Raw genomic sequence first — 167,733 nt, 5'->3', positions numbered from 1 at the left:
ATCTTACGCAGAAATAGCAAATCAGTGATTTGCAAACCAATTTCTGCGTCCCCATCGTCTAGAGGCCTAGGACACCGCCCTTTCACGGCGGTAACAGGGGTTCGAATCCCCTTGGGGACGCCACTTACATTAAGTAAGTTAACGTTTTATCAAGATTATCTTTTGTAATCTCATTTCAAGTAGAAAAAATCTTTTTCAAATAAATACTCCTTATTCTTCATATATCCTTGCGATATAGACCCAATATATTTCTAAAACTTTAATTCCTATTGATCACTTTTACTGATCATTTTAATACTTTATAGTATTTAGCAACTCATCAGCTAACCATAAGGAAATTAAAATGTTAGCTAAACGTGTTGTACTCATACTAATTTCTTTAGTCATTACTGCTTGCTCAGACTCAAATGAGGGAGTAGCGCTAGGAACGCTTGAGCGTGAGCGTGTGATCCATCCTGCAACGACTAACGAAATACTGATCGATCTACCTGTTTCAGCAGGTCAGTTGGTTGAAAAAGGGCAAGTGATTGCAAAGTTCGATGCCGAACTTCAGCAAGCGATTGTTGCCAAAGCGCAAGCACAACTAGCTCAAGCCTCAGCATTTCTAGAAAAAACCTTGAATGGTGCTCGCCCCGAAGAAGTTGCTGGTGCATCAGCCAAAGTAGCAGCAGCCAATGCTGCATATACGCAAAGTGAAGCTAATTTTCGCCGTGCAAAAACCTTAGTTAAAGATAAACTCGCAAGCCAAGAAACCTTAGACAGTGCAATCGCTGCACGAGATGAGACTTTTGCTAATTTAGAATCAGCAAAGCAGAACTTAAATGAGCTAACAAACGGCTCGCGTGTTGAAGATATTAATAGTGCAAAAGCGCAAGTTCAGGCGGCAGAAGCAGAATTAAAAGTACAGCAAAAATACCTCTCAGATCTGACAGTTAAAGCGATGCGTGCTGGCAGAGTCGATAATTTGCCTTGGCACGTAGGTGAGCGAGTTACTAAAGGCAGCCCAGTCGTTATTATTCAAGCGAACAGCGCACCTTACGCACGCGTGTATATCCCAGAGCCATATCGTGCCAAGCTCAATCAGGGCATGACACTTACGGTTCGTGTCGATGGCATAGATAAAGATATTCAGGGTGAACTGACCTGGATTGCCACAGAGCCGGCGTTCACGCCTTTTTATGCTCTTAATCAGGAAGAGCGTGCACGATTAATGTATCTTGCAGAGGTAACACTACCCGCAAGTGAAAGTAACTTGCCGACAGGCGTACCTGCTCAAGTGATTATGCCATGACTGAATCGGTGATCCAGGCCAAAGGTTTGGTAAAACAATTTGGCGATTTAAAAGCGATTGATAACCTTGATCTAGACATTGAGCAAGGGCAAATTTATGGCTTTTTGGGCCCTAATGGCTGTGGTAAAACGACCGCAATCCGTATGCTTACGGGGCTATTGAAGCCAACCTCTGGTGATATCAATGTGCTTGGCTTGAGTCTGCCAAAAGATGCTGAAAAGCTCAGGACACAACTTGGTTATATGACGCAAAAGTTTTCACTTTATAGCGACTTGACCGTACTTGAAAACCTAAAGTTCATGGCGGCGCTTTACCCGTTTAAAAAGCAGCAAAAACAACAAAGAATTGACGAATTACTCCATACCTATGGCCTTGATCAAAGAGTAGATCAAATGGCCGGAAGTATGAGTGGGGGACAACGGCAGCGCTTAGCATTGGCTGCGGCAGTGATTAATAAACCGAAAATTTTATTTCTTGATGAACCAACATCGGCAGTCGATCCACAAAATCGCCGTGACTTTTGGGAAACACTGTTTGATTTAAGTAATGCCGGTACCACGATATTAGTCACTACTCATTACATGGATGAAGCTGAGCGCTGTCATCGTTTAGCTATTTTAGAATCAGGTATTAAACGCGCGGATGGCTCGCCAAAGCAATTAATGACAGACATGCACGCTCATGTGGTAGAAATAGCAGGGGCGCAAACCAGAGAATTAAAAAAACAGCTCGCAACAATCGACCATGTTATTTCAGCCACTCAGTTAGGTGCACAATTGCGAGTATTAGTGAAAAAAGATATTCAAGATCCCGTTGAGTTCATAAAACAGCAATCATTTTGTCAGGATACATGGCAAGTAAATCGTGTTCGCCCAAGCCTCGAAGACGTGTTTGTCACCTGCACAGGGCAGGGCAGACAATGAATATTATGACTGCATTAAGCCGTATAAAAGCAATTGTAAGCAAAGAATTATTACAATTACGCCGCGATCGAATGACATTTGCGATGGTGGTGATGATCCCTCTTATCCAACTGATTCTATTTGGCTATGCTATTAACACTAACGTTAAAGATATCCCTGTTGCAGTGGTCGATCATAGCCAAACTGCCCTAAGTCGCATATTAGTACAAACAGTATCTGCGACAAATGTGGTTAAAGTGACGGATTATTACAACAGTATTGAGCAAGCACAAACAGCAATCGCCAGTGCGAAAGTGCGTGCTGTGATGTTTATACCCCATGATGTGGCAAACCGACTTGCTCAGCACCCAACCGTTGGTTTTGGATTGCCTGATGGCAGTAATGAGTCGTTAGTAAGGCCAATTGCGCATTGGTTAGTTGATGGCTCAGATACAATGGTAGCGTCGAGCATAAAATCGCTGCGCAATATGCCGCTTGCAGAGCTGCTCGATAAGCCTGCAAATAGAACTTACCCAACCTTTGAGACAACCTTATTTTATAACCCAGAGCAACGCTCTGCGGTGAATATTGTGCCAGGTTTAGCTGCTGTCATTTTAACCATGACTATGATTATGTTCACCTCTGCTGCAATTGTTAAAGAGCAAGAACGAGGTAATATGGAGCTCTTAATCACCTTACCTTTAAGCTCACTGGAATTGATGATTGGTAAAGTGGTTCCTTATATCTTCATTGGTTTTATTCAGTTATTTATTATTTTAGGCATGGGTAAGCTCTTGTTTCATATTCCTTTTGGAGGTGGTTTAGTCGCATTGGTTGTCGCAACCTTTGCTTTTATATGTGCCAGTTTAGTGCTTGGCTTAGTACTTTCGACCATCGCTAAAAACCAGCTTCAAGCCATGCAAATGACAATTTTCATTCTGTTACCCTCGATTTTATTGTCGGGCTTTGTATTTCCCTATGAAGGCATGCCAAAGGTGGCGCAGTGGCTTGCTGAGAGCTTACCTGCAACTCACTATTTAAGGTTAATCAGAGGAATAGTGTTAAAAGATGTCAATTTAATGAGTATGAGCAGCGATTTACTTTGGCTAACTGCTTTTACGTTTTTTGGTTTAGCGGTTGCCGCTTTCCGGTTTAAGAAAACCCTTGATTAAACTAGGCAATTTTGAACAATTGTGCTTAACTAAAGATAATTTTATCTTTTGTTAAGTAGATTTCAGCGTGCAGCAAGTAGTTTGGGGATTGTTATTTTTTGCAGTATTTAATAGTCATGCAAAAACCATTAATCTAGCCCATACAATGAAGCATGAAAACTTCAGTCAGTTGTTCGGTAAGCTTGCAGAGCAAAGTGGTTTAACAATTCACTCGGTTTTTGTTGATCAAAAAGCGTTAAAAGTGCGCTTGGTGCAAAATGCACATACTTCTAATATGACTGATGTTATTATTGTACCCGCAGATCACCTAGGGCTTAGTGAGTATGCTAACTTTAGTGAGATCCCAGCTTCTTTAATCGCCGAGACAACAGATAAACGAACTTTAGACACAGCAAGGGTGTCAGGAAAGCTAATCGGCATTCCTATAATACAAGGTAACCATCTGCTACTTTTTTATAACTCTAAATTTATAAAATCCCCTGTTACCGATTGGCAAGATATTGAAAAATTGAAACCTACATTACCAAGCCACGTAAAATTAATAACGTGGAGCTTCATGGAAATGTATTGGTTTATTCCATTTTTAAGTGCTTTTGAAGGTAATTTGATAGCTGACGGCCAAGCTCAACTTAACACACCTTCTATGCATGATGCGCTACGTTTTGTTTGGGGTTTAAATGCGCGAGACATTGTTGATAGTCAGTGTGACTATGCGTGTTCTCATCAAGCATTTCAGCAAAAAAAAGCCGCGTTTATTGTTAACGGAGCATGGGCACTCAACACTTATCAGCAAGCACTTGGTGACAATCTGTCAGTGCAACCTTTGCCTTCTCTCAATGGGCGAGTGATGCAACCTTACTATTCAACCTTTGTTCTTGCCTTTCCAAACGATAGCCTTAATGGCCCAAATAAAGATAATTTACGTAAGTTTGCCAAGTTGGCTCAAGAAGCATCTTTTCAGCGCTTAATCTGGCAGGAAATTAGTGATATACCTGTAAATATAGAGGTGTTAGAGCATCTTAAAAACGAACAAGGGACTGTATTTGGCACGCTAGTTGATGCTTTAAAAGAAACAAAGCCTATGCCCTCAACGGCAACCATGATAATTGTTTGGGAGGTGCTTAATAAAGGTTTTTCACGTTTTGGCAGCGGAGCGTTAACAGCTGAACAAACGGGGCAATTTATGCAAGGCCTTGCCGAACGTTCAATTGCAAATGATGGGGTGCAATGAAAAACCCTCGTTTTAGTCGGGCACTGTTTTTTAGTGTGTTACTACTTGTTATCACCCCATTACTCATACTTGCTGCTTTGATGATAGGGCGTTTCTATTTAAATTCAATCGAGCAAGCAAACACCAGTTTGCAATGGCAAGCAAGAAATAACGCAGCAAGTTTAGAGCAATTATTTTTTAAACTTGAAAAGAATAGCCAAGTACTTAGCAATACAAAGGCAATTGCGGAATTACCTGACAAAGTAGTTTATTCACAGTTTGCACTCATGCAGTTACAGGAGTTTGTGAATACTAACCCACAAATAAGTGCTGCGATTGTGATAGATAATCAAGGCTTTATAGTCGAAGGTTACCCAATAACATCGCTAACACTTAATTATTCACTGACCAAACAAATTTTAGAAAACAGCCAAATTCTAGATAATCAAAACACGATTCAAGTTTTGGATAACATACATCTTAATGAACTTTTTACTCAACAAGACACAAAGCATAGTGCCTTGTTAGCGATTACTTCAACACTGTTAAATGAGCAAGACTCACTCAGTGAGCCAATTAAAAAAACAGGTGTCTTAGTATCATTTATTCCTTTGTCAGAGGCCGTTAAGTGGCTTGCAAAACATAATGAACAACCTATTTATCAAACGGGTAAGCAAGTTCAGTTGAAGGTAAAAGAGCAAGTCTTATATAGCTTAGGAAATGCTTTAGATAAAGCTCAATTGTCATCAGAAGCGACTATTAATCGTGTGATATTTGACAATGCCTTGAGCCCTTTACTTTTTAAGATAAATGAAACAGAGTCAGCCTATACAACCGCGGTCAAACAAACCGCTGTGATGGCAGCAGGGTTGATAATTACGCTGTTTATAATCTCATTTCTGCTAGTTCGTTGGTTAACTCTGCGATTGCATAATCCATTAAATCGCATTGCAGCAATAAGTCGGGAGTTTGCATTAGGGAATTACAAACAAGTTCAAAATAATTTTCACTATCAAGAGTTTAAAGATATTGCAGATTCCCTCAATAGTATGGCCGAAACTATTGATATACAAATTACGTCATTGCAGTTAGAGAAAATTAGGGCAGAGCACTCAGAGCAAGTTAAAAGTCAGTTTTTGGCAAACATGAGCCATGAAATTAGAACGCCAATGAATGGGATTGTAGGGTTTTTGCAGTTACTAAATAAAAGTGAGTTAAGCCAAGATCAAACTGACTTTGTTAGGCAAATTAATAATTGCAGTGATGTTTTACTAACCGTTATTAATGACATTCTAGATTTCTCGAAAATTGAAGCCAATAAAATTGAGCTTGAGCACCGCCAATGTGATTTAGTCGCTCTGTGCAATGATCTTATTTTATTGTTTAAACCGAGTTGTGATGCCAAAGGGATCGTATGCCAGATTGATGTCGATAAACTTGAAACTTTAACCGTTGAGTGTGATGAGATACGTGTTAAACAAGTGCTGATCAACTTACTCTCCAATGCAGTAAAATTCACAAAGCAAGGAGAAATCACTTTATCACTTAATGTGGTTCACCAAAGCAATGAAAAAACAAGGGTTGAATTTGCTGTAAAAGACACCGGCATAGGTATTGCTGAAGATAAAATTAACGCGTTATTTAACCCCTTTGTTCAAGCTCAGAGCAATATAACCAGAGAATATGGCGGCACTGGCCTTGGCCTGGCCATAAGTAAAGGTTTAATCGATTTAATGGAAGGGAAAATAAACATTAATAGTGAGCTTGGTAAGGGCACTATTTTTACAATTCAAGTCGATTTTGAAACAGTTTTAGAAGACCTTAATATACAGCAAGTTGAGCAAAAGGCTGATAGGTCAAGGAACGATTTTTCTGTGGTAGAACAGCCACTCCTAATTGCAGAAGATAACCCTATTAACCAAATTGTTATTACAAAATATTTAGCACAATTAGGGCTTAAATATGAACTTGCGGATAACGGACAAGTAGCGTGCGATAAAGCATCAAATAAAGAGTACGCTTTAATCCTAATGGATATTCAAATGCCTGTAATGGATGGTTTAACAGCCAGCAAGATTTTGCTAAATAAAAAGGGTTTTAATACACCTATTATTGCTGTCAGCGCGAACGCAATGAAAGAGGATATAAATAAAAGCATTGCGATGGGGATCAGTGACCATATTGCTAAACCAATTAACTTTGAGGAATTGGAGCTAGCATTAGCAAAATGGCTATTTCAGCAAAATTAACAGCAGAAATAGCCATTACAATTAGAATGCGTTATTGTCTTTTTTCTGAATAAGCTCAATTGCATAGCCATCAGGGTCTTTAACAAAAGCAATTTCAGTTGTGCCGCCTTTTACAGGGCCTGGCTCACGGCTAACATTACCGCCAGCAGCTTTAATGTCGTCGCATGCTTTATAAATGTCATCAAACTCGATAGCAATATGGCCATATGCATTACCTAGATCATAGCTGTCAGTATCCCAGTTATAAGTAAGCTCAAGCACAGTTGCATCTTTTTCGTCACCATAACCGACAAAAGCAAGGGTGTAGCGGTACTCTTCATTGTCTGCACGGCGCAGTTCTTTCATACCTAATACCTGCGTATAAAATTCAATTGATTTGTCTAAATCAGCAACGCGAAGCATTGTGTGTAATAAGCGCATTTTAAGCATCCTCTTTCTTGTCTTTAAATTCGCACAATTCTAATAACGCAGTAAGGCTGCGTATTAAAACTCTTAAAAATGGATTATAAGTTATTTTGATTGCTTACACAGTAGCATTGAGATAAAGCGTAGAGTCCACGCTGTTAAATTAATAACGATGCTTTTGCTATGGCTAGGGGAAATGTTATGCAGCAATAAATAGGGGAGCTGCATAACACTGGGGTATTGAAGTATAAGCTTAGGTCTTCACTTTACCTTTAAGCACATAAATTTCGCCATCAAAGCTCCCTTGAATTGTCAGACCTTGTCCCGCTAACTCTTTAAGGTATTCGATATGTTCATTAGTGATATGCTGCCCTGGTACTAAAAGTGGGATACCGGGAGGGTAAGGCGTCACTAATCCGGCACAAATGCGGTTGTTACTTTTACTAATAGGCACAGATTCGCGTTCGCCATAAAACGCATCACTTGGAATACAGGCCAAGTCTATAGCAGGCAGATTCTCTGGTAAGCGAGCGCGTCTCATTGAGGTGGCGAGTTTTACTTTACCGCTATCGAGTTTCTTCAGCGCGTTGTAAAGACGAATGATCTTTGAGCGTGTACCGCCAAGAGTCAGTAAAACTAAGATAGTGCTGTGCGTGTACTTTTCTATTTCAAGGCCTATTTCATCTAACAGGAATTTATGAATATCTTTTAGTGAATAAGGTAACTCACTAATATCAATGAGAATTTTCAGTGGGTCATGACCCATGTTATCGCCACTAAAATGTGGGAATATATCCATGAAATCTTGCTTATCGAGCACTTTTATATGTTTTAGTGAAGCCATTTGCTGCTTAAATTCTGCAACGTGATTCAGCAGGGCATTCAGTAATTTATAACCTTCCATCTCTAATTGTTTTTGGCATACATCCAGCGAGGCAATGAGTTGATATTTTGGAGAGGTGCTGGCGTAAATACTGTAGATCTCACGGAAAAAATCGGCATCGAAATCAGGGTCGTTAACATGAATATAAGACGCCTGAGAGAACGCAGAAACCACTTTATGTGCCGAATGGGTAACATAATCTGCACCCGCATTAATAGCCGAGTAGTGGCGTAAACTTGGATGGAAAAGGGAGTAAGCAAACCACGCTTCGTCGATAAACACTTTAATACCGTGCTGATGAGCAAATTCAACCACTTGTTTTAAATCGCTAAGTAGGCCATCGTAGGTACAGCCAGTTAAAACCAATAATTTAGCATCGGTGTTTTGTTCAATCGCTTGTTTGATGTCGGCCAATGAAGGGGGCGCGAAAATACCATATTTAGGATTTAAAATACTCGACAAATAGATAGGTAAACTAGCCGATTGCAAAATGCCATAGTGTACTGATTTATGGCAGTTTCGGTCGATAATCACCTTATCGCCTTTACGCAGTAAAGTTTGCAAAATAATCTTATTTGAAGTGGATGAGCCATTGGTAACAAAGTAGGTATGCTTTACTTCAAATGTTGCCGCAGCTGATTCTTGAGAGCGGCCTATAGTGTTGGTGCTGTCTGAAAGTGAGCCAAGCGAGTCGACAGAAACCGACAGGTCGCCAACAAATACATTACGACCATAAAACTGATAAAAGTCTTTAATATACGGAGAGTTTCTAAAGCTAGCGCCGCCACTGTGACCAGGTGTGTGCCATGAATCGTTCGATTCACCGACATAACGACGGTAAGCGGTCCAAAATGGGGTTTCTGAACGGTCATCAAAGTCATTGATCATATAGCCCAAGATTGCTTCAGGGTCTGAAATGACCTCATCTTTAAAAAAGAAAGATTCAATTTCTTCTGACTCGTTGACTATCTCCAAGCCTTTCGTATCGTCACCGATAACATAGACAGGCAGCTCAAGGCGTATACCTTTTAATTGCTCGATAAAGCGACTATAGGTACGCTCGCCATTGTTCAGTACATCCCAACTAAGTACCACAGCTTGAATATCGCCATCTTCCTCTACATATTTCAACGCCTGCTTGAGCTCAATGCATTCAATAATGTCGATATCTACATCATTACGCTCAAAATTAGGGATTGTTTTTTCTAGGTTCGTTGAAAGCTCTTGCAAGGTGGCAGGATCTTGCTCAATTAACAAGATACGAAGTAAAGGTAACATAGCAACTCTCATAAAAATTTCACATTACTCAACAGCATAACGAAAGGATTGGAGCTTGTGAAATTAATACTTTGATATTTTTGTTCCGATACAGGTTATGCTTTTTTGCTAGGGCAATGTTTTACAAAGTGACCCTTTAAAAAAGCGTTATAAGAATCTACAACTATACTTATAGGCTTTTTCTACGTGTTAGTCGCAGACAGTTGAAATTACATGTTCTTGCTGTAAAAGTAATTGCTTAAGTAAAAGGTTAATAAAGCACTGAGTGAATAAAGGGCATTTACTCTGCTAAATAGTAGGATGACTTCCTACTCGAAAAAAAGCTCATGTAAAGAGTGAGTGTAAAAGCCACTCAAGCCATGTACAGATAAAAATAAAGGTAAGCCTGCGAAGGAGAATAAAACATGGCGAATTTTGCCAATTTTAAAACCGTAGTCATCTCTACATTGTTTGCGTTTTGTACAAACGCGGTTAATGCAGATGAAATATCAAAATTAAACAACAGTCAGAAGTCGACACCCAAAGCGACTGCATTCGTTACCCAGCATAAAGGAACCTTTAATGGCAAAAAGCTGAAATACAAAGCTGTAGCCGGTGAAACCTATTTATTAAACAAAAACGAAGAGCCTACAGCAGCTATCTTTTCATTTGATTACATTGCCGCAGACGACAACAAGAACAGACCGATTACATTTATCTGGAATGGTGGCCCAGGCTCATCGTCTAATTGGTTACATATGGGCGCATATGGACCTAAACGAGTGGTTGTACCAAGCGATGCAACGGATCCTCGGTTGGCTCCTTACGAATTAAAAGATGCGTCAGAGACGATACTTGATGTGACTGATATGGTGTTTGTGGACCCTGTTGGCACAGGTTACTCGCGTGCATTAGGTGACACTGAAAGCAAAGCTTTTTGGGGCTTAAATCAAGATGCAGCCTCTATTGCTGATTTCATTGCCCAGTGGCTAACGAAAGAAAACCGCTGGAATGCGCCAATATTTTTATTGGGAGAGAGCTATGGTACGACTCGAGCGGCAGCGGTTTCTAAAGTACTGATGGATAAGCATCTTATCAATGTAAATGGCATTATTTTTGTGTCACAAGCTTTAGACTATCAAGGTTCAAGCCCTTATGTAGACGACAACATCATATCTTACATCACGTACATACCCACACTCGCTGCAACCGCTTGGTACCATAAAAAAGTAGACACATCAGGAAATTTTGAAGTATTTATAGATGCGAGCCGACAATTTGCTGTTGATGAATTATTACCAGCCTTATTTAAGGGGAATGCGCTTAGTACCACTGACAGAACGCGAATAGTTGACGGTCTTCACCGTTATACAGGGTTAAGCAAACAATATATTGAGCAGGTTGATTTACGCATTAACGCCTTTAGATTCGCTAAAGAGTTATTGCGTGATGAGGGAGTCGCCATCGGCTTTCTTGATGGACGTTATAAGCTTGATGAACGAGACGATTTAACCGCGGCTCCTAAGCAAGATGCGTCAAAAGTGATAGGGCCAGCATATAAAGCGGCACTGATGAAATACATGCGCACAGATTTAAACATACAGTGGAAAAGAAAATACTTAAACCCAGGCGATCCTGAGTTATCAGATAACTGGCGCTGGCGTACTGCTCCTGATGGACAAGGATGGGAGCCAAGATACGTCAACACAGCGCCAGATTTATCTTATGTGCTTCGCAGCAATCCACAAATGAAAGTGATGGTTGCCTCAGGGTATTACGATATTGTCACGCCATTTTTTGATGCAGAATACACCTTGAACAGACACGGTATATACGCTGATAAAATTGACTATCACTATTATCACGGCGGTCACATGATGTATGTTCACGAACCAGCAAGAGTATCGCTGTTAAATGATACGCGAGAGTTTATTAAAAAGCAGGTGAGCCAAAACCCACGATAATGGCTAGGCACATTGTGCCAAGTCTTGTGTTTGGCACAATGTGCAAAATGAGCTTATGGAGTGATCGAAAAGGTTAAGAATGTTACACATATAGCGCCTAAAAACGATTAACCATTGGTGCTCACCGACCATATTTGTTGTCAATGTTTGCCAATATCTGCCATAATTAATGACTGTAAATATATAGGAATTAACTATGGCAACTTTAAATATCTCTATTCCAGATGAAATGCGCTCATGGATTGATGCCCAAGTTGAGTCAGGTCGATTCTCAAATGCAAGTGATTATATCCGCGATTTGATCCGCCATAATCAGAGTGAAAAAGATGCTATTAAAATGGCATTAGTAGAGGGTGAACTAAGTGGTGAGAGTAAGTTAACGGTTTTAGATATTATATCCAAATCTAAAAACAAAACTTAAAGCGAATGGCTAAATATACTCTATCTAATAAAGCTCAGCATGACTTGGAGCGTATTTTTCAGTACACCGAAATTGAATTTGGTGTTTCTCAAGCAGAAAACTATTTGCTCGGAATTCATGAAACGCTAATGGCTTTGTCTACTGAGCCGAGCCTTGCTCAAGATGTTAGCGATATCAAGCCCGGATATTCTCGGTATATATTTCGAAAGCACTACATCTTTTTAAAAAAAGAGCCAACGATATTTTCATTGTGAGAATTCTGCATCATCAAATGAAGGTTCAACTACACCTAACTAGCTAATGCAGGTCCGCAATAATACTTAATTATTCCATTTTCTCTTTAAACTCACACAAGTCTTCAATAATACAGCTGCCACATTTAGGTTTACGAGCAGTACACACATAGCGACCATGAAGAATTAACCAGTGGTGCACATCGACTTTAAATTCTTTAGGTACCACTTTTTCTAGCTTTTGTTCTACAGCAACTACATCTTTACCCATGGCGAATTTTGTGCGATTTGATACGCGAAAAATATGAGTGTCGACTGCAATTGTCGGCCAGCCAAAGGCCGTATTTAATACGACATTCGCTGTTTTTCTACCCACACCAGGGAGGGCTTCAAGGGCTTCACGGTTTTCGGGCACTTCTGAGTTATGCTTATTAACCAGAATCTCACACATTTTATAAACGTTGTTGGCTTTTGAGTTAAATAAACCAATCGTTTTAATGTAGTCACGTAGGGCTTCAAGGCCTAAATCTAAAATCGCTTGTGGCGTATTAGCAACAGGAAACAGTTTGCGTGTAGCTTTATTAACACCTACATCCGTTGCTTGTGCTGATAAGGTTACAGCAACTAATAACTCAAATGGGCTTGAGTATTCAAGCTCTGTTTCTGGGTGCGGATTTTGCTCACGAAGACGAGATAAGATCTCATAACGTTTTTCTTTATTCATGGTGAGTGTAAAGCACGCAGTGACGGTGCGTGCTCTCCTTTAGGTTAAACTCGTTACCCGGGCACGAGGGCCTTTTTCTACTTCTGGAGTAACTACTTGCTTTGATTTTATTTGGTTATCAATCACATTCTTTGCAGCAATTAACAAACCAAGACCTAAAAAGGCACCTGGGGGTAAAATTGCCAATAAAAATTGATTGTCGAAACTAAACACTTCAATACGCAGTGCTTGTGCCCATGGGCCGAGCAACAAATCAGCACCATCAAAAAGGGTGCCTTGGCCAATTAACTCTCTTATAGCGCCCAGCACAACAAGTACTAGCATAAAGCCTAAGCCCATCATTAAGCCGTCAAAGGCTGAAAGGGGGACTGTATTTTTTGACGCAAATGCTTCAGCGCGACCTATAATTGCGCAGTTGGTCACAATAAGTGGAATAAAAATACCAAGAGATTGATAAAGCCCAAATGTATAGGCATTCATCATCAGCTGCACTATCGTTACAAAGCCTGCGATGATCATCACAAAAACAGGAATACGGATATCTTTAGGCACCCAGTTGCGCACAATCGATACAGTTACATTAGAACCAACAAGTACTAATAAAGTCGCTAAACCAAGACCTAAAGCATTTGTTATTGTAGAAGTCACTGCTAGCAGAGGGCACAAGCCTAATAACTGCACAAGGGCGGGGTTATTAGCCCACATCCCATCTTTAAATAAGGTTTTTACTTGGCTCATTCCTGACCTCCTTGGCAAGCATTAGCTGCTGCAAATAGGTTATCAAATTCAGCTTGTGCAAATAGCACTGCTTCTTTTACTGAGCCGACTACAGCGCGTGGCGTAATCGTTGCTCCGGTGAATTGATCAAACTGGCCGCCATCTTTTTTAACAGCCCAACGATTGTCATCTTCACCTAATACAGTCTGACCTTTGAATAAGGTGATCCAGTCAGATTTTTTTACTTCGACCTTGTCGCCAAGCCCAGGTGTTTCTTCGTGTTTTGTTACACGAACTCCAGCAATTTCACCATTAGCAAAAACGGCTGTTAGCAAGTTAATATCGCCACTATAACCGCTTGGCGTAACATGGCGCATTACAAGAGCGTATGGTTTATCGCTTTTATAAGCTCGATAAATAATTTGTTCGGGTCTGGGCCCTAAACGTTCATCTGTAATAATGACACAATCTTTATACAGCTGATTATCGTAATGGTGAGCGTCAAGCACTTGCTGTAGTTGCTCGGCGAGCTGCTTCTTTTCTTGGTCACTTATACGCTGGGCCGTTAGGTTATGAGTGAGCGCTACAGCTCCTGTAGTAAGTAGTGCAAAAGCGGTTAAGATACCACCGTTTTTAGTCATTGAGGAAAGGATCATTATTTCACTCCATGGCCGTAAGTGCGTGGTTGTGTGTAGTAGTCAATTAATGGTACTGCCATGTTTAGCAGAAGCACACTAAAAGCGACAGCATCAGGGTAACCACCAAATGTGCGAATTAAGTAAACAAGTAGACCAATTAAGGCACCATAAATTAAGCGGCCTTTATTTGTGGTTGATGCTGACACAGGATCGGTCGCGATGAAAAACGCCCCTAGCATTGTGGCACCACTGAATAAGTGAAATACCACGCCAGGCTCTGTCCCAGGTGATGCTATATAGCCAATAGCACTACATATAGCTAAAGCACCGAGAAAGCTTACAGGAATATGCCAATTAATGATTTTAGCTTTTAATAAATAAAGACCACCGATTAAAAAGCCTAGGTTAACCCAGCCCCAACCAAGACCAAACCAGTCATTAAAAAGGGGTTTGCTCATGCTCTCAGCCACCGTTAGGTGATGGGCTACATCTGTTTTAACGGTATCAAGCGGCGTTGCCATCGTTATGCCATCAATGGATACACGAAGTTGATCTACGCTAAATCCAGCGCTAGTAAAACCATTGAAAATAACAGACAGCTGTTGTGAAAAGCTAATAGGCGATGCAAGTAAATCACTTACAGGTAACCAACTGGTCATTTGCACCGGAAACGATACAAGTAGTAATACATAAGCGGCCATTGCTGGGTTAAATAGGTTGAAACCAAGTCCACCATAAAGCTGTTTTACAATAACAATTGCAAACAAACAGCCAATTACGATAATCCACCAAGGTGCTAAAGGCGGAATGCTCAATGCTAGCAATACTGCAGTTAGCCATGCACTGCCGTCGCTAAGAGTTGGCCACACCTTTCGCTTACGTAGCAATAAAACTGCCGCTTCACATACACTAACCGTGATTAAAGCGAGTGCAAGCTGGATTAAAACCGCGGTGCCAAAAAAGTAAACTTGCGCGATTAAGCCAGGAATACACGCAGCAATCACGGTGATCATTAAACGGCTTAATGATTTATGACTATGATTATGCGGCGAACTCGCCATGGTTAGTTTCATGACTTATCGTTTCCTTCTTGTTGTAACTTTTTTGCTTTTGCACGAGCGATCGCGCGAGCAACAGCGGCTTTCTTTTTATCTTCTTTTGATTCAGGTGCGTTTGATACTTGCTCTACATCCGAGTCTGCTGGTTTTATTTCAGTATCAACAGAATTGGCTGAAATATCACTTTGCGTTTGCTCTGTAGCGGCTTTTTTTGCTTTAGCACGAGCGATAGCAGCAGCGACAGCGGCTTTTTTCTTATCTTCGCTAGATTCATTTGTATCAGGTTGAGGTTTTGAATCAACCTCAACGTGTGAATCATCACTCTGCGCTTGCCCTTTAGCGGCTTTCTTTGCTTTAGCACGAGCAATGGCTGCAGCGACAGCGGCTTTTTTATCATCGACTGGTGCGCTATCTTCTTCAGCATCGTCTTGATTTTCAGCAGCTTGCGCCGCTTTTTTCGCTTTAGCACGAGCAATGGCTGCAGCAACAGCCGCTTTTTTGTCATCAACTGGTGCGCTATCTTCTTCAGCATCATCTTGATTTTCAGCAGCTTGCGCGGCTTTTTTCGCTTTAGCACGGGCAATGGCTGCAGCGACAGCCGCTTTTTTGTCATCGACAGGTGCACTATCTTCTTCAGCGTCACCTTTATTTTCAGCAGCTTGCGCGGCTTTTTTTGCTTTGGCACGGGCAATGGCGGCAGCGACAGCCGCTTTTTTATCATCTTTAGGTGCAGCGTCTGCCTCTATGTGATCTTCAGCAGCTTGTGCGGCTTTTTTCGCTTTAGCGCGTGCGATAGCTGCAGCCACAGCAGACTTTTTATCGTCTTTATCGGTGCTTTCTTCACCTTGCTCTTGTGCTTTTTGCTCTTTGTACTTACGTGCTTGTTCTTTGCGTGCTGCACGCTCTTTAACGACCTCTGAATTATCAGGCTCAAGCTCCGCATCAAGGCCTTGCTTTTTCGCTTTGGCGCGAGCTATAGCAGCTGCCACAGCTGATTTACTATCTTTAGCATCAGATTTGCTCTTCACACGTGCTAGCGCATCGGCTACTTTTTGTTTTTCGCCATCTGATTTTGCAGCGGGTTTACGTTTGTGACGGTTTTGGCGCTCTTCTTGCTCACGCTCTAAACGTTCTTTACGTGCTTCAAAACGCTCTTTGGCACGTTCAGCCTTAATTTGCTCAGCTTGTTGCTCTTTAATTTCAGCCTTAGCAACACGGTAATATTGGACCAATGGAATTTCGCTTGGGCATACATAAGCACAGGCACCACATTCAATACAGTCGAACAAGTTGTGCTCATTTAGCTTGTCGTACTCTTTTGACTTAGCAAACCATTGTAATTGCTGCGGTAATAAAGAGGCAGGGCATGCGTCTGCGCAGGCACTACAGCGAATACAGGCTTTTTCGTCGCCAGGTTCAGCCAACTCTTGATGATCAGGTGCTAAAATACAGTTGGTGGTTTTTACTATGCCAATACGCACGGTTGGTAAAGTAAAGCCCATCATCGGGCCACCCATGACAACACGTTGTTGTGGAACTGGAGAGAAACCTTGGCAATCCAATAAGTGCTTAATTTCAGTGCCCAGTAAAGCCCACACATTACCTGGTTTATGGATTGTATTACCCGTGACTGTGACAACTCGCTCAATCAATGGTTTGCCTTCAAACACCGCTTGATTAATAGCAAAGAGAGTACCGACATTTTGTACCAGCATACCAATATCTGCTGGAATACTGCCATTTGGCACTTCTTTACCTGTCAGTAACTTTATTAGTTGCTTTTCGCCACCTGAAGGATAAACCGTTGGCACTGTTTGCACTATAATATTGTGATTGTGCTGAGCTGCCTTTTTCATAGCAGCAATGGCTTCTGGCTTATTATCTTCAATGCCAATAATTGTTAGCTTAGGGCTTAATAATTGCTGCATTAGCTCAATACCCGCAACAATACCATCCGCATGCTCTCGCATTAACATATCATCGGCCGTGATATAAGGCTCACATTCAACGGCATTAACAATTAAAAAATTGATGTCTTTGCGGCTGTCCGCTTTTACATAGGTTGGAAAGCCAGCTCCGCCCATACCAGCGATACCACTTTGATGAATAATATCGACGAGTTCATCATGAGAGAGAGCGGCAGCATCACTAATGGGTTTCAGTTCACACCAATTATCCAGCCCATCAGGTTCAATAACGACGCTGAGTTCAGGCAAAGCTGAGGGATGCGCTGATGGCATAGGGGATATTTCACAAATGATACCTGAGGTAGGCGCATGCACTGGTACAGACCAGTTACCACTTGGTTTTGTTAATGCTTGGCCTTTAAGGACCTGCTGGCCTTTTTCGACAATCAGTTTGCCGTTTGCGCCAATATGCTGTTTTAGTGATACGACCAACTTTTGAGGAAGCGGCAAACGTTGGATTGACTGAGTTGTTGATACGTGTTTTTGACCAGGTGGATGAATCCCACCAGGAAATGGCCACACTTTACCTTGTTTAATTTGTTCGATTAACGTTTCCATTTGTGCTCCTAATCTACTTGAGTCACAGGAATTGCGTTTAATTGCCATTTCCATGTTTGCTTTGTTTCTTTAATTGGCAGCATATCTATACAATCTACAGGGCAAGGTTCTACACATAAATCACAGCCAGTACACTCATCAATAAGCACGGTATGCATTTGACGAGTTGCACCCACAATGGCGTCGACAGGGCAGGCTTGAATACACTTGGTACAGCCAATACACTCATCTTCACGAATATAGGCAACCGTTTTAATAGGGTCTGCTTGTTCGCCACCTGCAAGGGGCTTGGCTTCAACCCCCATTAAATCGGCAAGTTTCTTTACTGTGGCTTCGCCGCCTGGCGGACATTTATTTATTTCATCCCCGTTGGCAATTGCTTCAGCATAAGGGCGACAACCAGGGTAACCACATTGGCCACACTGGGTTTGCGGTAAAATAGTATCTATTTGATCGACAATAGGATTGCTTTCAACACGAAAACGTATCGCGGCAAAGCCTAAAATTAAACCAAAGACGAGCGCTAATGAACCAAGCGCTATTAAGGCATAAAACAAGGTCATATTAAAACTTCACTAATCCTGTAAAACCCATAAACGCCATTGACATAAGGCCTGCTGTTATCATTGCGATTGATGCGCCTTTAAATGGAGTAGGGACGTCAGCTGCCGCTAAACGTTCACGCAGTGCGGCAAAAAGAATTAACACCATAGAGAAACCAACTGCTGCGCCAAAACCATATACCGCAGATTGCAAGAATGAGTGATCTTCTTTGATGTTGAGTAATGCAACCCCTAGTACAGCGCAGTTAGTGGTGATTAAAGGTAGAAATATACCTAGCAGGCGATACAAGGTTGGGCTTGTTTTTCGTACGACCATTTCAGTAAATTGCACCACTACAGCGATGACCAAAATAAAGCTCATAGTACGTAAAAATTCAATATCAAGAGGAATCAAAATATATTGATTCACTAAATAGCTTGTTACAGAGGCAAGAGTAAGCACAAAGGTTGTCGCCAAGGACATACCAATTGCGGTATCCAATTTACCCGATACACCCATAAACGGGCATAAACCTAAAAATTGAACTAATACAAAGTTGTTGACTAGCACGGTGCCAATCAATAACAGGACATACTCTGTCATGCGTGCCTCACAAGAATAAAAACCCCTCCATTATCCTTTTTTCTTGGGGTCGACACAACACATGAGAGACGAATAGCTAAAATAAGCAGGGGAGTTGGGTATGAAAGTGTTAGATTGATGTTAAAGACCTGATAAATAGTAGGTTTATTAGGCCTTTTAAGATGAGTTAGATGTCTTTTGGCTTCTCGATATAGTAGCCTTGAACGCCATCTAAACACAGTGTTTCGATAATATGTTTCTCTTCTTGGCTTTCTACACCTTCAGCAAACACACTCACCCCAATGCGGTGTGCGAGGTCAACCATTAAGCGCATGAAATATTGATTATTTTTATCTTCTTCTAAGCCTCGCGTGTAGCTTGCATCCATTTTAATAAAGTCAGGTTTGAGGTCCCTAAAGAATTTAAATGAGGTTAAACCCACACCAAAGCGTTCTACCGTTATACGTGCACCGACACGATGAACCATATCAATGAATCGTTTACTTGCTTTGATATTTTGCTGTAAGCCGAACTCACTGACCTCAAAAATAAGTTTTGATGCGATATTACTGTCTTTTAACAGCCGACGTTCTAACCAGATCACAAATTGATCATTATGTGCGCTTGATGCTGTAACATTTATACCAAAGAATTTTTGTGAAAAGTTGCGAGTTTTCACTTTTTCTAAGGTGGTGTCGATGATTAACCGATCAATCTCCATTGCCATATCAAGCTTTTCTGCCATAGCAAGGAAAGAAGCGGTCGGGAGCATCTGATTTTCAGCTGTTTTAAAACGCACTTGAATCTCTGCATAGGCTTTCACGCTTTTGCCGATCGGCATAATATTTTGCATCACCAAATGAACGCGTTTCGATTCTATAACTTCGTTAATAACTTTTCGCCAGTTTTGATTTCCAAATCCTGCGCTCACGTTATTAACTAGGTCTGTTTCTCGTTGCACATGCCATGCATTTGTTTGTTTAGATTGAGCCATGCTCATCGCATTATCAACAATTGATAATAGCTCACCAAGGGGTTTACCTTTCTCATAACCGACAATGCCGGTATTGGCGACAGAGCTAAGTTCTTGGTTTTGTTGGTATTGAGTAAACCGAGACTGTAGGTTATCACCAAAACGCTCTGCTTCTTTAAGTGGTGTATTAGGTAACACAACGGCAAAGTCAGAGCTATTTAAACGAAACACTTGGCTGTTAGTGTAAGTGCCGCTTATATGCTTAATAATATCGGCAACCCCCTTAACGTACTCATCTCCTTTTTGATAACCACGAGATTGGTTTATTGCCTGTAGTTCACTACACCTGATCATGGCTAGAGAGCCAAATGTACTCTTTTCAGCATTTTCAATGTGTCTTTCATAGTATTCAACGAACATATTTCGGTTGCCTAAATTTGTTACTACATCTTTATAGGCTTCTTTTTTGATACTCATCGCATTTCTTTGAATATCGTCATGTTTCGTTTGTAAAAAGTGCGAAAGACGATTGAAAGAGGGGATTAAATCTTTACTGAGCTTTTTCAATCGCGATGTGTCCATTGCGTTTTCAAGGTCGCCGTCAACTTGGTTTTGATTGATATAGATATCAATAATATCGGCAATAGTGGTGCTTATCTTCCGGTTGAGGCGTTGGAACATGCTTTTCATATAGAAGATAGGGAGTATTGCAATTAAACCCGAAAATAAAATAATGATGAATAGGGACTGTTGCAGTAATTCAGCCAGGTGGTTTACGTTTATAGTAAATTCAACTTTGATATCCGAGGTCGGGTTTACAGCAAATTGTGGACGAATAGAATTAAATGTGCTGTTTACAATATTGGCAAACAATGGCAAAGGCTCTGAGTTTCTCACTGCAAATACTTCATTACCATCTGTGTCTCGTAAAACGAATTTTGAGAAGGTTGCGCCATCTGTTAGAGCGCGTTTAATTTTTTCAGGAGCTAGTTCTTCAGCAGTTAAACTATTTATATATGTATTTACTGTAAGTTGTGCTTTTTTTTGGGCATCACTTACTGCGTTGTCAAAGCTTAAGGCAATAAAAGAGCCGCCCAGCAGTGTAAAAAGCAGCCAAGAGATCAATTGTACAAATATAAGTTTTTTAAAACCAGCCATGTTTTCTTATCTTTTAAGAGCCTAAAGGAAGGAATCAATTCCCTGATTGATTTCTTTAAGTACAGTTTATTCTAATTTTATAAGAAATAAAGAGTTAAGCAAAGATAGAGTAGAATATAAGTATTGGAAAGTCTAATACATTTGTTGAGTAAGAATAGGGGAGATAAAGACACTTTTTGAAAAAATTGGCTCCCCCTCCCCGACTCGAACGGGGGACCTGCGGATTAACAGTCCGTCGCTCTAACCAACTGAGCTAAGGGGGAACGAATAGAGTAGTGCTTATATGATTTGGCTCCCCCTCCCCGACTCGAACGGGGGACCTGCGGATTAACAGTCCGTCGCTCTAACCAACTGAGCTAAGGGGGAACAATCATATTCATAAACTTGGCTCCCCCTCCCCGACTCGAACGGGGGACCTGCGGATTAACAGTCCGTCGCTCTAACCAACTGAGCTAAGGGGGAAACGTTTATGGCTGAAAAACTTGGCTCCCCCTCCCCGACTCGAACGGGGGACCTGCGGATTAACAGTCCGTCGCTCTAACCAACTGAGCTAAGGGGGAAGCGTCATGCCTTTCAACGGGGCGAAATATTAATGACAGCTTTGCAAAGTGTCAACATAAAAACTTCATAAATTCAAAAAAGAAGGCTATTCGATGTTTTTATGTTCGATCTGAGCAAAATCTAACTGAAAATGGCAGCGTATTTACTATGAAATACCTGTATTCGTCTTTCTAAGTTGAATTTTTTGCTTGAATTTTATAGCTAAGTTGATGTTTCAAAATTGCGAAAAGTATTCGTTGTATAGATTTTCATCTTCTAAGAGAGAAAACCATCATTTATCTAAGATTTTATAACCATGCGACAAATTCAATCTAATCGATGCCTTTATCAGGCTAGAGTGTGCACGTTAGGGAGGTATTTTTCCTGTGGTTAGGGAGTATGATTTAAAAAGGGTCGGCTTTCATGTAGCGAAATGCGAACCAAAAGCGTATCAGTTTGTATGTTTTTATTTTTAATAATCATGATGTTGCATCAGGTTTGTAATATAGGTGAATATTTCACAGGGCTATTTATCAAGCTAGGTAGGTGAGCTAATTATGGCTTTTGTCAATTTTTAGACCTTAAGCGTTAAACACTAAACTTGTCTTGTTTTGTCATTTAACTCTGTTAGCCTCCTTTAAAAGCCTTGATAAATGCGGCTTCCAGAGAGTTATCCACGGTTTCTGTGGATAACTCTGTTTATTAAACTTTAAGAACAGCTATAGTGCTAGGTTTTTAGGGCGCTACAGCAATTTCAAGTACTAAAATGATTTTTTTTATAGTATTTAAAATCAATTAGTTAGTCTTTTAAACTGAAGTGAGGCTGAATTGGCAGGTAATTTTTTAACAGGCTATTAAATAGTCTATTTTGCTGTGTAAAAAAACAGCGTTTACTGCCTTTTAAATGTAATAGAGCTATTAATAGTGTTTTTATATTGTTTTTTAATGGGGTTGATGGTTAATTTTGCACCAAAGCGTTAAAAGTTGCACTTTAATAACCTTGGAGTGACATCCTGAAATAATCTTACTGTAATAGTCTTTGCTAATACTAAGCACATATCTGTTTCAAATAGCAATCCAGTAAAAGGTGCTTCTTTTACAGACGTTGCAGATATTCAGCTTTACATTATAAAGAAGTGGCAGTGAAGCTTTCTTTGAATAAAGCATGGCTTGCAAGAGCAGGATGCTTTAAACTTACAGGTTCAGTAAAAGAGGCTAAAGTATTCCCATGAGCGTGACTTCGCAAAGCAAATCTAAACCTGATCTTTTAAACTCGCCAATCTTACCCACGTTAAAAAAAATGACCATTCCAATGATTTTTGGCATGATTACGCTGATGATGTTCAATCTTGTTGATACTTTCTTTATCAGCTTACTCGGCACAGAACCACTTGCGGCCGTTAGTTTTACCTTCCCTGTAACATTTACTGTGATTAGCTTAGCGATTGGTTTGGGCATAGGTACTTCAGCCGTAATAGCTAAAGCCTTAGGTAGTGACAAGCTTGATGAGGCACGCTTCGATGCGAGTATTGCTTTATTGATCTCTGTCGTGATGGTATTTTTTTTATCGGTGCTTGGCTACCTACTCATTGCGCCTACTTTCAAACTACTCGGGGCAGGGCAGCAAGTATTGCCATTGATACATGACTACATGAGCGTGTGGTTTTTGGGCAGTGTCTTTTTGATCACCCCCATGGTTGGAAACTCTGTTTTACGTGCAAGTGGTGATACAAAAACACCGAGTATCGTTATGGGGGGCGCTGGCTTAATCAATGCTATTTTAGACCCCATACTTATTTTTGGTTTCGGCCCAGTTCCCGCTCTTGGTATTCAAGGGGCAGCCATTGCAAGTGTCATTGCATGGTCCGTAGCTGTGGTGATTATTCTCTATATTTTAGCGGTTAAAAATGGCTTATTAAGTTTGCACGCCGGTCAACAAACTGTCATAGGTGCAGTGCGCAAAATTCTGAAAATTGGTTTACCCGCAGCAGGCGCAAATATGTTAACACCAATTGCTATGGCGGTGATGACAGCACTTGTGGCTAAACATGGCCCAGAGGCTGTTGCAGCCTTTGGTGTCGGCAGTCGTATAGAATCAATAGCAAGCCTTGTTGTATTGGCGCTGTCGATGACATTGCCTCCCTTTGTCAGCCAGAACTTTGGTGCAAGAAAATTTGAACGTGTAAAAGAAGCTTATACCACAACGTTAAAGTTTGTGATGATTTGGCAGTTTGCTATTTATTTATTACTTATTGTGGCATCAGGATTTATTGCTGATGTATTTGGTAAAGAGCAAGCTGTTATTGATGTTATTAAGCTATTTATTTACATTCTCCCTTTAAGTTATGGCTTGCAAGGGGTCATTATTTTATCTAATTCATCGTTTAATGCGTTACATAAACCCATGAATGCGTTAATTTTAAGTGTTGTACGTTTATTTATTTTCTATGTTCCTTTTGCCTATGTAGGGAACCTTATGGCAGGGCTAACGGGGTTATTTATTGGTGCCGCTGCTGGTAATTTATTTACAGCTGTTGTTGCTTACAAATGGTTTATAAAGGATGTGGAACTTTTAAGCGCTGCATCGATGAAGGAGTGTCATTCATGAGCGATCATTTTCAACTTGTCTCACAGTTTCAGCCCAGTGGCGATCAGCCAACTGCAATAGCTCAGTTAAAGGATGGGTTAGAAGCCGGCCTTGCACACCAGACCTTGTTAGGAGCAACGGGAACAGGCAAAACCTTTACTATGGCTAATATTATCCATGATTTAAATCGTCCCACGATAATCATGGCACATAATAAAACATTAGCAGCTCAACTTTATGGCGAAATGAAAGAGTTTTTTCCACATAATGCGGTTGAGTATTTTGTTTCCTATTATGATTATTACCAACCCGAAGCCTATGTGGTAGCCAGTGACACATTCATTGAAAAAGATGCGTCTATTAATGAGCATATTGAACAAATGCGTTTGAGTGCGACGAAAGCACTATTAGAACGTCGAGATACCATTATCGTTGCTTCAGTATCAGCTATTTACGGCTTAGGTGATCCCGACTCGTACATGAAAATGATGTTGTTACTAAAAGTGGGTGAGAGTGTTGACCAGCGAGATATGCTGCGCCGCTTAGCTGAGCTGCAATATACACGCAATGATATAGAGTTTAGCCGTGGCACATACCGCGTACGTGGTGAAGTGATTGATATTTTCCCAGCTGAATCTGACACTTATGCAGTGCGTGTTGAAATGTTTGATGACGAAATTGAACGTTTGAGTATTTTTGATCCCCTCACAGGGGCTGTAGAAAAGCATATTGTTCGCGCGACAATTTATCCCAAAACACACTATGTAACACCTCGCGAAAAAATTCTGGATGCCATTGATAAAATTAAAGATGAGCTTAAAGACCGTCGTTCTCAATTGCTTAGTGCTAATAAACTGGTTGAGGAGCAGCGGATAGCCCAACGTACACAATACGACATCGAAATGATGACTGAACTAGGTTATTGCTCTGGCATTGAAAACTACAGTCGTTATTTATCAGGCCGCACACCTGGCGATCCACCGCCAACATTATTAGATTATTTACCCGATGATGCATTAATGATCATTGATGAATCTCACGTTACTGTATCGCAAATCGGTGCGATGTATAAAGGTGATAGAAGCCGCAAAGAAAATCTCGTTGAATATGGCTTTCGTTTACCTTCGGCATTAGATAATCGGCCATTACGGTTTGAAGAGTTTGAGGCTATTGCGCCGCAAACAATCTATGTATCAGCGACGCCAGGTAATTTTGAATTAGAGCGCTCAGCTGGAGAAGTCGCAGAGCAGGTGATTCGTCCTACAGGGCTTATAGACCCTGAAATTGAAGTGCGACCTGTAAGTACTCAGGTTGATGATTTATTGTCGGAAATCTACAAGCGTGTAGAGGTTAATGAGCGGGTATTGGTGACTACGTTAACGAAACGTATGGCCGAGGATTTAACCGACTATCTAAATGATCATGATGTAAAAGTTCGCTACTTACACTCAGATATCGACACCGTCGAACGGGTTGAAATCATTCGTGATTTACGTGCTGGTGTGTTTGATGTGTTGGTAGGCATTAACTTATTGCGAGAAGGTCTCGATATGCCAGAAGTATCCTTGGTAGCGATACTTGATGCAGATAAAGAGGGCTTTTTGCGATCTACACGTTCATTGATCCAAACCATAGGCCGTGCAGCACGCCACTTAAACGGTAAAGCAATTTTATATGGTGACCGTATCACAAATTCTATGCGTCAAGCCATTGATGAAACAGACCGTCGTCGTGAAAAACAGCAGGCTTACAACCTTGAACATGGTATTGAGCCACAAGCTCTGGTTAAAAGTATCACCGATATTATGGATGTGGGTGAAGAAGCAACGCCAAAAGACAATCTTAAATTAGTACGAAAAGAGTCAAAACAGGTATTAAGCGCGAAACAAATAGCTGATCAGATTAAAAACCTTGAAGCAAAAATGCATGCTTATGCAAGTGACCTTGAATTTGAAAAGGCAGCGTCTGTGCGTGATGAAATACATGAATTACAACAACAATTAATTAATTAAGTGCAATGACAAATAAATTTTCAGCCATTTTAACTGCGTTAGCAGATGCGCCGCTTGCGGCAAATGAGTTATGCCGTATTTTTCATGGCCGTGGCCACTCAGTGACTGAGCTTAGCCATATTAATCTTGATTTTTATCCACCGGCACTGTTTTTAGTTTCTTATCAAGAAATTGAAAATGATGAACTAACGCAATTAACAGATACAATTTGGCAATGGACACAAGAACATGTTCCTGAGCTTATAAATACGCTGGTTTATCAACAACGTAGTGGAATTAATACGCGCAACACTTTGATTTACGGTGAGTTACCTCAAGAACATGTCGTAACTGAAAACAGTATTAAGTTTAAAGTTGATTTATTAAGTAGACAAAATACCGGTATTTTTCCGGATATGCGTCGTGGTCGTGAGTTTGTGCAAGCTAATAGTAATAACGCAAAGGTGCTTAATCTGTTTTCATACACCTGTGGTTTTTCTGTTGCTGCAATGCAGGGTGGTGCAGATCAAGTTATTAATATGGACATGAATAAAGGTGTGCTGCGAACAGGCAAGCAAAACCATCAACTGAATGGCTTTACTCATGGGGTGAGTTTTTACCCCCATGATATTTTAAAATCGTTCGGTAAGCTGAAAAAGTCAGCACCGTATGAATTGATCATTGTTGATCCACCTAGCTTCCAAAAAGGGAGCTTTATATTGACCAAGGACTATCAAAAAATCCTGCGTCGGCTACCTGAGCTGCTAAACGAAAACACTCAACTTTTATTGTGCGCTAATAGCCCAGAGCTGTCAGAGCAGGCGTTTAAAGATTTAATTACTGAACATACCCAAGGTGCAATTAGTTTTGTTGAGCGTCTGGCGCCTACTGAGGGGTTTGTTGAAGTGGATAGTGATAGAAGTTTAAAAGCACTCGTTTATAAATCGGCATAAGAATGGCTCTGAGTAAACGTTTATCTGCTATTGCTTCGATGGTCACAATTGAGTATGACGAAATTTGGGACTGTTGTTGCGACCACGGTTTTTTAGGCATTGAATTACTAAAGCAAAATAAGGCACCGAAGATTCACTTTGTGGATATTGTGCCAGAGCTCATGCAGTCATTGCGTAATGTGCTTGAACGCTTTTCGACAGATAAGCAGCGCACAGCTTGGCAGGTCCATTGTCAAGATGTGGCTAGGATTGAACTGAGCCCTAATAAGCGTCACTTGGTCATAATTGCAGGGGTTGGGGGAGATTTACTCGTGCAGTTTTTATCGCAAATAGTATTGCGTAATCCCCATTGTCAAATTGATTTTGCTGTTTGTCCTGTACATCACAGCTATAAAGTGCGAAGCCATATGCAAACATTAAATATGGGCTTAGTCGATGAACAAATTATTTGTGAAAACAAGCGCTTTTATGAGGTTATTGCTGTTAGCACACTGTCATCAGAGCCGCTTTCACGGACAGGTACAAATATGTGGCAATTGAGTCGTAAAGAGCACAAAGCATATCTACAGCAATTACGTGCTCACTACGGCCGTATGCTGAATCAAGATGCTGAGTATTATCAAGGTGTGCTTGATGAATATAAAGCGCTAGATTGTTAATTACAGCTTATTAATTTCTTGTTTTACGTTATAGCTTGAATCGGTCACAATCGCTTCAAGTGTTTGTACCCGCTGCTTTAATTCAAGTAATTCAGCGGTAACAGCCGCCACTTGTTCATTTGCTTCTTTGCTGTCTTTTAAGGTACGAGATTTAAACTCTAGGTGTTTTTTATACATATCGTAGATAACACCTGAACTGACGGAAATGAGTACAATTAATACCACCATGGTTGTACCTGACATAATTTATCCTCCTTTTATATTTGTACTTTATTCAATAGAGTATAGCTTGCATTATAAAAAGAAAAGGGGTTTGTGTTACAAGGTATTTCCTTTGTCGTGCTATAACGGTGGAGATGATAACAAAAATGAGGAGGTTAATACGGTTAAAGCCGCACAATAAATAAACTGCTTAGGTTAATCAGATGCTTGCATTAACTTTTTTTCAAAATCAGATTTTACAATTTCAAGAGCTGCGAGTACATCTTCTGCTGGCACATCGTTTTGTTCTAATAGCATGATTAAATCGACAGCAAGCTTAATATGATTTGGCGCAGCCTCCAATTCACGACTCATTATTGAGTTCCTTCTTCTTTGAAACTTGAGTGATGGCAACATCGATAGCGGTTTGTACTTGTTGCTCCATTAGCATTCGCTCTGATTGCGGCAGATAAAACTCCATATCTACATCGTAACGAATATAACGCGCAGGTAACTGATTAAGGACTGTACAGCACAAGTCAGCCATGATGTCTTCATTATACACTGATTCAAGATTGCGTTTTGCAATATCATCTACAACGAGCTTTTCAAAATAATTGTGAATATCATCGTGTAACTTCATACATATCGACCCTGATTAATTAGTATTTTTAGTGTATACCAAGCTTTAAAATAAATCGACAGCGGCTTTAAAAAGCTGCTTATGTACATTAACTAAACGTTCGGTGTTACGTTGATAGCCGCCACCTAATGCTGCAAAAATAGGAATGTTATGTGCCTTGGCTTGGCTTAAAACAAAATGGTCGCGTTGATAAACACCCGATAAACTTACCGAAAAATGGCCTAATTCGTCATCACTAAAAATATCTGCACCTGCGTTGTATAAGATAATATCCGGTTGATGCAGTCTAGTTGTAAGCTCAAAGGCTTGTTGCACGGCTTTTAGGTAGTCACTATCTTTCGTTCCATGCTCAAGAGAAAAGTCGTAATTAGAGCATTGCTTTATGCGAGGAAAATTTTGTTCGCAATGAATAGAGCAACTAATAATCTGCTCGTGTTGATTAATAATCTCGGCAGTGCCGTCACCTTGATGTACATCACAATCAAAAATAACTACGGTGTCGGCTTGTTCAGTTTGTATAAGGTGTGCGGCGGCAATCGCTAAGTCATTAAAAATGCAAAAACCACTGCCATGATCACTAAATGCATGGTGATAACCGCCACTTAAGTTAAATGCTGCACCATGCTTTAAAGCATATTCAGCGCCTTGAATTGCTGCTCCCACTGAATATAAGCTACGCTCAACAAGTGATTCAGACCAAGGAAAGCCCATTTTTTTAATGGCTTTAGGTGCAAGCGTACCTGCGAGAAATGCATCTATGTAATGCTGGTCGTGGCACAGGGCTAAGTGTTCTTTATTTGCTTGCTTGGGTGTTATAAAAAAATCGTCATCAATAAAATGACTTAGCTGCTCTTTTAACAATTGGTATTTTTGAATCGGAAAGCGGTGTCGCTCTGGTAAATCAAGTGCAGAGTAGCTAGGGTGGTAGTAGTACATTATTTGAGTTGCTGTTTTTCGACTTGCTGTATTTTATCTTCAGTGGCCGAAATGGCTTTTCGGCACCGGCCAAGCCTTGCATGAAGAGCTAATATTTCTTTGTTTATTTCACTCGCTTGGGTAGTATTAGCAGCATCGAGTTTTAATTTTCTTTCTTCAATCATTAACACCAATCTGCGCTCGAACTCATGATTTTGTTTCAATTCATCATACAGCTCATGCGATGATTGCATAATCTTTTTAACTGCTTGTTTAAAAATATGCTGTTTTGGTTTTGCTTTATAAGTGAATTTATTCTCTTTTGCCCACACAGGCGTTGATTTTATGACATTAAATACTGCCTGCACCTGTTGAGTTATGCGTTCTAGTGCATATTGATAGGCATGACGATGTTCAGCGGGTGGTAAAGTGGCAAGCTCTTCTTCTATCTCGATGACATAATCGGCGAGTTTCATGCTCTTTGTTGAAAAGACCCCTTTATCAAACAAACTTGGTTGCGCTTGCATATAACGGTTTTTAGAAAAAAAGTGACCGTTATCAAATTGTTCAGCTTGATGCTTAAGCCTAGCAATTTGTTCATGTAGTTTGTTTAAAGCAGGTGAGTTCATTTATAGGTAGGCCTCATAAATTAACTTTAAAGCTAAAATAATTACCACAGTATTAAAAACAGGGCGAATCATTTTACTGCCGAATTTTATTGCAGAATGAGCGCCAATCCACGCACCCAACATAAGAAAAAAGCCCATCGTGATACCAAGCAAAAAGTTAACATGGCCCAGTGCGACAAAGGTGATCAACGAGATAAAATTTGAAACAAAGTTCATTGATCGAGCAAGACCGCAGTTTAGCAGCAAGCTCATTTTATAAAGTAAGCTGTTTGACGCGGTCCAAAAAGTCCCCGTGCCTGGCCCTGCTAGGCCATCAAAAAAGCCCAGCCCCAAGCCTTGTATCCATTGTTTAAGTTTTGTTTTTGCATCGAGTTTAGGCAGTTCATTATGCTCGGTTGTGCTTAAACTACCAAATAGGCTGTAGCATGCGACTAAAATAATAACGATAGGGAGCAATTTGTTTAAAAAGTCGATACTTAGGTAATCAACGATTAAGGTACCTAACAGCGCACCAATGGCTGTGGCCATAATGGAAGCGGCCCAAAACCTAGGGTTAAATAGCTTTTTGCGAAAGTAAGTGACACTTGCAGTGAGTGAGCCAAAACTAGCAGCTAACTTATTGGTACCTAGGGTTAGATGGGGAGGAAGGCCTGCGGTCAAAAGTGCAGGTACTGTCAGCATACCGCCACCGCCTGCAATTGCATCAATAAAGCCTGCGGCTAAGGCAACAGCGCAAAGTAGTGCCCATGTGGTTGGATCTAAAGCTAATTCAAACATTAATAATCAATTTGTCTTTTAAAGGGTGGCAAGGTATCAAGCATGGCTTTGCCATACCGCTTGGTCACTAAACGGCGATCAAGTATTGTAATGCGACCTTGATCATTTTCTTTGCGCAGCAGTCTACCACAGCTTTGTACTAATTTCTTCGCTGCATCAGGAACGGTGATCGATAAAAAAGGATTGCCTCCTTTACTTTGTACAAATTCCGCTTGGGCTTCTTCAATTGGTGACGTGGGCACTGCAAATGGGATTTTTGTGATTACTAAGTTTTCAAGGTACTTGCCGGGCAGATCAAGCCCCTCTGAGAGACTTTGTGTGCCAAATAAATAACTAGCGCGACCTAGATCAACATTTGCTTTGTGTTTTTTGAGTAAGGCTTCACGTGACATCTCGCCTTGTACGAGCACATCAATACCTTTACTGCGTAGCACCTTTACAACGTGATCCATCTGCCAATATGAAGCAAACAGGACTAAGTTGGCTCTTTTATCATCTAGGAATTTGGGTAATTGCTCAGCGAGATGATCACTAAACGATTTATCTGTGGGTTCAATATGGCTGCTTGGAATATGCAACGTCGCTTGTTTTGGGTAGTCAAATGGTGAAGGCACTTTGATGTATTTTACGCCTTCTTCTTTTGCAAGCCCGCATTCGTAAGCAAAATGATCAAATGAACCAAGCGCCGTTAATGTGGCTGAACAGAGCACTGCACCTGCACATTGGTTCCATAATTTATCTTTTAGGTAATAACCGACTTCAATAGGACAATCGCTGAGTAAATGATCATGATGGTTCTTATACTCTAGGCGTTTTATCCACCGTGCATGGGGAATACCTTCGCCTTTTGTGGCATAACTAAACCATAATTTGTTCAGTAACTCTAAGCGATTAATATACTGACCGCTTTCAGCTAAGATAGGATCGGCTACGTAAGGTTTTATATCGCCATCACTGACATCTTGTACCAAGGTGTCATGCATTTTGTTAAGCGCGCGTAGAGCATCTAAAGTGGCATCGCTGATATCTTTTGCTTTCGCATGTAAAGAGGCTGGGATTTCACCGTGCTCAAAACGATAGGTATCGTCACTGTTGTAGTTAAAATCTGCATTATCAAGAATATCACGCACCACTTTTAAATTCTTTGCCGCATCATTGATACTGTCACTGAGCTTGAAGTTTTGTCCTATGGCTTTTTGACCCACCAATACATTCGCCATTTTTCCAGCGAATTTAACCAGCTTATCAAGCCAATCTATAGTGCCTTTAATCGTTGCTGCAGCAGATGAAAAATCTCGGGTGATGTGGGCTAAGTGATGCGCTTCATCAATCACATAAATAGTGTCATCAGGCTCAGGGAGAATCTTACCGCCGCCAAGGTCTAAATCAGCGAGCAATAAAGAATGGTTAATGACGAGTACGTCCATTTGCATAAGACGCTGACGTGCCATGTGAAAAGGGCATAATTGATGAGCACGCATCTGCCGTTGGCATGAGTGCTTATCACAAGCAATTAAGTTCCACACTTTATCAGGAATTGTATCAGCCCAGCTATCGCGGTCGCCTTGCCATTGTTTTTTAGAGTAAGCATTATAGAGTTGTTTTAAACACTTGGTTTCCATATCAGATAATGGAGATGACAGTGTCGGCATAAACTCCATTTGTGTCTGGCTATCACCATTGACTGCAGCACTAAGCTTTTGTGCGCAAATATAGCGTTGCCGACCTTTAACCAAGTCAAACTTTATATCCAGCCCTGAGTGTTCCTTAAAAAATGGCAGTTCTTTATTAATGAGCTGTTCTTGAAGGGCGACTGTCGCGGTTGAAATAACCAGCTTTTTCTTTTTTGCCATTGCCAGAGGGATGGCTCCCAAGCAATAGGCAAGTGATTTACCTGTGCCAGTACCCGCTTCTATAACGCAGATACGTTGCGATTTATGGTATTCGCCAGCCAAGGTTTTAGCGATTTCTGCTACTAAATAATTTTGACTGCTACGAGGACGATAATCAGTTAGGTTATCAGCAACATGCTTATGAATTTGCCTAATTGTTTTTTTTAAAGAGTCAGAAAGCATGTCCAGATAACCTAAAGTATGTATATAATTACAGTAATGAATTTTAGAGATTTAACGCGGTAACTACAAGCAACTTGTGGTTAATTTTGTCGCTCAGCGTTTGCTTTACTCTTTTTGGCTAAAAGGTTTTTACATGCAGCTTGCTTCTGGCTTTATTCTTTCTACGCAATGTTTTGATAATGCCAACGGTATATCTATCGTAGTGTGGATCTTGTCAGAGCAAGGGCCTGTTAAACTGATTAGTTCGCCGCAAAAGGCGGTATTTTTTGTTCGAGAGCAGGACCTGAATACTGTCACTCGCCTTTTTAATGAGTACCAAATTCACTGTGAAATTAAACATATATCATTAAAAACATTTCAACAACACCCTGTCGTTGCCTGTCATTTTTCGTCCTTAAAACACTATTATAAAGCAGCAAAACAACTTAAAGCTCACTTTGTGAATGTGTATGAAGACGATATCAGGCCGGTAGACCGCTTTTTGATGGAGCGTTTTATAAAAGGTGCGGTGTGGGCAAAGGGGCGAGTCGTTCAATCTTCACCTTTTCGTGTTTTAACAGATGTTCAGTTTAAACAAAATAATGATTTCACACCCCACTTTAATAGTCTCTCATTAGATATTGAGTGCAGTGGGGACGGTGTCTTATTTTCTGTGGGCTTAGTGGGGGACAAGGTCGATACTGTTTTAATGATAGGTGAGCCGCTTGATACATCAGAGCTTGATTTTAATATTCAATGGTGTGTTGATGAAATAGATTTGCTCACTAAATTATGTGAGAAAATTCAAGTAATTGACCCTGATGTTATTATTGGTTGGAATGTCATAGAGTTTGATTTCAGTGTGCTGTATGAGCGTGCTGAGGCACTAGGTGTTGAACTTCCCCTAGGGCGTAATAATGAAAAAATGCAGTTAAGGGTCGGCAATTTCACGCGTGTCACAGTCCCAGGCAGAGTTGTTATTGATGGTATTGATACGCTCAAAAATGCCACGTATCACTATGATAGTTTTAGCTTAGCTAATGTCGCCAGTATTGAGCTTGGTGAAGAAAAGCTGATTAGTACGGATAACCGGTTAGATGAGATTGTTCGTCAATTTAACGAGGATAAACTTTCTCTTGCAGCGTACAACCGACAAGATTGTATTTTAGTACAGCGTATTTTCAAAAAATTAAAGTTACTCGAATTTGCTGCCGTTCGCAGTCAAATGACCGGTCTTGAACTTGAAAGGATGGGCGGCTCTGTCGCTGCCTTTACCAACCTTTATCTTCCTTTATTACACCGTAGTGGCTATGTGGCACCGAATTTGGGTGATCATGGCTTAAGCTTTGACAGCCCCGGTGGCTATGTTATGAACTCTGAACCAGGGTTATATAAAAATATTGTGGTGCTCGATTATAAAAGTCTTTACCCGTCAATAATGCGTACTTTTTGCATCGACCCTTTAGGTCTAGTCGAGGGGCTAAAGGAACCAGAACTAGCGATTGAAGGGTTTAATCAAGCCCTGTTTTCAAGAACTAAGCACCATTTACCTAAATTAATTCGCCAATTAGCCACAACCCGACAAGTTGCTAAAGATAACAATCAACCGATGCTTTCGCAGGCCATTAAAATCATTATGAATAGTTTATATGGCGTATTAGGCTCTAAAGGTTGCCGATTTTACGATCCGCGTTTATCAAGTTCGATTACCTTACGCGGGCATGAGATCATGCAGACAACAAAGCGATGGATTGAGCAGTGGGGTTACCAAGTTATTTATGGTGATACAGATTCGACATTTGTTAAGTTAGATGATGAACTAAGCCCTGCAAATTGTCATGAAATAGGTATTGAACTTGCTACGAAAATTAATGCGCGATGGCACGCAGAGCTTGAAAAAAATTATAATATAACCAGCTACTTAGAAATTGAATATGAAACTCACTATAGCCCATTTTTTATGCCAACAATACGTGGTAAAGCAACGGGCTCAAAAAAGCGCTATGTAGGTAAGATAGATAAAAATGGCGCCACACACCTAGTGTTCAAAGGAATGGAGACAGTGCGCAGTGATTGGACAGAGTTAGCTCATAAATTTCAAGTTGAGTTGTTTGAAATATTATTTAGCGACTCATACAGTCAAGAATTAATCATACAAACATTTGATAAGTATGTGAAAAAGCTCTATAACGGCGAATTCGATGCGCTGCTTATTTATCGTAAACGTTTAGGTCAACACTTAACTGATTACCAAAAAAATATCCCTCCTCATGTTAAAGCTGCAAAGCAATACCTAGCTGACAACCCTCACCGTGAAATTAAGCGCGGACAAACTATTGAATATGTGTACACCGCACAGGGAGCTGAATTTTATATCGGCACCCATCAATATGATTATTCCATTTATGTAAATAAGCAATTGTTGCCAATAGCTGAAATGATTGTTGGTAATTTAGTTGCAAAATTTGCGTCAATTGAAGATAGGCAAATACAGCTTCTCTAGTTCTTTTTGATGAGTCTCTAGCTGTAAACTCCTCTATTTTAGTGGCTTGTATTGGTTGTTTGTTTTTTGAGCGAAAAGGTGGGGTTGCTACAGCTTAAATTTGTTTTTATTAAATAAATGTAAATAAAGTGCTGGAAATTTATTTTCATTTGTTTATTATTCTCCGGCCAAACCTATTTTTGGTAACAAAAAATAAACATAATTATACTAATTATAACCACTATTGGTGGTCCAGGGAGAATCAAATGTTAAATAATCAAGTTTCAAAAGCGGTGCGCCTTGCGCTTGCTTTTGGCGTTGCTTCTACTTCGACAGGTTTTTCTATGGCTGCAAATGCAGCTGATGACGGTGTTGAAAAAGTTGAGCGCATCCAAGTAACAGGTTCACGTATCAAACGTACAGATCTTGAAACGGTTAGTCCTGTTACTGTAATGACTGCTGAAGAGATTAAGTTGAGCGGTTTCTCTCGTGTTGAGGATGTATTAAACCAATTACCACAAATTGAAGCTGCGCAAAGTTCATTTCTTGCGAATGGCGCAACGGGTACCGCGACCGTTGACCTTCGTGGCCTAGGCTCAAACAGAACATTGGTATTGATCAATGGCCGCCGTATGCAGGCTGGTAGTATTACATCTCAGGTTCCAGATATTAACCAAATTCCAGCATCATTAGTTAAGCGTGTTGACGTACTCACAGGTGGTGCGGCGGCAGTTTATGGTGCTGATGCTGTTGCGGGTGTTGTTAACTTTGTGATGAACGATGAGTTTGATGGTATTTCATTCAATATGGGAGCATCAGGCTATCAACATAATAATGATAATGGGTATATTCAAGGCCTGATGGATGATCAAGGCTATGATTATGAAACGGGCAATACGGGGATCGATGGTAAGTCATATAGCTTAGATTTAACGGTAGGTAGTGGCTTTGACTCTGGTAAAGGCCATGCAGTTGGTTACGTAACTTACAACCGTCAAACAGAGTTGTTGCAGGGCAGCCGCGACTATTCGTCATGTGCTTTAAATGGTGCGGGTAACGTGTGTGGTGGTTCAGCAAATACACCAAACCCACACTTTGATATCTTCCCTGTTGTTGATGGCGAAGTAGACTATAAACAAGAATTTTGGGGCTATCTAAACCCAAATGGTCAGGGTTTTATTGAAGACGATGGTTATCGTTATAACTATGCGCCGGTGAATCACTTCTTACGCCCAAATGAGCGCTTTACATTAGGTAGCTTCATTGATTATGAAATCAATGAGCACTTTAGACCATACCTAGAGTTCTCATTTATGCACAATAGAACAGCTGGTCAAATCGCTGAGTCAGGTACGTTCTTCAACGAAGAGTTTTTAATGGATTATAACAACCCATTATTGTCGGACTTACAAAAACAGCAGTTGCAAGAGCTTTTTGGTCAAACAGGAAGTGACCAATTTGTTGCTTACATCGGTAAACGTAATGTTGAAGGTGGCCCGCGTGCAGATAACCTAGAGCATACTTCATATCGTATCCTAACGGGTATGGAAGGTGAGATTAATGATAACTGGACATATGATGTTAGCTATAACTATTCTGCAACAACATCGAGCTCAGTGTATAAAAATGATTTATTAGCACCAAAAATTGGTCCACGTGTTGGCGCTGTTGGTACATCATGTGAAGAAGCAGATGGTTGTCTTTACTATAATGTATTTGAACTAGATGGCGTAACACCTGAGCAAGCAGCGCAGCTGGCAGGTGTTGGTACGCAAACTGGTTTAGTGACACAAACAATTTATAGTGGTTATGTATCAGGTGAGCTTGATTTGACTCTGCCAAGTGCATCTTTACCTATTGCAGCTGTATTTGGTGTGGAACGCCGTGAGCAAGAATATGAGCGTACATCAGATACGGTTTATGAAGAAGGTCAGTTATTAGGTCAAGGTGGTCCATCACCAAGCTTATATGGCTCGATTGATGTAAATGAAGTGTACGGTGAGCTACAAATCCCAGTGCTAGATGAGTTTAATATTTCAACAGCTGCACGTTGGTCTGATTACTCAACAACAGGTTCAGATACAACTTACTCAATTGGTGGTGATTATACACTAGCCGATGCGTATAAGTTCCGTGCAAGCTTTGCAAAAGCGGTTCGTGCTCCTAATGTTGGTGAGCTATTCTCAGCACAAAGCATCAGCCTTTGGAGTGGTAGTGACGGTTGTGCAAGTGACAGCCCTGCATATGATTCAACGCAGTGTGCTAACACGGGTGTAACTGGTTCACAGTATGGTGCCGTTACTTCATCACCTGCGGGTCAATACAATCAATTTGCTGGTGGTAATCCAAACCTAAAACCGGAAGAAGCTGAAACCATTACGATTGGTTTAGTTGCAAACCCATTTGATAACTTCAACTTCTCTGTTGATTATTTCCAAATTGAAATGGAAAAGGTAGTGGGTGTTGTGGGTGCTGAGCGCATCTTAAATAACTGTGCTACAACCGGTGATGCTTTCTTCTGTGATAATATTCAACGAAGTGCATCAGGTAGCCTATGGTTAGGCCAAGATGGTTATGTTGTAAACTTAAGTGACAACATTGGTGGTCGTACGTGGGAAGGTGTTGATTTAACAGCTGCTTATACAATGGAGCTTAACGAAGCAACATTGAAATTTGATATTAATGGTTACTACAGCATCAAAAAAGAAGTGGAGCCAATCTTAGGTGATGAGTCACTGGCTTATGATTGTTCTGGTAATGTAAGTACGGACTGTTTTGCATCACCAAAATGGCGTCACACTGCGAATGTAAATTATATTGCAGATGATTGGCGAGTAGGCCTTAAATGGCGTTACTACGGCGGCGTAGATTACGAAGGTGATGCAGATACATCACTAATTGAAAATGGTGGTATTGATTCTTACAATTTCATTGACCTTTCAGGTAATTACTCTGTAAATGAGCACGTAACGCTGACAGGTGGTATTAATAACATCTTTGATAAAGAGCCACCTATGGTTGGTAACACTATTTCGTCAAACGCGAATACAGTAGCCGGCTACTATGACACTTTAGGTCGTTTTGTACATATGAGTGTTAACCTTAAGTTCTAATGAACTGTTAATATTTTTCCCTACTAAGGCCAAGACATTATGTTTTGGCCTTTTTCTTTGTTGCATTAATTGTTTGTTTCGAGCTATTTGACAGGTCTACTTGTGTAACTGCTTGGTTAAATCAATTTTTATACAACATCTAGCCAGTTTTGCGTAAAGTTATTGTTACCGTATTGCTTTTTGGCCTCATCGTTAAATGCAATAAGTTAATACACAATAGGTCGTTTTATTGTAGGGGATAACTTATTCTCTTATACTTTAATATGTTGAGTGCTGAGTCAGAAGGTTTTTTGTTGAAAAGCTATAAATTAACTATATCACTAGCGCTTTTATTTTTTTGTACTTTTTTTACGCAAGCCGCACAAGAGGATAAACCAAAGCTCAAAGCGGGTATCGTCAATTACAACTTCTTCCCTTACCACACGCGTACAGAGGAGGGGCAATTCTCAGGAGTCATCGTTGGTTACAGTGATGAAATTGCTCGCCTAACCGATTCAAAGCTAGAGTATCAAGTGTTCGATAGTTTAGATCTTCTCCTCGATGCTCTACAAGCTGGGGAAATAGACTTTACGGTTGGTTTAAATAAAACTGCACAGCGTAAGAAGCATTTCTTATTTTCAGCTCCGTTTATGGAAGCACCTCAGGGTATTGTAGCCAACCAATCTATTGCCAATGATGCGTTAAAAAACTTGGCAAGCTTACGCTGGGTTTGTATAACGGGAAGCTCTCATTGTGAATATTTGGCACAAAATGGTGCGTTATTTATCAATCGTTTTATAAAACCCGAGGATGCCTTTGATAAAGTATCAGACGGTACTTTTGATGCTTTTTTAGGTGATTACTCGGTGCTCTCCCATTATTTAAAAAAGCGCCCACAAAAGAACTTAAAAATAGTCAGCCCAATTTGGCTTGCCAGTGAAACACTACATGTCATGTTTAACCAGCAGAAGGTCGTATTGAGAAACCAAGTTAATTCTTTACTTGCTTCTATCTCACCGACAACCAAACAGCTCTGGGAAAACTCGGCAAGTGAAGAATATTTAGCATCAAAAGCCTATAGTCAGTTTAAGCGAGACTTTAATCGAATAGGGGGGGATGAAGAAACAAACCTATTACTGACATTTTCGTTTGTAGATGATTTATTTCCAGTCAATTCGACGAATAATAATGGTGAGGCAACGGGTTATCTAAACGATACTATGATGTTACTGGCGCAGCGAAGTGGTATTCAATTTAAATATATTCCTGCAGCCAATAGTGATGAATTGGCAAAGTTGTTTCTTGCTAATAAAATTGATCTTATTCCGACCATGACACCTGATAAGCTTGATCATGGTACTCTAATTGCGCTTCCTTCACATTATAGTTTCGAGATGATCTTGATTTCTAAACAAAGAAACAATGGTTCTCGTATTGGTTATCTTGACGTATTTGCAGATCCTAAACAGAAATTAATCACAAATAAACCTATCGAAACTGTCTCGTTTAGCTCAGTCAAAACACTTTTCTATGCCCTAAGAAACGATACCATTGATGGGGTGATGTTACCGCAAAGTATAGCGGCCTATCAGCTTAACCAATTTTATATTGGTGAGTTTTATATAAACCCCCGATATCAATACACACAGCCTATTTATTTTTTAATCAATCAAAATCTGCCTGATTTTGCTACATTGCTTGATAGCTTATTTAAAACATTAACAAGTAATGATTTCACTCATATTGTAAATCGGCATGGGATTTTTAGTATTGAGAGAGGTTATGATAGGCAAACGGTTAATACGACAGCTATTTTAGTTTTAATATTGATTTTTGTCTCTATTGTGTACTTCATTGGTTGGCGCTACACCATCAATCGCGAAATAGTCAAGCGACAAAAAGCAGAGCAAGTCGCGTTGGAGAAGTTAAATTTCACCCAAAAGTTAATTGATGATTTACCTACAATGGTGGTGATACAAGATAAAGATCAAAAACGCCTAATGTGGAATAAGGCTTACCGCGAGAACTTTGCGCATTTATGGGATGAGCAAAAGCAATTCTTGCGCGATGATTTACCTGTTGTTAAAGACTTGATTGCACAAAACAAATATAGTTTAGACTCAGGAAAAGCCATCAATCAGCAAATTAAATATACCAACCGACAAGGAAAGCAACTTGATTTGCTGTATACAAAGAAACCTTATTTCGGAACTGATGAGCAATTAGCTGGAATTTTGACAGTGATAACGGATGTAACACAGCACCACAATTTACAGCGAGAGACACAATCTGTGCAGCGTTTGTTGCAAACGATAACAGATACGATTCCAGGTGGTGTATTTCAGTATGAGTATTATGATAATGGAGAGGGCTGCTATACCTATATAAGTAAAGGCGCACAAAGTTTACTCGGGGTTACCTCCCGTACAGTCAATCAGCGTGGTATGACTGGTTGTATTTCACCGTATATTGATGATGTTGATCGTATCAAAATAGCCAAAGCATTTAAGTCAGCCAGTAAGTTAAATAAAATAATCGACATAGAATTTCGGGTAAATAATTTAGGTCAACAAATCTGGTGTCGTTATATTGCCAACGCTGAGAGTATGACTACTTCGACAAATGAAGGGATTCGTTGGAATGGAATTTTACTCGATATTAGCTTATTAAAAAGACAGCAAGCCGATTTAAGTAAAGCAAATCAATTAGCGCATCAGGCTGAGCTCGCAAAAAGCCGCTTTATAGCCACAATGAGTCATGAATTACGTACGCCAATATCAGGGGTTAATGGCTTTATTGAACTACTAAAGTCATCTACTTTAACAGATGAACAATTCTATTTATTAGAGCACATCGATAGCTCTATTTCTAAGCTACTAAGCTTAGTGAATGATATCTTGTATTTTGCTAACACTAATTCAGGCAACATTGAATTAAATTATCAAGATGTAGATCTTGAGTCGCACCTGTGTCGTGTTTTTCGTGCTCATGAATACTTAGCAAAAGAAAAAGGTTTAGACTTTACGCTTTCTTGGCGAACAGCGGCGTATACATCTGCACAGGTTGATGTAACTCACTTGATGCAAGTGCTTTCAAATGTTCTTAATAACGCCGTCAAATTTACTGAAACAGGCAGTATTAATTGCGACGTATTATTCGATAAACATAAATTAAAAATTGAGGTGTCGGATACGGGCACAGGAATGACTGCACAGCAACTTGCAGATATTTATACCCCTTTCGAGCAAGCTGATGGCTCCACACAGAGGCGTTATGGCGGGGCAGGGCTTGGACTTACATTGGCTAAACAATTAATTGAAGCAATGAAAGGGGAAATTACGATTTCCAGCACCTTCTCGAAAGGGACAAATGTTTATATTTCGGTTCCATTAACGAATGTATTCAAAGATAAAAGCCCATTACCATCTCTATATTGGTCAGTATATAGTAATAACCGTCAATTACTTGATAACTTATCGACTATGGGCATTAACTATAATCAATTATCTTGGCCGATAGATAAAAATACATTCACCAATATAGAGAACATCCTCATTAATGAACAATATATGCAGCAGTTATGGGGGGATGATTGGCAGCAGGCTATACCTCACTCAAGTAATCGTTATATTATTGTCGCTCTATCTGGTGAGGGAAAACCACACCTAAAATGCTGTTGTCATACCTTAGGGGTTAACCCCATATACCCAGATCTATTACGTGAACTGTTCAATAATGTTCATGCCAACACTCAATTTATTTCCTCAAAAGGCACGGATAGTTTGCATGGCAAGATTCTGATAGCTGAGGATAATAAAACTAATCAATTACTATTAGAAAAACAGTGCCAGAAGTTAGGTATTAAAGCTGTGATGGTTGAAGATGGTATTGCAGCATTAAATACTCTGCGTAATGGTCATTTTGATTTGTTATTGACCGATTGTCATATGCCACACCTAGATGGCTTTAAACTAACTCAGCAGCTTCGTGGCATGCCTGAGTTTAAATCCTTACCAATTATAGGGTTTACTGCTGATGACTCCCAAGAGTGTCTTGATAAAGCAATGAAAGTAGGGATGAATTGTGTGTTATTTAAGCCATACAAACTTAACGAGTTATATAACAGGCTAGTAGAGTTTATTGATCTACAAAAAGACAAAAACCAGGTACAAGAAACGAATATAGAGTCATCGTTAACAGGAATAAAAAGCAAACAGCATTGGTTAAATGTTTTTGGAAATGAGGCAGATGCAAAAATGTTGGCAGATGTATTTGTAAATAGCCTGCAAATCGATTTAAGTACGTTAAACGAACAACTCGAAAATAGTGAATATAGTAAGATTTCTTCAACTATTCATAAGCTTAAAGGAGCTATCGTGATGCTTCAGTATCCAGCACTCTCTGAGCTTATAGTGAATACAGAGCAAGAATTTAGCAAAAACCAAGACCCAGAAATTGTTCGAATGCTTATTGTACAGTTGAATGATATCGTGGATAAAATAAAAGGTTGGTCTGAATAAAATAAATAAAGTTAGGGTATATAATAGATTATTTTATATTTTCCTCATATACTGGTTGAGGTTCTATATGTAACTTAACTTTTATAATAAAGAGAGCTTTCAATGAAAGAAATTCGATCTTTTGTAAAAACTGCATCTTTAAGTGAGCTAGAAAAAGCAAAGCAACTTATTGATACAGCTATCGAGAAAAATACTCAACAGCAAGAAGCTAAAAAAGAAGTACTCGATCTTTTAAAAGAAAAAGGACTTACATTAGAAGATCTACAAGATGTGGTAGGCACTGATAAGCGCACAAAAGTAAAACCTAAATACCGCATTGAGTATAATGGTGAAATCGTTGAGTGGACTGGCCGTGGTAAACGACCTAAAGCATTCCAAGGCGTTGATTTAACTAAACACCTAGCATAATTTCACTTTAAAGATTGAAAAGGGAAGCGTATGCTTCCCTTTTTTGTCGCCCATCATACTAGTATGAAATACACATTAAGACCTTATCAGCAAGAAGCCGTAGATAGAACCGTTGCGCACTTTCGGAAGACAAATGATGCCGCGTTGATTGTGTTGCCCACAGGAGCGGGTAAAAACTTAGTCATTGCGGAACTTGCAAGAATAGCTAGGCAAAAAATTTTAGTGCTCGCCCATGTTAAAGAGCTGGTGGAGCAAAATGCACAAAAATATGCCAGCTTTGGTTTTAAGGCGAGTATCTTCTCGGCAGGTTTAAAGCAAAAATCACTGAGTGAACAAGTGACCTTTGCCAGCGTCCAGTCACTTGCTAGAAATACCGCACAGCTTGACGAAGCCTACTCATTGTTAATTATTGATGAGTGCCACCGTGTAAGTGGCGATGATAAAAGCCAATATGGACAGGTGATCAGTGCCCTGAAAAAGCAAAACTCACAACTCAAAGTGTTAGGGTTGACTGCGACACCATTTAGAATGGGTATGGGCTGGGTTTATCATCATCATTACCATGGATTTGTTCGAGGGGAGCAATCAGCACCATTCAAAAAGTGTATTTTTGAATTACCACTACGCTACATGATTAAACATGGCTATTTAACACCTCCTCATGAAATTGATGCTGCAATTAGTCATTATGACTTTGCTTCATTACCCAGTGACTCTTTTGGTCGCTACAGTGTTGAAAACATGAATGCACTGCTTAAGGACAGTACCCGGGCAACCAAAGCCATTATTAAACAAGTGATTGATTACAGCGAAAATCGCCATGGAGTGATGATTTTTGCAGCCACGGTTATGCATGCAAAAGAAATTGTTGGCTATTTACCTGCTGAGCAAACTGCGTTGATTACAGGGGAGACCGATAACAACGAACGCGACCAAATTATTACTCTATTTAAACAAAAACAGTTAAAGTTTTTGGTCAATGTTTCGGTGTTAACAACAGGGTTTGATGCTCCTCATGTCGACTATATTGCTATTTTACGTCCTACAGAATCAGTGAGTCTATACCAGCAAATAGTGGGTCGTGGACTGCGTTTAAGTGAAGGGAAAAAAGATTGCTTAGTCATTGACTATGCAGGGAATGGTTTTGATCTCTTTTACCCAGAAGTAGGCAGTAAAAAGGGGCAAAGTGATAATGAACCAGTACAGGTACTGTGTCCTGGTTGCGGTTTTGCTAATATTTTTTGGGGCAAAACAGACGATAGCGGTAAAGTGATTGAACATTTTGGGCGACGCTGCCAAGGATTACTTGACGATGGAGACACACAAGAACAATGTGATTATCGCTTTCGCTTCAAAGAGTGTGAGCAATGTGGTGAGCAAAATGATATTGCTGCTAGACAATGTCAGTCATGTGGCGCAATGATGGCTGACCCTGATGATAAACTACGAGAAGCCCTTAATTTAAAAGATGCCTTAGTGCTTCGTTGTAGCGGGTTGTCAGCGAAGGCATTACCTAATGGACTTTTAAAAATAAGTTACTTTGATGAAGATGGCGCCAGTTGCGATGAGATTTTTAATCTAGCGAATGATACGGGGCGATTTATTTTTAATAAACAGTTTCAGCGACATAAAGAGGGAGCAGCTAGCAAAAAGTGGCAAACTGCTGAACAAGTTGAATCAGCACAGCATTTATTAGTTGCCCCCGATTTTGTTATAGCGCGTAAAAATAAGAAGTATGGTTGGAAGGTAGCTGAGAAATTGTTTGATTATGAAGGCAGCTTCAGAAAAGCAAATCAATTGCCACATTAGGGCTTTGCGCGATATTGCATCGCGCAACAAACTATATTAATTAATCTTCAGCCATCAAGCCCCAACCATCACCATAGCCATTATGACCGTTGGCAATACTTTCAAGGTATTGTTCTGTTTGAGAAAGTAAGGTGTGATCTGGCACCATTTTAACGCGTGTAATCACTTCCCATACGCCAGTATCAGGGCATTTATTGAGTTCTGTACTCGGCGCTAACTCGTCACTTTCAATGGCTGTTGCAAACTTTTCTGCATCTGGCTTTTGCTCAAACAAAATATAAAAGTCGACTTCTTGTAAACAGTTTAAATCGACACCGGCAGCCGCAATTTCAGCTAATAATTGACCATTTTCATCGTCTGGGAAATGCATTTAATCGCTCATTCATTTTAAATCTAGTTATTGTCCGCTATTGTAGCGAAAATAATAGCGTTACGTGTACTAATTTTACTATTTCCATTATGTCAGTCATTATCTCACTGTGTTAAAATTAGTTTGTACTCATTTTCGCTTCAGGCATTTCAAAAAGGTAAGGATATTTTTTGTTCTCTCGGCATTTCTTTTTTGTCTTTTTACTTTTGTGCACCTCTTTTAGCCATCCAGCTTTTAGTGCAGCAACAATCATAAAAGAATATAAAATTCAGGGACTCAGTGGTGAACTTGAAAAAAACGTTGAACTTTACGTTAACCAGTTAATCGATGAAAAAGCGTCAAAAGCACTTAAACGCCATGCAAAAAGTCAAGTTGAAACAAGCCTAAAAGCACTCGGCTACTATAAACCCGTTATTAAAATTAATTTCGACCAAGAAAAGCAGCTTATTGTTGTTAATGTGGAGCGAGGACCTGTCACTCGTATTGCGAACATAAATATAACCATTACCGGTGCGGGAAAAAGCGACCCCGAATTTATGGCGGCAGTTAACGGCATTAAACTAAAACAAGGTGATTTTCTAAATCATGCTAACTACGAAGCGGCTAGAAAGCGAATTGAAGGCCAGCTTCTTGAACTTGGTTACTTTGATACTAAGTGGCACCAACGCACATTAGCTGTGTCTTTGAAAAAAAACAGTGCCGATATCACGTTTAACATAGACACCGGTCCTCGTTATCAGTTTGGAGAAATTATTATTGGCAATGAAACACCCGCTGAAAAATATATTCGCTCACTTGCGAGCTTTAACAGTGGCCAGCCTTATAAAGCAACGGAGGTTTCTGATTATAACCTAGCGTTGTCAAGCACGCCTTATTTTTCCAGTGTGAGGGTTTATGCCGATATTGCAAACCGTAAAGAACAACGTGTTCCCGTAAAAGTAGATGTCCTTCATAAACCAGCAAATAGTTATGAAGTTGGTGGTGGCTATAGCACTGACCTTGGCCCAAAAGTGCGCTTTAAATGGACAAAGCCTTGGATCACAAGTGATGGTCACTATTTAGAAAGTAATCTGAATGTGTCACAAAGACAACAAGATATATCGCTCGGTTACACCGTGCCAGTTGATGATCCCAATGATGACTTATGGCGCTTTTCTGTGGGTTATAAGTTAGAAGATGAGCTGACAAACGATGTTTATAGTAAAATTTTAACAGGCCAAATACAACGGCAATGGTTAACCGACGATGATTGGGTACGCACCGCCTTTATTCGACGTGATCGTGAAACTTATCGTATCGGTGATGAAGAGCAAAGCTCAAAAATGTTGATGCCTGGCATAAGTTACGCAAAAAAAGAGACTGAAGGTGGCACAACTCCTTACGAAGGCTACCAATGGTTGATCTCTGCCGAGTTTGGCTTAAAGGATATGTTCTCGACCACCAATATTATACGTTTACAATTGCAAAATGCATGGTTAACGACAGTGGCTGATCGCCATTTATTTTTCTTGCGTGCTAATTTAGGGGCCATGTTAGTGGATGATATAGACAATGTGCCTTTTTCACTTCGGTTTTATGCTGGTGGTGATCAAAGTGTGCGTGGCTTTGCGTATCAGTCGATTTCACCTGAGGATGAAAATGGGCGCTTGATTGGTGGTAAATATTTAATGTCAGGGACCATGGAGTATAACTATCAGTTTGCTAAAAACTGGCGCGCAGCTTTGTTTGTTGACAGCGGTACAGCAACCAATGATTTTAGTGATCGAGTCGAGGTCGGTGCTGGTTTTGGTTTGCGTTATTTAACGCCTGTTGGACCAATTCGTATAGACCATGCTTGGGGAGTAACAAAAGAGAGTAAAAGTACGCGTTTAAGTATTACCATAGGGCCTGAAATTTAATATGAAGTTTAAAAAAATAATCTCAGTACTCACGGTAACACTTTTAAGCATTGGCGTTTTACTTTTTTGTTTGTTATTCACCGCACCTGGTAATCACTTTATTGCATACTCAGCTAATAAGTTGGTGGATGGCTTAGAGATTAAGTTACCTTCAGGCCGTTTTTTATATAATGATCCGTTTGATGTGCGTTATGAAAACCAAGCTATCAAGCTCCATGCTAAACAGCTCAAAGTTGATCTTTTTTGGTGGGGGTGCGATGGCATCTGCCTTGATAATATTAGTGCACTGAACATTGATGTAAATGTTAAAAGCAAACAAGCAGTAGCGGGGCAACAACCACAATCTGCTCAAGAGCAATTACAAGAAGATGCTTCACTCGTCGCAGAGCAAATCACATTACCGCTGAAAGTAACCGTTAAGCGTATTGCAATTAACCAATTAACTTTAGCGCACCCAAGTGCTGATGTGACTATTGAAAAGCTAAACCTTTCTGCTGTTGCCGAGCTATCTGATATTCTCGTTGATGCGCTGAAAATTAATACTGTTACAGTGCAACTTCATGAAGTCAAAGAGCAGCCCAAAAGCCAACCATTAACGGTACTGCCTGCATTACCCACTCTGGACTTAACTTTACCCCTTGATATACAACTTAATACTTTAAATATCAGTAAAGTAGCGGTGACACCGGTCGCATCCGAAAGTGCTGAAGTCATTAACAATATCGCCCTCTCAGCGACTGCGAAAGGTCATGAAGTGAGAGTTGAAAAGCTTGAGGCACAATACAATGATTGGCAGTTAAATACTGATTTATTTGCTGAACTCAATGCGGATAACTCAGTGCAAGGCCATGTTGCTCTCACTCACCCTAGTCATCAGTTAACGCTTGAGCTAACAGGGTCGTTAGCTGATTTAAAAATGACGTTGTTAACACAAGGACAGTACCCTTTAAAAGTGGATGCGCAAGTCAATCTACAAAAAGATAACTTTCCATTTAGTTTAACCGGCCGTGTTGATACGTGGTCGCTTGATGCAGGCGCTGAACAACTCAATATTTCAAAGCTAGATTTACATGGGCAAGGGCATGCAAACGACTATAAAGTTAAAGTTGATTTAATTAGCCAACTTGGCGCATATCCTCAGGTGTCAGTTAGTAGCCAATTGCAAGGAAGTTTAACAAAGGCAAACCTCGATCAGCTAAAGTTAAATGCTAATGAAAGCCAAGCAATTATTCACGCATCGGTTGATTGGTCAAAAGGTGTAAATACTGAATTTAACGGCAAACTTGAACACTTAAAAGCACAGTATTTAACTGATGCTATGAGTAGTGATTTATCAGGTGGTTTCAAAGGATCATTTGGTTTAACTGGTACTGACTGGCAGTTGGCAGTCGAGAATACCACAATTAATGGTACCGTAAACGATGTACCTGTAAGTCTAGAATCAGACTTTAAACTTGATAGCAGCCTGCATGCAAGTTTTGAAAAACTGCAATTAAAAAGTGGCCGTAATGAGCTTGCTCTATCAGGCCAAGTTGATGACAGCTGGCGTGTTGATGGCAAGCTACGCTTAGATGCCGCCGACCAAGAAATTTTACCTATGCAGGGCAAAGGGAATGCAGACTTAGTTATTCGTGGCGAGCGTTTAGCTCCTGTGGTTGATTTAAATTTAGCTCTTAATACCTTGAGCTATCAAGATCTTCAAATTGATGGATTAACACTTAAAGGTCAGTTCGACTATGCTGCCGACTGGCAAACAGATATATCGCTTGTTCTGGATTCTGCAACCATGGCAGAGCATAAGATTAATCAGGCTGAGTTAAATATAGCAGGTGACAAGGTTGATCATCACCTGCGGCTGCTTTTAGATGCGGACCAAGGAAAAGCATCTCTGGATATTAATGGGCAACTTAAAAAAGACAAATGGCAAGGTAGTTTAAGTAATATTTTAATTACCGATAATCATATACGTTTAACCACAGATAAAGCGATTAAAGCACATGTTGATATAAATACGCTCGACTTTAATATTGCTGATCATTGTTGGCAAAGTGCAAGCTCAAAGCTTTGTGTGAATACACTTCAGCAGACTAAGCAGTTTGGTCAGCTAAATGCGCAGTTAGCAGCGTTATCACTCCCAGAGTTTAACCGATTTATACCTGAAAATATTAAGGTCAACGGTTCAGCAAACGGCGAATTTGTGGCTAATTGGGCTGATGGTGCGCTTAAAACAATGCGTGCCAATATTAGCACCAGCGAACTTGTAGCTACACTGATAGATGATGCAAATGTGTATAAACTGCCTATTGAAGAGCTTAACTTGTCGGCGATGAGTGATGCCAGTATTGGCAAATTAGAGGCAACACTTGATTCTTCTGTACTTGGTAAAGTGACGTCACACATTAATATCGACGATATACAAGCTAATCAAAATTTATCCGGCGAGCTAGAAATTGACAAGATCTTGCTGACAAATATTCAGCCATTTATTGGTTCGCTTGAGCAACTAACCGGAGAAATTAGAGGCAAGCTGAACGTTGCAGGCACATTGAAAGAACCCTTGCTAAATGGTGAGTTAAATGTCGAGCGAGTGAACTTAGATGGTGCGACTTTACCTGTTTCACTGCAAGATTCGCACGTTAACATTGCATTTAATAATCAAAGCGCAGAGATCACAGGCAAGCTGAAAGATGCAGAGGGTGGTTCACTTAATTTGTCGGGTGATATTGATTGGCAAGCTGAGTTGCCGGATGTGAATGTGAAACTAGAGGGGAGTGAGTTTTTCGTTCGTGCGCAGCAAGATGTCACATTTAAGGTCTCGCCAGACATTACGATGTCATTAAAAAATCGTGCATTTAATTTAGAGGGGCAGGTTGTCGTGCCATGGGGCAGAATTGAAATAGAAGAGCTTCCCGAAGGTGCTGTGCAAGTGAGTGATGATGAAGTCATTGTAGATATAGAGCAGCAACAAAAGGAAAAAGCCCCGTTTGATTACGCTATTAATTTGAAGCTTTTAGTGGAGAATGATGTACGTATCGATTCATTTGGCCTCAAATCAAAAGTAGCAGGCGATATAAATATTAGTATGGATCAAACCACTCCTATGATTGCAACGGGTGAGTTAAATCTAATCGAAGGTACTTATCGTGCATTTGGTCAAGATTTACAAATTCGTACAGGGCAGGTTGGCTTCAGTGGTTCGATTGATAAACCTTATCTCAATATTAAAGCAATTAGAAATCCAGAAAACACCTCAAATGGGGTTATTGCGGGGATCACTTTAACGGGGAATGTTGAGCAGCCCTCTTTGAAAGTTTATTCAGAACCTGCCATGGACCAAGCACAAGCACTGGCGTACCTATTGAATGGTCAACCGTTAGATGAAGGCGACAGCTCAACGGATGCAATGCTTACGCAACTTTTACTAGCCCAAGGGGTTAACCGTAGTGAAGGGGTCGTCTCAAAAATAGGTGAAAGCTTTGGTTTATCTGACGTCAGCTTGAGTTCAAAGGGGAGTGGCGATGATACGAAAGTAGAAATTTCAGGTTACCTGACCCCAGGTATACAAGTTAAATACAGTGTGGGAATTTTTGATTCGTTAAGTGAAGTGGCTGTGCGTTACCAACTGTTGTCACAACTGTACATTGAAGTAACCAGTGGGCTCTATCAAAATGTTGATATTCTCTATAAGTTTGATTGGGACTAATACCAGTTAGAATTTCCGTACACTTTTACTTGCGTAATAAAGCAGAAGTTAATAGGCTGAGTTGTCAACAACTTAAAAGATAATAACAATGAAACTAACTCTATTAACGGTGTGTTTTAGCACACTTTTACCTGTCTCTTTACACGCTGCTGAGCAAGTTCAAAAGCGCTCGGCAGCGGATATTATTAAAACGGCTGATAAGTCACAGTGGCGAACAGTATCAGCAAACAACATTCTTAAACTCACCTTACCAACTGGGGCGGCGTATATAGAGTTAAACGAAATGCTCGCCCCAAAGCACGCAGAAAATATGAAACTGCTCGCCAGAGAAGGTTTTTATAAAGGCTTGAATGTCTACCGCTTTGTTGAAGGTTTTGTCGCGCAAGGGGGAGATTCAAGCGAAACAAAAACACCCAAAACAGCAAAAACAGCTCTTCCCGCCGAATTTTATTACCAAACAAAAAAACCGTTATCCATTACTCAGCTTCAAGACCCTGACGGCTATGCCACAAAAACAGGCTTTTTAAATGGTTTTGCCGTTGCTCAGAATGAAGCGCAAACACAAACTTGGCAGGCTCATTGTCCTGGTATTTTTGCGATGGCACGCGATAATGATATCAATAGCGGCGGAACCGAATTTTATGTAACGATAGGTAACGCGCAGCGTTATTTAGACCGAAACACAACGGTGTTTGGTCGTGTTCTGGAAGGGATGGAGCATTTTAACTTGTTGAGTAGAACGCCCACAAAAGGTGAAGTATTTAATCCGATCACTGACATGCAAGTGTTAGCTGATATTAGTGAGGAAGATACAAGCCAGTTTAGAGTAATGAGAACTGACTCATCGTCATTTGTGGAATTGATTGAAGCGCGTAAAAACCGGATGGGCGAATGGTTTGTGCAAAGTGCAAATTATATTGATGTATGTGCCATGCCTATTCCTACAGAGCGAGTTAAATAACCCGCTATGCAAATTCTTTTGAGTGCGTTTAATTCTCGCGCACTCAAGTAGTTTGGCTATAAATTGTTTGTTACAATACGCAGTCTACAAGTAGATAAATATAAGGGTATCGGGTGGTTAACCTAGGTCCGCTGTTCGGCGAATTAAAAACATGCTTACGCAAAGATCAATTCATCCTCAAAAAACGCCTGCATGGCATCAAAAAAATCAACGATGAAACAAAGCAAGCGAACATAGCGCAAAAAATCGCAGAAGATATTGCCCGTTCGCAACAATTGCGTGTTCAGCGGTTAGCAGCCATACCAACAGTAACTTACCCTGAACAGCTGCCTGTTAGCCAAAAGAAAGAGGATATTAAACAGGCGATTGCCAATAACCAAGTGGTGATCATTGCAGGTGAAACCGGCTCAGGTAAAACGACACAAATACCGAAAATGTGCTTAGAGCTAGGCCGTGGGGTTGAGGGTTATATTGGCCATACACAGCCGCGGCGTTTGGCAGCTCGTAGCGTTGCTAACCGTATCGCAGAAGAGATGCAATGCGAGCTTGGTCAGCAAGTCGGTTTTAAAATTCGTTTTAGTGATCAGGTTTCGGACAACAGTTATATCAAGTTGATGACCGATGGTATTTTATTGGCTGAAATCCAACAAGATCGTTATTTAAACCAATATGACACGATTATTATTGATGAGGCGCACGAGCGTAGCCTTAATATTGATTTTATTTTGGGTTATTTAAAGAACTTATTACCAAAACGCCCCGACCTCAAAGTCATTATTACCTCTGCCACTATCGATCCGGAACGATTCTCGAAACATTTTGATGACGCGCCGATAATTGAAGTATCGGGACGTACTTTCCCTGTGGAAGTGCGTTATCGCCCAACCACAGATATTAATAAAGATGAGATGGAAGCCGATGGCGACCAGTTGCAAGGTATTTTTGATGCCGTTGATGAGCTGTGTGAAGAAGGCCCCGGTGATATCCTAATTTTTATGAATGGTGAGCGTGAAATTCGCGATACAGCTGATGCGTTATCAAAGCGTAACTTAAAGGGCACCGACGTATTACCTTTATATTCGCGGCTCTCGAACGCCGAGCAAAACCGTATATTTGCTCCTCACTCTCGCCGCCACATTATTTTAGCGACAAATGTGGCCGAAACATCACTGACTGTACCTGGTATTCGTTATGTTATTGACCCAGGTACTGCACGAATTAGCCGTTACAGCTACCGTACTAAAGTACAACGCTTACCAATAGAGGCAATCTCACAAGCCAGTGCCAACCAGCGTAAGGGCCGTTGTGGTCGTATTGAAGCGGGCATTTGTATTCGCTTATACAGCGAAGATGATTTTAATTCACGACCAGAATTCACTGACCCAGAAATTTTACGTACTAATCTAGCCTCGGTTATTTTGCAAATGCTTGGTCTTGGCCTCGGGGACATGCAGCAGTTTCCGTTTGTACAAGCGCCAGACAGTCGTAACATCAATGATGGTTTAACCTTACTCGAAGAACTTGAAGCAGTTAAACCCGCTAAGCGCCATAAACAAACAGAATTAACTAAATCAGGACGTAGTTTAACTCGGTTACCTGTTGACCCCCGTTTAGCAAAAATGGTGCTTACAGCGGATGGGCTTGGCGCTCTTCGCGAAGTAATTATTATTGTTGCGGCACTGTCAATCCAAGACCCACGTGAGCGACCGCAAGAAAAGCGTGGCGCAGCCGATGAAAAACATGGCCGTTTTGATGATCCTGACTCAGACTTTATTGCATTTTTAAATCTGTGGAATTACCTTGAAGAGCAGCAAAGTGAGTTAAGCAATAGTCAATTCAGAAAGCTGTGCCAAAAAGACTTTTTAGCTTATATGCGTATTCGTGAGTGGCAAGATATTGTTTATCAGCTTTCTACTGTGTGTAATGAAATGGGCATGAAAGCCACGACGAACGTAGCTGACAGCGATCGTATTCATCAGTCGCTATTAAGCGGTATGCTAAGTCATATTGGCTTTAAAGACGAAAAACAAGTGTACAAAGGTGCACGTAATAGTCAGTTCCATATTTTTCCAGGTTCAGCGTTATTTAAAAAGAGTCCTAAGTGGATTATGGCTGCAGAGCTGGTGGAAACAAGTAAGCTCTACGCCCGTATCAATGCCCGTATCGACCTGAAATGGGTTGAGGGCTTTGCGCAGCATTTAGTCAAGCGCAGCTACAGTGAGCCACATTGGGAGAAAAAACCAGGGGCTGTTATCGCCTTTGAGCAGCAAACATTATATGGTCTGCTCATTGTTAATAAACGCCGCTGCGTATACAGCAACATTGATCCTAAAGTCAGCAGAGAGCTGTTTATTCGCAGCGCTTTAGTTGAACAAGAACTCGGTCAAAATGAAGGCTTTTTACAGTACAACCAAGAGCTTATTGACGATATTCAGGTACTAGAGAATAAGTCTCGCCGTCGCGATATTCTCGTTGATGAGCAAACCCTGTATGAGTTTTACGACAAAAAGATTCCTGCGGATGTAAATAATCGTGCAGCGTTTAATAAATGGTGGAAGGGACAAAAGCAAAAAGATAAGCGCTTTTTGCATATGTCACGTGATGAGCTAATGCAGCATGGCGCTGATCATGTCACCGAGTTTGATTACCCTGATACATGGCAACAAGATAATTTATTATTGCCGCTGACTTATCATTTTGATCCAGGGCAAGCGGTTGATGGTGTAGCGGTTCAAATTCCTGTTGCGTTACTTAATCAAGTTCAAGAAATCGGCTTTGATTGGCATATCCCTGCGTTTAGACATGAACTTATTTGCGCATTAATTAAGTCATTGCCAAAAACACTACGCCGTAATTTTGTACCAGCCCCAAACTACGCCGATGCTGTACTTGCGGCAATTGAGCCAATGCAGGGCAATTTACTGGATGCCATAAGTACGCGTTTATTGCGTATGACAGGGGTGCGCGTTGACCCTGATGCTTGGGACTTAACAACGCTCGCGCCACATTTACGTTTACAGTTTGAAGTACGTGATGAACACGATAAGTTACTTGCTCGTGGGCTAAATTTAGAAAAGCTGAAAGCGCAGCTTCAAGGTAAAGTAACCGATACCTTATCGAAAGTAGCTGATAAAGACATAGAGAAGACGGACTTAACACAGTGGAGCTTTGGTGAATTACCTTCTTCCTATGTTAAAAAGCAAGGTCAATATGAAATCAAGGCGTTTCCTGCTTTGGTTGATAAAAAAGACTCCGCAGCCGTTGAGTTGTTCGATAACGAACAAAAAGCACAACAAGCCCATCAACAAGGCTTGCGTCGTTTAGTGCTTTTAAATGTGCCATCTCCGATTAAATACTTACAACAAAACCTACCAAATAAGTCGAAACTTGGTTTGTACTTTAATCCGTTTGGTAAGGTCAATGATTTAATTGATGACTGTATTGCGGCCGCTGTTGATAGCTTACTAATTAAGTACGGCAATATTCGTACTGAGCAGGCGTTTGAACAAGCCAAGGAGAAAATTCGTGGTGAGCTTGGCGACACGGTTGTAGAAATTGCCACGCAGGTTGAACAAGTGTTAAGTATTGCTCATGGACTTAATAAGCGCATGAAAGGGCGTGTTGATTTAACCATGATCACAGCGCATGGTGATATTAAAGCACAGCTACAAAGCCTCGTTTTCAAGGGATTCGTTAGTCAACATGGCGCAGCTAAAATGGCGGACTTAATTCGATATTTGAAAGCAATAGAGCGACGTTTAGAGAAATTGCCCGTTGATCCTAATCGTGATCGTTTGTGTGTTCTTGAGCTTGAAAAAGTGGCTGAGCAATATCAAAAACTCGCTAATAAAATTCCAAAGGGGATGCCAATACCACAAGAGATTGTAACGCTTTTTTGGATGCAACAAGAATTACGCGTTTCTTTATTTGCACAAACATTAGGGACGCCTTATCCTGTATCTGCAAAGCGAGTTTTAAACGCAATTAAAGAATCTGAGTTATAATTCATTATAGGCGTGTATGTGCAATAAAGTTTGCTTTATTGCACGTATAAACCACAGACATTAACTAAGGAGGTCATGTGGGCATTGAAAAGGAAAAACCGATTGCTGTTCCCGAGCGCTCACAAAGAAAGCAACAGCTTGAAATTTTAGTTGTGGATGATGAGTATTTTAATTTCGAAATGCTCAAAGCATCACTAGGCCTCGAGTTTTCTTTAAGCTATGCAAACTCAGGCACGACCTGTTTATCATCTGCTATTGCTGATCCGCCCGATGCAATTCTATTAGATGTCTGTATGCCAGGGTTGGATGGCTATGATACATGTCGGCTATTAAAAAACACACCAGAAACGGAGCAAATTCCAGTGGTTATGGTGTCAGGTTTAGAGTCAGAGCTTGAGCAAAAAGCAGGCTTTGAGGCTGGTTGCGACGCTTATGTGGTAAAACCTTTCTCTGTGAAAACACTCATTGAGAAAATAAAAACAGTGGTTTAGGAAGGATTATTTATGTTTCATGATGAAAAACGCGATTTTAGACGTATGCAAATCCACACACCTGCAAAACTCATCCCTTTAGAAAGTGGGAGTGAAATAGAGGCAACATGTACAGATTTAAGTGCCACAGGACTTGCAGTCAACCTTGATGACGTAGTGGAAGTAGGTAGCATGTTCCGCGTACTTATTGCTTCAACGAGCACGTCAATCACATCATTTGATGCAACAGCCAAAGTTATTAGAGCAACCAAGGAGCCAGATGGCTCCTTGAGTGCAGGGCTTGAAATTATCAGTTTTAACTAGTGCCTAGTAAACTTTACATATCAAGCCTTTTAGATAAAAACCTTCTGGGTAGCTGCCAGCAATAGGGTGGTCAGCTGCTTGGTTTAATCGCTCCATGATGAGCAGCTCTTTTCCTGCATCGAGGGCTGCATCAGCCACGACTTTTTGAAATAAATTCTGTTCCATTAAACCAGAGCACGAGAAAGTGAGTAATGTTCCACCTGGTTTTAGAATTTGCATCGCAATCATATTGATATCTTTATAACCACGACACGCACCGGTGAGCTGTGCTTTATTATCGGCGAATTTAGGTGGATCCATTACAATGGTATCAAATAGTTTACCTTCATCACGGTATTGGCGTAGTAACTTAAATACATCTTGCTTAACAAAGTCGACCTTATTTAGATCAAGGTTGTTATGCTCTACATTACGCTTAGCTGTATCAAGTGCAGGTTGTGATACATCAACATTGGTCACATGTTTACAGCCGCCTCGTAAGGCATAGAGCGAAAATGTGCCTGTGTAGCTAAAGCAGTTGAGAACGGTTTTATCTTTAGAAAAGCGTTCAAGGGCTGCACGGCTATCACGTTGATCTAGGTAAAAGCCTGTTTTATGACCTTCTAAAATATCTACTTCAAGCTTTAGTCCATTCTCTTCGATGAGCACAGGCTCAGTCGGGGGGTTACCCCAAAGCACGCCTTTTATTGGATCTAACCCTTCTTTAGTGCGCACGTCTACATCAGAACGCTCGTAGATATCAGAACCTGGAAAAATAGCCATTAACGCTGCTACAATCTCGCCTTTATGACGCTCAGCACCTGCACTCAGTAATTGGCATACTAGTACGTTATCAAATTTGTCGATGGTGATACCAGGTAGATAATCAGACTCAGCAGCACATAAACGAAAGCCTGTTAGGCCACCTTCGCTGATCACTTGCTGGCGTGCATCATAAGCACGGCGAAGACGTTTTTCGAAGAAGGCTTGGTCTATAACTTCGTGTTGGTCAAAGCTCCACACACGTGCGCGTATTTGTGATTGTGGGCTATATGCCGCTATTGCGAGAAATTTACCGTCATTATCATAAATAGTAACCGTATCGCCTAGCCCTGGTTTACCTTTTACTTTTTTAATGGCTTTAGAGAACACCCAAGGGTGCTTTCTTTTTAATGATTTTTCTCGTCCAGCTTGTAGGTAAATAGCAGATGACATAGGGATTCTCGCGTCAAATAAAAGGGGGCATAGTTTAATGAAGCACCGGCAAACATACAATGAATGTTTTGAACAAATCCAGTAACCACGGTAAAGTAAGCATAATTTCAATCAGTTAATGGTAACAGCCGCTTTATGCAGCCAAAAATAGACTTTGCAGAACTGGAAACTCAATGTCGAGATTTTATTCTATCTTTACTCCATGCCGATGTGGCACACGATATTAGCCATATTGAGCGAGTGGTGCGAGTTGCAAAACAGTTATGCATTGCTGAAAAGGCCTGTATGGAGGTTGTTCTTCCGGCTGCATGGTTACATGATTGTGTAGCGGTGGCAAAAAATCACCCTGATCGTTCAAAGGCATCGACCATGGCGGCGGATAAAGCGTTAAGCTTTCTCAGCTCGATAAATTACCCACAGCAATATTTCAATGCGATTCACCATGCTATAGCGGCACATAGTTTTAGCGCAAATATTGCTGTGCAAAGTGTTGAGGCACAAATAGTACAAGATGCAGATCGAATGGACGCACTCGGTGCTATTGGTGTTAGCCGCTGTATGAAAGTGGGCGGTTCTATTGGTCGCTATCTTTACCATAAAGATGATCCATTTTGTTTAAATCGCGAGCCAGACGATAGCAAATATACCCTAGATCACTTTTTTATAAAGCTATTACACATCAGTGAGAGCATGAATACCCCCTCAGCAAAAGATGAAGCGAATAGACGTACAGAGTATATGCAGGCCTTTTTAGAGCAGCTTAAATCAGAGATTGGAGAATGACAATGGCAGTTCCTTTGCTAAACGGGGTGGATCATTGCCACCTAAATGTTGATGATTTGGCGCAAGCGGTGACATGGTATCGAGATGTGTTGGGTTTTTCTGTGGTACCAGAGCTTGCGTTTTGGGATGAGGGAAAAGGCCCATTAACGCTTGAAGATCAAGCAAAAACGATTCGTCTCGCGCTATTTGAAGCATCAGGAAACAGTAAAGGTATTGCTTTTAGTGTAAACGCGGCGCAATTTCTAGCATGGCTTTCGCATCTATCAAAGTTCGATATTAAAACGGTCATCGCTGATCATGATGTGACTTATTCTATGTACTTTAAAGACTGTGCAGGCAACAGCCATGAAATCACCTCTCATGATTACGAGGGGATTAAAAAAGGTCTTGAATAAGACCTTTAAACCGCTTTTTAGCGAGAATAAGTATTTTTAATTTCGATGATAGAATCAATTTGACCAATAAATAAATCGATGAGTTGTGGGTCAAAGTGTTTGCCTGATTCAGCTTTTAGTAGCTCTACCGCTTTTTCAACTGGCCAAGCGTCTTTATAAGGGCGCACAGAGGTAAGTGCATCAAATACATCAGCAATACTCACTATTCGACCTTCAATACTGATCTCTTCGCCTTTTAAACCATACGGATAACCTGTTCCGTCCCATTTTTCGTGGTGCTCAAGAGCAAGCTTGTGCGCGAGTTGTAACAGGGGAGAGGGTGAGTCTTCAAGTATTTTTGCACCAATGATCGCATGTTGTTTCATATGCTCAAACTCTGTGGCATCTAAACGACCTGGCTTTAACAGTATCGAATCAGGGATACCAATTTTCCCTACATCATGCATGGGAGCTGCTTGCCTTAACTGCTCTGCTTGGTATTCGCTCATGCCATATGCTAATGCGAGGACTTTACTATAACGACTCATACGAGCAATGTGCTCACCCGTGTCGGTATCTTTATATTCGGCAGCACGACCCAGACGATTAATAAGATCAATATGCGCTAATTGAAGTTGTTCAGCTTGAATAAGTGATAAGTGTGTTTTAACGCGTGCACGCACAATTGCAGGGCTAATGGGCTTGGTGATGTAATCAACTGCACCCAACGCAAACCCTTCAGACTCGTCTTGCTCGTGTGCAAGTGCAGTCACAAAAATAACAGGAATATGTGCAGTGTGTTGATTAGACTTTAAAACCTTACATACTTCAAAACCATTCATATCAGGCATCATGATATCGAGTAAAATAAGTTTGGGTGGTTCATTTTCAATGAGTTGTAAGGCTAATTCACCCGATTTAGCAAATGACAACCTGTAATCATTGCCAAGAACTTCACGCATCACTTTTAAATTTGCAGGTTCATCGTCCACGACGAGAATTCTTTCACGTTCGGAAATGTGGCTCATGATAACTCCTTATGTTCAGTGATACTCTGTTTTAAATTCGCTAATACAGTGTTGGCTGCATCAAAATCGAAATTATCGAAGTGTTTGCAAATGTCAGCAACGGTTTCTTTATACCTGTGCGGTGCTAGAGCGTACACTTGACTAAGTAGCTCATCATCTATTTCAGCATGCTGTGCTTGCGTTTGTAATGTGTCAATTAAAGGTAAAAAATCATCGATAGCTACTTCATCATCTAATTGATTATCAGTGTTATCATCCTTCGTTTGTTCAACCATTGCCAACAGGGTATGCCATTCTGTTTCGCATGCAGCTAATTGTGATTGAGCTTGGCTATGATCTATTGTTTTTTCTACTCGAGACAGTAAATATACTAGATTCGTTAATGTTAAGTTCCCTGCAACACCTTTTAAAGTGTGCAAAATCATTTGCCGCTCTTTTTTATCCAGTGTGGCTTCTTTTAAACGTAGAACACTGTTTTTATGGTTAGCAAGGAATGCACTTATTTCAGTATTGAGTTTTTCCTTGCTGCCCCACATTTGAATGCCTTTCGCGTAATTAATATGCTGTTTTTCTAGTTGTGTACTTTGATTTGAAATTGCCTTGATCTCAAGGCCAAGCACCTTGGCTATTTCGTGATTTACTTGTTGAATATCGACAGGTTTATTTGCAAAACCGTTCATGCCTGCTTGTTTAGCCGTTAGCTTATCTTGCTGTAAAACGCTGGCTGTGAGGGCGATTATCGGTGTCTTTTTATGCTGTTTTTGTTGTTCAATGTCGCGAATTCTTTTAGTGGCAGTGATGCCGTCACATTCAGGCATATGAATATCCATTAAAATGACATCAAAATCCTGCTGCAAAAATAGCTCAATAGCTGCTAAACCATCACTGGCAGTGGTGACGGTATGTCCTGACTGAGAGAGCAAAATATTAAGTAACTCAACATTTTGTTCTATATCATCAACCACCATTATACGTAGTGGCGGTAGCGTAAACGGGTTGTTACTCAGGTTATCTACTTTATCAATGTCACCTTCGCTCAGTGCAAGGGTAAAGAAGAAACAACTTCCTTTTCCTTCTGTGCTAACAGCATTTATCGTTCCGCCCATAAGCTCGACGAGCTGCTTACTGATTGTTGTGCCAAGGCCTGTCCCACCAAAACGACGGGTCATAGTGCCATCTGCTTGTTCAAATGGCTGAAATATTGCCTTTAGTCGGCTTTTTGCGATGCCGATACCGGTATCTTGAACCTCAAAAAACAGGTGCTCATTTTGAGTTTTACTAACACTAATAGTAACAGAACCTGATTCTGTAAATTTGATAGCATTGCCTATAAGGTTATTTAAAACTTGGCGTAAACGAGCTTCATCACCTATGTAGACCGGCGCAATATTATCCGCAATTCTTAAATCAAGTAGCAGGTTTTTCCTTTTTGCCTCAAGCCAAAAAGTTGAAACAATATTGTCGAGTAGGGCTTGCAGATTGAAATGTTCGTAGTGTATGTCGAGTTTGCCTTTTTCTAGCTTGGCTGAATCGAGTACATCATTGAGTAAATGTAACAACGAACGTGCTGAGCTATTTACGGTCACAATATGTTTTTGCTGCTCTTTATTAAGTGGACTGTCCATTAATATATCGCTAAAACCGATAATTGCGTTCATCGGTGTGCGGATCTCATGGCTCATATTTGCCATGAAAGATTGCTTGGCTTGGGCAGCGGCTTCTGCTTCATGTTTCGCTTGCATAAGGGATTCTTCATACTCATGGCGATCTGTAATGTCTACCAGTACACCATCAATCCACTTTTCATCAGCATCGGCGGTTTCGTTGATAGAGCCTTGATCTAGAACCCACACTGTTTTACCACTGCGGTGACGAATACGATATTCAACAGCGTATTGATTATTCTTAGCAATAGCCTCGGCCATTACTTCTGAAATATGAGCTTCGTCGTCTTTATTGATGATGTCTGAAAAAGTGATGGCTTGAGATACAAACTCTTGGTGGCTATAACCTGTTAAGTCCATAACTCTTGGACTTATAAACAACATACTCCAATGATCGTCTAATAAACAGCGAAAAACAGCGCCAGGTGTGTTATTCATTAATGTGCGATATTGCTGTTCTTTTTCCTCTAAACTCTTTTGTAGCGCGCGCTGCTCTGTTAAGTCGGTTATGAAGCCTACGAATAATGTTTCTGCATCAGGTTGCTTAGCTTCGCCAAGGCCCAAGCGAATTGGAAATTGGTGGCCATCTTTATGTTTTGCGCATACTTCTCGATTTACGCCGATAACTTTTTTCAATTCATGATTTGCGCTGTTAGATAAAAAGCCATCATGTTGATTGGCAATGTCGTCATTCATGAGCATTTTAACATTTTTGCCTAGTACCTCTTCTTGGTTCCAACCGAAAATGCTCTCTGCCGACTTATTAAAGCTCAAGATAGTGCCTTTAATATCTATGGTGACAATACCATCTATAGCGGTACTCAATATGGCATCTAAGCGAGACTCCTCTGCTGATTTTTCAGCTAACAGCATACGATAACGGATCATACCGTTAATAATTCCGACGATAGCGGTGAGTAACACGGTTGCAAATGAAACACTCACGGCAATGAAAATCAGATGCGAGTTATCTTGGTTTTCAGAAAGGAAGGGCGAGGTTGCGACAAACCGTGTGGCAGCCATTCCCATATAATGCATTCCCGCAACGGCTAAGCCTAAAATGATGGCGCAGATGACACGGTTTTGTAATTGACTGAGACGCTTAACATGATCTCTTAAATGAAAACGAGCATACAAACCAATAAAAGAGAGTAGCACAGCAACAACGATAGAGGCAGCAAACCATAGTGGATCGTAACGAAGCAAAGGGCTTAATTCCATTGCTGCCATACCAGTGTAATGCATCGTGCCGATGCCAGCACCTAACAGTACAGAACTTATCAGTAGCTTTACGGTATGAGGAATATGACTGGCAGCTTTGTTACGTAAAAAAGACATACCCGTGTAACAGGTTAAAAAGGCAGGTACAAATGAGAAGAAGGTGAGCCCAGGGGAGTAGCTTATTTTAGTACACAGCGAAAAAGCCAGCATACCAATGAAATGCATACTCCAGATACCACCCGAGAGTATTAATGCGCTGGTTGCATTACTTAGCTTTTTATAGGAGTCAAAGCGGGTTCTGTCTGCTAGATCAATTAAGTGAAGTGAAAAATAAGCGGCAAATATAGCCGTTGCGATTGAGAGGATGACTAAACTCGGGTCATACACACCACTAATAATTAAGTTTGGATTTTGGTCAGTAATAAAAAATTTCGCTAGCATAATAACTCAATATCGCTGCATATCATTATAGTCTAATACAAATCTACATGAATTTAGAGAAAAACCTACTATGTGAGTACGTAGGTTTGATTTCATTAGCTATATTTAATTAACAGTTGTGTAGTTATAGGTCCTTTATGCGTAGAACTGAGCAGACATTAGTAGAACAAATGCACATAAACGATGTTGAAATTCAGCATCGAATGAGCCTTCTTGGCCTCACCCCGCAGAGCCTAAAGTCTTTGAGTAATTATAAAGCGGTGATTGAGTCATCAATTGAGAATATGGTTAATGAGTTTTACCAAAAACAAACCGAAGTCGACGAAATATCTTTACTGATTGGTGATGCGGATACACTGACTAGGCTAAGAGATGCACAGCGACAATACATTATTGATTTATTTTGTGGACGCTATGAACACGAGTATGTAAATAACCGACTGCGTATTGGTATGGTGCATAAACGGATTGGTGTTGAACCTAAGCTATACCTTTCGGCAGTGTGTACGCTCAAAGAAATAATTTTTGAGGTTTTGCGAACAACAATAATTGATCAAGCTGAGCTTAGTCTAACATTGCAAACAGTTGATAAATTGATTTACTTTGATACCACGCTGGTTTTCGATACTTACATTGATAGCCTTGTCGGTGAAATAGAAAATGCAAAACGTCGTACCGAGGTTTATGCTAAAGGGCTAGAAGAAAAGGTGGCACAGCGCACACAAGAGCTTGAAAAATTAGCGAAATTAGATCCTTTAACCAATTTATATAATCGTAGAGTAATGCAAGAGCTGTTACAGCGAGACCTCGCAAGAGCCAGACGACATAAACTACCTTTAACCATTGTGTATTTTGATTTAGATAACTTTAAAGCAGTAAATGATACTCAAGGCCATCTAAAAGGGGACGAAGTGCTGAAATATATAGGACAATATCTTCATGAAAATATTAGGGAAATCGATATTCCATGCCGCTATGGCGGAGATGAGTTTTGTATGATTTTACCTGACTGTGAAATACAAAATGCAATTATCATTTGCGATAAGCTAATAGCATCATTCGAAGCCCGTTATCCAGAACTTCATTTAAGTTTTGGTTTGGTTGCTGCCCCTCTCGATAGCACGGTTGATGCCGAGGAGCTAATTAATCGTGCAGACAAAAAAATGTATGAAGCAAAAAAACATCAAGGCTCGTTTATCGTTCACTAGCGCGTCATACGTTTTACAAATACCACCACAAACAATGCAAGAGAAAAGCTACCACAAAATGCTTCAATAGCCGCTATAAGTCTTGAAAGGCCAATAGGCGTGATGTCTCCATAGCCTAAGGTGGTAAAGGTAACGACACTAAAATAGATACTATTTAAAAGTGCTGATAAATTTTGTGAAAAGGAGTTATCAAAGTTTAGTTGCAAAACAGTATTGTCATAGCTCACGCCAAATAAAAAATAACAAATAGCACAACAGATTATCAGTGATAAGCTAAAGCGAATCACATTTTCAGGTTTTTCCCCATACCCACATAACATATCAATAAAGCTGGAGGTAATTTGCTTTGTAGAACCTTTGGGGTACTGTGCATGTCTCATGCGAAGTTCTTTATAAGTAAAGTTACCTGCGAGTTCAAAAAGGCCCTGATGTTCCGATGCTTTACGAAGATTTCGATAAATCTCTTCGGATTGTTCAAATAGATCATGTGCTTGACTATGTTGTTTATTTTTTCGCGCTTTAATTGCTTGCGATTCTTGTAATAACTTTTCTCCCAAATCAATATTATCGATGCGGCTATCGTTGAGTTTAACGCCAAGCAAGTTTGTGTCCTTCAAATCACAGTAATGCAGGCTCGCATTATGTAAATTTGCTTTCATGAGTGAGGCATTGGCAATTCTATTATTGAATAAATGTGCACCAGATAGGTTTGCTCGGTAAAAATTGCAGTAGGAGAGATCATAACCTTCTTCATCATCTTGCTTAATTAAGTTAAGCCCAGATAAGTTAGCTCTTTGTAATTGTAAGCCTTGTAATAACCCACCTTTTTTAGCGTAACGCTCCAATTTCTGCGTTAGTTCAAGCCCAGACTTATCAAATTTATTGTCGTGCCAAAAACAAAAGCCAGATCCCATATCAGTTTCTTGGCACTTTTTTCCTGTGGGAGAGGTATAACTACAACAGGGTTTATCAGGCATAAGAATGAAAACTTATTTGTTAGTCATATTTATAGATTAGCAGGTATTTTACAGGGTAAAATGTAATACCAAGATTTTATGCATTGAATTGGTTTATTTTTTGTTGGATTACACATTAAAACGCAGTAAACGTAGGAAAACAGTAGCGATTAAAGTAGCTCAGCAGCAGCTAACAGTCTACGCGCCGCACTTTGTACCACTAGGTGATATAGAGTCCTGGCTCGTGTCTAAAAAAGACTGGGTACAAGCACAAATTGCTAAGCAAGCGTCACAAGCACAAATGCAGCAGTTGCCATTGGAAACGGGCGTAATAAACTTATTTAACCAACCATTAGCAATTAAGCTTAATAAAGGCAGAAGTAGTCACTGGCAACAAAATGAACGCTCAAGTGAGCTGAGCTTATCAGTGTCATCACGTGTAAAGAATACAGAGAGTAAATATTTGTCATTACTGGAAGACTTTTTACATCACAAGCTAGAGAGCTACCTTGAAATGCGTATTCACGACTACTGCTTAAAAATGCAGGAGGCATTGCCAGAGCAGTTAAAAGTGCAACATTATAAACGTCGCTGGGGGAGCTGTAATCAACGTCGAGAGTTAACTTTCAACCTACACTTAGCCTGTGCGCCAACGTGGGTAATCGACTATGTAATTGTTCATGAACTTGCGCATTTAAAATATATGAATCACAGTTCTGTATTTTGGCAGCGTGTGAGTCGTTTTTACCCTGATTATAAAAAAGCAAGTCAGTGGTTAAAAGTAAACGGTAGTCAGTTACGATGGCAATGAGATAATAAAAAATAGATATAAAGAGAAGTCGTTTAGAAAAGTGGTGGAGGGAGCTGGATTCGAACCAGCGAAGGCTGAGCCGTCAGATTTACAGTCTGATCCCTTTGGCCGCTCGGGAACCCCTCCACACTAATTGTTATTGCATTTGGCCCCACTTAACTGAGCGTAGAAAAGTGGTGGAGGGAGCTGGATTCGAACCAGCGAAGGCTGAGCCGTCAGATTTACAGTCTGATCCCTTTGGCCGCTCGGGAACCCCTCCAATGCAACGGCGCTGATAATAGCAAACTGATTATTTAAGTAAAGAAAAAAACTAAAGAAAAATGGATTAATGCCGATAACTGGTTAATCTTGAAACTATTCGGCTAAAGTCTATGCAAATTGATGGTTTGTTACTCAATGAGAGTCAACTTGATAATCGTCTTAATAAAAGTGTTCATGAGCAACGCAGTGGAGAATTTGCTTTACTATTGGCAATGCTCTCTCATGATGTGCTCGACTTTAGTCAGTTTCACCTCCCAAAATCAGAGTTAGCTAACACCCAAATATCTGAGCAAGCGCTACGTAATGAATTAGGGGCGGGACCAAAGCAAGCATTAGCACCAGAGCAATTTGACATGTTAATTGGCGAGCAAAATGCTTTTCGTCTTCTAAGTGGTGGGCTTACAGATATACGTTTACGTCAATGTTTAAACCCAGAGCCACTGACAATTCGTGATGATAAATGCCATGTGCCGTTAAATGTCATTGATAATTGCGAACCTGCGGTTAGAAAGCGTCATTACACTAATAATAGTGTTACAGAGCGACCACAAATGGATGCAGCGGCTTTTTATGATGGCTTAAAAGACGAATCAATTCATCAACCTTTGTACTTAGCGACAGCTTAAACAATTAATTCAATTGTCATAACTTTCTTGTACGCTACAATAGGTAATATAGATAAATTTAAGCGTATTATTAAAAACTACAGCTAATTTTAAATGTGCTTGTTATAATGCGACCTAGTGGCTTTATGCCATGACTATTGAATCAAGTTATTAGGACCATAATGAAAAAAACATTCACGCTTAACCATGAGAAAATCAAATATCCTCGTATGGTTGATGCAGCCAAACACGAAGTAAAAAAATACTTAAAACGTGAACGCAACAAAACACTTCCTGAAGGGGCTGATTATTGGGCGTTTGACTGTAAGTTTGGCGAATCTGCAGAAGATGCTCAGGTTGTGCATGTGGCAGAGATCAACAAATGCATTAGCGATATTGAAGCCAAAGGACTTATGACGTTTTATGTTGAAATCTTAGCGCGTCCTGCACAGCGACAATTACAAGAGTTTGACGAAGAGTAAACGTCAAACGAGCGAATCTAAGAGTGGGCCTTATGGCCCATTTTTATTGCCTAGCTATGGATTAGTATGCGCTGTTTTTTATTACTGCTCGTTATTTGCGGATGCCAAGCCCAAGCAAATACGATTTATGATGAGCTTCCTAGTAGCTTCAATAGCAATGAGCATTATGTTTTTTATTCTCATGGTTACATCGTCGAAGGTGAGCACATTCGTCCACGCCATCCAAAATATGGCACTTATGATTTTCCTGCAATTAAAAAAGCACTAGCAGATCCAGCCTATAATTTAATTGCATACCACCGAAAAAAAGGCACAGCCCCGTTTTTATTTGCTAAAAAGCTAGCGGTTGATGTCGACACCTTATTAAAGGCAGGTGTTCCTGAGTCGCATATTAGTCTAGTTGGTTTTTCACGGGGTGGGGCATTATCGGTACTGGCAGCCAATGAACTTAAACGCACAAATATCAACTTAATAATATTAGCAGGTTGTGCCGGTTTAATTAAAAAGCATCCATCAGTTAGGGCATACGGTAAGGTTTACTCAATCTTTGAACGTTCAGATCAGGTTGGCTCTTGCCAATTTTTAATTGATAGGAGTGAAGCCACTAAGTTCGAAGAAATAAGCATTAATACAGGACTCTCTCATGGCGCATTTTATAAGCCAAAAGATGAGTGGGTGTTACCCGTTAAGAAATGGCTAAAGGATTAACGATGCCTAATATACTTTTTATTTTGATGTTCTGTATTTTTGGGACAAGCTTTACCACTTGGGCTGAACCCTATACTTTACCGCGCACTAATACAGTTTTGCTAAAAGATAAACATACAGAAAACGAATACCCCATTACTATCAAACTGCCACGTAGCTATCAAAAGCAAAACCAGAAACGTTACCCAGTGGTTTATCTGTTAGATGCCAATTACAGTTTACCCATAGCCTCCGGTGCCAGCCGCTTTATGATGAATTCAGGCTCTATTGAAGAGGTAATTCTTGTTGCTGTTGGTTATCAAAAGGGCATATCTGGGCTCGATAGCCGAATTCATGATTACACACCGTTTGTTGATAAGACGTGGAAACGTGCTACAGGGGGCGCAAAGCAACATTTAAATTACTTAAAACAGACTGTTATCCCTTATATTAACGCACATTATCGAACTGGCACGCAAAAGACGCTTGTCGGTAATTCGTTAGGGGGCCTGTTTGCTGCTTATACCTTATTTACCGAGCCGACGCTTTTTTCAAGCTATATACTGGGCAGCCCATCAGTGTGGTTTAAAGAAAACTCAATATTAGCTATGGCTGTAAAACCAGCTACCAACACTACAAAAGTTTACATCGCAGTGGGTGAGCTTGAAGAGAGTGAAGGTGAAAAAATGGTTTCTGGTACTAAACAATTAGTAGATAAAATTAATAAGCAAAGTGGCGAACACGTGATGACAAATTTATTTGTTATTCCACATGCCCACCACGCAACGGCTTTCCCTACAACGGCCAGTCAAGGTTTAGATTGGCTATATAAAAAGTGATTAGCCATGATTTAAATTGCGTGACATTTTTTATATTTTTTGCCACTACCGCAAGGGCATTCATCATTACGGCCAATTTTAATATCTGCAACGGGCGTTATATCACCATCTAGGTAACGCCATAGTCCATTTTCTTTAATAAAACGCGATTTCTCGTGTAACTCACAATACAAGTTTTGGTAAAAGTAATTTGCTTTAAATTCTACAAAACCTTCTTGCTCGTTATATTCAGTATCTAAAACGCTTAGTTTGGTAAAACGACAGCTATTAGCAAAATCTTTGATTTCGCGAACCGAGTTAGCGGCTTGTTGGCTTTGTGCATAGGTACTAAATACATATTTTGCATCTTTTAGCGCGTAAGCACTAAAACGAGAACGCATAAGTTGCTGTGGAGTATCAGCTTGGCTTGCGCCTGTATGAAATGGCTGGCAGCAAAGCTCGTAAGTCAATTCGCTGCCACAAGGACAAAGGGAGTGTGTGAGTGATGTCATAACAACTTACCTAAAACTATAAATTGTTATTTTAACAAGCCTATTGTGGCTGGGGTACTAAATTGTTTAATTGGGCGCTTTTTGTAAAACAATAAAACTTAGCAGATGCCTGCTCAAGGTTTAAATTCATAGCATCTAGTTGGTGGTTGTTTACAATATCTGTCCATGTGATCACAGCAGCAAAGTTACCGTTATGTAATGCTGAGCTAAGTACGTACTCAAGGTTAACTAAATGCTTTTGTCTGATCACAAGTAGTTTGCTGGTATCAATCGAACACGAATCTAATAATGCTTTGCTAGGAACATGATCAGGGGCAATTAATAGTGTCCATGCATTTTGGCTATTGTAATGATGCAATACTTTTAATAGCTCAAAGGTTGCTGATATTTCGTCTTCAATTTGAATTAAATTAACAGACGCTTTGTCGTTATCTTGTTGGTAGCTTTTAACTGTTCTTAATGTAATTGGCTGTAACATAACTTTCACTCACTGGTTGTTTATACAGTATGTGTATACAGTAGTTTATACAGTGTTTTTGCGCAAGTACTTTTTTGCTATTTTTTAACCAATAGTTCAGTTTTATTTTAATTAAAAATATTTAGTTGTTATTAAACAGTTGGTTATGGTTTTGTTTTGAAGGTTGAAAAAGGTGAGAAATTTACCACTAAAGCTATACAGTGTTTTGCACAGTACTGTATGAACTACTAAATTTTGCTTATATACAGGTATTTTGCATAAAAAAGCCGGTATAAAACCGGCCTTTAATCTTTACTATTTTACTACTTATCTAAGTAGGTATTTAAAAACTCAAGGTATGCGTTTGAGGCCTTTATGCGGTTTTCCTTTTTAGTAAAACCATGGCCTTCATCATCAAATAACACATAGTCGACAGGCACACCATTTGCCTTTACAGCGGCAACAAGTTCATCGCTTTCAACTTGTAAAACCCGTGGGTCGTTAGCACCTTGGATCACCATTAATGGTTTAGTGATGTTTTTAGCGTGAAAGAGTGGCGAAATTGCACGGTGACGTTCGCCGTCTGTAGCTGGATCGCCCATTTCATCATACAGCGCCTTTTTAAAACTTTCCCACCATGGTGGAATCGAGTTTAAGGTTCTAACCCAGTTTGTCACACCAAAGATATTGATGCCTACTTTGAATTCTTCAGGTTCGAAGGCAAGTGCTGCAGCGGTCATAAAGCCACCGTAACTCCCTCCCATGATGCCAATTTTGTCTGCATCAACCCAATCTAGGCTTTGCAGGTGCTTTTTACCATAAACGATATCTTGTAAATCGTCAGTGCCATGTTTTTTGTCATCTAAATGGAAGAAGGTTTTACCGTAACCTGAGCTGCCACGATTATTGACTGCAAAAATGGCATAACCATGATTGACTAGATGCTGCTGCATTGCACTATAACCTGTGCGGCTTTGTCCGCCTGGGCCGCCATGCACCCAAACTAAAGCTGGTACTTTGTTATTGCTGTTAGCTTGCTTAGGCTTATATAAAACCCCAGGGATTTCTAAACCATCAAAACTTTTAAAGCGTACAATTGTGCTTTCAACTAAGTCATTTTGATCAATCGCATCACTTAATGTGTTGGTTAACTGTTTCGCTTTCGACTCACCGAGTTGCCACACAAATAAGTTGCTTGGTGAGGTATCTGAATTCAAGTAAAACGCCATGGTTTTTTCATCAGCAGAGAAGTTTACACCACGTAAGTTACCAGCCGGTAATGATGGCATAGCAATGCCTTTACCTGTGGTGGTATCGATTATCGACACCTTAGTGCTCGCGTCAGCATTAACACCACTTACTTGATAACGACCAGATTTAGAGAAGTAAATAAAGCTCACATCCCATTCATCTTTGAGGGCAGGGCTATGCTCGCTAGTCGTTAAATCATAGCGCCAAATTTCTGCAAACTCACCTTTGGCATCGGTTGAGTAATACAGTGATTTACTGTCTCTTGAGAAGGTTTCAGGAGAGTATTTGGCATCGTTGTCATGGCGAGTGATGAGTTCTGGTTTAAGCGTTTTTTTGCGAGTATCAAGAATGAATACATCGCTGTCTTTGTTAGAATTGTTTTTCGATAAAGCAATAAAACGGCCATCAGGGCTGATTGCACCGACATCAAGCCCCATAGTATTTTGATAAACAGGGGTCACTTCATAGCTGTTAGCATCAACGCGGTACAGATCCATAAACTTAGCGTCGCGTTGATTGCTGGTTATAAAGAAGTGCTTACCATCTTCAGTAAAGCCAGCAAACCCTGCTCTAGTTTCTTCACCTGGGGTGAGGTCTTTAACTGTGCCATCGGTTTCACGAACATAGATGTGATAACGCTCGTTACCCCCTGAGTCTTTAGTAAATAATACGCGCTCATCATTAGGAAAATAAGCGACTGCATAAGTACTGTCTTCAAAATCGGTTAAACGGGTTTTCTTGGCGGTTTTAATATCGACTTCGTACAAGCTATAAATACCGCTTTCGTCGCTGCTTATTAGTACTTTGTCGCTCTTCGGTGAAAAACTGCTACCCATAATTGAGGTTGTATCAAAAAAGGTCTCAGCATCATATTGTTTAACTGTTTGGACTTGCTGTTGGTTATTAGTATTAGTTGTTGATTGGTTTGACTGTGAACATCCTGCTATTGCAAGGCTGAGCGCACAAGCAATGGCTGCTAATTGGAAACTCGGTTTCATTGTAATTATTCCTTTTTATTTTTCCGCAATAGAGTCTTACTTGTTCAATTTATAAACGCAAGCCTTCGAGCGTTGATATTTGTTACAAATCATGTAACTAAATGTGGACACTAAGGAAATTGATAGAAGAGAAGGAGGTTACAGTTACAAAAAAACCAGCGCATTATGCGCTGGTTTGGTTTGTTATAACAATTGGAATAATGTTTATTGCTTAAGCAGCATTCGCATTTTTATTGCCTTCGCCACGAGCAACTTTACCAGCAACTAAGTCAGCAGGGTCAAAGTCGTCAACGTTAATAACGTCAAGACGGGCTTTTTCAACTGCGGCTAGTTTGTCGGCTTCTGCTTGGCTTAAAATGCCTGCCTCCAGACCCATTTGCGCTACTTTATCAAGTTGGAAGAAAGGCAGTTTTACACCTTTTTCACGACATACCTTATTAAACAGTGGTTCAACTTCGAGTACGTCTTTAAGCGTTTGCTCTTGACGACCCACAAGGTTAAGCGGCTCGTTTTTAAGGTAAATGTAGTTAGCTAAACGGTTACGAGTTTCGCTTGGTACTTGTAATAAGTGAGCAAGTTTGTGCTCAAGTTTATCAGTAGGCTTACGAACAGGACGACCGAATGGGAATAACATGATTTTTAGCATTGCACGAAGTGGTGCAGATGGCATGTTATTGATTAAGTCAGCAAGTGCACGTTGGCAGTGATAAAGGTGATCTTGGCAGCTCCATTGAACAAGCGCAAAATCTTCTTTTTTACGGCCTTCATCGTTGTAACGTTTAAGTGTTGCAGATACAAGGTATAAGTAGCTTAGTAAGTCACCTAAACGTGCAGAGATACGCTCTTTACGCTTCAATGAACCACCAAATACCGCCATGCTGATATCTGACATTAATGCTAATGACGCACTGAAACGTGACGCAATACGGTAGAATTCAGCTGTTTCGTCTTTGTATGGCGTGCTTGTGAAGCGAGCATTAGTAAAGGCTAACCACTTAGTACGAACTAGGTTCGAAATTGTAAAGCCAATGTGGCCCATTAACGCTTTATCGAATACTGACAATGCTTCTTCACGGTCTTCAATCGCACAAGCACCAAGCTCAGTTAACACGAATGGATGGCAGCGAATCGCACCTTGACCATAAATGATCATGTTACGCGTTAAGATGTTTGCACCTTCTACGGTAATTGCAATTGGCGCACCTTGGTAGCCACGGCCTAAGTAGTTGTTTGGACCAAGCATAATGCCTTTACCACCATGAACATCCATGCCGTGAATCGTTGCTTCACGCATTTGCTCAGTTAAGTGATATTTGATAATCGCAGATACAACCGATGGCTTTTCACCAAGGTCAACAGCACCTGTAGACATGCTTACAGCTGCATCAGAGCTGTACGCGTAACCTGCCAGTTTTGCTAATGACTCTTCAACACCTTCCATTTGACCAATAGGTAAACGGAATTGACGACGAATACGGCTGTAAGAACCTGTTGCAAGCGCAATTGTTTTAATGCCACCTGTTGAGTTAGACGGCAATGTGATTGCACGACCAACAGATAAACATTCAACAAGCATACGCCAGCCTTGACCCGCCATTTTCGGGCCACCAATGATGTAATCAAGTGGTACGAAGATGTCTTTACCGCGAGTAGGACCATTCTGGAATGGAACATTTAGCGGGAAGTGACGACGGCCAATTTCTACTCCTGGAGTATCTGTTGGGATAAGCGCACAGGTAATACCAGGTTCTTTGTCTTCACCAAGTAAACCGTCTGGATCTTGTAGTTTAAATGCAAGGCCAAGTACAGTCGCAACAGGGGCAAGAGTAATGTAACGCTTGTTCCACGTTAGGCTAATACCGACAACTTCTTCACCGTTCCATTGACCTTTACATACAACACCGTAATCAGGAATTGCACTTGCGTCAGAACCTGCTTCTGGTGATGTTAAAGCAAAGCATGGAATTTCTTGACCACTTGCAAGGCGAGGTAAGTAATGATCTTTTTGCTCTTTAGTACCATAGTGCTGAAGTAGCTCACCAGGGCCTAACGAGTTAGGTACACCTACGATAGAAGATAGTAACGTTGATTTACTTGTTAGCTTTTGCAGTACACATGATTGTGCATAAGCAGAAAACTCTAAACCGCCGTATTCTTTTTTGATGATCATGGCAAAGAATTTATTATCTTTTAGGTATTGCCAAACATCTTGCGGTAAATCAGTTAGTTCGTGTGTTGCGTGCCAGTCATCTAGCATGCTACATACTTCTTCAACTGGACCATCAATAAACGCTTGCTCTTCGATTGTTAATTTCGGAGCAGGGTACTGATGTAATTTGTTCCAGTCAGGACGGCCACAAAATAGCTCCGCTTCCCACCATGTAGTACCAGCATCAATGGCTGATTTTTCAGTATCCGACATAGTCGGTGTTACTTTTTTAAACGCAGCAAAGATTGGTTTAATGATGTATTGTTGACGAATGCTAGTCACAGAAAGTGGCACAGCAATAAGTAAGAATAGTAGCCAACTAATTGCGCCAAACGCGCCAGCAAATGTGCCAACAAGTAAAGTCGCAATGGCAATACCTAAACAGGTATTCCAGCTTGATCTGTGGTAACTCGCAACGCTAAGCAGCACGAGTAAACCTAGTAAAAATATGAGAGTCATTGATTATTCCTTAATAGAGGTCAGACCACCTCTTTTAGAGTAGCGCTAGAACAAGCAATTATCAAGAGGGGAACAAGGATAAAAACAGTAATTACTGCTGTGTTTGTTTGAACAAGTTGTACATTAGATCAAAGTAAGCTGATTTAAGGAGTTATTTTTGAAATTACCATCATATATTTAATAGTTTACCCATCGAGTTTATAAAAAATTAGGGAGCTAGTTGCTAACAGTGCCACTATGTTTAACAATAGCTGCGAGCAAAGCTGCATTGCGATGCAATTCTTTCATTATGTATATAGGTATAGAGTTTTATATGTGAGTTGCTTGGCATGTCCATTTTTTAGGTTTTATTTAGTATTAAATTATCGTAACCCATCATAAGTCCCCGTATTTACTAGTCTAAAGCTGTTCATTCTATCTGATCCTGTTATTGTTATCGCATACTAAACTGTGACCAATGTGGTGGTCACAGTTTCAAACGACATCATATGAACTTTACAGACAAATCAATTAAAGCGCTTAAAGCAAAAGATAAACGTTACGTATTAACTGAATCAGGTAACTACGGGGAAGGGCGTTTACAAATAAGGGTTAGCGAATCAGGAACTAAAACGTTTCGCGTGCAATATCATTTAAACGACAAACGCGAAGTAATTGGCCTTGGCAATTACCCCGTAGTTGACCTCAAAACAGTGCGTAGTAAACATGCTGAAATATCAGTATTGTTAAGCAACAATATCGACCCGCAAGAACATAAACAAGAGCAACAAAAAGCGGAGTTCGCATCATCAGCAATGCGTACTATGTTAGAAATGCTTGATGACTTTAATGTATTTATAAGTACTCGCTGGGCTGAGTCAACAATAGGCCGAACTGAAAAACTAATAAAAAGAAACATCACCCCTTTTATTGCAAAAGACTTAATGCCTGACGAGTTCACAATAGACATGGCTCGCGACATTATTTACCGCGTATATAATCGTGGAGCAAAAGAACAAGCGCGCTTGGTTCGTAGTACATTAATGAGCATCTTAAAATTTGCGATAGATTTTGATAACTCACCAGAGCAATACAAAAAACCTAACCTTTACGATATTAAAACCAATTTCATCAGAGACATTAATTTTGAAACGCCAAAAAACAAATGCGAGCGCTGGTTAAGTGAAGTCGAACTTAAAAAAGTGTGGAATGCTGATGACCTACCTTATTACACTCATCAATATATAAAGCTAGCATTATTACTTGGTGGCCAACGGGTAAACGAGGTTTATGGCTCTTATGTAAGTGACTTTGACTTAAAGAACAAAACTTTCACCATCCCCGCAAATCGTATCAAAGTAAAACAGCGGGGTGATCACATAGTGCCACTATGCGAAACCGCAATACCAATCATCAAAGAGCTAATGCAACAGGCTGGTAAGGCAGGGCAAATGTTCCCGCATCGCGACGACCCAACAGCCACCGCGCATGTATCTACAATAAGAATGGCAATATTGCGTTGGTGCGAAAAACATGAAATGGAACCATTTAACCCGCGTGACCTGCGCCGAACATGTAAAACGTTAATGGGTAAAGCGGGCATTGATAAAATAAACCGTGACATACTACAACAGCATAACAAGTTTGACGTATCAAGTGTGCATTATGATAGGTACGACTATATGAAAGAGAAACGCCAAAGCATAGAGGTTTGGGAAGACTTCATATATTGTGCCATTAAGTAAACTTTGTATTGTTAAAGGTCTGGAAAGAGCGATAACCGGTCATTGAGATTAGCTAAATATCATAGTTATTTGTTCGGTCAAACTGCTCTATGCGCATATATTCATGAAAATGAGCGCCGAGCGCATATTGTTATATTTAACTTTTCTTTAACGTTTTAGAAAACTTAGTGATAGTAATACCTTAGGTTATTTGTTAAAACTATATCATGTAGAAAATGAGCGTAGCGCCGGCAGAAATATACGCGATGAGTGCATATTAAATTGTTATATGCCCAAACAAGCCCCGATTATCATTAAGGAATAACTGTGAAGATAAAGGAAGTACAACTAAATCGCTTTAAAAGATTTACTGATTTGAAGTTATGCGAGATACCAGAAAGTGCCAAGCTTATCGTTTTAGTTGGACCAAATGGCAGTGGAAAAACATCTCTATTTGAAGCGTTAAATCACTGGTACAAATTTAAAGGGTTCAATGATCGCGGCGACCAAGGTTACTTGGAAAAAAATGATGGTGAATTATCTGACCCAATCACATGGAGTAGGCAGGCTTCAGAAAAAAAGGTTAAGATCGAATTTCATAATGATCAGCAGTTAAACAAAGATCAAATTAAGGGTAAGTTTTATTTTAGGACAGCTTACCGAAATGAACCTGACTTTACTGTTTCAAATTTAAATAGGCAGAAAAATCCTGCCGAAACGATTAAATTACAGAATTTGATTCAAAATGATCAAACAGTTTCTGAAAACTACCAACGGCTCGTAGCACAAACATTAGTAGGTGTTTATAAATCATCGAATAATTCCAAAACAGTAGAGGAATTAAGAGAAGAGTTGGTTGGAAAAATAAAAGATTCACTATCAAATATTTTCGAAGATTTAAATCTAAGTTCAATTGGTGACCCTCTCTCAAATGGTAGCTTTTATTTTGAAAAAGGTTCAGCTAAAGATTTTCATTATAAAAACCTGTCCGCAGGTGAGAAGTCAGTTTTTGATTTAGTGCTTGATATGATTGTTAAATCAAGCTTCTATTCAGATGCTGTTTTCTGTATCGATGAGCCAGAAGCTCATATGCATACAAGGCTTCAGTCCAAAGTGCTTCGGGAGGTGTATGATCTAACCCCAGATAATTCACAGCTTTGGATTTCTACACATTCTATTGGAATGCTAAAAGAAGCTGAGGACATTGAAGAAGAAAACCCAGGGACGGTCGTTTTCCTCGATTTCGATAATAGGGATTTCGACCTAGAAGAAATTATACGTCCAACCAAGATAAGCAGGGCTATTTGGGATCGCTTCTTTGACTTAGCATTTGCTGACTTTTCAAAATTGCTCTCCCCCAAAAAAATAGTTTTTTGCGAAGGAACGAGTCAAGGTAGAAAATACAAAGACTTTGACTCTTTGATTTATGGGAAAATATTAGGCGATAACCATCATGGGACAACTTTCGTGTCAGTGGGATCATGTGCTGAAATTGAAGATATTGAAAATCAATCGGTAAAAATGATTTCGAACATTCTAAAGTCCTCGGAGATAATCAAATTCGTAGATAGAGATGATAAAAGTGATACTGAGGTCGCAGAGCTTTTAGAAAAAGGGGTAAGGACTTCATCCCGAAGGCACATTGAATGCTATTTGCTTGACGATGAAATCATTCGAAAGCTATGTATAAGTGTTGAAAAAGAGGAATTATTCGAAGAATGCTTACAGGCTAAAACAACAGCAATGAAGGAAAGTACTGAAAGGGGCAATCCAGACGATGATGTGAAATCTGCAAGTGGTAAAATCTTCGTGGAGTTAAAGAAAATACTAGGCCTAACTCAGTGTGGTAACAACAAATGCGCATTTCTTCGAGACACCATGGCTCCCTTGATTACGGTGGATACAAATATATATCAAGAAATCGAAAAAGAGATATTTGGTTAATAGAAAAGGCATATAACAAGTCAATCAACTACGCGCCTTCGGCGCCGGACGCAGCAAAGCTGCGCCGGTTATGGAAGCGCTACATTCACACATGAATCAGAGAATTTAATGGACTGGGAATTAATAAACGGAATAACAGGAATAATTAGTACAGTGTGTGCGGTTCTTAGTATTAGTTATTTTGGTTTTCATAAAGGTGCGTCAGTCGAAGAAGCCACCTTGTTCAGTATGCATAAATTAATGTCTTTTGTCGTTGCATGCTCGGGCTGGACATTGTGTTGCCTTAGCTTCCTGTGGGTCGCAGAGCCCTACGGTTGCTGTCCATTGTCATCGGATTATCAGCAGTTCTTCGGTGTAATACTGGGGTTCCCGGCAATAGTAGTCTTTATGTTTGGCCTTAGCTTGTTGCAAGGTCCAAAACGTAATAAGTCAAGCAAGAAGGACGCACAAACAACGCGCGCCTCTTCTTGAAGCGTTATGTGTCATTCAAAATCGGAGTACTTATGACAGATCAAGAAATTTCACAACTTGCCTTAAAGATTGCTAATGATAGTAAAACATGGATTACTCTCATTGGTGTATTTGGTGCTATTGTCGGTTCTATACTAACCATATTTGGTAATTTTGCTCTTGAGTGGTTTAAAGGTAGGGGACAAAAGAAATTATTAGATTCTCGTCAAAAAATATTGAAAGAAATGCTTGAAGATAAAGCCTTTGAATGGCGAACAATCAATACTCTCTCCTCTGTTATCGGTTGCGACGAAGAAACTACAAAACACTACCTAATTTCAATTGGTGCAAGAGGTTCAGAGAAAAATGATGGTAAGTGGGGATTAATATCAAGACACCCACTCAAGAACATTCAGCGTCAAAAAACATAACAAGTCAATCAAGAGGGACGCTTACGGCGGCCCTTATTGAGGCGTTAGCTTCCCGAGAGAATATGGAACCAATCTGGATAAACAAGCTAGATGTAGCTGAAAGACAAATTGTAGAAGCGATTACTTTGTTCTATGAATCGAGAGATCCTGTAGTAATCCATACTATTATCGCATCTGCACATCAGATCCTTCATGATATTGGAAGTGAGTCTGGCATTACAGGAGCCATAAAAAATCCTGAAGGCATGACAAGAAAAGAATTTCGTGAGCATGTTAAATCAGTTAATGAACCATATAACTATTTTAAACATGCTGATAAAGACCCTGATAGTAAAATCAATGTAGCCCCAATTAATGAATTTACTATGGACTTCATTTTGGATGCAGTCATTATGCTTCAAAATATAAAGCGCGATTTACCATTACAGGCAAAATTATTCTGGGGGTGGTTTGTTTGCTCATTCCCAGAACAATTTGAGAATATGGCGGATAATGATTTCATCAAAGAAACTAGAGCTTTGGGTCTACATAAATGGAGTTTTGAAAGCATTCGGCAGTTTTTTGTCTTTGGTGAAATCATTGAATAAGCTAACAAGTGCGTCAACAGGGACGCTCATAAATTCGCGCCTGTTACGCAGGCGTCTGGTATGACTCCCACTGTCAAGTTAAACACACTGATCCTTGCCTAACTTTAAGCCATAATTTCTTAACTCGAATTAGAGAGAGTTAACGCATAGGATGAAGCAAGTAATTTCGTCGGTTTTCATGCTGGTATTCGTTGGTTACTCATTTTCATGAGCAGAGCAGACCTTACTTAACTCGACGTGGCACCTGTCTTCAGTCTATGTTCGTGGTTCAATGTTGCGGTAGCAACATTGCCATCCTAACGCCGTCGGTGGTTGTGCCACACCCGATGCTTGACCCAATGCATTAACTCTAATTCGTTCATATTAAGCAGGTACTCTAGATAATCTTAATTTAGGATTTATCGGAGAGAGTACAATTTGTTTTGCAATTTCCCAGATATACGCAATCATTTCACGGGCAATGGCGGTGACAACAAGGTTGTAATGCTTACCTTTATTAATGAGCTTTTTATAACGTTTACAGAGCCTTAATTGTGCTTTCCATGCGATATCAACAATCTGTTTTGGTAAACCTTCTTGTCGTTTTTGTAACTCGGTCGATATGTTGGCAGCATGACGGTAACTATGAGCACCTTCGACTAATAAGCGCCTTGCTCGACCATTGCCGCATTTAGTAATTGCGCCAATGTGCCTTTTACCCCCGCTCGAGTGTTCACTTGGTACAAGGCCAAGGTAGCTCATCAGTTTACGCGGATGGTCGAAGCGCGTTAAATCACCAAGCTCAGCAACAACGCCAGCGGCCACGAGTAAGCGAACACCGCGCATAGCCTGAATGGCTTTAACAAGGGGATAGTATCGCCATTGATAAACATGGTGAGACAGTTCGTTGTCGAGTCGCTCTAATCGTGCAATTCGCTCATTTATAGTTTGAATAAACTCTTGTAAAACGATTTGCTGTGCTGGATGCGGCAGTACTAGTTCAGTAAGCCATCGTAAGTGTTTGAGAGACCAGTTTGCAGTGCCTGCATAGTTGATATTGTTGCGAAGAAGCAGTGCTTTCAGCTGGTATTTGGCATCTTTTAAGTCTTTCATTGCAACCTCTCGAGCACGAGATAAATCACGAATAGCTTCGTCTTCCGGCTCAGGTACATAAATAGGAGTTAAGTCTTCAGACTTAAGTAATTAACCAGTTTAAGGGCGTCACGCTTGTCAGTTTTTACGCGCTCGCCAGGCTTTTTAGGGATAAGCGAAGGGGCAACCACGTAGCAACAATGTCCCAAAGAAGTAATTAAGCGATAAATCCAGTATCCACAGGGGCCAGCTTCATAAACGAAATGCAGAGTTGCATTAGGGTATTTAGATTCAAATTGCCTGATAAGTTTTTTAATAGCGACTTTAGCAGAAGAAATGCGGCCGAAATGAATGGGTTGTGCGCCACGATTGTCTTCAATATAGGCAACTTCAATGAATTCTTTATGAGTATCTAAGCCAATGAAAAGTATGTTATGTTTAGTCATGCTAGCCTCTGCTATTTTGTTATTTGACAAACTAATTATGGCTCTGGCTTTAAGCTAACCCACGAAAATGCGGAGGCTAGCACCGTGTGGGAGTCATTATGTCTATGTGCAACTCAGTGAAGATGAAACTTAAGGGAAATGAATGTCACTAAACGATATAACTCATCCGATTCTGTATTCGGCAATGACGACATTAGCTTATAACATCAATAAAAAATATTATGGGGATAAGCATTACATGCGGTGCACCTCATATTTTTGCTCTGATTCTCCTCATTTTACAGTTCCTCCTAGCTCATCACCTGTAGAAATATACAACACCTTAAAAAAGTTGAAGGCGCCGATCATCACAATACGAAAATTGACCTTAATAGAAGAGGAATCCGAAAAGGAGCTTCAATCATGTTGAAGCTGGGAAAAATAAGTTAAGATGCTCACGATGAAATTGTTTACATTTCAAAGAATGCCAAAGATCAACATTTTAGACCTCTTCTGTGTGTAATTGCTCGACTTGAAGCTGTGCCGTATTACCAAAAGGTCGATGTTAAAGATAGGGCAAACCCTCTATCTTATGAGTATATCTTGTCGGAATTGCCGCAGTCTGCCTTTGACATTATTAGGATTGGTTAATATGAAAAATATTGAAGATTTAGTACAAGGTCATGAAGTAATACATATTAGGTCTGCATTTTGATAATAACTGTTGTATGAGGCAAGTCTATCAGAGCATGTATGTTTTGATACATTGTTTTACATTAAGTCAGGCGGATAGGTCTGAGAAATTCGTGTTTTTTGAATTTAGAGTAGCTTATTAACAAAAAATATTTTTTAACTAGCAAATGTTTACTATGTTTGATAAAACATGGTAATTAGGAAAGTTAATTTTTTGCGCATTTTTAAATTGTTGTGAGTCCATGATAAAAGGATATTTTTGTGAATAAAAAAGAATTATATAATAAAGCTGTTGGCTTAATTCTAAGTAAACTTGATGAAACATACCCTGAAAAAATAAAGCTACATGACTATGAGCTAGGGTTTTATGAACGGGAAGATATTTCTGATGAAAGAAATATTAGAGCAAGGATAATGTCAAACGCTTTTAATCAATTAAAAAAAGATAGATTAATCACTTTTTCATCGGAGCCAGATCGCTCTCCTCGCTTAAATTTAGTATTAACTGAGAAAGGACTAAAACGTCCTAAAAACCCTATTGAAGCATACAAAGAAGATGGAGTTAAAGCCAGTATTTCTGCATCAGCTAATGCTATTGGTAAGGCTATTATTGATAAGCTTAATTCATAACAAGACTATTAAGTAGCGGACAAGTAAAATTTACTCAGGCTTTGCTTCATTTTATATTAAAGTTAAAGGTTAAAAGTTCCATTGTTGGTGATAGCCTCACTTCATAGTTTAGCTACTTAATAAAGTGAAGATTGATTTCAAGAATTAGCACCGGAGATAATTAATAGTCTTTGATAAATGTTAGTGCATCCTGATGTTAATTCTTTGGTAAGTTCAATTCTTTTCAAATATAACTTTTCTGGTTCATTTTTATATTTGACGTCTATATTAATTCGAGAAAAAAAGGTGTATTTTTTTCTAAATTTTTAATTTCAAGAATAAATTTTTCATCTATAGAATAGAGCTCCTCGAAATGCTCTTTATAGATCTCTAATAATAACCTTGCTTGTTCGTCAACTTGGCCACATCTTATCATGTTGCTATTTCGTAAACTTTCTGCGGATGAGTTGTACTCATTGATAGTCAAATGTTCTTCCTTTTCTATCAAAAAATAATAAGTCGCTATATTCAATAAGTAACTTTTTATACTCATCCTTACAGGAAGTGCGGACTTCATTTGCGAACTTGCAAATCATTTTTAACCTTAAAAACAGTGGTAGGTGAGAAGGCCTTAATCGTTGCACTTGAAGGCTTATTGCTTGGCAGTAAAAAGCAGGTAGATATTGAAGCCACCGAAAACATGAAATTAAAAACATTAAAAACCCTACATGCCAAGGCAAGTGAGCTTGCGAAGGTTGAAGGCAAAACAGTGTGGTTAGGGGATAGCTCAGTCAATGTGGCTCAAGTACTGCTTGATTTAATCGGTTTGGTTGAACAAATGAATCAAACCTTATCAACTCACACACATAACTCACCACTACCAACACCAACAGAGAAAGCTGACTTTGTGAGTTATAAAAGTAAGGCTGAAGGCTTGAACAGTAAACTAGAACCTATAGTTGAATAGATAAGAGGTATCGCTCGAGTAAAAATGAATTTAACTGTAGTAGCTTATACCTGATCAGGCAGGTAACTATGAGCGGACGTTGGTGTTCTGTAAAATCCTTATTTTTAGCTTCTGAATTAATAGTTTTCATCCATATTTAAGAAAATGCGCAAGTTGCATACTTTTATCTTTCTCAAAAATCCATAACTTGAATTTTTAATAATGTTGGCAATGAGTTATCAACTTTGTTAAAACTAAATCAATCAGAAATATGCGCGATTTGCGCACTATTAAATTGTTATGCCTTTAGGAGAATTGATTGGATCTCGTATTTTTTATTAAAGATCGCTTAAAGTTTGCGACTTATTTTTTCGAGAATGCCACTAAACCATTTGTCGGGCTAATCTCTGCTATTGAAAAAGAAGAGCCACCTTTCGTTCCTGTTTATGATGAGTCAGGAGAGCCTCAATATTTGCAAGAATGGCAAGATGCAAGAACGGGCTTTGAGTCAGTTGGTTTGACTGCGCTATCTATGGTGGCATCTTCATTACAGCTATTTTTGAATGATTGGGTGCGCTATAGGCTTGAGCGCCAAGGCAAACCTGCGTACAAAAGAAAGCACAAGAAAGGCTGGTTTTATGCCTATCGTAAAATTCTAGAGGAAGTGGGTTTCGATCTGACAGCATGTACTGCCAACTTAGAACTGATTGAACAGGCTGTTCTTGCGAGAAATAGGGGGCAGCATCCAGAAACGCTAACTATGCTTCAGACAACCCACTTAAAAAGTGATTTAGAGAAATACCCCAATCCATACTTCGTGTCTGAAACAGATCAACGAGTTATCGAGCTAGATAATGGAGAATTATCTTGGTGGCTATCACCCAACGTATTCGTTGATGAAGCCAAATTAAGCACAGTCATCTCTGAAGTCGAAAAATTATGTGAGTGGCTAGAGGAAGAATACTGGAATGCAGTCAGGGCATAACAAAGCGCTGCTGTCGGACAAATTTTACGCTGCGCTCCAAATTTGCCGCAGAGCGCGGCGTTAGATCAATTATGGTGTTTGATGCAAAAATTTGACCCTAAGGAAGTAACCGAAGAGCTTTTGAATAGAGCAAATCTCAAAAGCTTATCTTCAATTGAAATTCAAAGATAAGACTACTCTAAAGATTTAAGGTGCTTTTACATTAGTCGTGCCAATATAAAGCAGTTCCTTAACCAAAAGCAAAACTGAAATTTAAAAACGGTAAAAAAGTATCTGGAAAAGGGTGCTTAGAATAAGCCCAAGCGTATAACCGTTTGCCTTTACTACAAGGTTGTTTAACAATGTCCATATTGAATTAAAAAATAATTGAAATTTAGCGTTACAAAAACCAATGTGTGACCAAAACTGTGACCAAAAGCAATTCAGTATTTCAATTTTTGTTTTATGCTTATGATTTTAAAGGTTAATTTATTTTATGTGTGAGTTGCTTGGCATGTCGGCCAATGTACCAACGGATATTTGTTTCAGTTTTTCAGGGTTATTAGAACGCGGTGGCAATACTGGCCCACATAAAGATGGTTGGGGTATTACTTTTTATGAAGGAAAAGGCTGTCGTACGTTTAAAGATCCAGAGCCAAGTTGCCAGTCTGAGATTGCTAAGCTTGTTAAAGCTTACCCGATAAAGAGTATTTCGGTGATAAGCCATATTCGTCAGGGGAATCGTGGTCGTGTGTGTCTTGAAAATACCCACCCATTTACTCGTGAGCTATGGGGACGTGAAATTACGTATGCTCATAATGGTCAACTTTCTAATTATCATGATTTAAAACCTGAGCATTATAGACCAGTTGGAAATACCGACAGTGAATTAGCATTTTGCTGGTTACTTGATAAAGTGCGAGAAAAATACCCTAAACGTCCTTCAAATATGGCATCCGTGTTTCGCTATGTAGCTAAACTTGCGCATACTTTACGTGAAAAGGGCGTGTTTAATATGTTGCTCACTGACGGTGTGTATGTGTTGGCATATTGCACTAATAATCTGCATTGGATCACTCGTCGTGCGCCATTTGGTAAAGCGACATTAATTGATGCTGATATGGTGGTTGATTTTCAAAAAGAAACCACACCGAATGATGTGGTTACTGTCATTGCAACAAGGCCGCTTACGAACGACGAACGCTGGCAAAAAATGGAGCCAGGTGAGTTTGCGTTATTTAAAATGGGCGAATTAATCTAAGTAGCAGCGGGTTCACCCCGCGACTTTTAAAAGATAATTTACCTAAACGCAGACACCTTCTCGTGATGTAAACGCTTGTCGCGATGTAAAATCGCGACTACTTATCATTAGCTACGGTAACAGGTGTAGTGACAGTGAATGAGTTAAGTTGTACTTCAAACTGTTCGACACCTTTTTCACCTTTCCACATACGAACTAGCATGTAGTCCATTTCTGGGGCAAACCAAGCAAGGGCTTGACGTTTATTGTTGTCGTATAAGCGTTTTACTTTAATTGCATCTATATTACCGATTGGTAATGAAATCATTTCTGTGCCAATGACTTCAAAGTCATAACTACGCAGGTTGCCTTTTTTATCTACTAAAGGATAAGAAAGCTGCGTTTTACCTTGCTTTAATTCTTCGCGAACCTGTACTTGATACGATAACGAGTCTTGGAAATCGTCTGACCAATCGAATTTCAGCGGGTATTTACTTTGATTACTGTTGACCTGCTTGTGAACAGGATCGAATTTGAGCGTGTATTCTTTATCTGGCCCTGTTCCTGTTCGCTCCATAGCGTAGCTAAGAGGTGATATTTTATGGTCTTGGTAACTAAATTCGGAGGTTTCTTTTCGGGAGTCAGAAAAAATCATCCATTCAATTTCACTATGATAGGTAAGTACATAGTTGCCATCGTTGATTTTTTTTAGCTCACGTACCGCTTTACCATGGGTTTCACCTTTACGAAGTACATCGTATTTGGCTTGGTATTGAGTGAGGTCGCCAGCTAAAACACTGGTAGGAAGTAATAAAGTGCCCACACATGCGAGTAGGGCACTTCGTTTTTTATTCTGGGTAATGTGCGCCGTGTGCAGGAAGTTTCTTTTTGTCAAAAACTGCATAATCTGCTTCCATCTTGAGTCGTTGTTCACTGAACCACTTGACCACCAAAGGATAGATTATATGTTCTTGTTGATGAACACGTTGTGCAAGTGTGTCTGCGGTATCGTTTTCGAGTACCGGTACTTTGGCCTGAAGCACAACGGGACCGCCGTCTAGCTCTTCAGTTACAAAGTGAACACTTACGCCGTGAACCTCATCTTTTGCATCTATTGCTCTTTGATGGGTATTCAGCCCTTGGTACTTAGGCAACAAAGAAGGATGAATGTTCAACATTTTTCCTTTAAATTTTTGCACTAAGCTAGGTGTTAGAATACGCATAAAACCAGCTAATACAACCAGATTTGGTTCAAAACTGTCAATAATGTCCATTAACTCAGCATCATAGGCCTCACGCGAGTCAAAATCTTTATGGCTAAGTACACGTGTTTGTATACCTGCTTTTTTTGCTCGCTCAAGGCCATAAGCGTCGGCTTTATTACTAATTACAGCGGCGATGTCGGCCTTGATTTCACCGCGCGCACAGGCGTCGATGATGGCTTGAAGGTTTGAACCGCTACCAGAAATTAATACAACAAGACGACAAGGGGTCATTAGTCACGACCACCTAAAATTTCTACTTGCTCTTCGCCTGCTTTCGCATCTTGGATCTCACCGATATGCCATGCATTTTCGCCAAGATCTTTAAGAATTGTTAAGCTTTGCTCAAGTTTGTCGGCTGGAACAACTAAAACCATACCTACACCACAGTTGAATGTACGGTACATTTCGTGAGTTGTGATGTTGCCGTTTTCTTGTAACCAGTTGAAAACAACAGGCCATTCCCAGCTGTCGCCTTTAATTACTGCTTTTGCAGACTCAGGAAGTACGCGCGGGATGTTTTCCCAGAAACCACCACCCGTGATGTGCGATAACGCGTGAACGTCAACATGCTTGAATAACTCAAGTAGTTGTTTAACGTAAATGCGAGTTGGCTCTAAAAGGTGATCGCCAAGTGTTTTGCCTTCAAGCTCTGCGCTTGTGTTTGCACCAGATACTTCAAGTACTTTACGAATTAATGAGAAGCCGTTTGAATGAGGACCGCTTGATGCAAGTGCGATTAATTGGTCGCCTGCAGCTACTTTAGTACCGTCGATAATTTTTGATTTTTCTACAACGCCCGTACAGAAACCAGCCATGTCGTAGTCTTCGCCGTCGTACATACCAGGCATTTCAGCAGTTTCACCGCCGATTAATGCACAGCCAGATAGCTCACAGCCTTTACCAATACCTGTTACAACATCAGCCGCAGTATCTACGTCTAATTTACCCGTTGCATAGTAGTCAAGGAAAAATAGTGGCTCTGCACCTTGTACGATAAGGTCGTTTACACACATAGCAACAAGGTCAATACCCACTGTGTCGTGCTTTTTAAGATCAATAGCTAAACGTAGTTTTGTACCAACGCCGTCTGTGCCAGCAACCAGTACAGGCTCTTTATAGCCAGTTGGTAGTTCGCAAAGTGCGCCAAAACCACCGATACCGCCCATTACTTCAGGACGTCTGGTTTTTTTAACTACGCCTTTAATACGCTCAACAAGTGCATTACCGGCATCGATATCTACGCCCGCGTCTTTATAGCTAAGAGACTGTTTTTGTTCGCTCACAGGTTTTCCTCAAAAAAGTTGCATGTGGGTTGCTTAGAAACGCGCGTATTTTACAACAATTGCACTGGCGCGGCTAGTTGAAAAATCACTTTAACCGACTTGACAAGGACAGTTGTCCGCTAAAAAAGGAATTAGCTACTGGGTTTTAGGCTCTTGGTTTGTTCAGAGCCTAAAACCGAGAGCCAAATTTGGCTTAAGCTTTCGCGGTTAAAATAGCGCGAAGAGGGGCAGGGTAACCTTCGATGGTTTTGCTGGTGTCATTTGGATCTAAAAAGTCGATGAGTGATTCGTTTTCCATCCACTCGGTTTTACGTTGTTCTTCAAGCGTTGTGATTGCGCAGTCTTTAACTTGTACATCTTTAAAGCCAACACGCTCCATCCATAGTTTTAATGCCGCGGTGCTTGGAATAAACCACACATTACGCATTTTGGCATAACGGTCGGTTGGCACTAAGACTCTATGCTCATCACCTTCAACAACCAAGGTTTCAAGTACCAGCTCACCACCTGGGCGAAGCTGCGCTTTTAACTGCGCTAAAAAGTCGATAGGTGAGCGGCGGTGATATAAAACACCCATCGAAAACACGGTATCGAATGCTTTTAGTTCAGGCAGAGCCTCTACACCTAGCGGCAGTAAATGCACGTTTTCATCTTGGTGATAGTGTTTAATTGCTTGGAATTGGCATAAGAATAAATCGGATGGATCAATACCCACCACAAAATTTGCGCCTTCACCGCGCATGCGCCATAAGTGGTAACCCGAGCCACAACCAATATCAAGCACAGTGCGGCCTTTTAACGGTTCGATATGCGGCAGTAAACGATCCCATTTCCAATCACTGCGCCACTCAGTATCAATCTCAATACCGTGTAAGCTAAATGGCCCTTTACGCCATGGCATCATGCGCTTTAATAAATGCGTTAACTGTTTTTGCTGACCTTCAGATAGCTCGTCACCGGTGCCAATTTGTACTTTATTCTGAAGGTTTACATGGTTGGTGCTTACTTCAGGTAAGTTTTTCAGCACTTTTTGCCATTTAGGTAAATCGCCGTGGCTGGCTTCTAGTTCCCAGTGCTTTAATTGACCTGGCAAAGTTTCGAGCCAGTGACTAAGCGGGCTTTGTGCAATCGCAGCGTAAAATTGGTTAAACCATTGAGACATGAAATACTCTTTTATATCGTTGTGATGATTACTTGATTGCAATCATCGAGCAGAAGTTAAAACATTGATACCACACTTGCGTTTGGCTAAAACCAATTTCACTTAATCGGTTTAAGTGGGTAGATAAATGATCAGGGCGCATGACGTTTTCGATAGCCGTACGCTTTTGGCTGATCTCAAGCTCCGAGTAGCCGTTATGACGCTTAAAATCATGGTGTAAATCAATGAGCAAATTATCGCATTGCTCATCTTCACCTTTAATTTTTTCGCTAAGCAGCAAAACGCCGCCAGGTTTTAAATTTGCGTAAATCTTTTCAAGCACCGCGTGGCGTTTTTCAGGCGGTATAAACTGTAGAGTAAAGTTCATCGCTACCACAGAGGCATTCTCGATTACTAAATCGTTTATATCACCCAGCGTGACTGTGACCGGCACGTCAGAGCGAAAACCTTGTAAATGTAATTTACAGCGTTCAACCATCGCTTGTGAGTTATCGACCGCAATGATGTTACAGTTATCGGTGCGAATATTACGGCGCATACTTAACGTTACTGCACCAAGTGAACAGCCTAAGTCGTATAGGTTTGAATTGCTTTGCGCGTACTCGCCAGCCAGCTTACCCATGGTGCTTACTATGGTGGCATAGCCTGGCACCGAGCGCTGGATCATATCAGGAAAAACTTCTACTACATGTTGGTCAAAGCTAAAGTCTTTAACCGCTTGCTCAGTGGCATAAATACTGTCTTTTTGCGTCACGTGAACAGTCTCTTTAAAAAATAATACCGCTATTTTAGCATTTTTAACTGGATAGTCAGTGATAAATTCAGTAGCTTGGCTAGAATTATCAATAACAAGTACAAAAAAGAGAAGTTTAATGACTAAAAGCAAAGTGATCAGTACCGAAGATATCTTATCAACTCTGTGTCATTCAGTAACCGGCGTATTGTCATCAGCAAGTGGTAACAATATTAGTTATTCTGCGATGGTGCAAAAAATTACCCGTACCTGTATGCGCCCAGATATTGGCTGTTTTGTATTGTTCGATGGTGGCTTTACAGGCCTAGTTGTTACTAATTTCACAGCGCAAGCAGCTATGGAAATCTACCATGACTATATGCGTAATATGGGGATGCCAGAAGATGAAATTGCGCAAAGCCATTTATCAGATGATGTTGCTAATGTATTAGGTGAGCTGATGAACCAAATTGTGGGCGACTTTACCTCTAAGGTAAGAGAGCAGCTGCATACATCAATCACTCAAAACCAACCTAAAATGATGGCGATTAACAAGCAGGTGCAAATCTCCGTTGATACCACCATGGATAGACCACAAGCTCGCCGTGTAACATTCACCACAGCGAAGCAAAATATTTTCTATCTAGAACTAGCGATGGATAAAACAGAATTCATCAAACTACATGACTTTGATATTTCAGAAGCCGTTGACCCTGACGACATCATCGAAAACGAAGCCAAACAAAAAGCTGAAAAGCAAAAAGCATCATCACAAGTTGATGACGCAGATGATGATTTTATGGCAGAGCTAGGTTTGTAACTTAACGACTTTAGCTTTCAGCTGTCAGGTAAAATAGAGGCGCGGTTTAAACCGCGCTTTTTATATTTAGTGTAGGGTGTTATAACACCTTCTGTAACCAGGTTTTGTCATCCACTTTTAAGTAAATTGCACTGGTGTTTTCTGAAGCCAAGAATATTCCGTTAGGAAAATTAGTTACTCTAAAGTTAAACTTTTCGGTTTGTATTAATGAAAAAATTGAAACATATAAATCGTTTTTTGAAACTTGAATCTCTCCCTTAGACTCTAAAATAGTTAAGGTCATTTCAAATGCTTCATCGGGGCTCATTGATGAAGTTATTTTACTGGATGAAATTGCTTCTGCACCTCGACATTCTGAATGCAAAGTGGTGTCACCTAGTTGCATTGACTCTGCACATTGCTCTGCTTTGACACAACCAATAAAAAGTAATAATAAAAATAGTGCGAGAGTGTGTTTAATTTTAACGAGCATGAGCTACCTTATTCTCTTCAATTGATAAATAACCACCAATTTTGCCTCAATACGATTGTCCATTCATAATCTTTAATTACATTTGCATGATTCTTCTAAAGCGCAAATAAAGTTCAAAAAGCCACTATAAATTAAGTGAATAATGATTCGTAACAGAGGGGCTATTAACACGTATCGGAGAAAATATTGTTAATTGGTTATTTAAAGATATCTACTATATTGTATTAATTTGATTAAGCTTATCATCCAACATTCATCCAATTTATGCTTTAATCACATACTCTTAAACGGATTTTATGATTGCATGAATTACTTAAAAGACTTTATAACAAAATTTGTCATAGCAATGCAAAAGCGCCCAGGTCTGATGGCAGTGTTGGCTTTTTGCAGTGGGGTTGCAAGCTTTATATTCGTTGAGCGAAAAGAGTCATTCTCGCAAGTTATTTCTATACTTTTACTTGTAAGCTGGGTTTGGTTAATTCTAGATAACTGGTTACGGGATAAAGTTGAACAGCAATTTGGTTTGGCTGTGTCTCCCAATTTTATGCGTTTTGCATTACAGGTTGTGCAGCAAGAAAGTTTATTTTTTGCATTGCCGTTTTTTTTAGCGGTAACAACGTGGGATCACCCACAGGCTGCATTTACTGGTTTAATTGCACTGTGCGCGTTTATCTCTGTTGTTGATCCGCTTTATTATAAAAAACTCGCTAAACACAGTGTGTTATTTACTGTTTTTCACAACTTTTCGTTATTTGTTGTAATCTCAGTTACTTTACCTATTTTATTCCAACTTACCACCAGCCAGAGCTTTGAAATTGCGCTCATCACAGCTGTTATCTTTACCATACCAAGCTTAGGTAACTTAATGCCTAATGCAAAATGGTGGCGTTTCCCATTACTTGTCTTGCTATTAGGAGCGCTTAGTGCAGGTTTGTGGCAGTTACGTAGCTTTGTGCCGCCCGCGGCACTGCGCTTAACCGATATGAGCATGTCGTATCACCTTGACGAACAAGCCCGTAAGCCAATAGAGCCGATTCAAAAATTAACCGAGCATGCTTTACACCAAAAAGGTCTATATAGCTTTAGCGCTGTTAAAGCCCCGCGAGGCTTGAATGAAAAAATTTACCATGTATGGGTGCATAATCGTAAAGAAGTTGAGCGTATTCCATTAGAAATATCGGGTGGACGAGAAAAGGGTTATAGGGCATGGAGTCATAAAACGAATTTCCCAGCAGATTCATCTGGCAAATGGATCGTTAAGGTGGTTACAGAATCAGGGCAGCTAATTGGTCAAATAAGGTTTGAAGTTGAATAAAGTGCTGCCGATTTTACTTAAGCTTAACACTCTAGTAAGGATTTTTTCCTTCACCTACTAATACGCTGAATATTCTTAAATCCAGTTCTAGTTGATGGTATTGCGGCTCCATGTGGCAACAAAGTTGATAAAACGCTTTGTTGTGGTCTTTTTCTTTAAAATGAGCCAGTTCATGTACGACGAGTGCCTTGAGAAGTGGCTCAGGTGCGCGAAGTAAATCGCTATTAATTGCTAGGTCGTGTTTACGGGTTTTACCTTGCATACGAAAAGTATGGGTACCTAACGCATTAGTGACCATATCTCCTTGTTTTTTGAACGCGGCACGGCTAAAAGGTAGGGCGTTTTTAAGATAACGCTTTTTTAGCTCAGTGGCGTAACTGTATAAGGCTGTGTCGCTGGTAATACTATGTGCATCAGGGTATTTGCCCTTGAGGTAGTTTGCAGCTTTGTTGCCATTAAATAGTTGTAACACTTGCTCAATAATATGGGGTGGGTAACCTTGAAAATAACGGCTGTAATCTTTCATATGCACTCTGAGATTAAAATAAACTGCTTTGGCTTGCTTCGCGTTCACCTATAAAAGGCGCAAGCACGGGGTGATTGTAACCTAAATCTTGGCAAAACTGTCTTGCTAAAAGTGGCGACTGGCGATTATCTGCGGTATGAAAAAATACATAAGGTGATTTACCTTCTTCGAGCCACTGGTTTATTTTTTTTAGCCAAGGTTGGTAATAGGATTTGTATTCGTGCTCTAAGCTTGCAATAACAAAACGCACCAGTGGGTTATTGTTTGTAGCGATTGCATGCACAGGTAAATGAGGCTTTTTCTTTTGCGCATCAATGAGTGCATCGGTATCGGCGGGTACAGCAAATAAAGCGCGAGTATCCATGCTTATGCGGTCTATATTATTTTCAATTAATAGCTGATTTAAACGAATTTCAGCATCTCCTTTTTGGAAAAAGGCAGGGTGACGAACTTCTACGCCGTAATTAAGCTGTTTTGGTAACAGGGCAATAAAGTTAGTCAGTAGTGGCAGGGCATTCGGGCCAAAAGCACTGGGTAACTGCAACATAATTTGCCCTGTTTTGGCAAAAATTGGCTCAAATAAGCTTAACCATGCGTTCAACTCACTATTTACATTAGTCAGTTGTAATTCGTGACTAAATCGCCGATGAAACTTAAAAGTAAATTTAAAGTCTTCGGGTACTGCATCATGCCAGCGTAACAATGACTCGTGACTTGGGTCAGCATAAAAACTGGTATTACCCTCGACTGAATTAAAGCATTGCGCATACTCACTGAGCATGTCGGCGCTTTTACAGTGACTAGAGAGTAAGTTTCCTTTCCATGCGGTGCTAGACCACTGCGGACAACCTAAGTACAGCATTAAATCAACCAATAAATTTAAATTCGGGCTAGTGTACCAAAAGAAGTGTTTACTCAGAAGTCGGGACGTATATTTAGCCCCTGACAGGCACTGCTGGCACTCGCATTTTACGATGGTTTGGGTATAATGCTCTGCCTTAAATGATTACTTTGTATAGTGGCTTTTGCTCTCAAAATAGCGAACTCTTAAGAGCAGGCGGCTATAAGTCTTTAACTGACAGGAATACTATGCGCTCTATATATTGCGGACAGCTAAATAAATCTCACGTAGATCAAGAAGTTGAACTATGTGGTTGGATCAACAAACGTCGTGACCTTGGTGGCCTTATTTTCGTCGATTTACGTGACAGAGAAGGTCTAGTACAAGTTGTTTTTGATCCTGAAGTAGAAGGATTAATGGATACTGCTAATAAACTACGTCAAGAGTTTTGTGTGCAGTTAAAAGGTGTTGTTCGCGCACGCCCTGATAGCCAAGTAAATAAAGACATGGCAACAGGTGAAGTTGAAATTTTAGGCACAAGCTTAACTATCATCAACCGCTCAGAGCCATTACCACTTGATTTTAATCAGCAAAACTCTGAAGAGCGCCGTTTAAAATACCGTTACCTAGATTTACGTCGTCTTGAAATGAGCGACCGTATTAAACTTCGTGCAAAAGCGAGCAGCTTTGTGCGTCGTTTCTTAGATGATAACGGTTTCTTAGACATTGAAACACCGGTACTGACAAAAGCAACACCAGAAGGTGCGCGTGACTACTTAGTACCTAGCCGTGTTCACAAAGGTAGCTTCTACGCTTTACCTCAGTCGCCACAATTATTTAAACAATTATTAATGATGTCGGGTTTCGACCGTTACTATCAAATTGTTAAATGTTTCCGTGATGAAGACTTACGTGCTGACCGTCAGCCAGAATTCACGCAAATCGATTTAGAGACGTCATTCATGAGCTCTGACGAAGTGCGTGCAATGACTGAGAAAATGATCCGCGAAATGTGGCAGTCATTATTAGACGTTGATTTAGGCGACTTCCCAGTAATGCCTTACAGCGAAGCAATGCGTTTATATGGTTCTGATAAACCGGACCTACGTAACCCAATGCAACTTGTAGACGTTGCTGATTTAGTAAAAGACGTTGAGTTCAAAGTATTCTCTGGTCCTGCTAATGACGAGAAAGGCCGTGTTGCTGTATTAACTGTACCAGGCGGTGCTGAGCTTTCTCGTAAACAAATCGACGACTACACTAAATTCATCGGTATCTATGGCGCGAAAGGCCTCGCATGGATGAAAGTTAACGATCGTGCTGCGGGCGTTGAAGGCGTGCAATCACCAATCGCTAAGTTCTTAAACGAAGAGGTGATTAACCAGTTACTTGAGCGTACGAACGCACAATCTGGCGATATCATTTTATTCGGTGCTGACAAGCGTAATGTTGTAAACGAAGCAATGGGTGCACTACGTCTTAAGATTGGTGTTGATTTAGGCATCACTGATCTAGATAGCTGGAAACCTTTATGGGTTGTTGATTTCCCAATGTTCGAAGAAGACGACGAAGGTACATTGCATGCGGTTCACCACCCATTCACTGCACCAAAAGGTATTTCTGCCCAAGAGCTTGAAGCAAACCCAGCAGGTGCATTATCAGATGCATATGACATGGTCTTAAACGGCTACGAAGTTGGTGGTGGTTCGGTACGTATTCACAATGCAGATATGCAAGAAACAGCATTCAGAATCTTAGGTATCGAAGCGCAAGAGCAACAAGACAAGTTTGGTTTCTTATTGGACGCACTTAAATACGGTACACCACCGCACGCAGGTCTTGCGTTTGGTCTTGACCGTTTAGTTATGCTGTTATGCGGTACTGATAACATTCGTGACGTTATTGCTTTCCCTAAAACTACTCAAGCATCATGTTTATTAACAGATGCACCAAGCAAAGCAAATGCAGATGCATTAACTGAGCTTGCCATTGATGTTGTAGCGAAAGACACTGAATAATTCATAATAAACTGAATTATAAGGTTTAATGAAAACCCTAAGGTGTATGCCTTAGGGTTTTTTTGTGCTTAAATGTTTATAAATATGTTCTTCAAGGAGTGGGCATGAGTGTAAGTGGAAGCTTCATCGGTTTTTTCATTTTGATTTTAATCCCGTTTTTTGCCGTTATTAGCTATTACTTAGGTAAACGTAAAACGACAACACCTGTAATCGTCGCCATAATCGGTGGGCTTTTAGGTTTTATGCCATTATTTGGCCTAATTTTTATTGCTGTACTGGCGCTTAAAAAAGATATTGAGTCGAGCGCGTGATCAAAAGTCATTCACTTTATTTTGAACACACCTTTGAGGTTAATTTAGCGGGCCAAACGTTTTCACATTGCGAGTTTGAGCAATGTGAATTTATTGACTGTGACTTTAGCAGTAGCCAGTTTGAAAATTGCCGATTTATAGAGTGTGAGTTCAAAAACTGCAATTTAGCTGCGCTTGGGCTGAGATACACTTCACTCGAAGAGGTCAGTTTTAAAGAGTGTAAATTAACCAGTGTGCGTTTTACTGATGTTGATTGGCCGCTACTTGCCAGCCGTGCTCCAGCGAGTTTTATTAGTTGTGAACTTAGCTACAGCAGCTTTTTTGAACTGAGTTTAAAGGCATTAAAAATGCGCAGCTGTTTTGCCAAAGATGTTGATTTTAGACATGCAGATTTATCATCTGCTGACTTTACTGACACTGATTTTCGTGACAGCTTGTTTCAACAAACTAATCTCAGTAACGCTAATTTTATTGGTGCCAGCCATTTTGCCATTGATATAACTGCTAACAACATCAGCAAAGCTAAATTTGAGCGCTATGCAGCTCTGGACTTACTCGCTGGGCTCGATATAGAGCTGGTGGATTAAGCTTTATTACTAAGAGGGTTAAGTAAGATGATGAATTTAAGTCCTATCACCTTGGAAGGGCAATTTGTTAAATTAGTGCCGTTAACAAGTGAGCATCGCGATGCTTTAGTAAGCGCTGCTACGGATGGAAAGCTTTGGGAGCTTTGGTTTACCTCGGTGCCCAATGAAGAACGTGTTGACGATTACTTAAGTATGGCGTTTGAACAACAGTCACTTGGTCGCGCATTACCATTTGCTGTCATCGATAAACACACAGGCACCGTGATAGGCTCAACCCGTTTTTGCAATATTGATAGTAAAAACCGACGCTTAGAAATTGGCTATACTTGGTATGCCAAGCGTTTTCAGCGTACTGGGGTTAATACTGAATGTAAAAAACTGCTGCTGACTTATGCATTTGAAACACTTAATGTGATTGCCGTTGAGTTTCGTACTCACTGGCATAATCAGGCTTCGCGCAATGCCATTGCTCGCTTGGGAGCGAAACAAGATGGGGTTCTACGTAATCACCAAATTATGGCCGATGGGTGCGTTCGTGATACCGTGGTGTTTTCAATTATTGATGGTGAGTGGCCTATGGTTAAACGCAGCTTAGAATTCAAATTAGCGCATGTTAAATATTAAAAAGGCAGCGCTAATGCTCGCTTTAACTCTTAGCGGGCAAACAGCGTTTGCTAATCAAACAAAGACGCTGTTCGATACAGAGCGAGCGCGCCATATTCCGGTGACTATCACAGCAGCCGATAGCACATGCACGGTAAAGAAAAAGTGCCCAGTGGCGTTTATTGGTGCAGGGTATGGTATGGCACATACAGACTATCAATTTGCCCAGCAAGTTTTTCATCAGCATGGTTATTTAACGGTTGAAGTTGCACATGAATTAAAAGGCGACCCGAGTTTAAACCCTGAGCCGCCATACATGACCACACGCATGGAAAACTGGCACCGTGGTGTACAAACCCTTGAATTTTTAGCCACAGAACTTGCAAAGCGATATCCTGCGTATGACTTTAATCAGCTTACTTTATTTGGTCACTCAAATGGGGGGGATATTGCAGCATTATATGCCGCTATTTATCCTGCGAAGGTTTCTAAGCTTATCACCCTTGATCATCGACGTATGCTGATACCCCGAAACAAACATATTGCTGTGCTTACGCTACGTGGTAGCGATTACCCAGCGGATGATAGGGTGTTATTAACGGATGAGGAGCTAGCTGTGTATCCTGTAACGCAAACTGTAATTCCTAATTCTCGCCATAACGACATGTATGATGGCGGGCCGAAATGGTTAGTTGAAGCGATGACAAAGCAACTGACGCTTTTCTTAGAATAAACAGTTAGGTAGAGTTAGCGCGTTATTTTCTAACGCGCTAATAGGTTATTTATTTACGAGCTCGCTAATCACCAATGGATTGTTATGAAGTGTTTTATGCACGGGGCACTTATCTGCTATTTCGAGCAAACGTTGTCGCTGTTCATCCGTAAGATCACCTACTAGCGTAATTTTACGCGTGATTGCTTCTAGCTTATTGTTGTGTTCACAATCATCGCAATCTTGGTGATAGTCACGTGTATGATTAAGCTCAACTTTAATATGCTCTAACGGTAAGTTTTTGCGGCTAGCGTACATTCTAAGAGTCATTGATGTGCAAGCGCCAAGGCCTGCAAGTAAGTGGTGGTAAGGGTCGGGCCCTAAGTTACTACCCCCTACCTTTAATGGTTCATCAGCAAGCCAAGTATGATCTTTTGTACTGACATATTGGGTAAAAACGTGATCTTTTTCTTCAACAAGTACACTGCCATTTAATAATTGAGCCGTGTAACTTTCTTTTTCATAATCAATATAACGCGTTGCCCATGATGCGATTACCCCTGCAGCATAATCAGCATCCACTTTGTTGCTGAGTAGATGGTCGGCGTTATCTAAACTTATAAAGCTTTTAGGATGTTTCGCTGAGGCGTAAATTTTTTCTGCCTCGCTAATATCAACGGTTGTATCGATAGGGGAGTGCATCACTAATAAAGCACGTTTTAATTTACTGATATGGCTTCGATCATACTGTGCTATGTCATCTAAAAATTGCTTTTTAATGGTAAATTCACGACCTGCCAAGTTTACTTTTGCTTTTCCTTGGTTGTTAATTTCATCTATTTGGGCTGCAAAGTTATGACTTACATGCTGAGCATCCGATGGCGCACCAATAGTCACAATGGCCTGTACTTCATTAATTTTATCAGCGGCTGCAAGCACTGCAGCACCTCCCAAGCTATGGCCAATGAGTAACTGTGGTGCTTTAAAGTTTTCACGTAAATGCTCTGCTGCGGCGATCAAGTCTTGGATGTTGGAGGAGAAATTGCTGTTAGCAAAATCACCATCGCTATTACCTAAACCGGTAAAGTCAAAACGTAACACGGCAATTCCTTGTTGAACTAGTGCGCGGCTTATTCTGGTTGCAGCTGCTATATCTTTTCCACATGTAAAGCAGTGAGCAAATAGAGCGTAAAACTTTACATCGTTTGCAGGGTACTCAAGTTGTCCTGCAAGTGTTAACTCACCGCTATGAAATGCTATTTTTTTGCGCATGATATAAACCCTACCTTTATTTAATATTTAAGAATAGACCCGTTGAACTTGTTTTTACTTTTGAACTTTTCCAAAATTTTTGCAGTGGTTGATCTGTATCAAAACTAAGGCGTTAACAAAACAGGAGCGGACATAAGTCCTTATGTTTTTACCTGTGTTTCTCTATCCTCGCGAAGCGCTATAATGAAGAAATGCTAAGCTTAGCACAGACTTCTAGAACCTTATTCACTGGAAAAGACAATGCAACATTTACCTACCGTTGATTATAAAGCGAGCGATGCGGCCGCTCAATTTGTTGAGTCACTAAGAAACACAGGTTTCGGTGTATTAAAAAATCACCCAATCCCTCAGTCATTAGTTGAGTCTATTTACAAAAATTGGCAAGAATTCTTTAATTCTGAGCAAAAGCATGAGTTTTTATTTTCAAAAGAAACACAAGATGGTTATTTCCCACCATCAGTGTCAGAAGTTGCAAAAGGCTTTACCGTTAAAGATATTAAAGAGTATTACCACGTTTATCCAAAAGGCCGTGTTCCAGCACAGTTAGAAGAAGAAATCCGTGAGTACTACCGTTTAGCGAATGAGTTTGCAGCGACATTATTAAGCTGGGTTCAAGCTGAAGCACCAGAAGATGTGCGCGCTAAGTTCTCTATCGACCTTAAAGATATGATTGCTAACTCTGAGCAAACACTTCTGCGTATTCTTCACTACCCACCAATGACAGGTGATGAAGAGCCAGGCGCAATTCGTGCTGCTGCACACGGTGACATCAACTTATTAACTGTTTTACCTGCGGCGAATGAGCCAGGTTTACAAGTCCAAAAAACAGATGGCGGTTGGTTAGACGTACCATGTGATTTTGGTAACCTGATCATCAATATTGGTGACATGTTACAAGAAGCGTCAGGTGGCTACTTCCCATCGACGATTCATCGCGTGATCAACCCTACGGGTAAAGCGTCTACGAAATCACGTATTTCGTTACCATTGTTCTTACACCCGCGCCCTGATGTTGTTCTCTCTGAGCGCTACACAGCCGACAGCTACTTACAAGAGCGTTTACGTGAGTTAGGCGTAAAGTAATTGTTTAAATTTAAAAAGGTGGATTAAATAATCCACCTTTTTATTAAATGAGACCCTTTTAGAATTTTGCGCTCAGACCAAAATATAGATTACGTTCAGGTGCTGGCTCAAAGTAACCGCGTTGGCTCACATCTCTATTAGCATTTGCGTTAATACGTACATTTGCAAAATAATCTTTTGAGAATAAGTTACGTATCCCCGCTTTTATAGATACAGAAGGCAATAGCGAGTAGGAAGCGCGTGTGTTAAATAGCCAATTTTGTTTTATTTGTGTGTCGTTACTATTTTCGGCATAAAACCGACCGGTATAACTCGACTCAAATTCAATTCGCCATTTATTAAACTGCCAGTTAATTTGACTGACCCACTGTTGCCTTGGTAAGCCAGGCATACGATTTCCGTCTACATTATCACCACTTAGTGGAGTGAAGTTATCGAATTGATAGCGAGCCAATGTCAGCGCATTTCGCCACTGCCATTGTTCATTGAGTTGCCACTCTAAAGCTAACTCGAGGCCTTTTCGGTCAGTTTTTCCTGCGTTTTCGAAAAACCTGAGGCCGTCAATTTCGTAGGGAATTATTTCATCGGTCACTTTAGTTGCAAACAAAGTGATGTCGTATTTAATGTCACTCAACTCGCCTCGAACACCTAACTCACGGCTTAAAGAATCTTGAGGTTTTAAAAATGGGTTAAAGCCTGCACCTTGTGGGTTGGCAAACTCTGTAAAGGTTGGTGATTCATAAGAGGTGGCTAAATTAGCATACCATTGATGCCTTAGACCCAGTCGATAGCTAAGCCCTAAATTGCCATTCCACTCATGATATTTACGTTGACCTGAACCAACACCACTTTGCGCTAAGTGAGCGTCAATTGACATTTTTAAATCATCATAGCGTACCCCAGTGGTTAAAATTACGGCGTCGTTAAGGTGCCAATCTACAATACTAAAGGCACTCATTGACCTTGCTTCTTGTAGTTCATCAACCGTTTGCCCTGTTATTTCAGCGTTAGGGGAGACGCTAAAGCGTTGCCGGTCATCCTCTTGCTTACGTATTTCAATACCCGATGTGTGGCGAATCGGTCGTTTATTTGCTCGTAAGTCTTGGGTTATTTCAAAACTACTTCCATAAAACCAGCGATCGTAGGCAATTAAACTACTGCCAGGAAATGGCAGTTGTTGTTCAAAATCGCGATGGGTTGCAAATAGATTAACCATCCACTGGGTATTATCGAACGAACTATCTCGTAAAGTTAAACCTAGGGTTTGTTGCTCGACCTGCTGTCCACTGCCTAATCGTTTGGCCATGAAAGTGGCTTGACGTCGATTTTCATTAACTTGGGTTCTTGTTAGCCCACCTGGGTCTTCGGATGTTGGCATATCCATGAGTGAAGTGATTACAGTGAGTGTTTTACTGTCGTTAATATTCCAAATAAACTTACCGCGCAAAGTGGTTTTTTCAACCTGACTTTGCTCTCGATAGCCATTAAAGTTGAGATGGCTTGCACTGATATAGGCACTGCCAGTGTTGTTGCTGGTTCCTGCTTGTGCGTTTAACTTATATAAGTCATCACTACCGACATCAAGGTTTAGAGTGACACCTTTGAATGTTTCGCCATTTTTTGTACTGATATTAATTGCCCCTCCTGCGCCGTTACCGTATTGGACGGTTGCTGCGCCGCGAGTCACATGTAATTGGTCTATACCGTTAAGTTCAATATCATCTACTTGAGTTTGCCCATCGGGTAAAGTGTAGGGGATATTATCTACGTGTAATTGCATTCCTCTTACACCGAACGGTGCGCGAGAACCAAAGCCACGAATAGAAATACGTAGATTTTGCGCAAAATTATAGCGGTTTTGAAAGTACACACCAGGCACAAATTGCAGAGCTTCATCCAACTGTAAAGCTTCTTGTAGTTGAAATTCACGTTGCCCATCAACAAGTGTGACAGCTGCGGGAGTGTTGTAAAGTTCCCTTGGTAATCGAGACGCGGTGACATCAATAATTTCCAATGGCAGGGTGTGTGATTGATTAGCTGCAAAAGCGTCGACGGGTATTGACCAAGCGCACATCATCGCTGATAAATACAAAGATGTTTTTTTATAATTAAGGGCCATGATTGACCTCCTTTGTGTAAATCTTGTTGTATTTAGGGGGTTTGATTAGCGTCGAAATTTAACGTGATGTCGTTGTAATTGACTGATGCTGGTACAGCCCATGAGTTTCATATCTCGCTCAATTTCACTTTGCATCAAACCAAGTACTCGCTCAACGCCTGGTTGGCCTGCAGCCGCAAGTGCATAAAGATACATTCGACCAATCCCAACCGCTTTCGCGCCAATCGACAACGCTTTGAGTACGTGTGAGCCCCGTTGCACGCCGCTGTCAAATAACACATCAATGTCATCGCCAACCGCATCTACAATCTCAGCCAGTTGATCAAACGAGCTGCGTGAGCCGTCTAATTGCCGCCCGCCATGATTTGATACCACAATACCCGTGCAGCCTATTTCAACAGCGCGCTTAGCATCTTCGACGCTGACAATACCTTTAAGGCAAAATTGACCATTCCAATACTTGACCATATCTGCGACATCTTGCCAGTTCATTGAAGGGTCTAGCATATTGGTAAAGTAGTCACCGATTGAAGAGCTATTTCCTTTCATATCTATGTGCTCTTGTAGTTGCGGGAGCGAAAACTTTTCATGCAGTAAATAGTTTATGGCCCAGTTCGGCTTACGAATAAACTCCCACATACCAGACATAGTTAACCTGAAAGGAATTGAAAACCCTGTGCGTAAATCCCGCTCTCTATTTCCACCTGTAATTGAGTCAACAGTCAACATCATGACTTCAACACCACAGGCTTTTGCACGGTCCATCATTGCTTTGTTTAAATCGCGATTTTTATGAAAATAAAACTGATAAACTTGAGGAATATCAAAATTTTTTGCTATTTTCTCCATTGATACGGTGCCTAGGGATGACACGCCAAATAGGGTGCCAAATTTTTCGGCAGCACCCGCTACAGCATGTTCGCCTTGGTGATGATATAAGCGTTGCAATGCTGTTGGAGAACAATAAATAGGTAGTTTAAGTTTTTGCCCCATAACTTCGGTGCTAAGGTCAACGTGCTGAACGCCTCTGAGTACATTGGGCACTAGATCACATTGATTAAATGCTTCAGTGTTGCGTCGCATGGTTACTTCATCATCGGCACCCCCCGCAATATAGTTATAAATAGGGCTAGGTAGGCGTTGTTTAGCTAGTTTTTCAAAATCATGATAGTTAACACATTGGTTTAAATTCATATTTATCAATTCCTTTTTATTTTCGATACTTTTTAAGGTTAGCTGTTAAGTCGGTAGTGATATAAATAAATTGATTGGCAGGTACATTGGTAAAAGTACTTACTGTGTTTGTTTTATCAGGCCATACAATTTTGATCGTGTCAGCTTGTGAGGCCTGTCCTAAACCAAAGTGCAGGGTGGAAGGGGTGCCACTTAGAAAGCTTCCGCCTGCTTGAACTTCCTGTAATTGAGTTGTTTCGCCAACAGTAACGTACACTTTAGCGCCTAGTGCGCGCGTATTTTTTGTTGTATCGCGCAAGCTAATAGAAAGGTAACTGTCTTTACTTTCATCATTATGTCGATTTTTATAGAGCAAAGGAGCCTGTTGATGATTACTAATTACAATATCGATATCGCCATCCCGATCATAGTCGACACACGCAACGCCTCGGCCAGAGAGTTGATCGCTAATGCCCCAAAGTTTACTTTGTTCTGTAAAGGTGCCATCTTGATTTGAAATGAATAAGCGGCTGTGTGTTTTTTCAAACTCAGCCATAGCGAGTTTTAGTTTTTGATAAGCGCGAGGGTTAGCAAAGCGTTTGCTTAACTGTTTGGGCAGATCAAAACCATTAACATGAAATAGGTCTAGCCAGCCATCGTTGTTAAAATCGGCAAAGCATGCTCCCCAAGCCCATAACCCTTTGTCTACACCCGCTTGTTCAGTGATATCTATAAACTGATTATTTTGGTTACTGTATAGACGATTACCTATCACTCCCCAGCTACCTTCAGGGTGACCATTTGGATCCCAAATACTGCTTACAAACCAGTCTAATGAGCCATTGTTATCAAAATCAGCTATGGCTGCGCCCATTCCATTTTGATCATGAATCGTGTGTTCATGCGTCACTTTTTCAAACCGCCCATTTTGCAGGTTTTTATAGACTTGGCTGGTTTCAAAGTCCGCAGTAAATAATAAATCTAGCCAACCGTCATTATTAAAATCCGAAAAATTAGAGGTAAAAGTAAAGTCGGTACTTCCTATCAAATCAAGCAAACCAGCTGTCTCATCTTGCGCTTGAAATGTCAGCGTATTTGCTTGGCTTGTGTTTTCCCATAAGTGATTAGGAAGCTGTCCACCAAGGCCTGGCCCACGCCAATGGTTGGTTAGCATATCGATATCCCCATCTTTATCATAGTCGGCAAAAGCGAAAGACCAGCTAGTAAGCTGGGTATTCAAACCAATATCATGACTCACTATAAAGCTTTGTTGCTGCTCATTAAGATAGAGAGTAGGGCTTTGATGGTGGGGGTGTTTGTTCACTTGACTGTTAACGGAAGGTAGGTGAGGATGAAGTAAGTTTGAGGTGAAAATATCTAAATCACCATCGCCATCAATGTCCACCATCGCTGCACCATTGGATAGCTCCTTTTGGGTAATACCCCAAGAGCGACTAATATCTGAAAAATGCCCATTACGCTGATTTTGATATAGTTTATCAGGGGCGCCGTCACCTGTAGGAAAAAAGATGTCAGGCCAGCAGTCACCATCTATGTCACCCATAGCAACGCCGCCACTAAAAAGTAGCCGTTGCGCTGATGATAGGGTGTAGTTTTGCCAAGTTATGTGGTGTTGATGACTTATGCCAACATCCAGTGATACTTCATCAAAACGTTTTGCAGCATTCGTGTTTTGAGGTGCGATTGAAGCACGGGACTTACAGCCAAATTCCATATCACTTAATAATAACGCCGGCTTAATATTCGCTTTGTCGAATGACATTTGCGGCAAATTACTTTCTGTGTGAGATATTCTGCTTATTGGCTTAGGCGGCGCTGTAAAGCGTTTAAAGCGTGCGTTTAAACGGTGTATATCTGGTGCTTTATCCGTTTCCGTGGGCACCCATTGAGACATACACTCTCGACTATTGATGCAAGGGTCGGTGAGGCTATTTAAAAAGGCAATTAAATCAGATAGCTGAGCGTCAGATAAGGTAATGCCTGATGCCAGTAAGCTGACTCCTTTTTGTTGTTCATTTTGTAATTGCTCTAGTGCACGGTGAGAATTGAGTTTGCTATTTGGTAACAAGCTCGCGACATAACTTAGTTGTGGATTGTCAGCAAAGCTGTAATCAAAATTCTGCAACGACTTGGCAGGATCAAGGTGGTGCTTAATAATCGACTCTAAATTTATAAATGCACCAGAGTGAGTGTAGGGTGCTGTTACTGCAACATTTAACAGGGATGGCGTTCTAAATTTATAGCGATCGTCGTCTTTTTGTGTAACTCCTCGTCGACCGTAGTCTTCCCCATTAGGCTGTTTGCCGCGACCTACCTGTACCGCAGCAATATTGTGAAATTTCTCGTCAGAAAAAATAGGGGGCGTGTGACATTCTATACAGCCAGCACCACCTTGTTTAGCTGACTTCAAGAATAACTGTGCCCCCCGTTTTTGGCTGGGAGTCATTGCATCACTCTCTCCGTTAAGGTAATTAAACCATGGAGTGTTAATTAATAGTTGGGTTGATTGGTAGTAAGAAATTGCGGTTGCAATATTCTCAAAGGTAAAAAGCTGTTCTGGTGCGGCATGTAAATCATTAAAGGCATTGCGAAATAGCTTAAGCCATTGTTGGTTTTTATCGTGTTGCTGTAAGCGTTTTGTTAGTTTGTGTCGGGTGTCTTCATTGGTGCTGGCAGCTGCGAATGTATAGCCTCGCATTTCATCACTTGAAACAACAGGAAAACGAGCTTGTGTTGCGAGTAAGTTTTTTCCTGCTAACTGATCTCCTTGCCATAAATTACTGTCAGGGGTGCGGTGAGGTAGAGGGGTATCCGCTATGCGAATATCATTTTCAAGTACAAAAATACGGCCATCATAAAACATGGCTTCTTTGTACAAAGAAGCATTAATAATTGTTTGTGAATGCCGTGCTACATTCGGAGCACCATCTGCTTTTGGATCTGCTGAGCGTTGCCAGTCATGCCAGCGGCCTGGGCCAATTATATCCTCATCATAGGGGGCTTCACCTATGGGTAGGCTAAGGCTGTCACCGCCTGCTAGATATGGGTGGTGACAGCTTGCACAGGCTACATCTTGATTGCCACTTAACGCTTTGCTAAAAAATAACTCCATTCCTAGTGTAAACATGGGTGTATTCAAACGAGGAGCGGTTACATCAACTGTTAACGTATAGCTCTCATTTAGGGTGTTTAGCAGTTGCTTAAGTGATTGTTCTTCTTCATTTTCTTTGTTACTTGCCGCTGAGTAATTAAACAAACAGGCTGCTGCTAAAGCGCTTAGAGTAAAAGCAAGGTAATAATGTGTGTCTTTCATTGCTTACTCGCTTTGCATCACAAGATCAGTACAGCTATTACTACTAAAAAGTGCATTGTTAGCAAGGCGTATTTTTAGGCTTTTAGGTGTTGCTTGTATGTGATTTATTTTAACTTCGCCTTGATAAATGCTTTTTGTTTCACCTACTTCTACGCCGATATTTCTACAGTTAGGACTGTAATAAGCGCTATAGTGGGGTGTTTGCAACTGTTTGTTTTCAAATACTGTTATTACGCCTGTGCCACATTCAGCCATGGCATAAATATCGTCACCTTCAGAATAAACAAGCGTGCGCTCTTTTTGTTGATCCCTTATCCAATGGATATGTTTATCTGGTGTAAGAATATAAAAGCCTTCTTGGCAGCTCACACCGGTTATAGGTTTAGCCGCACCAAGCACTTTCATCGACATTAAAATAATGATAATTAGGGTTGTTAAATTGAGTAAATTTTTTTGAATATTCATGACGCTTCTCCATTATTTGGGTCTTTTGCCAAAACCAATCCAGCTATTAAATGTATTGGTTAGGATAATTTCATCGGCTTCAATTTTTAGCCCAATTGCAGGTAATCCTCGTGTAGCAGGACCTGACACAACCACGCCGCTATCTTTAGGATTAAAAACAGATTGGTGACAAGGGCACATGTAGTTTTTTTCATCAGCCATCCACCCGGTGACAGGGCAACCGGCATGTGTGCAAATTGCTGAATAAGCGATAACACCTTGGTCTGAAAGTTTTTTTGTTGCTGCTGAGAGTAATTCACTGGGTAACTTTTGAAGCAGTATTTGGTTGTAGCGAGAGCCATCTTTAACCACATTATTTTCAACATCGAAAGGAACAACCAGCAGAGGTTTGTCTAATTCTTTTAAATCCGACAGCTTAATAATCTGCCCACGTTTTGATTTTTGAAAGTAAGTGAGTCGATCTCCTGCTTGGGGAGGACGTCTTTCAGGTTTAGTGGTTGCATTTACCCCAGTGCTTAAAGGCAGATTAACTATTGGGATGGCGATAGCGAGATATTTTACAAAATCACGACGAAAATAATTGTCGGGGTGGTTTTGAGCTAAATCGTCATCGTTAGTTTTCTGTGTGCATGGCAAATCGATGATTTTCTTTGAAGATGCATTTTGTGTCATGAGGTACCTTTATTTTATAAAATTAGCGCCTTAGCTAGTAATACGTGAAAGCGAAAAGCATGCGGGCTTTTCGCTTAGTTGGTAAATTAATTGGGTAAAGCGAATACCCAAATCACGCCACCTTCAGGTACATCAGCAATCCACTCGCCTGATTTATCTTTCTCTGCCAGCACGCTGTTTGTCCAATGTGCATCCACACCGTAACCTGCGGTAATGGCAATGTATTGCTTCCCATCGACTTCATAGCTCACTGGTGGGGCAATAGCTGTCGAGTTAAGAGGGAACTCCCACAGCACATCGCCAGTTTGTGAATCAAACGCGCGTAAAATACGATCGTTCGTGCCTGCATTAAATACAATGCCACCAGCAGTGGATAGTACAGAGCCCCAATTCATGGTTTTGCCAAAGTCATGTTGCCAAACTTTTTTACGTGTATTGATATTCCACGCTTGTAGTTGACCAACTCCTTTTTTAGGATTGTCTAGGTAAACATCTAGATCGGGTATGTCGATACCAGCCCAGAACTGTCCTGAAGCAGGTTCAACATCATCTTGAAATTTACCAATAAAAGAATTACAAAGATTGTTGTTGGCAGGAACGTAGATGATGCCTGTTTCGGGGTTATAGGCTTCATATGGCCAGTTTTTCCCGCCCCATAGACTTGGGCAATAATCAACGCGTTTGCCTGTTACAGGCACATGTTTGTAATCATAAGTAGGACGTCCAGTTTCTTTATCTAATGATTTAAATGCGTTATTTTTTACAAACGGTTGTCCTTCGACATAGCTAATTTTCCCCTTATTGCTACGTTCTAGCCAATATAAATAACCATTACGCTGGGGAGAGACTAAGCCTTTAACCGTCTTATTACCTTTTTTGAAATTAACGAGCATAGGCGCATTCATCGCTGCCCAATCCCATGAGTCATTGTGATGATATTGGAAATGACCAACAATTTTGCCACTGTCAGGGTTCATAGCAATGGAGGAGGCAACGTATAAATTGTCCCCTGGGCGTTGATCACCTAACCAAGGTGAACCGTTACCTACTCCCCAATAAAGTACGTCCGCTTCTGGATCATAGTTACCTGGCATCCACATGCTGCCACCACCATACTTCCATGCATCTGGGCGTTTACCTTCTTTTTTCCACGTTTCGTGTCCTGCCTCTCCAGGGCCTGGTACACTGTATGTGCGCCATGCTTGTTTACATGTTTTAGCGTCCATAGCTTCCAAAAAACCACGGACACCATATTCACCGCCAGAGGGACCCACAAGAATCTTGCCCTTTACAGGTGTGGGTGCAGAGGTGATATACGCACCTGTGCTCCAGTCGCCGATTTGTGCTTGGCATACTCGCTCACCGGTTTTTGCATCAAGGGCATTTAACGTGCCATCAAGTCCTGCTACGTAAACCTTATCATCCCACAGAGCGATGCCGCGGCTAGTATTGTGCATAACAGATAAGTCATAAGGGTTGTCGTGCGTATAGCGCCAAAAAACTTGCCCTGTTTTAGCGTCTAACGCAATTACATGATTGTAAGGCGTAGAAACAAACATAACGCCATTGTTTACTTGGGCAGGGGCTTCGTGACCAGAATCTAAGTTTGTTGAGTACGTCCATACTGGCTTTAAAGACTTAACATTCTTTTTGTTTATTTGCGTCAGCTTGCTATACATCCATCCTTCATAATTGCCTTTGGGTAGTAGCCAGTCTTTTGGGTCTGCTTCATTCAGCCTTTTTTGCGTAACTGGTTTATAGTTTTTAATTTCTTTTGTGAGCTTAGTTAAACTGGCCGCTGATGCGTGTGTGTTGATCAACATCCCAGTGAATATTAAACAGCAATTTAGGTAAGTCAGATTCAAATTTGTCATTTTTTTCATTGTAACCTCTGAAGGTGTTTTAGTTTGAATGACCTTAGTACCAAATTATATGCCAACAGTTTTTAGTAATTTTAACGTTGATAACCAATTGATATTAAATAGATATTTTTATTTTGGTTGTTCTTGAGTGTATGTTTCCGTATGAAAAGAGAAACAGGTGTCGCAACATGCATGCAACAATGAGACACCTAAATAAAGAAAAATTTATAACCTGAAGAGAGGATGCTAAGAGTTTGACACTTGTCTCAAAAATAAATCAATGTGAGCGGCTTTTTTAACCGAGAGACATGTTTTTGTATTGCAAAATTATCATGAATCAAAATTAAAATAGGGTAAAAGGCGTATTGTTAGATTAAATTTCTGTGATAGTTTTAGAAACAAAGACTGAGGCTTTTATAGTTCCAGCCTAATGCTGCTACTTAAATTGCCCGACAACAATAGAACGGAGTAGCAAGGTGATGAAACACACTCCACACCCTATGGACGTTAGTAGTGCTCAGTCGTTTATGTCCACAGAATTTCAACTACGTAACATTCAACCATCTAAATATATCGCGCGATCATGGAAGCGAAGTTTGCTCAATTATGGCTTAGACCCTTATGCGTTTAATGAAGTTGAGGTGCTTTCTTCCAGCGAAATGCGATCGCAACTCCAGCTCAGAGAGACCTTTTTAAATACGGGGAAATGCGGCCTTGTTGGTTTGGCTAATCGTATTGCTGATGTAGGTTACTCTGCAATTTTAACTGATGCCACAGGCTTAACCTTAGCAACGAGTTTATCTACTCAAGAGGAAAGTTTGAGTAAACAGTCAGGCTTACTCATAGGTGCAAGGTGGGCTGAAAACCAAGTCGGTACTAATGGCATTGGTACATGCCTTATTGAAAAAGCTCCTTTGATCATTCATAAGGCTGAACATTTTTATGCAAGTCATAAAGAGTTAAGTTGCTCCGTTACACCTATTTTTGATCCCATGGGAGAGTTGCTAGGTTGCTTAAACGCGTCGTGTATTGGAGCTGACCAAAACAAGCACCATCAGCTTATGACACTGAAAATGGTGATGTTATATGGGCGCATGATTGAAAATAGCTATTTGCATACAAGCTATAAAAACCAACTCATATTAAGTATAAAGTCGGCTGAAAGTTTTTTTGATATCACCCAAGAACAACTCATCGCTATTAATGAGAAAGGGACAATTATTGGTGCAAATCACGCGGCATTTTTTTATTTTATGTCTCATTTTCAATCGCATCAATCGTTGCTAGGTATTAATGTTGAGCAATTTGTTGGTTTGTCTCTGGATAGTTTATTAAGTAAAACAAATGGAGGAAATAAAGCGGTTAATGTGCAACTTCCATTGCTGTCAGAAAACGTTGAATTAACTTTAAAAGTGCCAAAAAGTAAGGCATTACCATTGGTGCAAGCAGAGTCAAAAGTGCATAGGAAGAAATGCACTAAACACCCGCCGATTAATGAATTGAATGGTGAAGATGCCTCTATGCAACAGCTTGTTCGTCGAGCACTTTTGGTTGCTGATAAAGACATACCTATTATGATTACCGGTGAGACAGGAACAGGCAAAGAGGCTTTTGCGCGCGCCATTCATGAATCGAGTCCCCGTGCTGATAAACCATTTGTGGCGCTAAACTGTGCCGCGATACCTGAAACACTAATAGAGAGTGAGTTGTTTGGTTATCTCGGCGGTAGCTTTACCGGTGCACATAAAAAAGGTATGAAAGGAAAACTTGAGCAGGCAAATGGCGGCACACTTTTCTTAGATGAAATAGGTGATATGCCGGTACAACTTCAAACTCGGCTATTACGAGTTTTAGCTGAGCGCGAAACTATGCCTCTTGGGGGGATTGAGCCTATCGCATTAGATTTACAAGTGATTTCTGCAACACACCAAGATCTAAAAACACTTATTGAATTAAAAGAGTTTAGAGAGGATTTTTATTATCGTCTTAACGGTATGGTTTTAAAGTTACCAGCACTTCGAGAACGGTCTGATAAATCCTTTATTATTGATAACATACTCGAACGAGAATGCGTGGCGGTGCATGGTTTGAGCATAGCCGATGATGCTAAAAGAGCACTTGAATCTTATTTTTGGCCTGGCAATATAAGACAACTGATTAGCGTAATTAAGTATGCGGTAGCGGTGTGTGAAGGAGCTGAAATAACCATTAATTGCTTTCCAGATGATTTAATCGAACACTTTTCTTCACTTACAGATCATAAAACGGCGGGCTCTTTTAAAAAGGAAAAAGCCTTAGCTAAATTTACTGCCTGCCATGAAGAGCAGTTACTAATTGAAACGCTTAAAAAACATCGTTGGAATATAACGTCTGTTTCTGAAGAGCTTAATGTGTGCCGTTCTACAGTGTATAGAAAAATGGAAAAGTATAAGATTGTTCAGCCTAATAATGCTTGCTAAAAGTGGTTTTTGTTTGCTGTCGATGTATGTAGCAAAATGTGACAATTGACCTGCGACATTAGTTTGATTTTAAGGAATTAAACTGAATACGCTTCAATGTGTTTAAAGTAAAAAACACTTTAAAATCAATTTGTTGTTTGTTTTTATTTCAATGGCATAGTCTTTGCCATCCCTTATGTTCGAAGTACACTTCATAAGGGAAACATAATAATGAAATTAAAAAAAATAGCAGTAGCAACGTCGTTGAGTTTAGCTTGTTTTAGCGCTATGAGTGCAGAAAATTGGCTAGACCGAATTGAATTGTCTGGTGGCATTATGCAAAGTTGGCAAACTGGGATGGAAGTTGAGGGGGCGGCAGCAGATCCAGGCAATGCTAAAACTGACTCAGGGTTTCATCGCTTACGATTTGGCCTCAATATTAATGCACAAGTCACGGAGCAACTTTCTATTTTTGCTGAGCTTGCTGAAGAGCCAAATGATTGGAATGATGGCAGCGCGAGTATCAGTCAAGATTTAGCGTGGATCCAATACCAGATTAATCAAGATGTAGGTGTGAGGCTTGGTAATGTTGTTTCGACCACACAAAACTTTTTGCGTTATTCCGATGGCGCATCAGTGCAAACTAATCCGTTTGTGGGAAATAGTCTTGTTGATATGATCACTGCCGAAGAAGGTATCTGGTTTTATGGTGTACATGAATTAAATAATGGCAGTACAGTAACTTGGGATGGAACTATTTCAGTACCTGATTTTTTTGCAGATTTTTCAGATAATCGGGGGTACAACCTTGGCTTACGTGGTACTTATAATTTAGCTAATGGCCTATCGTTTGGCGCAGGTGTTTTTTCTACCAATCATGAAATAAGTGCGGTTACAGGCAAATCTGCGGGGTCGTTAATTGCGGTTGGCGACGGTGATAATTATCAGTTTGCCAGCACAGCCCCTAATGCACGAGCTACACATCCTCTCATTGTGCCTGGGGTAGATGCGTTTATATGGCAAGCTGACATTCAATACATGACTGACTCTATTTTACTGCATGCTTTGTATGGTCGAGCCGAGGACGATGTTAGTTGGGCTAATGGGCAGGGTAGTTTTCAGACTAGTTACATTGAGCAAGAGTCAGAAATGCAATTTTGGTCTATTGAGGGTCGATATACTTTTAACAAGCATTTTTATCTAGCCGCTCGCTATGCTGAGTCTGACAACGAAAGTGGCAATATCAACAATAATAATACCGCGACTCGACTCCAAGTTGGAGGAGGCTGGTGGATGAATGATTCCACCTTATTCAAATTAGAGTATGTTAGACAGGAAGAAGAACAATTTTCAGGGGGAGGAACGGCGTTATTTGGGGTTGGCGACGGTACAGAATGGGATGGTGTTATTGTCGAAGCATCAGTTAGCTTTTAAGCTTAAGTGAATGGCTTTAATGATTCCGTATTAGCCGCAACATGTGTTGCGGCTTTATTTTTTGATAAATTAACTTAAATTAGTTCTGTATATACACGACGTGTGTTTGCGTAAATTCATACAAACCGTGTTTGCCATCAGCGCCACCAATTCCTGATTTTCTGGTGCCTGCATGGAAGCCTTGTATAGCTTCAAAGTTTTCTCTATTTATATAGGTTTCACCATAATTAAGTAATTCTATGGCACGCATAGCTTGGTTAAGGCTTTGAGTATAGACAGAAGAAGTGAGTCCGTATTCTAGTGAGTTTGCAAGTTCAATGGCTTCTTCTAAACTGCTAACGATTTGAATGGGCAGTACAGGACCAAAAATCTCTTTGCGCATAATTTCCATATCGGCATGGCAGTTAACCAACACAGTGGGTTGGTAATGGTAGCCACTGTCGGTGTCGGCTACCTTTGCGCCAGTTGCCACTTTTGCACCCTCTGCAATAGCTTGTTCAACCATACTGGCTACTTTATTTAAGCAAGATTTATTAACCAGCGGGCCCATTTCGATATCAGGGTCTAGTTGTGGGTCGCCATAACGTGTTGATGCCATTGCATCGGATATTTTTCTAATAAACTCATCAGCAACCTTCGCGTGTACATAAACAAGCTCGGCGCAATTACATACTTGTCCTGTGTTAGTTATACGTGATGCTTTGATGGCACTTACAGCAAGATCTATATTGGCATCATCAAGCACAATTGCGGGGGCTTTCCCCCCAAGCTCTAAGTTTACTTTAGTGATATTTTTTGCTGCGGCAGACATAATAACAGAGCCCGTTTCTACACTCCCTGTAAAGCTAATCATGTTTATATCTTCGCTAGAGGAAAGGGCTTGGCCAACATTTCGCCCTGATCCGCATACCACATTAAACACACCTTGAGGTAAACCAACTTCATCGAGGAGCTGGGTGAATTCAAAGCAGTTATTGGGGGTTTCTTCACTCGGTTTGATGACAATGGTATTCCCAGTAATTAAAGCGGGTGCCATCTTCCTTACAATGAGAAAAAAGGGGAAATTCCAAGGTAAGATACCGGCAACAACACCTAGCGGCTTTCTGAATAGAAAAATATTTTCTCCTTTTCTATCACTGGTAATTATCTCGCCTTCGATATGTCTAGCCCAACTCGCCATATAATCGAGGTAGTCGGCAGTGAAGTTGACTTCTACCCTCGCTAGGCTCAATACTTTACCCTGTTCTTGGGTTATCACAAGCGCGAGCCGATCAATGTTTTGCCGTATTTTTTCAGCAATTTTATGAAGGTATTGCGCACGCTCAATTGCGGGTCTACTTGCCCACGCTGGTTGTGCTTGTTTTGCTGCATGGATGGCTTGTTCTACTTCAACCTTGTCTGCGCTGGGAACTTTAGATAATACGTCTCCGTTAGCAGGGTTCATTACTTCAATATAGTTGGCTGAATGCTGCACAAACTGGCCATTGATATAATTTTGATATACTGGAATATTAGACATAGGTGATTCTCTTAAATTAGATAAAAAAGCTTCTGACACATGGATTTAGCTAAAACGGTTGTGTCGTGCAAAGGGCATTCAGCAATCTGCGCACCATGTTTAATTATTTTTTGTTAGTAACTTCAACTATATGATTTTTAGAGTTTTTTATAATAGCCTAGTGAGGACTTCACCGATTCACAAAGATACACCTTGCAGCAGGTGTAGCACTGCATATGTAGCATTTGTTTCACATTACCTTTGGAAAAATACACAAGGAGTGCAGCCCTAAATTTGTGCCTCAGATGCTAAAGCTACTTTCGTGCCCAAATTCCCTTTAATAAAATAATTCCATGCATTATTGACTATCCTAGGTATAATGCGCGCACTTCGGCAATTCAGCTGATTTTTTGAATTTGAGAGACACTATGAGTTTTGATGGCTTAGGATTATCACAGTCTTTAGTTGATGCGGTTTTAGAAAAAGGTTATGAAACACCTACGCCTATTCAAACACAGGCAATTCCTGCAATTATTGCTGGCCGTGATGTTATGGCGGCAGCGCAAACAGGAACGGGTAAAACAGCAGGTTTTACATTGCCACTCATTGAGTTATTAACAAAGGGTAAAAAAGCAGGTGCAAACCGTGCGCGTGCACTTGTTCTGGCTCCAACACGAGAGCTTGCTTTACAAGTGAGCGAAAACGTCGAGCAGTACGCTAAGCATTCAAATGTAAGCTCATTTGTTGTTTATGGCGGTGTTAAAATTAATCCGCAAATGATGCGTTTACGCAAAGGCGTTGATATTCTTGTCGCCACACCTGGTCGCTTGTTGGATTTACATAACCAAAATGCGATTAAATTTGATGATTTAGAAGTGCTTATCCTCGACGAAGCAGACCGTATGCTTGATATGGGGTTTATTCATGATATTAAGCGCATCATTGCTAAATTACCTGCAAAGCGTCAAAACCTGATGTTTTCTGCGACCTTCTCAGATGAAATCCGTGCGCTGGCAAAGGGCTTAATTAACGATCCGGTAGAAATTTCAGTTGCAGCAAAAAATACCACTGCAAAAACAGTGACGCAATCAGTTTATGCTGTTGATAAGTCAAGAAAAACAGCTTTGCTAAGCCACTTAATTCGCGCCAATGATTGGCAACAGGTGTTGGTGTTTAGTCGCACGAAACACGGCGCTAATCGTTTGGTTAAGCAACTTGAGCGCGATGATATCAGTGGTGCAGCTATACATGGTAATAAGTCGCAAGGGGCGCGTGTTAAAGCACTTGAAGGTTTCAAAAATGGTGATGTAAGAGTATTAGTTGCCACTGATATCGTGGCACGAGGCTTAGATATTGTTGAGCTACCGCATGTAGTTAATTATGACTTACCAAATGTATACGAAGATTATGTTCATCGTATTGGTCGAACGGGTAGAGCTGGCGCGTCGGGACATGCAATTTCATTTGTAACCGCTGATGATGCAGATGACCTTTATGGTATTGAACGTTTTATTGGGCAATTAATTCCGCGTGCTACAGAGTCAGGTTTTGAGCCAACTAAGCCAGTTGCAGAAAAGCCACTTGATACACGACCAATAAAGCCTAAAAAACCAAAGAAACCAAAAAAGCCGAAAAGTCCAGATCAAGAGCAAACACAAAAGCCAAAACCTAAAACGGCAAAGCGGCCACAGCAAAATAAAGGGCAACAAGGCACAAATAAACTAGCAGGTGGAAAGTCATCTGCGGCTAAAACTCAAAGTAAAAAGCCTTTTAACAAGCGAACACGCGTGTCAGGCACTGCACATTCTCGTAAAAAGTCGACTGACGAATAATATGACGATGAACCTTGAAGTGAACTTCAACTCACTTCAAGGTATTAATTCAAGGTATTAAAAGGGTTATTAAAAGGGTTATTAAATTACTTTAATCACCGTATTTTTATCTAATCGTGATTTTGGTAATGCCGCGTTGTAATCTTGTTCAGGTTCATGGTAGCCGATAGCAAGGGCTACTTCACAAACATACCCGTCTAACTCATCAGCGAATAACTCACTCAATAGCTCTTTATCAACACCTTCCATCGGCGTTGAATCAATACCTAAACGCGCCACTGTGTGCATAGTATTACCCAAAGCGATGTAAGTTTGTGACTTGGTCCATGCAGCATTATTGCCTTGTTCATCGGTATTTAAATCGACAAAGGCAAACGCCCCAAAGGCTTGCTCTTTATTTTCAGCTTTAGTTCGGCCGTTAGCGATATCAGCATCAATTACTTTTTCATAATCTTCACGTTTATAGCTTGGATTATAGGCAAATAAAATGGTGTGTGATGCCGCTTTAGCATGCACCTGATTAAATTGAAACTTGTTAGCAAAACTATCGTGAAGGCGTTGCTTTGCTTGCTCAGACTCAATGACAACAAATTTCCAAGGTTGAGAATTTATTGATGAAGGCGATAAACGTAACGCTTCTAAAATAATGTTTAAATCTTCTTGGCTAACGTGTTTTGATGCATCGTAGCGTTTACTTGTATAACGGCGTTGTAAGTCAGAAATAATAGGGTGTGTCATGTAATTGCTCCCGCATGTATAACATTAGGTGCAGTGTACGCTTTGCATACTTTACGATAAAGCGCATAATCAAATAAACATTATCAAAAAATTTTAGTTAATATGCAGGTTGAAGATCTCAAATTAGTCCTCAAGGTGGCGGAGTTTCGTAGTATAACCCAAGCTTCGGCTAAGTTAGATATGCGCGCTGCGACGGCGAGTGCTGCAATAAAGCGAGTAGAGGCAGCCCTTGGCGCAGAGCTTTTTGTTCGTACCACTCGTCACTTAAGATTATCAGCCGCGGGAGAGCGTTTTTTACCGCAATGCCAACAAGCATTGGCGACACTTGAGCAGGCAACACTTGCGCTAAAAGGCGAGCATGATGAAATAGAAGGAGAACTAAGGGTTGCACTTTCTTCTGATTTGGGACGCAATATTATTATCCCTTGGTTAGATGAGCTTTTGGATGAGTATCCCAAACTCAGCATGCGACCGCACATCAGTGATAGTAATGTCGATTTTTATCGTGACTCCGTTGATTTTGCGCTTAGGTATGGCTCACCATCAGACTCAAATCTATATGGGTTTAAAATATGTAATGTGCCAAGGCTGTTATGTGCAACACCAGAGTATATTGCTGAATATGGCGCGCCGATACATCCCGATGAATTAAATCAGCATCAAGGCCTATTTTATCAACTGCAAGATATCATCAATAATGTCTGGGAATTTACCAACGGAACCGAGCGTTTTAAGGTGAAAATGCAAGGCCGCCGTGCGTCTAATGATGGTGACCTAGTAAGGCGTTGGTGCGTGGCCGGTAAAGGCCTTGCTGTGAAATCATGCATAGATATCAGTGATGATTTATTAACAGGGCGGGTCGTACCTATTATGCAAAATTACCCGCACCTTTGTGCAGAGCTTTGGTTAATTTGCCCAAGCAGGCAATCAATCACACCTGCTGTTCGTTTAGTGAGAGATATATGTCGAGAAAAAACGAAGGCGATTCTCAATCAACTGATTGAAAAAGGCATTTTAGATAAGCAGGTACTCGATAACTAATTATTTTAAGTATAGAATAACTGGGCTTATTCGTCTTTATGATTAAGCAACATTCTCAGGGCGGGGTGAAATTCCCCACCGGCGGTATACTTAACGATGTTAAGTGAGCCCGCGAGCGCTTTAACCTTTGGTTGAAGGTCAGCAGATCTGGTGAGAGGCCAGAGCCGACGGTGATAGTCCGGATGAAAGAGAATATAGTTAATCTATAAAACAGTAATTGGCTGCCCTCGGGTGGTCTTTTTTGCTGTGCCTTTCAATGTCCTGAATCTTTTCATATTTAATTTAATAGGTATTAAAAATGATGATTCAGTCTTCTTTACTAAGCCAGTTCGGCGAACCACTTGAACGCGTTGAACGTGCTATTGCTGCATTGCAGCAAGGTGAGGGCGTGCTTGTGGTAGATGACGAAAACCGTGAAAATGAAGGTGATTTTGTGTATTCAGCACAGCACCTAACAACCGAGCAAATGGCTATGATGATCCGTGAGGGCAGCGGTATTGTGTGTCTTTGCATGGGCGATGAGCGTGTTAAACAGCTCGACTTACCGCAAATGGTTGAGCATAACACCAGTCAGAACAAAACCGCGTATACTGTCACTATTGAAGCCAAAACGGGCGTGACAACAGGCGTGTCAGCGGCTGATCGTGTCACCACAATTAAAGCAGCCACAGCAGAAAAAGCAAAACCAGAAGATTTATCTCGTCCAGGCCATGTGTTTGGTTTACGTGCGCAAACAGGCGGGGTGCTTGTTCGTAGAGGTCATACCGAGGCGTCAGTCGATTTAATGCAGCTAGCGGGTTTAGCGCCTTTTGGAGTTATTTGTGAGTTAACAAACCCAGATGGCTCAATGGCTCGCTTACCAGAGGTAAGCACGTTTGCCATTGAGCACGCTATGCCTGTCGTCTCGATTGAAGACTTGGTAGCCTATATCGAGCTTAATCAAAAACAGGCGTGCTAAAATTAAAAGAAGCCACTTACGGTGGCTTCGTCTCTATTGAAGTTGCTTAATAGCGTTTTTTGCACTTTCACTTTCAGGATCTAACTCAAGGGCTCTTTTATAACTGATGAGCGCTTTTTGCTTTTCCCCAACAGCTAAATAGGCTTCACCTAGGCTGTCATGGGTATTGGCAGAGTCGGGATAATGCTGACTATTGAGTTCAAATACTGCCACCGCTGCATTTAATTTATTCATTTGCATTAATTCATAGCCAAAGTAATTAATCGTTCGCTCACGAGGCGTTTTATGATGAGTGACGAGCTCTGCATATTTTTCTTTTAGTGCAGCAATACCGCCATCCTTAAGTGCTTTGTATAGTATGCTATCAGCATGCTCAGTAGCCGCTTCATAAGGCTTTTCGTAATAAATATTGAGAAGCCCATTAGTCATGGGGGTTAATGGTGCACCACCTGTGTTATTTAAAATAACGATTAGGAGTTTATCTTCAATAACTCGGCTAATAAACGCATTAAAGCCATTAATACCACCGCCATGCTGTATTTGAGTCAACGCTTTACCATATTGATCTTTATCTAACTTTTTAACCTCCCAGCCGAGTGCATAATCTCGTTGGTTAGATACTTGGTACATTTGCTTTTTATATTCAGCATTCAACAGTTGGTTAGAGTAAAGAGCTTGATCCCATTTTACTAAATCACGTGCGGTTGAGTACATTGCACCTGCAGCATAAGGAATGGACATATCTAGATAGTCAGTGTTGCTATAACCTGCTAAGTCATTAGCATAACCCGATGCACGATATTTTATAATTTTACTGTGTGAATCGTAGCCTGTATTAGCCATATTGAGTGGTGTTAGAATATTTTCCTGCAAGACATCTTGGTAGCGTTTTCCTGTTATTTTTTCGATGACTGCCCCTAAAATAAAATAGCCTGAGTTGCTATAGCGAAATTGGGTGCCAGGCTCAAACACTAAATCATCACTACATAACAGACGGATAAACTGATCGACACTATATGGGTTTCTGCTGTATTTTTCGCCAAAGTCTTTTGTTTGTGTGTAATTACCAAGACCTGATGTATGGTTAAGTATTTGACGGATAGTTATTTTCTTAGCGGAATCTTGCCTATAATCGGGTAGGTAGGTTGCTAATGGTTCGTCAAGCTTGAGTTTGCCTTGTTGAGCTAGTTGTAGAATTAGCATCGCTGTGAATTGTTTTGTAATTGAGCCAATCCTAAACTTACTGTTTTTGCTATGTTTTATATCCCATTCGAAGTTGGCATAACCATAACTTTTTTCAAAAAGTATTTTGCCTTCTTTAGCAACTAAGACGTTACCATTAAACTGTTTATAATTATGAAACTCTTGAATAAAGTCAGCCATTTGCTGTGCTTTTTCTTTACTAAAAGCAAGGTTTGCAAAGAGTAATACAGATACCAGCATTAATGGCTTTAAATAGTTCTCTAATGTTTTCATTTTTTTCCCTTGTTGTGATTATTGTTCTATTTTATTTTTTAGGTTTAACTCCTTGTTTTTCATCTATTGAAAGTGTTTTTTACTATACGATTGATTAACTTTTATACCGTACCTGAGTTTTGGTGTTATGTCGCATTTATTTCTCTTTATATGACAAAACGCTTGGCAAGAAACTTACCAAGCGTTTTAGGTTGGGATGAGAAAGGTTAGTGACTGCTTGTATGTAACTCAGCTTCAGGTGCAGCCTTTTTACCTTTTAACTTGCTAATTAAGCGCTTAAAGTCTTCCAGCGCCACGTACTGACATGGAATTAAGATAAGTGTGATCACCGTGGCGAACAACACACCAAAAGCGAGTGAAACCGCCATAGGGATGACAATTTTCGCTTGTAAGCTTGTTTCCATTATAATCGGTAAGACACCGATAAATGTGGTAATTGAAGTAAGTAGTATTGCTCTAAAACGACGAGCACCTGCTTGCATGACAGCTTCTTTTATCGCAACTCCTTCGGCGCGCGCTTTATTAACAAAATCAACCATAACCAGCGAGTCATTCACCACCACACCAGCAACAGCGATGATACCGAATACCGATAGGCTACTCATGGTCATGCCTAAAATCATGTGACCGAACATGGCACCTATCACACCAAAAGGGATCACCGACATAATAATGAACGGCTGTGAATATGAACGCAGTGGAATGGCTAACAATGCAAAGATAATCAGCATTGATAAAGCAAAATCACGTATTTGCTCTGCAACGCTGTCCATTTCTTCTTGAATGCGACCGGCTACGTTACTTTCAACTCCAGGGTAGCTTTTCAGTAGGCTAGGTAAGTATTCATCGCGGATTTCTTTCGCAATGGCAAATGGTTCTGCTTGGTCTGTGTTAACTGCGGCCCATACGTTTACAGTACGTTTGGCGTTTTCACGACGAATACGGTTTACACCATCAACAATATTTACTTTTGCGACTTCTGCAAGAGGAACTTCTACACCGGTTGGTGTAATGATCCGTGCATCTGTGATGTCACTTACCGCGTTACGAGATTCACGAGGGTAGCGGATCATCACTTTAATCTCTTCACCGTCACGTAAAATACGTTGTGCTTCAAGACCGTAGTAGCTAAAGCTGACTTGTGATGCAACGTCTGATAATGTTAAACCAAGACTGTAAGCTAGCGGTTTAAGCTCAAGTTGTACTTCATCGGTTGCTGATTGCAGTGAGTCATTAACATCACCGACACCTTGCATACCATTAAGCTTTTCTTTTAGTTTAGCGGCCACTTCTTTTAACTTGTTGATATCTTTACCTTCTAAGCGGAAGCTAACATCGCCATCATCACGACCGCCATTCATGATACTGTCTTCAATGTTTAATGTTTTCACGCCAGGCAGAGGCGGCATTTGCTCACGCCACATTGCACTTAATTGGAAGGTATCAATAGGGCGTAAGTCCGGTTCAACTAAAATAGCCATAATGCGTGCACTTGTACGACCGCGCAAACTAACCGATAAGTCGCGGATCATCGCTTGACCATATTGCTCTTCAAGTTGCTTATCGACATCTAAAATTAGTTTTTCAATCGTTTGAGCTGTCTCAAGAGTTGCTTGTTCAGAAGATGACAAGTTCATTTCTATAGAAATTCGTGGAAAATCATGTGGGATCTTAGGGTTCGCCACAAATTTTACTAATCCACCTGCAAACATACCGCCGCTGACAATCAATACACATATAAAGCCTACGATCACGGTATAACGGTAGTGTATGCAGTGACCAATAAATGGTGTGTAGTAATTATCAATAAAACTTTTTAAACCATTATCCATACCTAAACGTAATCGATGTAACGGGTTTTTAGGATTCGCTGGTTTATTTTTCATTGCTGCTAAGTGAGCAGGTAAAATCAGTTTTGACTCAATCAAAGAGAAGATTAAGCACAGGATAATCACACCACCAATGGCTTTAGAGAAGGCAGACCCTGGGCCTGATGCGAGTGTTTGTGGTAAGAAGGCTGCAATTGTGGTTAGCACACCAAAGGTGGCAGGAATGGCAACGCGTTTAACGCCACGTACTACGTTATCAAGGCTGTGGCCGTGTTTTTCAATTTCAGCACTGGCCGATTCACCGACTACAATGGCATCATCAACCACAATTCCCAGCACCAGTATGAATGCAAATAAAGAGGCTAAGTTGATGGTGATATCTAAAAAGCCCAAAGGCATCATTAAAAATGCACCAAGGAATGAAACAGGCAGACCCATCATGACCCAAAATGCTAAGCGTAATGGTAAGAATAGGGCAAGTACTACCATAACTAAAATACCACCCCAAACCATGTTGTCGATCATCATGTTAAGACGACCTTCAAGGTAGTAAGTTAAATCAACAATAGGCGATAGTTTTACACCAGCAGGTAATTGTGGGGCTTTATCTGCAAGGTATTTTTTAAGAACAGCGGCAACTTTAGTTATATCTTGATCTTTGGAAGCATTTATTTCGAATGCTAGTGAGTTTTTGCCATTGTACTTAGAATATTGTAAGCCTTCTTCAAAGCCATCATTAATCGTTGCCACGTCGCCTAGTAATACTTGCGCGCCATCTGGTAGGTGTAATAAAGGCAGGTTTTCGAACTCTTTACCACGATACGCTTGGTTTTCAACTCGCATCGAAATATAACCATTTTCAGAGCGAATTTGACCTGCGGACATATTCGCTGAAAAACTACGCACTGCGGTTGCGATATCACGGAAAGTTAAACCATATTCGCGTAGTTTATCAGGGCTAATTTCAATGCCAATTTCGTAGTTTAAACCACTATAAAAGTTGACTAAGTTGATTTGCGGTAAAGCTTGTAGCTCGTCTTTTATATCATTGCCTAGCTCTTTGAGTTGGTAGTTGCTCATATCGCCATACAGCGCAAGGATCATAACCTCTTGCTCAAACTTGTCGCGGCGAACAATTGGGCGTTCCATCTCGGCAGGGAAGGTGTTTATTGAATCCACCTGCATCTTGATTTCATCAAGCACTTCTTGCGGGTCGTATTTTTCTTCTATTTCGACCCATGCTTGTGAAAAGCCACGATTTGAATAAGTGATTAAACGCTTTATGCCTTCGAGCCCTTCTAAAGACTCCTCGACCTTAATGGTAATACCTTCTTCAACCTCTTGTGGCGCAGCACCTGGGTAAATTGCTTGAATGCTGATCCAATTACTTTCGAATTGTGGAAACATTTGTTTTCGAACTGACATCGCAGTAAGCAAGCCGCCCACTAAGATGAAAATCATCAGCAGGTTTGCCGCAACAGGGTTACGAGCAAACCACGCTATCAGGCCTTTTTCTCTGTGTGTGGTCATGGCCTTATTCCTCTTTAAGTGCTAATTGTGTTGTCGGTACACTCAATTCAGCGTTATCGAGTTTTACAGCCATGCCTTCTGTGGGGTACTCAAGTGCAGAGGTAATTAACTTTTCACCATTAGCCAAGCCATTATCGGCGATCACCATGCCATTTTGCTCACGCACGATATTCAGCGTTTTGAATGTCAGTGTTTCGCCATCTTGTAGTACAGCGACTTTTTTATCTTTAACTAAGTGGTGCGGTACGACAATCGCGTTATCGAGGGCACGGCCTTCAATCGTCGCATTAATATAAGAGCCAAAGCGTAAAGGTTGCTTTTGCTCATAAGGCGTTGCGACTTGAGCAACTAAGTAGTTCATACGGCTACGTTGGTCAACAACACCTTCGCTGCGAACAATAGTTGCTTGCCATGTTGTTTGTTTACCTGCAAATTCAGCACTGATTGACACATTTGCACCAATGCCTTGGTTGTTTAGATATTGCAAGTCTTTATCAGCAACTGGAAGACGAACCTCTGCTATAGAGGTTGAGCTTAAGCTACCAAAGCTACTGCCAGGGTTTACCACACTGCCTAAGCTAATTAATCGCTCGTCGATAATGGCATCATAAGGTGCTTTAATGTAAGTGCGCTCTAAATTACGTTTTGCACGTTTTACACTCGCTTGTGCAGCGCGGTAGCTTGCTAATTTTTCAGCAAGCTGAGGTTTGCGTAAATATAACTTTGACGGAATAACTTGGTTTGAGTCACCTTTGATGCGATCCCATTCAGCTTGCGCTACAGATACCTGCGCACGTTCAATTTCAAGGGCCGAACTGGCTTGAGCAAGGCCGGCTTCTGCTTCGATTAATGCTGCTTCGTAATCATTTGGATCAATACGTGCTAGAATGTCGCCTTGCTTAACAAATCCACCTTGTACAAATTGCTCAGACAGTGACACAACTTGGCCACTGACTTGTGCGACTAACTCCGTGTGGTTTTTTGGCTTCACGATTCCATGTGATTTTACATCGAGCGTAATAGCATCAAAGTTCAATGGTTTTATTGATACAAGCGGACGGTTGTCTTGTTCTGGTTTTTCGACCGGCGCTTGTTTCATTGAAGCAAACGCAAAAGCCATTCCTAGGCCACCGACTAATACGGCGATAGGAAGAATAATTTGTTTTTTACTAGCCACGGGATAGTCCCTCACGGTTGACGGTAATTAAAATAAACTTGATAGGCTAAGCATACGCAATAAAGTGTTTACAAGGCGTTTGAAGATGTAACAAAGCATTGCACATATTACAAAGACGCTACAAAGGTTCTAAAAGGGGTACTCAATGACAGATAAAATGGCATGTAGATTAGGCTGTGGCGCCTGTTGTATTGCACCTAGTATTAGCTCACCGATACCAGGAATGCCAAACGGGAAAGCAGCGGGAGAGCGCTGTATTCAGCTTGATGATAATAACCTATGTAAATTATTTGGTGATGCATCAAGGCCAAAGGTGTGTAGCGACTTTTCTGCCACTATTGATGTGTGTGGCACCACTAACGAACAAGCACTGTATTTAATTACCGAGCTTGAACAGATGACTTAAAAAAGATTGAACCTTTAACATTTTTTAACGGTTACTGGGATCAGTTGTGTTTTTATGACCAAAGTTTTATTTATGGCATTTAATATAATTTTGGTTATGGTTCGTTAGATATCTTAGACGGTAACGCGATAGGAGAATGCCAGTCAATTGACTGGCATTGTTGTTTTTGATTACCAAGTATAGGTAGCACTAAGAGTATATTGCTCGCCGCGCCCTGGGGTACCTGGGACTTCTTCAAAAGATTCATCCCAAATGTTGTCAGCAGCAAAAGTAACAAATACATTTTCAAACTGAGCAGGAGTAAACTTTAGCGTTAATTGAGTAAAGAAGGCTTCATCGTCAGAGTTACGTAAGCGGTTACTATGTTGCTTACGCCATTCGTTATCGATACGCAGCTCAAGTACATCCATAGGCTGCCATATAGCGCCAAGTGTTACACGGTGGTCAGGGTAGTTAAGTGCATAAAAGCTGGCATCAATATCAGCCGTGCCATAGTCTTCGGACTTTTCTAAATAGGTGTAGCTGGCAATTAGCTCTGTGTTTTCAAACGATTTATTCGCCAAAAACTCAACGCCTAAGGTGTCTATATCAACTGGGTTTGCAAAACGGGCTGAGGTTGCATCAAAGCGATATGTCCAATCGGTAAGGTTTTTATCTTTACGATAGAAGATAGCTGAATCTAAACGCCAAGATGACTGTTCAATCAATAAACCTAGCTCAAGGTTATCGGTCGTTTCGCGCTCAAGATTGTAGTTACTTCTAAATAATCCGCCCGTTTCACTGCCACCAATTGCGGTATAACCAGGTACTTGAGTGGCTTCTGCGTATGATGCGTACCAAGTATGTTCACTGCCATTTTGATTAACCACTTTAAGGCTCGCATCGGCAATAAAAGAGGTATCTGAGCTATCACGGTTAGTATCATCAAATGCAGCACCAACACGAACAGTAAGCTCTTTGTTAGATGCAAGGGCAGTCTTGTACTCAGGCAAGATACTTAGTTTCGTGTAATTGCGTGAGGTAAAGTTGTTTTCAAGAGATGTTGATTCAATTGAATCAGCAATAAATTGCCCAGCATAATTAATTGCATAGTGATTATTTAAGCGGTGAAGCCCAGAAAGTGCCAATGATTTAACCGTGGTTTCATGAAATGCTTCAAACATAGCTGGGTTTTCACGAGACAACACGTAATGGTCGTTATGTTTACGATAATAACCTGTTACTTCAAAACTATTGTTCTCACCATACATTTGTTTATGGTTTAGCACCAATAGCTTGGTTTCAAGATCTTCGGTTTCGTTAAAATTAAATGGCGTGTAAAGGTTCGGCCAACCAAAAAATTTCTCTTGGCGTCCGAACATTAAATCAGTTTGTGATGAGTCACTGGCAAGTTGAATGCGCGCTGAGGCACGCTCAAAGTCGTGATCGCCATTATCAATTGAGCCATCACTTTGTGAGTTTGAATACTCACCTTCAAACCCTAACCGCCAATCCGGCATAGTTTCAAGCTTTTGGCTGTGGGCAGCATGAATGCTTAATAAGTTAAAGTCATTTGTGCCAGTGCCAAGTGAAACACTCCCAGTGCTTGTAATAGGGCGCCAGCCAAATGAAACTGTACCAACAGAGCTGTTCATGCCATACAGTGCGTTATCAGCACCTGTTAAAATGGCAGGGCCGGTAAGCATTTGTGGCGCAACAGGAATTTCAGCGAAGTAGTGACCCGATTGTGGGTCGAATAAGGTACTACTGCCAACACGAAAGCCGGTATTTTCAAAAATACCACCACGGATGGTTACATCGGCTTGTGCTTCAGCCATATTGCGCGATTGCAAATCTACACGGGGGTCATATTCTAAATTTGAGACAGGCGCATCAAAAGTGCCGACAGGCTCCTTATTTGCGGTTGCTGAGACTTCAACGGTGATCTGTTCAATATTGTTTGCGTCTTCTGCTAGCACTGAGCAAGTGACGAATAAAGCGGGAAGTGTAAGCTGTACTGCGCGTACCATCTAAAACTCTCTTGAATGTATTTGATTTACCTAGGGCAGTGAACACTATAGGCGCTCACTGCAAAATTGCGGCTATTGTATCTGAATCACTCAGTTATACCACTCCAACCAGATTTCAATAGGTAATAAAAAAACCGCTAAGGCGCGGTTGTGTAATTTAGAGCAGTGTTTATTGTTTAACCGCATCATATTTGCCAAAAAAAGTGATGATGAGCGCAATAAAAATGCCTATAAAACCAATGACTGAAAAAGCTAGGCTATATTCAGTTTTAATATTAAAAATATTAAGTAAGCTCGTTATTAACAATAGAGATATACCAACGATTTTTAAAATCGTCTGTGTTTTATTTAAGCAAAACCATGCGTGACAAGAGGGACATTGATTTTCAATAAAGAGGCTGTTTTTGTTAACCTTTTTTATATCTTTAGTCGCTATTTTAGTTTTACAGTTTGGGCAAGTTAATTTCATTTTATTCCTTTTTGGGTCTTTTTCTCTAAGACCTCTAATTCCATTTAGAGTTACTTTCAGCATCATAGCAAACTTTAATCATCACAAACAAAAAAGCTCACAATTCGTGAGCTTTTAAACGATGTGTTAACACTTTACTGCTGCGGTTTAGGTGGGAAGTTACTTAGAATATTAGCAACTGTCTCTTTAATTATCTCAGTGCGTTTTTCAGGTGTTTGGTTCTTTTGCAAACGACCTTCTTTTGCACCACGCCAAACTAGTTGGTTAGAAGCGCGGTCTACCACGTCTAAAATCAGTGTGCCTACTTCATACTCGCGAGTAGTTGTTTGCGTGTTGTAACCCATGCCCCAATAGTTCCAGCGTGCGCCGTAACCGACATTAAAGGTATCAACGTCGATTTTTTTATCAACCGATGCATGGTAGTTAATAAGTACATCTGCTTGTGCCATATCAACAAGTTTCATACCGCTTTTTTCAAGCTCAGCATTAACGGCTTCACGTACACGTTTTTCCATTAACGGGCTAATTTGGTAGTTTGCAACATTCTTAGTTAGGCTCGCGTTAGGAACCCAAGAGAAAGTTTGATAGTTGCTAAAGTCTGCTGATTTGTCGTAATCCCAATCAGGGGTTTTGGCGCAAGCCGCTAAAAGTAATACAGCCGTGGCGATTAATAAGTTTTTCATACTGTTTGCTCCTTGGCAAAATTTCCACTACTTATTTGATAACATAACACAAAAATAATTCAACTGAATGATTATTTATTTACTATGGCACATTTCAAAAAAAGTACTGTAATTGATTGTAAATGCTGTCATCCATGACATGTTGTATTAAGTACTGTGTTCTACTTCGATCCAGTCTTTTTCGTCTACCCAGTTTTGCGCGCCATCTTTTACTGTACGAATAGGTACAATGTAGTCGCAACTTACTTGTGGTTTAACAGAAGCAAAAATCGGCACAAAACCAAAGCTCAGAGCCGTTTCGATAATTGCTTTTTGGTTTTGTGGGTCGATATCTGCCGCTTCATCAATATAAATAGGAATACGATACAGGTTTTGTTCTTGATCACTTAATAGATAGCGAATGAATAGCATGCCGCATAATAGTTTAATAGTGATACGTGTACCGTTAGAACCTGCTGAATCGATTTTTTCGAAGTGCTCAGTGTCACCCGCACGATTCACCACTTCAAAACGAATATCGAATAAGTCGGTCAGTGTTAAACCGGCTTTTTCTGAAGCAAGCTTAATTAAATGATCTTTTGCTTCGTTTACCGCAGATTCGCTATAAGGCTCTTGGCTTAATAAATCGAGGGTATCGCCTTGCTCAAACTGATTTGAGGTACTGATAATGGTATCAATGCTATCAACCAACATCTTGCGCGGAATAACATTAATTTTGAACGCTTGAAGGTTAGAGATTCGGTGTTGGCTAATCCCTTTGTTAAAGCTATTCATTTCGCGGCGTAGGCGGTCTAAGTCTTCGCGCAAGCCTTTAATGGTGGCGGCGACTTCGGTTAACGCAACACGACCTTGACGCTCAACGGCATCACGCTCGTTATCAATGTTATGAAACGCGCTAATAAGCTTTTCGTATTTAGTAAACTCATCGTTTTCGTTATCAAATTTAGTAATACCCGCATTGTAAATATGCATGTAGGTGTTACGTACGTTGATATCAAAGTTACGTAGCTCTTGGCAGTCTTTGTTAAAGTGATGGATGAGATCGCTTAAGTTATCAAAATCAATACTGATTTCAATCATGTATGGAGTCACTTTGCCAGCGTAAAAATCAAGCGTGTGATCGATACGCTCAGATTTAACTTGGCGTAGGCGGTCAGCTTGGCGCGCAAGCAAATCTTTTTTCGACTTGATAATTGAACGACGGTCGCTGATTGAGCCACTGTTCTTTTGAATGTCTTGCAGGTAGTCGTCAACTTGTTCGCGCTCTGAATTTAATTGCTCTTTTAGCAAAGTTTGCGCATCGACTGATTGCTGCATCACTTCAAATTGTTCAAAGCGTTTTAAGGCTTCTTCAGAGGCCATTAGTTCATCATATAAGGCATCTTTTTCTTTTTGCTTTTCGGCGACATTAGCAGCCACTTCGCGCTGTTGTTTAAACTCTTTTAGTGAGTTTTCAAGGGCGGCGAGTTGCGCAGTTAGTTGCTCTTTATTTTCACCTGTTTGCATTTGCACAGGACTTAGCTTTTTAAGTTTAATGCTTGCGCCAGGAAGAGTCAGTACACCGCCTTTCACATTTGCCGATAACTGCTCTAAAAATTCACCAAAGGCATCTTCGTCTGTGATCTCAACATCACCATTGCTGGTGGTGGCAAATGATAAGATATCAGGGTTTAGAATACGCGAAATCTCTTCAACTTCTTTCAAAGATAAATCTTCACGCATACGGGTGAATAAATTGAACTCGAGGTTCTTCAGTTGTAGTTTTAAGCTCTTAATTTGCTTTTGTGTTTCGCTAATACGGTAATCTAGCGTGTGCAAGCTTTGACCTTGGGCACTGCTCAATGAATGCGATAGCGATTCATAATCTTGCTTAAGCTGCGTAAGGCTTACTTTTAAAGTGGCCTTGTTAACTAGTTCAAATTCAGATTTAAGCGCTCGATAGTCTAAAAACCACTGTTCAATTTGAGTTTGTTTACGCTCAATATCACGGGATTGCTGAATATACAGCTGCTGCTTTTGGTCAAACTCATGCTTTTCGTGCTCGATATCTTCAAGGGCTATATTCAGCTCAGTGAGTTGCTCTTGTTGATAGGTTTCAAAGTCAATCAGTGCTTGGTCAATTTTTGGCGCATAGGCTGCAAGTTTGCCTTTTAAAACCGTTTGGTTTTCAAGCATAGATTCAAGGGCGGCGATTGGCTCTTGCATTGACTCAAGGGCTTTTAATTCACGTTTAGCGCGATTCACTTTATCGAATGAACGTCGCCATACTTCATAAAAATCAACCCGTGAGTTTGACATATGACGTTCAAAAACACGTAGCATAAAGCGCTTAACATCACTGGCACCTAATTTATGCAAGTTAAGGATACGGCGGAAAATCTCTTTGTAAATCGCTGAGTCTTGTACGTTATTAAGCGGGATCATCTTTAAATTGATATCGCCATCAAACGGGGTTGCGCCACCAGTGAGTAGGGCGTTTAGCTCTTGCGCTTTTAATTCAATTGGATTGAAACCTTGCTCTTTTAAGTGATTAAAAAGCTTGGTGAATTTTACAATGGTTTTGCCTTGGGTGTAGTGCTCAAGGTCTAATTTACCTTGATAGCAAAAAAACTGATGCGCGTAACCGGCAATTTTACCAAGGCCAGCAACACCAATCACTACAGGGCCATTAGGTAAATCGGCTTCGAGTAAAATATAGGATTGATCTGACGAAAAGTAGAATTTTCGGGTTTCGTCTAAATCGTGGCCATCCCATTCTGTTAGGCGTAAATCATTAATCAGTGGAAATTGCAGGGCATTAATCACCGAGCTTTTACCAGTATTATTGGGTGCACAAATTGAGCTGCTTTTATCCAGAGGGATCACGCATTTTGCATAGCCAGCGGTATTTAAAAGCGCAAGTTTGCTGAGTCCGTAAAGGCTTTGGCTTTGCATTATTCGTCCTCTCCTAGGTAGGTTTCTTCGTTTACTTCCATTAATGCATCGATATAACGATAAATAGGTGCTTGCAACATAAAGCCGTTTTCTACTTCGCGAGCAAGGCCTAAACGCACCATGCGAAGGTACACATCTTTGCGTAAATCTGAGCCTGAGAAGATTTCTAATTGATCAAACAGGTGTTTGTTGATTTGCACTAAGGTTTGCATTAGTTCAAGGTCGTTTACCTCGTCAAACAAGGCACGCATTGGATCTTTACCGGTATTGGCATAGTGCTCAATCAAGATGTAGATAGTCAGTGCGATGGCACGCGAAATTTTCCCCATGTTTGGGGTGCTTTCGTCGCTGCCAAAATAGTAAAAGCCACGGCTATCATGTTGTAGGTCATGGCCAAGGGCATTAAATAACGCACGGTAAGCGTCAATGTGTTGATCAAGCTCTTGCCACATCAGCGTGTCTTGTTCGCTAATGTGGTAGCCTGATGTGAGCTTTTTATTAATAGCTTGCAGATGTGTTAAATCATCTAAATTAATATCTGTCATGGTTATTGCTCTGTTGCTTTTTTATCGTCAGCAATCGATGAGTTAAATGGGTAAAGAGAGAAGTGTTGCTGGGCAATTTTTATTTTTACTTTCTCTTGGCTTTGGCTGATTTCAAGGTCGCCATCGCTAATTAATTTTTGATACAAGAACAGCATTTCGTCTGCTTCTAAATCTGGGTAGCTTTCATCTAAGAAATTAAGCAGCGGCTGAGCTTTTTTGCTGGCTTTTTTGAAGCGTTTTTTAAATTGTGTTTTAACGTCGTTGTAATCAGGGATATGCGGGCTTTGATAGGCAGGCACGTCATCATGTTCAGGAAGCTGATATTCATCGTGTTCAAAGTCAACTAAGCCTGCCATATAGGCCACGATATGACGTTGTTGCCCAAGTGAAAAACGCTGTGCGTCTGAGACAAAGTTAGGCTGTACTGCACTTAACATGTTATCGACGCCATTTTTACGCACTAAACCAAGCACTTTGGCCGCTTGGCGAGTAATTAGGTTGTTGCGTCGTAACTCTTCACGCAGTGGCATCAACATATCGGCGCTTTTGCGTAAACTTTCACGACCAACTAAATGCATTTCTAGAATACGGGTACGTAATTGCTCAAGCATCCGTTTGTCTTGATATGACTTACCAAGACGGTCAATTTGCTCGATTTGCGCGCTAATTTGCGCTTCGATGGTGTTAAAGCACGCGTGGAAGTCACCACGAATATCAACCATTTCAAGCATAGGTTCAATGTATTCATCAAACGCTTCAATTACTGCTTGATAGCGTTTTTGCAAAGATTGCACGGCGTTGTCAGCTTTCGCTTGCTCAACAATGTTTAAAATCGCATTTTCATTATGGGCAAACAACTTCATTATTTTGCGTACCCGATCATCCATAATCCGGCTGAAACGGCGAAGCTCGTCGTAGTCTTCTATTTCACCCGCTTTTGCAAGGCGGTTGCCTAGGCGCGCTAAGTCATCAACTAATACGCTGATTTCTTGGGCAAGACCTAGGTGTTCTTCTTGTAGTAAGAAAGTCGCAAAATCAGCGATAGCACGGTTGATTTCTAATTGTGACGACTTCGCAAGAGGAATAATGATATCTTGATTTAATAAACGATTTGTTTCTTTATAAATACGTTCATTTGACCAGCTTGGCTGTTTTTGTTTTATCGCATTTTGTACATCTTTTAAGCTGAAATCAGCCATCTTAAAACGTTTAAATAATAGTTCTAACACCCCCCAATGCTCTGTAAGGGTATTTAATAACTTTTTAGCTGGGATCATATGGCTCCAGTAAATCAAAATTTTGGTGTTAGCGTTTAGTAGTAATTTATCTAATTGAGAATAGTTTTATGACTTAGATACTGCTAGAATCCGCGCCGAAACACTCGAATTACAATTTTTACATTATTATAAAGGTTGTTCAAACACCATGGTAACCCCACTTATCCTAACCCTGATAGCGGTGGCATTTTTGCTTATCGTTATAGAGGATATTATCCATGTAAACAAGGCCAAAACGACGCTTTTTTTTGGCACTTTATGCTGGATTATCTTGTTTATCTCTCCAATTCATGGGCAAACCCCAGAAACTATCCAACATCAACTTGATCATAATATTTTAGAAATAGCGACGTTGTGGTTATTTCTTATGGCTGCAATGACCTTTGTCGCTTATTTAAACTCGAAAGGGTTTATTCAAAATATTGTGCATAAAATTATGCCAAATCAAATCAGTGAACGGAAGCTGATGTTTTTGATTGGTGGTTTTGCGTTTTTATTTTCATCGATTTCAGACAACATAACCGCGACTTTAATCTCGCTTGCGGTGGTGATGTCACTGAAATTAGACCCTAAAAAATTAATAAAATATGCCACCTTAATTGTATTTAGTGTGAACTCGGGTGGGGTATCGCTTATTACAGGTGATGTAACGACCTTAATGATATTCCTCGATGAAAAAGTCACTATTGGTAACTTGTTATTACTTATTGTGCCTTCGCTTGCAAGCGTCGCATTACTGGCTGTGATGTTATCAGCAGGAATGTCAGGTAATGTGGTATTTGAAAAGCAAATGGCTCGTCGTATTGAAAAAACCGACATTACCATTGCGGTTATCTTTTTCTCGACCATTATTGCCACCTTAACTTTGAGCGTTCTTTATAGTGTGCCACCGTTATTAACCTTTTTATTTGGTTTATCATTAATGTTTTTGGTTGCGCAATTTTTGATGCGCAAAAAAGACGTAAACAAAAAAATCATCGATTATATTCGTGAGATTGAATACGACACACTGTTGTTCTTCGTTGGGGTATTACTGCTGGTTGGTGCACTGAAAGAAGTGGGTGTGTTATCTCAATTTACACATTTATATGAGCTTATGGCTCCTGAGTATGCGAATTACTTAATGGGCTTGCTGTCGGCTGCGGTTGATAACGTGCCACTAACAGCTGCATTACTCAAAGCCGACATTGTTATGAGCCCTCAGCAATGGCTGTCATTTACTTATGCAACAGGGGTTGGTGGTTCAATGCTTATTATTGGGTCTGCCGCGGGTATTATTGCGATGAGTAAAGTCAAAGCATTAACGTTTATGAGTTATTTAAAAATGTCGCTGTATTTATTAATAGCCTATACAGCGGGTTATTATGGCTCACACCTAGCGGGAAGTTTTATTTAACACTTGACAGCTAGACGTCTAAACGATAACTTTCAAAGCCTGCTTTTAACAGCAGGCTTTGTTATTTTAACCAAGTGTTAACTTAACATTCAGAAGAGGTGCGATACTTAGGTAGTTAATGTGAGGTGACGAACGCCAATGACCATTAATGAGGGAAGTACTCGCCGAGAAAAATAGCTGGACGTCACGGTTATTTTTCGGTTTATGGGGCTGAATCCTCAAAACTGTCACCAAACTAGGTGGAGAGCTTCTGGCATGGACTACTCTTTATTTTCAAAGCACCCCCTTGCCGAGTTCTTCTTGAATTACTGTGGATAGTTTTCCACAAAAGGAGACGACATGAATACCCAATTAGCCGCCAACACAAAATCAGATTATGTTGTTGCAAAATTTGGTGGCACCAGTGTAGCTAACTTTGATGCTATGAGCCGCTGTGCAGAAATTGTATGCGCAGATGATCAAGTACGTATTGTTGCTGTGAGTGCCAGTGCGGGCGTTACTAACCATTTAGTTGCATTGTGTAAACGTGATTTGAGCGCGGCTGAGCGCGATGAACACATCACGGGTGTTATTGCTATTCAAGAGAGTATTTTAGCTGAGCTATCGCTTGATGCCGATTTAGCTCATGGCTTTAATGAGACTTTAAGAGCATTTCAGGTGCTTGCTACTGAAGGGGTTAAATCAGCGGCAGAGCAAGACGAGCTGCTAAGTTTTGGTGAGCGCTTATCATCGTATTTATTTACGCAAGTGTTGCGTGGCCAGGGTTTAGATGCGGTGCGATTTGATGTGCGTAAAGTATTAAAAACAGATAGCCAATTCGCTAAAGCCACTCCAAACATTGCTGCAACAGCTGCTGCTGCAAAAAAACATTTAGTGCCATTGTTAGCTGAGCAAGTTGTAGTAACACAAGGGTTTATTGGCAGTGATGAATATAACCAAACAACGACTTTAGGCCGTGGCGGCTCAGATTACAGTGCGGCATTACTGGCTGAAGCAATCAACGCAAAGAGTGTGCATATTTGGACGGATGTGGTGGGTATTTTCAGTACTGATCCGCGTTTATGTGTAAAAGCTACACCTATTGCAAGGCTTAGCTTTGATGAAGCCGCTGAAATGGCTACCTTTGGGGCAAAAGTGCTGCATCCAGCTACTATTTTACCGGCAAGCCGCAGCCATATTAGTGTGTTTGTAGGTTCAAGCCGTGAGCCACAATTAGGCGGCACATGGATTGAAAAAGAAAAGTCAGAGCAGCCAGGTATCCGAGCAGTCACGCAGCGTAAAAACCAAATTCTTTTAACGGTTAAAAGCCCAGAAATGCTTCTTGCGAGTGGTTTCTTAGCGCGTGTATTTACTATCTTAAGTGAGTTTAATATTTCGGTTGATTTGGTTACTACCTCAGAGATCAGTGTTGCAATCACGTTAGATAACGCACCGAATGCATCACGTCCTGAGCTGGATCAAGCTTGTTTAGATAAGCTTTCTGAGTTTTGTCATGTGTCGGTTGAGAATAACTTAACGCTGGTGGCTCTAATTGGCTCTGAGATTCAACTGCGACAACAAGAGACCAACTTAATGCAAGTCTTGAGTGATTTTAATATTCGTTTAATTTGTCATGGTGCAAGTAAACATAACCTGTGCTTTTTGGTGGAGCAGAGCGAGTCTGACCTTGTTGTTCAAGCTATTCATAGTCGATTATTAGAAAGCCAAGTCGCGGCATAGGTCGTTAAAGTTAATAAAAGAGCACTGCCAGTCAGTGCTTTTTTGTGCCACCACGCTTATGTCAAAATCATTCAGTGTGTTACTTGAGGCCGTGAGGTTATGTTTTTCGATTTCAGTAAACACATTCGGGCTCAAAAGTTTAGCGATAGGTTGCGATGTTGCTTTGGCAAGCGCTTCTTTTAGTGTCCAAATTCTAAAAAAACATCCAGCTTGCTCATTTATATCGCTAAAGCCACTTATTAAATTAACTTCATTGCGATCGTAAAAATGTTTGGCGAGCTTCACAAAAGGGCGTGTTTTCGAACAGTGTTCGATATCAAAACCAAATTGATCTTGCTCAGGGTTTAGCGCTGCACCAATAAAACCACGAGAATGTGATAAGCAGGCCCAAATTGGTTCACTTAAAGGCGAGTGAAGCTTCAATTTGTTGTCTACGTCATCAAATTGGCTCGAAATTGCGCTAAGTGGTGTGTTTTTAAGTAAAGGATTGCTGCGTTTTAATAAATACTTAAGCACTAAGCGCGTGGCAATATACTCTTGCTTTGCGGCTGGCATTTTGCGCTTTGTAAGTACACAGAGCTCGAATTCACTGAGTAACCTTTCAATGGGCAGGGAGCTGATATTGATACGTGAAGCATCCATAAGTACAACTTGTTTATCAGTTGAACTTAGCGCCGAATCAATTTTTAAGGTGTTAGAAAAATAGTGACTGCTCATGGTTTGTGGCTTTTACGAAACCCTACAATTAGATTTGTTTATTTTTACAGCAAATGCTCTTGTATGGGCACGAACAAACGCAAATTGTTTACGCAGTTGACTGTAATTATGGTTTAATGAGGAAAAATAATAACAGAAATGTAGATGTATGGCACAAGTTCGTGATGGCTTCCAAAGTCGTATTGGTTTTGTACTTGCCGCTTCTGGTGCGGCAGTAGGTTTAGGTAATATTTGGGGGTTCCCAACGCAGGCGGCAAACCATGGCGGCGGTGCATTTTTACTTGTTTATTTTATCGTTATTTTCTTATTAGCACTTCCTGCTTTGTATACTGAGTTGTATTTAGGCCACCAAGCGCAGGCAAACCCAGTTAAAGCGCTATCAAGTGCATGGCAAGACACCGCACCCAAAGTGGGAGCTGCAGCTGGTTATATAGGCTTGTTTGGCGCTGTTGTGATGCTGAGCTTTTATTCAATCGTTGCAGGTTGGATGCTCGCGTACGCACTCGAGCCAATTGCCAACTTTTTTGGTCTGACTGAGTTAAGTCACTTTTTACACAGTGATTCAATGGCACGCAACTTTGTGTTTACGCCATTGATGCTTATTCTAACCGCAAGCATTATTTTAAAAGGGGTTAAATCAGGTATCGAAACTTGGTCACGCCGCTTAATGCCATTATTGCTAGTGTTATTAGTGGCGTTAATTGGCTACATAGGCACTCTTGACGGTGCAATGGATGGTTTTGCTGCTTATTTAGTGCCTGACTTTAGCCAAATTCTTGATGCGAACCTAATTATTGCTGCAATGGGGCAGGCGTTCTTTTCATTGTCGCTAGGCGTCGGCTGTATGATGGTATACGGCTCATATTTAAAGCCTGATGCGAACTTACCAAAACTAACAGGCACCGTTGCATTACTTGATACGGGTGTGGCATTTTTAGCGGGTTTATTGATTATTCCGGCTATTTTTGTTGCCCAGCATAACGGCGTAGAAGTGTTTAGCGGTGGTAAGTTGGTAGGCGAAGGACAGTTGATTTTTGCTATTTTACCTGAGCTATTTAGCACCATGGGACAAGTAGGCTTAGTGGTTGGTTTATTATTTTTTGTGTTGATGTCGATTGCATCGGTGACTTCAACCATTTCATCAACCGAAATTCCAGTCGCATTTTTAGTTGAAAACCATAGTATTGAGCGTAAACAAGCAACCTTATTTGTTACCTTAGTGGTGTTTATTGCTTCATCGCTGATCATCCTTAACTTTGATTGGTTATTTGGCTTAGTGATTATGGTACTAACGCAGTACCAATTACCCTTGATGGGACTATTTTATTTTATTACCGTTGGCTGGTTATGGCAGCGTGGTAATAAATTGCATCAAGTATCGAGTGGCCCACATTATTGGTTTGCTCAGTACATTCGCTTTGTGTGCCCGTTATTGATGACGGCGGTATTTGTGAACGTGGCATTGTTGAAATAAAGTATCGAGTTGCAAGTTAGTAAGTAAAAAGGCGTGGGGTTGAAACCTCACGCCTTTTTTAATTTAAGGTGCATTTGCCTTATATAACTTCGTTAGTTAATGGTAAACCTTGGCTAAGTTCGTTGGCGTTTTGTAGCGTAGTGCAAGCAATTTCGCTAAGCGCTTCTTGAGTGAAAAAACCTTGGTGCCCAGTAACAAGCACGTTTGGAAAACTAACCAAGCGAGAAAAAATGTCATCCTGCATGATTTCTTCGCGATGATCTTTAAAGAAAAGCTCTGACTCTTGCTCATAAACATCAAGTCCTAGGTGACCGAGTTTTTTGGACTTAAGTGCTTGAATACATGCTTGTGTATCGAGCAGTGCACCTCGCGAGGTATTAATCAGCATGACACCGTCTTTCATTTTTTCAAATGCTTTGGCATCAATTAAGTGATGAGTATGTTCGTTTAGTGGGCAATGCAAGGAGATGACATCACTTTGCCTGAGCAGTGTGTCTAAGTCGCAAAGTGTGTAATCGCCTTTTTTAGCGACAGGATCGCACACTAACACTTTTGCACCGAAACCATTTAAAATATTCACTAATGCTAGGCCGATTTTACCGCAACCTATAATACCAATGGTTTTTTGAAACAGGTTAAAACCCAACAGGCCATTTAAGTCAAAATTTCCTTCGCGTACTCGGTTAAAGGCTTTATGGGTTTTTCGGTTGAGTGTTAGCATGAGTGCAACACAATGCTCAGCAACGGCCTCAGGGCTATAAGCTGGCACCCTACAAACCTTGATGTTGTGCTCTTTGGCGGCTGCTAAATCAACATTATTAAAACCCGCACAACGTAATAGTATGGCTCTAATACCTAAAGTGGCCATATTGGCTATGACATCTTTATCGACAGTGTCGTTTACAAATACGCACACTGCATCAAAACCATGGCATAAAGGTGTTGTGGTACTGTTGAGAGATTGCTCAAAATAACTGAGCGAAACCGACTCAGCGTATTCAGTTAGATTCCTTTCAAAAAACGGTTGTTCATACTTTTGCGCACTGAATAAGGCCAGTTTCATCATTTAAATTACTCTCTATCACCATTTTGAGGGCTTCAGGTTTAGTGCGCGGGGCATATCGCGCAACAAGTTGCCCCTCTGAGTTTATAAGAAATTTGGTGAAATTCCATTTAATTGCGCGGTTTTGCGCAATTCCGCGGGTATGGCATTTTAAATAATTAAATAACGGATGCGCCTCAGGCCCATTGACTAATACTTTATTAAAAATAGGAAAGCTAACATCAAAATGCTGTTGGTAGAAAGTCTGTAGCTCCTGCCCATCTAACGGCTCGTTATGACCAAACTGATTACAGGCGAAAGCAAGCACTGTAAATCCGCGCTCTTGATACTCATTATAGAGTTTTTCAAGGCTGGCCATTTGCATTGAAAAGTTACATTTACTGGCGGTATTTACGATAAGTGCTGTTCTTCCTTTTAACGATTCAAGGCTGAAATTTTCACCGGATGTAAGCTGGGCATTGAAACGATATATACTATCCATGTTTTACCTGTGTGTTTTTAAACGGTTTAAATGAACTTTTTTTCATTCGCTTTTTAGTTATTCGATTGAGATAATGAAATTGTTACTAATTTATCACTCAAATAGGTCAGTTTTATGTCAATGAAAGTCGCCTTCATCGGATTAGGTGTAATGGGTTACCCTATGGCAGGTCACCTTGCCAACGCAGGTCACAACGTGACCGTTTACAACCGCACTACAGTAAAAGCGCAAAAGTGGGCTTCAGAGTATCAAGGGCAATATGCTCAAACGCCTAGTGAAGCTGCAAAAGGCGCTGAAATTGTATTTATGTGTGTGGGTAATGATGATGACCTACGGTCAGTTGTTTATGGCGACAAGGGTGTGCTTGCGGGCATGGAGTCTGGGAGCTATTTAGTTGACCATACAACGACTTCGGCCGAGGTAGCGCGCGAAGTGGCGACTCAAGCGAAACTACAAGGTGTTGCCTTTTTAGATGCGCCAGTTTCTGGCGGTCAAGCGGGAGCAGAGAATGGTGTATTAACCGTGATGGTCGGTGGCGACGAGACTGATTTTAATGTTGTTCAGCCTGTTATGGCTGCCTTTAGCCGCTTTAGCCAATTATTAGGCGAAGTAGGCTCTGGCCAGCTTTGTAAAATGGTTAATCAAATTTGCATTGCAGGTGTGGTACAAGGTTTAGCGGAAGGCTTGCACTTTGCTAAACAAGCGGGTCTCGATGGTGAAAAAGTGATCGAAACTATTTCAAAAGGTGCTGCAGGCTCATGGCAGATGGAAAACCGCTACAAAACTATGTGGGCGGGCGAGTACGAGTTTGGGTTTGCTGTTGATTGGATGCGTAAAGATTTAGGTATCGCGCTTGATGAGGCAAAGGCAAACGGCGCAACCTTGCCGATGACAGCCACGGTTGATCAATACTATGCTGATGTACAAGCGTTAGGCGGCGGCCGCTACGACACCTCAAGCTTGTTGGCACGTATTGAAGCGTTACATAAAAAGTAACGTGATATTGTTTATAAAAAACGCGACATAATGTCGCGTTTTTTATTACATACTTTGTGCGTAATTGTACAACGCTTTTAAAATATGCAGGTTTTTTTCGTTATCATCATTTTCATGAGCAAGGTTTTCAAGGGTGATCATAAAATCTTGCGCACTAATTGATGGACTATCTTCACCGTGCATGAGCTTGTTTTGACAGTATTGACGCCATGTAGCCAGCTCATCTTGGCTAAGAGTTTGTGGCCAGTTTCGAGCGCGGTATCTAAATAGTAAGGTGGCAAACTTTTTGTCATCGAAATCAAGCTGCATCGAGGCTAATTGCTCGGGACTTGCATCGCGAATAATGGCAAATTTGGCTTTATCTGCATTGCTTGTAAAGCCATCATAAAGTTGGTAATCAGGGTTTTGGTTTTCACTAAAATCACGCTGCTCATTAAAGACTTCGGTTACTTTGTCGCGAAGTTCAGTATTCGCCTTTAAGATAGCCAAGTTTTGTAGGCACTTTTCGCGGTCAATGCCTAAACGCGCTGCGTTTTCAGGTAACAAGGTTTTTGCTGGCGCAAGAATAGGGCATTTATTTAGGTGTACGAGCTTTAAGCCTACCGGTGCTTCGTCTTCACCAAGGTCACTGTGTTTGGTATAAAGCCGAGTGCGTAACTCCTCGACCGACAAATCTAATAACACCTGTGGATCTTCAGTTAAGTTAAAGCAAATAATGGCGTTTTTGTTCACCGGATGAAAGCTCATAGGTGCAATCCAGCTAGTGCAACCTTGGCTTGCAGGGATGCGTGATGAGGTATGCACAAGTGGTGTCATGTTAAATACATCGACTAAATCAGCCAGCGCTTTTTTAGAACGTAAGCTGAAGAAAAACTGATAAAGCTTAGGCTGTTTTTCTTTTATAAGTTTCACAAGCGCAATCGTTGCTGTTACATCACTCAATGCATCGTGAGCTGCGGCATGTTCTATGCCATTGGCTACCGTTAGATGTTCAAGTTTAAAACTAGGCGTGCCGTCTTCTTTAAGCGGCCATTCAATACCTTCAGGGCGCAGTGCGTAACATGCACGTACTAAATCAATAATATCCCAGCGGCTGTTATTATTTTTGTATTCACGCTCGTAAGGGTCATAAAAGTTACGGTATAGGCTGTAACGTGTTACTTCATCATCAAAGCGAATACTGTTATAACCCGCTACACAGGTATTAGGCTGGCTAAACTCGGTATGAATTTTTGCCATAAACTCAGCTTCAGGCAGCCCTTTTTGCATTGCAATTTGTGGCGTGATACCTGTGATCAAACAGGCTTCTGGATGCGGTAAGTAATCTGCCGCGGGTCTGCAATATTCAATTAACGGTTCACCAATAATATTTAAATCTAGATCAGTGCGAATACCTGCAAACTGACTTGGGCGATCTTTTTGTGGGCTAGCCCCAAAAGTCTCGTAGTCGTGCCAGTAGATTGTTGGTTGGTTTTCGTAGTATTTTGGTTCACTCATTCTGTCTCTTAGCCCTTTAATTACGCGCTTTTTGTCTTTTTTATATTGCTTGTTTTTTCTTCATGTTTCTTGCAATGGTTACATAGTGTGTAAAGTATCGTGTATAAAATTTTGCAAAGTGTGTATAAAAAATTAAATGCAGTTAAGTGATACCAAACGTTGAAATATACTATGCAAGAATCAAGAGCCGTGAGTATTATCGCACAGAGATAGCCTAAGTGTAAGGATATCAACCAAAGGAACAAGTGGTCATATATTTAAATGGCTAAGCTTTGCTAGTTGATTACATACCAATTCATAATTATTTGATATGGAAAATAATGACAAACAGGGCTTCAGGTAAAAGAAACAGGCCAAACGACCAAGTTTATCAAATATGGAATGGTCAATTACAAGTTCTGGACGAAGCCGACTAACAAAAACATGAAAAAACGACTCGCTATTGGATGTCGAGCGAAAACACTCGCCCAGAAGTCGGGTAGTTGGCATGTAACAGATGTACATAGACAACAAGAAAAAGAGTTAATAGAGCTTGCATACACATTGCTGAGTATGATGGTCATAATTCATTGATTGCAACAAAGCACGATAAAGGCTTTATAAAATAGGGGATTGGTATTTAGCTCTGTTAGTTAATGATGACCAAGCCTCTGCAGTAAGTGAAAAGCGATTGATAGGAAATAGATTTGATGACGTAACTGTACCCATGGATTAAGTAATCCTTTCGTACAGATAGAAATTAGAAAAATGATTAGAAGAGGTAAACTAATCTAATCCAGTAAAAGTTAATAACTGTCTTATTTCATAAATCCAACTGTTGACATTTTATTCGATAAAATATCACGCCATAGTTTTTTTTGAGTGTTAATTAGGTTAATCTTGGATTGATATTCATAGGGGCCCTTTTAGTTTTTATAAAAGGTGAACACTAAAATTTGAAATTTATTATGGAAGATAGAAAATGAAAAGTAATCTATTAAGTTTTATTTTTTTGGGGATGTTATTTTTTTCAAAGGATGCATTTTCGCATGATTTGATATGCAATAAAAAGAACACCTGTACTCCAGAAGAGGTGGAAAATGCACTATCGCAAGCTTGGAATGCAGTGAAGGTTGAGGATAAAGTTTTAAATATAAAATCAGATATTGTGGTTGATGGTGTCGTAAGTTTTAATGGAAATAGAAATGGGGCCCTTACCATTAATGGCAATAATCATAGGGTGACTTTAAAAGGTATGCGCCTTATAAATATGCCTAATTTGAGTGTTAAAAATTTAACTTTTATAGGGGGTGGAGAACCACCAGTATATGATGAGCTGATTTATGTTGGGAGTAATGCTCAGCATATCTCAAATGGTTTGTTTGAAAATGTTAATATCATAGATTCCCCAAGAGATGCTTTAGTTATATCAAGGTTTAATGGTTTTACTTATAGAAAAGGAAAAATAGAAAATGCAGGTGTAAGTAACGTTTTTTACGACGAACGACATTATGGTTCAGGAATTCAGGCATATAATACGAATCAATTGACTATAGGTGGCTCGGTTAATGATAAAGTTACTTTTAGCAAAATACCTTTGAAAGCACTTTATGTTGGAGGTATTGAGAATCAACCTATCTCTGTTAGTAATGTTAATATTAGCTACAATGAATTTCAGTTATTTAGGGAAGATAATGACTCTCGTCATATATACGGGAAGTGTGCTGGAGTTGCAATTTACATATCTCAAGATCCTGATTACGAAGACTCTAATTTTATAAGTGACTTCAAAATATCAAATAACAATATTTCAGGTGTTTCTTACAATGGTATTAGAATAAATGGCCGTAATCACATAGTTAAGAATAATGTCATAGATTACCGTGGCTCCAATAATTGCAATGCTAAAGTAGGATCTCATGCAATCAAAAGCTATGATTTGTTAGATTCTGAAATCACTTCTAATACGATATATAATGCGGGAAGTGGGATTGTTCAAAATAGTTCTGGGCCAGAAGGTGGGAAAGGAGTAATCCAAGGAAATGTTATTTCCTCGAATATTATTGAATCTAATGATATTGGTATTGAAATAGTTGGTTCTGGACCTATTGCTGATAATACGATTACTTTGAATAGTATAAAAAACGCTTTAAACCAGGGGGTTATTCTGCACTCAGATAAGCCTGAAACTGGCGCTCGCAATAAAATTATAAATAATGCAATTGTTTCTTACTCTTCTTATGAAAATTCCGTAATTTCAATTAAAAACAACACCGATCTTTACTTTGAAAGACAATGGGTAAGAGGTGATACACCAGCAGGAAAGTATTTTATAGATCTGAGTGGTGTAACTAACTCTAGGTTTGTCGAAAGTACTTTTTTGTCAAAGCAATTGTATGGAAATCAAACTGTTTTATTTCTAAATAACTTATCATTAAATAATGTTGTTAATGGCTTTGAGATTACAAGTAGTTCTATATGTTATGATGATAGAGGAAATAATAATATTCTTGCTAAATGTAAAAAGCTATAAGTTTGAATGTTAGGAATTTTACTCAGGTCTTATTCTTAACATTTACTACCTTTGTATTAAAACCCCACCAATTCTAATAGTTGTTCTCGTGGCAAGTTCTTAATTAAGAATTCAGCCAATTGTTGAATTGTTTGATGGGCGGGTTTAGGTAGTGCTTAAATGTCGATGTACTGACAAACGTTGCCTCACAGTTTTTAACGTCAGTACATGAAATGTACAGATCAGCTACATGGGTTGATTGATTTTCTCTTGATGAAAGAGTCACTTTATTTCCACAGTTCGGACACTTTATCCTTATAGCTACACCGGCATAAAATTGACCGTGATTATATACAGTGTTTTGTTGCCTTATAAATAACCATTCAACTATTAGCTGAAAACCCAAGGGCCGAAAAATTCACTCCTTCTTGCCTTCCGCTTTCGTGCAAAAAATGCGTCAAATTTGCAACCTCTGTGACATGCTATTTTAAGCTAGCTCTTGTATTTAAAGGGTCTGAGGTATGCTTAAAAAAGATCTGAATGTCACAGCTGTAACAATGAAAATATCAAAAAGGTGGAGATTAAACTGTTATTGAAATAGCATTAATTATCAGTTAAGTGATAATTATTTTATGAATTACTTATTTAAAGATTCACAAACACAGCAGCGATTAGAGTGCTTTTGTAGTTTTGCAAAATTAAAAGTGATGATATTAAAAGCGCACTTAGTGATTACCTGATGCGCGGGATAGATAAAAAGTCAGCGGCCATTTTAAATGGTGTGCCAGAGCTAAATTTTTCGCGGGCTTTAAAACAGTTAAATGCTAAAGCAGAAGTAGTTGAGCAGATTAAAGAACTTGATTTGCAAACGTTAAAATATAAAGCGAGCATGTAAATTGGATGGACATTACTGCATCTAGATATTCTTATTTATTTGATGTAGATTACTATCAAGTATTAAAAAAATCATAAGGAACTTGATTATGCATACCCCAATCGAATTTTATGTCACCTTGCCATTTGACCTTTTTAGACTTGGCCGTAAAACAAAAGCTAAGTTTGACTATATTCGTACTACACCACCAAGAGAGGAAGAACAAACTTGGGATGTGAGAGTTTACAAAAAGAATGATATTGACTTTGTAGATAGTAAATCTGGCGGCTTATCACTATTTAATTATAGAAACCCCAAGTTTGGTACACTGTGGTGGAAGTTACCGGCTAAATCTAAAATGCCGCAAGGACTCCATGTGTCGTTAGATGATGGGGGATCGTTAGGTAAGAACCATTTTACTATTAGACCTCTATATGACATGCCGGTTACTCAATATTTAGAAAAGCTAAATCAGTTAGATTCAATGGCTATCCCTTGTTTTATCGGTGTACCAAATAAAGATGTAGGATAATTATGTTTTCACAATTAGAGCTTAGATTAATAAAAAGCACACTTAAAGATAGAGTTGAAAAAGAAACAGTGGAGCTTAAACAGCTTGATGAAGATAGTGATGAATATATGGAAAAGGCTAATGACTTAATGGTGCTTGATACATTAATTTCTAAAATTGAAAAATCGCAAAATTAAAGTGAATAAGTCTTAACTTGATCTGTCAGGTTTGATTGTTAGAACACAATCAAATCTGACAGTTGCACTTGTGCTATTTTAGGACGTTCGGCTTTAACTCTTTTTTGCCCTTAAAAAGAGTTAGCCTAATTGCTCAAACGGTCTTCTTTGAACAAATAGTGGACATTGAAAATTTTCTTTTGATACAGTTTTTATATTTAAAATTTACAACTTTCCCCTATATTCAGGAAAATGAGCAATTTGCGCATTCTTGTCATAAGAGCACTTTACCAATTTAAATTATTTTGTTAACTAGCAAAAGGTTAGCTAATTTGATAAAAACGTAGTAATCAGAAAAGTGAGCAGTTACGTGGCAGAAATATGCGCGATTTGCGCACTATTAAATTGTTAGCATTACAGGAGAATTTGTCATCACAGTGCATTCCTATTGGCCTTATTATTTTTCTCTTGAGGCGGATGTAGAAAAGTTATCTCGTTATGTAGAGTTTACGGAGAGTAACTTCTCTACATATTCAATAGAGATGGTACGATTATATCTTTCTATTTGCTCAGAAATTGATGTTGTATTAAAAGAGTTGTGTAAGGAAATATCACCAGAATTAAGTGCTAAAAATATTAATAATTATAGGCAGATTATTTCAGATGAATTAAAGGATTTTAACGGCCAAGCAGCTATTTGTTATAAATATGGGCTAAGTTTTATTCCGTGGAAATCATGGGAAGAAAATATCTCCCCTGACTGGTGGAGTAACCACAACAAGGTCAAGCATCAGCGAAATGAATTTTATAATAAAGCTAATTTGAAAAACGTTTTAGAGTCATTAGCAGCTCTATATCTTGTTAATATTTACCTGGAATTTGTTAAAGACAAAAAGCTCAGTCATGGTTTTACTTTTTCAATAATAGATACAATACCTAAAATTCCAGTTCAGTTAGAAATGTTCAGAGTAAATAATTTATTCGCCTATATACGCGAGTAATGCTAACAAAGCAATTAAAAATCGGACACAAAACAGCAGGCTGTGTCCGCTACGCTCCCAATTTTAGCCTGCTATTTTGTGCCGTTTATTGTGGCGTTAAGTTTCTAGAGAAGTACGTGGGCAGGAAGGAGGTTTAATGAAAAAGATGTTTTTAGCTTCATCTTTCGTGGATGTGGCCGATTTATTCGTGAAATTCGCCGAGGAAAAATGTGCAGGCAAAGCAGTTACATTTATACCTACTGCGAGCCTTGTCGAAGAAGTGAAATTTTATGTAGACGCTGGAAAAGAGGCCCTTGAAAAATGTGGGCTAATTGTTGATGAGCTTGAAATTTCAACGGCAACAAAAGAAAAAATAGAATGCACGATTCAAAAAAATGATTACATCTATATTACTGGCGGCAACACTTTCTTTTTACTTCAAGAGCTGAAAAGAACGGGTGCGGATAAATTAATATCAGAACACATAAATTCAGGAAAAATGTATATTGGAGAGTCTGCCGGTTCCATTGTGCTTTCATGCAATATTGAGTATGTAAAAGACATGGATGATTTCACTGCCGCGCCGAAAATAGGTACGTTTTTATCATTAGGTATGATTGATATTTATCCGGTTCCTCATCATACAAACTTTCCATTCAAAGAGTCAGTTGAGAGCATCATTTCTAGTTATGAAGGGAAGATGGATCTTTGCCCAATTAGCAACACACAAGCAATTATCGTAAATGGGAATAAATTTGAGATCTGGGGCATCGAAACTTAACAAATTACTGCACCGGAAAAATAACTCGCTGGCGCTCGTCATTTTCCGGTGAGTAATGCGTTAAATGACAATGTACTATTTAGTATCGCTTAACTAGGATGAGCTATGACAAAATTTAAATGTATACAATTAATTTCATTGCTATTTTTCAGTTCTACTGTCTTTTCTAGCAATATCCATGTAGAGAAAGTATCTGATCAAGTTCATATTTTGAGTGGAAAGGAGTACGGAACTAATATTGGATTAATAACTACAGAGAATGGTTTGACCTTAATCGATCCCATGCCAGGGGGTGGGCATTTACTAGAGTTAGATAACATAGTTAAGTCAATTTCCAATAAGTCCATAATTTATATCTTGAATACTCATACACATTCAGATCATACGGGTGGTAATGAGTTTTTCATAGAGCAAGGCGCAAAGCTTGTCGAGAGTATTACTACTTCAGATGATCTTGTTCATATTAAAGTGAAGTCACACTCATCGAATGACAATATTTATTACCACAAAATTAGCAATACTATCTTTGTTGGTGATGTTTTCGATACCAGTTGGCACCCAACATTTTATGCAGGTGGATTTCAAGGTTTTAATGATGCGATTGATGCAATTATGAAGCTAGGTGACGAAGAGTCTCTCATAGTGCCCGGCCATGGCGCACCAGCAAGAAAGTTGTCTTTACTAGAATTCAGAAAAAATACTTCAGAATGGATAATGAGAGTCCGAGAGCTACACCAAAAAGGGTGGGATGAAGACCGAATAATGAATGATGCTCAAGCTAAGAGTATTGTGGAAAAATTCAATTTAGGCGGTAGGTCACCATTCCTTCCCCAAGAAGCATTCAAAAGATTTGTAGAAAGAACAATTTCGGTGATAGAAAAAGAGAAAGGCATGTAATAAGGGGTTTAAGGCGGATTCGTAACAGTTGGTTCGATTCCGCTTTGCTTCACAAATTTAGCCCACTTTTACTCTCCGCTCAATGCGTTACCAATGTCTAGCCATTGTACAGATCCGTCTGTCGATTCTAACTCATAAATGTCCAAAAACGTGTTTGAACGAACTTCCGCTGTTCGCTCACAACCGCCTGTCAGATGAAATTTAAACCTATTCATTAAAACTGTAAGAACAGATATGAGCTACTATAATTAAAGCTTGAGGCGCTAGCTCCTAACTAGCGATTTTCTTACTATTACTGCGACCACCCCAAAACGCCCTAAACAATCTCATTAACCCAAGCGTTGAAACGGCAATCCCCACAATCACAAACTCAAAGTACTAAGGCGCACCTTTATAGCCCATTGCTTGCCAACCTTTTTGCATATACGGTTGCATCTGGTATGAAGTGACAGATGAATAAACTTAAAAAGAATAAAATAATGATTTCATCCATAAAGGTTTTGTCGCGGCGGACTTCCCCTGAACAACTAGACATCTAGGACTCTTGTTAATTTATTTTCATTAAGCAAAATCACAAGGAAGTTGATTATGCATCACCAATCCAATTTTATATCACCTTGCTCTTTTTAGACTTGGCCGCAAAACAAAAGCTAAGTTCGACTATATTCACACTACACCTACCTTAATTGTCAGAATTATGGCGCTGAGCTCTAAGGGCTAATAGATAAAAGGCTGACCTTCGGTTAAAAGGGTAGGTGGAGTGAGTGTTTTTTGTTCTCAATAAGCTTGTAAAATAACCTGTAGGTTGTTTTTTATGCTTATATAGGTAGCTGAGCGAATAGTTTTTATTCAAAACTATGTAATGGCTCAAAATTTGCTTGTAAATCGCATCTTTATTTATACCTAAATATGAAGGAACAAAAAAATGACTTTATCTACTTTATTACTATCTACTTTATCTTCAACTGCTTTACCTGCACAGTCTTTTGATACAACTAAACTTCAAGGTACTGGTGGGATCGTAATAATTAGAAAGAAAAAGCAAGAATACCAATTAAATGGTACAGGTGGTATTGTTATCATTAGAAAAAATAAGAAAGAAAATTAAAATAAATAAACCAGCAATTTGCTGGTTTTTTTCTTCATTTCATTTTACCCTTTGAATTCGTTTAGAGGGTGAAAAATGCTTGAATCTATTCAAAATTTGTACAATAACTTGTTAGTTGCAACCGAGGATCATCGAGTTATTTCGCTCCAAGCTATTATAGCGACTATGTATGTTTTAGCACTGGCCTCTTCATTGTATCGAGCACTTAAAAATAGAGAACACTTTAGTGACTTTTTATCAATAGCATCTGTAGTTGTAAAATATGCACTAACTTCACTTTTGATGGAGTACGTTCTAATTTTTATAGCAGAAAATAAAAGTATAGGAAATACGCAACATATTTACCTCGTAGCATCTTTAATTAATGTGCTTAGTATTTATTTTTTGTATTACTTGCATACAAAATTCAGTTACAAGTTTGGAAACTTGTTCTTTTGTGTCATTAAGCTAACAACTCTTCTATCCTTTGCTCATCTTATTTTATGGTTTAAATTGGTTGTTTTAAATATACAAGAAGAGCATGCCTATGTTCACTACATTTACAGCTTTATCGTCTTATATGTAAGTATCGCACTTGCAATTGTGATGCTTTTTCCTCGCTTGCTTAAAACTAAGCTAAAGGTTTTAGTAAGTCCGAGCTGGCCCTGATAGATAAATATGTATAAATGATAACTTTGTTATATATCAGCTTTCTACTTTCATTTATAATGCTTTTTACTGATATGTTGAAAGCTAACTTTGGGTGTATAGTAACATTCAGTTTACCGAGGGACCGTAATGCTTGAACTTATATACATAGCCATTGCCGTTTTAGCCATCATGCTGGTTGCCAGTATTTGGTTAATTTCGCGTAAGGGCATTTTTGAAGATCAGATAAGAACAAAGTCTGTTGAAGCTGTTTGGTGTACCATTCAAGCTGAGAATGAAACAGACCTAAACCGTGCTATTAAACTTTTTAATAAAGCTGAGCAACTCAAAGGCGAAATTGCGGGGCTGATTGGTCAGTCGCCAGACTTAGAGCAATTGTCATTGGCGGATAGCTGCTGCAATTTGGCAGATAAAGAGCTGAAAGACATGTCGTTAGGCGAGTTACAGCGATATTATGATCAGCAAAATAACATCGCTAATATCTATAACGAGTTATACAAAGGTAGAAATTAAAAGCCAGATTATTTGATCTGGCTTTGTATTTTGATTTCGTTTTCTATTTGCTTAACTTGAATTTTTGCTAATTGGTTAAGCGCTTCTTGTGTTTGATTATCACCTTTTATCAATCCTGCTGTTGATAACTTTTTAATGCTTTTAATAATGCCATTATTAACCGCTTGTAATAAATCACCATCCAGCGTCATCGTATTTTGGTTATGACCATTTAATACAAAATCAAAACTTGTGTCTGTCATTTTACATGCGGTATCAATGACTTCGTAGGGTGGAGTTGCACTGTCAATGCAGTGATCGCAAAACCCAGATTTTAATGATAAGTAGTGTTCCAATTCAGTATTATTTTTCACTTCACATAGCTTACATAAGCGTTGAAAAATCTCGCTTATGCGCTGCTGCTCAGTGTTGAGTTTATAATTGAACATGGCAGCTCCTTGCTTGTTTTTGCCTATCTTAAACGACTTTTAACTAAATCGCATTGATAAAGCGATGATTGAACTTACTTTTTTACGAAACAAACAATGCTATTTGATGATATAACCCTATTCCTACTAGTACATTAAACGGAAACGTAACCCCTAAAGAACTAAGCATTGCTAAGCCGATATCAGCATCTGGAATCGCTGCTTTTATTGCTGCTGGCGCTGCTATGTAAGAAGCACTCGCAACTAGGCTACCTAATATAACAATGGATCCTAGCTCGAGCTGCAAAGCGGTGCCGACAAAAACACCTATTGCACCTAGTAGGTTAGGGGTTATGATAGCGAATAGCGCTAATCGCCACTGATGCCAAGGGATTGGGCGTAAAGTTTGCGCTGCCATTAAACCCATTTCAAGTAAGAATAGCGCCAGTACTACTTTGAAGCTGTTAGTTAATAAGCTTGTAACTTGGCTTCCTTCTTGGGTGCCGTACATCATACCAATGATCACGCCGCCGACGAGCAATATCACGCTTTTGTTGGTGAGAGTTTCATGCCATAGGGCTTTAAGTGATAAGTTTTGCCCAGAGCCATTACCTAAGCGGCGATAAAGTAATAAGCCAACAATGATGGCGGGTAACTCAAGCATCACTAAATAGAGTGTTACTTCTGCACCTACATTTAACGAGTTAGACTCGGCATAGGCCAATGCAACAGCGAATGTACCGGCACTTACTGAGCCGTAATGCGCAGCAATACTTGCGCTATTTGCGATTGATAAATTAAGTACATATTTTAAAAAAGGAAAAAGCAGTAACGGAATACAAGCGCCAAGTAGTAATACAGAGCCCATTTCAGGTAGCAATTGCCAATGTAAATTGCCATGTAATACCATTCCACCTTTTAGGCCTATAGTCAGCATGAGTAATAAACTCAATGTTTCGTAGGTTGCTTGGGGAATTTTTAAATCCGACCTTAATAAGCCAGCGATGACACCTAAAACAAAAAACATTACAACAATATCAGGCACTTTGTTCTCCTCTTAGTTAAAGCGCCGCTATTCTAGATAAAAATTAATATAGAAAATAATTAAATAGTTGATATCATCATATAGGTGATTATCTATAGGTGGTGTATGGATCTAAGGCATATCTCTTTTCGTTTATTAGAAGTGTTTATGTGTGTTGTTAAAACACGCTCGATTAGTGAAACGGCAAGGCAATTATACTTAACGCAACCTACGGTATCGCAGCAAATAAAACGCTTACAAGAAACAGTCAATGAGCCATTAATTGTTGTTAACCAACAGCGTATACATGTGACAGAAGCGGGCTTTGCACTTTTTCAGACATGCCAGCAAGTGTTTGGGCACTTTGATGATTACCGAGACTACTTAGCCGAGCTCAGAGGGGGGGAGCGTGGTCAATGCAAGATTGCCATCGTGAATACTGCGCAATATATTCTACCTAAGCTATTGGGCCCTTATAGTAATTTACATCCGCACGTTGAATTACCGCTTGAAATTGGTAATCGTGCAGAGGTGTTAGCTCGTTTTGAAAGAGGGGAAGATGATATTTATGTTTTCAGTCATCCGCCTTCGTTGGAGCACGCAAAAGCTGCGCGTTTTTTACAAAATCCACTGGTCTTTATTGCGCCAAAAAACCATCACCTTGCTTTGCAAAAAAATGTAAATCTAAAAGCGTTAGTAACGGAGCGTTTTTTATTACGAGAACCTGGCTCTGCTACGCGTATGTTATTTGAAAGTGAACTACAAAGTAGGGGCTTTGTATTAAGTAACACTGTGCAGATGGCAAGCAATGAAGCTATTCGTGTATCGGTTGGCTCGGGTATGGGCTTGGGGGTTGTTTCTCGGCATGTTTTACCTGCACATGATACTTCGTTTAGCATCCTCAATGTGGCCGATGTTCAGATTGCAAGTCATTGGTATTTTGTTGTTAGAACTGACCGGCATTTATCGCATGCTGCAAGGAGCTTTTTAAAGTTTGCTGAGTTAAATCTAGAGCAATGCTTAGATAAAGCTTGGATAACAAATGAATTAAGTACGCTTAACGACAGCCTTAGTTATTAATAAAGCTAAAAGGCCATCATGACTACTTGGTTGCGGCCATTACTTTTGGCTTTATAAAGCCCTTTGTCTGCTTGGGCGAGTAATTCGTTAATGTTATTGCTGCCAGATTTATGTGTAATTATGCCAACGCTAATCGATAGCTTTATTTCGTGCTGCTGATGTATAAACGTTTCACTATTAATCGCTACACGTATTCGCTCAGACAATGTTTGGCCTTTTTGTAAACTGGTGTTGGTGAGCAGTACGGCAAATTCTTCGCCTCCAATTCGTGCGATAAGATCGCCTTCCCTAAGTTGCGATTTAATTTTATTGGCGACCCACTTTAATGCTTCATCACCAGTATCATGACCATATTGATCGTTCACTTTTTTAAAAAAGTCGATATCGATCATCAGTGCACAGAGTTCGGTTAAGTTATTGTTGGCTTGTTCTAAATAGTTATTGCTAATAGTTAAAAACGCGCGTCTGTTTAGTAAGCCTGTTAGTGGGTCTCTATTGGCCAAGTCACTTAAAATTTGCTCAGACTCTAAAAACATTAATAAGGGCCAAATCATCGCCGTTAGTGTGGTTATCACAATGTGACTCAGTAAGATGATGGCGAGTATTTGTGAGAAATCGAAAGTAAATATATTAAGCCCATCTATCACTAATAGCCCTAGCTGTAAGAGCATAATGCAAGCATGCAATACAAAACATAGCTGTAACAGGACCAAGTGAATAATGTGCTCGACATTGAGTTTTCTTAGTGCATAAGCCGCATAACTAAAACATGCAGCAATCACTGCTGTTGTTATAAGTTGATTAACTGAGTTGCTATACAAAGGTAATAATACGATTGCACTAGAGCCCAATAAATAAGCGCATAACTTTAACTTTTGTTTTTCGGATTGCGTATACGCATGTATACCCAAAATAGCTGCTAACGGAGCTGAAATTATAAGTAAGTCTGCTATGTAATGGGTGATAAATGGCAGGTCTATAAAGAGCCTTAAAGAGGCTGTAATTTGCGCTAACACAAAAATTAGGCATGAGCTCCCCCAGTACAAATAGCTAGACTGCTTTCTTAAAAAATACAAAGACAGTAAAAAAGCACCAATTATCAGGTTCAATAAAATTGAGATACTAATAATGGTGGGTAGGTGCACCATATATAATCCTAAACTCACACATCTGTGTTCACATATTAATTATTATGTATTAATAGTGTTATGGCAATACGCATTTAGTTCTTACAATTTTAGACTTTCCAGTGCTGGTTTAAGGGTTGGGTAATGAAAACGGTAATTATGTGCGAGCACTTTTTTGGGCAGTACGAATTGCCCATGTAGTAGTAGGTCTGACATTTCACCCATCATCAGCTTTAATACCCAACTAGGCATTCTAAGCATCGCTGGTCGCGACAGTACACTGCCTAAGGTCTGGCTAAACACATTATTACTTACAGGGTCGGGAGCGGTTGCGTTAACAGGGCCATGAATGTCTTCGTGTGTGAGTATAAATAAAATAAGTTGGATCATGTCATCAATGTGTATCCACGACATACCTTGCTGCCCATGACCGAGTGGCCCACCTAAGCCAAACTTGAATGCGGGTAGCATTTTTGACAAGGCACCGCCTTGTTTAGCAAGCACGATGCCGGTTCTTAACAGGCATACTCGTGTTTTTTCTGATTCTGCTTTTGTAGCTGCATGCTCCCAATCACGGCACAGCACATGACTAAACTCAGGGTAGATATCATTAAATTCTTCATCAATATGATTATCATTTTGACGGCCGTAAAAACCAATAGCACTACCAGATATAAAAGTATGAGGAGGTGACTCACAGCGATTAATAGCTTTGCTAATTTGCTGTGTTAGATTGACTCGACTCTCAAAAAGTGTGCGCTTTTGTGATTCACTCCAGCGTTTATTTACAATAGGCTCACCCGCTAAATTTATCACCGCATCGATGTCTTCAAAGTCGACTTCATCGAGTGTCTGTACAGCATGTACTTGATGTGTAAGCAGCACATTTGCTTGAATTGGATTACGACTAAGTACAGTTACTTTATGATGATTAAGTAAAAAAGGGCACAAGTGTTTACCAATTAATCCCGTTCCACCGGTTAACAAAATATGCATAGCGATACCCTTTTTATAAATATGCGTGTATGTTTTTTATACATAGCACGTCTGCTTTTTGCAAATTTATACGTAAAAAGACATATTTACGTTCAGTTTTCATCGTTAGATTGGTAGAAAAAATAGGTTTTATTAGCTGTTGTTTTCGCTTTGTACATTGCTGTGTCAGCATTTTTTATTAATTGTAGTGCATCACAACTATGATCTGGAGCGATTGATACCCCAATACTTAAAGAAACTTCAATACGCTGATTTGCGACTTCAAATGGTAATTTAAATTGCGCAATTAAATGAGCGATCATCGCTTCAACATAGGATGTCTTGGCTGTGTTATGCATAATAACGATAAATTCATCTCCGCCGTAGCGGTATATATCATCGTCTGCACGGGTTGATGAACTGATCCGCTTTGCCGTTTCTTTTAAAATATCATCACCCACTGCATGACCGTAATGATCGTTTAATTCTTTAAACTTATTTATATCAATAAAAATAACAGCGACCTTACTATCTTCAGTACACAAATTGATAGCATCAATGAGTTGTGACTCTAGTTCTGTACGATTAAGTAATCCTGTTAAATGATCGTGATTAGCTTGGAAGGTGAGCTTTGTCGTTTTTTTATGAATGATCTGGCTCATTCGGTAAAACCGTTTAAGTAAGTAGCTAATTTCATCATGGGCAGTGTAATGTGTAGTATCTGGTTTCTCTCCTCGCTCGAGCTTCTCAGTATTGGTAATTAATAGATTAAGCGGTTTAAATAACTTATTTCTTATATACACAGCACACAAAACGGAAAGCAAAATAAATAGCGGGATCTGGATAGAAACAATAGAGGTGATTACTTTTCTGTTATGCCTAAACTCTTTTCGTTCGATATCGAGGCGCTGTCTTTCGTCATCTTGAAAAGTGCTTATTTTTTCACTTAGTTGATCCATTATTATTTTTCCCTGGTCACTTCGAACGACGGACATTGCTTTTTTGATTGAGGCATCGGTATTTTGTTGCGCAAGCTCTATTGTTAGTGCAAGTTCAGCAAATTTTTGCTCAACAAGTAAGCGAATGTCACTTAGTTGCTGTTGTTGTTTTTTATTATCAACAGTGAGGCTATTAAGTTCAGATAGTCGAAATTGGCTTTCTTTTATTCCAGAATAATAGGGGGCAAGATAACTTGCATCATGGGTGAGTAAATAGCCACGCTGGCCTGTTTCAGCACTAATTACATCATTATAAAGTAGCTCTGACTCATCAATAATTAAGTGGGTACGAGTAACAGCGTCAAGTTTTGAGCGGCCTTCTTGATCGAGATAAAACACGATGGAAGTATTTAGTAATAACACTAAAAACAGTGATGAGAGTAACAGAGTTAGCTTTAATTTTAGTGACATCAATAAGCCATAATAAAATGAAATGAGCTTTGTTAATGATAAAGTATTGATGATGTTAGAGAATAACGCCAATAAAAGTTTAGCTGAAGGATAAAAAGGCACCTAGGTGATGAACAAAAACAGATTTAGTGACTTTTAATTATAAAAACTAAGTATTTTTGATTGATTTGATGTGTGTTTTTCTATTTATTGGTATGCTGTTATCAAAATAAATCCAGAATTATTACCTAGGGAGTTAGGTTGAACTTTTTACGTCGATTTCATGATATTGTTTCTGATCAGACTCTTTGTTTTGAAGATAAAGTTCAGCACATCTTACGGTTTGGTTTAGATGTTTTTGCCCTCGATTTTGCTATTGTGAGTGAAGTCCGTGAACAGGTTTATACTGTATTGCATGTGGTGTCTCCCAATAATGAAATTGCCGTAGGTACTCAATTTGATTTAGAAAATACATACTGCTTACATACACTTAAGGCTAATAAAGCGTTATCATTTTATCATGCGTCAAAAACACATATCGCAGCACACCCTTGTTATATTAATTTTCAATTAGAGTCTTATATTGGTGCGCCTATTTATGTGGGAAATCAGGTTGTGGGTACGGTTAATTTTTCTGCTCCCCAGCCATCAGCACCTTTTACAAATGAAGCGCATGACTATGTTGAACTTTTTGCTCAATGGCTGGGTAGTGAATTTGCGCGAAATAATAATGCTCAAAAGCTTATCAAAAAGAATTACATGCTGGCTCAAGTTGAAGATGTTGCCAAAATCGGCTCTTGGGAATTTGATTTAACAACCAATCGTATTTATTGGAGTAAACAAACACGCATAATTCATGAAGTAGCAGAAGATTATACGCCCAACATAGAGACAGCGATTAATTTTTATAAGCAAGGTGAAAGCCGACGCGCGATTGAAAAAGCCGTGTCAGATGCGATAGAGCATGGCATTGATTGGCAAAACGAAGTTGAGCTTGTAACAGCGAAAGGTAAAACGATTTGGGTATCGACCTTTGGTGAGGCTGAGTTTAATAATGGGCAATGTATTCGCCTAATTGGTACATTCCAAGATATCACCAAAGAAGTGCTACTACGCGAAGAGCTAAAACAGCAAAAGGCCGACGCTGAACGCATATTAAAAGACCGCAGTATCCTGCTTGCAAAAATAAGTCATGAATTAAGAACCCCCCTTAATGGTATTACAGGGATGCTGACAACCTTACTCTATGAAAAATCAGAACAAAAGCGTGAAGAAAAGTTAAAAGTAGCATTGCGCAGTGCTGATATTTTATTGAATATTATTAATGAAGTACTGGATTTCACAAAAATAAATCATGGCGAGTTACAGTTAGAGCCAAGTCACTTCTTACTGAAAACCATTTTTATTGATTTAGTGTCGTTATATACCCCGTTGTTTGAACAAAAACAGCTTCGGTTTGATACAGACATTAATATTGATGATGAATGCTGGACGTTTTGCGACAACACGCGAATAACTCAAATAGTTTCAAATCTATTGAGTAATGCACTTAAGTTTACCGATGACGGTCATATTAGCATTAAAGCAACCACAACCTCAGAGCAAGATACTGTTGTACTTCACTTACAGGTAAGTGATACAGGGGTTGGTATGACAGAAACCTTTATGAAATCACTGTTTTCCCCGTTCACGCAAGAAGTAAATAAAGAGCGTAAAAAAGGAGGAACAGGACTCGGGCTTGCTATTATAAAAGAGTTAATTGATTACATGGGTGGCACAATTAATGTGTCAAGTGAATATCAAAAAGGGAGCTGTTTTGATATTCGATTACCTTTGCAAAAAGGCACGCCACAAAATCAAAGTAACCATAGTGGCAGTGATGTTGATTTATCGTCATTAGCTTTATCGATACTGGTTGTTGATGATAACCAAATCAACCGTTTCGTGCTTTCGGCCTTTCTAGAAAAAATGGGTTTATCCGCTGATTTTGCCTGTGACGGCGTCGATGCAATTAATAAATGTAAGCAAAAACACTATAACTTAATTTTTATGGACTGTGTTATGCCATTGCTGGATGGCCTTGAAGCAACGCGCCAATTAAGAGAACTTGCTATATGTCCTACGGATAAAACCTATATTGTAGCCTTAACGGCAAATACCTCTGCTGATGATAAAGCAGCATGTAAACAAGCGGGTATGGACATGTTTATTTCTAAACCCGTTAAAAACATATTCATTGAACAGGCAATACTTGCTGCTAAAGAAAAGTTTGATTTATAAGTAAGTTACAGAATCTTGCTTTTAGGCTTATAAAATTCCACTTTCCTAATTATTTTATCTAACCTATACTGTGTTTATGTACAGTGTTTGTGGTTGTGTATGTTTGTTATTCCTATCTATATTGAAGCAGGTATTACGGGTTTTGAATCGCCTGCGGCAGAGTACAAAGAACTTGGCTTGTCGCTTGATGAGCTGCTTATTAAGCATCCCCATGCAACCTTTATAGGTTTAGCATCAGGTCACTCAATGGTAGATGCAAAAATCTTTGATAAAGACTTATTAATTGTTGATAGAAGCGTGGCTATCCAAAATGGCGACATTATTGTTGCCACTTACAATGGCAGCTTTGTGTGCAAAATTATTGATACCAATAAACGGCAATTATTATCAGCCTCAGACTTATATAAGCCCGTATCAATTTATGAAGACGACCAGTTTAAAGTTGAGGGAGTTGTAACTGCTTGCATACGAACATTTAAGAATAACAAAAGCGTAAACTCCTTATGTATGCGCTAGTTGATGCCGCCGCTTTTTACGCAAGCGCAGAGAAAGTGTTTGATCCCTCCATTCGCTATAAACCGGTTGTTGTCCTAACGAACAACGATGGCTGTATTTGCGCCGTTTGCCCAATCGCTAGAAAGCTAAATATTCCAAACTTTGCACCTTATTTTAAAGTGAAAAACTTTTTAGCTAAAAATAATGTAGTGGTGCGTTCATCAAACTATGAATTATATGCCGATTTAAGTGAGCGTATGATGACTGTGATAAGCCGGTTTAGCGATACGCACCATGTTTATTCGATAGACGAGTCATTTTTAAAGTTTACAGGGTTTAGCAGCCTAATTACTGATTGGCATGCTTATGGTCAGCAAATAAGGCGCACAGTATGGCGAGAAACAAGCTTGCCTGTTGGGGTCGGGTTTGGCACAACGCCAACATTAGCAAAAGCTGCAAATTATGCGGCTAAAAAACTACCTGGTTTTAAAGGTGTGGCTGTTATTAATGACGAGACTTCACGTAAACACATACTCAGCCAAATGGATGTAAGGCATGTATGGGGAGTCGGCTCTCGTTTAGCAAAAAAATTTAAACTGATGGGAATAGAAACAGCACAGCAACTTGCAGATCAAAGCCCTAAAAAAATGCGTAGGTTATTTAGTGTTGTTGTTGAGCGAACGGTGAGTGAATTAAATGGTGTGGCTTGTTTAAATTGGGATGAAGTGAAGCAAGGTAAAAAAGAGGTGTTTTCTACACGTAGTTTTGGTGAGCGAGTTACAGATATCAACACATTAAGAGCCGCATTAAGTGCACACGCAGCAATTGTTGGTCGAAAACTAAGAAGGCAGGGCTCTATAACAAAGCGTATTGTGGTATTTGCTGCCAGCTCACCACATGATAATGAGTATTATAAAAAGTCTATAATATTTGATTTTCCTACTGCTACAGCAGATACACTCGAAATCACAAAAGCAGCCTCATTAATATTAGAAAAAATATACAAAGAGAATGTGCATTTTTATCGCTGTGGAGTCGGGGCAATTGAGTTGGAATGCTCAGCAAATAAGCAGCTAGACTTATTTACTGAAAAGCAGTCTAAGCAAGCACTCATGGACTGTGTTGACTCAATTAATAGTCGATACGGAACAGGTGCTTTACAATCAGGCAGTGAGTGTTTAACGCAGAAATGGAATATGCGCCGCGCATTTTTATCACCGCATTACACAACTAGGTGGTCTGATATTCCGATAATTAATTGTGGTTAAAACATTAAAGGAATATCAAATCAGCATTTGGAAAATTAATGACTCGCGCACAGTTGACTAAAAGTAACTGTCGCTTCACAAGTAAGAGGCGTACTCGACTGCCAATGTTGTATGTCTGATTTGGCTGTGCAACCGACATCTTCGATAAGTAGCCGCTTATCTTGGCAAAGCAGTAAAGCGGCATCTTGCTCTTGAATAACAACTTTTAACTGATAATTTTTAAATGGCGTAAGCCTGCTTTTATCGCCTCTGATCGCCGTTAATAGTAATTTTTGTGGGTCAGTATATGGCTCTGAGCTAAACTTTAGTGTTCCATCCACTGCGGCAGAAATATCTTTTAATTGCGATGCAAGATCTGCCATTTCTTCAGGGTTGTAAGTATTTGCTGAACTCGCGCAAGCTGCTGATAAAACAATTGCTGTGATGAGAATTATATATCGCATTTTAAATATTCCACGCTGTTAAGTGTCCGTGTTCATCTTTACCCGTATCCAAATTCCAGTTGCAAAGTTGAGTGCATTCTTCATCATTAAAAATATCGTTAGCGATGATGGATATAAAGTATTTAATATTTTTAACGGCTAAATCAAACACGTCATTATAGTGCATTGGACCATTAGGGGTTGTGAGGTCTTCTATAAAGCTACTGTCAACTTCATCGTCACGAGGGTAAAGAAGGCCATTGTCAGCGGCAACATGCCTAGCCCAAGGAAACAGTCTGTATCCTTCCTCTGCGTTATTTACTACTAATTGAAAGCCACTATGCCATGCATCAAAGTTGGGTTCTGTTACTTGGGCATAATCAGTGTGTATGCTAGTTAATATGTACTGCCAAATTTGCTTTATATCATCATCAAGACAATTCTCTTGATTGGTGCATGAGCCAATATTTAACTCAACGCGGTCGGCAAGGCCAATTTCGCCTAGATTTAATCGTGACCAAATAAACGAGTCTTGATTCATCTCACATTGTCTGTGTTCGGCCTGATTATGCTCGTACGGTCCTACTTTAAGCTCGACTACAGGATGTATCGTTATATCTGCAGCAACATGCGACATGTAGCCACACAGCCATGCAAAGCATTTTTCTTTCGCCCGTCCCTCAAGGTTTTTACAATACTTTATAGCTTCCTTAATAACATCACCTGTGTTTTGATAATGCATTAAATCAGCCCACTTGTTTTGTGCTGCATTACCTAAGGCAAGATAAGGATAATCAGGAGACACGCAACCAAGCTCAATATACTTTTGATTTGTACTTAAAATTAACTTGGCTTGATTTGGAATGCTCATCCTTGAAAGAGCATTGTTATCAGTTGCTAAATTAGCCGCCGTAATATGTGCGAATGCACCAGGCATGAGTAAATCCTTCTACTTAATTATTATATTTACAACTTATAGGAGTATAATAATTAGTCAAGTTGTGAAGAGGGGTTGTTTTATAATTTGGTGATTTTATAGGTGAAGTGCGAAGTTGTCAGTATTCTTGGTTGTCTTCTATTAACTGAACTTGAGGTGTAACTCGTTCTGCCCAAGATGAGTTAACGTAACTACTCTAGAGCTCTGCCTCAAACGAAGATTGAAAATTTTCTTTTGATACAGTCTTTATATTCAAAATTTACAACTTTCCCCTATATTCAAGAAAATGAGCAATTTGCGCATTCTTGTCGTAAGACCACTTTACTAATTTAAATTATTTTGTTAACTAGCAAAAGGTTAGCTAATTTGATAAAAACGTAGTAATCAGAAAAGTGAGCAGTTACGTGGTAGAAATATGCGCGATTTGCGCACTATTAAATTGTTAACTGCCAGGAGGCAAAGTGGGAATTCAAAGGCAAGAAACACTCATTCACTGGAATTTCTTCTTATCAATCGAGGAAGATCTAGATAGGCTCGGTCGTTTTGTAGATTTCTCATCTAATGACGAAGCGTTTTCAATTGAGATTGCTAGGCTATTTCTTGCAGCTAGCTCTGAAGTTGATGTGGTTTTGAAGCAACTATGTAAAGCTATAAATCTCGGTAGTACGGCGTCTTCGATCAATGCCTATCAATCCGAAATTGTCAATGCACTACCAAACTTTAAAGAGTTTGAGGTTACTGTCCCCAGATATGGACTTACGCTCAAGCCTTGGACTGATTGGGGAGATAATCACCCTCCTTTCTGGTGGCAAGACCACAATAAGGTGAAGCACCATCGTCATGAGCATTTCGAGAAAGGAAACTTAAAGAACTGCTTAAATTCTATAGCGGCTCTTTATATTTCAGTTTTGTATCTTTATCAGCAACAGGCTTCAGAGGGTGAACTTTTACAGCTTCCAAAATTATTCAACGTAGTTGACCGATATTTTGGCGGCACTCAGATGGGGCGATATGGCCACTCCTTCAAATACAACCTGCTATAGCAGTTAACAAACGCGTCAATTAGGACGCTCGCAAGCTCGCGCCAATTACGCGGGCGTTATATGCTTTTGAGGAATTCATGCTATCTATCGCTGAACAAAACAAAGAAGTGCATGTGAAGTCTTACTGTCAGAGTTGGTTAAGGCTGCTCTCTCTACAAAAGTTCAACGAAGCCCAGAAACTATTGGATTGTCCAAACAGCTGCGGAGAAACTTGGACAGAAGCCAAATTAAAATTTGCAGTTCAGGAATATTACAACAATACATCGCCAGTAACATTCCAAAATGAAGACCTTTCCAAATGTTTTTCTGAAAATTTGGAAACCGAATCTGGAAACCTAATTTTTGGTTTTTATCTTCCGTCTAATAGTGAGATTACGGATTTAACAGTGGAGTTTGAGTTTATCCCGCAAGGTAATGGATTTTATGCAGCAACTATCAACGACGTCCATGTGTTGTAATAGGCACGCATATAACAACTCAATAAACTCGCTCACTTCGTTCGCTGGGACGCATACACGCAGGGCGGCTTCGCCATTATGCCCTACGTGCCTGCGCCCGTTATTGAAAAGTTATAAGCACAGGGAAATCAATGCGTAATATTCTAATAATATTTTACTTTTTCTCATTTGCATCTTTAGCGGATATGGTGACGCCAGACGTTGAATTAACACCAAAAAACGCATTTTGCCTTGGCTTTACTTTGGATCGCCCAACCGATAAATATGTTGGTTTAAATTACCCGAAAGTCATTGAAGGAAAGTGGATTCCTGTTTCAACAATGGTCGAGTACAGGTTAAATGAAAACCCGATATTCATTACAAAAACAAATTTCGAAAAAATAAATGAGCTAGATACAACTGTAATTCTCGGGTTTCACGAAACTATTCATTCGGGCGGCGATGCAGCAGTGTTGATTACATACCAATGCACCAGTAAATGTGGAACAAACTATTTAAAAAGTTACAGCGTACCTTCAATAGTGAAATATATTGAAGCGAACGTGAAGCAGTGCTTATAACAAGGCAATAATGGATGGGACGTCTAAAGCTTGGCTGGCGCTCATTCTTCGCTAATTTTAGTCAAGCTTAATACGCCCCATATTGCGGCGTTAGGCGTACGAAATGATCGAGTTCGATAGCAAGCAAATAGTAATAGATGGGAAAAGGCTTTCTCTCCCGCACTCTATTCTTGATGCGGAAGAAATAGATGGAAAAATCTTTGTGGTCTACGACTACATGGAATATCCAACTGGCGAGGCCGCAAATAATCTAGTGTGTCTTGATAAGAGCGGCACTGAATTATGGGTGGCAAAGAACCCCACCAATCAAGGCAATGATGGGTACACTAATTTCGGTCGTACCACAGCCTCTGAATCTGGTTTTATCGCCGTAAATAACTTTGCAGGCTATGTTTGCCAAGTAAATAAAACAAACGGTGAGCTGGGTCATGTACAGTTCACCAAGTAATCGCCTAACAAGCAAAAGCAAGCGGACGCCAATTAGCCAGCTGGCTCGCTTCGCTCGTATTTTAGCTGGCCAATTGTCGCCCCTGTTTTGGGCGTTAGGCGTAAAGAATGAATCGAGGACAATTTTCAAATAGTGTTTATGAATTCCACAATAGGTTGGCTTGTGCACAGCACGCCGATTTTGACTTATTTGAAAATGTTATAACGAGTTTAGAATTATA

General features: G+C 40.1%; 139 protein-coding genes, 7 tRNA genes, 2 pseudogenes and 2 riboswitches. Of the genes and pseudogenes, 76 read left to right on the top strand and 72 right to left on the bottom strand.

Going from position 1 to position 167,733, the window contains the following annotated elements; all coding sequences use genetic code 11:
• Positions 1 to 47 precede the first annotated feature (47 nt).
• The 6 genes from L3V41_RS00740 (at position 48) to L3V41_RS00715 (ending at position 6,824) form a co-directional block, all read left to right on the top strand.
• A tRNA-Glu gene (locus L3V41_RS00740) sits at positions 48 to 123 on the top strand.
• A 220-nt stretch (positions 124 to 343) separates the two neighbouring features.
• Complete coding sequence (locus tag L3V41_RS00735; RefSeq protein WP_062569970.1) at positions 344 to 1,291, top strand: HlyD family efflux transporter periplasmic adaptor subunit; 948 nt, start codon at positions 344 to 346, stop codon at positions 1,289 to 1,291.
• Complete coding sequence (locus L3V41_RS00730; protein ID WP_193987520.1) at positions 1,288 to 2,214, top strand: ABC transporter ATP-binding protein; 927 nt, start codon at positions 1,288 to 1,290, stop codon at positions 2,212 to 2,214. Before L3V41_RS00735 ends, L3V41_RS00730 begins: the two co-directional genes overlap by 4 nt.
• 5 nt (positions 2,215 to 2,219) lie before the next feature.
• The gene (locus L3V41_RS00725) at positions 2,220 to 3,365 is read left to right on the top strand and encodes an ABC transporter permease (RefSeq protein WP_237127265.1); all 1,146 of its coding nucleotides are present in this window, start codon (positions 2,220 to 2,222) and stop codon (positions 3,363 to 3,365) included.
• A 67-nt stretch (positions 3,366 to 3,432) separates the two neighbouring features.
• On the top strand, positions 3,433 to 4,596 hold the full coding sequence (locus tag L3V41_RS00720; RefSeq protein ID WP_237127013.1) for an extracellular solute-binding protein: 1,164 nt from the start codon (positions 3,433 to 3,435) through the stop codon (positions 4,594 to 4,596).
• A complete protein-coding gene (locus L3V41_RS00715; RefSeq protein WP_237127012.1) occupies positions 4,593 to 6,824 on the top strand; it encodes an ATP-binding protein in 2,232 nt (743 codons plus the stop codon). The genes L3V41_RS00720 and L3V41_RS00715 overlap by 4 nt, the downstream gene beginning before the upstream one ends.
• A 21-nt stretch (positions 6,825 to 6,845) precedes the next feature.
• On the opposite strand, the gene gloA is transcribed toward L3V41_RS00715, so the two are convergent.
• Together gloA and L3V41_RS00705 are read right to left on the bottom strand one after the other, a co-directional pair.
• The gene (gloA, locus tag L3V41_RS00710) at positions 6,846 to 7,244 is read right to left on the bottom strand and encodes a lactoylglutathione lyase (RefSeq protein WP_062569974.1); all 399 of its coding nucleotides are present in this window, start codon (positions 7,242 to 7,244) and stop codon (positions 6,846 to 6,848) included.
• 238 nt (positions 7,245 to 7,482) lie between these two features.
• Positions 7,483 to 9,390 (bottom strand): aminotransferase class V-fold PLP-dependent enzyme, encoded by a 1,908-nt coding sequence (locus L3V41_RS00705; protein ID WP_237127011.1) that lies wholly within the window; start codon positions 9,388 to 9,390, stop codon positions 7,483 to 7,485.
• 404 nt (positions 9,391 to 9,794) lie between these two features.
• Between L3V41_RS00705 and L3V41_RS00700 the strand changes: the two genes are divergently transcribed.
• Both L3V41_RS00700 and L3V41_RS00695 read left to right on the top strand, forming a co-directional pair.
• On the top strand, positions 9,795 to 11,333 hold the full coding sequence (locus tag L3V41_RS00700; protein ID WP_237127010.1) for a serine carboxypeptidase: 1,539 nt from the start codon (positions 9,795 to 9,797) through the stop codon (positions 11,331 to 11,333).
• 196 nt (positions 11,334 to 11,529) lie between these two features.
• Positions 11,530 to 11,754, top strand: a complete 225-nt coding sequence (locus L3V41_RS00695) for a type II toxin-antitoxin system ParD family antitoxin (RefSeq protein WP_237114231.1) — start codon at positions 11,530 to 11,532, stop codon at positions 11,752 to 11,754.
• Between the two features lie 324 nt (positions 11,755 to 12,078).
• On the opposite strand, the gene nth is transcribed toward L3V41_RS00695, so the two are convergent.
• The 12 genes from nth to L3V41_RS00635 form a co-directional block, all read right to left on the bottom strand.
• The gene (nth, locus tag L3V41_RS00690) at positions 12,079 to 12,711 is read right to left on the bottom strand and encodes an endonuclease III (RefSeq protein ID WP_237114230.1); all 633 of its coding nucleotides are present in this window, start codon (positions 12,709 to 12,711) and stop codon (positions 12,079 to 12,081) included.
• Positions 12,712 to 12,750: 39 nt separating this feature from the next.
• Positions 12,751 to 13,449 carry an electron transport complex subunit E gene (locus L3V41_RS00685; RefSeq protein WP_062569980.1) on the bottom strand — a complete coding sequence of 233 codons (699 nt, stop codon included), beginning with the start codon at positions 13,447 to 13,449 and terminating at the stop codon, positions 12,751 to 12,753.
• A complete protein-coding gene (rsxG, locus tag L3V41_RS00680) occupies positions 13,446 to 14,084 on the bottom strand; it encodes an electron transport complex subunit RsxG (RefSeq protein ID WP_193987512.1) in 639 nt (212 codons plus the stop codon). Before rsxG ends, L3V41_RS00685 begins: the two co-directional genes overlap by 4 nt.
• Positions 14,084 to 15,139: an electron transport complex subunit RsxD gene (gene rsxD / locus L3V41_RS00675; RefSeq protein WP_193987511.1), complete on the bottom strand. Its 1,056-nt coding sequence runs from the start codon at positions 15,137 to 15,139 to the stop codon at positions 14,084 to 14,086. Before rsxD ends, rsxG begins: the two co-directional genes overlap by 1 nt.
• Entirely contained in the window at positions 15,136 to 17,649 is a 2,514-nt protein-coding gene (gene rsxC, locus L3V41_RS00670; RefSeq protein WP_237127009.1) for an electron transport complex subunit RsxC, read from the bottom strand. The genes rsxD and rsxC overlap by 4 nt, the downstream gene beginning before the upstream one ends.
• Before the next feature lie 8 nt (positions 17,650 to 17,657).
• Entirely contained in the window at positions 17,658 to 18,212 is a 555-nt protein-coding gene (rsxB, locus tag L3V41_RS00665) for an electron transport complex subunit RsxB (RefSeq protein ID WP_062569984.1), read from the bottom strand.
• 1 nt (position 18,213) lies between these two features.
• Positions 18,214 to 18,795 (bottom strand): electron transport complex subunit RsxA, encoded by a 582-nt coding sequence (gene rsxA, locus L3V41_RS00660; RefSeq protein WP_062569985.1) that lies wholly within the window; start codon positions 18,793 to 18,795, stop codon positions 18,214 to 18,216.
• 166 nt (positions 18,796 to 18,961) lie between these two features.
• Entirely contained in the window at positions 18,962 to 20,905 is a 1,944-nt protein-coding gene (locus tag L3V41_RS00655) for a GGDEF domain-containing protein (protein WP_237127008.1), read from the bottom strand.
• A 186-nt stretch (positions 20,906 to 21,091) separates the two neighbouring features.
• A tRNA-Asn gene (locus tag L3V41_RS00650) sits at positions 21,092 to 21,168 on the bottom strand.
• Positions 21,169 to 21,194: 26 nt separating this feature from the next.
• Positions 21,195 to 21,271: transfer RNA gene (locus tag L3V41_RS00645), tRNA-Asn, on the bottom strand.
• Positions 21,272 to 21,290: 19 nt separating this feature from the next.
• Positions 21,291 to 21,367: transfer RNA gene (locus L3V41_RS00640), tRNA-Asn, on the bottom strand.
• A 21-nt stretch (positions 21,368 to 21,388) separates the two neighbouring features.
• Positions 21,389 to 21,465: transfer RNA gene (locus L3V41_RS00635), tRNA-Asn, on the bottom strand.
• 1,208 nt (positions 21,466 to 22,673) lie between these two features.
• Here L3V41_RS00635 and L3V41_RS00630 point away from each other — a divergent pair.
• From L3V41_RS00630 to L3V41_RS00615, 4 genes are read left to right on the top strand one after another with little or no spacing between them, the layout of a single operon-like run.
• Positions 22,674 to 24,053, top strand: a complete 1,380-nt coding sequence (locus tag L3V41_RS00630; RefSeq protein WP_062569987.1) for an MATE family efflux transporter — start codon at positions 22,674 to 22,676, stop codon at positions 24,051 to 24,053.
• Positions 24,050 to 26,044, top strand: coding sequence for an excinuclease ABC subunit UvrB (gene uvrB, locus L3V41_RS00625; protein ID WP_062569988.1), 1,995 nt, complete (start codon positions 24,050 to 24,052; stop codon positions 26,042 to 26,044). The genes L3V41_RS00630 and uvrB overlap by 4 nt, the downstream gene beginning before the upstream one ends.
• Positions 26,045 to 26,049: 5 nt before the next feature.
• The gene (locus L3V41_RS00620) at positions 26,050 to 26,976 is read left to right on the top strand and encodes a class I SAM-dependent methyltransferase (protein ID WP_193987507.1); all 927 of its coding nucleotides are present in this window, start codon (positions 26,050 to 26,052) and stop codon (positions 26,974 to 26,976) included.
• 2 nt (positions 26,977 to 26,978) lie between these two features.
• Positions 26,979 to 27,635: a tRNA (adenine(22)-N(1))-methyltransferase TrmK gene (locus tag L3V41_RS00615; protein ID WP_062569990.1), complete on the top strand. Its 657-nt coding sequence runs from the start codon at positions 26,979 to 26,981 to the stop codon at positions 27,633 to 27,635.
• Here the strand turns inward: L3V41_RS00615 and L3V41_RS00610 are convergent, their stop codons facing one another.
• The 7 genes from L3V41_RS00610 to dinG form a co-directional block, all read right to left on the bottom strand.
• The gene (locus L3V41_RS00610; RefSeq protein ID WP_062569991.1) at positions 27,636 to 27,878 is read right to left on the bottom strand and encodes a hypothetical protein; all 243 of its coding nucleotides are present in this window, start codon (positions 27,876 to 27,878) and stop codon (positions 27,636 to 27,638) included.
• 174 nt (positions 27,879 to 28,052) lie between these two features.
• Positions 28,053 to 28,211: a YbaM family protein gene (locus L3V41_RS00605; RefSeq protein WP_083515333.1), complete on the bottom strand. Its 159-nt coding sequence runs from the start codon at positions 28,209 to 28,211 to the stop codon at positions 28,053 to 28,055.
• The gene (locus tag L3V41_RS00600) at positions 28,201 to 28,479 is read right to left on the bottom strand and encodes a late competence development ComFB family protein (RefSeq protein WP_062569992.1); all 279 of its coding nucleotides are present in this window, start codon (positions 28,477 to 28,479) and stop codon (positions 28,201 to 28,203) included. The genes L3V41_RS00605 and L3V41_RS00600 overlap by 11 nt, the downstream gene beginning before the upstream one ends.
• Before the next feature lie 45 nt (positions 28,480 to 28,524).
• Positions 28,525 to 29,418 (bottom strand): histone deacetylase, encoded by an 894-nt coding sequence (locus L3V41_RS00595; protein WP_193988970.1) that lies wholly within the window; start codon positions 29,416 to 29,418, stop codon positions 28,525 to 28,527.
• A complete protein-coding gene (locus tag L3V41_RS00590) occupies positions 29,415 to 30,023 on the bottom strand; it encodes a primosomal replication protein (RefSeq protein ID WP_193987505.1) in 609 nt (202 codons plus the stop codon). The genes L3V41_RS00595 and L3V41_RS00590 overlap by 4 nt, the downstream gene beginning before the upstream one ends.
• On the bottom strand, positions 30,024 to 30,800 hold the full coding sequence (locus tag L3V41_RS00585) for a TSUP family transporter (RefSeq protein ID WP_062569995.1): 777 nt from the start codon (positions 30,798 to 30,800) through the stop codon (positions 30,024 to 30,026).
• A complete protein-coding gene (dinG, locus tag L3V41_RS00580) occupies positions 30,800 to 32,875 on the bottom strand; it encodes an ATP-dependent DNA helicase DinG (protein ID WP_062569996.1) in 2,076 nt (691 codons plus the stop codon). Before dinG ends, L3V41_RS00585 begins: the two co-directional genes overlap by 1 nt.
• Positions 32,876 to 33,008: 133 nt before the next feature.
• Here dinG and L3V41_RS00575 point away from each other — a divergent pair, with 133 nt between their 5' ends.
• From L3V41_RS00575 to L3V41_RS00555, 5 genes are all read left to right on the top strand, one after another.
• The gene (locus tag L3V41_RS00575; RefSeq protein WP_193987504.1) at positions 33,009 to 35,357 is read left to right on the top strand and encodes a DNA polymerase II; all 2,349 of its coding nucleotides are present in this window, start codon (positions 33,009 to 33,011) and stop codon (positions 35,355 to 35,357) included.
• A gap of 245 nt (positions 35,358 to 35,602) precedes the next feature.
• Entirely contained in the window at positions 35,603 to 38,449 is a 2,847-nt protein-coding gene (locus L3V41_RS00570; RefSeq protein WP_237127007.1) for a TonB-dependent receptor, read from the top strand.
• 293 nt (positions 38,450 to 38,742) lie between these two features.
• Positions 38,743 to 42,948, top strand: coding sequence for a transporter substrate-binding domain-containing protein (locus L3V41_RS00565; RefSeq protein ID WP_237127006.1), 4,206 nt, complete (start codon positions 38,743 to 38,745; stop codon positions 42,946 to 42,948).
• Positions 42,949 to 43,050: 102 nt separating this feature from the next.
• Complete coding sequence (locus L3V41_RS00560) at positions 43,051 to 43,356, top strand: H-NS histone family protein (RefSeq protein ID WP_062570000.1); 306 nt, start codon at positions 43,051 to 43,053, stop codon at positions 43,354 to 43,356.
• Positions 43,357 to 43,419: 63 nt separating this feature from the next.
• The gene (locus tag L3V41_RS00555; protein WP_237127264.1) at positions 43,420 to 45,165 is read left to right on the top strand and encodes a DEAD/DEAH box helicase; all 1,746 of its coding nucleotides are present in this window, start codon (positions 43,420 to 43,422) and stop codon (positions 45,163 to 45,165) included.
• A gap of 40 nt (positions 45,166 to 45,205) precedes the next feature.
• Here the strand turns inward: L3V41_RS00555 and L3V41_RS00550 are convergent, their stop codons facing one another.
• Positions 45,206 to 45,535, bottom strand: a complete 330-nt coding sequence (locus tag L3V41_RS00550; protein ID WP_062570001.1) for a ribonuclease E inhibitor RraB — start codon at positions 45,533 to 45,535, stop codon at positions 45,206 to 45,208.
• Positions 45,536 to 45,741: 206 nt separating this feature from the next.
• Between L3V41_RS00550 and L3V41_RS00545 the strand changes: the two genes are divergently transcribed.
• From L3V41_RS00545 to L3V41_RS00520, 6 genes are all read left to right on the top strand, one after another.
• Entirely contained in the window at positions 45,742 to 47,433 is a 1,692-nt protein-coding gene (locus L3V41_RS00545; RefSeq protein WP_193988969.1) for an autotransporter assembly complex family protein, read from the top strand.
• A 1-nt stretch (position 47,434) separates the two neighbouring features.
• Positions 47,435 to 51,136, top strand: coding sequence for a translocation/assembly module TamB domain-containing protein (locus tag L3V41_RS00540; RefSeq protein ID WP_237127005.1), 3,702 nt, complete (start codon positions 47,435 to 47,437; stop codon positions 51,134 to 51,136).
• An 88-nt stretch (positions 51,137 to 51,224) separates the two neighbouring features.
• Positions 51,225 to 52,097 (top strand): peptidylprolyl isomerase, encoded by an 873-nt coding sequence (locus L3V41_RS00535; protein ID WP_062570004.1) that lies wholly within the window; start codon positions 51,225 to 51,227, stop codon positions 52,095 to 52,097.
• 113 nt (positions 52,098 to 52,210) lie between these two features.
• A complete protein-coding gene (gene hrpA / locus L3V41_RS00530) occupies positions 52,211 to 56,101 on the top strand; it encodes an ATP-dependent RNA helicase HrpA (RefSeq protein WP_237127004.1) in 3,891 nt (1,296 codons plus the stop codon).
• 83 nt (positions 56,102 to 56,184) lie between these two features.
• A complete protein-coding gene (locus tag L3V41_RS00525; RefSeq protein WP_267145289.1) occupies positions 56,185 to 56,592 on the top strand; it encodes a response regulator in 408 nt (135 codons plus the stop codon).
• A 12-nt stretch (positions 56,593 to 56,604) separates the two neighbouring features.
• Positions 56,605 to 56,895: a PilZ domain-containing protein gene (locus tag L3V41_RS00520; protein ID WP_193987498.1), complete on the top strand. Its 291-nt coding sequence runs from the start codon at positions 56,605 to 56,607 to the stop codon at positions 56,893 to 56,895.
• 3 nt (positions 56,896 to 56,898) lie between these two features.
• Here L3V41_RS00520 and L3V41_RS00515 read toward each other — a convergent pair whose 3' ends face one another.
• The gene (locus L3V41_RS00515; protein ID WP_193987497.1) at positions 56,899 to 58,089 is read right to left on the bottom strand and encodes a class I SAM-dependent methyltransferase; all 1,191 of its coding nucleotides are present in this window, start codon (positions 58,087 to 58,089) and stop codon (positions 56,899 to 56,901) included.
• 135 nt (positions 58,090 to 58,224) lie between these two features.
• Between L3V41_RS00515 and L3V41_RS00510 the strand changes: the two genes are divergently transcribed.
• Entirely contained in the window at positions 58,225 to 58,872 is a 648-nt protein-coding gene (locus tag L3V41_RS00510; protein ID WP_062570008.1) for an HD domain-containing protein, read from the top strand.
• 2 nt (positions 58,873 to 58,874) lie between these two features.
• The gene (locus L3V41_RS00505; RefSeq protein ID WP_062570009.1) at positions 58,875 to 59,267 is read left to right on the top strand and encodes a VOC family protein; all 393 of its coding nucleotides are present in this window, start codon (positions 58,875 to 58,877) and stop codon (positions 59,265 to 59,267) included.
• A gap of 17 nt (positions 59,268 to 59,284) precedes the next feature.
• On the opposite strand, the gene L3V41_RS00500 is transcribed toward L3V41_RS00505, so the two are convergent.
• The gene (locus L3V41_RS00500; RefSeq protein WP_062570010.1) at positions 59,285 to 60,274 is read right to left on the bottom strand and encodes a two-component system response regulator; all 990 of its coding nucleotides are present in this window, start codon (positions 60,272 to 60,274) and stop codon (positions 59,285 to 59,287) included.
• Positions 60,271 to 63,600 (bottom strand): PAS domain S-box protein, encoded by a 3,330-nt coding sequence (locus L3V41_RS00495; protein ID WP_237127003.1) that lies wholly within the window; start codon positions 63,598 to 63,600, stop codon positions 60,271 to 60,273. The genes L3V41_RS00500 and L3V41_RS00495 overlap by 4 nt, the downstream gene beginning before the upstream one ends.
• 137 nt (positions 63,601 to 63,737) lie before the next feature.
• On the opposite strand from L3V41_RS00495, the gene L3V41_RS00490 reads away from it, so the two are divergent.
• The gene (locus L3V41_RS00490; protein ID WP_062570012.1) at positions 63,738 to 64,808 is read left to right on the top strand and encodes a GGDEF domain-containing protein; all 1,071 of its coding nucleotides are present in this window, start codon (positions 63,738 to 63,740) and stop codon (positions 64,806 to 64,808) included.
• Here L3V41_RS00490 and L3V41_RS00485 read toward each other — a convergent pair.
• On the bottom strand, positions 64,805 to 65,785 hold the full coding sequence (locus tag L3V41_RS00485) for an ion channel (RefSeq protein WP_062570013.1): 981 nt from the start codon (positions 65,783 to 65,785) through the stop codon (positions 64,805 to 64,807). The two genes, L3V41_RS00490 and L3V41_RS00485, sit on opposite strands and share 4 nt — an antisense overlap.
• Positions 65,786 to 65,873: 88 nt before the next feature.
• Between L3V41_RS00485 and L3V41_RS00480 the strand changes: the two genes are divergently transcribed.
• Positions 65,874 to 66,575: a SprT family zinc-dependent metalloprotease gene (locus L3V41_RS00480; protein ID WP_237127002.1), complete on the top strand. Its 702-nt coding sequence runs from the start codon at positions 65,874 to 65,876 to the stop codon at positions 66,573 to 66,575.
• 41 nt (positions 66,576 to 66,616) lie between these two features.
• On the opposite strand, the gene L3V41_RS00475 is transcribed toward L3V41_RS00480, so the two are convergent.
• Together L3V41_RS00475 and L3V41_RS00470 are read right to left on the bottom strand one after the other, a co-directional pair.
• A tRNA-Tyr gene (locus L3V41_RS00475) sits at positions 66,617 to 66,701 on the bottom strand.
• Between the two features lie 48 nt (positions 66,702 to 66,749).
• Positions 66,750 to 66,834 (bottom strand) — tRNA-Tyr (locus L3V41_RS00470).
• Positions 66,835 to 66,946: 112 nt separating this feature from the next.
• Between L3V41_RS00470 and L3V41_RS00465 the strand changes: the two genes are divergently transcribed.
• The 4 genes from L3V41_RS00465 (at position 66,947) to L3V41_RS00450 (ending at position 69,449) form a co-directional block, all read left to right on the top strand.
• A complete protein-coding gene (locus L3V41_RS00465) occupies positions 66,947 to 67,462 on the top strand; it encodes a VC2046/SO_2500 family protein (RefSeq protein ID WP_237114216.1) in 516 nt (171 codons plus the stop codon).
• Positions 67,463 to 67,623: 161 nt separating this feature from the next.
• The gene (locus tag L3V41_RS00460) at positions 67,624 to 67,923 is read left to right on the top strand and encodes a DUF6172 family protein (protein ID WP_062570016.1); all 300 of its coding nucleotides are present in this window, start codon (positions 67,624 to 67,626) and stop codon (positions 67,921 to 67,923) included.
• 66 nt (positions 67,924 to 67,989) lie between these two features.
• Positions 67,990 to 68,631 (top strand): alpha/beta hydrolase, encoded by a 642-nt coding sequence (locus L3V41_RS00455; protein ID WP_237127001.1) that lies wholly within the window; start codon positions 67,990 to 67,992, stop codon positions 68,629 to 68,631.
• A gap of 2 nt (positions 68,632 to 68,633) precedes the next feature.
• Positions 68,634 to 69,449, top strand: a complete 816-nt coding sequence (locus L3V41_RS00450; protein ID WP_193987490.1) for an alpha/beta hydrolase-fold protein — start codon at positions 68,634 to 68,636, stop codon at positions 69,447 to 69,449.
• Positions 69,450 to 69,460: 11 nt separating this feature from the next.
• On the opposite strand, the gene L3V41_RS00445 is transcribed toward L3V41_RS00450, so the two are convergent.
• The 4 genes from L3V41_RS00445 to fadE all read right to left on the bottom strand — a co-directional run bounded on the left by L3V41_RS00445 (position 69,461) and on the right by fadE (position 75,314).
• The gene (locus tag L3V41_RS00445; RefSeq protein ID WP_062570019.1) at positions 69,461 to 69,940 is read right to left on the bottom strand and encodes a YchJ family protein; all 480 of its coding nucleotides are present in this window, start codon (positions 69,938 to 69,940) and stop codon (positions 69,461 to 69,463) included.
• Between the two features lie 40 nt (positions 69,941 to 69,980).
• Positions 69,981 to 70,418 (bottom strand): SulA-like leucine-rich domain-containing protein, encoded by a 438-nt coding sequence (locus L3V41_RS00440; protein WP_062570020.1) that lies wholly within the window; start codon positions 70,416 to 70,418, stop codon positions 69,981 to 69,983.
• A gap of 302 nt (positions 70,419 to 70,720) precedes the next feature.
• Positions 70,721 to 72,646: a S9 family peptidase gene (locus L3V41_RS00435; RefSeq protein WP_237127000.1), complete on the bottom strand. Its 1,926-nt coding sequence runs from the start codon at positions 72,644 to 72,646 to the stop codon at positions 70,721 to 70,723.
• A gap of 211 nt (positions 72,647 to 72,857) precedes the next feature.
• Positions 72,858 to 75,314 (bottom strand): acyl-CoA dehydrogenase FadE, encoded by a 2,457-nt coding sequence (fadE, locus tag L3V41_RS00430; RefSeq protein ID WP_237126999.1) that lies wholly within the window; start codon positions 75,312 to 75,314, stop codon positions 72,858 to 72,860.
• A 488-nt stretch (positions 75,315 to 75,802) separates the two neighbouring features.
• Here fadE and L3V41_RS00425 point away from each other — a divergent pair, with 488 nt between their 5' ends.
• From L3V41_RS00425 to L3V41_RS00410, 4 genes are all read left to right on the top strand, one after another.
• Positions 75,803 to 77,038 carry a site-specific integrase gene (locus L3V41_RS00425; RefSeq protein WP_237126998.1) on the top strand — a complete coding sequence of 412 codons (1,236 nt, stop codon included), beginning with the start codon at positions 75,803 to 75,805 and terminating at the stop codon, positions 77,036 to 77,038.
• Between the two features lie 306 nt (positions 77,039 to 77,344).
• The gene (locus tag L3V41_RS00420) at positions 77,345 to 78,961 is read left to right on the top strand and encodes an AAA family ATPase (protein ID WP_237126997.1); all 1,617 of its coding nucleotides are present in this window, start codon (positions 77,345 to 77,347) and stop codon (positions 78,959 to 78,961) included.
• A gap of 503 nt (positions 78,962 to 79,464) precedes the next feature.
• Positions 79,465 to 79,842, top strand: a complete 378-nt coding sequence (locus L3V41_RS00415) for a hypothetical protein (RefSeq protein WP_237126996.1) — start codon at positions 79,465 to 79,467, stop codon at positions 79,840 to 79,842.
• On the top strand, positions 79,788 to 80,429 hold the full coding sequence (locus L3V41_RS00410; protein WP_237126995.1) for a hypothetical protein: 642 nt from the start codon (positions 79,788 to 79,790) through the stop codon (positions 80,427 to 80,429). The genes L3V41_RS00415 and L3V41_RS00410 overlap by 55 nt, the downstream gene beginning before the upstream one ends.
• 363 nt (positions 80,430 to 80,792) lie before the next feature.
• Here the strand turns inward: L3V41_RS00410 and L3V41_RS00405 are convergent.
• A pseudogene (locus L3V41_RS00405) lies at positions 80,793 to 81,946 on the bottom strand (IS110 family transposase).
• A gap of 933 nt (positions 81,947 to 82,879) precedes the next feature.
• Between L3V41_RS00405 and L3V41_RS00400 the strand changes: the two are divergent.
• From L3V41_RS00400 to L3V41_RS00385, 4 genes are all read left to right on the top strand, one after another.
• The gene (locus L3V41_RS00400) at positions 82,880 to 83,248 is read left to right on the top strand and encodes a hypothetical protein (protein WP_237126994.1); all 369 of its coding nucleotides are present in this window, start codon (positions 82,880 to 82,882) and stop codon (positions 83,246 to 83,248) included.
• Positions 83,249 to 83,804: 556 nt separating this feature from the next.
• Positions 83,805 to 84,194: a hypothetical protein gene (locus L3V41_RS00395; protein ID WP_237126993.1), complete on the top strand. Its 390-nt coding sequence runs from the start codon at positions 83,805 to 83,807 to the stop codon at positions 84,192 to 84,194.
• A 298-nt stretch (positions 84,195 to 84,492) separates the two neighbouring features.
• The gene (locus tag L3V41_RS00390; protein ID WP_237126992.1) at positions 84,493 to 85,158 is read left to right on the top strand and encodes a hypothetical protein; all 666 of its coding nucleotides are present in this window, start codon (positions 84,493 to 84,495) and stop codon (positions 85,156 to 85,158) included.
• A 475-nt stretch (positions 85,159 to 85,633) separates the two neighbouring features.
• Positions 85,634 to 86,398, top strand: a complete 765-nt coding sequence (locus tag L3V41_RS00385; protein WP_130150165.1) for a class II glutamine amidotransferase — start codon at positions 85,634 to 85,636, stop codon at positions 86,396 to 86,398.
• A 97-nt stretch (positions 86,399 to 86,495) separates the two neighbouring features.
• Here the strand turns inward: L3V41_RS00385 and L3V41_RS00380 are convergent, their stop codons facing one another.
• From L3V41_RS00380 to cmoA, 5 genes are all read right to left on the bottom strand, one after another.
• Positions 86,496 to 87,281 (bottom strand): DUF3108 domain-containing protein, encoded by a 786-nt coding sequence (locus tag L3V41_RS00380; protein WP_237114209.1) that lies wholly within the window; start codon positions 87,279 to 87,281, stop codon positions 86,496 to 86,498.
• Positions 87,226 to 87,873 carry a phosphoribosylglycinamide formyltransferase gene (purN, locus tag L3V41_RS00375; protein ID WP_130150163.1) on the bottom strand — a complete coding sequence of 216 codons (648 nt, stop codon included), beginning with the start codon at positions 87,871 to 87,873 and terminating at the stop codon, positions 87,226 to 87,228. The genes L3V41_RS00380 and purN overlap by 56 nt, the downstream gene beginning before the upstream one ends.
• A complete protein-coding gene (purM, locus tag L3V41_RS00370) occupies positions 87,873 to 88,925 on the bottom strand; it encodes a phosphoribosylformylglycinamidine cyclo-ligase (RefSeq protein WP_193987482.1) in 1,053 nt (350 codons plus the stop codon). The genes purN and purM overlap by 1 nt, the downstream gene beginning before the upstream one ends.
• 193 nt (positions 88,926 to 89,118) lie before the next feature.
• On the bottom strand, positions 89,119 to 90,087 hold the full coding sequence (gene cmoB / locus L3V41_RS00365) for a tRNA 5-methoxyuridine(34)/uridine 5-oxyacetic acid(34) synthase CmoB (protein ID WP_237114208.1): 969 nt from the start codon (positions 90,085 to 90,087) through the stop codon (positions 89,119 to 89,121).
• Between the two features lie 28 nt (positions 90,088 to 90,115).
• A complete protein-coding gene (gene cmoA / locus L3V41_RS00360) occupies positions 90,116 to 90,841 on the bottom strand; it encodes a carboxy-S-adenosyl-L-methionine synthase CmoA (RefSeq protein WP_062569419.1) in 726 nt (241 codons plus the stop codon).
• 118 nt (positions 90,842 to 90,959) lie between these two features.
• On the opposite strand from cmoA, the gene L3V41_RS00355 reads away from it, so the two are divergent.
• Positions 90,960 to 91,640: a DUF3334 family protein gene (locus L3V41_RS00355; RefSeq protein ID WP_062569379.1), complete on the top strand. Its 681-nt coding sequence runs from the start codon at positions 90,960 to 90,962 to the stop codon at positions 91,638 to 91,640.
• A gap of 79 nt (positions 91,641 to 91,719) precedes the next feature.
• Here L3V41_RS00355 and L3V41_RS00350 read toward each other — a convergent pair whose 3' ends face one another.
• The gene (locus L3V41_RS00350) at positions 91,720 to 92,112 is read right to left on the bottom strand and encodes a hypothetical protein (protein ID WP_193987480.1); all 393 of its coding nucleotides are present in this window, start codon (positions 92,110 to 92,112) and stop codon (positions 91,720 to 91,722) included.
• Between the two features lie 304 nt (positions 92,113 to 92,416).
• Here L3V41_RS00350 and L3V41_RS00345 point away from each other — a divergent pair, with 304 nt between their 5' ends.
• Complete coding sequence (locus tag L3V41_RS00345) at positions 92,417 to 93,427, top strand: DUF5924 family protein (protein WP_237126991.1); 1,011 nt, start codon at positions 92,417 to 92,419, stop codon at positions 93,425 to 93,427.
• A gap of 31 nt (positions 93,428 to 93,458) precedes the next feature.
• Here L3V41_RS00345 and L3V41_RS00340 read toward each other — a convergent pair whose 3' ends face one another.
• Both L3V41_RS00340 and L3V41_RS00335 read right to left on the bottom strand, forming a co-directional pair.
• Positions 93,459 to 93,953: a YgjP-like metallopeptidase domain-containing protein gene (locus L3V41_RS00340; RefSeq protein ID WP_062569375.1), complete on the bottom strand. Its 495-nt coding sequence runs from the start codon at positions 93,951 to 93,953 to the stop codon at positions 93,459 to 93,461.
• 13 nt (positions 93,954 to 93,966) lie between these two features.
• Entirely contained in the window at positions 93,967 to 94,815 is an 849-nt protein-coding gene (locus L3V41_RS00335) for a DUF72 domain-containing protein (RefSeq protein WP_062569374.1), read from the bottom strand.
• Positions 94,816 to 95,042: 227 nt separating this feature from the next.
• Between L3V41_RS00335 and aspS the strand changes: the two genes are divergently transcribed.
• From aspS to L3V41_RS00310, 5 genes are all read left to right on the top strand, one after another.
• Positions 95,043 to 96,812, top strand: coding sequence for an aspartate--tRNA ligase (gene aspS, locus L3V41_RS00330; RefSeq protein WP_130150157.1), 1,770 nt, complete (start codon positions 95,043 to 95,045; stop codon positions 96,810 to 96,812).
• Between the two features lie 104 nt (positions 96,813 to 96,916).
• Positions 96,917 to 97,123: a hypothetical protein gene (locus L3V41_RS00325; protein WP_237126990.1), complete on the top strand. Its 207-nt coding sequence runs from the start codon at positions 96,917 to 96,919 to the stop codon at positions 97,121 to 97,123.
• The gene (locus L3V41_RS00320; protein ID WP_237127263.1) at positions 97,123 to 97,710 is read left to right on the top strand and encodes a pentapeptide repeat-containing protein; all 588 of its coding nucleotides are present in this window, start codon (positions 97,123 to 97,125) and stop codon (positions 97,708 to 97,710) included. The genes L3V41_RS00325 and L3V41_RS00320 overlap by 1 nt, the downstream gene beginning before the upstream one ends.
• Positions 97,711 to 97,737: 27 nt before the next feature.
• Positions 97,738 to 98,334, top strand: a complete 597-nt coding sequence (locus tag L3V41_RS00315; protein WP_237126989.1) for a GNAT family N-acetyltransferase — start codon at positions 97,738 to 97,740, stop codon at positions 98,332 to 98,334.
• A complete protein-coding gene (locus L3V41_RS00310) occupies positions 98,321 to 99,046 on the top strand; it encodes an alpha/beta hydrolase (RefSeq protein WP_237126988.1) in 726 nt (241 codons plus the stop codon). Before L3V41_RS00315 ends, L3V41_RS00310 begins: the two co-directional genes overlap by 14 nt.
• 45 nt (positions 99,047 to 99,091) lie before the next feature.
• Here L3V41_RS00310 and L3V41_RS00305 read toward each other — a convergent pair whose 3' ends face one another.
• Positions 99,092 to 100,297: a bifunctional alpha/beta hydrolase/OsmC family protein gene (locus tag L3V41_RS00305; protein WP_237126987.1), complete on the bottom strand. Its 1,206-nt coding sequence runs from the start codon at positions 100,295 to 100,297 to the stop codon at positions 99,092 to 99,094.
• Between the two features lie 240 nt (positions 100,298 to 100,537).
• Here L3V41_RS00305 and L3V41_RS00300 point away from each other — a divergent pair, with 240 nt between their 5' ends.
• Positions 100,538 to 101,380, top strand: a complete 843-nt coding sequence (locus tag L3V41_RS00300; RefSeq protein ID WP_062569368.1) for a 2OG-Fe(II) oxygenase family protein — start codon at positions 100,538 to 100,540, stop codon at positions 101,378 to 101,380.
• A 58-nt stretch (positions 101,381 to 101,438) separates the two neighbouring features.
• Here the strand turns inward: L3V41_RS00300 and L3V41_RS00295 are convergent, their stop codons facing one another.
• From L3V41_RS00295 to L3V41_RS00270, 6 genes are all read right to left on the bottom strand, one after another.
• A complete protein-coding gene (locus tag L3V41_RS00295) occupies positions 101,439 to 103,499 on the bottom strand; it encodes a TonB-dependent receptor (protein WP_237126986.1) in 2,061 nt (686 codons plus the stop codon).
• A gap of 45 nt (positions 103,500 to 103,544) precedes the next feature.
• Positions 103,545 to 104,693: an alpha-hydroxy acid oxidase gene (locus L3V41_RS00290; RefSeq protein WP_237126985.1), complete on the bottom strand. Its 1,149-nt coding sequence runs from the start codon at positions 104,691 to 104,693 to the stop codon at positions 103,545 to 103,547.
• A gap of 16 nt (positions 104,694 to 104,709) precedes the next feature.
• Entirely contained in the window at positions 104,710 to 108,006 is a 3,297-nt protein-coding gene (locus L3V41_RS00285) for an FG-GAP-like repeat-containing protein (protein WP_237126984.1), read from the bottom strand.
• Positions 108,007 to 108,009: 3 nt separating this feature from the next.
• Positions 108,010 to 108,471, bottom strand: coding sequence for a hypothetical protein (locus tag L3V41_RS00280; RefSeq protein ID WP_237126983.1), 462 nt, complete (start codon positions 108,469 to 108,471; stop codon positions 108,010 to 108,012).
• Between the two features lie 12 nt (positions 108,472 to 108,483).
• Complete coding sequence (locus tag L3V41_RS00275; RefSeq protein ID WP_062569363.1) at positions 108,484 to 109,143, bottom strand: Rieske (2Fe-2S) protein; 660 nt, start codon at positions 109,141 to 109,143, stop codon at positions 108,484 to 108,486.
• An 86-nt stretch (positions 109,144 to 109,229) separates the two neighbouring features.
• A complete protein-coding gene (locus L3V41_RS00270) occupies positions 109,230 to 111,017 on the bottom strand; it encodes a PQQ-dependent dehydrogenase, methanol/ethanol family (protein ID WP_083515314.1) in 1,788 nt (595 codons plus the stop codon).
• 467 nt (positions 111,018 to 111,484) lie between these two features.
• Here L3V41_RS00270 and L3V41_RS00265 point away from each other — a divergent pair, with 467 nt between their 5' ends.
• Together L3V41_RS00265 and L3V41_RS00260 are read left to right on the top strand one after the other, a co-directional pair.
• The gene (locus tag L3V41_RS00265; protein ID WP_237127262.1) at positions 111,485 to 113,464 is read left to right on the top strand and encodes a sigma-54-dependent Fis family transcriptional regulator; all 1,980 of its coding nucleotides are present in this window, start codon (positions 111,485 to 111,487) and stop codon (positions 113,462 to 113,464) included.
• A 210-nt stretch (positions 113,465 to 113,674) separates the two neighbouring features.
• On the top strand, positions 113,675 to 114,877 hold the full coding sequence (locus L3V41_RS00260) for a hypothetical protein (protein ID WP_237126982.1): 1,203 nt from the start codon (positions 113,675 to 113,677) through the stop codon (positions 114,875 to 114,877).
• Positions 114,878 to 114,956: 79 nt separating this feature from the next.
• Here L3V41_RS00260 and aldA read toward each other — a convergent pair whose 3' ends face one another.
• Positions 114,957 to 116,396 (bottom strand): aldehyde dehydrogenase, encoded by a 1,440-nt coding sequence (gene aldA, locus L3V41_RS00255; RefSeq protein WP_237126981.1) that lies wholly within the window; start codon positions 116,394 to 116,396, stop codon positions 114,957 to 114,959.
• Positions 116,397 to 116,803: 407 nt separating this feature from the next.
• On the opposite strand from aldA, the gene L3V41_RS00250 reads away from it, so the two are divergent.
• Positions 116,804 to 118,207, top strand: coding sequence for a DEAD/DEAH box helicase (locus tag L3V41_RS00250; protein ID WP_237126980.1), 1,404 nt, complete (start codon positions 116,804 to 116,806; stop codon positions 118,205 to 118,207).
• An 81-nt stretch (positions 118,208 to 118,288) separates the two neighbouring features.
• Here L3V41_RS00250 and L3V41_RS00245 read toward each other — a convergent pair whose 3' ends face one another.
• Positions 118,289 to 118,945 (bottom strand): nitroreductase family protein, encoded by a 657-nt coding sequence (locus L3V41_RS00245; RefSeq protein ID WP_237126979.1) that lies wholly within the window; start codon positions 118,943 to 118,945, stop codon positions 118,289 to 118,291.
• A gap of 102 nt (positions 118,946 to 119,047) precedes the next feature.
• Here L3V41_RS00245 and L3V41_RS00240 point away from each other — a divergent pair, with 102 nt between their 5' ends.
• Positions 119,048 to 119,986 carry a LysR family transcriptional regulator gene (locus L3V41_RS00240; RefSeq protein ID WP_193987464.1) on the top strand — a complete coding sequence of 313 codons (939 nt, stop codon included), beginning with the start codon at positions 119,048 to 119,050 and terminating at the stop codon, positions 119,984 to 119,986.
• A 47-nt stretch (positions 119,987 to 120,033) separates the two neighbouring features.
• Positions 120,034 to 120,184: riboswitch (FMN riboswitch) on the top strand.
• A gap of 106 nt (positions 120,185 to 120,290) precedes the next feature.
• Positions 120,291 to 120,944, top strand: a complete 654-nt coding sequence (gene ribB, locus L3V41_RS00235; RefSeq protein WP_167346342.1) for a 3,4-dihydroxy-2-butanone-4-phosphate synthase — start codon at positions 120,291 to 120,293, stop codon at positions 120,942 to 120,944.
• Between the two features lie 33 nt (positions 120,945 to 120,977).
• Here the strand turns inward: ribB and L3V41_RS00230 are convergent, their stop codons facing one another.
• The 3 genes from L3V41_RS00230 to L3V41_RS00220 form a co-directional block, all read right to left on the bottom strand.
• Positions 120,978 to 122,420 carry a serine hydrolase domain-containing protein gene (locus tag L3V41_RS00230; RefSeq protein WP_062569356.1) on the bottom strand — a complete coding sequence of 481 codons (1,443 nt, stop codon included), beginning with the start codon at positions 122,418 to 122,420 and terminating at the stop codon, positions 120,978 to 120,980.
• 206 nt (positions 122,421 to 122,626) lie between these two features.
• Positions 122,627 to 125,779: an efflux RND transporter permease subunit gene (locus L3V41_RS00225; protein ID WP_237126978.1), complete on the bottom strand. Its 3,153-nt coding sequence runs from the start codon at positions 125,777 to 125,779 to the stop codon at positions 122,627 to 122,629.
• A 4-nt stretch (positions 125,780 to 125,783) separates the two neighbouring features.
• Complete coding sequence (locus tag L3V41_RS00220; RefSeq protein ID WP_062569354.1) at positions 125,784 to 126,956, bottom strand: efflux RND transporter periplasmic adaptor subunit; 1,173 nt, start codon at positions 126,954 to 126,956, stop codon at positions 125,784 to 125,786.
• A 157-nt stretch (positions 126,957 to 127,113) separates the two neighbouring features.
• Between L3V41_RS00220 and L3V41_RS00215 the strand changes: the two genes are divergently transcribed.
• Complete coding sequence (locus tag L3V41_RS00215; protein ID WP_193988963.1) at positions 127,114 to 127,362, top strand: YkgJ family cysteine cluster protein; 249 nt, start codon at positions 127,114 to 127,116, stop codon at positions 127,360 to 127,362.
• A 170-nt stretch (positions 127,363 to 127,532) separates the two neighbouring features.
• Here L3V41_RS00215 and L3V41_RS00210 read toward each other — a convergent pair whose 3' ends face one another.
• The 6 genes from L3V41_RS00210 to L3V41_RS00185 all read right to left on the bottom strand — a co-directional run bounded on the left by L3V41_RS00210 (position 127,533) and on the right by L3V41_RS00185 (position 135,279).
• A complete protein-coding gene (locus L3V41_RS00210) occupies positions 127,533 to 129,371 on the bottom strand; it encodes a TonB-dependent receptor (protein ID WP_237126977.1) in 1,839 nt (612 codons plus the stop codon).
• A 169-nt stretch (positions 129,372 to 129,540) separates the two neighbouring features.
• On the bottom strand, positions 129,541 to 129,906 hold the full coding sequence (locus L3V41_RS00205; RefSeq protein WP_237126976.1) for a hypothetical protein: 366 nt from the start codon (positions 129,904 to 129,906) through the stop codon (positions 129,541 to 129,543).
• A 68-nt stretch (positions 129,907 to 129,974) separates the two neighbouring features.
• Positions 129,975 to 130,523 carry a DUF4136 domain-containing protein gene (locus L3V41_RS00200; protein WP_062569349.1) on the bottom strand — a complete coding sequence of 183 codons (549 nt, stop codon included), beginning with the start codon at positions 130,521 to 130,523 and terminating at the stop codon, positions 129,975 to 129,977.
• 147 nt (positions 130,524 to 130,670) lie between these two features.
• Positions 130,671 to 133,457, bottom strand: a complete 2,787-nt coding sequence (locus tag L3V41_RS00195; RefSeq protein ID WP_237126975.1) for an ATPase — start codon at positions 133,455 to 133,457, stop codon at positions 130,671 to 130,673.
• Positions 133,457 to 134,002: a hypothetical protein gene (locus L3V41_RS00190; RefSeq protein ID WP_062569347.1), complete on the bottom strand. Its 546-nt coding sequence runs from the start codon at positions 134,000 to 134,002 to the stop codon at positions 133,457 to 133,459. Before L3V41_RS00190 ends, L3V41_RS00195 begins: the two co-directional genes overlap by 1 nt.
• Before the next feature lie 2 nt (positions 134,003 to 134,004).
• Positions 134,005 to 135,279 carry a hypothetical protein gene (locus tag L3V41_RS00185; RefSeq protein ID WP_062569346.1) on the bottom strand — a complete coding sequence of 425 codons (1,275 nt, stop codon included), beginning with the start codon at positions 135,277 to 135,279 and terminating at the stop codon, positions 134,005 to 134,007.
• Positions 135,280 to 135,427: 148 nt separating this feature from the next.
• Here L3V41_RS00185 and nhaD point away from each other — a divergent pair, with 148 nt between their 5' ends.
• Together nhaD and lysC are read left to right on the top strand one after the other, a co-directional pair.
• Complete coding sequence (nhaD, locus tag L3V41_RS00180; RefSeq protein ID WP_062569345.1) at positions 135,428 to 136,675, top strand: sodium:proton antiporter NhaD; 1,248 nt, start codon at positions 135,428 to 135,430, stop codon at positions 136,673 to 136,675.
• Between the two features lie 85 nt (positions 136,676 to 136,760).
• Positions 136,761 to 136,933, top strand: a riboswitch (Lysine riboswitch).
• A gap of 81 nt (positions 136,934 to 137,014) precedes the next feature.
• A complete protein-coding gene (lysC, locus tag L3V41_RS00175; RefSeq protein ID WP_237126974.1) occupies positions 137,015 to 138,394 on the top strand; it encodes a lysine-sensitive aspartokinase 3 in 1,380 nt (459 codons plus the stop codon).
• Here the strand turns inward: lysC and L3V41_RS00170 are convergent.
• Complete coding sequence (locus L3V41_RS00170; RefSeq protein WP_237126973.1) at positions 138,371 to 139,111, bottom strand: 4'-phosphopantetheinyl transferase superfamily protein; 741 nt, start codon at positions 139,109 to 139,111, stop codon at positions 138,371 to 138,373. The two genes, lysC and L3V41_RS00170, sit on opposite strands and share 24 nt — an antisense overlap.
• A 148-nt stretch (positions 139,112 to 139,259) precedes the next feature.
• On the opposite strand from L3V41_RS00170, the gene L3V41_RS00165 reads away from it, so the two are divergent.
• Positions 139,260 to 140,585, top strand: coding sequence for a sodium-dependent transporter (locus tag L3V41_RS00165; protein ID WP_237126972.1), 1,326 nt, complete (start codon positions 139,260 to 139,262; stop codon positions 140,583 to 140,585).
• Positions 140,586 to 140,664: 79 nt separating this feature from the next.
• On the opposite strand, the gene L3V41_RS00160 is transcribed toward L3V41_RS00165, so the two are convergent.
• Positions 140,665 to 141,648 (bottom strand): 2-hydroxyacid dehydrogenase, encoded by a 984-nt coding sequence (locus tag L3V41_RS00160; RefSeq protein WP_237115257.1) that lies wholly within the window; start codon positions 141,646 to 141,648, stop codon positions 140,665 to 140,667.
• Positions 141,614 to 142,129 carry a redoxin domain-containing protein gene (locus L3V41_RS00155; protein WP_193987456.1) on the bottom strand — a complete coding sequence of 172 codons (516 nt, stop codon included), beginning with the start codon at positions 142,127 to 142,129 and terminating at the stop codon, positions 141,614 to 141,616. Before L3V41_RS00155 ends, L3V41_RS00160 begins: the two co-directional genes overlap by 35 nt.
• Before the next feature lie 114 nt (positions 142,130 to 142,243).
• Here L3V41_RS00155 and L3V41_RS00150 point away from each other — a divergent pair, with 114 nt between their 5' ends.
• Positions 142,244 to 143,125, top strand: a complete 882-nt coding sequence (locus tag L3V41_RS00150) for an NAD(P)-dependent oxidoreductase (protein ID WP_193987455.1) — start codon at positions 142,244 to 142,246, stop codon at positions 143,123 to 143,125.
• 45 nt (positions 143,126 to 143,170) lie between these two features.
• On the opposite strand, the gene sbcB is transcribed toward L3V41_RS00150, so the two are convergent.
• On the bottom strand, positions 143,171 to 144,622 hold the full coding sequence (sbcB, locus tag L3V41_RS00145; protein ID WP_237126971.1) for an exodeoxyribonuclease I: 1,452 nt from the start codon (positions 144,620 to 144,622) through the stop codon (positions 143,171 to 143,173).
• Positions 144,623 to 145,045: 423 nt separating this feature from the next.
• Here sbcB and L3V41_RS00140 point away from each other — a divergent pair, with 423 nt between their 5' ends.
• Together L3V41_RS00140 and L3V41_RS00135 are read left to right on the top strand one after the other, a co-directional pair.
• Positions 145,046 to 145,195, top strand: a complete 150-nt coding sequence (locus L3V41_RS00140) for a hypothetical protein (RefSeq protein WP_237126970.1) — start codon at positions 145,046 to 145,048, stop codon at positions 145,193 to 145,195.
• A gap of 388 nt (positions 145,196 to 145,583) precedes the next feature.
• Entirely contained in the window at positions 145,584 to 147,134 is a 1,551-nt protein-coding gene (locus L3V41_RS00135; RefSeq protein WP_237126969.1) for a hypothetical protein, read from the top strand.
• A 103-nt stretch (positions 147,135 to 147,237) separates the two neighbouring features.
• Here L3V41_RS00135 and L3V41_RS19985 read toward each other — a convergent pair whose 3' ends face one another.
• The gene (locus L3V41_RS19985) at positions 147,238 to 147,399 is read right to left on the bottom strand and encodes an ogr/Delta-like zinc finger family protein (RefSeq protein ID WP_237126968.1); all 162 of its coding nucleotides are present in this window, start codon (positions 147,397 to 147,399) and stop codon (positions 147,238 to 147,240) included.
• 453 nt (positions 147,400 to 147,852) lie between these two features.
• On the opposite strand from L3V41_RS19985, the gene L3V41_RS00125 reads away from it, so the two are divergent.
• The 6 genes from L3V41_RS00125 to L3V41_RS00100 all read left to right on the top strand — a co-directional run bounded on the left by L3V41_RS00125 (position 147,853) and on the right by L3V41_RS00100 (position 151,332).
• The gene (locus L3V41_RS00125; protein WP_237126967.1) at positions 147,853 to 148,008 is read left to right on the top strand and encodes a hypothetical protein; all 156 of its coding nucleotides are present in this window, start codon (positions 147,853 to 147,855) and stop codon (positions 148,006 to 148,008) included.
• An 88-nt stretch (positions 148,009 to 148,096) separates the two neighbouring features.
• Positions 148,097 to 148,519, top strand: a complete 423-nt coding sequence (locus tag L3V41_RS00120; protein ID WP_237126966.1) for a hypothetical protein — start codon at positions 148,097 to 148,099, stop codon at positions 148,517 to 148,519.
• Positions 148,520 to 148,521: 2 nt separating this feature from the next.
• The gene (locus L3V41_RS00115) at positions 148,522 to 148,695 is read left to right on the top strand and encodes a hypothetical protein (protein ID WP_165381462.1); all 174 of its coding nucleotides are present in this window, start codon (positions 148,522 to 148,524) and stop codon (positions 148,693 to 148,695) included.
• 416 nt (positions 148,696 to 149,111) lie between these two features.
• Positions 149,112 to 149,675, top strand: coding sequence for a hypothetical protein (locus L3V41_RS00110; protein ID WP_237126965.1), 564 nt, complete (start codon positions 149,112 to 149,114; stop codon positions 149,673 to 149,675).
• 136 nt (positions 149,676 to 149,811) lie between these two features.
• A complete protein-coding gene (locus L3V41_RS00105; RefSeq protein ID WP_237126964.1) occupies positions 149,812 to 150,435 on the top strand; it encodes a Type 1 glutamine amidotransferase-like domain-containing protein in 624 nt (207 codons plus the stop codon).
• 105 nt (positions 150,436 to 150,540) lie between these two features.
• Positions 150,541 to 151,332 carry an MBL fold metallo-hydrolase gene (locus L3V41_RS00100; RefSeq protein WP_237114179.1) on the top strand — a complete coding sequence of 264 codons (792 nt, stop codon included), beginning with the start codon at positions 150,541 to 150,543 and terminating at the stop codon, positions 151,330 to 151,332.
• Between the two features lie 270 nt (positions 151,333 to 151,602).
• Here the strand turns inward: L3V41_RS00100 and L3V41_RS00095 are convergent.
• A pseudogene (locus L3V41_RS00095) lies at positions 151,603 to 151,840 on the bottom strand (hypothetical protein); the annotation flags it as partial.
• Between the two features lie 417 nt (positions 151,841 to 152,257).
• On the opposite strand from L3V41_RS00095, the gene L3V41_RS00090 reads away from it, so the two are divergent.
• The 3 genes from L3V41_RS00090 to L3V41_RS00080 all read left to right on the top strand — a co-directional run bounded on the left by L3V41_RS00090 (position 152,258) and on the right by L3V41_RS00080 (position 153,601).
• A complete protein-coding gene (locus L3V41_RS00090; protein ID WP_237114178.1) occupies positions 152,258 to 152,440 on the top strand; it encodes a hypothetical protein in 183 nt (60 codons plus the stop codon).
• Positions 152,441 to 152,515: 75 nt separating this feature from the next.
• Entirely contained in the window at positions 152,516 to 153,088 is a 573-nt protein-coding gene (locus L3V41_RS00085) for a hypothetical protein (RefSeq protein ID WP_237114177.1), read from the top strand.
• Positions 153,089 to 153,217: 129 nt separating this feature from the next.
• Entirely contained in the window at positions 153,218 to 153,601 is a 384-nt protein-coding gene (locus L3V41_RS00080) for a hypothetical protein (RefSeq protein ID WP_062569334.1), read from the top strand.
• Between the two features lie 8 nt (positions 153,602 to 153,609).
• Here L3V41_RS00080 and L3V41_RS00075 read toward each other — a convergent pair whose 3' ends face one another.
• Together L3V41_RS00075 and L3V41_RS00070 are read right to left on the bottom strand one after the other, a co-directional pair.
• Positions 153,610 to 154,029 carry a hypothetical protein gene (locus tag L3V41_RS00075; RefSeq protein ID WP_062569333.1) on the bottom strand — a complete coding sequence of 140 codons (420 nt, stop codon included), beginning with the start codon at positions 154,027 to 154,029 and terminating at the stop codon, positions 153,610 to 153,612.
• Between the two features lie 82 nt (positions 154,030 to 154,111).
• Positions 154,112 to 155,053, bottom strand: coding sequence for a sodium-dependent bicarbonate transport family permease (locus L3V41_RS00070; protein ID WP_193987445.1), 942 nt, complete (start codon positions 155,051 to 155,053; stop codon positions 154,112 to 154,114).
• 105 nt (positions 155,054 to 155,158) lie between these two features.
• On the opposite strand from L3V41_RS00070, the gene L3V41_RS00065 reads away from it, so the two are divergent.
• The gene (locus L3V41_RS00065) at positions 155,159 to 156,112 is read left to right on the top strand and encodes a LysR family transcriptional regulator (protein ID WP_193987444.1); all 954 of its coding nucleotides are present in this window, start codon (positions 155,159 to 155,161) and stop codon (positions 156,110 to 156,112) included.
• 5 nt (positions 156,113 to 156,117) lie between these two features.
• Here the strand turns inward: L3V41_RS00065 and L3V41_RS00060 are convergent, their stop codons facing one another.
• The 3 genes from L3V41_RS00060 to L3V41_RS00050 all read right to left on the bottom strand — a co-directional run bounded on the left by L3V41_RS00060 (position 156,118) and on the right by L3V41_RS00050 (position 159,623).
• Positions 156,118 to 157,260, bottom strand: coding sequence for a GGDEF domain-containing protein (locus L3V41_RS00060; protein WP_193987443.1), 1,143 nt, complete (start codon positions 157,258 to 157,260; stop codon positions 156,118 to 156,120).
• 81 nt (positions 157,261 to 157,341) lie between these two features.
• Entirely contained in the window at positions 157,342 to 158,235 is an 894-nt protein-coding gene (locus tag L3V41_RS00055; RefSeq protein ID WP_193987442.1) for a TIGR01777 family oxidoreductase, read from the bottom strand.
• Between the two features lie 92 nt (positions 158,236 to 158,327).
• Positions 158,328 to 159,623, bottom strand: coding sequence for a diguanylate cyclase (locus tag L3V41_RS00050; protein ID WP_193987441.1), 1,296 nt, complete (start codon positions 159,621 to 159,623; stop codon positions 158,328 to 158,330).
• Positions 159,624 to 159,863: 240 nt separating this feature from the next.
• Here L3V41_RS00050 and L3V41_RS00045 point away from each other — a divergent pair, with 240 nt between their 5' ends.
• The 3 genes from L3V41_RS00045 to L3V41_RS00035 all read left to right on the top strand — a co-directional run bounded on the left by L3V41_RS00045 (position 159,864) and on the right by L3V41_RS00035 (position 163,645).
• A complete protein-coding gene (locus tag L3V41_RS00045) occupies positions 159,864 to 161,882 on the top strand; it encodes an ATP-binding protein (protein ID WP_237126963.1) in 2,019 nt (672 codons plus the stop codon).
• A 99-nt stretch (positions 161,883 to 161,981) separates the two neighbouring features.
• Positions 161,982 to 162,398 (top strand): translesion error-prone DNA polymerase V autoproteolytic subunit, encoded by a 417-nt coding sequence (umuD, locus tag L3V41_RS00040; RefSeq protein ID WP_062569325.1) that lies wholly within the window; start codon positions 161,982 to 161,984, stop codon positions 162,396 to 162,398.
• Positions 162,386 to 163,645: a Y-family DNA polymerase gene (locus L3V41_RS00035; protein WP_062569324.1), complete on the top strand. Its 1,260-nt coding sequence runs from the start codon at positions 162,386 to 162,388 to the stop codon at positions 163,643 to 163,645. Before umuD ends, L3V41_RS00035 begins: the two co-directional genes overlap by 13 nt.
• A gap of 35 nt (positions 163,646 to 163,680) precedes the next feature.
• Here the strand turns inward: L3V41_RS00035 and L3V41_RS00030 are convergent, their stop codons facing one another.
• Positions 163,681 to 164,088, bottom strand: coding sequence for a hypothetical protein (locus L3V41_RS00030; protein ID WP_237126962.1), 408 nt, complete (start codon positions 164,086 to 164,088; stop codon positions 163,681 to 163,683).
• A 1-nt stretch (position 164,089) separates the two neighbouring features.
• Positions 164,090 to 165,004, bottom strand: coding sequence for a zinc dependent phospholipase C family protein (locus tag L3V41_RS00025; RefSeq protein ID WP_237126961.1), 915 nt, complete (start codon positions 165,002 to 165,004; stop codon positions 164,090 to 164,092).
• 461 nt (positions 165,005 to 165,465) lie between these two features.
• On the opposite strand from L3V41_RS00025, the gene L3V41_RS00020 reads away from it, so the two are divergent.
• The 4 genes from L3V41_RS00020 to L3V41_RS00005 all read left to right on the top strand — a co-directional run bounded on the left by L3V41_RS00020 (position 165,466) and on the right by L3V41_RS00005 (position 167,513).
• Positions 165,466 to 166,047 carry a hypothetical protein gene (locus L3V41_RS00020; protein ID WP_237126960.1) on the top strand — a complete coding sequence of 194 codons (582 nt, stop codon included), beginning with the start codon at positions 165,466 to 165,468 and terminating at the stop codon, positions 166,045 to 166,047.
• A gap of 77 nt (positions 166,048 to 166,124) precedes the next feature.
• Positions 166,125 to 166,505 carry a hypothetical protein gene (locus L3V41_RS00015; RefSeq protein WP_237126959.1) on the top strand — a complete coding sequence of 127 codons (381 nt, stop codon included), beginning with the start codon at positions 166,125 to 166,127 and terminating at the stop codon, positions 166,503 to 166,505.
• Positions 166,506 to 166,636: 131 nt separating this feature from the next.
• Entirely contained in the window at positions 166,637 to 167,065 is a 429-nt protein-coding gene (locus L3V41_RS00010; protein ID WP_237126958.1) for a hypothetical protein, read from the top strand.
• 103 nt (positions 167,066 to 167,168) lie between these two features.
• Positions 167,169 to 167,513, top strand: coding sequence for a hypothetical protein (locus L3V41_RS00005; RefSeq protein ID WP_237126957.1), 345 nt, complete (start codon positions 167,169 to 167,171; stop codon positions 167,511 to 167,513).
• Positions 167,514 to 167,733 lie beyond the last annotated feature (220 nt).

The sequence above is a fragment of the Pseudoalteromonas sp. L21 genome, assembly GCF_021728035.1.
Taxonomy (GTDB): domain Bacteria; phylum Pseudomonadota; class Gammaproteobacteria; order Enterobacterales; family Alteromonadaceae; genus Pseudoalteromonas; species Pseudoalteromonas arabiensis.
Note: the sequence above shows the minus strand (reverse complement) of the source record. Positions and strands in the feature narration are given on the sequence as shown.

Coding starts and splice junctions, on each gene's coding strand:
- L3V41_RS00535 (WP_062570004.1), top strand. CDS start 51,225: ATGAAACTAACTCTATTAACGGTGTGTTTTAGCACACTTTTACCTGTC.
- L3V41_RS00425 (WP_237126998.1), top strand. CDS start 75,803: ATGAACTTTACAGACAAATCAATTAAAGCGCTTAAAGCAAAAGATAAA.
- L3V41_RS00275 (WP_062569363.1), bottom strand. CDS start 109,143: ATGACACAAAATGCATCTTCAAAGAAAATCATCGATTTGCCATGCACA.
- L3V41_RS00030 (WP_237126962.1), bottom strand. CDS start 164,088: ATGCGATATATAATTCTCATCACAGCAATTGTTTTATCAGCAGCTTGC.
- sbcB (WP_237126971.1), bottom strand. CDS start 144,622: ATGAGTGAACCAAAATACTACGAAAACCAACCAACAATCTACTGGCAC.
- L3V41_RS00500 (WP_062570010.1), bottom strand. CDS start 60,274: ATGAGCCACATTTCCGAACGTGAAAGAATTCTCGTCGTGGACGATGAA.
- L3V41_RS00585 (WP_062569995.1), bottom strand. CDS start 30,800: ATGTTTGAATTAGCTTTAGATCCAACCACATGGGCACTACTTTGCGCT.
- L3V41_RS00705 (WP_237127011.1), bottom strand. CDS start 9,390: ATGTTACCTTTACTTCGTATCTTGTTAATTGAGCAAGATCCTGCCACC.
- rsxA (WP_062569985.1), bottom strand. CDS start 18,795: ATGACAGAGTATGTCCTGTTATTGATTGGCACCGTGCTAGTCAACAAC.
- L3V41_RS00205 (WP_237126976.1), bottom strand. CDS start 129,906: ATGATGCTGAAAGTAACTCTAAATGGAATTAGAGGTCTTAGAGAAAAA.
- L3V41_RS00415 (WP_237126996.1), top strand. CDS start 79,465: ATGACAGATCAAGAAATTTCACAACTTGCCTTAAAGATTGCTAATGAT.
- rsxD (WP_193987511.1), bottom strand. CDS start 15,139: ATGAAACTAACCATGGCGAGTTCGCCGCATAATCATAGTCATAAATCA.
- L3V41_RS00265 (WP_237127262.1), top strand. CDS start 111,485: ATGAAACACACTCCACACCCTATGGACGTTAGTAGTGCTCAGTCGTTT.
- L3V41_RS00165 (WP_237126972.1), top strand. CDS start 139,260: ATGGCACAAGTTCGTGATGGCTTCCAAAGTCGTATTGGTTTTGTACTT.
- L3V41_RS00185 (WP_062569346.1), bottom strand. CDS start 135,279: ATGATCCCAGCTAAAAAGTTATTAAATACCCTTACAGAGCATTGGGGG.
- L3V41_RS00125 (WP_237126967.1), top strand. CDS start 147,853: ATGCGCGGGATAGATAAAAAGTCAGCGGCCATTTTAAATGGTGTGCCA.
- rsxB (WP_062569984.1), bottom strand. CDS start 18,212: ATGACCTTGTTTTATGCCTTAATAGCGCTTGGTTCATTAGCGCTCGTC.
- L3V41_RS00140 (WP_237126970.1), top strand. CDS start 145,046: ATGAAAAAACGACTCGCTATTGGATGTCGAGCGAAAACACTCGCCCAG.
- L3V41_RS00230 (WP_062569356.1), bottom strand. CDS start 122,420: ATGAAAACATTAGAGAACTATTTAAAGCCATTAATGCTGGTATCTGTA.
- L3V41_RS00325 (WP_237126990.1), top strand. CDS start 96,917: ATGAGTGTAAGTGGAAGCTTCATCGGTTTTTTCATTTTGATTTTAATC.
- L3V41_RS00455 (WP_237127001.1), top strand. CDS start 67,990: ATGCGCTGTTTTTTATTACTGCTCGTTATTTGCGGATGCCAAGCCCAA.
- L3V41_RS00345 (WP_237126991.1), top strand. CDS start 92,417: ATGAATTACTTAAAAGACTTTATAACAAAATTTGTCATAGCAATGCAA.
- L3V41_RS00725 (WP_237127265.1), top strand. CDS start 2,220: ATGACTGCATTAAGCCGTATAAAAGCAATTGTAAGCAAAGAATTATTA.
- L3V41_RS00295 (WP_237126986.1), bottom strand. CDS start 103,499: ATGGCCCTTAATTATAAAAAAACATCTTTGTATTTATCAGCGATGATG.
- L3V41_RS00350 (WP_193987480.1), bottom strand. CDS start 92,112: ATGCTCGTTAAAATTAAACACACTCTCGCACTATTTTTATTATTACTT.
- L3V41_RS00195 (WP_237126975.1), bottom strand. CDS start 133,457: ATGCAAAGCCAAAGCCTTTACGGACTCAGCAAACTTGCGCTTTTAAAT.
- gloA (WP_062569974.1), bottom strand. CDS start 7,244: ATGCGCTTATTACACACAATGCTTCGCGTTGCTGATTTAGACAAATCA.
- L3V41_RS00075 (WP_062569333.1), bottom strand. CDS start 154,029: ATGTTCAATTATAAACTCAACACTGAGCAGCAGCGCATAAGCGAGATT.
- L3V41_RS00505 (WP_062570009.1), top strand. CDS start 58,875: ATGGCAGTTCCTTTGCTAAACGGGGTGGATCATTGCCACCTAAATGTT.
- umuD (WP_062569325.1), top strand. CDS start 161,982: ATGTTTGTTATTCCTATCTATATTGAAGCAGGTATTACGGGTTTTGAA.
- L3V41_RS00605 (WP_083515333.1), bottom strand. CDS start 28,211: ATGAGTCGTGAATTGGAGGCTGCGCCAAATCATATTAAGCTTGCTGTC.
- L3V41_RS00515 (WP_193987497.1), bottom strand. CDS start 58,089: ATGTCATCTGCTATTTACCTACAAGCTGGACGAGAAAAATCATTAAAA.
- L3V41_RS00035 (WP_062569324.1), top strand. CDS start 162,386: ATGTATGCGCTAGTTGATGCCGCCGCTTTTTACGCAAGCGCAGAGAAA.
- L3V41_RS00340 (WP_062569375.1), bottom strand. CDS start 93,953: ATGAAAGATTACAGCCGTTATTTTCAAGGTTACCCACCCCATATTATT.
- L3V41_RS00540 (WP_237127005.1), top strand. CDS start 47,435: ATGAAGTTTAAAAAAATAATCTCAGTACTCACGGTAACACTTTTAAGC.
- L3V41_RS00440 (WP_062570020.1), bottom strand. CDS start 70,418: ATGTTACAGCCAATTACATTAAGAACAGTTAAAAGCTACCAACAAGAT.
- L3V41_RS00290 (WP_237126985.1), bottom strand. CDS start 104,693: ATGAATTTAAACCAATGTGTTAACTATCATGATTTTGAAAAACTAGCT.
- L3V41_RS00685 (WP_062569980.1), bottom strand. CDS start 13,449: ATGAGCCAAGTAAAAACCTTATTTAAAGATGGGATGTGGGCTAATAAC.
- L3V41_RS00315 (WP_237126989.1), top strand. CDS start 97,738: ATGATGAATTTAAGTCCTATCACCTTGGAAGGGCAATTTGTTAAATTA.
- L3V41_RS00215 (WP_193988963.1), top strand. CDS start 127,114: ATGGCATGTAGATTAGGCTGTGGCGCCTGTTGTATTGCACCTAGTATT.
- L3V41_RS00510 (WP_062570008.1), top strand. CDS start 58,225: ATGCAGCCAAAAATAGACTTTGCAGAACTGGAAACTCAATGTCGAGAT.
- L3V41_RS00570 (WP_237127007.1), top strand. CDS start 35,603: ATGTTAAATAATCAAGTTTCAAAAGCGGTGCGCCTTGCGCTTGCTTTT.
- L3V41_RS00200 (WP_062569349.1), bottom strand. CDS start 130,523: ATGAAAAACTTATTAATCGCCACGGCTGTATTACTTTTAGCGGCTTGC.
- L3V41_RS00630 (WP_062569987.1), top strand. CDS start 22,674: ATGAGCGTGACTTCGCAAAGCAAATCTAAACCTGATCTTTTAAACTCG.
- L3V41_RS00575 (WP_193987504.1), top strand. CDS start 33,009: ATGCAGCTTGCTTCTGGCTTTATTCTTTCTACGCAATGTTTTGATAAT.
- L3V41_RS00115 (WP_165381462.1), top strand. CDS start 148,522: ATGTTTTCACAATTAGAGCTTAGATTAATAAAAAGCACACTTAAAGAT.
- L3V41_RS00600 (WP_062569992.1), bottom strand. CDS start 28,479: ATGAAGTTACACGATGATATTCACAATTATTTTGAAAAGCTCGTTGTA.
- aspS (WP_130150157.1), top strand. CDS start 95,043: ATGCGCTCTATATATTGCGGACAGCTAAATAAATCTCACGTAGATCAA.
- L3V41_RS00435 (WP_237127000.1), bottom strand. CDS start 72,646: ATGAAACCGAGTTTCCAATTAGCAGCCATTGCTTGTGCGCTCAGCCTT.
- L3V41_RS00260 (WP_237126982.1), top strand. CDS start 113,675: ATGAAATTAAAAAAAATAGCAGTAGCAACGTCGTTGAGTTTAGCTTGT.
- L3V41_RS00730 (WP_193987520.1), top strand. CDS start 1,288: ATGACTGAATCGGTGATCCAGGCCAAAGGTTTGGTAAAACAATTTGGC.
- L3V41_RS00495 (WP_237127003.1), bottom strand. CDS start 63,600: ATGCTAGCGAAATTTTTTATTACTGACCAAAATCCAAACTTAATTATT.
- L3V41_RS00310 (WP_237126988.1), top strand. CDS start 98,321: ATGTTAAATATTAAAAAGGCAGCGCTAATGCTCGCTTTAACTCTTAGC.
- L3V41_RS00135 (WP_237126969.1), top strand. CDS start 145,584: ATGAAAAGTAATCTATTAAGTTTTATTTTTTTGGGGATGTTATTTTTT.
- L3V41_RS00335 (WP_062569374.1), bottom strand. CDS start 94,815: ATGCTGTACTTAGGTTGTCCGCAGTGGTCTAGCACCGCATGGAAAGGA.
- L3V41_RS00385 (WP_130150165.1), top strand. CDS start 85,634: ATGTGTGAGTTGCTTGGCATGTCGGCCAATGTACCAACGGATATTTGT.
- L3V41_RS00150 (WP_193987455.1), top strand. CDS start 142,244: ATGTCAATGAAAGTCGCCTTCATCGGATTAGGTGTAATGGGTTACCCT.
- rsxG (WP_193987512.1), bottom strand. CDS start 14,084: ATGATCCTTTCCTCAATGACTAAAAACGGTGGTATCTTAACCGCTTTT.
- L3V41_RS00120 (WP_237126966.1), top strand. CDS start 148,097: ATGCATACCCCAATCGAATTTTATGTCACCTTGCCATTTGACCTTTTT.
- purN (WP_130150163.1), bottom strand. CDS start 87,873: ATGACCCCTTGTCGTCTTGTTGTATTAATTTCTGGTAGCGGTTCAAAC.
- L3V41_RS00490 (WP_062570012.1), top strand. CDS start 63,738: ATGCGTAGAACTGAGCAGACATTAGTAGAACAAATGCACATAAACGAT.
- L3V41_RS00555 (WP_237127264.1), top strand. CDS start 43,420: ATGAAATACACATTAAGACCTTATCAGCAAGAAGCCGTAGATAGAACC.
- L3V41_RS00050 (WP_193987441.1), bottom strand. CDS start 159,623: ATGTCACTAAAATTAAAGCTAACTCTGTTACTCTCATCACTGTTTTTA.
- L3V41_RS00240 (WP_193987464.1), top strand. CDS start 119,048: ATGCAGGTTGAAGATCTCAAATTAGTCCTCAAGGTGGCGGAGTTTCGT.
- cmoB (WP_237114208.1), bottom strand. CDS start 90,087: ATGTCTCAATGGTTTAACCAATTTTACGCTGCGATTGCACAAAGCCCG.
- rsxC (WP_237127009.1), bottom strand. CDS start 17,649: ATGGAAACGTTAATCGAACAAATTAAACAAGGTAAAGTGTGGCCATTT.
- lysC (WP_237126974.1), top strand. CDS start 137,015: ATGAATACCCAATTAGCCGCCAACACAAAATCAGATTATGTTGTTGCA.
- L3V41_RS00060 (WP_193987443.1), bottom strand. CDS start 157,260: ATGGTGCACCTACCCACCATTATTAGTATCTCAATTTTATTGAACCTG.
- L3V41_RS00610 (WP_062569991.1), bottom strand. CDS start 27,878: ATGTCAGGTACAACCATGGTGGTATTAATTGTACTCATTTCCGTCAGT.
- L3V41_RS00105 (WP_237126964.1), top strand. CDS start 149,812: ATGAAAAAGATGTTTTTAGCTTCATCTTTCGTGGATGTGGCCGATTTA.
- L3V41_RS00010 (WP_237126958.1), top strand. CDS start 166,637: ATGCGTAATATTCTAATAATATTTTACTTTTTCTCATTTGCATCTTTA.
- L3V41_RS00055 (WP_193987442.1), bottom strand. CDS start 158,235: ATGCATATTTTGTTAACCGGTGGAACGGGATTAATTGGTAAACACTTG.
- nhaD (WP_062569345.1), top strand. CDS start 135,428: ATGGTAACCCCACTTATCCTAACCCTGATAGCGGTGGCATTTTTGCTT.
- L3V41_RS00100 (WP_237114179.1), top strand. CDS start 150,541: ATGACAAAATTTAAATGTATACAATTAATTTCATTGCTATTTTTCAGT.
- L3V41_RS00485 (WP_062570013.1), bottom strand. CDS start 65,785: ATGCCTGATAAACCCTGTTGTAGTTATACCTCTCCCACAGGAAAAAAG.
- L3V41_RS00225 (WP_237126978.1), bottom strand. CDS start 125,779: ATGACCACACACAGAGAAAAAGGCCTGATAGCGTGGTTTGCTCGTAAC.
- L3V41_RS00695 (WP_237114231.1), top strand. CDS start 11,530: ATGGCAACTTTAAATATCTCTATTCCAGATGAAATGCGCTCATGGATT.
- L3V41_RS00465 (WP_237114216.1), top strand. CDS start 66,947: ATGCAAATTGATGGTTTGTTACTCAATGAGAGTCAACTTGATAATCGT.
- dinG (WP_062569996.1), bottom strand. CDS start 32,875: ATGCTTTCTGACTCTTTAAAAAAAACAATTAGGCAAATTCATAAGCAT.
- L3V41_RS00560 (WP_062570000.1), top strand. CDS start 43,051: ATGAAAGAAATTCGATCTTTTGTAAAAACTGCATCTTTAAGTGAGCTA.
- L3V41_RS00520 (WP_193987498.1), top strand. CDS start 56,605: ATGTTTCATGATGAAAAACGCGATTTTAGACGTATGCAAATCCACACA.
- L3V41_RS00445 (WP_062570019.1), bottom strand. CDS start 69,940: ATGACATCACTCACACACTCCCTTTGTCCTTGTGGCAGCGAATTGACT.
- L3V41_RS00250 (WP_237126980.1), top strand. CDS start 116,804: ATGAGTTTTGATGGCTTAGGATTATCACAGTCTTTAGTTGATGCGGTT.
- L3V41_RS00460 (WP_062570016.1), top strand. CDS start 67,624: ATGAAAAAAACATTCACGCTTAACCATGAGAAAATCAAATATCCTCGT.
- L3V41_RS00170 (WP_237126973.1), bottom strand. CDS start 139,111: ATGAGCAGTCACTATTTTTCTAACACCTTAAAAATTGATTCGGCGCTA.
- L3V41_RS00085 (WP_237114177.1), top strand. CDS start 152,516: ATGCTTGAATCTATTCAAAATTTGTACAATAACTTGTTAGTTGCAACC.
- L3V41_RS00450 (WP_193987490.1), top strand. CDS start 68,634: ATGCCTAATATACTTTTTATTTTGATGTTCTGTATTTTTGGGACAAGC.
- L3V41_RS00160 (WP_237115257.1), bottom strand. CDS start 141,648: ATGAAACTGGCCTTATTCAGTGCGCAAAAGTATGAACAACCGTTTTTT.
- L3V41_RS00005 (WP_237126957.1), top strand. CDS start 167,169: ATGATCGAGTTCGATAGCAAGCAAATAGTAATAGATGGGAAAAGGCTT.
- L3V41_RS00025 (WP_237126961.1), bottom strand. CDS start 165,004: ATGCCTGGTGCATTCGCACATATTACGGCGGCTAATTTAGCAACTGAT.
- L3V41_RS00210 (WP_237126977.1), bottom strand. CDS start 129,371: ATGGTACGCGCAGTACAGCTTACACTTCCCGCTTTATTCGTCACTTGC.
- L3V41_RS00080 (WP_062569334.1), top strand. CDS start 153,218: ATGCTTGAACTTATATACATAGCCATTGCCGTTTTAGCCATCATGCTG.
- uvrB (WP_062569988.1), top strand. CDS start 24,050: ATGAGCGATCATTTTCAACTTGTCTCACAGTTTCAGCCCAGTGGCGAT.
- L3V41_RS00300 (WP_062569368.1), top strand. CDS start 100,538: ATGCAACATTTACCTACCGTTGATTATAAAGCGAGCGATGCGGCCGCT.
- L3V41_RS00065 (WP_193987444.1), top strand. CDS start 155,159: ATGGATCTAAGGCATATCTCTTTTCGTTTATTAGAAGTGTTTATGTGT.
- L3V41_RS00155 (WP_193987456.1), bottom strand. CDS start 142,129: ATGGATAGTATATATCGTTTCAATGCCCAGCTTACATCCGGTGAAAAT.
- L3V41_RS00015 (WP_237126959.1), top strand. CDS start 166,125: ATGCTATCTATCGCTGAACAAAACAAAGAAGTGCATGTGAAGTCTTAC.
- L3V41_RS00305 (WP_237126987.1), bottom strand. CDS start 100,297: ATGCGCAAAAAAATAGCATTTCATAGCGGTGAGTTAACACTTGCAGGA.
- L3V41_RS00620 (WP_193987507.1), top strand. CDS start 26,050: ATGACAAATAAATTTTCAGCCATTTTAACTGCGTTAGCAGATGCGCCG.
- L3V41_RS00380 (WP_237114209.1), bottom strand. CDS start 87,281: ATGCAGTTTTTGACAAAAAGAAACTTCCTGCACACGGCGCACATTACC.
- L3V41_RS00270 (WP_083515314.1), bottom strand. CDS start 111,017: ATGACAAATTTGAATCTGACTTACCTAAATTGCTGTTTAATATTCACT.
- L3V41_RS00090 (WP_237114178.1), top strand. CDS start 152,258: ATGACTTTATCTACTTTATTACTATCTACTTTATCTTCAACTGCTTTA.
- L3V41_RS00355 (WP_062569379.1), top strand. CDS start 90,960: ATGACTAAAAGCAAAGTGATCAGTACCGAAGATATCTTATCAACTCTG.
- L3V41_RS00735 (WP_062569970.1), top strand. CDS start 344: ATGTTAGCTAAACGTGTTGTACTCATACTAATTTCTTTAGTCATTACT.
- nth (WP_237114230.1), bottom strand. CDS start 12,711: ATGAATAAAGAAAAACGTTATGAGATCTTATCTCGTCTTCGTGAGCAA.
- L3V41_RS00550 (WP_062570001.1), bottom strand. CDS start 45,535: ATGCATTTCCCAGACGATGAAAATGGTCAATTATTAGCTGAAATTGCG.
- aldA (WP_237126981.1), bottom strand. CDS start 116,396: ATGTCTAATATTCCAGTATATCAAAATTATATCAATGGCCAGTTTGTG.
- L3V41_RS00615 (WP_062569990.1), top strand. CDS start 26,979: ATGGCTCTGAGTAAACGTTTATCTGCTATTGCTTCGATGGTCACAATT.
- L3V41_RS00700 (WP_237127010.1), top strand. CDS start 9,795: ATGGCGAATTTTGCCAATTTTAAAACCGTAGTCATCTCTACATTGTTT.
- fadE (WP_237126999.1), bottom strand. CDS start 75,314: ATGACTCTCATATTTTTACTAGGTTTACTCGTGCTGCTTAGCGTTGCG.
- L3V41_RS00280 (WP_237126983.1), bottom strand. CDS start 108,471: ATGAATATTCAAAAAAATTTACTCAATTTAACAACCCTAATTATCATT.
- L3V41_RS00190 (WP_062569347.1), bottom strand. CDS start 134,002: ATGACAGATATTAATTTAGATGATTTAACACATCTGCAAGCTATTAAT.
- L3V41_RS00590 (WP_193987505.1), bottom strand. CDS start 30,023: ATGAACTCACCTGCTTTAAACAAACTACATGAACAAATTGCTAGGCTT.
- L3V41_RS00715 (WP_237127012.1), top strand. CDS start 4,593: ATGAAAAACCCTCGTTTTAGTCGGGCACTGTTTTTTAGTGTGTTACTA.
- L3V41_RS00285 (WP_237126984.1), bottom strand. CDS start 108,006: ATGAAAGACACACATTATTACCTTGCTTTTACTCTAAGCGCTTTAGCA.
- L3V41_RS00655 (WP_237127008.1), bottom strand. CDS start 20,905: ATGGCTGGTTTTAAAAAACTTATATTTGTACAATTGATCTCTTGGCTG.
- L3V41_RS00245 (WP_237126979.1), bottom strand. CDS start 118,945: ATGACACACCCTATTATTTCTGACTTACAACGCCGTTATACAAGTAAA.